This window comes from Streptomyces abikoensis, from assembly GCF_014648775.1.
In the GTDB taxonomy this organism is placed as follows: Bacteria; Actinomycetota; Actinomycetes; order Streptomycetales; family Streptomycetaceae; genus Streptomyces; species Streptomyces abikoensis.
On the sequence record NZ_BMRT01000005.1, the window covers coordinates 56,171 to 282,206 of the forward strand.

At 72.9% G+C, this 226,036-nt stretch carries 209 protein-coding genes, 2 tRNA genes, 1 pseudogene and 1 riboswitch (2 of these 213 cut by a window edge); of the genes and pseudogenes, 94 read left to right on the forward strand and 118 right to left on the reverse strand.

Features of this window, described 5'->3' with window-relative positions:
- On the reverse strand, nt 1–1,063 hold the 5' portion of the coding sequence (locus tag IE096_RS18095) for a GntP family permease (protein WP_189452966.1). The gene continues 338 nt to the left of window position 1, outside the view; only the first 1,063 of its 1,401 coding nucleotides appear in the window; its start codon is at nt 1,061–1,063; the stop codon falls past the left edge of the window.
- A 45-nt stretch (nt 1,064–1,108) separates the two neighbouring features.
- Nucleotides 1,109–1,600 (reverse strand): gluconokinase, encoded by a 492-nt coding sequence (locus IE096_RS18100; protein ID WP_126915672.1) that lies wholly within the window; start codon nt 1,598–1,600, stop codon nt 1,109–1,111.
- Between the two features lie 139 nt (nt 1,601–1,739).
- Here IE096_RS18100 and IE096_RS18105 point away from each other — a divergent pair, with 139 nt between their 5' ends.
- The gene (locus tag IE096_RS18105; RefSeq protein ID WP_189452969.1) at nt 1,740–2,453 is read left to right on the forward strand and encodes a FadR/GntR family transcriptional regulator; all 714 of its coding nucleotides are present in this window, start codon (nt 1,740–1,742) and stop codon (nt 2,451–2,453) included.
- A gap of 84 nt (nt 2,454–2,537) precedes the next feature.
- On the opposite strand, the gene IE096_RS18110 is transcribed toward IE096_RS18105, so the two are convergent.
- Nucleotides 2,538–4,043, reverse strand: a complete 1,506-nt coding sequence (locus tag IE096_RS18110; RefSeq protein WP_189452971.1) for an amidase — start codon at nt 4,041–4,043, stop codon at nt 2,538–2,540.
- A gap of 41 nt (nt 4,044–4,084) precedes the next feature.
- On the opposite strand from IE096_RS18110, the gene IE096_RS18115 reads away from it, so the two are divergent.
- The 3 genes from IE096_RS18115 to IE096_RS18125 all read left to right on the forward strand — a co-directional run bounded on the left by IE096_RS18115 (nt 4,085) and on the right by IE096_RS18125 (nt 8,558).
- Nucleotides 4,085–4,366, forward strand: a complete 282-nt coding sequence (locus tag IE096_RS18115; RefSeq protein ID WP_189452973.1) for a GNAT family N-acetyltransferase — start codon at nt 4,085–4,087, stop codon at nt 4,364–4,366.
- Between the two features lie 156 nt (nt 4,367–4,522).
- A complete protein-coding gene (locus IE096_RS18120) occupies nt 4,523–6,793 on the forward strand; it encodes a HelD family protein (RefSeq protein ID WP_189452975.1) in 2,271 nt (756 codons plus the stop codon).
- 292 nt (nt 6,794–7,085) lie between these two features.
- Nucleotides 7,086–8,558, forward strand: coding sequence for an alpha/beta hydrolase (locus tag IE096_RS18125; protein WP_189452977.1), 1,473 nt, complete (start codon nt 7,086–7,088; stop codon nt 8,556–8,558).
- On the opposite strand, the gene IE096_RS18130 is transcribed toward IE096_RS18125, so the two are convergent.
- The 7 genes from IE096_RS18130 to IE096_RS18160 form a co-directional block, all read right to left on the reverse strand.
- Complete coding sequence (locus IE096_RS18130) at nt 8,555–9,019, reverse strand: VOC family protein (RefSeq protein ID WP_189452979.1); 465 nt, start codon at nt 9,017–9,019, stop codon at nt 8,555–8,557. The genes IE096_RS18125 and IE096_RS18130 overlap by 4 nt on opposite strands.
- A gap of 42 nt (nt 9,020–9,061) precedes the next feature.
- On the reverse strand, nt 9,062–9,280 hold the full coding sequence (locus tag IE096_RS18135) for a hypothetical protein (RefSeq protein WP_126915665.1): 219 nt from the start codon (nt 9,278–9,280) through the stop codon (nt 9,062–9,064).
- A gap of 30 nt (nt 9,281–9,310) precedes the next feature.
- A complete protein-coding gene (locus IE096_RS18140; RefSeq protein WP_189452981.1) occupies nt 9,311–10,903 on the reverse strand; it encodes an acyl-CoA mutase large subunit family protein in 1,593 nt (530 codons plus the stop codon).
- Nucleotides 10,904–11,112: 209 nt separating this feature from the next.
- Nucleotides 11,113–12,327, reverse strand: a complete 1,215-nt coding sequence (locus IE096_RS18145; protein WP_189452983.1) for a hypothetical protein — start codon at nt 12,325–12,327, stop codon at nt 11,113–11,115.
- Complete coding sequence (locus tag IE096_RS18150) at nt 12,327–12,983, reverse strand: RNA polymerase sigma factor (RefSeq protein WP_189452985.1); 657 nt, start codon at nt 12,981–12,983, stop codon at nt 12,327–12,329. Before IE096_RS18150 ends, IE096_RS18145 begins: the two co-directional genes overlap by 1 nt.
- A gap of 34 nt (nt 12,984–13,017) precedes the next feature.
- Nucleotides 13,018–13,995: a DUF4328 domain-containing protein gene (locus tag IE096_RS18155; protein ID WP_189452987.1), complete on the reverse strand. Its 978-nt coding sequence runs from the start codon at nt 13,993–13,995 to the stop codon at nt 13,018–13,020.
- Between the two features lie 301 nt (nt 13,996–14,296).
- Nucleotides 14,297–15,943, reverse strand: a complete 1,647-nt coding sequence (locus tag IE096_RS18160; protein ID WP_189452989.1) for a beta-N-acetylhexosaminidase — start codon at nt 15,941–15,943, stop codon at nt 14,297–14,299.
- Nucleotides 15,944–16,311: 368 nt separating this feature from the next.
- Here IE096_RS18160 and sdhC point away from each other — a divergent pair, with 368 nt between their 5' ends.
- The 4 genes from sdhC to IE096_RS18180 are packed head-to-tail and all read left to right on the forward strand — an operon-like array spanning nt 16,312 to nt 19,707.
- A complete protein-coding gene (sdhC, locus tag IE096_RS18165) occupies nt 16,312–16,692 on the forward strand; it encodes a succinate dehydrogenase, cytochrome b556 subunit (protein ID WP_126915659.1) in 381 nt (126 codons plus the stop codon).
- Between the two features lie 8 nt (nt 16,693–16,700).
- Nucleotides 16,701–17,174, forward strand: coding sequence for a succinate dehydrogenase hydrophobic membrane anchor subunit (locus IE096_RS18170; protein ID WP_189452991.1), 474 nt, complete (start codon nt 16,701–16,703; stop codon nt 17,172–17,174).
- Between the two features lie 20 nt (nt 17,175–17,194).
- On the forward strand, nt 17,195–18,949 hold the full coding sequence (gene sdhA, locus IE096_RS18175) for a succinate dehydrogenase flavoprotein subunit (RefSeq protein ID WP_189452993.1): 1,755 nt from the start codon (nt 17,195–17,197) through the stop codon (nt 18,947–18,949).
- Nucleotides 18,949–19,707: a succinate dehydrogenase iron-sulfur subunit gene (locus tag IE096_RS18180; RefSeq protein ID WP_189452995.1), complete on the forward strand. Its 759-nt coding sequence runs from the start codon at nt 18,949–18,951 to the stop codon at nt 19,705–19,707. Before sdhA ends, IE096_RS18180 begins: the two co-directional genes overlap by 1 nt.
- A 63-nt stretch (nt 19,708–19,770) precedes the next feature.
- On the opposite strand, the gene IE096_RS18185 is transcribed toward IE096_RS18180, so the two are convergent.
- Complete coding sequence (locus IE096_RS18185; protein WP_189452997.1) at nt 19,771–20,115, reverse strand: MerR family transcriptional regulator; 345 nt, start codon at nt 20,113–20,115, stop codon at nt 19,771–19,773.
- 60 nt (nt 20,116–20,175) lie between these two features.
- Here IE096_RS18185 and IE096_RS18190 point away from each other — a divergent pair, with 60 nt between their 5' ends.
- Nucleotides 20,176–20,958, forward strand: coding sequence for an alpha/beta fold hydrolase (locus IE096_RS18190; RefSeq protein ID WP_189452999.1), 783 nt, complete (start codon nt 20,176–20,178; stop codon nt 20,956–20,958).
- Nucleotides 20,959–20,983: 25 nt separating this feature from the next.
- Here IE096_RS18190 and IE096_RS18195 read toward each other — a convergent pair whose 3' ends face one another.
- From IE096_RS18195 to IE096_RS31510, 4 genes are all read right to left on the reverse strand, one after another.
- Entirely contained in the window at nt 20,984–21,211 is a 228-nt protein-coding gene (locus IE096_RS18195) for a hypothetical protein (RefSeq protein ID WP_189453001.1), read from the reverse strand.
- Between the two features lie 54 nt (nt 21,212–21,265).
- The gene (locus IE096_RS18200; RefSeq protein WP_229820338.1) at nt 21,266–22,141 is read right to left on the reverse strand and encodes an SAM-dependent methyltransferase; all 876 of its coding nucleotides are present in this window, start codon (nt 22,139–22,141) and stop codon (nt 21,266–21,268) included.
- Nucleotides 22,142–22,247: 106 nt separating this feature from the next.
- Nucleotides 22,248–23,834 carry an ABC transporter substrate-binding protein gene (locus tag IE096_RS18205; RefSeq protein ID WP_189453003.1) on the reverse strand — a complete coding sequence of 529 codons (1,587 nt, stop codon included), beginning with the start codon at nt 23,832–23,834 and terminating at the stop codon, nt 22,248–22,250.
- A gap of 83 nt (nt 23,835–23,917) precedes the next feature.
- Complete coding sequence (locus IE096_RS31510) at nt 23,918–24,196, reverse strand: SCO4848 family membrane protein (RefSeq protein ID WP_229820339.1); 279 nt, start codon at nt 24,194–24,196, stop codon at nt 23,918–23,920.
- Between the two features lie 37 nt (nt 24,197–24,233).
- Here IE096_RS31510 and IE096_RS18210 point away from each other — a divergent pair, with 37 nt between their 5' ends.
- Entirely contained in the window at nt 24,234–25,697 is a 1,464-nt protein-coding gene (locus IE096_RS18210; protein WP_373298166.1) for a D-alanyl-D-alanine carboxypeptidase family protein, read from the forward strand.
- On the opposite strand, the gene IE096_RS18215 is transcribed toward IE096_RS18210, so the two are convergent.
- The 3 genes from IE096_RS18215 to trpS form a co-directional block, all read right to left on the reverse strand.
- Nucleotides 25,666–26,571 carry a YihY/virulence factor BrkB family protein gene (locus IE096_RS18215; protein ID WP_189453007.1) on the reverse strand — a complete coding sequence of 302 codons (906 nt, stop codon included), beginning with the start codon at nt 26,569–26,571 and terminating at the stop codon, nt 25,666–25,668. The genes IE096_RS18210 and IE096_RS18215 overlap by 32 nt on opposite strands.
- Complete coding sequence (locus IE096_RS18220) at nt 26,544–27,176, reverse strand: 2'-5' RNA ligase family protein (RefSeq protein ID WP_189453009.1); 633 nt, start codon at nt 27,174–27,176, stop codon at nt 26,544–26,546. The genes IE096_RS18215 and IE096_RS18220 overlap by 28 nt, the downstream gene beginning before the upstream one ends.
- A gap of 176 nt (nt 27,177–27,352) precedes the next feature.
- On the reverse strand, nt 27,353–28,366 hold the full coding sequence (gene trpS, locus IE096_RS18225) for a tryptophan--tRNA ligase (protein ID WP_189453011.1): 1,014 nt from the start codon (nt 28,364–28,366) through the stop codon (nt 27,353–27,355).
- 144 nt (nt 28,367–28,510) lie between these two features.
- Here trpS and rocD point away from each other — a divergent pair, with 144 nt between their 5' ends.
- On the forward strand, nt 28,511–29,719 hold the full coding sequence (gene rocD, locus IE096_RS18230) for an ornithine--oxo-acid transaminase (RefSeq protein ID WP_189453013.1): 1,209 nt from the start codon (nt 28,511–28,513) through the stop codon (nt 29,717–29,719).
- Here rocD and IE096_RS18235 read toward each other — a convergent pair.
- Nucleotides 29,658–30,701, reverse strand: a complete 1,044-nt coding sequence (locus tag IE096_RS18235) for an Lrp/AsnC family transcriptional regulator (protein ID WP_189453015.1) — start codon at nt 30,699–30,701, stop codon at nt 29,658–29,660. The two genes, rocD and IE096_RS18235, sit on opposite strands and share 62 nt — an antisense overlap.
- 84 nt (nt 30,702–30,785) lie before the next feature.
- Between IE096_RS18235 and IE096_RS18240 the strand changes: the two genes are divergently transcribed.
- A complete protein-coding gene (locus tag IE096_RS18240; RefSeq protein WP_189453017.1) occupies nt 30,786–31,592 on the forward strand; it encodes a class I SAM-dependent methyltransferase in 807 nt (268 codons plus the stop codon).
- A 4-nt stretch (nt 31,593–31,596) separates the two neighbouring features.
- On the opposite strand, the gene IE096_RS18245 is transcribed toward IE096_RS18240, so the two are convergent.
- The 3 genes from IE096_RS18245 to IE096_RS18255 form a co-directional block, all read right to left on the reverse strand.
- Entirely contained in the window at nt 31,597–32,802 is a 1,206-nt protein-coding gene (locus IE096_RS18245) for a glutathionylspermidine synthase family protein (RefSeq protein WP_189453018.1), read from the reverse strand.
- 9 nt (nt 32,803–32,811) lie between these two features.
- A complete protein-coding gene (locus tag IE096_RS18250; RefSeq protein WP_189453020.1) occupies nt 32,812–33,144 on the reverse strand; it encodes a hypothetical protein in 333 nt (110 codons plus the stop codon).
- Between the two features lie 74 nt (nt 33,145–33,218).
- Nucleotides 33,219–33,980, reverse strand: coding sequence for a serine hydrolase (locus IE096_RS18255; protein ID WP_189453021.1), 762 nt, complete (start codon nt 33,978–33,980; stop codon nt 33,219–33,221).
- A 60-nt stretch (nt 33,981–34,040) separates the two neighbouring features.
- Here IE096_RS18255 and IE096_RS18260 point away from each other — a divergent pair, with 60 nt between their 5' ends.
- A complete protein-coding gene (locus tag IE096_RS18260; protein ID WP_189453564.1) occupies nt 34,041–34,865 on the forward strand; it encodes a hypothetical protein in 825 nt (274 codons plus the stop codon).
- Nucleotides 34,866–35,030: 165 nt separating this feature from the next.
- Here IE096_RS18260 and IE096_RS18265 read toward each other — a convergent pair whose 3' ends face one another.
- The gene (locus IE096_RS18265) at nt 35,031–35,477 is read right to left on the reverse strand and encodes a hypothetical protein (RefSeq protein WP_189453023.1); all 447 of its coding nucleotides are present in this window, start codon (nt 35,475–35,477) and stop codon (nt 35,031–35,033) included.
- A gap of 301 nt (nt 35,478–35,778) precedes the next feature.
- On the opposite strand from IE096_RS18265, the gene IE096_RS18270 reads away from it, so the two are divergent.
- A complete protein-coding gene (locus IE096_RS18270) occupies nt 35,779–36,153 on the forward strand; it encodes a type II toxin-antitoxin system RelE/ParE family toxin (RefSeq protein WP_189453025.1) in 375 nt (124 codons plus the stop codon).
- A complete protein-coding gene (locus IE096_RS18275) occupies nt 36,150–36,461 on the forward strand; it encodes a helix-turn-helix domain-containing protein (RefSeq protein ID WP_189453027.1) in 312 nt (103 codons plus the stop codon). The genes IE096_RS18270 and IE096_RS18275 overlap by 4 nt, the downstream gene beginning before the upstream one ends.
- An 8-nt stretch (nt 36,462–36,469) precedes the next feature.
- Here IE096_RS18275 and IE096_RS18280 read toward each other — a convergent pair whose 3' ends face one another.
- Complete coding sequence (locus tag IE096_RS18280) at nt 36,470–36,670, reverse strand: DUF397 domain-containing protein (RefSeq protein ID WP_189453029.1); 201 nt, start codon at nt 36,668–36,670, stop codon at nt 36,470–36,472.
- A complete protein-coding gene (locus IE096_RS18285; protein ID WP_189453031.1) occupies nt 36,655–37,497 on the reverse strand; it encodes a helix-turn-helix domain-containing protein in 843 nt (280 codons plus the stop codon). The genes IE096_RS18280 and IE096_RS18285 overlap by 16 nt, the downstream gene beginning before the upstream one ends.
- Nucleotides 37,498–37,620: 123 nt before the next feature.
- Here IE096_RS18285 and IE096_RS18290 point away from each other — a divergent pair, with 123 nt between their 5' ends.
- The 3 genes from IE096_RS18290 to IE096_RS18300 all read left to right on the forward strand — a co-directional run bounded on the left by IE096_RS18290 (nt 37,621) and on the right by IE096_RS18300 (nt 39,899).
- Nucleotides 37,621–37,947, forward strand: coding sequence for a hypothetical protein (locus tag IE096_RS18290; RefSeq protein WP_189453033.1), 327 nt, complete (start codon nt 37,621–37,623; stop codon nt 37,945–37,947).
- A 152-nt stretch (nt 37,948–38,099) separates the two neighbouring features.
- Complete coding sequence (locus IE096_RS18295) at nt 38,100–38,969, forward strand: hypothetical protein (protein WP_189453035.1); 870 nt, start codon at nt 38,100–38,102, stop codon at nt 38,967–38,969.
- Between the two features lie 30 nt (nt 38,970–38,999).
- The gene (locus IE096_RS18300; protein WP_189453037.1) at nt 39,000–39,899 is read left to right on the forward strand and encodes a YwqG family protein; all 900 of its coding nucleotides are present in this window, start codon (nt 39,000–39,002) and stop codon (nt 39,897–39,899) included.
- Nucleotides 39,900–39,927: 28 nt separating this feature from the next.
- On the opposite strand, the gene pdxR is transcribed toward IE096_RS18300, so the two are convergent.
- A complete protein-coding gene (gene pdxR, locus IE096_RS18305; protein ID WP_189453039.1) occupies nt 39,928–41,454 on the reverse strand; it encodes a MocR-like pyridoxine biosynthesis transcription factor PdxR in 1,527 nt (508 codons plus the stop codon).
- A gap of 47 nt (nt 41,455–41,501) precedes the next feature.
- On the opposite strand from pdxR, the gene IE096_RS18310 reads away from it, so the two are divergent.
- From IE096_RS18310 to IE096_RS18320, 3 genes are all read left to right on the forward strand, one after another.
- Complete coding sequence (locus IE096_RS18310) at nt 41,502–41,984, forward strand: carboxymuconolactone decarboxylase family protein (protein WP_189453041.1); 483 nt, start codon at nt 41,502–41,504, stop codon at nt 41,982–41,984.
- A 94-nt stretch (nt 41,985–42,078) separates the two neighbouring features.
- Nucleotides 42,079–42,462, forward strand: coding sequence for a VOC family protein (locus IE096_RS18315; protein ID WP_189453043.1), 384 nt, complete (start codon nt 42,079–42,081; stop codon nt 42,460–42,462).
- 89 nt (nt 42,463–42,551) lie between these two features.
- Nucleotides 42,552–43,292 carry an isocitrate lyase/PEP mutase family protein gene (locus IE096_RS18320; protein ID WP_189453045.1) on the forward strand — a complete coding sequence of 247 codons (741 nt, stop codon included), beginning with the start codon at nt 42,552–42,554 and terminating at the stop codon, nt 43,290–43,292.
- 15 nt (nt 43,293–43,307) lie between these two features.
- Here the strand turns inward: IE096_RS18320 and IE096_RS18325 are convergent, their stop codons facing one another.
- The 12 genes from IE096_RS18325 to IE096_RS18380 form a co-directional block, all read right to left on the reverse strand.
- Entirely contained in the window at nt 43,308–44,279 is a 972-nt protein-coding gene (locus IE096_RS18325; protein WP_189453047.1) for an ABC transporter substrate-binding protein, read from the reverse strand.
- Nucleotide 44,280: 1 nt separating this feature from the next.
- Nucleotides 44,281–46,236 (reverse strand): ABC transporter permease, encoded by a 1,956-nt coding sequence (locus tag IE096_RS18330; RefSeq protein ID WP_189453049.1) that lies wholly within the window; start codon nt 46,234–46,236, stop codon nt 44,281–44,283.
- Nucleotides 46,233–47,417, reverse strand: a complete 1,185-nt coding sequence (locus IE096_RS18335; RefSeq protein WP_189453051.1) for a quaternary amine ABC transporter ATP-binding protein — start codon at nt 47,415–47,417, stop codon at nt 46,233–46,235. The genes IE096_RS18330 and IE096_RS18335 overlap by 4 nt, the downstream gene beginning before the upstream one ends.
- Nucleotides 47,414–48,946, reverse strand: coding sequence for a GMC family oxidoreductase (locus IE096_RS18340; protein ID WP_189453053.1), 1,533 nt, complete (start codon nt 48,944–48,946; stop codon nt 47,414–47,416). The genes IE096_RS18335 and IE096_RS18340 overlap by 4 nt, the downstream gene beginning before the upstream one ends.
- 52 nt (nt 48,947–48,998) lie before the next feature.
- Nucleotides 48,999–50,507 carry an aldehyde dehydrogenase family protein gene (locus tag IE096_RS18345; protein WP_189453054.1) on the reverse strand — a complete coding sequence of 503 codons (1,509 nt, stop codon included), beginning with the start codon at nt 50,505–50,507 and terminating at the stop codon, nt 48,999–49,001.
- 174 nt (nt 50,508–50,681) lie between these two features.
- Nucleotides 50,682–51,545 (reverse strand): serine/threonine kinase C-terminal domain-containing protein, encoded by an 864-nt coding sequence (locus tag IE096_RS18350; protein ID WP_189453056.1) that lies wholly within the window; start codon nt 51,543–51,545, stop codon nt 50,682–50,684.
- Nucleotides 51,546–51,558: 13 nt separating this feature from the next.
- Entirely contained in the window at nt 51,559–52,140 is a 582-nt protein-coding gene (locus IE096_RS18355; protein ID WP_189453058.1) for a hypothetical protein, read from the reverse strand.
- Nucleotides 52,137–53,807, reverse strand: a complete 1,671-nt coding sequence (locus IE096_RS18360; protein WP_189453060.1) for an AbeC-like domain-containing protein — start codon at nt 53,805–53,807, stop codon at nt 52,137–52,139. The genes IE096_RS18355 and IE096_RS18360 overlap by 4 nt, the downstream gene beginning before the upstream one ends.
- A gap of 182 nt (nt 53,808–53,989) precedes the next feature.
- Complete coding sequence (locus tag IE096_RS18365; protein ID WP_189453062.1) at nt 53,990–54,979, reverse strand: malate dehydrogenase; 990 nt, start codon at nt 54,977–54,979, stop codon at nt 53,990–53,992.
- A gap of 371 nt (nt 54,980–55,350) precedes the next feature.
- On the reverse strand, nt 55,351–56,472 hold the full coding sequence (locus IE096_RS18370; protein ID WP_189453064.1) for a helix-turn-helix domain-containing protein: 1,122 nt from the start codon (nt 56,470–56,472) through the stop codon (nt 55,351–55,353).
- A 397-nt stretch (nt 56,473–56,869) separates the two neighbouring features.
- Nucleotides 56,870–57,760, reverse strand: a complete 891-nt coding sequence (locus tag IE096_RS18375) for a helix-turn-helix domain-containing protein (RefSeq protein ID WP_189453066.1) — start codon at nt 57,758–57,760, stop codon at nt 56,870–56,872.
- Nucleotides 57,757–58,557: a helix-turn-helix domain-containing protein gene (locus IE096_RS18380; protein WP_189453068.1), complete on the reverse strand. Its 801-nt coding sequence runs from the start codon at nt 58,555–58,557 to the stop codon at nt 57,757–57,759. Before IE096_RS18380 ends, IE096_RS18375 begins: the two co-directional genes overlap by 4 nt.
- Before the next feature lie 331 nt (nt 58,558–58,888).
- Between IE096_RS18380 and IE096_RS18385 the strand changes: the two genes are divergently transcribed.
- Nucleotides 58,889–59,329, forward strand: a complete 441-nt coding sequence (locus tag IE096_RS18385) for a hypothetical protein (RefSeq protein WP_189453070.1) — start codon at nt 58,889–58,891, stop codon at nt 59,327–59,329.
- 74 nt (nt 59,330–59,403) lie between these two features.
- On the opposite strand, the gene IE096_RS18390 is transcribed toward IE096_RS18385, so the two are convergent.
- The 3 genes from IE096_RS18390 to IE096_RS18400 all read right to left on the reverse strand — a co-directional run bounded on the left by IE096_RS18390 (nt 59,404) and on the right by IE096_RS18400 (nt 62,072).
- On the reverse strand, nt 59,404–60,627 hold the full coding sequence (locus IE096_RS18390; RefSeq protein WP_189453072.1) for an NADP-dependent isocitrate dehydrogenase: 1,224 nt from the start codon (nt 60,625–60,627) through the stop codon (nt 59,404–59,406).
- Between the two features lie 103 nt (nt 60,628–60,730).
- Nucleotides 60,731–61,201, reverse strand: a complete 471-nt coding sequence (locus tag IE096_RS18395; RefSeq protein WP_189453075.1) for a DUF3017 domain-containing protein — start codon at nt 61,199–61,201, stop codon at nt 60,731–60,733.
- Complete coding sequence (locus tag IE096_RS18400; RefSeq protein ID WP_189453076.1) at nt 61,191–62,072, reverse strand: bifunctional methylenetetrahydrofolate dehydrogenase/methenyltetrahydrofolate cyclohydrolase; 882 nt, start codon at nt 62,070–62,072, stop codon at nt 61,191–61,193. Before IE096_RS18400 ends, IE096_RS18395 begins: the two co-directional genes overlap by 11 nt.
- Nucleotides 62,073–62,231: 159 nt before the next feature.
- Between IE096_RS18400 and IE096_RS18405 the strand changes: the two genes are divergently transcribed.
- Nucleotides 62,232–62,891, forward strand: coding sequence for an RDD family protein (locus tag IE096_RS18405; RefSeq protein ID WP_189453077.1), 660 nt, complete (start codon nt 62,232–62,234; stop codon nt 62,889–62,891).
- Between the two features lie 53 nt (nt 62,892–62,944).
- On the opposite strand, the gene purH is transcribed toward IE096_RS18405, so the two are convergent.
- Both purH and purN read right to left on the reverse strand, forming a co-directional pair.
- Nucleotides 62,945–64,498, reverse strand: coding sequence for a bifunctional phosphoribosylaminoimidazolecarboxamide formyltransferase/IMP cyclohydrolase (gene purH, locus IE096_RS18410; RefSeq protein WP_189453566.1), 1,554 nt, complete (start codon nt 64,496–64,498; stop codon nt 62,945–62,947).
- 11 nt (nt 64,499–64,509) lie between these two features.
- Nucleotides 64,510–65,136 (reverse strand): phosphoribosylglycinamide formyltransferase, encoded by a 627-nt coding sequence (gene purN, locus IE096_RS18415; protein ID WP_189453080.1) that lies wholly within the window; start codon nt 65,134–65,136, stop codon nt 64,510–64,512.
- Between the two features lie 280 nt (nt 65,137–65,416).
- On the opposite strand from purN, the gene IE096_RS18420 reads away from it, so the two are divergent.
- A complete protein-coding gene (locus IE096_RS18420) occupies nt 65,417–66,172 on the forward strand; it encodes a hypothetical protein (protein ID WP_189453082.1) in 756 nt (251 codons plus the stop codon).
- 218 nt (nt 66,173–66,390) lie between these two features.
- Here the strand turns inward: IE096_RS18420 and IE096_RS18425 are convergent, their stop codons facing one another.
- The 6 genes from IE096_RS18425 to IE096_RS18450 all read right to left on the reverse strand — a co-directional run bounded on the left by IE096_RS18425 (nt 66,391) and on the right by IE096_RS18450 (nt 75,612).
- Nucleotides 66,391–68,256, reverse strand: coding sequence for a cell division protein PerM (locus IE096_RS18425; RefSeq protein WP_189453084.1), 1,866 nt, complete (start codon nt 68,254–68,256; stop codon nt 66,391–66,393).
- A 198-nt stretch (nt 68,257–68,454) separates the two neighbouring features.
- Nucleotides 68,455–69,339 (reverse strand): succinate--CoA ligase subunit alpha, encoded by an 885-nt coding sequence (gene sucD, locus IE096_RS18430; RefSeq protein WP_126915613.1) that lies wholly within the window; start codon nt 69,337–69,339, stop codon nt 68,455–68,457.
- A gap of 22 nt (nt 69,340–69,361) precedes the next feature.
- Nucleotides 69,362–70,537 carry an ADP-forming succinate--CoA ligase subunit beta gene (gene sucC, locus IE096_RS18435; protein ID WP_189453086.1) on the reverse strand — a complete coding sequence of 392 codons (1,176 nt, stop codon included), beginning with the start codon at nt 70,535–70,537 and terminating at the stop codon, nt 69,362–69,364.
- 319 nt (nt 70,538–70,856) lie between these two features.
- On the reverse strand, nt 70,857–72,026 hold the full coding sequence (locus IE096_RS18440) for a VWA domain-containing protein (RefSeq protein WP_189453089.1): 1,170 nt from the start codon (nt 72,024–72,026) through the stop codon (nt 70,857–70,859).
- On the reverse strand, nt 72,023–74,515 hold the full coding sequence (locus IE096_RS18445) for a DUF5682 family protein (protein ID WP_189453090.1): 2,493 nt from the start codon (nt 74,513–74,515) through the stop codon (nt 72,023–72,025). The genes IE096_RS18440 and IE096_RS18445 overlap by 4 nt, the downstream gene beginning before the upstream one ends.
- A complete protein-coding gene (locus tag IE096_RS18450) occupies nt 74,512–75,612 on the reverse strand; it encodes an ATP-binding protein (RefSeq protein WP_229820342.1) in 1,101 nt (366 codons plus the stop codon). Before IE096_RS18450 ends, IE096_RS18445 begins: the two co-directional genes overlap by 4 nt.
- Before the next feature lie 128 nt (nt 75,613–75,740).
- On the opposite strand from IE096_RS18450, the gene IE096_RS18455 reads away from it, so the two are divergent.
- Nucleotides 75,741–77,096, forward strand: coding sequence for an SWIM zinc finger family protein (locus tag IE096_RS18455; protein WP_189453092.1), 1,356 nt, complete (start codon nt 75,741–75,743; stop codon nt 77,094–77,096).
- The gene (locus IE096_RS18460) at nt 77,036–78,751 is read left to right on the forward strand and encodes a DUF5691 domain-containing protein (protein ID WP_373298155.1); all 1,716 of its coding nucleotides are present in this window, start codon (nt 77,036–77,038) and stop codon (nt 78,749–78,751) included. Before IE096_RS18455 ends, IE096_RS18460 begins: the two co-directional genes overlap by 61 nt.
- Here IE096_RS18460 and icmB read toward each other — a convergent pair.
- A complete protein-coding gene (gene icmB / locus IE096_RS18465; protein ID WP_189453097.1) occupies nt 78,739–79,149 on the reverse strand; it encodes a coenzyme B12-dependent isobutyryl CoA mutase small subunit in 411 nt (136 codons plus the stop codon). The two genes, IE096_RS18460 and icmB, sit on opposite strands and share 13 nt — an antisense overlap.
- A 405-nt stretch (nt 79,150–79,554) precedes the next feature.
- Here icmB and IE096_RS18470 point away from each other — a divergent pair, with 405 nt between their 5' ends.
- Together IE096_RS18470 and IE096_RS18475 are read left to right on the forward strand one after the other, a co-directional pair.
- The gene (locus tag IE096_RS18470; protein ID WP_189453099.1) at nt 79,555–80,448 is read left to right on the forward strand and encodes an esterase/lipase family protein; all 894 of its coding nucleotides are present in this window, start codon (nt 79,555–79,557) and stop codon (nt 80,446–80,448) included.
- 183 nt (nt 80,449–80,631) lie between these two features.
- Complete coding sequence (locus IE096_RS18475; RefSeq protein ID WP_189453101.1) at nt 80,632–82,239, forward strand: M23 family metallopeptidase; 1,608 nt, start codon at nt 80,632–80,634, stop codon at nt 82,237–82,239.
- 70 nt (nt 82,240–82,309) lie between these two features.
- On the opposite strand, the gene pcrA is transcribed toward IE096_RS18475, so the two are convergent.
- Both pcrA and IE096_RS18485 read right to left on the reverse strand, forming a co-directional pair.
- Nucleotides 82,310–84,793 carry a DNA helicase PcrA gene (pcrA, locus tag IE096_RS18480; RefSeq protein WP_189453103.1) on the reverse strand — a complete coding sequence of 828 codons (2,484 nt, stop codon included), beginning with the start codon at nt 84,791–84,793 and terminating at the stop codon, nt 82,310–82,312.
- A 107-nt stretch (nt 84,794–84,900) separates the two neighbouring features.
- Entirely contained in the window at nt 84,901–85,254 is a 354-nt protein-coding gene (locus IE096_RS18485; RefSeq protein WP_189453106.1) for a hypothetical protein, read from the reverse strand.
- A gap of 276 nt (nt 85,255–85,530) precedes the next feature.
- Here IE096_RS18485 and IE096_RS18490 point away from each other — a divergent pair, with 276 nt between their 5' ends.
- Complete coding sequence (locus tag IE096_RS18490; protein ID WP_189453108.1) at nt 85,531–86,607, forward strand: C40 family peptidase; 1,077 nt, start codon at nt 85,531–85,533, stop codon at nt 86,605–86,607.
- A gap of 21 nt (nt 86,608–86,628) precedes the next feature.
- On the opposite strand, the gene IE096_RS18495 is transcribed toward IE096_RS18490, so the two are convergent.
- From IE096_RS18495 to IE096_RS18510, 4 genes are all read right to left on the reverse strand, one after another.
- Nucleotides 86,629–87,744 carry an alpha/beta hydrolase gene (locus IE096_RS18495; RefSeq protein ID WP_189453110.1) on the reverse strand — a complete coding sequence of 372 codons (1,116 nt, stop codon included), beginning with the start codon at nt 87,742–87,744 and terminating at the stop codon, nt 86,629–86,631.
- A gap of 115 nt (nt 87,745–87,859) precedes the next feature.
- Nucleotides 87,860–88,555 carry a LuxR C-terminal-related transcriptional regulator gene (locus IE096_RS18500; RefSeq protein WP_126915600.1) on the reverse strand — a complete coding sequence of 232 codons (696 nt, stop codon included), beginning with the start codon at nt 88,553–88,555 and terminating at the stop codon, nt 87,860–87,862.
- On the reverse strand, nt 88,552–89,826 hold the full coding sequence (locus tag IE096_RS18505) for an ATP-binding protein (protein WP_189453111.1): 1,275 nt from the start codon (nt 89,824–89,826) through the stop codon (nt 88,552–88,554). The genes IE096_RS18500 and IE096_RS18505 overlap by 4 nt, the downstream gene beginning before the upstream one ends.
- A gap of 106 nt (nt 89,827–89,932) precedes the next feature.
- A complete protein-coding gene (locus IE096_RS18510; RefSeq protein WP_268248326.1) occupies nt 89,933–91,657 on the reverse strand; it encodes a serine/threonine-protein kinase in 1,725 nt (574 codons plus the stop codon).
- A 132-nt stretch (nt 91,658–91,789) separates the two neighbouring features.
- Between IE096_RS18510 and IE096_RS18515 the strand changes: the two genes are divergently transcribed.
- Nucleotides 91,790–93,289 (forward strand): PspC domain-containing protein, encoded by a 1,500-nt coding sequence (locus IE096_RS18515; RefSeq protein ID WP_189453115.1) that lies wholly within the window; start codon nt 91,790–91,792, stop codon nt 93,287–93,289.
- Entirely contained in the window at nt 93,276–93,512 is a 237-nt protein-coding gene (locus IE096_RS18520; protein WP_189453117.1) for a hypothetical protein, read from the forward strand. The genes IE096_RS18515 and IE096_RS18520 overlap by 14 nt, the downstream gene beginning before the upstream one ends.
- Here IE096_RS18520 and IE096_RS18525 read toward each other — a convergent pair.
- The 6 genes from IE096_RS18525 to guaA all read right to left on the reverse strand — a co-directional run bounded on the left by IE096_RS18525 (nt 93,475) and on the right by guaA (nt 99,306).
- Entirely contained in the window at nt 93,475–93,999 is a 525-nt protein-coding gene (locus IE096_RS18525; protein WP_229820345.1) for a DoxX family protein, read from the reverse strand. The genes IE096_RS18520 and IE096_RS18525 overlap by 38 nt on opposite strands.
- Before the next feature lie 193 nt (nt 94,000–94,192).
- Nucleotides 94,193–95,221: a L,D-transpeptidase gene (locus IE096_RS18530; RefSeq protein ID WP_189453120.1), complete on the reverse strand. Its 1,029-nt coding sequence runs from the start codon at nt 95,219–95,221 to the stop codon at nt 94,193–94,195.
- 203 nt (nt 95,222–95,424) lie between these two features.
- The gene (locus IE096_RS18535; RefSeq protein WP_189453121.1) at nt 95,425–96,237 is read right to left on the reverse strand and encodes a class II aldolase/adducin family protein; all 813 of its coding nucleotides are present in this window, start codon (nt 96,235–96,237) and stop codon (nt 95,425–95,427) included.
- An 86-nt stretch (nt 96,238–96,323) separates the two neighbouring features.
- The gene (locus IE096_RS18540) at nt 96,324–96,908 is read right to left on the reverse strand and encodes a Uma2 family endonuclease (RefSeq protein ID WP_229820346.1); all 585 of its coding nucleotides are present in this window, start codon (nt 96,906–96,908) and stop codon (nt 96,324–96,326) included.
- Nucleotides 96,909–97,014: 106 nt separating this feature from the next.
- A complete protein-coding gene (locus tag IE096_RS18545; RefSeq protein ID WP_189453126.1) occupies nt 97,015–97,569 on the reverse strand; it encodes a carboxymuconolactone decarboxylase family protein in 555 nt (184 codons plus the stop codon).
- 132 nt (nt 97,570–97,701) lie between these two features.
- Nucleotides 97,702–99,306, reverse strand: a complete 1,605-nt coding sequence (guaA, locus tag IE096_RS18550) for a glutamine-hydrolyzing GMP synthase (protein WP_189453128.1) — start codon at nt 99,304–99,306, stop codon at nt 97,702–97,704.
- A gap of 325 nt (nt 99,307–99,631) precedes the next feature.
- Between guaA and IE096_RS18555 the strand changes: the two genes are divergently transcribed.
- A complete protein-coding gene (locus IE096_RS18555; protein WP_189453131.1) occupies nt 99,632–99,946 on the forward strand; it encodes a chorismate mutase in 315 nt (104 codons plus the stop codon).
- A gap of 585 nt (nt 99,947–100,531) precedes the next feature.
- On the opposite strand, the gene IE096_RS18560 is transcribed toward IE096_RS18555, so the two are convergent.
- The 3 genes from IE096_RS18560 to IE096_RS18570 form a co-directional block, all read right to left on the reverse strand.
- Nucleotides 100,532–102,316, reverse strand: coding sequence for a GMC oxidoreductase (locus IE096_RS18560; protein WP_373298157.1), 1,785 nt, complete (start codon nt 102,314–102,316; stop codon nt 100,532–100,534).
- Between the two features lie 9 nt (nt 102,317–102,325).
- Nucleotides 102,326–103,981 carry a succinic semialdehyde dehydrogenase gene (locus IE096_RS18565; RefSeq protein ID WP_189453133.1) on the reverse strand — a complete coding sequence of 552 codons (1,656 nt, stop codon included), beginning with the start codon at nt 103,979–103,981 and terminating at the stop codon, nt 102,326–102,328.
- 82 nt (nt 103,982–104,063) lie between these two features.
- Nucleotides 104,064–105,656 (reverse strand): serine/threonine-protein kinase, encoded by a 1,593-nt coding sequence (locus IE096_RS18570; RefSeq protein WP_189453135.1) that lies wholly within the window; start codon nt 105,654–105,656, stop codon nt 104,064–104,066.
- A 341-nt stretch (nt 105,657–105,997) separates the two neighbouring features.
- Here IE096_RS18570 and IE096_RS18575 point away from each other — a divergent pair, with 341 nt between their 5' ends.
- The gene (locus IE096_RS18575; RefSeq protein WP_189453136.1) at nt 105,998–107,146 is read left to right on the forward strand and encodes a hypothetical protein; all 1,149 of its coding nucleotides are present in this window, start codon (nt 105,998–106,000) and stop codon (nt 107,144–107,146) included.
- Between the two features lie 106 nt (nt 107,147–107,252).
- Nucleotides 107,253–107,325, forward strand: a tRNA-Arg gene (locus IE096_RS18580).
- Here IE096_RS18580 and IE096_RS18585 read toward each other — a convergent pair.
- On the reverse strand, nt 107,291–107,794 hold the full coding sequence (locus IE096_RS18585; protein ID WP_189453138.1) for a GNAT family N-acetyltransferase: 504 nt from the start codon (nt 107,792–107,794) through the stop codon (nt 107,291–107,293). The genes IE096_RS18580 and IE096_RS18585 overlap by 35 nt on opposite strands.
- Before the next feature lie 95 nt (nt 107,795–107,889).
- On the opposite strand from IE096_RS18585, the gene IE096_RS18590 reads away from it, so the two are divergent.
- Nucleotides 107,890–109,056 carry a winged helix DNA-binding domain-containing protein gene (locus IE096_RS18590; protein ID WP_189453140.1) on the forward strand — a complete coding sequence of 389 codons (1,167 nt, stop codon included), beginning with the start codon at nt 107,890–107,892 and terminating at the stop codon, nt 109,054–109,056.
- Between the two features lie 73 nt (nt 109,057–109,129).
- Here IE096_RS18590 and IE096_RS18595 read toward each other — a convergent pair whose 3' ends face one another.
- Together IE096_RS18595 and IE096_RS18600 are read right to left on the reverse strand one after the other, a co-directional pair.
- On the reverse strand, nt 109,130–109,561 hold the full coding sequence (locus IE096_RS18595) for a VOC family protein (protein ID WP_189453143.1): 432 nt from the start codon (nt 109,559–109,561) through the stop codon (nt 109,130–109,132).
- A 28-nt stretch (nt 109,562–109,589) separates the two neighbouring features.
- Nucleotides 109,590–111,050 carry an MFS transporter gene (locus IE096_RS18600; RefSeq protein WP_189453145.1) on the reverse strand — a complete coding sequence of 487 codons (1,461 nt, stop codon included), beginning with the start codon at nt 111,048–111,050 and terminating at the stop codon, nt 109,590–109,592.
- A 133-nt stretch (nt 111,051–111,183) separates the two neighbouring features.
- On the opposite strand from IE096_RS18600, the gene IE096_RS18605 reads away from it, so the two are divergent.
- A complete protein-coding gene (locus IE096_RS18605) occupies nt 111,184–111,882 on the forward strand; it encodes a TetR/AcrR family transcriptional regulator (protein WP_189453146.1) in 699 nt (232 codons plus the stop codon).
- A gap of 10 nt (nt 111,883–111,892) precedes the next feature.
- Here IE096_RS18605 and IE096_RS18610 read toward each other — a convergent pair whose 3' ends face one another.
- Entirely contained in the window at nt 111,893–113,221 is a 1,329-nt protein-coding gene (locus IE096_RS18610; RefSeq protein WP_189453148.1) for a M64 family metallopeptidase, read from the reverse strand.
- Between the two features lie 156 nt (nt 113,222–113,377).
- Nucleotides 113,378–114,640, reverse strand: a complete 1,263-nt coding sequence (locus IE096_RS18615) for an alpha/beta fold hydrolase (RefSeq protein WP_189453572.1) — start codon at nt 114,638–114,640, stop codon at nt 113,378–113,380.
- A 186-nt stretch (nt 114,641–114,826) separates the two neighbouring features.
- On the opposite strand from IE096_RS18615, the gene IE096_RS18620 reads away from it, so the two are divergent.
- The 3 genes from IE096_RS18620 to IE096_RS18630 all read left to right on the forward strand — a co-directional run bounded on the left by IE096_RS18620 (nt 114,827) and on the right by IE096_RS18630 (nt 118,346).
- The gene (locus IE096_RS18620; RefSeq protein WP_229820347.1) at nt 114,827–116,215 is read left to right on the forward strand and encodes a helix-turn-helix domain-containing protein; all 1,389 of its coding nucleotides are present in this window, start codon (nt 114,827–114,829) and stop codon (nt 116,213–116,215) included.
- A gap of 272 nt (nt 116,216–116,487) precedes the next feature.
- A complete protein-coding gene (locus IE096_RS18625) occupies nt 116,488–117,198 on the forward strand; it encodes a response regulator (protein ID WP_189453150.1) in 711 nt (236 codons plus the stop codon).
- Nucleotides 117,195–118,346: a sensor histidine kinase gene (locus IE096_RS18630; RefSeq protein WP_189453152.1), complete on the forward strand. Its 1,152-nt coding sequence runs from the start codon at nt 117,195–117,197 to the stop codon at nt 118,344–118,346. The genes IE096_RS18625 and IE096_RS18630 overlap by 4 nt, the downstream gene beginning before the upstream one ends.
- Nucleotides 118,347–118,449: 103 nt before the next feature.
- On the opposite strand, the gene IE096_RS18635 is transcribed toward IE096_RS18630, so the two are convergent.
- A complete protein-coding gene (locus IE096_RS18635) occupies nt 118,450–118,824 on the reverse strand; it encodes an STAS domain-containing protein (RefSeq protein ID WP_126915581.1) in 375 nt (124 codons plus the stop codon).
- Between the two features lie 397 nt (nt 118,825–119,221).
- On the opposite strand from IE096_RS18635, the gene IE096_RS18640 reads away from it, so the two are divergent.
- Nucleotides 119,222–119,788, forward strand: a complete 567-nt coding sequence (locus IE096_RS18640) for an RNA polymerase sigma factor (protein ID WP_189453153.1) — start codon at nt 119,222–119,224, stop codon at nt 119,786–119,788.
- Complete coding sequence (locus IE096_RS18645) at nt 119,785–121,035, forward strand: maleylpyruvate isomerase N-terminal domain-containing protein (RefSeq protein WP_189453155.1); 1,251 nt, start codon at nt 119,785–119,787, stop codon at nt 121,033–121,035. Before IE096_RS18640 ends, IE096_RS18645 begins: the two co-directional genes overlap by 4 nt.
- Before the next feature lie 107 nt (nt 121,036–121,142).
- Here the strand turns inward: IE096_RS18645 and purU are convergent, their stop codons facing one another.
- The 4 genes from purU to IE096_RS18665 form a co-directional block, all read right to left on the reverse strand.
- Nucleotides 121,143–122,006: a formyltetrahydrofolate deformylase gene (gene purU / locus IE096_RS18650; protein ID WP_189453157.1), complete on the reverse strand. Its 864-nt coding sequence runs from the start codon at nt 122,004–122,006 to the stop codon at nt 121,143–121,145.
- A gap of 82 nt (nt 122,007–122,088) precedes the next feature.
- Entirely contained in the window at nt 122,089–122,532 is a 444-nt protein-coding gene (locus tag IE096_RS18655; RefSeq protein ID WP_189453576.1) for an SCO4402 family protein, read from the reverse strand.
- 105 nt (nt 122,533–122,637) lie between these two features.
- A complete protein-coding gene (locus tag IE096_RS18660; RefSeq protein WP_189453159.1) occupies nt 122,638–124,062 on the reverse strand; it encodes a hypothetical protein in 1,425 nt (474 codons plus the stop codon).
- Between the two features lie 525 nt (nt 124,063–124,587).
- A complete protein-coding gene (locus IE096_RS18665) occupies nt 124,588–125,976 on the reverse strand; it encodes an NsdA family TPR-like regulatory protein (RefSeq protein WP_189453161.1) in 1,389 nt (462 codons plus the stop codon).
- A 368-nt stretch (nt 125,977–126,344) separates the two neighbouring features.
- Here IE096_RS18665 and IE096_RS18670 point away from each other — a divergent pair, with 368 nt between their 5' ends.
- The 3 genes from IE096_RS18670 to IE096_RS18680 all read left to right on the forward strand — a co-directional run bounded on the left by IE096_RS18670 (nt 126,345) and on the right by IE096_RS18680 (nt 129,671).
- Nucleotides 126,345–127,013 (forward strand): bifunctional DNA primase/polymerase, encoded by a 669-nt coding sequence (locus IE096_RS18670; protein ID WP_373298159.1) that lies wholly within the window; start codon nt 126,345–126,347, stop codon nt 127,011–127,013.
- Between the two features lie 190 nt (nt 127,014–127,203).
- Nucleotides 127,204–128,010, forward strand: coding sequence for an ABC transporter ATP-binding protein (locus IE096_RS18675; protein WP_189453165.1), 807 nt, complete (start codon nt 127,204–127,206; stop codon nt 128,008–128,010).
- Complete coding sequence (locus IE096_RS18680) at nt 128,007–129,671, forward strand: transporter (protein ID WP_229820350.1); 1,665 nt, start codon at nt 128,007–128,009, stop codon at nt 129,669–129,671. Before IE096_RS18675 ends, IE096_RS18680 begins: the two co-directional genes overlap by 4 nt.
- 79 nt (nt 129,672–129,750) lie before the next feature.
- On the opposite strand, the gene IE096_RS18685 is transcribed toward IE096_RS18680, so the two are convergent.
- Nucleotides 129,751–130,851 carry a citrate synthase 2 gene (locus tag IE096_RS18685; protein ID WP_189453167.1) on the reverse strand — a complete coding sequence of 367 codons (1,101 nt, stop codon included), beginning with the start codon at nt 130,849–130,851 and terminating at the stop codon, nt 129,751–129,753.
- Nucleotides 130,852–131,453: 602 nt separating this feature from the next.
- On the opposite strand from IE096_RS18685, the gene pdxH reads away from it, so the two are divergent.
- Both pdxH and IE096_RS18695 read left to right on the forward strand, forming a co-directional pair.
- Nucleotides 131,454–132,095, forward strand: a complete 642-nt coding sequence (pdxH, locus tag IE096_RS18690; RefSeq protein WP_268248330.1) for a pyridoxamine 5'-phosphate oxidase — start codon at nt 131,454–131,456, stop codon at nt 132,093–132,095.
- A 402-nt stretch (nt 132,096–132,497) separates the two neighbouring features.
- Nucleotides 132,498–133,868, forward strand: a complete 1,371-nt coding sequence (locus tag IE096_RS18695) for a PAS domain-containing protein (protein WP_373298160.1) — start codon at nt 132,498–132,500, stop codon at nt 133,866–133,868.
- Nucleotides 133,869–133,911: 43 nt separating this feature from the next.
- On the opposite strand, the gene IE096_RS18700 is transcribed toward IE096_RS18695, so the two are convergent.
- A complete protein-coding gene (locus IE096_RS18700) occupies nt 133,912–134,670 on the reverse strand; it encodes an SIS domain-containing protein (RefSeq protein WP_189453169.1) in 759 nt (252 codons plus the stop codon).
- A gap of 247 nt (nt 134,671–134,917) precedes the next feature.
- Between IE096_RS18700 and IE096_RS18705 the strand changes: the two genes are divergently transcribed.
- From IE096_RS18705 to IE096_RS18715, 3 genes are all read left to right on the forward strand, one after another.
- Nucleotides 134,918–135,610, forward strand: a complete 693-nt coding sequence (locus tag IE096_RS18705) for an iron-dependent transcriptional repressor DtxR (protein WP_126915571.1) — start codon at nt 134,918–134,920, stop codon at nt 135,608–135,610.
- Between the two features lie 513 nt (nt 135,611–136,123).
- Nucleotides 136,124–137,020, forward strand: a complete 897-nt coding sequence (locus IE096_RS18710) for an alpha/beta fold hydrolase (RefSeq protein ID WP_189453171.1) — start codon at nt 136,124–136,126, stop codon at nt 137,018–137,020.
- A 116-nt stretch (nt 137,021–137,136) separates the two neighbouring features.
- A complete protein-coding gene (locus IE096_RS18715; RefSeq protein WP_189453173.1) occupies nt 137,137–138,558 on the forward strand; it encodes an FAD-dependent monooxygenase in 1,422 nt (473 codons plus the stop codon).
- A gap of 80 nt (nt 138,559–138,638) precedes the next feature.
- On the opposite strand, the gene IE096_RS18720 is transcribed toward IE096_RS18715, so the two are convergent.
- Nucleotides 138,639–139,442 (reverse strand): VOC family protein, encoded by an 804-nt coding sequence (locus tag IE096_RS18720; protein ID WP_189453175.1) that lies wholly within the window; start codon nt 139,440–139,442, stop codon nt 138,639–138,641.
- A gap of 139 nt (nt 139,443–139,581) precedes the next feature.
- Entirely contained in the window at nt 139,582–140,013 is a 432-nt protein-coding gene (locus IE096_RS18725; RefSeq protein ID WP_189453178.1) for an ester cyclase, read from the reverse strand.
- Between the two features lie 93 nt (nt 140,014–140,106).
- Between IE096_RS18725 and IE096_RS18730 the strand changes: the two genes are divergently transcribed.
- Both IE096_RS18730 and IE096_RS18735 read left to right on the forward strand, forming a co-directional pair.
- The gene (locus IE096_RS18730; protein ID WP_189453180.1) at nt 140,107–140,817 is read left to right on the forward strand and encodes a TetR/AcrR family transcriptional regulator C-terminal domain-containing protein; all 711 of its coding nucleotides are present in this window, start codon (nt 140,107–140,109) and stop codon (nt 140,815–140,817) included.
- Between the two features lie 55 nt (nt 140,818–140,872).
- The gene (locus tag IE096_RS18735; protein WP_189453182.1) at nt 140,873–141,925 is read left to right on the forward strand and encodes a hypothetical protein; all 1,053 of its coding nucleotides are present in this window, start codon (nt 140,873–140,875) and stop codon (nt 141,923–141,925) included.
- Between the two features lie 90 nt (nt 141,926–142,015).
- On the opposite strand, the gene serC is transcribed toward IE096_RS18735, so the two are convergent.
- A complete protein-coding gene (gene serC / locus IE096_RS18740; protein WP_189453184.1) occupies nt 142,016–143,137 on the reverse strand; it encodes a phosphoserine transaminase in 1,122 nt (373 codons plus the stop codon).
- Nucleotides 143,138–143,258: 121 nt separating this feature from the next.
- Between serC and IE096_RS18745 the strand changes: the two genes are divergently transcribed.
- From IE096_RS18745 to IE096_RS18780, 8 genes are all read left to right on the forward strand, one after another.
- Nucleotides 143,259–146,168, forward strand: a complete 2,910-nt coding sequence (locus tag IE096_RS18745) for an FAD-binding and (Fe-S)-binding domain-containing protein (RefSeq protein ID WP_189453186.1) — start codon at nt 143,259–143,261, stop codon at nt 146,166–146,168.
- Nucleotides 146,169–146,216: 48 nt separating this feature from the next.
- A complete protein-coding gene (locus IE096_RS18750; RefSeq protein ID WP_189453188.1) occupies nt 146,217–147,989 on the forward strand; it encodes an acyclic terpene utilization AtuA family protein in 1,773 nt (590 codons plus the stop codon).
- Nucleotides 147,986–149,590 carry an acyl-CoA carboxylase subunit beta gene (locus tag IE096_RS18755; RefSeq protein WP_189453190.1) on the forward strand — a complete coding sequence of 535 codons (1,605 nt, stop codon included), beginning with the start codon at nt 147,986–147,988 and terminating at the stop codon, nt 149,588–149,590. Before IE096_RS18750 ends, IE096_RS18755 begins: the two co-directional genes overlap by 4 nt.
- A gap of 34 nt (nt 149,591–149,624) precedes the next feature.
- Nucleotides 149,625–151,544: an ATP-binding protein gene (locus IE096_RS18760; protein WP_189453191.1), complete on the forward strand. Its 1,920-nt coding sequence runs from the start codon at nt 149,625–149,627 to the stop codon at nt 151,542–151,544.
- Complete coding sequence (locus IE096_RS18765; RefSeq protein ID WP_189453193.1) at nt 151,541–152,701, forward strand: acyl-CoA dehydrogenase family protein; 1,161 nt, start codon at nt 151,541–151,543, stop codon at nt 152,699–152,701. Before IE096_RS18760 ends, IE096_RS18765 begins: the two co-directional genes overlap by 4 nt.
- An 11-nt stretch (nt 152,702–152,712) precedes the next feature.
- On the forward strand, nt 152,713–153,483 hold the full coding sequence (locus IE096_RS18770) for an enoyl-CoA hydratase family protein (protein WP_189453195.1): 771 nt from the start codon (nt 152,713–152,715) through the stop codon (nt 153,481–153,483).
- Nucleotides 153,471–154,145: a TetR/AcrR family transcriptional regulator gene (locus IE096_RS18775; protein ID WP_189453197.1), complete on the forward strand. Its 675-nt coding sequence runs from the start codon at nt 153,471–153,473 to the stop codon at nt 154,143–154,145. The genes IE096_RS18770 and IE096_RS18775 overlap by 13 nt, the downstream gene beginning before the upstream one ends.
- A gap of 135 nt (nt 154,146–154,280) precedes the next feature.
- A complete protein-coding gene (locus IE096_RS18780; RefSeq protein WP_189453198.1) occupies nt 154,281–154,673 on the forward strand; it encodes a hypothetical protein in 393 nt (130 codons plus the stop codon).
- A gap of 145 nt (nt 154,674–154,818) precedes the next feature.
- Here IE096_RS18780 and IE096_RS18785 read toward each other — a convergent pair whose 3' ends face one another.
- Entirely contained in the window at nt 154,819–156,252 is a 1,434-nt protein-coding gene (locus IE096_RS18785; protein WP_189453200.1) for an alpha/beta hydrolase, read from the reverse strand.
- Between the two features lie 292 nt (nt 156,253–156,544).
- Here IE096_RS18785 and IE096_RS18790 point away from each other — a divergent pair, with 292 nt between their 5' ends.
- Together IE096_RS18790 and IE096_RS18795 are read left to right on the forward strand one after the other, a co-directional pair.
- A complete protein-coding gene (locus IE096_RS18790; protein WP_189453202.1) occupies nt 156,545–157,129 on the forward strand; it encodes a TetR/AcrR family transcriptional regulator in 585 nt (194 codons plus the stop codon).
- Complete coding sequence (locus tag IE096_RS18795) at nt 157,129–157,989, forward strand: alpha/beta fold hydrolase (RefSeq protein ID WP_189453204.1); 861 nt, start codon at nt 157,129–157,131, stop codon at nt 157,987–157,989. Before IE096_RS18790 ends, IE096_RS18795 begins: the two co-directional genes overlap by 1 nt.
- Here IE096_RS18795 and IE096_RS18800 read toward each other — a convergent pair.
- The 4 genes from IE096_RS18800 to IE096_RS18815 are packed head-to-tail and all read right to left on the reverse strand — an operon-like array spanning nt 157,986 to nt 160,390.
- Nucleotides 157,986–158,963, reverse strand: coding sequence for a hypothetical protein (locus IE096_RS18800; RefSeq protein ID WP_189453206.1), 978 nt, complete (start codon nt 158,961–158,963; stop codon nt 157,986–157,988). The two genes, IE096_RS18795 and IE096_RS18800, sit on opposite strands and share 4 nt — an antisense overlap.
- Nucleotides 158,960–159,541: an RNA polymerase sigma factor gene (locus tag IE096_RS18805; RefSeq protein WP_189453207.1), complete on the reverse strand. Its 582-nt coding sequence runs from the start codon at nt 159,539–159,541 to the stop codon at nt 158,960–158,962. The genes IE096_RS18800 and IE096_RS18805 overlap by 4 nt, the downstream gene beginning before the upstream one ends.
- Complete coding sequence (locus IE096_RS18810) at nt 159,538–159,762, reverse strand: hypothetical protein (protein WP_189453209.1); 225 nt, start codon at nt 159,760–159,762, stop codon at nt 159,538–159,540. The genes IE096_RS18805 and IE096_RS18810 overlap by 4 nt, the downstream gene beginning before the upstream one ends.
- Before the next feature lie 52 nt (nt 159,763–159,814).
- On the reverse strand, nt 159,815–160,390 hold the full coding sequence (locus tag IE096_RS18815; RefSeq protein WP_308430357.1) for a hypothetical protein: 576 nt from the start codon (nt 160,388–160,390) through the stop codon (nt 159,815–159,817).
- 274 nt (nt 160,391–160,664) lie between these two features.
- On the opposite strand from IE096_RS18815, the gene IE096_RS18820 reads away from it, so the two are divergent.
- From IE096_RS18820 to IE096_RS18830, 3 genes are read left to right on the forward strand one after another with little or no spacing between them, the layout of a single operon-like run.
- Nucleotides 160,665–160,889 (forward strand): hypothetical protein, encoded by a 225-nt coding sequence (locus IE096_RS18820; protein ID WP_189453211.1) that lies wholly within the window; start codon nt 160,665–160,667, stop codon nt 160,887–160,889.
- 43 nt (nt 160,890–160,932) lie between these two features.
- Nucleotides 160,933–161,385: a DUF6879 family protein gene (locus tag IE096_RS18825; protein ID WP_229820395.1), complete on the forward strand. Its 453-nt coding sequence runs from the start codon at nt 160,933–160,935 to the stop codon at nt 161,383–161,385.
- A gap of 5 nt (nt 161,386–161,390) precedes the next feature.
- Nucleotides 161,391–162,242: a helix-turn-helix domain-containing protein gene (locus IE096_RS18830; protein ID WP_189453215.1), complete on the forward strand. Its 852-nt coding sequence runs from the start codon at nt 161,391–161,393 to the stop codon at nt 162,240–162,242.
- An 11-nt stretch (nt 162,243–162,253) separates the two neighbouring features.
- Here the strand turns inward: IE096_RS18830 and IE096_RS18835 are convergent, their stop codons facing one another.
- Nucleotides 162,254–162,499 carry a GntR family transcriptional regulator gene (locus tag IE096_RS18835; RefSeq protein ID WP_308430358.1) on the reverse strand — a complete coding sequence of 82 codons (246 nt, stop codon included), beginning with the start codon at nt 162,497–162,499 and terminating at the stop codon, nt 162,254–162,256.
- 145 nt (nt 162,500–162,644) lie between these two features.
- On the opposite strand from IE096_RS18835, the gene IE096_RS18840 reads away from it, so the two are divergent.
- From IE096_RS18840 to IE096_RS18850, 3 genes are all read left to right on the forward strand, one after another.
- Nucleotides 162,645–162,830 carry a hypothetical protein gene (locus IE096_RS18840; protein ID WP_189453218.1) on the forward strand — a complete coding sequence of 62 codons (186 nt, stop codon included), beginning with the start codon at nt 162,645–162,647 and terminating at the stop codon, nt 162,828–162,830.
- 2 nt (nt 162,831–162,832) lie between these two features.
- On the forward strand, nt 162,833–163,072 hold the full coding sequence (locus tag IE096_RS18845) for a hypothetical protein (protein WP_189453220.1): 240 nt from the start codon (nt 162,833–162,835) through the stop codon (nt 163,070–163,072).
- Between the two features lie 126 nt (nt 163,073–163,198).
- Nucleotides 163,199–164,011 carry a phosphotransferase gene (locus tag IE096_RS18850; RefSeq protein WP_189453222.1) on the forward strand — a complete coding sequence of 271 codons (813 nt, stop codon included), beginning with the start codon at nt 163,199–163,201 and terminating at the stop codon, nt 164,009–164,011.
- Here IE096_RS18850 and IE096_RS18855 read toward each other — a convergent pair.
- Nucleotides 163,983–164,525: a GNAT family N-acetyltransferase gene (locus IE096_RS18855; protein ID WP_189453224.1), complete on the reverse strand. Its 543-nt coding sequence runs from the start codon at nt 164,523–164,525 to the stop codon at nt 163,983–163,985. The genes IE096_RS18850 and IE096_RS18855 overlap by 29 nt on opposite strands.
- Nucleotides 164,526–164,632: 107 nt before the next feature.
- On the opposite strand from IE096_RS18855, the gene IE096_RS18860 reads away from it, so the two are divergent.
- Both IE096_RS18860 and IE096_RS18865 read left to right on the forward strand, forming a co-directional pair.
- Complete coding sequence (locus IE096_RS18860; protein WP_189453226.1) at nt 164,633–166,684, forward strand: GTPase family protein; 2,052 nt, start codon at nt 164,633–164,635, stop codon at nt 166,682–166,684.
- 79 nt (nt 166,685–166,763) lie between these two features.
- Nucleotides 166,764–167,759: an aldo/keto reductase gene (locus IE096_RS18865; RefSeq protein ID WP_189453228.1), complete on the forward strand. Its 996-nt coding sequence runs from the start codon at nt 166,764–166,766 to the stop codon at nt 167,757–167,759.
- 20 nt (nt 167,760–167,779) lie between these two features.
- Here the strand turns inward: IE096_RS18865 and IE096_RS18870 are convergent, their stop codons facing one another.
- On the reverse strand, nt 167,780–168,907 hold the full coding sequence (locus IE096_RS18870; RefSeq protein WP_268248327.1) for a permease: 1,128 nt from the start codon (nt 168,905–168,907) through the stop codon (nt 167,780–167,782).
- A gap of 108 nt (nt 168,908–169,015) precedes the next feature.
- Between IE096_RS18870 and IE096_RS18875 the strand changes: the two genes are divergently transcribed.
- Nucleotides 169,016–169,615: a hypothetical protein gene (locus tag IE096_RS18875; protein WP_189453229.1), complete on the forward strand. Its 600-nt coding sequence runs from the start codon at nt 169,016–169,018 to the stop codon at nt 169,613–169,615.
- Between the two features lie 193 nt (nt 169,616–169,808).
- Here IE096_RS18875 and thpR read toward each other — a convergent pair whose 3' ends face one another.
- From thpR to IE096_RS18890, 3 genes are all read right to left on the reverse strand, one after another.
- A complete protein-coding gene (gene thpR, locus IE096_RS18880; RefSeq protein WP_126915547.1) occupies nt 169,809–170,375 on the reverse strand; it encodes an RNA 2',3'-cyclic phosphodiesterase in 567 nt (188 codons plus the stop codon).
- Nucleotides 170,376–170,610: 235 nt separating this feature from the next.
- A complete protein-coding gene (locus IE096_RS18885; RefSeq protein WP_189453231.1) occupies nt 170,611–172,026 on the reverse strand; it encodes an MFS transporter in 1,416 nt (471 codons plus the stop codon).
- Nucleotides 172,027–172,053: 27 nt separating this feature from the next.
- Nucleotides 172,054–172,518 (reverse strand): MarR family winged helix-turn-helix transcriptional regulator, encoded by a 465-nt coding sequence (locus tag IE096_RS18890; protein ID WP_126915545.1) that lies wholly within the window; start codon nt 172,516–172,518, stop codon nt 172,054–172,056.
- A 171-nt stretch (nt 172,519–172,689) separates the two neighbouring features.
- Between IE096_RS18890 and IE096_RS18895 the strand changes: the two genes are divergently transcribed.
- A complete protein-coding gene (locus tag IE096_RS18895; protein WP_229820352.1) occupies nt 172,690–173,349 on the forward strand; it encodes a PASTA domain-containing protein in 660 nt (219 codons plus the stop codon).
- 100 nt (nt 173,350–173,449) lie between these two features.
- On the opposite strand, the gene IE096_RS18900 is transcribed toward IE096_RS18895, so the two are convergent.
- Nucleotides 173,450–174,919, reverse strand: a complete 1,470-nt coding sequence (locus IE096_RS18900; protein WP_189453235.1) for an NCS2 family permease — start codon at nt 174,917–174,919, stop codon at nt 173,450–173,452.
- 240 nt (nt 174,920–175,159) lie between these two features.
- On the opposite strand from IE096_RS18900, the gene IE096_RS18905 reads away from it, so the two are divergent.
- Together IE096_RS18905 and IE096_RS18910 are read left to right on the forward strand one after the other, a co-directional pair.
- Entirely contained in the window at nt 175,160–175,435 is a 276-nt protein-coding gene (locus IE096_RS18905; RefSeq protein WP_189453238.1) for a DUF2530 domain-containing protein, read from the forward strand.
- Between the two features lie 56 nt (nt 175,436–175,491).
- Nucleotides 175,492–177,939 (forward strand): HAD-IC family P-type ATPase, encoded by a 2,448-nt coding sequence (locus IE096_RS18910; protein ID WP_189453240.1) that lies wholly within the window; start codon nt 175,492–175,494, stop codon nt 177,937–177,939.
- A gap of 14 nt (nt 177,940–177,953) precedes the next feature.
- Here the strand turns inward: IE096_RS18910 and IE096_RS18915 are convergent.
- Nucleotides 177,954–178,027: transfer RNA gene (locus IE096_RS18915), tRNA-Lys, on the reverse strand.
- Between the two features lie 77 nt (nt 178,028–178,104).
- On the opposite strand from IE096_RS18915, the gene IE096_RS18920 reads away from it, so the two are divergent.
- From IE096_RS18920 to IE096_RS18930, 3 genes are all read left to right on the forward strand, one after another.
- Nucleotides 178,105–178,614 (forward strand): GNAT family N-acetyltransferase, encoded by a 510-nt coding sequence (locus tag IE096_RS18920; protein WP_189453588.1) that lies wholly within the window; start codon nt 178,105–178,107, stop codon nt 178,612–178,614.
- Between the two features lie 147 nt (nt 178,615–178,761).
- Entirely contained in the window at nt 178,762–179,949 is a 1,188-nt protein-coding gene (locus IE096_RS18925; protein ID WP_189453242.1) for an amidase domain-containing protein, read from the forward strand.
- Between the two features lie 35 nt (nt 179,950–179,984).
- Nucleotides 179,985–180,422 (forward strand): hypothetical protein, encoded by a 438-nt coding sequence (locus IE096_RS18930; RefSeq protein ID WP_189453244.1) that lies wholly within the window; start codon nt 179,985–179,987, stop codon nt 180,420–180,422.
- A gap of 29 nt (nt 180,423–180,451) precedes the next feature.
- Here IE096_RS18930 and IE096_RS31515 read toward each other — a convergent pair whose 3' ends face one another.
- From IE096_RS31515 to IE096_RS18945, 4 genes and pseudogenes are all read right to left on the reverse strand, one after another.
- A complete protein-coding gene (locus IE096_RS31515) occupies nt 180,452–181,117 on the reverse strand; it encodes a pentapeptide repeat-containing protein (protein ID WP_229820353.1) in 666 nt (221 codons plus the stop codon).
- Between the two features lie 405 nt (nt 181,118–181,522).
- Nucleotides 181,523–181,642 (reverse strand): annotated as a pseudogene (locus IE096_RS32180) (hypothetical protein); the annotation flags it as partial.
- Nucleotides 181,643–181,673: 31 nt separating this feature from the next.
- Nucleotides 181,674–182,174, reverse strand: coding sequence for a cupin domain-containing protein (locus tag IE096_RS18940; RefSeq protein ID WP_189453247.1), 501 nt, complete (start codon nt 182,172–182,174; stop codon nt 181,674–181,676).
- Between the two features lie 158 nt (nt 182,175–182,332).
- Nucleotides 182,333–182,527, reverse strand: a complete 195-nt coding sequence (locus tag IE096_RS18945; RefSeq protein ID WP_189453249.1) for a DUF1059 domain-containing protein — start codon at nt 182,525–182,527, stop codon at nt 182,333–182,335.
- 279 nt (nt 182,528–182,806) lie between these two features.
- On the opposite strand from IE096_RS18945, the gene IE096_RS18950 reads away from it, so the two are divergent.
- Nucleotides 182,807–183,001 carry a hypothetical protein gene (locus tag IE096_RS18950; RefSeq protein ID WP_189453251.1) on the forward strand — a complete coding sequence of 65 codons (195 nt, stop codon included), beginning with the start codon at nt 182,807–182,809 and terminating at the stop codon, nt 182,999–183,001.
- A 57-nt stretch (nt 183,002–183,058) separates the two neighbouring features.
- Here IE096_RS18950 and IE096_RS18955 read toward each other — a convergent pair whose 3' ends face one another.
- The 4 genes from IE096_RS18955 to IE096_RS18970 form a co-directional block, all read right to left on the reverse strand.
- Entirely contained in the window at nt 183,059–184,798 is a 1,740-nt protein-coding gene (locus tag IE096_RS18955) for a serine/threonine-protein kinase (protein WP_229820355.1), read from the reverse strand.
- A gap of 61 nt (nt 184,799–184,859) precedes the next feature.
- On the reverse strand, nt 184,860–185,726 hold the full coding sequence (locus IE096_RS18960) for a poly-gamma-glutamate hydrolase family protein (RefSeq protein ID WP_189453253.1): 867 nt from the start codon (nt 185,724–185,726) through the stop codon (nt 184,860–184,862).
- Between the two features lie 56 nt (nt 185,727–185,782).
- Nucleotides 185,783–189,052 carry a sacsin N-terminal ATP-binding-like domain-containing protein gene (locus IE096_RS18965; protein ID WP_189453254.1) on the reverse strand — a complete coding sequence of 1,090 codons (3,270 nt, stop codon included), beginning with the start codon at nt 189,050–189,052 and terminating at the stop codon, nt 185,783–185,785.
- A 149-nt stretch (nt 189,053–189,201) separates the two neighbouring features.
- The gene (locus IE096_RS18970) at nt 189,202–190,101 is read right to left on the reverse strand and encodes a DUF3027 domain-containing protein (protein ID WP_189453256.1); all 900 of its coding nucleotides are present in this window, start codon (nt 190,099–190,101) and stop codon (nt 189,202–189,204) included.
- Between the two features lie 372 nt (nt 190,102–190,473).
- Between IE096_RS18970 and IE096_RS18975 the strand changes: the two genes are divergently transcribed.
- Genes IE096_RS18975 through IE096_RS18990 form a run of 4 tightly spaced genes read left to right on the forward strand, consistent with a single transcriptional unit; the run spans nt 190,474 to nt 194,051 of the window.
- Nucleotides 190,474–191,847, forward strand: coding sequence for an MFS transporter (locus IE096_RS18975; protein ID WP_189453259.1), 1,374 nt, complete (start codon nt 190,474–190,476; stop codon nt 191,845–191,847).
- Nucleotides 191,848–191,873: 26 nt separating this feature from the next.
- Nucleotides 191,874–192,389 carry a DUF2771 domain-containing protein gene (locus IE096_RS18980; RefSeq protein WP_126915520.1) on the forward strand — a complete coding sequence of 172 codons (516 nt, stop codon included), beginning with the start codon at nt 191,874–191,876 and terminating at the stop codon, nt 192,387–192,389.
- Nucleotides 192,390–192,400: 11 nt separating this feature from the next.
- The gene (locus IE096_RS18985; protein ID WP_189453261.1) at nt 192,401–193,189 is read left to right on the forward strand and encodes a futalosine hydrolase; all 789 of its coding nucleotides are present in this window, start codon (nt 192,401–192,403) and stop codon (nt 193,187–193,189) included.
- 1 nt (nt 193,190) lies between these two features.
- Nucleotides 193,191–194,051, forward strand: coding sequence for a 1,4-dihydroxy-6-naphtoate synthase (locus IE096_RS18990; protein WP_189453263.1), 861 nt, complete (start codon nt 193,191–193,193; stop codon nt 194,049–194,051).
- Between the two features lie 13 nt (nt 194,052–194,064).
- On the opposite strand, the gene IE096_RS31995 is transcribed toward IE096_RS18990, so the two are convergent.
- Nucleotides 194,065–194,448 carry a cold-shock protein gene (locus IE096_RS31995; protein ID WP_189453265.1) on the reverse strand — a complete coding sequence of 128 codons (384 nt, stop codon included), beginning with the start codon at nt 194,446–194,448 and terminating at the stop codon, nt 194,065–194,067.
- Between the two features lie 230 nt (nt 194,449–194,678).
- Between IE096_RS31995 and IE096_RS19000 the strand changes: the two genes are divergently transcribed.
- Nucleotides 194,679–194,927, forward strand: a complete 249-nt coding sequence (locus IE096_RS19000) for a hypothetical protein (protein ID WP_126915515.1) — start codon at nt 194,679–194,681, stop codon at nt 194,925–194,927.
- On the opposite strand, the gene IE096_RS19005 is transcribed toward IE096_RS19000, so the two are convergent.
- A complete protein-coding gene (locus tag IE096_RS19005) occupies nt 194,924–195,616 on the reverse strand; it encodes an HAD family hydrolase (protein ID WP_189453266.1) in 693 nt (230 codons plus the stop codon). The genes IE096_RS19000 and IE096_RS19005 overlap by 4 nt on opposite strands.
- Before the next feature lie 137 nt (nt 195,617–195,753).
- On the opposite strand from IE096_RS19005, the gene IE096_RS19010 reads away from it, so the two are divergent.
- From IE096_RS19010 to IE096_RS19020, 3 genes are read left to right on the forward strand one after another with little or no spacing between them, the layout of a single operon-like run.
- A complete protein-coding gene (locus tag IE096_RS19010; RefSeq protein ID WP_189453268.1) occupies nt 195,754–196,785 on the forward strand; it encodes a FecCD family ABC transporter permease in 1,032 nt (343 codons plus the stop codon).
- The gene (locus tag IE096_RS19015; protein ID WP_189453270.1) at nt 196,782–197,846 is read left to right on the forward strand and encodes a FecCD family ABC transporter permease; all 1,065 of its coding nucleotides are present in this window, start codon (nt 196,782–196,784) and stop codon (nt 197,844–197,846) included. Before IE096_RS19010 ends, IE096_RS19015 begins: the two co-directional genes overlap by 4 nt.
- Nucleotides 197,843–198,652 carry an ABC transporter ATP-binding protein gene (locus IE096_RS19020; RefSeq protein ID WP_189453272.1) on the forward strand — a complete coding sequence of 270 codons (810 nt, stop codon included), beginning with the start codon at nt 197,843–197,845 and terminating at the stop codon, nt 198,650–198,652. The genes IE096_RS19015 and IE096_RS19020 overlap by 4 nt, the downstream gene beginning before the upstream one ends.
- Before the next feature lie 133 nt (nt 198,653–198,785).
- On the opposite strand, the gene IE096_RS19025 is transcribed toward IE096_RS19020, so the two are convergent.
- On the reverse strand, nt 198,786–199,757 hold the full coding sequence (locus IE096_RS19025) for a hypothetical protein (RefSeq protein WP_189453274.1): 972 nt from the start codon (nt 199,755–199,757) through the stop codon (nt 198,786–198,788).
- Nucleotides 199,758–199,900: 143 nt separating this feature from the next.
- Between IE096_RS19025 and IE096_RS19030 the strand changes: the two genes are divergently transcribed.
- On the forward strand, nt 199,901–202,354 hold the full coding sequence (locus IE096_RS19030; protein ID WP_189453276.1) for a helicase C-terminal domain-containing protein: 2,454 nt from the start codon (nt 199,901–199,903) through the stop codon (nt 202,352–202,354).
- Here IE096_RS19030 and IE096_RS19035 read toward each other — a convergent pair.
- From IE096_RS19035 to IE096_RS19045, 3 genes are read right to left on the reverse strand one after another with little or no spacing between them, the layout of a single operon-like run.
- On the reverse strand, nt 202,317–203,735 hold the full coding sequence (locus IE096_RS19035) for a PTS transporter subunit EIIC (RefSeq protein WP_189453278.1): 1,419 nt from the start codon (nt 203,733–203,735) through the stop codon (nt 202,317–202,319). The genes IE096_RS19030 and IE096_RS19035 overlap by 38 nt on opposite strands.
- Before the next feature lie 32 nt (nt 203,736–203,767).
- Nucleotides 203,768–204,712 (reverse strand): N-acetylmuramic acid 6-phosphate etherase, encoded by a 945-nt coding sequence (gene murQ, locus IE096_RS19040; protein ID WP_189453280.1) that lies wholly within the window; start codon nt 204,710–204,712, stop codon nt 203,768–203,770.
- A 27-nt stretch (nt 204,713–204,739) separates the two neighbouring features.
- Nucleotides 204,740–205,669 (reverse strand): MurR/RpiR family transcriptional regulator, encoded by a 930-nt coding sequence (locus tag IE096_RS19045; protein WP_189453282.1) that lies wholly within the window; start codon nt 205,667–205,669, stop codon nt 204,740–204,742.
- Nucleotides 205,670–205,732: 63 nt separating this feature from the next.
- Here IE096_RS19045 and IE096_RS19050 point away from each other — a divergent pair, with 63 nt between their 5' ends.
- The gene (locus tag IE096_RS19050; RefSeq protein ID WP_189453285.1) at nt 205,733–206,137 is read left to right on the forward strand and encodes a DUF8819 family protein; all 405 of its coding nucleotides are present in this window, start codon (nt 205,733–205,735) and stop codon (nt 206,135–206,137) included.
- A gap of 15 nt (nt 206,138–206,152) precedes the next feature.
- Nucleotides 206,153–206,425 (forward strand): DUF4031 domain-containing protein, encoded by a 273-nt coding sequence (locus IE096_RS19055; protein ID WP_189453287.1) that lies wholly within the window; start codon nt 206,153–206,155, stop codon nt 206,423–206,425.
- Here the strand turns inward: IE096_RS19055 and IE096_RS19060 are convergent.
- On the reverse strand, nt 206,415–207,065 hold the full coding sequence (locus tag IE096_RS19060) for an HD domain-containing protein (protein WP_189453289.1): 651 nt from the start codon (nt 207,063–207,065) through the stop codon (nt 206,415–206,417). The genes IE096_RS19055 and IE096_RS19060 overlap by 11 nt on opposite strands.
- An 81-nt stretch (nt 207,066–207,146) precedes the next feature.
- Between IE096_RS19060 and IE096_RS19065 the strand changes: the two genes are divergently transcribed.
- Nucleotides 207,147–207,845, forward strand: coding sequence for a copper homeostasis protein CutC (locus IE096_RS19065; protein ID WP_189453292.1), 699 nt, complete (start codon nt 207,147–207,149; stop codon nt 207,843–207,845).
- Nucleotides 207,846–208,063: 218 nt separating this feature from the next.
- On the opposite strand, the gene IE096_RS19070 is transcribed toward IE096_RS19065, so the two are convergent.
- Nucleotides 208,064–210,106, reverse strand: coding sequence for a HelD family protein (locus IE096_RS19070; protein WP_373298163.1), 2,043 nt, complete (start codon nt 210,104–210,106; stop codon nt 208,064–208,066).
- A gap of 345 nt (nt 210,107–210,451) precedes the next feature.
- On the opposite strand from IE096_RS19070, the gene IE096_RS19075 reads away from it, so the two are divergent.
- Nucleotides 210,452–210,589, forward strand: a complete 138-nt coding sequence (locus IE096_RS19075) for a hypothetical protein (RefSeq protein WP_189453294.1) — start codon at nt 210,452–210,454, stop codon at nt 210,587–210,589.
- 12 nt (nt 210,590–210,601) lie between these two features.
- Here the strand turns inward: IE096_RS19075 and IE096_RS19080 are convergent, their stop codons facing one another.
- From IE096_RS19080 to thrC, 6 genes are all read right to left on the reverse strand, one after another.
- Nucleotides 210,602–212,251 carry a DNA repair helicase XPB gene (locus tag IE096_RS19080; protein WP_189453296.1) on the reverse strand — a complete coding sequence of 550 codons (1,650 nt, stop codon included), beginning with the start codon at nt 212,249–212,251 and terminating at the stop codon, nt 210,602–210,604.
- Between the two features lie 95 nt (nt 212,252–212,346).
- On the reverse strand, nt 212,347–214,848 hold the full coding sequence (locus IE096_RS19085; protein ID WP_189453297.1) for an ATP-binding protein: 2,502 nt from the start codon (nt 214,846–214,848) through the stop codon (nt 212,347–212,349).
- A 145-nt stretch (nt 214,849–214,993) separates the two neighbouring features.
- A complete protein-coding gene (groL, locus tag IE096_RS19090) occupies nt 214,994–216,616 on the reverse strand; it encodes a chaperonin GroEL (RefSeq protein ID WP_189453299.1) in 1,623 nt (540 codons plus the stop codon).
- Between the two features lie 351 nt (nt 216,617–216,967).
- On the reverse strand, nt 216,968–217,171 hold the full coding sequence (locus IE096_RS19095) for a cold-shock protein (protein ID WP_004954158.1): 204 nt from the start codon (nt 217,169–217,171) through the stop codon (nt 216,968–216,970).
- A gap of 486 nt (nt 217,172–217,657) precedes the next feature.
- Entirely contained in the window at nt 217,658–217,933 is a 276-nt protein-coding gene (locus IE096_RS19100; protein ID WP_189453301.1) for a MoaD/ThiS family protein, read from the reverse strand.
- Between the two features lie 63 nt (nt 217,934–217,996).
- Nucleotides 217,997–219,292 (reverse strand): threonine synthase, encoded by a 1,296-nt coding sequence (gene thrC, locus IE096_RS19105; protein WP_189453303.1) that lies wholly within the window; start codon nt 219,290–219,292, stop codon nt 217,997–217,999.
- A 17-nt stretch (nt 219,293–219,309) separates the two neighbouring features.
- A riboswitch (SAM riboswitch) is annotated at nt 219,310–219,452 on the reverse strand.
- Between the two features lie 183 nt (nt 219,453–219,635).
- Between thrC and IE096_RS19110 the strand changes: the two genes are divergently transcribed.
- From IE096_RS19110 to IE096_RS19120, 3 genes are all read left to right on the forward strand, one after another.
- Nucleotides 219,636–220,595, forward strand: a complete 960-nt coding sequence (locus tag IE096_RS19110) for a glucosyl-3-phosphoglycerate synthase (RefSeq protein WP_189453593.1) — start codon at nt 219,636–219,638, stop codon at nt 220,593–220,595.
- 109 nt (nt 220,596–220,704) lie between these two features.
- Complete coding sequence (locus tag IE096_RS19115; RefSeq protein ID WP_189453305.1) at nt 220,705–222,216, forward strand: alpha,alpha-trehalose-phosphate synthase (UDP-forming); 1,512 nt, start codon at nt 220,705–220,707, stop codon at nt 222,214–222,216.
- A gap of 285 nt (nt 222,217–222,501) precedes the next feature.
- Complete coding sequence (locus tag IE096_RS19120; RefSeq protein WP_189453307.1) at nt 222,502–223,263, forward strand: hypothetical protein; 762 nt, start codon at nt 222,502–222,504, stop codon at nt 223,261–223,263.
- A 12-nt stretch (nt 223,264–223,275) separates the two neighbouring features.
- Here IE096_RS19120 and otsB read toward each other — a convergent pair whose 3' ends face one another.
- The 3 genes from otsB to IE096_RS19135 all read right to left on the reverse strand — a co-directional run bounded on the left by otsB (nt 223,276) and on the right by IE096_RS19135 (nt 225,735).
- Nucleotides 223,276–224,133, reverse strand: coding sequence for a trehalose-phosphatase (gene otsB / locus IE096_RS19125; protein ID WP_189453309.1), 858 nt, complete (start codon nt 224,131–224,133; stop codon nt 223,276–223,278).
- A 61-nt stretch (nt 224,134–224,194) separates the two neighbouring features.
- Nucleotides 224,195–224,458, reverse strand: a complete 264-nt coding sequence (locus IE096_RS19130) for a DUF3263 domain-containing protein (RefSeq protein WP_189453311.1) — start codon at nt 224,456–224,458, stop codon at nt 224,195–224,197.
- A 23-nt stretch (nt 224,459–224,481) separates the two neighbouring features.
- Entirely contained in the window at nt 224,482–225,735 is a 1,254-nt protein-coding gene (locus IE096_RS19135; RefSeq protein ID WP_189453313.1) for an extracellular solute-binding protein, read from the reverse strand.
- A gap of 282 nt (nt 225,736–226,017) precedes the next feature.
- Here IE096_RS19135 and IE096_RS19140 point away from each other — a divergent pair, with 282 nt between their 5' ends.
- On the forward strand, nt 226,018–226,036 hold the start of the coding sequence (locus IE096_RS19140; RefSeq protein WP_189453315.1) for an SIS domain-containing protein. It continues 866 nt past the right edge of the window; the window shows 19 of its 885 coding nt (coding positions 1–19); the start codon lies at nt 226,018–226,020; its stop codon lies off the right edge, out of view.

The window sequence follows — 226,036 nt, forward strand, 5'->3', positions numbered from 1 at the left end:
TGTCGAGGACCATGCGGCCGACGCCGACATCGATCAGCGTCTGCTTGAAGCCGCCGCCCGCGCCCACGATCAGCAGGATCCCGGCGATCGGGACGAGGGACTTCTCCACCGTGGCCGACAGCCGCTCACGGCCGAAGCCGGCCGCGCGGCCCAGCGTGAACATGCCCACAAGTACCGCCGCCAGCAGGGCGATCAGGGGCGAGCCGATGACATCGGCCACCCGCTGCACATGCGCCTTCGGGTCGTCGACCACGACGTCCACGAGCGCCTTGGCCAGCATCAGCACGACCGGGAGCAGCACCGTGGCGACGGTGATCCCGAAGCCGGGGCGGCGTTCCAGCTCCTCCGACGGGCGCTGCGGGACGAGCTTCTCGGGCGGGGTGACGTCGACCCAGCGGGCCGCGACGCGGGAGAACAGCGGACCGGCGATGATCGCGGTCGGGACGGCGATGAGGACACCCAGCGCGAGAGTCACGCCGAGGTTGGCGCCGATGGCGTCGATGGCCGCGAGCGGGCCGGGGTGCGGGGGGACGAGGCCGTGCATGACGGACAGGCCGGCCAGCGCGGGGATACCGATCCGCATCAGGTTGTGGCCGCCGCGCTTGGCGACGAGCAGGACGACCGGGATCAGCAGCACGATCCCGACCTCGAAGAACAGCGGCAGACCTATGACGCCCGCGATCAGCACGATCGCCCACGGCATGGAGCTGCGGCTCGCCCTGGCCAGGATCGTGTCGACGATCTGGTCGGCGCCGCCGGAGTCGGCGAGGAGCTTGCCGAGTATCGAGCCGAGGGCGATGAGGACGCCCACTCCGGCGACGGTCGAGCCGAGGCCGGTGGTGAAGCTGGTGATGACCTTGTCCAGCGGGGCGCCCGCGACCGCGCCCAGGACGAGCGAGCCGACGGTCAGGGACAGGAACGCGTGGAGCTTGAAGCGGCTGATGAGGAGGACGATGACGGCGATGCCGACGAGGACGGCGATGCCCAGCTGTGCGTGACCCGCCGACGTGATCGGTGCGGTGGGTGCTGCCGCGGCCAGCATCTCGACGCTGAGAGTGCTCACGGGGCTTCCTAATGGGGGGAGGGGGGAAGGGGGTGCCTCTGGGATCTACAGGCGCCGCAGCGCGGCTACCGCTCGCTCGGCGATGACGGCCGCCTCGGGCGCGACATCGACGGCGATGCCCGCTTCGTCGGCCCCGAGCGGTTCGAGGGTGGCGAACTGGGAGTCCAGCAGCCGGGTGGTCATGAAGTGGCCCTTGCGGGCGGCCATCCGCCCGGCGATCAGCTCGCGGTCGCCGGTGAGGTGGAGGAAGACGAGCCCGGGCGCGGCGGCGCGCAGCCGGTCGCGGTAGGCGCGCTTGAGCGCGGAGCAGCTGACGACGCCACCGCCGTCCGCCCGGCCGCGGGCCCAGTCGCCGATGGCGTCGAGCCAGGGGGCGCGGTCGTCGTCGTCCAGCGGGGTGCCGGCGGACATCTTGGCGATGTTGGCGGGCGGGTGGAAGTCGTCGCCCTCGGCGTAGGGGACGCCCAGGGCCTCCGCCACCAGGGGCCCGACCGTGGTCTTGCCCGTGCCGGCGACGCCCATCACCACGACGACCATCACGCCTACCTCGCTGTCTCCGTCGACATCGGTTGTTGGTTGAGGCTTCACTGAAACGCATTGAGTACGACGTATTCAAGACTCTGTGACTAAAACGTCATACTTAATTGGGGTCGCCACCCGCGTTTAGGCTGATCCCATGGACAAACAGGGGCTGGGGGCGGGGCAGGGGCTCCACGCGCGCGTGCTCGACTCCCTCGGGCCCGCGATCACGGCGGGCGAGTATCCGGCGGGCAGCGTGCTGCGCACGGACGAGCTGGAGGAGCGCTTCGACGTCTCGCGTTCGGTCATCCGCGAGGCCATACGCGTCCTGGAGTCCATGAACCTCGTCGCCTCCCGGCGCCGCGTCGGCGTGACCGTCCTGCCCGCCGACGAGTGGAACGTCTACGACCCGCGTGTCATCCGCTGGCGCCTGGCCGGCCCCGACCGGCCGCGCCAGCTCCGCTCGCTGACCGTGCTGCGCTCGGCGGTCGAGCCCGCGGCCGCCGGGCTGGCGGCCCTGCGGGCCACGCCCGAGCAGTGCGCGGAGCTCACCGAGCACGCCCTGGGCATGGTCGCCACCTCGCGCGGCCAGCAACTGGACGCCTATCTGGTGCACGACATCGCCTTCCACCGGGTGATCCTGCGCGCGTCCGGCAACGAGATGTTCGCGCGGCTGGGCGACGTCGTCGCGGAGGTCCTCACCGGCCGCACCCACCACCACGTGATGTTCACCGACCCCGACCCGGCCGCCGTCACCCTCCACGTTCGCGTCGCCGAGGCCGTGCGGGAGCGTGACGCGGCCCGGGCGGAGGCCCTGACCCGGGAGATCGCGGCGGGTGCGATGGCGGAGCTGGACATTCTGGCGCCGTAGCGCTCCGCCGGAGGCCGGGTGCGTCGTCATCCGCGGGCGCGTCGTGGCTTGTCGCGCAGTTCCCCGCGCCCCTTCGGGGCCCGGTCACCCCGGCAGCCCCTCCGGCCAGTGTTCGTGCCAGCGCTGGTCCGCCTCCAACTGCGCGGCCAGTGAGATCAGCAGCGGCTCGCTGTTGGACGGGCCCAGCAGCTGCGCCCCCATCGGCAGGCCCTCCGCCGTGAAGCCGGACGGCACGCTCAGGGCGGGCCAGCCGAGGACGTTCCAGGGCCAGGCGTACGGACAGGCCGCGATCATCCGGGAGTCGGTCTCCCAGGAGCCGAGCCCCGCCAACGCGCCTGTGCGCAGCGGCGGTACGGCCGTGGTGGGCGTCAGGACGGCGTCGAAGCGCCAGAACATCTCCCCGATGCGCCGCCGCAGCGGCGCCTCCGCCGCCCGCGCCGCCCGCAGCACCTCCCCACCGAGCAGCAACCCGCCGCGCGCGTTGGCGCGCGTACGGCCGTCCAGCAGCGCGCGGTCGGGCACGCGTGCCGTCCAGTCCCTGACGCCGGCCATCGAGCGCGGCACGAAGGCCAGGCCGATGGGGCCGTAGCGCGGGTTCTCCTCCACGACCTCGTGCCCCAGCGCCTCCAGGGTCTCGGCCACGCGCAGGGTCGCCGTCCGCACGGCGGGGGCGAGGGCGTTGCGCACGGCCGCGAAGGCGGGCCGCAGCGACAGCGCGATCCGCAACCGGCGGCGGGGTTCGTGCGTGGCCGCCGCTACCACGTCGACGGCGGGCGGCCGGTGGATGTCGCCCTCGTGGGAGCCGCTCGCCGCGTGCAGCAGCAGCGCCGCGTCGGCGACCGTACGGGCCAGCGGCCCGAAGCAGGTGATGCCCCGGAACGGCTCGCGGTCCGGCCAGGTGGAGATCCGCCCGCGCTGGGGCTTGATGCCGACGAGGTGGGTCCAGGCTGCCGGGATCCGGATGGACCCGGCGCCGTCGGAGCCGAGGGCCGCCGGCACCAGCCCGGCGGCGACGGCCGCGCCGGCGCCGCCGGACGAGCCGCCGGGGGTGTGCTCGAGGTTCCAGGGGTTGCGGGTCACCCCGAAGGCCGGCCCGTCCGTGACGGGCCACTGCCCCAGCTCGGGGGTGTTCGTCTTGCCGACGATCACCGCGCCGGCGGCCCGTAATCGCCGCACGGCCTCGCTGTCCGCCGGTCTCGGGGGGAAGTCCCCCGGGCAGCCGAACGCGGTCGGCTCGCCGGCCACGTCCATGTCGTCCTTGACGGCGACGGGCACGCCGAGCAGGGGCAGCCGTTCCCCCGCCGCGAGCCGCCGGTCGGCCTCGTCGGCCTCGCGCAACGCGGCCTCGGCCCGGACGACCCGGAAGGCGTTCAGCGTCCCCCGGGTCGCCTCGATCCGCCGCAGCGAACGCTCCACGACCTCCCGGGACGACACCTGACGCCCGGCCAGCCCCAGGACCTGCGCCTGGAGCCCCTCGAACTCTTCGCTCACGAAACCGGTCACGCGAACCTCATTCCCGCGCGCGCTCGAACGCACGCTAACGGGACTGGAGTTGTACGGACATAAGTCCGTGGCGCACACTCGCCGCATGCGCGAGGAGACAGCGGTGCCCGGCGGCCCACGCGGACCCGTTGCTGCGCCGGCAGGCGCCCCAGCCGGTCGACACGGCCGAGGAGGCGCTGCGGTGGATACGGCGGCGGGCCGGGCAGTGGGAGGAGGACGCGGCGTACTCCTTCGCCGTCGTCGAACGGGCGGACCCGCGTGCCGTGCTCGGCGACATCACGGTGAGCGCGGTCGACCGCCGGCATTCCACGGGCTGGGGCTCCTATTGGACGACGAAATCCGCGCGGGGCCGGGGAGCGGCCACGGCGGCCGGTTTCGCCGTCGAGGGGCCCGGCCCGGACGGCCGCTGACCGGCGCCGTAAATACAACAAAACCCCGGAGCGTATTGACGCCCGGGGTATTTCTCCGCGTATATTGATGGGTTCCATGCGTTGTTCAACTCGGCGCATGGGGAAGCTTTATGAGGCCATCATATCCGTGCGGGAGTGGAATTGTCAAACACGGACATGCGCAATGAGCAGGAATTCATCGATCTGCTTCACCACCGGCTCGCCGAACTGCGCACCGGCGCCGAGTCGGCGGTCAAGGACGCCCTGGCGATGGACGGCACCACCTTCCAGGCGCGGCAGGAGCGCGACGTCATGGTGGCCGAGCAGTCCGGGCTGCTCGCGGCGTTCAACGCGGGGGAACACGGGCTGTGCTTCGGGCGGCTGCTGTTCCGCGACGGCGCCGACCACCACATCGGCCGCATCGGCATCCGCGCCGCCGACGAGGACCGGACGCCCCTGGTGATCGACTGGCGGGCCGAGGTCGCCCGGCCGTTCTACCTCGCCACCGGCCACACCCCCATGGGGCTGCGCCGCAGGCGTCACATCACCACCGAGAACCACCGGGTCACCGACCTCCACGACGAGATCCTCGACCTCACCGACACCGCCCGTACCGGCCACGAGGGCAGCGACGCGGACGCCGTCCTCCTCGCCGCGCTCGACGCCGCCCGCACCGGCCGGATGCACGACATCGTGCAGACCATCCAGGCCGAGCAGGACCGCATCATCCGCGCCCCCCACCAGGGCGTCCTCGTCGTCGAGGGCGGCCCCGGCACGGGCAAGACCGTCGTCGCCCTCCACCGCGCCGCGTACCTCCTCTACGCCCACCGCGAGCGGCTCGCCCGCCGCGCCGTGCTGATCGTCGGCCCCAACCCGGCCTTCCTCGGCTACATCGGCGAGGTGCTGCCCGCGCTCGGCGAGACCGGCGTCCTCCTCGCCACGCCCGCCGAGCTCTACCCGGGCGTCCGTGCCACCGGCACCGACACCCCCCGGGCCGCCGAGATCAAGGGCGCGGCCGGCATGGCCGACGCCCTCGCGGCACACGTCCGCGACCGGCAGACCGTGCCCGAGCCCGACGCCCCCGTCGCCATCCGGCACGACGACGGCGAGCTGCTGCTCACCGCCGAGATCGCCACCGAGGCCCGCGGCCTGGCACGGGAGACCAGGCTGCCGCACAACCTCGCCCGCCCCTACTTCGCCTTCCGCGTCATCGACGCCCTCACCGCCCAGATCGCCGACCGCCTCGGCGCCGACCCCTACGGCGGGCCCAGCCTCCTCGGCCCGGACGACATCGCCCAGCTCGGCAAGGCCGTCGCCGCCAACCGCGACGTCCACGCCGCCATCGACGACTTGTGGCCCGCGCTCACCCCGCAGGAGTTCATCGCCGACTACCTCACCGACCCCACCCACCTCCCCGACGAGGACGCGGCGGCCATCCGGCGCGACGGCGGCCCCTGGACCCCGGCGGACGTCCCCCTCCTCGACGAGGCCGCCGAACTCCTCGGCGAGGACGACTCCGCCGCCCGCGCCGCCGCCGAGGCCGCGCGCCAGGAGCGCGTCCGCTACGCCCAGGGCGTCCTCGACCTCTCCTACGGCTCCCGCACCCAGGAGTTCGAGGACCGCGAGGACGAGGACTCCGAGGTCCTCGCCGCGCACGACCTCATCGACGCGGAACGCCTCGCCGAACGCCACGAGGAGGCCGACCACCGCAGCGCCGCCGAACGCGCCGCCGCCGACCGGACCTGGGCGTTCGGCCACATCATCGTCGACGAGGCCCAGGAGCTGTCCGCCATGGCCTGGCGGCTGCTGATGCGCCGCTGTCCCACGCGCTCCATGACGCTGGTCGGCGACCCGGCCCAGACCGCCGAACCCGGCGGCTGCGGCACCTGGGACGCCATCCTCGCGCCGCACGTCGGCGACCGCTGGGAGCATGTGCGGCTGGGCGTCAACTACCGTACGCCCGCCGAGATCATGGACCTCGCGGCCGGCGTCGTCCGGTCCGTGAACCCGTCCTTCGAACCGCCGAGCTCGGTACGGGCCACGGGGGAGGCTCCGTGGATGTGCCTCGTCGGCGGCGCCGGCGAGGCGGCGGACCCGGCGGACCTGGCGGACGCGGTGGCCGAGGCGGTCGTCTCCGAGACGTCCCGCGAGATGGCCCGCATCGCGGTCATCGCCCAGCGCCCGCACCACGCGGCCCTGCGCGCCGCCGTGCCGGCGGCCTCGACGGGCGCGAACCCGGACCTGACCCGCCCGGTGGTCCTCCTCGACCCGCGCCAGGCCAAGGGCCTGGAGTTCGACTCCGTGATCGTCGTCGAGCCGGGCGAGTTCGGGACGAGCGACCTGTACGTCGCCCTGACGCGCGCGACCCAACGCCTCGGCGTCATATACGGCGAGGGCGGGCCCGGGCTCCCGGCGGGGCTGGAGGGCATGCGGGGACTGGCCGGGTGAGCACACGGGTCCGGGAGCCGAGCGGCCCCCGGACCCCGCCCCCGTGCGCGTCAGATCTGGTACGACGCCTCGATCTTCAGGTACGTGCATATTCGACCGGGCGCACGTGGCTAAGCCCCGATACGGCCTGCCGGAAACGACGGCTGACCCGCGCCGGCCGGGCACCGTAGACAGCCAGGCCAGTCACCTCTCAACACCGGCCAATCCCCCAGGGGCCATGGGGATTTCCCTACCCTTAAGGGAATGGTGTGTCGGATGGGCAGAACGGCGCGGACCGACGAGCCTCGTCCGCATGACGAACCAACGCACCCGCAAATCCATCCTGTTCGCACTCGCCACCTCCGCCGTCGCCGCCACCCTCGCCGCACCGGCACAGGCCGCACCGGCGGACACGCCCTCCCTCCGCTGGAAACCCTGCGCCGACGCGCCCACCAGGGACTGCGCCGATCTGTCCGTACCGGTCGACTACCGCGCCCCGGACGGCCCGCAGGCACACCTCGCCGTCTCCCGCCTCCGTACCGGCCACCCGGAAGCCCGGCGCGGGACGCTGCTGCTGATACCCGGCGGGCCCGGCGGCTCCGGCAGGGGCATGCTCGCGCAGAAGGGGGAAGCCGTGCTCGCCGCGACCAAGGGAACGTACGACCTCGTGAGCTTCGACCCGCGCGGCGTCGGCGGCAGCAGCCTCGCCGACTGCGGGCTGGACAAGGCGGACCGGGAGATGAGCCGTTTCTTCCCCTGGCCCGGTGCCGACGGCGACGTCGGCGAGAACGTCGCCCGCGGCCGCCGTATCGCCGACGCGTGCGACCGCAACGGCGGCCCGCTCCTCCGCTCCTTCACCACCGCCAACGAGGTACGGGACATCGAGCGCCTCCGCCAGGCCCTCGGCGAGCGGCAACTGTCGGTGTACGGCGTCTCGTACGGGACGTACGTGGCCGCCCAGTACGCGCAGAAGCACCCCGACCGGACCGACCGGGTCGTGCTGGACAGCAACGGCGACCCGGATCCCACCCGCGTGGAGCGAGGCTGGTTCGCGAACATGGCCACCGGCGTCGAGGACCGCTTCCCGGACTTCGCGAAGTGGGCCTCGACGCCCGGCAACCCCGACCGGCTGGCCGACACCCCCGTGGCCGTCCAACCGATGTTCCTGGCCCTCGCGGCGAAGCTGGACGCCGCGCCCCGGACGTTCTCCGACGGGCACGAGCTGACCGGCAACCGTTTGCGCATGGGGCTGCTTCAAACCCTCTACTCCGACCGGGGTTTCGCGCCCCTGGCGAAACTGATCCGCGCCGCCCGCGACACCACCGGTGAGCTGACCGTCCCCGACGTCATCCCCCTTGAGGCGGCCCAGTCCGACGCGGCGGTGACGGTCGCGACCATCTGCAACGACGTCCGCTGGCCGCGTTCGATCCCCGCGTACGAGCGGGCCGTGGCCGCCGACCGGGTCCGGCATCCGCTGACGGCCGGAATGCCCGTGGGTGTCATGCCGTGCGCGTTCTGGAAGACCGAGCCGGTGGAGAAGCCCGGCCGGATCACGTCCCGGGGGCGCTCGAACATCCTGATGCTGCAGAACCTCCGTGACCCGGCGACACCCCACAGCGGCGCCCTCAAGATGCGGAGCGCACTGGGCGAGCGGGCCCGGATGGTGAGCGTGGACTCCGGTGGCCACGGGTCGTACCTCCGCAACGGCAACGCCTGCGGGGACCGGCTCGTCAGCGCGTTCCTCACGTCGGGGACCCGGCCGGCCAAAGATGTCGTCTGCCGTTAGACGATGTTCTCCCGGGCCCAGGCCTTCGCCTCCTCCAGCTCCCCCTCGCGGAGCCCCGTGAGGATCACCCGGTTCCCGTCCGGGTCGTCGATGGTCAGGTCCGAGGTGAACCACAGGGTGTCCGTGGGGCCCTCGACCCGGGCCCCCTTCAGCGGGGCCTCCCGGAGCAGGGTCGCCAGCTCCTCGAGGTCCTGCCCGCCGGCGGCGAAGCTCACGGTGGTGCTGCCGGGGACGGGCTCACCCGGGGTGAGCAGGATGTCCTGGTACTTCATCCGCCGCAGGTGCACCAGCGCGGTGGACCCGTCCGGTGCCGGGATGGTGGCCAGGGTGAAGAACCCGACGGCGTGGTAGAACGCCTCGGCGGCCGCGATGTCCGCGACCTTGAAGTTGGCGAACATCGGCATGGGGTAGATGGTGCGGTCGAAGACGACCACGGGTTCGGCGGTGGTGTTCTCGCTCATGCCGTCGACCGTAGAAGTTGACGCTGCGGCAAGCGCAAGTCGTCAGAACAGCTGCTGCTGGCCGTCCATCGGGGGGCGCTCCGGGTCGAAGAGCACCGGTTCCGTCGCCAGGAGCGGGGCCGAGCGGCGCGAGCCGGGGCAGGACATCAGCTCGTATGTGAAGGCGGGGCGGCGGCCCGGCGGGTCGTGGCGGGCGAAGCGGCCGCCGACGACTGCGATCTCACGGGTACAAACGGGACAGGCCCGGCGGGGGGAGGACATCCCACCAGTGTCCCTCAGTCCGGGCGGCGGTCAGAACGAGTCCGCCGGCGCGTGCGTCCCCCACACCTCCCGCAGCGCCCCGCACACCTCCCCCACCGTGGCCCGGGCCCGCAGGGCCTCCCGCATCGGGGGCAGGACGTTCTCCGCCGCGCTCTCCGCCGCCCGCCGCAGCGCGTCCAGTTCGCGCGTGACCGCGCGGCCGTCGCGGTCCGCCCGCAGCCTCGCCAGGCGTTCGCACTGCCGCGTCTCGATCTCCGGGTCGACGCGCAGCGGCTCGTACGGCTCCTCCTCGTCGACGCGGAAGCGGTTGACGCCCACGACGACGCGCTCGCCCTCCTCCGTCTCGCGGGCGACGCGGTAGGCGTTGCGTTCGATCTCGCCCTTCTGGAAGCCCCGCTCGATGGCGGCGACGGCCCCGCCCATGGCCTCGACCTCGTCCATCAGCTCCAGGGCGGCGAACTCCAGCTCGTCCGTCATCGACTCGATCGCGTACGAGCCCGCGAACGGGTCGACCGTGGCGGTGACGTCCGTCTCGTGGGCGAGCACCTGCTGGGTGCGCAGGGCGAGCCGGGCGGCCTTCTCGCTGGGCAGGGCGATGGCCTCGTCGTAGGAGTTGGTGTGCAGCGACTGGGTGCCGCCGAGCACGGCGGCCAGGCCCTGGACGGCGACGCGCACGAGGTTGATCTCGGGCTGCTGCGCGGTGAGCTGGACCCCGGCGGTCTGGGTGTGGAAGCGCAGCATCTGCGATTTGGGGTTCTTCGCCCCGAATTCGTCCCGCATCAGCCGGGCCCAGATCCGCCGGGCCGCCCGGAACTTGGCGACCTCCTCCAGCAGCGTCGTCCGGGCGACGAAGAAGAAGGAGATCCGGGGGGCGAAGTCGTCGACGTCCATGCCGGCGGCGATGGCCGTGCGGACGTACTGGACGGCGTCGGCCAGGGTGAAGGCGACCTCCTGCACGGGCGAGGCCCCGGCCTCGGCGATGTGGTAGCCGGAGACGGAGATGGTGTTCCAGCGGGGGAGCTCGGTCCGGCAGTAGCGGAAGATGTCGGCGGTCAGCCGCAGGGAGGGCTTGGGCGGGAAGATGTACGTCCCGCGCGCGATGTACTCCTTGAGGACGTCGTTCTGGACGGTGCCGGTGAGGTGCTCGCCGGAGACGCCCTGCTCCTCGGCCACCAGTTGGTAGAGCAGGAGCAGCAGGGCGGCCGGGGCGTTGATGGTCATCGACGTGGAGACGTCGCCGAGGGGGATGCCGTCGAAGAGCTCCCGCATGTCCTCGACCGAGTCGATGGCGACGCCGACCTTGCCGACCTCGCCGCTCGCGATGGGGGCGTCGGAGTCGTGGCCCATCTGGGTGGGCAGGTCGAAGGCGACGGACAGGCCGTGGCCGCCGTCGGCGATGAGCCGGCGGTAGCGGGCGTTGGACTCGGCGGCCGTGCCGAAGCCCGCGTACTGGCGCATGGTCCAGGGGCGCTCGGTGTACATCGTCGGGTACACGCCACGGGTGAAGGGGTACGCGCCGGGGGCGCCGAGCCGGTCGCCGGGGTCCCAGCCGGCGAGCGCCTCCGGGCCGTAGACCGGCTTGACGGGCAGTCCGGACTCGGTGGATCGCGATCGGGTCGTCATGGGAAACGCCTCCCGCAGCTCGGGTTCCGGAAGCCTCCACTTCGGACTGTAGTCCTCCGGAGGTGCCCGTCCCGGTCGCCACACACGGCGAAGGAGGAGGGGGGCGCGGGCAGGACCGGGGGAAGAGCCCCGCCCGCGCCAGGTGCGCGGAGCCGACTAATGGGGGGGAACTTCGGCTCCGCACAGCCGATGACCAGTCGGCTCACTACCTACAGCGCCGACGCCTCGAAAAGTGTCACACCCGGTGTGGGGGCGGGGGCCGGCGCGCTGACGCGGGGCAGGGTCCGGGAGCGCGGAGCGCGGTTGACGAGGTCGTCCCACACCGAGCCGTCGCCGTCCTCGTCGCCCTTGCCGCCGCTGCCGCTCTTGCCGCCCTGACCGCCCTGGCCGTCGGAGGCGAGGACGCGCTCGCAGTACGTCCGGACGGCCGACGAGCCGCCGGCGAACCGCTCCAGGGTGCGGGCCTCGTCCTCGTCGACGCCCTTGCTGTTGCCGTTCCCGTTGCCGTTGCGCTTGCCGTTGGCGAGGAACTCGCGGCAGATCTTGGCGGCCCAGACGCGGCCCGCCTTGGCGCCGTCCAGGGTGCCGGGGTCGTTGTTCCCGCCGTCCTTGCCGGGCTTGTCGCTCTTGTCGCCCTTCTCGCCCCGGGCGTCGTCCTCGTCACGGTGGAACGGGCTCGCCGAGGAACCGGACGCCGGTCCGGACTCCTTGGCACCGGGGGTACGCGAGGGGTCCGGGCGGCCGGTGGGGCGGGCACTCGCTCCGGGGGAAGGGGTGGTGCCGGGGGCGGGCTTGCCGGGGCCGACCGTCGCGACGTCGGTGTCGTCGGCGAGCGTCACGCTGGCGGAGGGCGACGGCTCCTTGCCGGACCTGCCGAACGGCCCGGGCAGCACGCCCGTCCCGGCCGCGACCGCGACGCCGCCCACAGCGCAGCCCGCGAGGGCCAGCGCGAGGGCCGTCCGGGCGGGGCGCCGCAGGAACGAGCGCACGGCCTCGACGCGCCGCGAGCCGGCGTCGCGCAGGGCGGCGAGGGGGGAGGCGGCGGCCTCGGCCACCGGGGCCGCCGCCGGCGCGGTGGCGGCGCGCGCGGCGCGGAAGGCCGCGAGCGCGGCTTCCTCACCGGGCAACGGGGTGTCGGCGGCGGGGGTGTCGGCGGCGGACGGAATGTCGGTCAGGGAACGGAAGGCAGCGTTCAGCCGCATGGCGAGGACGGCCTCCGCCCCGTCTCCGGCGGCGGGGCTCGCAGAGGCAGCGTCCGTAGAGGCAGCGCCGGGCTCACCCCCGGCAGCGCGCTCCGTGGCGGATTCCGCTGGAACGACGCCGGCCCCGCCCCCGGCAGGGGACCCCGCGGGGAGCCCGCGCAGCAGCCGCTCCACGGCGTCGTCATCCAGCCAGTCGTGGTCGTACCGGTGGTCGTCCGCCATCACATGTCCTTCTGCGTCCGCGCGCGCGTTTGCGTCACACCGGAAGAAACTGTCGCTCCACCGGCCCGCCGGTCCTGGCCGGCGCCTGTGGCCGGGGGCCCGCCGGGGCCCGCCGTCACCAGCTCGGCCAGCCGTCGCAGACCGCGGTGCGCGGCGGTGCGCACCGCGCCGGGCCGTTTGCCCAGCACTCCGGCGGCGCTCTTGGCGTCGAGGCCGACGACCACCCGCAGCACCACGGCCTCGGCCTGGTCCTGCGGGAGCTGGGCGATGAGGGCGAGGGTACGCCCCGTGCCGAGGGCCTCCAAGGCCTCCCCGGCGGTGTCCGCGTCGGCGGCCCGGGCGGCGAGCTCGCTCTCGTCGCCGCCGATGGCCGGGCGACGGCCGCGCATGCGTATGTGGTCGAGGGCGCGGTTGCGGGCGATCGTGGCCGCCCAGCCCCTGAAGCGGTCGGCGTCGCCGGTGAACCGCTCCAGGTCCCTGGCTATCTGGAGCCACGCCTCCGAGGCCACGTCCTCCGCGTCGGCTTCGCCGACCAGCGTGCGCACGTACCCGAGCAGGCGCGGCTGCACGGTCCGGTAGACCGTACGGAATGCCGTTTCGTCCCCGCTCTGCGCCGCGCGCACCGCGACGGTCAGCTCAGCGTCGTCCCCCTCCACGCTCACATCCTGCACCACAGGTCGTACTCGCGGTTCAGGAGGCCGCCGGACCGGCGCTGAAAGGATTCTGCCCGGGCGGCGGACCGTAGGGGGCGCCCCCGTACGGCACCCCGTACGCCGGGACGCCCGGCGGCACGGGCGGCATCGCCGGAGGGCCGGCCAGGGCCCGCTGCTCCTGCATCCGCGTCAGCTGCCGGACGACGAGCAGCGCGAGCGCGGTGTCGGCCAGGAGCAGCAGCGTGGAGAAGCCGCTGACGGCGAGGGAGCTGTTCAGCAGCTCGACGGCGCTCTCCCAGTCGGAGCCGGCGAGGGGCCGCCGGAGCCTCGTCGAGGCGACCGAGGACATGCCGTCGCCCACCGTGCTGAGCACGTTGGCCGCGATCCACAGCACCCACCAGGCGTTGAGCAGGCCCTTTGGGGCGCTCTGCGGGCCGCCGGGGGCGCTGGCCCGGTAGATGTCGTTCGCCATCTGCTTGGGGAACCAGAGGTTCACGACCGGCGTGAACCAGCTGCCCACCGCCCAGCCGCTGCCGAAACGGTGGGTACCGGGCGCGAACACCTCGGCGTTGAGGCGCACCCGGCGGAACCAGATCACCCACAGGACGGCCGTGGCCGCCATGCCGAGGAACGACAGCACGGTCATCGTGTCGGCGAAGGAGTCGGCGTCGTCGACGGCGCCGCTCGTGGACGAGCCGGGATGGCCGTTGGCGAGGATGTCCTGAATGACGCCGCGCTGCTGGCCGATGGCCGCGATCTGCAGCATCAGCAGCAGGGCGACCACGCCCAGCAGGACGTTCAGGGCGATCCGTACGCCGCGCCGCAGGTCCACCCCGCCGAGCGGGAGCCCGCCGGGGAAGCCGGGCAGGGCGCCCGGGTACGGGTTCGGGTACGGCTGCGGCGGATACGGATACGGGGGCGGGTAGGCGTACGACGCCTGCGCGGGATGCGGCTGCGCGGACGGGTGCGGCTGCTGGTGGGCGCCACAGGCGGCGCACCGGCCGTCGGGTCCCACGGCGACAGCGCGGCATCGACCGCACGGATACATCAGCAAGACCCCCAGGAGTCGTGGCGTGGTCAAACGGCTACGAGCGGGTGATATTACGCGCTCCGGACGACCTGCCCCGGTCCGGGGAAGTGGGCAGTGACGAATTTTCGATTACCGGCGCTGTAAGAGATGCGTGCCCCACCAGGGTTCGCAGCGGACGGCGGTCGGGGCCTCTCCTGTGGGGGGTGGCGGCCCCGGCCGTCCCCGTCCGACGCCATCGCATACCGGCATGTCCGGTTCCGGGCGGTTGGGGGGCGGAGCCCCCGTCTTACCGCCGCACCTTCCCCGCCAGCGCCGAGAAGTCCGCCCACGACAGTCGCGGCGGCCTCGGATCCCACAGTCGCTGTGCCACCGCCGCGAGCGGCAGCCGGATGCCCGCCGCCACCTGTTCCGGCGACTGCGCGTCCGCGCGGTCGCACCAGACGGCGAGCCGCCCGCCGGGCACCCGGTCCGCGCCGGTCGCGACGTTCGCCGGGACGGGGCCCGTGCCCCGCAGGACGGGCGGCGACCAGGCGCCGTAGATCCGCTCCCCCGTCGGGTAGCGGAAGTCGTTGGGCTCGCCGAGGACGTAATAGAGGTATTCGTCGTTCAGGTTGACCACCGAGCGTCCCTCGTTCAGGTAGTCCTGCGGGCGGCGCGCGCCGGTCTCCTTGCCCGTCCAGTATTCGACTTCGATGGATTTGTCCGGGCTGACGACCCCGCCCGTGAAGAAGCCGTCGTTCCACGCCTTGGGCGTCTTGCCCAGGCCGCGCACCACGGCCGCCCGGTCGTTGAGCCAGGCCGTGGCCAGGTCCTGGACCCGGCCCTGGGGGCCGAACCGCCGGCGGGCCAGCTGGGCCAGCCGGGGGTAGGCGGCCTGCGGGTCACGGGACATCAGGGCGCGGTACTCGTCCGCGCCGAGGTGGAACCAGGGGCCGGGGAAAAGCGGGGCGAACTCCCGCAGAAGGTCGTCGACGACCCGCGCGGACTCGGGGTTGCCGATGTCGACCGCGCCCCGCGCCGCCGTCCCGCTCGCGTCGCGGAGCTGGAGGGCGGGGCGGGCGGCGATGACCGCGCCGAGGTGGCCGGGCGAGTCGATCTCGGGGACGACGGTGATGTGGAGGTCGGAGGCCAGGGTGGTGATCCGGCGGAGCTCGGCCTTGGTGAGGTGCTGCGGGGAGACGACCTCGGGGTGGGAGGAGCTCTCGATCCGGAAGCCCTGGTCGTCGGAGAAGTGGAGGCCGAGCTGGTTGAGCTTGAGGTCGGCGAGCTCGCGCAGCCGGGCCTCGATCCAGTCGGCGGTGAAGTGCTTGCGGGCGGTGTCGAGGTTGAGGCCGCGCTGGGGGCGGTCGGGTGCGTCCTTGATCACGCCTTCGGGCAGCCCCCCGCCGCCGCGCACGGCCTGGACGACGGTCCGGGTGCCGTAGAACAGGCCGGCCGCCTCGGGGGCGGTGACGGTGACCTTGTGGTCCTGGACCGTCAGCTCGTACGACTCGGGGCCGCCGGCCTGCCCGGCGCGCGCGATCAGCTCCACGTCGCCGGGGCGGGCGGGCCCGGCGTCGTAGGTGAGCCCCAGGTCGGCGGCGAGCCGGCGGGCCTCGTCGGCCGGTTTCCCGGCGGCGGCCACCACCCGGGCGCCGGGCGCGGGCCGCCAGCCGGGGCCGGAGCGCTGGGTGAACTCCCGGACGGCCGGGATCACGGCCGGGGGCCCCTGCGGGACCGGCGTGGACGGGGAGACGGTGGCCGGGTTCGAGGCGGCGGGAGAGGCGGCCGGGGCGGCGGCGGAGCCCTGGGCGGAGCGGGAGTCGTCGGCGCCCGGGTGCCCGGCGTGGCCGTCGCGCGGGCAGCCCATGAGGCTCATGGTGGCGAGGAGGGCGCAGCTGGCCACCGTTCCCCGGACGGCAGAAGCCCGGGTGATCCTGACAGACCGTCCCATGGAGCAAACCTCCCATTTGGGGCTTTGGTGTCGAAGATATGGGTTTTCTCCCTGACTACCCCCCACATCCCGCCGGACACGCCGGAAGCCTGGATTCCGGGGGATGGCGGCAGCTTTCGAACGGGGTCTCGGCGCGGTCTCGGTCAGGACTCGACGTGGTCTCGGCCCGGACTCGGGAAGGCATCGGCGGGCCCCGGGTTCCCGCTGCGCCTAGGCCGTACGTGCCTGTTTGATCACACCTGCCGTACCCCGGGGGACCGAACCGACAAGGCGTCGCTACGATGGCCAGGGCCGGTGGACCGTACCCGGCCGGGCCCGACCGACAGTGAAGCCGGCAGGCCCCAATCCCCGCTCCCGGAGGGTTTTCCGTGCCGGCTGGAACGCTGTACCGCGGCCGGGAAGGCATGTGGTCCTGGGTGGCTCACCGAGTCACCGGCGTCCTCATTTTCTTCTTCCTGTTCGTACACGTCCTCGACACCGCTCTCGTCCGTGTCTCCCCCGAGGCATATGACGACGTCGTCGCCACGTACAAGACGCCCATCGTCAACCTGATGGAGTACGGCCTCGTGGCCGCCATCCTCTTCCACGCGCTCAACGGCCTCCGCGTCATCGCGGTGGACTTCTGGTCCAAGGGACCGCGGTACCAGAAGCAGATGCTGTGGACCGTCGTCGGTGTCTGGGTCGTGCTGATGGCAGGCGCTTTCTACCCCGTGCTCCAGCACACGCTGCGCACGCTGTTCGGGAGCTGAGTCGCGAGATGTCCGCTGAAACCACCCCCGCCGCCGCCGTGAACGACGCCTCGCTCTACGACGTCGACAACCCGGCCCCCGTCATCGAGGCGCCGCGCAAGCGCACCAAGAAGACCCCGAAGGCGACGCGCACCAACTTCGAGATGTACGGCTGGCTCTTCATGCGCCTGTCCGGCATCGTGCTGGTCGTCCTGGTCCTCGGCCACCTGCTGATCCAGCTCGTCCTCGACGGCGGCGTCAGCAAGATCGGCTTCGCCTTCGTGGCCGGCCGCTGGGCCTCGCCGTTCTGGCAGGCCTGGGACCTGATCATGCTGTGGCTGGCGATGCTGCACGGCGCGAACGGCCTCCGCACGGTCATCAACGACTACGCGGAGCGGGACAACACCCGCTTCTGGCTGAAGATGCTGCTGTACACCGCCACGGTGTTCACCGTCCTGCTGGGCACGCTGGTGATCTTCACCTTCGACCCGAACATCCGCTAGAGCCCGGGGCTGACGCGACCATGAAGATCCACAAGTACGACACCGTCATCGTCGGCGCCGGTGGCGCCGGCATGCGCGCGGCCATCGAGTCGACCAAGCGCAGCCGCACCGCGGTGCTCACCAAGCTCTACCCGACCCGCTCCCACACCGGCGCCGCCCAGGGCGGCATGGCCGCCGCCCTCGCGAACGTCGAGGAGGACAACTGGGAGTGGCACACCTTCGACACGATCAAGGGTGGCGACTACCTGGTCGACCAGGACGCCGCCGAGATCCTGGCGAAGGAGGCCATCGACGCGGTCCTCGACCTCGAGAAGATGGGCCTGCCGTTCAACCGCACCCCGGACGGCACCATCGACCAGCGCCGCTTCGGCGGTCACAGCCGTAACCACGGCGAGGCCCCGGTCCGCCGGTCCTGCTACGCCGCGGACCGCACCGGCCACATGATCCTCCAGACGCTGTACCAGAACTGCGTCAAGGAGGGCGTGGAGTTCTTCAACGAGTTCTACGTCCTGGACCAGCTGATCACCGAGGTCGACGGCGTCAAGAAGTCGGCCGGTGTGGTGGCGTACGAGCTGGCCACCGGCGAGATCCACGTCTTCCAGGCGAAGTCGGTCATCTACGCCTCCGGCGGCACCGGCAAGTTCTTCAAGGTGACCTCCAACGCCCACACCCTGACCGGTGACGGCCAGGCCGCCTGCTACCGCCGCGGTCTGCCCCTGGAGGACATGGAGTTCTTCCAGTTCCACCCGACGGGCATCTGGCGCATGGGCATCCTGCTGACGGAGGGCGCCCGCGGTGAGGGCGGCATCCTCCGCAACAAGGACGGCGAGCGCTTCATGGAGAAGTACGCGCCCGTCATGAAGGACCTCGCCTCGCGTGACGTCGTCTCGCGCTCCATCTACACGGAGATCCGCGAGGGCCGCGGCTGCGGTCCCGAGGGCGACCACGTCTACCTGGACCTCACCCACCTGCCGCCGGAGCAGCTCGACGCCAAGCTCCCGGACATCACCGAGTTCGCCCGGACGTACCTCGGCATCGAGCCCTACACGGACCCGATCCCGATCCAGCCGACCGCGCACTACGCCATGGGCGGCATCCCGACCAACGTCGAGGGCGAGGTGCTGGCCGACAACGACACCGTCGTCCCCGGCCTCTACGCCGCCGGCGAGGTCGCCTGCGTGTCCGTGCACGGCGCCAACCGCCTGGGCACCAACTCGCTGCTCGACATCAACGTCTTCGGCCGTCGCGCGGGCATCGCCGCCGCGGAGTACGCGCAGAAGGCCGACTTCGTCGAGCTGCCGGAGGACCCGGCCGCGCTCGTCCAGGAGCAGGTCGAGCGGCTGCGCAACTCCACCGGCACCGAGCGGGTCGCCGAGCTCCGCAAGGAGCTGCAGGAGACCATGGACGCCAACGTCATGGTCTTCCGCACCGAGCAGACCATCAAGACGGCCGTCGAGAAGATCGCCGAGCTGCGCGAGCGCTACAAGAACGTGTCCGTCCAGGACAAGGGCAAGCGCTTCAACACCGACCTGCTGGAGGCCATCGAGCTGGGCAACCTGCTCGACCTGGCCGAGGTGATGGCCGTGTCCGCGCTGGCGCGCAAGGAGTCCCGCGGTGGTCACTACCGCGAGGACTACCCCAACCGCGACGACGTCAACTTCATGCGCCACACCATGGCGTACCGCGAGGTCGACGCGGACGGCAAGGACTCGATCCGCCTCGACTACAAGCCGGTCGTCCAGACCCGCTACCAGCCGATGGAGCGTAAGTACTGATGAGCACCCCGACTCTCGAGAAGGTGGAGGCCGAGGCGCAGGCCTCGCCGTACATCACGGTCACCTTCCGCATCCGCCGGTTCAACCCGGAGGTCTCGGCGGAGGCCACCTGGCAGGACTTCCAGGTCGAGATCGACCCGAAGGAGCGCGTGCTCGACGGTCTCCACAAGATCAAGTGGGACCTGGACGGCTCGCTGACCTTCCGTCGCTCCTGCGCGCACGGCATCTGCGGCTCCGACGCCATGCGGATCAACGGCAAGAACCGGCTGGCCTGCAAGACCCTGATCAAGGACATCAACCCGGCCAAGCCGATCACGGTCGAGCCCATCAAGGGTCTGACGGTCCTCAAGGACCTCGTGGTCGACATGGAGCCGTTCTTCCAGGCCTACCGCGACGTCATGCCGTTCCTCATCACCAAGGGCAACGAGCCGACGCGCGAGCGCCTGCAGTCCGCCGAGGACCGCGAGCGCTTCGACGACACCACCAAGTGCATCCTGTGCGCCGCGTGCACCTCCTCGTGCCCGGTGTTCTGGAACGACGGCCAGTACTTCGGCCCGGCGGCGATCGTCAACGCGCACCGCTTCATCTTCGACTCGCGTGACGAGGCGGGCGAGCAGCGCCTGGAGATCCTCAACGACAAGGACGGCGTGTGGCGCTGCCGCACGACCTTCAACTGCACGGACGCCTGCCCGCGTGGCATCGAGGTCACCAAGGCGATCCAGGAGGTGAAGCGGGCGCTGATCACGCGCCGCTTCTGACCTCCGGTGCTTTCCGGTCGGCGGTGTGGGCCCGCTCCCTTCGGGGAGCGGGCCCGCACCCGTTCAGGCGGGCCTGAGCTCCAGGCGCGCGAGCGCCTCCCTCTTCCGCTCCAGCTCGGCCATCTGCTCCTCCACCCGGGCGAGTTGTTCGTCGAGCACCTGGACGGAGTGGGAGCAGGTGAGCAGGCCGGGGCCGCCCTGGGCGCAGGGCAGCAGGGTGCGGATGACCTCGGTGGTCATCCCCGCGTCGAGGAGTTCGCGGATGCGATGGACGCGCTCGACGGCGGCCTCGGGATACCGGCGGTATCCGTTGCTGTCGCGCTCGGATCCGAGCAGTCCCTGCTGCTCGTAGTAGCGCAACAGCCGAGTGCTGACCCCCGTACGCTGCGACAGTTCACCGATACGCATGGGCGAATCCCCCAACCGGACTTGACCTTGACACTGATGTCATGGGGCAACCTCTGGGGCATGACAGGGATTCCCACGTTCGCAACGACCGTTCACGGCACCGGCCCCGGCCTGCTCCTCGCGCACGGCGCGGGCGGCAGCATCGAGGGCAACTACGCCCCCATCCTCCCCGCCCTCTCCGCCGGGCACACGGTGGTGGCCCCCGACTACCCGGGCTCCGGCGCCACGCCGCGGGCCACCGGCCCGCTGACCCTGGATGCCCTGGCCGACGGGATCGTGGCCGCGGCGGACGAGGCCGGGCTGGAGACTTTCACCCTATTGGGCTACTCGCTGGGCACCCTGGTCTCCGTACGGGTGGCCGCCCGGCACCCGGAGCGGGTGCGGGGCCTGGTTCTGACGGCGGGTCTGGCCAAGGCGGACAACCGGACGCGGGCCTCGCTGTTCCTGTGGCAGCGGCTGCTGGAGCAGGGCGATCTGGAGGCGTTCAGCCGGTTCGTGGCGCTGACCGGCTTCGGCGAGACGTTCTTCAACGGCCTCCCCGAGGCGGCGGTCGGCCCCTTCCTGGAGCTGGTGGAGCGCGGAGTGCCGGCCGGCGCGGCCGAGCAGGCCGCCGTGGTCGGCGCGTCCGACACCACCGGTGACCTCGCGGGCATCTCCGTGCCCACGCTGGTCGTCGCGACCCTCCAGGACACACTGGTCGCGCCCGCCAACTCCCGTTTCCTGGCCGACCGGATCGCGGGCGCGGAGTACGCGGAGATCGACGCGGGCCACGTGCCGATGGCCGAGCGGCCGGAGGAGTGGCAGAAGCTGATCCTGGACTTCCTGGACCGGCACCGACTCTGATGACGGCCGGTCACGCAGGCCGGGACTACGACGGCCGGTCGTATCCCACCTTGTTCGTGGCCAGTTCCTCCGGGGTGATCTCGGAGGCCCAGCCCTCGGGCGGCTCCTGGTACGGGCTGCACGCGCCGCAGGCCGCACACGTCCACCGGCCGTGGATCCCGTGGACGACGGCGCCGCACCCGGCGCACGTGTCGGTCGTGTAGTAGGGCGGCTCGCCCGGCGAGGCGGGCGAGCGCCACGGGTGCTGGTCCATCCGGTCCATCTCCCCAGACTGCCACGCGCGGCGGCCCCCGGGGCGGCCCCGCCGCTACGCGAGGGGCTTGCTCAGCAGCATCATGAAGAAGCGCGTCTTCTCCCGGATGATGGTGCGGACGCCCGTGTACGCGGCGTCCGTCATCTCCACGAACTCGGCGCCCAGCGCGGCCGTGAGCTCCTCGCGCCGGTCGCGCAGCAGCAGGGCGATGATGTCCGAGCTGATCGCCAGGTTGGCCGACAGGTCCTTGAACTCAAGCGTCCGGAATCCGGTCCGTTCCAGCAGCGCGGACAACTCGGGGAACGTCAGCGGCGGGTTGGAGGCCAGGACCGTCTCGTAGAGGCCGAGCTCCTCGGGGGTGAGCTCGGCCACCAGGGACGACTCCAGGATCATCAGGTGGCCGCCGGGGCGCAGCACCCGCCATGCCTCGCCGAGGGCCTTGGCGCGGTCCATGTGGCACAGGCTCTCCACGGCCCAGGCGGTGTCGAAGCTCTCGTCCTCGTAGGGCAGGTTCATGGCGTCGACGACCTCGAAAGTGAGGCGGTCGGCCAGTCCGGTGGCGCGGGCCATCTCCTGGGCCCTGGCGATCTGTTCCTTGCTGACGGAGATGCCGGTGACGCGGGTCCCGGTCTGCTCGGCGAGGCGGGCGGCGGGGCGGCCGGGGCCGCAGCCGATGTCGAGGTGGTGGCCGCCGGGGCGGGCGTTCATCAGGCGGATGAGGTAGTCGGTGTAGCGGTCCTGCGCCCGGGAGGAGAGGGCCACGAGGTCCAGGCTCGCCGGATGGGGCTCGTCGGGCGACACCCACAGGCCGCAGTGCACGCTGTCGCCGAGGGTCATGTGGTACAGGTCGCCGAACTTGTCGTACCAGGCTCCCACCGTCTCGGCCTCGATGAGGTCTTGCGGAGCCCCAGGAGCTTCTTGCTGCGGCACGTCGTCCCCTTCCGGGAGGATTCCGGGAATCGATCAGCTGTGCGCGATCAAGTGAAGTGGACCGCCCCGGAGGGGACAAGAGCGCCTGCCGGTCAGATCCCGCCGGTCAGATCCGGCCCAGCATCCACAGCCGCCAGATGCCCGTGCCGTCCGTCAGGTACTGCGTCCCGGAGATGCCCGCGTTGCTCAGCACGTAGTCCTTCCGCTGCCACAGCGGGACCAGCGGCACGTCCTCGGCGACGATCTTCTGGATGCTCCGGAAGTCCTCCGCGACCCGGCCGCGCTGGTCGTTCTGCTGGGCCTTGCGGATGAGCCTCTCCACCCGGGTGCTGGAGTAGCCGGAGTGGAGGGCGTTGCCGTCGCCCACGAGGGGCGTGGTGAAGGTGTCGGGGTCGGGGAAGTCGGCCAGCCAGCTGACGCAGTACGCGTCGTACTCGCCCCGCGCGTAGCCCCGCTGGAAGTCCGTCCACTCGACCCGTTTCGTCGTCACCTCGAACAGGCCCGTGGCCTCCAGCTGGCGGCGCAGCAGGGCGGCTTCCTGGTCGGTGGCCGCACCCTTGGAGTAGGCGAGGGTGAAGCGGACGGGGGTGGGCACGCCGGCCTCCAGCAGCAGCCTGCGGGCCCGTTCCTCGTCGGGCTTGGGGTAGGCGTCGAAGAAGGACGTGGCGTGGCCGGTGAAGCCCTGCGGGACGAGCGAGTAGAGCGGCTCGACGGTGCGGAGGTGGACGTCCCGGGCGAGGGCCTGGCGGTCGACGACGGACGCGACGGCCTGGCGTACGGCGAGCGGCTTCGCGGGGGCGCCGTCGCGCAGGTTGAAGACGAGGAAGCGGGCGTTGGCGCCGGAGGTCTCGGTCATCCGGGAACCGGTCTCGGAGAGCGAGTACTTGGCCAGGTCGGCGGGCGGCATCTGCCGGGCGGCGACGTCGATGGTCCCGTTCCGCCAGGCGTCGCTCATCCGGGCGGGCTCGGGGAAGTAGCGGACGGTCACCGGGGAGCCGACGTCCTTGACCGCGCCCTCGTACTTGTCGTTGGGCGCGAGCTCGGCGCTCGTCCCCGGCTTGTAGTCCTTGAGGGTGTACGGGCCCGAGCCGTCCACCCGGTCGCCCCGGCGCAGCGTGTCGAAGGGGTACGCGCGGTGGTCGACGATGGAGCCGGCACCCGTGGCGATCTTCAGGGGGAAGGTCGCGTCGGGGACCTTGAGGCGGAAGGTGACGACGCGGCCGCCGCCGGAGGTCTCGACCGAGCCCAGGGTCTCCAGCAGCGGCCCGGGGCCCTGGGGGGACTTGATCCGGGCGATGCGGTCGAAGGAGAACTTCACGTCCTCCGCCGTCAGCTCGTGCCCGTTGGCGAAGCTCAGCTCCGGGCGCAGCTCGCACGTGTACGTGCGCAGGTCGTCGCCCTTGAAGCCGCAGCTGCGGGCCGCGTCCGGCACCGGGTTCTTCGAGCCGGGGGCGAAGGTCAGCAGGGACTGGAAGAGGTTGCCGTACAGCGCCCATGAGCCGGCGTCGTAGGCGCCCGCCGGGTCGAGCGCGGTGACCGTGTCGGTCGTGCCGACCTGCACGGGCCCCCGGTCGCGGTCCTCGCCCGGGGTGAGCCGGCAGCCGCCGGCGCCCGCCGCGAGCAGCAGGAGCGCCGCGGCCGCGCGCCCGCGTAAGCCTCTTCGCGACCCTCGTCGTACCCGGACCTCACGCATCCCCCGCGCCCCTCCCGCCCAGTGATGCGCATCACCGTAGAAGGGGGAACGGGCGTACGTCCCGGGAATGGGTCAACCGGCGGCTATGAACTACGCCGCAGCGCCCTGACGCCACGCAACCCGATGAGTCCTACAACCGTCCCCAGAAGGAAAGAGGTGACCGCGAGCAGCAGGTGCACCCAGAAGTACGTGGTCGGGGAACCCGCGTCGTCGAAGGCCAGCCCGCTGCCGTCCTTCCAGAGATTTTTCACGAAAGTGACCCAGATGACCCAACTCCAGGCGCCGAACGCCAGCAGGAACCACGACACGGGACGGGAGAGGGTCGCGGGGGCCGGTGCCGGAGCGGAGGGCTCCGGCGCCATGGGCTGGGTGGGGGAAGCGTTCGCCATGGGTTTCAGTATGCGTTCCGGCGCCCGCACTGGTCCTATCGGGTCCTCGGCGGGCGCCCGCCGTGAGGCGCCGTCCCGGTTGGCGGAGCGTGGCGGTACGTTCACCACCGTGCCGACGACGACATCACACCCCCCGCGGTACTCCGCGACACCCCGACGCCGCCGCGCGGCCCTGCTGGCCGCCGGCGCCTCGCTGCTGCTCCCCCTGGCGGCCGCCGCGCCCGCCCTCGCCGTACCCGCCCCGGGCCCCAGCGGCTCCCCGGCCGTCTCCCCCGGCGCCTCGGCGACCCCCGGCAAGCCCGCCGACGGCAAGGCCAAGCCGCCGCCGAAGCAGCCGCCCGCCAAGATGTCGACGGTGGGCGGCGAGCTCCTGGGCCGGCCCGGCCCGCAGGTCCAGCTGGGCCCCGGCGCGCCCGAGCTGCCCCGGGAGCTCAGCGGGAACTCGTGGCTCGTCGCGGACGCCGAGACCGGTGACATCCTCGCCGCCAACAACGCCCACTGGCGGCTGCCGCCCGCCTCCACGCTGAAGATGCTCTTCGCCGACACGGTGCTGCCGAGGTTCCCGAAGGACAAGAAGCACGAGGTCCGGCCGTCCGACATGGAGGGCATGGGCGAGGGCAGCAGCCAGGTCGGGATGAAGGAGGGGCAGACGTACTCCGTCCACGACATGTGGATGGGCGTCTTCCTGCGCTCCGGCAACGACGCCGTGCACGTGCTGTCCGCGATGAACGGCGGCGTCGCCAAGACCGTCCGGGACATGCAGGAGCACGCCGACGAGCTCCAGGCCGAGGACACCCACGTCGTCACGCCCGACGGCTACGACGCGGAGGGCCAGGTCTCCAGCGCCTACGACCTGACGCTCTTCGCCCGCTCCGGCCTGCAGAAGGCCGACTTCCGCGAGTACTGCTCGACGGCCCGGACGCAGTTCCCCGACGAGGACCACCCGGGGAGGACGAAGGAGATCGTCAACACCAACCGGCTGCTCACCGGCCAGGACGGGGTGACGGCCTACAAGGGCATGGCGGGCGTGAAGAACGGCTCCACCACCAACGCCGGCAACACCTTCACCGGCGTCGCCCAGCACGACGGCAAGAAGCTGCTGGTCACCGTGATGAACCCGGAGATCAAGGAACGCAACCAGGTCTACAAGGAGACCCAGTTGCTCCTCGACTGGGGCTTCGAGGCGGTCGGTCACGTCAAGCCGGTCGGCGTGCTCGTCCCGCCGAAGGGCGGCTTCCCCGCCGACAAGGGGGCCGGTACGAGCGGGCAGTCCTCGCAGGGCGCCCAGGCGGCCGTCACGGGCGGCGGCGACGGCATGTGGACGGCCGTCGGGCTGACGGGCGGGGCGCTGGCGGTGCTGGCGGTGGCCGGGTTCTTCGTCAACCGCCGGCATCCGCTGCCGGAGCGGGCCGCGCGGCGCCGCCCGGGCCACGCGGCGCCGCCTAAGAACCCGCAGAACCCGCCGAAGGAGTAGCCGGGGGTGACGCCTTGCGCTGCGACTCCTCGTGCCGCGTGGCCGCGCCGTCCGTGGCGGTCCACGCGGCACAGTAGAGCGTGAGCTTGGCCGTGAAGTTGATCCACAGCAGCAGGGCGATCGGGGTGCCGAACGCGCCGTACATGCTCCGGGCCGCCACGCCCCGCAGATAGCCGCTCAGCACCAGCTTGAGCAGCTCGAAGCCCACCGCCCCGAGCAGCGCGCCGGTGACCAGCCGGCGCCGCTCGGGGTGGACGCCGGGCAGCCGCGACAGGACGTAGAGCATCAGCAGGAAGTCCGCGAGGACGGCGATGCAGAAGCCGACGGCCGTCAGCAGCCCGCCGACGCCCTCCAGCCCGGCCCGCTCCACGACCCAGCCGACCGCCGCCGACGCGAACGCCGAGCAGCCCGCCGACAGCAGGAAGACCCCACCGAGGCCCAGCAGCAGGGCGACGTCCTTGGCCTTGAGGAGCAGGAGGTTGCCGGGGTCCTCCTCCACCTCCCACACCGCCCGCAGGCACTCCCGCAGCTGGCCGACCCAGCTGATCCCGGTGAACAGCAGCAGGCCGCCGGCGACGAGGCCGACCGTGCCGGCGTTGTCGGTGAACGAGGTGACGTCGAGGGCGCCGGAGGGCATCTGCTCGGCGACCCGCCGCTCCAGCTCCTTGGTCTGCTGATCGCTGAGCACGGCGGCGGCCACGGCCGCGCCGAGGGTGAGCAGGGGGAAGAGCGCGACGAAACTCGAGAAGGTGATCGCGGCGGCGAGCCGCGTCCACTTCACACGATCGAGGGTGTCGTACGCGCGCCAGGCGTGCGTCCGCATCGCCTTCGCGACGAGCGGACCGATCAGGGGCAGCCGGGTGAGCCAGTCCATGAGCTACGGATACCCGCGTCGTCCTGGCGCGGCACCGCCGCGCTCACGTCGTCCGTACCGGAGGCGTCGGTTCCGGAGGCGTCGGTCCCAAAGGGAAAGTGGCGCTCGAGGCGCCAGATCCCGTCCTCTCCCTGCTCGTAGAGGGCGAAGCCCTCGATCGTCCACTCCGCCTCGTAGTCCGCGAGCTCCGTGAAGGCCCGGTCCATGGCCTCCTCGGCGATGCCGTGGGCCACCGTGACATGCGGGTGGTACGGGAACTGGAGCTCCCGCGCGACCGGGCCCGACCCGTCCCGCACCCGCTTCTGCAGCCAGGCGCAGGAGGCCGAGCCCTCGACCACGTTCACATAGACGACGGGCGAGAGCGGGCGGAACGTGCCCGTCCCCGAGAGCCGCATCCGGAAGGGGCGCCCCGCCGCCGCGACCTCGGCGAGGTGCCGCTCGATCGCGGGGAGCGACGAGGCGTCCACCTCCGTGGGCGGCAGCAGGGTGACGTGCGTGGGAATGCCGTGGGCGTGCGGGTCGCCGAAGCCTTCGCGGCGCTTCTGGAGGAAGCTGCCGTACGGCTCCGGGACCGCGATCGAAACGCCGAGCGTTACGGTCCCCACTGCGTTCTCCCTCCTGGCGCCTGTACGTCCCCGTGGTCAGTGTGACGGCTGCGCCGCTCCCACTGCCAGATCTCCTGGTCCCGCCCGCCCGGGACAAGGGTCCCGACGTGCGCGGACGCCGGTGAACCGTATCCGGATGGCTCAGCGGCCGGCGGGGCCGCCGAAGCGCGTGCCCGTCAGTGGGCGGCGGGCAGGAAGCCCACCCGGTCGTACGCCCGGGCCAGGGTGTCCGCCGCGACGGCCCGGGCCTTCTCCGCGCCCTTGGCCAGCACCGCGTCCAGCTCGGCCGGGTCGTCCAGGTACTCCTGGGTACGGGCGCGGAAGGGGGTGACGAAGTCGACCATGACCTCGGCGAGGTCCGTCTTCAGCGCGCCGTAGCCCTTGCCCTCGTACTTCTGCTCCAGCTCGGCGATCGTGGTCCCGGTGAGCGTGGAGTAGATCGTGAGGAGGTTGCTGACGCCCGGCTTCTTCTCGGCGTCGAAGCGGATGACCGTGTCGGTGTCGGTGACCGCGCTCTTGATCTTCTTCGCCGAGACCTTGGGCTCGTCGAGCAGATTGATCAGGCCCTTGGGGTTCGCCGTCGACTTGCTCATCTTCGCCGACGGGTCCTGCAGGTCGTAGATCTTCGCCGTCTCGCGGACGATGTGCGCCGACGGGAGGGTGAAGGTGTCGCCGAAGCGGCCGTTGAAGCGCTCGGCCAGATCGCGCGTGAGCTCGATGTGCTGGCGCTGGTCCTCCCCCACCGGCACCGCGTCCGCCTGGTACAGGAGGATGTCGGCGACCTGGAGGATCGGGTAGGTGAACAGGCCGACCGTGGTGGCGCCGGCACCCTGCTTGGCGGACTTGTCCTTGAACTGCGTCATGCGCGAGGCCTCGCCGAAGCCGGTGAGGCAGTTCATCACCCAGCCGAGCTGGGCGTGCTCCGGGACGTGGCTCTGCACGAACAGCGTGCAGCGCTCCGGGTCCAGCCCGGCGGCCAGCAGCTGGGCGGCCGCGATGCGGGTGTTGGCCCGCAGCTCCTTGGGGTCCTGCGGCACGGTGATCGCATGGAGGTCGACGACCATGTAGAAGGCGTCGTGGGACTCCTGCAGGGCCACGTACTGACGGACGGCACCGAGGTAGTTCCCGAGGTGGAACGAGCCTGCGGTGGGCTGGATACCGGAGAGAGCGCGCGGACGATCAAGGGCCATGCACAACATTCTCTCAGGTGCGGGCGCGGACTCGGTTCAGCTGTGGAAAACCTCGTCCACCGGGGGTGTACGGCGGGTGTACAAAGGCGTCAGCACCAGCCAGTACCAGCCAACAGCAGGCCCCGGGCCGGAACGGAGCTCACGGTGACCGCCACGGAACGCAGCATCGCCGCCGCCGAGAAGTACAGCGCGCACAACTACCACCCGCTGCCGGTCGTCGTCGCGACCGCGCAGGGCGCCTGGATGACCGACGTCGAGGGGCGCCGCTACCTCGACATGCTCGCCGGCTATTCGGCGCTGAACTTCGGCCACGGCCACCGACGACTGATCGAAGCGGCCAAGGAGCAGCTCGACAGGGTGACACTGACCTCCCGCGCCTTCCACCACGACCGCTTCGGCGAGTTCTGTACCGCGCTGGCGGAGCTGTGCGGGATGGAGATGGTCCTGCCCATGAACACGGGCGCCGAGGCCGTGGAGACGGCCGTGAAGACCGCCCGCAAGTGGGGCTACCGCGTCAAGGGCGTGCCCGACGGCAAGGCGAAGATCGTCGTCGCGGACAACAACTTCCACGGCCGGACGACCACGATCATCAGCTTCTCCACGGACGAGGAGGCCCGGGCGGACTACGGCCCCTACACCCCCGGCTTCGAGATCGTCCCGTACGGCGACCTGGCGGCCCTGGAGGCCGCCGTCGACGAGCACACCGTGGCCGTGCTGCTGGAGCCCATCCAGGGCGAGGCGGGCGTCCTGGTGCCGCCGGCCGGCTATCTGCCGGGCGTCCGCCGGCTCACGCGGGAGCGGAACGTCCTCTTCATGGCGGACGAGATCCAGTCCGGGCTCGGCAGAACGGGCCGGACGTTCGCCTGCGAGCACGAGGACGTGGTCCCCGACGTCTACATCCTCGGCAAGGCGCTCGGCGGCGGCGTGGTCCCCGTCTCGGCGGTCGTCTCCTCGCGCGAGGTGCTGGGCGTCTACAAGCCGGGCGAGCACGGTTCCACCTTCGGGGGGAATCCGCTGGCGTGCGCGGTGGCCCTGGAGGTCATCGAGATCCTCCGCTCCGGCGAGTACCAGGAACGCGCGGCCCTCCTCGGCGACCACCTCCACCACGAACTCGGCCTCCTGACCGGCGGCCCGGCCGTCACGGCCGTCCGCGGCCGGGGTCTGTGGGCGGGCGTCGACATCGCCCCGGGCATCGGCACGGGCCGCGAGGTCTCGGAGCGGCTGATGGCACGCGGGGTGCTGGTCAAGGACACCCACGGCGCGACGATCCGCATCGCCCCGCCGCTGGTCATCAGCAAGGAGGACCTGGACTGGGGGCTGGAGCGGCTGCGGGAGGTCCTGACGGCCGGCTGAACCCCCGGCGCGGTGACAGCAGCGCCCCCGCGCGCTTGACGTGCCGGGTGACCAACGCTGTCTCGGCGCCCCGCACCCCGGGCAGGGCGCCGACGCGCAGGGCGAGGTAGTCGTACAGCGCGTCGGCGTCCCGGACGACGACGCTCACCATCATGTTGCTCGGCCCGGTGACGGCGGCGGCGTACGCCACTTCGGCGTGCCCGGCGAGGGCCTCGGCGACGGCGCCGAGCCGGGCGGGGGCGATGCTCAGCCACAGCACGGCCTCGCAGTCGAAGCCGTAGAGCGCCGGGTCGATGTCGACGTCGAAGTACAGCGCCCCGGTGGCCCGGAGCTCCTCGATCCGGCGCCGCACGGTGGACTGCGACCAGCCCGTGACGGCGGCCAGTTCGGGGACGGCGGCACGCCCGTCCTTCGCGAGGACGTCCAGCAACCGCTGATCGGCCGCGGTCGGTTCCATCCGGACGCCGCCCGTGGGCGCCGGCCGGGACAGCTCCGCGACCTGTCGCGCGTCGAGCGCGTCGGTACGCCCCGGCCAGCCGGCCGTACCGGCGACCGGGCGCAGCACACAGTGGGCGGTGACCCCGGTGATCCGCGGAGTTCTGGGCAGCTTGGACAGCAGCAGGCTCCCCGGGCCCGAGCCTGCCCGGGCCCGGGTGACGCAGGTGACCTCGGTGCCGCCGGAGGCGAGCCCCACCCATGAGGTGTCCGCCCGCTCGGCCAGCGCGGCGGCGATCGCCGCCGAGGCGTCGGGCGCGCACTGGATCCGTACGCCCCAGTCGACGAGGCCCAGGCTCCGGGCGTCCGGCAGCCCGACGACGCGCAGTGCGCCGGCCGCGCGCAGCCGGTGGTAACGGCGGGCGATCGTCCGGTCCGAGGTGCCGAGGACGGCGGCGACGCGGCTGAAGGGGACGCGTCCGTCGAGCTGGAGGGCGTGGGCCAACTGCCGGTCGAGGAGGTCGAGATCGCGTATGACGGAATCCACCGGGAGACGGTATCGGATGTCGGATTACGTCAGAGGAAGGCCGGACAGGGACGCGGCCCGCCGGGGGCGGCGAGGGTCATCGGCATGACGCAACACAACGAACTCGATCCCGTCGCGCGCACCGCACTGCTCACGGCCGCCCAGCGGGCCCGCGAATCGACCAGGGCGGACGCCCTCTTCCACGACCCTCTCGCCGCCACCCTCGCCGGTCCGCCGGGCGCGGGCCTGCTGGCGGACTTCGGCGACACACCGCTGATTTCGGTCCGGACGCGGTTCTTTGACGAGGCAATCGGGCGCGCGATGGAGCACGGGAGTCCTCATCGGCTCGTGATCGTCGCGGCGGGGATGGACACCCGCGCGTACCGGCTGGGGCTGCCCGGCGAGGTGACGGTCTACGAGCTGGACCGGCCGGAGGTCCTGGACCGCAAGGAGCGGCTGCTGGACGGCGTCGCCGCGCCGACGTGCCGCCGCGTCGGGGTGGGCGTCGACCTCGCGACGGCCGACTGGGGCGAGGCCCTGGCCGAAGCGGGATTCCGGGCGGCCGACGGGCCGACGTGCTGGCTCGTGGAAGGGCTGAACCAGTACCTGGCGGAGCCGGACGTGCTCGCGCTCCTCGACCGGATCTCGGCCCTGTCCGCACCGGGAAGCCGGCTCCTCACCGACTTCGTGCCCGCCGCGCTCCTCGCCGCGCCCGAGGCCCGTCCGCTGCTGCGGCTGATGGCGGAGTGGGGCGCGCCGTGGCTGTACGGCACGGACGAGCCCGAGGCGCTGCTCGCGGGGTTCGGGTGGCGGGCCGAGGTGCGGTCGTTCGCCGAGGTGGGCGAGGAGCTGGGACGGTGGCTGCCGGGCGGGCGGGAGCTGTCGGGGTGGGTGGTGGAGGCGGCGCGGTAGCGGGTCAGCCCTCCGGCAGGATGACATGGGGGACGAAGCGGGCGTACCCGTCCGTGACCAGGTTCGCCGACTCCCGGATGCCCAGCCCCGCGGGCTCGCCGTCGACGACCCAGGCGCCCAGCACGACGTGGTTGCCGTCGAAGGCGGGCAGTGGGGCGAACTGCTGGTAGCAGCAGGGCTCGTCCCGCACCGCGGGGGCGCTCCCGGCGGGGTGGAGGGTGACGCCCGCGCCCTCGCGCCCGAAGAGCGGCTTGGCCGCCCACCCGGTTTCGCGGGCGAGTTCGCGGGGGCCGTCCAGATAGGCGGGCAGCAGATTCGGGTGTCCGGGGAAGAGTTCCCAGAGGACCGCCAGCAGCGCTTTGTTGGAGAGCAGCATCTTCCACGCCGGTTCGATCCACAGCGTGGACCCCGTGCCGCCGCCGTTGTCGAGCGTGTCGAGCACGTGCGGGCCGAAGTCGTCCTCGGCCAGCCATTCCCAGGGGTAGAGCTTGAAACAGGCCCGGACGAAACGGAGTTTCTTGTCGACGAAACGGCCGGAGAGGCCGTCCCAGCCGATGTCCTCCATCGCGATGACGTCCGTCGCGATGCCCGCCTGTTCCGCCGTCTCGCGGAGATAGGCGACGGTCATCAGGTCCTCGCCCAGTTCGTCGCCGATGGAATGCGCGAAATGCACGGGCGCGCCGGGCGGCAGCAGGGCCGCCTGGCGGCGCCAGGCGTCGACGAGCCGTTCGTGGAGGGAATTCCACTGGTCGGCGTCGGGCACGCCGGCGAAGCGTTCCTCCATCCAGAACCACTGCGGACCGGCCGCCTCCACGAGGGATGTCGGGGTGTCGGCGTTGTACTCCAGCATCTTCGCGGGGCCGCCGCGCCCGTCGTAGTGGAGGTCGAAGCGGCCGTAGAGGGAGGGGATTTCCTCGCGGCGCCGCCAGGACTCGCTGATCAGAGCCGTCAGCCGGGGGTCGGCCAGGCCGAGGTCCGCGAAGCGGTGGTGCTCCACGATGTGCGCGGCCGCGGCCAGGCACATCGTGTGGAGCTCCTCGACGACGTCCTCCAGCGCCTCGACCTCGGGCAGCGTGAAGGAGTAGTACGCGCTCTCGTCCCAGTACGGCCGCAGGGAGCCGTCAGGTTCCCGGGTGAGCGGATAGATCAGGCCCTGTTCCTCGACGGTGTGCTGCCAGCCGGGGCGAGGGGTGGTGCGATGACGGCGCATGTCCGGGGATCAGCCGCCGCTCGAACCGGAATGGCTCTTGGAGGAGGAACAGCCGAAACCGCCCCGGGAAACGGCCTTGCTCTTGTCGAACGTACCGGCCTTGGCGCGACTGCCGGAATCGCCGGAGTTGTAGTACCAGGTACCGGCGGCGTGACCGCCGCCGGTGCTCTTGCAGGACTTGGAGTCGAGGACTTTGTAGCCCTTTCCCGCCTCATAGCTGTTGCGGTCGACACAGCGTTTGTCCGGCTCGGATCCGCAGGAGGTGAGAGCGGCGGCGAGCACGCCCATTCCGCCCAATATGACCGTGCTGGACCGCAGACGCCGTCGCGCCTTCTTCTCCATTCGCTGACGCCCCCGTCGCGTTCGAAAGTTCAAGAGTTCGAAAGTTCGACCACCCTAAACCCGGGTGCGGAAGATCATTCCGCGAGGGTGTGCGCGAGGGCGTGCCGGGCCGCCCAGACCCGCGCCGAGATCCGCGCGAGGAGGCGGGCGGCGGGGTCGTCCACGTCCTCCCCGTTGGCGAGGGGGCCCGTGTAGCAGACGGCGATCGTGTACGGCCCGGCGTCGGGCGGGTGGACGACGGCGGCGCTGTGCCGCACCCCGGGGAACCAGCCGTTCTTCCCCGCCAGCCGGGTCCCCGGCGGCAGCCCCGCCGCCAGGTCCACGCGGTGGACGTTGCCCTCCAGCAGGGCGAGCAGCTCCGGCTCCAGCGATTCCAGCAGCCGGACCAGGTCCCCCGCCGTGATCAGGTTGCGCACGCCCGCCGCGCGCCCCGGCGCGTCCTCGATGCCGCGCGGCGTATCGCTCCCGTGCGCCCCCGCCCGCTTCCACACCTCGGCCACGGCCTCCCGGCCGGCCTCGGCGAGACAGAGGTTGGTGGCCAGGTTCGAGGAGTGCGTCACCATCCGCTCGGCGAGCCAGCGCAACGGCGCGGTGCCGCCCAGGAGTTCCCATGGCTCGTCGTCGCTGTCGTAGGACCGCTCGTTGGCGAAAGTGTCGGTCCCCGTCACAGAGACGAAACGATTGACGACCGGAATCCGCCGGTCGAGATCCGTTCCGTTCCGGTACAGCGCCGCGAGCACCGCGGCCTTCATCGTGCTCGCCGCGTCGTGCGGCACGTCCGGGTTCCGCGCGACGACGGGAGCGCGCCGCCAGGGCGCCACGACTACGGAAAGCACGAGTCGACTCTAAGGTCCCGGCGGCTCCGCCGCCCTAGAGTCGGAGGCGTGTTCCTCGGCATGCTCTGCGCACTCGGCACGGCGGTCTGCTTCGGCACCGCCTCCGTCCTCCAGGCCGCCGCCACCCGGGCCACCGCGCCCGGCACGGGCTCCGGCGTGGACCCGATGCTCCTGATGCGGGCGTTGCGCCAGTGGCGCTACCTCGCCGGGCTCGCCCTGGACGGCGTCGGCTTCCTGCTGGAGCTCGTCGCCCTCCGCACCCTGCCCATCTACGCGGTGAGCGCCGCCCTCGCCGCGAGCCTGGCCGTCACGGCCGTCACCGCCTCGCGCGTGCTGGGCGTGCGGCTCAGCGGCGTGGAGTGGGCGGCGGTGCTGGTGGTGTGCGGCGGGCTGGCGATGCTGGGCCTGTCCTCCGGCGCGGAGGGCACAGGTACGGGCGACACCGCGCTACGGGTGGGCGTCCTGGCCACGGCGGTGGGCGTCCTCGCCTTCGGCGCGGTGGCGGGCCGGGCGCGGGGCCGGACCCGGGCGGCGGCGCTGGGCCTGGGCGCGGGGTTCGGCTTCGGGGTGGTGGAGGTCTCCGTCCGCCTGATCGACGACTTCGCACCGTCGGCGGTGCTGACCAACCCGGCGACGTACGCCCTGCTGATCGGCGGCGGAGCGGCGTTCCTGCTCCTGACCTCCGCGCTGCAGCGCGGCTCGGTCACGGCCGCCACGGCGGGCATGGTCATCGGCGAGACCATCGGCCCGGCCTGGGTGGGCGTCTCCTGGCTCGGCGACCGCACGAGGGAGGGGCTGATGCCGCTCGCGGTGACGGGCTTCGCGCTGGCGGTGCTGGGGGCGCTGGCCCTGGCCCGGTTCGGGGAGGCGCCGGCGGAGGAGTGAGGGGCGTCCGTTTGTGCCGGACGTAATCAGCACGTGTGGGGCCGGATGGAGTGGGGTACGCGCTGTTGTGTCGTCGGCAACGACAGCGGGGCGACCGGTCGGCCGAGTAAGGCCGCCGATCGCCCCGCGCCGCGCGCTGCACTACTGCGCGCACTACTCCGCGTACTACTCCGCGTCGACCGGACGCACGAACTCCAGGGTCCACGTCTCCTGGAACTCCGGCTTCGGCGGCACGACTTCGATCTGGGCGCCACGGTGGCCCGCCCGGAGGGCGAGGCCCTTCTCGTTGAGGATCTTCACGCCGCCCAGGACACCTTCGAAGGTGAACTTCGCCAGCTCGGGGCGCGGGACGGCGTTGACGAAGATCCTGTCGTCGGCGATCACCAGACCGGCGGCGTCGTGGCTGGCCAGCCGGATCACATACGGCGAGCCGGGGACCGGCTCGGCGGGCTCGATGATCCACTCCTGCTCGATCGGGAGCGGGTTGAACCGGTCGACGATCACGGGCGCGCCGTGCTTCACGGCATGCTCCGTGGCCGTCACCAGGGAGGACGGGCCGATGATGTGAGCGTGGATCTTGTAGATGCCAGGCTTGATCGGGATCGGAGGCATGGGCGTGGCGTCCTCTCTCACGTCCGCTTCCACCGACGGCGGGCCGCCGCCGGTGAGACGCCCTCCACCTTTGCGGCGCGTCCGGGCGCCGACTAGGGCGGGATATCGCCAAGGCGATTACGGCGCGGACTGCTCGGTCGCGCTTGCGAATCTGTTCCCGGGAACCTCGGGCACCGACTCTGACCGCCCCGCTCAAAAGCTGCGGGCGCTGTTTGTGCGCACGCCAGTCCGGATCACCCGATCAGGCGATTGCCGCCAGGTTTCGCCAACGGGTGTGGGCCCTGCCCCTAGCGTCCCGCCGGTGGAGCAGCTCTACGAGATCGAGATCGAACCCGAAGTCGAAGCGTGGCTCAGCGCCTTATCTCCAGACCAGTACCGCGTCGTGGAACGCCACGCGGACCGGCTGGCCGGCGCCCCCACGACACTCGGCGAACCCTACTCGCGCCACCTCAGCGGATCGGTGCGGGAACTTCGATTCCACCTCGGCGACAACGCCATACGCGTCACCTATTGGCTCGCTCCCGAGCGCCGTATCGTGTTCTTGACCGTCTTCCGAAAGACCCGGATGCGGGAGGAACGGGAGGTCCAGAGGGCCTTGTGGGCTCAGAAGGAGTGCGAGGAATCGCATCCCCGGGCAGTGGTCACCTACCACCGGACATTCGAGGAGTCGCTGTGAGCACGGGGCACCACGCGTCGTGGAAGATCCCGGAGGAACACCGGGCCGACCCGGCGTACGTCGAGGCGGGCGCCGCCATCGCTCTGGGCCAGGCGGTCTACGACCGCCGGATGGCCCTGGAGATCGACCAGGGCACCCTCGCCGAGCGGGCCGGGATGTCCCTCGCCGACATCGAACGCATCGAAGGCGGCGGCACCGCCCCCACGCTCCCGCTCCTCCGCGTTCTCGCTGCCGCGCTCGACGCGAAGCTCGATGTCTCGATCGACATCGAGGACACCCACGTGTCGTTCGTGCCGCACGCGGCCTGAGTCCGGCTTCAGCCCGCGTTCGCCTTGACGGCGCGCACGAAGGCGGCCCAGGCCGGCGCCGGGAGGAACAGGGCGGGCCCTGTGGGGGATTTGCTGTCGCGGACGGGTATGAGGTCGCCGGGTATGAGGTCGGCGACCTCTAAGCAGTCATCGTTCGCGGTGCTGTACGTCGACTTGCGCCAGGCCGCGCCAATCAGTTCGAGCCCCATGTACCGAATTCCTCCATCGCCTTCTCGATCCACCTTCTGGACTCGGCTGGTGGAAGCGCCATGGCATGCACCAAGTCGTATCGGTGGCGATGCCGCGCCACCGCCCTGCGGTCCCTGACCATGTCGGTCAGGCCGAAGCCGCCTTCGAGGTACACCACGTCCGGAGCATTGTCGAAGGACAAGACCGTCAACGATCCGCCCATGGTCGCGTGTGCGCCGGCCGCGTACGGCAGAACCTGGATCTCGATTCGCGGCTTCCTGGACATCTCCAGCAGATGAGCCATCTGCGCACCCATGACAGATGGGCCTCCGACCGGCCGTCGAATCACCGCCTCGTCCAGCACGACCCACAGCAGAGGCGGAACTTCCCTCCTGAGCAGGCCGCTCCTGGCGATCCGGGCGGCCACCATCACGCCGATCTCCTCCTCAGAGCACCACGGCCCGGCGTGACTCATGATCTGCCGCGCGTACGCCTCCGTCTGGAGCAACCCCGGAACGCAATGGGCCTGGTACTGGTGAATCGCGCTGGCCCTGACCTCGTACTCCTTGTACTTACGGAACGCGTCCGACGGCGGCAGTCGCCGCAAGTGCGCCCAAAGGTCATGCAAATCGCCGTCCGCTCCCAGGACCTCATCGAGCATCTCCGACACTTCCGCTGCCGGAATCTCCTTGCCCAGTTCGAACTGGGCAATACGGCTGTGGGAGAGGTAGACCCTCTCCGCCAACTCCTTCTGCGTCCACCCGGCCCGCTCGCGCAATCTGCGCAACTTCGTGCCGTACAAGGCCGGTAGAGAACTGCTCGGGTCGAGTTCCTTGGGCGCAGGCATGGAGGCAACCACCCGTTTTCGTCTTGTCGCGCCGAAAGCCGTTACCCCTGGTGAGCGTAGCCCCACGCACCGATGCTGAGAACCGGAACCGGAGCAACAGACCACGACCGAGGTAGCCCACCCATGCCACACGACAACATCCGTCACGCCGCCGCGCGCACGGCACGCGAGCTCTCCGACGCATTCAAGGCTCACGGCTGTACGGTCCAGGTCGTACCCCAAGGACCCGTCGACGGACAGATGTTCCTCTTCATCGACGACGCGCTCACCGGCTATGAGGCCCAGCTCCTCACCGCCGCCCTCGCCGCCTACACCGCGCCCCCGCCGCGTTGCGAGGAGTGCCAGGCCATCAAGCGCGACCGCGCCAAAGCCGTGCGCGACGGAAACCGCGAGATGGCCATGAAGGTCGCCACCGCCATGGGAGTCCATCAGCGCGTATCGCACGGCTGATCTATTCGTAACCGTACGGGTGTTGGGGCGCCGGAACGCCCCCTTCGGCACACTCCCGTGGAGTACGTTCCCGCACATACGAATCGACCCCCGGCGGTGAGACAACACCGGCCCGGGGGTCTACACCCACCAGGAGATAAGGGCTCCCGCAGATGTTCCGGCATGCTATCGCGCCCACCCGCTTCTACACCCCCGTCTCGAACGAGATCATCCGCCACCCCCGCCTCTCCTCCGACGCCAAGTGCCTTCTCCTGTGGCAGCTTTCGCTCCCACCCGGCGCCGACGAGGCCCTCTCCGAATCGGCCCGGCGGGCCGGGATCAAGAAGACCGCGTTCGGCCGCGCCAAGCGCGAACTCCTCGCGGAGGGTTACGTCCACGAGTGGCGCCTCCCCGGGCCCCGAGGACGCTGGTCCACGACACAGCTCGTATCGAATGTCCCGCTGACGGACGCCGAGGCGCTGGCCCTGCGCGACGGACGCGGCGGACGCGAGAACGTGACGCCGCCGACGGACGCCCCTCCGGCCCCCGGTCGGCCGACCGGCCAGGCCGTCGGACGTCCCCAGGAAAACACCGGGGAGAACACTCCCCACCCCCGCGCCACCGCCGCCCTCACCGCCGTCTCCCGCTCCGAACGGAGACTGCGGCTCTCCGCGCGGGACGTCCGGGCGCTCGCGCCGCTCGCGGCGGAGTGGTTCAGCCGTGGGGCGACGCTCGCCGAGTTGCGCGACGCGCTGACGTCGGGGCTTCCCGACGCCGTCCGATCCCCCGTAGGGCTGGCCCGTGACCGGCTCACGCGGAAGATGCCGGACCCGGCGCCCGAGCCGACGCCGCCGCCCACCCCCCTCCGCTCCTGCGCGGGCGGCTGTGGGCGGGTGTTCCGGCCCGTCACCGACGAGGCGGCCTGCCGCGATTGCCGTGCCGAGCGGGCCGCTGACGACGCCGCTGACGACGCCTCCGGCGCCATCGCCGCGACGAGACGCGGCATGGCCGCGATCCGGGACATCCTCGCAGCTCAGACGTGATTGTCAGTGGTGGGGTGCATCATCGTCGGCATGACTGAGAGCACGCTGCACGACCTCGCCCGGACGCTCCTGCCCGCCGATCTCGCCGAGCGCTGGATTTCCCTTCTCCGCCCGGCCGCGCGGCTGGTGGCGACGCCGGAGCCCGGGCCGGAGGACGTGGTGGTCGGGCGGCTGGGCGGGCTGCCCGAGCTGCCGGAGGGCATGGCGTGGCCGGTGTGGGAGGGGCACGGGCCGCTGTCGTTCGTCGCGTCCGTCGACTGCGCGGCGCTGCCCACGGGCTCGCTGGACATAACGCTGCCCGCCGACGGGACGCTGTCGTTCTTCTACTTCGACGGGCAGATCGACGACGGTGACGCGCTGGTCTGGCCGAAGGATCCGGAGACGTGGCCGGGCGCGCGGGTCGTCCACGTCCCGGCCGGGGTCACAGTGGCCGAGCGCGCCCTGCCCGTCGTGGACGACGAGGACGTCGAGTTCGAGGCGTACCCCGAGGTGCCGCTGACGGCCCGGGTGGAGTGGACCGCGCCCGACTCCTGGCACCCGGACTTCGTCGCGGCGCTCCACCGCGAAGGCGAGGGCAGGGCGGAGGAGGGCGACCGCCACCCGGCGGAGGCCAAGGCGTTCGTCGACGCCCTGTGGGACCTGGAGCGCGCCGCCGACCATCTCATCGGCGGCCACGCCAACCCCGTCCAGAACCCCGTGGAGTACGAGATCGCCCACGGCTTCCTCAACCGCGACGGCGGCGACATCACCTGGAGCGACCCGCGTGTCGAGGAGGAGGCCCGCCGTTGGACGCTCCTCGCCCAGATAGACACCGACGACGCGGCCGACATGATGTGGGGCGACTGCGGCGCCCTCTACTGGCTCATACGCCCCGAGGACCTGACCGCCGGCCGCTTCGATCAAGCGATGTTCACCATGCAGTGCTGCTGAGCGCGGTGAATTCCGCTGTCACGGCGCCTCACGGCGCCGGCGCCGACGGCAACACGTCGATGAGGGTCTCCAGCGCCCCCGCGAAGGCGTGCTTCGCGGGTGTTCCGTAGGCCACGAGCAGGCCGTCGCGGCCGTCCGGTACCGGGGAGGGGACGGACGGGCCGGCGGCGTCGTGGCGGAAGCGGCTCAGGCCCTCGATCGCGAGGCCCCGCCAGGCGGCGGCCTGGATCGTGGCCTGCTCGGTGCCCGGGGGGAGTTCGAGGACGGCGTGGAGGCCGGCGGCGATGCCGGTGACGCGGATGTGGGGGGCGTGCCGGGCCAGGGCGGAGACGAGTTCGTCGCGACGGCGGCGGTAGTGGAGGCGCATGGCACGGATGTGACGGTCGTAGCCGCCGGAGTTGATGAACTCGGCGAGGGTGAGCTGGTCGAGGACGCCCATGCCCCATTCGCCGGAGCGCTTCAGGTCCAGGACGTCGGCGACGAGGTGTTCGGGGAGGACGAGCCAGGCGAGGCGCAGGCCCGGCGCGAGGGACTTGCTGGCGGTGCCGCAGTAGACGACGTGTTCGGGGGCCAGGCCCTGGAGGGCGCCGACGGGCTGGCGGTCGTAGCGGAACTCGCCGTCGTAGTCGTCCTCGACGATCAGCCCGCCCGTGCGCGCGGCCCAGTCGGCGACGGCGGCGCGGCGGTCGGGGTGGAGGGGGACGCCCGTGGGGAACTGGTGGGCGGGGGTGAGGAGGACGGCACGGACGTTGCGCCGCGCCTCGTCGTCCAGCTCGGCCACCCGCGCGCCGTGGCCGTCCACGGTCAGCGGGTCCGTCCGGAGCCCGGCGCGTTCGGCGATGCCGCGGTGGACCCAGAGTCCGTACGACTCGACGCCCATCGTCTTCACGCCGCGCTGCCGCAGCACTCGTCCCAGCAGGGCGAGCCCCTGGCTGAAGCCCGCGCACAGCACGACGCGCTCGGGCGTCGTACGGACGCCGCGCGCCCGCGCCAGATAGCCGGCGAGGGCTTCGCGCAGCTCGGGGCGGCCGCGGCCGTCGCCGTAGCCGAAGGCTTCGTGGGGGACGGCGGAGATGGCGCGGCGGGCGGCGGAGAGCCAGGCGGCGCGGGGGAAGGAGGAGACGTCGCAGGGGCCGCAGCGCAGGTCGTGGACGGGCGGCGGCGGGGTGCGGGGCGGGGTGGCGCGGCGGTGGGCGGGGGCCGGGCGGGGCGGCGCGGTCCGGGAGGCCACCCGGGTGCCGGAGCCCTGCCGGGCGGTGAGCCAGCCCTCCGCGACGAGCTCGCCGTACGCCTCGGCGACGGTGTTGCGGGCGAGACCGAGGTCGGCGGCGAGGGTGCGGGAGGAGGGCAGCCGGGTGCCGGGGGCCAGGCGTCCGGAGCGGACGGCCTCGCGCAGCGCGTCGGTGAGCGCGGCGCGCACGCCGCGCTCCCCCGCGCCGACGGCCGCCCCCGTGCCCGCGCCGACGCCTGCCCCGGGGCCCGTCCCCGGGCCGGTGGCCGCTCGGGGGAGGTCCAGGTGGAGGTCCACCCCGGAAATGGCCCACGTTTTCTCCATGGGAATGGACCATACCCCTGGGCTATCCCCGGCGTAGCGTCGGTGCCATGACGACGACAGCCAAAACAAGCAGCCACCAGCACGGACCCCGCATGGACTTCTACAAGCACGCCCCCGAGGTGCGGAAGGCGATGTTCGCCCTTTCGAAGGCCGCGAACGACGGCGTGGACCCGGTCATCGGCGAGCTGGTGAAGATCCGGGCCTCGCAGCTCAACCACTGCGCCTTCTGCATCGACATGCACGTGAAGGACGCCCGTAAGGCGGGCGAGTCGGAGGCGCGCATCTACCTCCTCAACGCGTGGGAGGAGGCCCCCGGCTACTACACCGAGAAGGAGCAGGCGGCCCTCGCCCTCACCGAGGCCATCACGGTCCTCACGGACGGCTTCGTTCCGGACGAGGTCTACGAGCGCGCCGCGCGCCACTTCTCCGAGGAGGAGCTGGCCCACCTCATCGCAGCGATCATCGTGATCAACTCCTGGAACCGCATCAGCGTCTCGACCCGCGTCCAGCCCGGCTCCTACCAGCCGTGATCAAGAGCGAGTAGGCTTGGCCACAGCATCGCGCGTCGGTCACCGGCTGGGTGAGGCGTGGAGGTGCCGGAGTGCCTTCGGAGGCATAGCAGCCTTGTCAGTTCAGCTCAATCACACCATCGTCGCAGCGAAGAACAACCGGGAGTCGGCGGAATTCCTCGCCCACATCCTCGGACTGGAAGTCGGCGAGCCGTGGGGTCCGTTCGTCCCCGTCCCGCTCGCCAATGGCGTCACCCTCGATTTCGCTCCCCTTCCCCCGGGGGCGCCCTTCGCGCCGCAGCACTACGCCTTCTTGATCTCCGAGGAGGAGTTCGACGCGGCGTTCGCGCGGATCGAGGAAGCCGGGATCACCTACTGGGCCGATCCACGGCAGCAGCAGCCGATGCAGATCAACCACAACGACGGCGGCCGGGGCGTGTACTTCCCGGACCCCGCCGGCCACTTCATGGAGATCATCACCCGCCCGTACGGCGGCTGATCCCCATAGGTGAACAGGCGGAGTGGCCCACGTTCTCCATAGAGAAGTGGACCACTCCGCCCGCCCCTTGGGGGCCTACGGTCGTTCGTATGACGACTGCGGCGGCGGCCTTTCGCGCACTTCATCACACCCGCGACACCGACGGTCCCCTCGTGCTGCCCGGCCCCTGGGACGCGGCCAGCGCCCGGGCCTTCGCCGACGCCGGGTTCCGGGCCCTGGCGACGCCGAGCGCGGGGGTCTCGGCGTCACTGGGCTACGCGGACGGGGAAGCTCCGGCAGCGGAAATGTTCACGGCGGTGGGCCGGATCGTGCGGGCCGTCGCTGCCGAAGGAGTGGTCGTCACCGCCGATGTGGAGGACGGCTACGGGCTGCCGCCGCGTGAGCTCGTCGAGCGCCTCCTGGAGAGCGGTGTGGTCGGCTGCAACCTGGAGGACACCGACCGCACGACCGGACGGCTCAAGGACCCGCGCGAGCAGGCCGACTGGCTGGCCGCCGTCGTGGCCGAGGCGGACGGACGGCTCGTCGTCAACGCCCGTATCGACACCTTCCTGAAGGGCGACGTCGACAGCGCCGCCCCCGCCGTCGAACGCGGGCTGCTGTACGCCGCCGCCGGTGCCGACTGCGTCTACCCGATCCTCGCCCCGGCCGAACTCCTCGCCCCGATCGCCGAGCGCGTCGGGCTGCCGGTCAACGCCCTCGCCCTGCCGGGTGGGCCCTCCCCCGCCGAACTCGGCGCGCTCGGCGCCGCCCGCGTCACGTTCGGAGGCGGGCTGCACCGGCGGGCGATGGCGGCGGTGGCGGAGATCGCGGTGGGTCTGCGGGAAGGGTGACCCGTCAGGGCCGGCTCAGCCCACCCACTTCTTCCACGTGTCCGGGTGACGCTCCACCCACCGCTTCGCCGCCTCCTCGGGCGCCAGCTTGTCCTCGGCGATCATCTGGGCGACCTCGTTCTGGTCGGCCTTCGTCCAGTGGAAGTCCTTCAGGAAGCGGGCCGCCTTGCCGCCCTTCTTCGCGAAGTCCGCGTTGAGGTACTTCTTCAGGGGCGTCGTCGGGTACGCGCAGTCGATCGTCGACGGGTCCTTCGCGCCCTTCGCCGCGCAGGCGTCGGTGTACTCGGGGAGCTTCACCTCCACCATCGGGACCTCGTTGAAGAGCCACTGGGGCTCGTACCAGTAGGTCAGGAAGGGCTTCTTCTCCTTCGCGAACTGCTTGATCTGCGTGATCTGCGCGGCCTCGGAGCCCGCGAAGACGACCTGGTAGTCCAGCTTCAGGTTCTTCACCAGCGCCTTGTCGTTGGTGACGTACGACGGGGAGCCGTCGAGGAGCTGGCCCTTCCCTCCGCTCTCGGAACTCTTCAGCTGCGCGGCGTATTTGTTGAGATTCCGCCAGTCGAGAACGTCGGGGTGGGCGTCGGCGAAGTACTTCGGGACCCACCAGCCGATGTGGCCGGTGACCCCGAGATCGCCGCCGTCCGTGATCGTCCTCTTGTCGCGGACATAGCGTTTCTCCTGGTCGGGGTGGCCCCAGTCCTCCAGGATCGCGTCCACGCGGCCCTGGCTGAGGGCGTCCCAGGCCGGAACCTCGTCCACCTGCACGGTGTCCACGCGGTAGCCCAGCTCGTGCTCCAGCAGGTACTGCGCCACCGCCGCGTCGGCGCGGGCGCCGACCCACGACTGCACGGAGAGGGTCACGGTCTTCGCGCCCGCCGCGTTGGCGTACGGGGACGCCTGCTTCGTCATGTCCGCCGCGCCGCAACCGGTGGCGACGGCGGCCAGCAGGGCCGTCGCCGGAAGGGCGATCAGTGCCTTGCGCTTCATGTCAGTTCGCCTCCTTCGCCTTCACCGGCTGGGTCACCCGGTCGAGCATCAGTCCCAGGCACGCGATGGCCGTACCGGCCATCAGTCCGGTCGCCAGGTCGCCCTGCGCGAGGCCGAAGACGACCTCGTAGCCGAGCGCGCCACCGCCCACCAGGCCGCCGATGATGACGACGGACAGGACGAGGACGACCGCCTGGTTCACGGCCAGCAGCAGCTGCGGCCTCGCCAGCGGGAACTGCACCTGCCGGAGCTGCTGCCCGCCCGTCGCGCCCAGCGAGCGCGCGGACTCCATGGCCGCCGGGTCCACCTGCCGCAGCCCCTGGCCGACGATGCGGACGACGGCGGGCAGCGCGTAGACGATCGCCGCGGCGGCGGCCGGGGCGCGGCCCACGCCGAACAGGGCGACGACGGGGATGAGGTAGACGAACTGCGGCATGGTCTGGAAGACGTCCAGGACCGGCCGGAGCAGGCGCTCCACGCGGTCGCTGCGCGCGGCCGCGACGGCGACGAGCACGCCCAGGAGCAGGGTGACGACGACTGCCGCGAGCACCTGGGAGAGGGTGTCCATGGCGGGCTCCCAGCGGCCCAGCACGCCGATCGCGGCGAGGGACAGGGTCGCCGTGAGGGCGGTGCGCCACGTGCCGATCAGCCAGGCCAGGGCCGCGACGAGGGCCAGGGCTCCCCACCAGGGGAGGGCCTGGAGGCCGGATCGGAGGGGGTCCAGGACCCAGGCGGTGTAGTGGGCGGCGGCGTCGGCGGTGCCGCCGATTCCCGGTATTCCGCTGTAGAGGTGGTCGACCATCCAGTCCTTCGCCCGGTTCACCGGGGCGGCGATCTGGAGCGTCCAGGTGGACGGCCAGGACGTGCCGGCCAGGCGGCCCGCAGCGACCACCGCCGCGATGCTCACCACCCACGTGGTCACCGTTCGGGTGCGGCCCGGTGGGTGGCTCTGTGCCCACCCGTTCCGCCCTGCGGAACGCCTGCCCACAGAGCGGTCCAGGACGATCGCCAGGAGCACGATCGGGATGCCCGCTGTCAGGGCGGTGCCCACGTCCACCGTCGACAGGGCCTGGTAGACGCGGTCGCCCAGGCCGTCCGCGCCGATGACCGAGGCGATGACGGCCATGGACAGGGCCATCATGATGCTCTGGTTGACGCCCAGGAGCAGCTCGCGGCGGGCCAGGGGCAGGCGGGCGGTCAGGAGGCGCTGGCGGGCCGTGGCGCCGAGGGAGTCGACGGCCTCCAGGACGCCCTTGTCCGTGCCGCGCAGGCCCAGTGCCGTCAGGCGGGCCATCGGGGGTGCCGCGTAGACGACGGTGGCCAGGACGGCCGGGGCCACGCCGATGCCGAAGACGAGGACGACGGGGAGGAGGTACGCGAAGGCCGGGAGCGCCTGCATCGTGTCCAGGACCGGGCGCAGGGCCCGGAACGTACGGTCCGAGAGGCCGGCCGCCAGGCCCAGCAGCGCGCCGACGGCGACGGACGCCGCGACGGCCACGATCATCAGGGCCAGGGTGCGCATCGTGGGCACCCACATGCCCAGCAGTCCGCACACCGCGAACGAGGCCAGGGCCGTGACGCCCGCCCGTACGCCCGCCAGGCGCCACGACAGCAGTGCCGCGCCCGCCGTCACGCCCGCCCAGCCGAGGGCGAGCAGCACGACGTAGACGGCCCGTACCGAGACGACGATCGCGTTGCTGATGTGGCCGAAGAAGTACAGGAACAGCCAGTGGCTGTCACGGTTGTCGATGATCCAGTCGTTGGCCCGGCCGAGCGGGCCGGTCAGGTCGACGGTCAGCGCGTGCGGCCAGGCGCCGCTGCCCCAGCGGGCGGCGGCGAACGGCGCGACGGCCGCCGTGACGGCCGCGAGCAGGAGTAGTTTGCGGGCGGCGGGGCGATGCCACACCGCCTGGAGGGGCGTGATGTGGGGGGTGACGGTCGTGCCGGCCGTGCTCATGCCGCGGTCTTCTCCTCGAAACCCCCCATAGAAGGCGTGCTGTTCGGAGGCGTGCTCTTGGAAGGAGTGCTCTCCAGACCCGCCACCACCCCGAGCAGGCTCGTGGAGTCGACGACGCCCAGGCACCGGCCCGCGTCGACGACCCGGGCCGAGCAGCCCGTGCGCGCCACCGCCTCGATGGCGTCGGCGACCGTCGTGGCCGGGGACAGCGCCGGGCCGGTCGCGGCCTCGCCCGCGTCGTGGGCGGGACGCATGGCGCGGCGGACGGTGAGGACCTGCTCGCGCGGCACGTCCCGGACGAAGTCGCGGACGTAGTCGTCGGCCGGGGAGCCGACGATCTCCTCGGGGGTGCCGCACTGGACGACGCGGCCGCCGCGCATCAGCGCGATGCGGTCGCCGACGCGCAGCGCCTCGCTGAGGTCGTGGGTGATGAAGACCATCGTGCGGCCCTCGTCGCGGTGGAGGCGGACGACCTCTTCCTGCATGTCGCGGCGGATCAGCGGGTCGAGCGCGCTGAACGGCTCGTCGAACAGCAGTACTTCGGGGTCGGCGGCGAGGGCGCGGGCCAGGCCGACGCGCTGCTGCTGGCCGCCGGAGAGCTGGCCGGGGCGGCGGCCCTCCATGCCCGCGAGGCCGACCTTGGCCACCATCTCGCCGGCCTTGGCGCGGCGTTCGGCCTTGCCCACGCCCTGGATCTCCAGGCCGTAGGCGACGTTGTCGAGGACCGTGCGGTGCGGGAGCAGGCCGAAGTGCTGGAAGACCATGGCGGCCCGGTGCCGGCGCAGATCGCGCAGGGCGCCCTTGTCCATGCCGCCCACGTCCTCGCCGTCGATGGCGATGGTGCCGGCGGTGGGTTCGATGAGGCGGGTGAGGCAGCGGACGAGCGTGGACTTGCCCGAGCCGGACAGGCCCATGACCACGAAGCACTCGCCGGGGCGCACGTCGAAGGAGACGTCGCGGACGGCGACCGTGCAGCCGGTCCGCTCGCGCAGGGCGTCCGGGGGCAGGTCGGCCAGCGGGCCGCCGGGGACGCGCTCGGCCTTCGGTCCGAAGACCTTCCAGAGGTTGCGGACGGAGAAGACGGGCTTCTCGTCGACCGCCGGGCCCGTCGCCGGGGAAGCGGTCGTACGCGCCTCGCGTATGTCTCCCGTACTGTCGCCGGGGGCGGCCGTGGCGTTCATCGGGCCACCCCCTCGTCCGGGCTCTGTACAAGCAGTTCCGCGCACTTCTCCCCCACCATCAGCACTCCGATCATCGGGTTGACGGCCGTCATCGTCGGGAAGACCGACGCGTCCGCGATACGGATACCGCCCAGTCCGCGGATCCGCAACTGCGGGTCCACCACGGCCTGTTCGTCGCCCGGCGCGCCCATGCGGCAGGTGCCCGCCGGGTGGTAGACGGTGTGGGCGACCTTGCGCGCGTACTCGCTGAGCTCCTCGTCGGAGGTGATCTCCGGGCCCGGGCAGACCTCGCGCTTGAGCCAGCCCGCCAGCGGCTCGGTCTTCGCTATCTCGCGGGCGATGCGGATGCCGTCGACGAGCGTACGGGCGTCGTAGTCGTCCTCGTCCGTGAAGTAGCGGAAGTCCAGGGCGGGCTTCACGGACGGGTCGGCGCTGGTGAGGTAGAGGCGGCCGCGACTGCGCGGCTTGGGGATGTTGGGGGTCATCGACACGCCGTGCTCGGGCTTCTCGTAGCCCAGGCGCTCGGGGTTGTCGGTGAAGGGGATCTGGTAGAAGTGGAACATCAGGTCCGGGCCGTTCGAGGCCGGGTCCCGGCGGACGAACAGGCCCGCGTCGGAGTCCATCGCGGAGTTCTCGGGTATGGGCCCGTCCGTCTCCCAGACGATCACCGACTCGGGGTGGTCGAGGAGGTTCTCGCCGACGCCCGGCAGGTCGTGGACGACGGGGATGCCGAGCTCCTCCAGGTCGGCCTTGGGGCCGATGCCGGAGTGGAGCAGCAGCCGGGGCGTGTCCACGGCGCCCGCGCAGACGAGCACCTCACGGCCCGCCTCCACGAACAGCTCCTCGCCGTCCTTGGTGCGGACGTGGACGCCGCGCGCCCGGCCGGCCTCGATCTCCAGGCGGTACGCCCAGGTCTCCAGCATCAGGTGGAGGTTGGGGCGGTCGAGGAAGGGGTGGAGGTAGGCCACCGAGGCGCTGGAGCGCTTGTTGTTCTCGGGGTGGTAGGCGAGGTCGAAGAAGCCGACGCCTTCGTGGAAGGGCTTCTTGTTGAAGCCCTCGACGCGCGGGACGTCGGTGGCGCGCCGGGCGGCCTCGACGAAGTCGCGGGCGATGGCGTTCCGGTCCTTCTCGTCCACCGCGACGATGTTGTTGCGGAGCCGGGCGAAGTACGGGTCCATGGACTCGGCGTCCCAGCCCTCGGCGCCGGCCTCGGCCCACTCGTCCCAGTCGCCGGGCAGCGGCTTGAAGGAGATCAGGGTGTTGTGGGAGGAGCAGCCGCCCAGGACGCGGGCGCGGCTGTGGCGGATGTGGGAGTTGCCGCGCGGCTGTTCGGTGGTCGGGTAGTCGTAGTCCAGGTCCCCGCCGAGCAGGCCGAGCCAGCGGCGGAGGGTCAGGACGTCCTCGCGGTCGACGTCGGTGGGGCCGCCCTCGATGACGGCGACGGTGACGTCGGGGTCCTCGGTGAGACGGGAGGCGATGACGGATCCGGCGGTTCCGCCGCCGATGACGACGTAGTCGTAGACGGGCATGGTGGGGGTGAACTCCTTCTGCGGCAGGATGCTTCGCGTCGGCGCGGCGGGATCAGCCCGCGAACCAGCGCACCGGCTTCGGGGCCAGGTTCTGGTAGACGTGCTTGCTCTCGCGGTACTCGGCGAGCCCCGCGGGGCCCAGTTCCCGGCCGGTGCCGGACTTGCCGAAGCCGCCCCACTCCGCCTGCGGCAGATAGGGGTGGTAGTCGTTGATCCAGACCGTGCCGTGCCGCAGCCGGCCGGCCACCCGGCGGGCCCGGCCCGCGTCCTTGGTCCAGACGGCGCCCGCGAGCCCGTACTCGGTGTCGTTGGCGAGCGCCACGGCCTCGTCCTCGGTGTGGAAGGTCTCGACGGTGAGGATCGGCCCGAAGGTCTCCTCGCGGACGACCGTCATGTCGCCGTGGCAGAGGTCCAGGACGGTGGGCGCGTAGAAGTAGCCGTCCGCCGGGCGGGTCTCCGACGGCTCGGGGCGCTTGCCGCCGCAGCGCAGGGCCGCGCCCTCGGCGAGCGCGGAGGCGACGTACGCCTCGACCTTGGCGAGCTGCTGCGCGGAGACGAGCGGGCCACACTCGACGCCCTTCTCGGTGCCCCGGCCGAGCTTGATCCGCTCGGCGCGGCGGGCGAGTTCGGCGACGAAGCGGTCGCGCACCGACTCCTCGATGATGAGCCGGGAGCCCGCCGAGCAGACCTGGCCGCTGTGGATGAACGCGGCGTTGAGGGCCTGGTCGACGGCGGTGTCGAAGTCCTCTTCGGTGGCGCAGGCGTCGGCGAAGACGACGTTGGGGTTCTTGCCGCCGAGTTCGAGGGCGACCTTCTTGACGGCGGGCGCGGCGGCGCGGGCCACCTTGGCGCCGCTGGCCAGGCCACCGGTGAAGGAGACGAGGTCCACGTGCGGGTGCTCGGCGAGCCGGGCGCCGACCGGGTCGCCGGCGCCGGTGACGAGGTTGGCCACGCCGGCGGGCAGCCCGGCCTCGGCGAGCAGCCGCACCAGGTGCACGGTCGACAGCGGGGTGACCTCGCTGGGCTTGATGACGAAGGTGTTGCCCGCCGCGAGCGCCGGGGCGATCTTCCAACTAGCCTGCAGGAGCGGATAGTTCCACGGCGTGATCAGCGCGCAGACGCCGACCGGCTCGTGGACGACGACGCTGTGGACGTCGTCCGAGCCCGCGTCGACGACGCGCCCGCCGCCCTCGCCCACGACCAGCTCCGCGAAGTACCGGAAGGCGGCGGTGACATCGTCGACGTCGACCCGCCCCTCCTCCAGCGTCTTCCCGGTGTCACGGCTCTCGGTGAGCGCGATGGTCTCGCGGTCGCGCTGGAGCAGATCGGCCACGCGCCGCAGCAGCGCGGCCCGTTCGGCGACCGGCGTGCGCGGCCAGTCGCCCTCGCCGCCGCGGAAGGCGCGGCGCGCGGCGGCCACGGCCGCGTCGGCGTCCGCCGCGCCACCCTCGGCCACGACCGCGAGAACGGTGGCGTCGGCCGGGTCGAGCACCTCTCGCTGAGCGCCGGACGCGGCGGCACGCCACTCCCCGTCGACGTGGATGGTCTCGGCTGACGCCATGTCTTCTCTGCCTTCCGGTGACGAACGATCCGTTGCGTCCCGGCCCTGTCCGGACGAGGCCCAGGGCCGGCAACGGGTCGCGCCTAACCAGAAGGGGTGAACCTATGCCTCTCCTTTCACAAAGAGTGACGCGAGTCACTCAGCGTCGCGGATCGGGGTGTTGATCGAACGGTGTCATCCGACGCAGTAGCCCGTCGGGCAGAACGAGCCCACCAGTGACCGCATGACCAGGCCCTGCGCGGCCTCGCCGCCCACGGGACCGGCCACCAGCAGGGCGTACTGCTTGCCGTCGGGAGCGGTGTGGGCGTGGATCACCACATGCCGCCTGGTGCCGTCGCTCAGCGTGTACGTGTACTCGTACTCGGCCGGGTTGCCCGCCCCGGCGACCGTGCCGAGCCTGGCCTTCCGGTAGTTCTTGTACGCGGAGACGTACTTCTCGGTCTCCAGCAGCGAGTCGTACGGCGTCCGCCCCGGCGGATTCAGCGTGAACACCTGGATCAGGCTCGTCCCGTCCGCCGTCCGGTAGAACACGCTGCCCCGGTCCGTACTGCGCGACCAGCCCGCCGGCACGTCCAGCCGGAAGCCGGCCGGGTCCGTGGTCCGCACGAAGCCGGACGCGGCGCCCGGGGCGCCGTAGGTGCCGTAGGTGCCGTAGCTGGGATAGGGGTTGTAGGTGTAGGGGGTGTAAGGGGTGTAGCCCCCGGAGAGTCCGGAGGTCGTGCCGGACGACGATCCGTACGTCGATCCGTAGGTGTCCGTCGGGCCGGGGGACGGCCAGGCGGTGGCGGTCGGTACGGGACCGTCGACGCCCCCTCCGCCGTCGTCGTCCCGGACGAGCGCCCAGATGCCGACGCCGATTCCGCTCGCCAGCACCGCCCCGGCCACGACGCCCGCGAGGATCGAGGCGTGGGAGGGGCCCGTGGGCGGCTCCTCGTACGGGTCCGTTTCGCCGGCCTCTGCGCGTGGCGGTTCCGGCGGCCGCCATCCGGGCGGCGGTTCGTCCACCCACTTCTGCGCGTCCGCGTCCCAGTAGCTCATGCGACTCGCCGCCTCACGCCACTAACCGGCTGATCGCCTCGACGACGGCGGCCAGCGACGCCAGCCCGCCGGCGGCCGTGGCGCCGCTGGTCAGCAGCGTCCGCAGGCGCGTCAGCCGGGTGCGCCGGGCCTGGCCGGTCAGCCCGGCCTCCGCCTGGAGCTCCGCGAGCTCCCCGTCGACCTCGTCCAGCCCGTCGCCCGGGGTGCGGACGCGGTGGGACAGCTCCATCCGCATCTCCCGCACCGCCGCGAGGAGTTCGGGCGTCACGGTCAGCAACTGCCGCGAGGCGTCGACCGCCCGTGCGTCCCTGCCCTGGGCCAGCGCGCCGCCCGACATCGAGCCGACGGCCATGCCGCCCCGGCCCGGGGCCGGCGGCGGGGGCGTGGCGGCCGCCGTGGCGGGGCGCTCGCCCACGCGGTCGGAGCGGTCCTCGGCCCGGGCGCCGTCGCCCTGGGACACGGCGCCGCCACTGAGCGAGCCGATGGAGATGCCACCGCCGCCCGGGCTCTGGGCGCTCTCGCGGCGGTGTTCGTCGTCTTCGTGATGGTGTTCGTCGCGCTCGTGCCGGTCGTTCCTGTGCTGGTCGTCCGTCATCGTCCCCCGCTTCCCGTGAGGTGTTTGGCCTCGGCGCCCGCGCCCTGGGCCACGGCGCCGCCGCTCATCTGGCCGATGTAGATCGCGCCCTCGCTGAGCTGCACGATCTGCTGCTCGAAACGGTCCGTCTCATAGCCCTGGGAGCGCAGCGCCTCCCGGACCCCGCTGGCGATGCGGTCCTGGACCGTCTTCACATAGCGACTGACGTCCATCTCCTGGAACAGCGAGATCTCCTTCGCCGCCGCCAGCTCCCGCACCGAGTGGGCCGGGCCGTCCGGCGCCGAGCGCCGGGGGTCGGCGAGCCAGGTGCGGAAGCCCGACACGCCGGAGCGGACCGTGGAGACCGCCGCCGCGAAGCCGGCCGCGGGAGCGGTCAGCAGCGCGCGCAGGCCGTCGCGCAGCATGTCCTCCTCGCCCCGGCTCGCGATCACGTCGACCGCGCGGAACTCCGCCCGGATCGGCGTCAGGACGTGCGGGACGACCTCCAGGACCAGCATCCCGCCCTGGGTGTGCACCCGGACCAGCACCGAGACCACGACCTGCTCGTCCCACGCGCCGACGCGCACGCGCAGGAAGTAGCGGCGCGCCTCGCCGCCCTCGTTGACGGCCTCGGCCAGGTGCATCCGCACCGTGCGCTCGTCGTAGGACACCACGGAGCGCTGCGGCCCGACCGGGAGGTAGACGAACTCGTCGATCTCCAGGTCCTTCAGCCGGTCCCGGCTCGTCGCGGCGGCCGCCTGCCGCAGGGCCTCCAGCCGGGGGCGGATGAGCTCGACGACCGTACGGCCGGTGAAGGGGGCACCGGCCGCGCCGCTGGCCCCTCCGTCGGTCACGCCATTGGTCGCACCATTGGCGGTGCCGTTGGACGCCGACGGTGAATTCTTGCCGCGCTTGAGCTCCAGGGCGAAGGACCAGGGCTCGTAGGGGACGCCCATGCCGATGAACGGCCGGGAGGGGTCGTAGATCGTCAGCCCCGCGTACTGCTCCCGGTCGATGGACCGGGCGATGCGGCGGTGGTACGCCGAATCGGGGAAGGGCCGGCTGTCGGCGAAGTTCTTCCGGCTCAGCTCGTCGCGCATCACGGCCGCCACGCGCGCCCGGTGCATCCACACCGGCAGCACGAGCAGCAGCGGGAAGATGATGCCCGCCCAGTTGCCCGCGCCCTGGGCGAGCGCCCACAGGGCGAACAGCCAGTAGGCGAGGGTGATGAGCGGCAGGCCCGGCAGCAGGGCGCGCAGGGCGCGCTGGGCGCCGCTGCCCTGCAGGGCCTCGCGGAGCGTACGCCGGTCGACCACGTACGCCGCCGAGCCGCGCCCGGCGGCGGCGTGCGCGCCCCAGTGGAGCAGACAGACCGCCGCGTACAGGAAGGACCAGAGGCCGACGAACGGCAGGCCCTCCGCACCCTCGGGGGCGGAGGCGGCGTCGGCGGCGATGAAGCCCACCCAGAGGGCGAGCAGGAGCAGGGCGGTCAGGGTGTCCTGACCGCGGGCGCGCAGTGCGTGGGTGAGCACCGGCACCACATCGACCCCCAGGGACGGGGCGATGGGTCTTTCCTCATGTTCCACCAGCTCTTCGATGACACGGCGGCGGAACTCGATGTCGAGGTAGGTCCCCGCGCAGAGTAACCGGGTGGCCTCTGACGGGGATCCTTGGACGGAATGGCTCATTTCGGTCCCCCGATCCGTCGAACTCGCCTTCGAGCTAGCCGAGTTGACGTATTTTCGGAAGAACCCAGAATAAGCCAACGGGCCCGCCACCGACCCCCCTTGGGAGTGGATGACGGGCCCGAAATCGTCGGGCACGGGTGTACGTCGGCACACCCGTACGGCGACGGTGGTTCCGTACCGGCTCAGATCAGGCCGAGGGCGCGCACGGCGTCGCGCTCCTCCGCGAGCTCCTGGACGGAGGCGTCGATGCGGGCGCGGGAGAAGTCGTTGATCTCCAGGCCCTGGACGATCTCGTACTTGCCGTCCTTCACGGTGACCGGGAAGGAGGAGATGAGGCCCTCGGGGACACCGTAGGAGCCGTCCGACGGGATGCCCATGGAGGCCCAGTCGCCCTCGGCGGTGCCGTTGACCCAGGTGTGGACGTGGTCGATGGCGGCGTTGGCGGCCGAGGCGGCGGAGGACGCGCCACGGGCCTCGATGATCGCGGCGCCGCGCTTGGCGACGGTCGGGATGAAGGTGTCGGCCAGCCACGCCTCGTCGTTCACGACCTCGGCGGCGTTCTTGCCGGCGATCTCGGCGTGGAAGATGTCCGGGTACTGGGTGGCGGAGTGGTTGCCCCAGATCGTCAGCTTCTTGATGTCGGAGACCGCGGCGCCGGTCTTCTTCGCCAGCTGGGAGATGGCGCGGTTGTGGTCCAGACGGGTCATCGCGGTGAAGCGCTCACGCGGCACGTCCGGGGCGGCGGCCTGGGCGATCAGGGCGTTGGTGTTGGCCGGGTTGCCGACGACGAGGACCTTGATGTCGTCCGCGGCGTGGTCGTTGATCGCCTTGCCCTGCGGCTTGAAGATGCCGCCGTTGGCCTCGAGCAGGTCGCCGCGCTCCATGCCCTTGGTGCGGGGGCGGGCGCCGACGAGCAGCGCGACGTTGGCGCCGTCGAACGCGACGTTCGGGTCGTCGGTGATCTCGATGCCGCGCAGCAGCGGGAAGGCGCAGTCGTCGAGCTCCATGGCGGTGCCCTCGGCGGCCTTCAGGCCCTGCGGGATCTCCAGCAGGCGCAGCTTGACCGGCACGTCCGCGCCGAGGAGGTGACCGGAGGCGATGCGGAAGAGCAGCGCGTAGCCGATCTGACCGGCGGCGCCGGTGATGGTGACATTGACGGGAGTGCGGGTCATGGCGATCTCCTGCGCGAGCTTTGGTGGGTGTCCCTGCCCAAGGTGTGCGGATCTCTCTCGGTATCAAGAGATCCGGCGTCAGGCTATCCGACGGGACCGGCCATGTACTCCCGACCCGGTGTGGGACGCCTCACCGCCACGCATGCGCCACGTTTGTGGGCAATCGTTCCGCAGGGCGGAACGGGTGGGCACAAACGGCCCACCGGGCCGCGCCCGCCCTACGGCCCTGGCCCGCACCGCACCCCCCGTGGGTACGGCACCGCCGAACCGCACCGTCGTGGCCGAGCACCGCCGCGGCGGGAGGAGGCCCCAGCCCCGCCCTTTCACCGTTTCCCGGGGGCTACGCCCCCGGACCCCGGGAGGGGTGGGCGTCACCCCTCCGGTGTGCGGTCCGTCGGGCGCGGCGTCGTGCAGCCCTTGCGGCCGGAGAGGAGGGCCGCGCAGGCGGAGGCCTGACGGGAGTCGGCGACGGGGATCATGCGGGTGTGCCCGTCGGCACCCTTGTCGACGCGGCCGCTCTCGGTGACGGCCCGGCCGCCGGTACCGCTTATGCGGAGGGTGTCGCCCGGCGCGGCCTGGGTGATCCTGGCCCACGCGGCGCCGCACGCCTTGCTGTAGCGAACCTCAAGGTACGAGGCCCCCACCGTCGCGGAACCCGCTGTCGTGGCGTGCGCGCCGCCGCAGCCCATCGTCTCGGGGTCCTTGCCGGCGCAGGCGGCGCCCGTGCACTTCACCCCGTCGGGCAAGCTCGACGGGCTGCCGGCGCTCGGCGTGGCGATCGCGCCCGGGGACACCTGCCCGTCGTTCGAGCCCGTGCCGAGCAGCAGCACGCCCGCCGCCACGACGAGGAGGGCCCCCACCGCGCCGACGGCGAACAGGACCGTGTTGCGGCGCGCGGAGGCGGGGGCGGCGGCGGGGGCCTTGGGGCTCTTGGGCGCCTTCGGGTCCTTGGGCGCCTTCGGCTTACGGACCGGGATGGCCTTCTCCCGCACGTCCCGCGACCCGGGATCGCGCGGCAGCCCGGAATCCGGCATCGGAGGTGCCGGCGGCCCGGCCTCGTCGTCGCGCAGGGCCGTGGGCGCGGACGAGGGCGCGGCGGCCGCGCCCGCCGTCGCGGGCTTCCTCGCCTTCGCCGTCTTCTCCGGCGGCGGCCCGAACTCCCCCAGCGCCGCCTTCGCCTCCGCGACGCGGATCGCCTCCATCGTCACGTCGTGCCTCAGCTCGGAGCGGCTCCACGCCCGTTCGGCCAGCTCCCACAGCGTGCCCAGATGGCCCACGTCCGTGCCCGTGACCTCGGCCAGCGCCTCGGCCGCCCCGCGCGGGGGCAGCAGCCGGCCGTTGAGGTAGCGCTCCCAGGACGTCTTGCTGTAGCCGGTGCGGTCGGCCACGGCGGCGATGCCGAGCCCGCTGCGCTCCACGAGTCTGCGCAATTGTTCGGCGAACTCGCGTACCTGCGGGTCGAGTTCCTCCGGTAGCGCCCTCCAACGAGGCATTGCCCTCCCCTGTCCCCCGGTCCCCGCTCTCGACTACCCACGGGGATGCCCGAAACCAGCATGTCAGTTCCCAAAGGGGCGGCGCACGGAGGCACTTGGGGTTGATCAAGGCCATGGGGCGCACGCCCCTGGGGCGCGACCGGCGACCCCCGCCGTGCGCGGTGACCATACGGTGACATGACCGGGCACTTTGGTACGGAAAGAGGACCCGGTACCGGAACGGTCACGCCCACGCCACAGCGGCCCTGCGGACCTTGATCCGGCTTGTCGAGGTCATGATCCTTCTTGGGTGAGCGGCGGGCGGTCCTCCCACGGGGGTGGAGGACCGGCCGCCGGCTCTCCTCCACCCGTCTTCTACCCACATGTCGCCCCTCACACGCGGCATCACACACCGGCGTCACACACGCGGGGCCGGTGATTGCGGAACAAAGCACTCCGGGCTGCCGCCGGCGGGCAGGACACAGGCCCGCGCCTTGTCCGGGTCCTTGGTGGCGGTCATGGCCGTCGACAGATAGACCTCCGTGTCGCGCTGGCTCGCGGCCTTGAGCTCCTTGGCGTCGGCGCCGGGCAGCGTGAGCACGACACGGTCGCCGAGCCGCAGGTTCATGGACCGCACCCACACGGCCCCGCACTTCTCGCTGTAGCGGATCTCGACCCGCTGGCCGCCGGCCGCCCGGCGCTGGAGCAGGGTGACGAGCATGCCCTGGGCGCCGCAGCCCATCTGCCCGGGGTCCGCGCCCTCGCACTCCGCGCCCCGGCAGCCGGGTTCGTAGGACTGCGGGTAGGAGGCCGCCGCGATGGGGTCCGCGGGGGCGTGGTCCCGGTCGCCGGCCCCGGAGCCGCCGCTCGCCAGGACCAGCGCGACCACCACCCCCGCCACGACGAGCACGGCGGCGCCGACCGGCAGCAGCACCCGTCGCACGAGGAACGGCCGCCGCTCCGGCTCCTCCACCACGGGCGGGGGCGCCTGCGGAGGGGACGCCTGCGGAGGGGGCGCCTGCGGCGGGGCCTCCCCGGCGGCGGCCCGTCCGCTCCACGACTGCTCGGCCAGCTCCCACAGCGCCAGCAGCCTCTCCGCCGGTTCGCCCGCCAGCCGGCACAGCGCGTCGACGGCCTGCCGGGGCGGCAGCTTCTTGCCGTTGAGATAGCGCTCCCAGGACGACTTGCTGTACGGGGTCCGCTCGCCGAGCGCGGCCAGGCTCAGGCCCGTACGGTCCTTCAGCTCCCGCAGCCCGGCGGCCAGCCGCCCGCACTCGGCGGGAACGAGCCGTTCCCCGCTCCCGCTCACCGGCGCAGCTCCTTCCAGGTGTCCGGGCCGACGATCCCGTCGACGACCAGGCCGCGCGCCTTCTGGAAGGCCCTGGCGGCGTCCTTGCTCCGCTCCCCGTAGGAGCCGTCGGTGAGGCCGGGGTCGAAGCCGTGGTACCGCAGCAGGCACTGGGCCTCCAGGACCTCCCAGCCCGAGCTCTTGAGGTCCATGAGCGTGGTCCGGGTCGCGCTGTAGCCGGCGCGCAGATCGCCGTCGTGCCGCTGGACGTCGCAGGGGCGCGAGCGGCCCTGGACGAAGACGAAGGGGGCCGGGGTGTCGCCGACGGCGGCGTGCTCCTGGCCCGCGGTCGTCCGGTCGCCCTGCCACGGACGGGTGGCCAGCAGGACGGCGGCCAGGGCGACCGCCAGGGCGACAACGGCCACGGCGAGCACGACGGTCGTCGTACGGCGCGGACCGGGGCGCGCGCCGCCACCGGCGGGAGGCGGTGCCGTGGGCGCGCCGGGTGCCACCCCTGCCGTCTCCTCCCCCTCCTCCGTCTCCGCCGCCTCGTCCGTCCACGCCTCCGCCGCGACCTCGTGGAGCACCAGCATCTTCGTCACGTCCGCGCCGCACACCCGGGCCAGTTCCTCGACGGCGTCGCGCGGCGGGAGCTGCCTGCCGTTGAGATAGCGCTCCCAGGAGGAACTGCTGTACGAGGTCTTGGCCGCCAGCGCGGCCAGGCTCAGCCCGCTGCGGTCCTTGAGTCTTCTGAGCTGTACGACGAGCTGCCGCACCCGCTGATCCAGCGAGGCGGGTAATTCCTTCCAACGCGACATGTTCCACCCCATACGCGTCACAAGAGTCCCTCGAGGCGGAAAGTCGCCTCGTGCCGCACATCATGGCGAGGTAAACGTGCCGATTCCCGTATCCGGGGCCGGGAGCCGTGGTTTCCGGCCAGCCCGGCCGCCCCTCGCCCGTCCCACCACCACCTCGTGGGACCCGGCGTCCCCGCAGGTGGGGGCGTGGGACGTCCCACGGTGGCCCAATTCCCGGCGATCCTTTGGCAGGAGGGGATGTGGCGCATCACAGTCAGTCCTGCAAGCCGGGGGCGGCGCGGTCCACCCCGTGCCGTCCCCCACCGCTCATCCACGGGGAGGAACCCGGATCATGAACATACGCAGGAGTGCCGCCGTGTCCGCCGCGACCATCATGCTGGGCGGTGGGCTCGCCCTCGCGGCCCCGGCCGCCGCGAACGCCGCCCCGGCCGCCGCCGGCACCACGACGCAGGCGCAGGCGGGGGAGCACTGGCGGAATCTGTGGAACGCCGACATCTCCGGCGACTACCTCGGCACGCACGGCAAGAAGTGGGTCTCCGGACTCACCTCGGTGCCCTCGGGGGCCAACATGGCCCGTGGCGTCTTCACCTGCTGGGGTGGCGGCGAAGCCAGCCTGACCGTGAAGGTCGTGGGCGGCGGCTCCTACACCAAGAAGCACCAGTGCAACGGCAAGAAGCACTACGCGACCGTGGCCGCAAAGCCCGGCCAGGCCTTCAACCTGACCCTCAAGGGCAAGAAGGACACCCACGTCGAGGCGTGGGTGAACGGCTGACCTGATCGGTCGTGAGAACCCGGTGGTCCGTCCTCTCACGGGGGAGAGGACGGGCCGCCGTCATGCCCCGGCGGCTACGCCGCCGCCCCGGTCCGCTTCCGCAGGTTCTCGTCCAGGGCCGTCAGGAACTGCTCGGTCGTCAGCCACGGCTGGCCGGGGCCGATCAGCTGGGCCAGGTCCTTGGTCATCTGGCCGCCCTCCACCGTCTCGACGCAGACCTTCTCCAGCGTCTCCGCGAACCGGACGACCTCGGGCGTGCCGTCCAGGCGGCCGCGGTGGGCCAGGGCCCGGGTCCAGGCGAAGATCGAGGCGATGGGGTTGGTGGAGGTGGCCTTGCCCGCCTGGTGCTGCCGGTAGTGGCGGGTGACCGTGCCGTGGGCGGCCTCCGCCTCGACCGTTCGGCCGTCGGGGGACATCAGCACCGACGTCATCAGGCCCAGCGAGCCGAAGCCCTGCGCGACGACGTCCGACTGGACGTCACCGTCGTAGTTCTTGCACGCCCACACGTAGCCGCCGTCCCACTTGAGGGCGGCGGCGACCATGTCGTCGATCAGCCGGTGCTCGTAGGTCAGGCCCGCCGCCTCGAAGCCCTCCCGGAACTCGGCGTCGAAGACGGCCTGGAAGAGGTCCTTGAAGCGGCCGTCGTACTTCTTGAGGATCGTGTTCTTGGTGGACATGTACACCGGGTAGCCGCGGTCGAGGCCGTAGCGGAACGAGGCGCGGGCGAAGTCGCGGATCGACTCGTCCAGGTTGTACATGGACAGCGCGACGCCGGCGCCCGGGAACTCGTAGACCTCCAGCTCGATCGGCTCGGAGCCGTCCTTCGGGGTGAAGGTCATGGTGAGCGTGCCCTCGCCGGGGACCTTGAGGTCCGTGGCGCGGTACTGGTCGCCGAAGGCGTGGCGGCCGACGACGATGGGCTTGGTCCAGCCGGGCACCAGCCGCGGCACATTGCTCATGATGATCGGCTCGCGGAAGATCACTCCGCCGAGGATGTTGCGGATGGTCCCGTTGGGCGAGCGGTACATCGCCTTGAGGTTGAACTCCTCGACGCGGGCCTCGTCCGGGGTGATGGTCGCGCACTTCACCCCGACGCCGTGTTCCTTGATGGCGTGGGCGGCGTCGACCGTCACCTGGTCACCCGTGGCGTCGCGGTTCTCGATGCCCAGGTCGTAGTACTTCAGCTCGATGTCGAGGTAGGGCAGGATCAGTTTTTCCTTGATGAACCGCCAGATGATGCGGGTCATCTCGTCGCCGTCGAGCTCGACGACGGGGTTGGCGACCTTGATCTTGGTCATGAGCCGGAACACCCCTTCTCACGCAACGTTCGTGGGGCCGACGCACCGGGCGGCCCCACGTCCACGCACCTTGCCGTACGCACTGCGCACGACGTCCTGCGTACTACTGCACGGTGAAGTGCAGCACGTCCTCCAGGAACGGGATCTTCAGCCACGCGTGCGGCTGGGCCATCAGGGCGAGCAGCACGATCGCCAGGCCCAGGCCGCCGTACAGGAAGAGGTCGGTGAACCGCGAGCGGACGGCCAGCATGCCCACGGACGGCAGCGTCCAGCGCAGCACCGCGCCGCCGATCAGCGCCAGCCCGATGATCAGCGCCCCGACCCGGAAGGCGTCGAAGGCCACGATCAGCAGGCCCAGGCCCGTGGCCCCCAGGACCGCCAGCAGCGGCCACTGCCGCGCGGGCGCCGGCGCGCGCCCCGGCGCGGCGCGCCCGCCGCCCTCGGGACGCGCGGTGTCCCGCGTGACCTGCGGGGGGCGCCGGGACGGGCCCGCCCCCTTCGAACCCGAACGGTTCGGGTCCGAGCCGTTCGGGTCCGAGCCGTTCGGGCCCGGGCCGGTGGGCTCAGCCCTCATCGCCGGTTCCGTCGCGCCGCGAGGCGTCCCGCTCGGCGGCCTCCACCACGTTGGCCAGCAGCAGGGCGCGCGTCATCGGGCCGACGCCGCCGGGGTTCGGGGAGATCCAGGCCGCGACCTCGCGCACGCCCGGGTGGACATCGCCGACGATCTTGCCGTTCTCGTCGCGGCTGACGCCGACGTCGAGGACGGCCGCGCCCGGCTTGACGTCCTCGGGCTTGATCAGGTGCGGCACGCCCGCCGCGGCCACGATGATGTCGGCCCGCTTCAGGTGGGCCGCCAGGTCCCGGGTGCCGGTGTGGCACTGCGTGACCGTGGCGTTCTCGGAGCGGCGGGTCAGCAGCAGCGGCATCGGACGGCCGATGGTCACGCCGCGCCCGACGACGACCACCTCGGCGCCGTTGATCTCCACGCCGTGCCGGCGCAGCAGGGTGATGATGCCGTTGGGGGTGCAGGGCAGCGGGGCGGGCTCGTTGAGGACGAGGTGGCCGAGGTTGGTCGGGTGGAGCCCGTCCGCGTCCTTGGCCGGGTCCATCAGGCCGAGGACGCGGTTCTCGTCGATGCCCTTGGGCAGCGGCAGCTGGACGATGTAGCCGGTGCAGGCCGGGTCCTCGTTGAGCTCCCGGACGACCGCCTCGATCTCCTCCTGGGTGGCGGTCGCGGGCAGCTCGCGCTGGATGGAGGCGATGCCGACCTCGGCGCAGTCGCGGTGCTTGCCGGCCACGTACTTCTGGCTGCCCGGGTCCTCCCCGACCAGGATCGTGCCCAGGCCGGGGGTGATGCCGCGGGCCTTCAGCGCCTGCACGCGGGTGGAGAGTTCTGACTTGATCGCGGCCGCGGTGGCCTTGCCATCGAGAATCTGGGCGGTCATGGTGCACATCCTCGCGGATCGGGTGGGGTTGGTTCCACTCAGGTCGGAGTCGCCCGCGCGACGTTGCGCGGTACGACCGTATGTCTACGATTGCGCCGCCGTGGCCCGGGCCACGGTCGTCCCGTACGAACCCAGCCACCGCTCGAAGGACACGTCCAGGTGACCCACCCGAACCCGCCCTACCCGCCGCCCCCGCCGGGCTACGGTCCGCCGCAGCAGCCGGGGCAGCCGTATCCGCAGCCGGGGCAGCCGTATCCGCAGTACCCGCCGTTCCCCCAGCAGCCCGGGGCGTACGGGGCCTACGGCCACGGCGGCTACCCGCAGGACCCGTACGCGATGCAGCAGCGCCCGCCGCTGGCGGGCTGGTGGGCCCGGGTGGGCGCGACGCTGCTGGACGGCCTGATCCTGGGGATTCCCACGCTGCTCCTGATCGCGGCCGGCGCCGGCATGTGGATCACCGGATACGAGGACTGCTCCACGTACGCGGCGAGCCAGGGCTACTGCGAGCAGTCGACCGGCCTGGTGACCGGCGGCCTGGTCGTGATGGGGCTCGCCTTCCTCCTCAGCGTCTTCCTCGGCTTCTGGGCCCTCTACCGCCAGGGCAGGACCGGTCAGACGCCGGGCAAGAAGGCCGTGGGCATCAGCGTGCTGCGCGAGCGCGACGGCATGCCCACCGGCTTCGGCATGGCGTTCGTCCGGAACCTGTGCCACATCGTCGACGGTTTCTTCTACCTCGGCTACCTCTGGCCGCTGTGGGACGAGAAGAAGCAGACCTTCGCCGACAAGATCGTCGGCACGGTCGTCGTCCGGACGCGCTGAGCGTCCCCGGAAGGCCGCGCTCCACGGAGCGCGGCCTTCCGCGTTCTCGGGGATCAGTGGAAGAAGTGGCGCGTACCCGTGAAGTACATCGTCACGCCCGCCGCCTTCGCGGCCTCCACCACCTGCTCGTCCCGGACCGAACCGCCCGGCTGGGCCACCGCCTTGATGCCGGCGGCGGTCAGCACCTCCAGCCCGTCCGGGAACGGGAAGAACGCGTCGGACGCGGCGTACGAGCCCTGGGCACGCTCCTCGCCCGCCCGCTGGACGGCCAGCTTCGCGGAGTCCACGCGGTTGACCTGGCCCATGCCGACGCCGACGGTCGCGCCGTCCTTGGCCAGCAGGATGGCGTTGGACTTCACCGCGCGGCAGGCCTTCCACGCGAAGGCGAGCTCGGCCAGCTCCTCGGGGGACAGCGCCTCGCCCGTGGCGAGCGTCCAGTTGGCCGGGTCGTCGCCCTCGGCCTGGAGGCGGTCCTTCTCCTGCAGCAGGATGCCGCCCTCGATGGGCCGGGCCTCCAGGGCCTGCGCGGGCGCGTCGGGGCAGCGCAGCACGCGGATGTTCTTCTTCCGGGACAGCACCTCGACCGCGCCGGCCTCGTAGTACGGCGCCACGATGACCTCGGTGAAGATCTCCGCGACCTGCTCGGCCATCTCCAGCGTCACCGGCCGGTTGACGGCGATGACGCCGCCGAAGGCAGACAGCGGGTCGCAGGCGTGCGCCTTGCGGTGGGCCTCGCCGACGTCCGCGCCGACCGCGATGCCGCAGGGGTTGGCGTGCTTGATGATCGCGACGCAGGGCTCGTCGTGGTCGTACGCCGCCCGGCGCGCGGCCTCGGTGTCGACGTAGTTGTTGTACGACATCTCCTTGCCGTGCAGCTGCTCCGCGTTCGCGAGCCCCGCGCCCGTGGGGTCGAGGTAGAGCGCGGCGGGCTGGTGCGGGTTCTCGCCGTAGCGCAGGACGTTCTTGCGCTCGTAGGTGGCACCCGCGAAGGCCGGGAAGCCGGCGCCCTCCTCGTCCGCGGCGTAGCCCTCCGCGAACCAGTTCGCCACGGCCACGTCGTACGCGGCCGTGTGCTGGAACGCTTCAGCGGCCAGCCGCTTGCGGGCGGCGAGGTCGAACCCGCCGTCGGCGACGGCCTTGAGCACGTCGTCGTAGCGCCCGGGGTTGACGATCACGGCGACGGAGGGGTGGTTCTTGGCCGCCGCGCGGACCATCGACGGGCCGCCGATGTCGATCTGCTCGACGCACTCGTCGGGCGAGGCGCCCGAGGCGACGGTCTCCCGGAACGGGTAGAGGTTGACGATCACCAGCTCGAAGGGGCTGACGCCCAGCTCGTCGAGCTGCGCGCGGTGGGCTTCCAGGCGCTGGTCGGCGAGGATGCCGGCGTGGACACGGGGGTGGAGGGTCTTCACCCGGCCGTCCAGGCACTCGGGGAAGCCGGTGAGCTCCTCGACCTTGGTGACGGGGACACCGGCGGCGGCGATCCGGCCGGCCGTGGAACCGGTGGAGACCAGCTCGACGCCCGCGTCGTGCAGCCCCCGGGCCAGCTCCTCCAGCCCCGTCTTGTCGTAGACGCTGACCAGTGCCCGGCGGATGGGCCGCTTCATGCTCTCGGCGGTCACGGGATCCTTACCTTTCGTCCCTCTATGCGGTAGCCGTCGCGGGCCAGACGCCCCACGACATCGACGAGCAGCGAACGCTCGACTTCCTTGATCCGCTCGTGCAGCGCGGACTCGTCGTCCTCGTCCCTGATCTCCACCACGCCCTGGGCGATGATCGGGCCGGTGTCGACGCCTTCGTCGACGAGGTGGACGGTGCACCCGGTGACCTTCACGCCGTACGCGAGCGCGTCGCGCACCCCGTGGGCACCGGGAAAGCTGGGGAGGAGGGCGGGGTGGGTATTGACGATCCGCCCGCCGAACCTGGCGAGGAACGCCCTCCCCACGATCTTCATAAAGCCGGCGGTGACGACGAGGTCCGGCTCGTACGCGGCCGTCGCCTCCGTCAGCGCCTCGTCCCACGCATCACGGGTGGCGTGGTCCTTCACCCGGCACACATACGTCGGCAGCCCGGCGCGCTCGGCGCGCTCCAGGCCCACGATGCCGTCCCGGTCGGCGCCCACGGCCACGACGCGGACGCCGTAGCCGCCGGGATCGGCGGCGATGGCGTCCAGCAGGGCCTGAAGGTTCGTACCGGAGCCGGAGACGAGCACGACGACACGGGCGGGGCGGGCGGGGGCGGCCACGGTGGGGCCCTTTCTCGCGGGTGATGCGTGGGTGATGCGTTGACGCGGTTTGTATGGTCGTACGAGTCGGAGGGGTCGCCGATTACGGGGGACTCTACGAACCCGCCGACCGCCAGCAACGATACCGGCACACCGAACCGCCCCCACGGGACGGGGGCGGGCACGGGAGGTAGCGTCGGGACCGGACCGGACGGCGGCGCGGGAACGGCACGGGAAAAAGAGCGTGTCACCGTAGGCTCGAAGGTGCAGGACGACCACACCAGGGGAAGACACACTCCACATGCCGGACCGACGCCGCCACGCGGTTCACCGCCTCCCGCGCTTCGCGCTGCGCGAGAGCCAGCCGCAGCCGTCCCCCGACGGGGAGGAGCGGGACAACCCCTTCGCCGCGCCGCCCGAGGGCAGCCCGGACCGCCCCTGGCAGCCGCGCACGCCGGCGACGGGCAACCCGGGCGGTTCCGGCCACTCCGGTGACGGCGACGACGAGAACGGCCAGGAGAAGCAGCCTGGTGAGGAGCGTCCGGCGTGGGGCAGCCAGTGGAGCAGCCGGCAGCCGGGACGGCAGGGCGGCGGCTTCGGCGGCGGCCAGGGCCCGGGGGGCGGCCCCGGCGGCCCGGGCGGCCTCCGCTGGGATCCCACGGACCCGGCCCAGCGGCGCGCCCGCTACGCGCTGCTCGCGGGCATGTGGGGCTTCTTCTTCGCCCTCTTCAGCATTCCGCAGGTGGCCCTGCTGCTCGGCGCCCTCTCCGTCTACTGGGGCATCAGCTCCCTGCGCGCCAAGCCCAAGCCGCGCGACCCGGACACCCCGGCCCCGCCGCCCACCCCCGGCGGCTTCCGCCCCCAGACGACGGCGGCGGTCAGCGGCCTGGTCACGGGCGGGCTCGCGCTGGCGATCGTGGCGGCGACGTTCGCCTTCCACATCGTCTACCGCGACTACTACACGTGCGTCGACGACGCGCTCACGCAGACGTCGCGGGCGGCGTGCGAGAACCATCTCCCGAAGCAGTTCCGGCCGCTGCTGGGGACGCAGGACTGACGTCGGGGGTGGCCCTGCGGGCCCGGCGCGTGAGGGGTGCCCCGGTCCCGCCCTTTCACCGTTTCCGAGGGGGCTCCGCCCCCTCGCACCCCCGGAGTGCGGGCTGATTTCAGCCCCTCCGGCGTGAGGAGCGGGGGTCCGGGGGCGGAGCCCCCGGGGAGCGGGGTGCGAGGGGGCCGCAGGCCCCGCTCGGAAACGGTGAAAGGGCGGGGCTGGGGCTACTCCCCCTCCCGCGGCTCGAAGTCCGGCATCAGCCCGCCCCCAGAATCCTTGAGCGCCTCCCACCGGTGCCGCCGGGCCGACGGCTCGTGCCAGTCGGACGCGGCACCCCCACGCCGCCGCCCCCGCTTCTTCGGCGGCCGGTGCCGCCCCCGCTCCCGCTCCCGCGGCTCCGCCGCCTCGGCGGCGTCGTCCCGCAGATGCCGCGTCGGCGTCAGCGGCAACGTCTCCGGCTCGTACACGACCGCCTCCGGCTCGGGCGCGGGCCGTGCGCTCCCGGGCACCCGGAAGCCGAACCACCCCACCATCGCCGCCCACAACGACCGCGAGCCCTCCGACGCGGGCTCGGGCTCGGCTTCGGGACCAGGGTCCGGCCCGGGCCCGGGGCCGGGTTCCGGTTCTGGTTCTGGTTCTGGTTCCCGTTCCGGTTCTGGTCCGACCACCCGAGCGGCAGGCTCCGGCCCCACCGCCACCGCCAACCCCAACGCGTACCCGACCCGCCGCCACCCCGTCAGCACTGCCTCCCCGCCCTCCGCCCGCCCGTCCCGCGCCCCCGGCGCAGCCCGTACAACCCCCCGCCGCCACCGCACCACCAGCGCCCCCGGCAAGCCGATGGCCGCCGTCCAGGCCGCCGCCGCGCCCCCGGTGCGCCAGCACGGCGGGCCGAAGCCGGCGAGCGCCTCGTTGCCGATCGCGCCCGACGACGCGTAAGCCAGCACCGTCATCAACACCCCGCACAGCAGCGCGCCCAATACCGCTGTCACGGCGACCTCCCCGTAGCCCACGCGCGGGGGGCGCCTCGGCACGGCGGTGTGCGCGATCGCGATGCCCGCGCCGGCCGCGAGCGCCGCCGCGCCCGCCAGGACGACCGGGCTCGCCGCGCCGGGCTCGGGCAGCGCCGCGAGCAGCGGGAAGCGCGGGAGTACGGGGCGGTCCGGCGCGGCGCTCAGCGGGGCGACGAGGCTGCCCGCGCCCACCGTGAAGCCGGGCCCGAGCCCGTAGGCCACCGCCCAGACCATCGCGTTGGGCAGCAGCGCCACGCTCAGCAGCGCCAGCGCCACCCGGCCGGACCAGCGCGGCGCGAGCTGGATGGCGGCGTCCTGGGCCGTCCCGGCGTGGACGGCCAGCGAGACGCCCACCAGCAGCAGGCCGCCGCCGAGGAGGACGGCCACCGCCGTCGCCCCGGTGCGGACGATCGCGGTCAGCCGGGCCCGGGTGAACCACCTCCGCAGCCGCGTGGGCAGCACCCGCCGGACGAAGGGCGGCGCCGGGAAGCCCGGCCGCCCGTCGGCCGTCCACACCCCGGCGGCGATGAACGCCGCGGCGACGAGCGGCAGCTGGAGCAGCGTGCTCAGCGGCGCGGGCCGTACCGGGCTGGACCAGGCGTAGATGACGGCCGCCAGGGCCACCAGGAGGTAGCCGCCCAGCATGGCGGTGAACGCGGGGCGGGGCGCGGGGCCGGGGGTGTCCGGGGGCGCGTCCTCGGGGGGCTCGAGGGCGTGGCAGGCGGCGCGGTAGAGCAGGGTGCAGGGCACGAGCGCGCACAGCAGCGGGGTCAGCGCGATGGGCGCGGGCGGCCCGGCCAGCGTCTCGGTCCGTACGAGGCCGGCGCCGTGCGCGAGCAGCCACAGGTCGGCGGCGACGCGCAGCGCGCCCGCGGGGCCGCTGTCGGGGTACGGGGAGGTGATCCACATCGCCAGGACGACCATGGCGAAGGTGCCGAGACCCAGCCCGGCGGCGAGCACCCCGCCGATGAACGCCGTGCTCGCCGATCCGGGGAGCGCCGGTGCCCAGAGCACGGGGCCCGCCTCGGCGGGCCGGTGCTCCGTCGTCGGCGACGGGCCGTGACCGGCGTATTCACTCACAGGGCCATGCTGCCAAGAACGCGCCTTTCGGGCGGGTAGCTGGCATTTAACCGTCGTGTCGCTTGTATGGCAACGAATACGGTTATGAACCTTTTAGTCCAACCAGGTGCGGCAACCGTGGCGCAGGGCTCCGCATACGGGCGTGGGCCCGCACCCCCTGCCGGGGTGCGGGCCCACGCCGTGGAACCTGTGGCGGCGTCAGCCGGCCAGCGCGGCGCGCGCGAGGCGAGCCGTCTCGGACGGGGTCTTGCCGACCTTCACGCCCGCGGCCTCGAGGGCCTCCTTCTTCGCCTGGGCGGTGCCGGACGAACCGGACACGATGGCGCCGGCGTGGCCCATCGTCTTGCCCTCGGGCGCGGTGAAGCCGGCCACGTAGCCGACGACCGGCTTGGTGACGTGCTCCTTGATGAAGTCGGCCGCCCGCTCCTCCGCGTCGCCGCCGATCTCGCCGATCATGACGATCAGGTCGGTCTCGGGGTCGTCCTGGAAGGCCTTCAGGGCGTCGATGTGGGTGGTGCCGATGATCGGGTCGCCACCGATGCCGACGCAGGAGCTGAAGCCGAGGTCGCGCAGCTCGTACATCATCTGGTAGGTCAGCGTGCCGGACTTGGACACGAGACCGATGCGGCCGGGCTTGGTGATGTCGGCCGGGATGATGCCCGCGTTGGACTGTCCGGGGCTGATGAGACCCGGGCAGTTGGGGCCGATGATGCGGGTCTTGTTGCCCTTGGCCTGGGCGAGCGCCCAGAACGAGGCGGTGTCGTGGACCGCGACGCCCTCGGTGATCACGACGGCGAGCTCGATCTCGGCCTCGATGGCCTCGACGACGGCGTCCTTGGTGAACTTCTCCGGGACGAAGATGACCGTGACGTCGGCGCCGGTCTTCTCCATGGCGTCCTTGACGGAGCCGAAGACAGGGACCTCGGTGCCGTCGAAGTCGACGGTCGTGCCGGCCTTGCGCGGGTTCACGCCACCGACGATGTTGGTGCCGGAAGCCAGCATGCGCTTGGTGTGCTTCTGGCCCTCGGAGCCGGTCATGCCCTGGACGATGACCTTGCTGTCCTTGGTGAGGAAGATAGCCATGGTGTTCTAGTGACCTCGTTCCTTACTTCGCAGCCAGCTCGGCGGCGCGCTCGGCGGCGCCGTCCATGGTGTCCACCTGCTGCACCAGCGGGTGGTTGGCGTCGGTGAGGATCTTGCGACCCAGCTCCGCGTTGTTGCCGTCGAGGCGCACGACCAGCGGCTTCTCGACCTTCTCGCCCTTGGACTCGAGGAGCTCCAGGGCCTGGACGATGCCGTTGGCGACCGCGTCACAGGCGGTGATGCCACCGAAGACGTTGACGAAGACGGACTTGACGTCCGGGTCGCCCAGGATGATCTCGAGGCCGTTGGCCATGACCTCGGCGGAGGCGCCGCCACCGATGTCGAGGAAGTTGGCGGGCTTGACGCCACCGTGGTTCTCACCGGCGTAGGCGACGACGTCGAGGGTGCTCATGACGAGACCCGCGCCGTTGCCGATGATGCCGACCTGGCCCTCGAGCTTGACGTAGTTCAGGCCCTTGGCCTTCGCGGCCGCCTCGAGCGGGTCGGCGGCGGCCTTGTCCTCGAGCTCCTCGTGCGAGGGCTGGCGGAACTCGGCGTTGGCGTCCAGGGAGACCTTGCCGTCGAGCGCGATGACGCGGCCGTCGGCGACCTTGGCGAGCGGGTTGACCTCGACGAGGAGCGCGTCCTCGGCGACGAAGGTCTTCCACAGGGTCACGAGGACCTCGGCGACCTGCTCGGCGACCTCGGCCGGGAACTTCGCCTGGGCGACGATCTCGCGGGCCTTCTCGATGGTGACGCCCTCGTTGGCGTCGACCGGCACCTTGGCGAGCTTCTCGGGGGTCGTCGCGGCGACCTCCTCGATGTCCATGCCACCGGCGACGGACGCCATGGCGAGGAAGGTGCGGTTGGTGCGGTCGAGGAGGTACGAGACGTAGTACTCCTCGGCGATCTCCGGAGCGGTCTCGGCGATCATGACCTTGTGGACCGTGTGGCCCTTGATGTCCATGCCGAGGATGTCCGTCGCGCGGGCGACGGCCTCGTCCGGGGTGGCGGCCAGCTTCACACCGCCGGCCTTGCCGCGGCCACCGACCTTCACCTGAGCCTTGACGACCGAACGGCCGCCCAGACGCTCAGTGGCCTCGCGCGCCGCCTCAGGCGTGTCGATGACTTCACCGGCCAGCACCGGTACACCGTGCTTGGCGAAGAGGTCCCTCGCCTGGTACTCGAACAGGTCCACGCGCGTCCGTCCCTTTTCCATGGATATCGCGGTTCGTTGTCTGCGCGGGCGTGCCGCGGGGCGGCGTGAGGGCGCGATCTCCGCAAAGGTCCGGGGGTTTGCGCCCCGGGATAGCACGGGCGAGGGCGGCACACGTTCACCGTTGACGCGGCATGTCCGTCTCGCAGGTTATCCCCGAGGGAGGGAGGTCCCTAAATCGCAGATCACACTCCGGCCGTGATTACGCTCACAGATCGCGACGACGCCCGCACGCGTTCGGCCGCGTTCGGCGTAGCCGGGCCCCTCCGGGCGGCTCGGACGGCCGGGGCGGACGGACGGCTCAGACGGCCGGGTCGGGTATCGGCAGCGGGCGCTTCTCCAGGGCGGCGGCCATCACCTCCGGGAAGAGGTCCGGCGTACAGGCGAAGGCGGGCGCGCCGAGCGCGGCCAGGGCCGCCGCGTGGTCGCGGTCGTAGGCGGGGGCGCCCTCGTCGGACAGGGCCAGCAGGGTGACGAACCGGACGCCGGACGACCGCATCGCGGCGACCCTCTTGAGCATCTCGTCGCGGATGCCGCCCTCGTAGAGATCACTGATGAGGACGACGACCGTCTCGGCCGGGCGGGTGATCCGTGACTGACAGTAGGCGAGCGCGCGGTTGATGTCCGTGCCGCCGCCGAGCTGGGTGCCGAAGAGGACGTCCACCGGGTCGGCCAGCTGGTCGGTGAGGTCGACGACGGCCGTGTCGAAGACGACGAGGCGGGTGTCGAGGGCGCGCATGGAGGCGAGGACCGCGCCGAAGACGGACGCGTAGACGACGGAGGCGGCCATCGACCCCGACTGGTCGATGCAGAGGATCACCTCCTTCCGCACCGCCTGCGCGGCCCGGCCGTGGCCGATCAGGCGCTCGGGGACGACCGTGCGGTGGGTGGGCAGGTAGTTCTTGAGGTTGGCCCGGATCGTGCGGTCCCAGTCGATGTCGCGGTGGCGGGGGCGGGCGGTCCGCGCGGAGCGGTCGAGGGCGCCGGTGAGTGTGGCGCGGGTCCTGCCGGAGAGGCGGGACTCCAGGTCCGCGACGACCTTGCGGACGACGGCCCGCGCGGTCTCCTTGGTGGCCTCGGGCATCGCCTTGTTGAGGGAGAGCAGGGTGCCGACGAGATGGACGTCGGCCTCGACGGCCTCCAGCATCTCCGGCTCGAGCAGCAGTGCGGACAGCCCGAGGCGGTCGATGGCGTCCCGCTGCATCACCTGAACGACGGACGCCGGAAAGTACGTCCGGATGTCCCCCAGCCAGCGGGCGACCCGCGGCGCGGACCCGCCGAGCCCGCCCCGGCGCGGGCCGCCGGCCTCGCCGTCGGCGCCACCCCCGCCTCCGCCTCCGGCTCCGTAGAGCGCTTCCAGGGTCCGGTCCATGGCGGCGTCGGTGCCGGAGAGGGCCCCGCCGGTGTCCGCGCCGAGCACGAGCCGCCAGCGGCGCAGCCGCTCCGCGTCCGCGGTGGTTTCGATGGTCATACGGGTTCTCCTCCTGTTCCTGTCGGTCCTGCTTCCGTCGTTACCGCCTCCGGGCCCGTTCCCAGCAGGAGCCGCATCGTCGGCAGGACAGCCGCGGCACGTCGCGGGTCCAGGGCCGGACCGAAGCCGGCGGGTGCGCCGTGGGGCGACGGGTCCGGGCCGGGGCCCGGGGTGTTGTGCCGTCGTACGCGGTCGCCGAGCGTCCGCCGTACGCCTGGTTCGAACGCCGAGAAGGTGCGGCGCAGCAGCGGCAGTACGCCGGTGAAGGCGTCCGGCGGGACGGCGGTGAGCCAGCCGTCGACGAGGGCGAGGAGGCGTTCGTCGTGGACGAGCAGCATGCCGCCGGAGCCGCCGGTGCCGAGGAAGCCCTCGATCCAGGCGGCGGCCTCGGCGGGCGGCGTGCCGGCCGAGAGGACGAGGCCCATCAGCCTGGCCGCCCGCTCGTGCGGCAGGCGTCCGTCGTCGAGCAGCAGCCGCGTGGCCCGGCCGCGTATCCCGCCCGGAAGGGCGTCCCGCTCGGCGAGCACTTTCAGGACGGCGGCCCAGCGGTCCCGCAGCCCGGGGGTGGTGGCCGGGCCGGTGACGGCCGCCGGCTCGTCGGCGGTCCCGGCCAGCAGGGCGACGGCCTGGTGCACGGCGTCCACATGGCCGCGCATCTCCGTCGCCGCGTCCGTGTCGAGGCCCGCGCAGGCGGCGGGCAGGCCGACGAAGACGCGCTCGGCGAGCCCGGCGGCCACTTCGGCGAGGGCGGCCGTGTCCGTGCGGCGTACGTCGCCGTAGCGCACGGAGCGGACGAGGGCGGGCAGGGCCTGGGCGAGGTGGCCGACGTCCGAGTCGAGGGCGGCGCGGTCGGCGAGGGCGCGCATGACGACGGGGAGGGCGTCGGGCAGGCCCGCGAGCAGGCACCGTTCGGCCAGGCCGGTGATCCCGGCGAGAGTGGCGGCCTCGCGCGCCAGGGACTCCGCCTTGGCGGTCGCCGCGCCCTCCACCGTCGTGCCCCACGCGCCGGCTTCGGCGATCCGTACGGACAGTTCGGGCTCCCAGCACAGCCGCCAGCTCTCCCGGAAGGTGCCGAGACCGCCGCGCGAGGGCAGGGGCTCGCCCCAGTCGACGCCGAGCAGCCGCAGCCGGTGCAGGAGGCGGCTGCGGGCCGCGTCCGTGTCCTTGCGCAGGTCGAACTCACAGTCGCGCGCGGCCGCTTCGGGTTTGAGCCGCAGCGTGCGCCGCTGCCGGTCGAGGTCGCGCTGGAGGGGCGAGGCGGGCGCGGCGTCGGGGACCTCGCCCAGCACGTCGCCGACGACCAGCCGGTCCCGGACGAGGGCGAGCGGCACGTCGGAGCCGTCGCACATCACGGCGCGGATCGCGTCGACGGTCTCGGCGAGCCCGGCGAGCGGGCGGCCGCGCATCGCGGCGAGGGTCTCGGCGAGCCGCACGGCCTCGATGACGTGCGCGGAGGAGACGGGTTGGCCTTCGGCACGCAGCAGCCGGGCGACGTCGGTCATCCAGCGCTCGACCGGCCGGTCGGGGGACCGAAAGAGATGCCCGTACCAGCCGGGTGAGGCGATGCCGGCGCCGTAGCCGCTGTGACGGGAGAGGCGCCGGTGGGTCCAGGGGACCCAGCCGATCTCGACCTTGGCCTTGGGGAGGCCCTTGAGCGCCTGCCGGTCGGCGGCCACGGTGCGCCGCTCGGCGAGAGCGGGCACGTGCCAGGCGCCGCACACGACCGCGACGACACCCCCGAACTCCCGCCGCGCCTCGCGGAGTCTGAGCCGCATATGGGCTTCCCGGATAGCGTCGGTGTCCCGCTCCTCACCGAGTGCGGACCGGAGTTCCCCCATGGCCTCGGCGACGACCTCGAACGGCGCGAGCGCGTCGCCCTCCCCACGCCGGTGCTCGACGACGTCCTCCCACCACACCTCGGGATCGTCATACCCGGCGGCCCCGGCGAGCACGGCGAGCGGATCGGTACGCGGATGCGCCGCCCCGGCCGGGCCTAGGGCACCCTCGGGGCCGGCGTCGCTCTCCGGACCGCGCCGGGGTTCGTCCCCCGCGCCAGGAGTGATCCCCTCGCCAGTGCCGGTCCCCGCGCCGGGGTCAATCCCCGCACGGGGGATGCTCCCCGGGACTCGCCCGGGTTCGTCCCCCACGCCCAGCGCGAGCGTATGCGCCGCCGGCAGGTCGATGAACCGCACCGGCACCCCGTGCGCGAGCGCCCAGCGCAGGGCGACCCACTCCGGGGAGAATTCGGCGAAGGGCCAGAACGCGGCGCGGCCCGGCTCCCCGGCGACGTGGGCGAGGAGGGCGACGGGTGGGCGCATGTGCTGGTCGGTGGCGAGGGGGATGAGGGCGTCCGCCTCGGGTGGGCCCTCGATCAGGACGGCGGTGGGGCGGCAGCGGTCGAGGGCGGCGCGTACGGCGCGGGCGGAGCCCGGGCCGTGGTGGCGCACGCCGAGCAGCACCGGCTCCGGGACGGCGGCGGTCCCGGTCACGCGGCCACCTCGCGGCAGGCGCGGTAGAAGTCCTTCCAGCCGTCCCGTTCGCGGACGACGGTCTCCAGGTACTCCTGCCAGATCACCCGGTCGGCGGCGGGATCGCGGACGACCGCGCCGAGGATGCCTGCGGCCACGTCACCGGCGCGCAGCACGCCGTCGCCGAAGTGGGCGGCGAGCGCGAGGCCGCCCGTGACGACGGAGATCGCCTCGGCCGTCGAGAGCGTCCCCGAGGGCGACTTGAGTCTGGTGCGGCCGTCGGCGGTGACGCCGTCGCGCAGCTCGCGGAAAACGGTGACGACACGGCGGATCTCGTCGATGCCGTCGGGCGTGGCGGGCAGGTCCAGGGAGCGGCCGATCTGGTCGACGCGGCGGGCGACGATGCCGACCTCGTCCTCGGCGGTGGCGGGCAGCGGCAGGACGACCGTGTTGAACCGGCGGCGCAGCGCGCTGGAGAGCTCGTTGACCCCGCGGTCGCGGTCGTTGGCCGTGGCGATGAGGTTGAACCCGCGCACGGCCTGGACCTCCTGGCCCAGCTCGGGGACGGGCAGGGTCTTCTCGGACAGGACGGTGATGAGGGTGTCCTGGACGTCGGCGGGGATGCGGGTGAGCTCCTCGACGCGCGCGGTCATGCCCTCGGCCATGGCACGCATGACGGGGCTGGGCACGAGCGCGTCGCGGCTGGGGCCTTCGGCGAGCAGCCGGGCGTAGTTCCACCCGTAGCGGATGGCTTCCTCCGGGGTGCCGGCGGTGCCCTGGACGAGCAGGGTGGAGTCGCCGCTGACGGCGGCGGCGAGGTGCTCCGACACCCAGGTCTTGGCGGTGCCGGGGACGCCGAGCAGCAGCAGGGCCCGGTCGGTGGCGAGCGTGGTGACGGCGACCTCGACGATCCTGCGCGGGCCCACGTACTTGGGTGTGATCACGGTGCCGTCGGGCAGCGTGCCGCCGAGCAGGTACATGGCGACGGCCCACGGCGAGAGCCGCCAACGCTCGGGCCTGGGACGGTCGTCGGCCGCCGCGAGGGCCTTCAGCTCGTGGGCGAAAGCGTCCTCGGCGTGCGGGCGCAGGGCGTCGGTCTGGATTCCGGGCACGGTCACAAGTCCCCCTCGTCGTGCGGTTCCGGGTGGCGTGAACCACCCTGCACCACCCCACTGACAATCGCCCTGACCTGCGGTTTCGTTGGCGCCGAGGGCGATTGTCAGTGGGGCCCTCTACCGTCGGTGACATGAATCCGCAGGGGGAACGCTGGACGGCGGAACGCGTGCTGGAGCTGGCGCCTGACGCCGCGTCACGCACGGCGGGCGCGAAGCTCGCGACGCCCGGCCCGTGGTCGGGCGCTGGGGCACGCAGGGGCGCGGTATGGGGGGAGTGCGCGGGCAGCGGCGGCTGGCCGTACCGGACGGTCGTGGATCTGGCGGGGCCGGGTTTCCACTGCTCCTGCCCGAGCCGCAAGTCGCCGTGCAAGCACGCGCTGGGGCTGCTGTTGTCGTGGTCGGAGGGCCCGGGGGCCGTCCCGGAGGGGGCGCCGCCGGACTGGGCGGCCCAGTGGCTGGGCAAGCGGCGGGAGCAGGAGGCCGCCGGATCCGGGGCGGCCGCTTCCGGCCCGTCCCGGGGCCCGGCCGACCCGGAGGCCGCGCGCCGCCGGGCGATCCGCCGCGCGCGGCGGATCGCGGCGGGCGCCTCGGAGCTGGAGCGGCGCCTCGCCGATCTGCTGCGGAGCGGCCTGGCGTCGGCCGACGCCGCCTCGTACGGGCGGTGGGAGGAGACGGCGGCCCGCATGGTCGACGCCCAGGCGCCGGGGCTGGCCGCGCGGGTGCGGGAGTTGGCGTCCGTGGCGGGCTCCGGCTCGCCGGCCCGGCGGACCACCCGGCTCCTGGAGGAGTGCGCGCTCCTCCACACCCTCAACCAGGGGTTCCTCCGGCTGGCGGAGCTTCCGGAGCCCCTGGCGGCGACGGTACGGACACGTGTGGGCATCACACCGGACGCGGCGTCGCTGCTGGCCTCCGCCCCGCTCGTGCGCGACCGCTGGCTCGTCCTGGCCCAGCGCGACGCCGACGACGGCCGGCTGGTCACGCGCCGCGTCTGGCTGCGCGGCCGGGAGACGGGCCGGATGGCCCTGCTCCTCTCCTACGGCGCGGCGGGCCGCGTGCCCGAGCTGTCGCTCCCCGTCGGTCTCGCCCTGGACGCGGAGCTCGCCTTCCACCCCTCCGCCCGGCCGCTGCGCGCGGCCCTGGGCACCCGGCACGCGGCCCCGGCGCCGGTCCCCGGCCCGCCGCCGGGCGGTGACGCGGAGGAGGCGCTCCGGGCGTACGGCGAGGCGCTGCGCGACGACCCGTGGCTGGAGGGCTGGCCGGTGGTCCTCTCGGGGGTGGTCCCGGTCCCCGGCCGGGACGGCGGCGACTGGCAACTGGCGGACGCGGACGGCCGGTCGGCCCTCCCGGTGGCGCCCGGCGGCGACGAATCGGCCCTGTGGCGGCTGACGGCGATATCGGGCGGGCGCCCGGTGCGGGTGTTCGGCGAATGCGGGCACCGGGGCTTCACACCACTGCTCGCCTGGGCACCGGAGCCGGTGGCCCTGTGACGGAAGACAGCGCTGTGCCGAAAGGACCTGCCATGAGCACCACCTGGGACGATCTCGTCACCACCGCCCTCCTCGGCACGGACCGCCGCCCCGTCTCCCCCGGCGCGCTGCTCGACGAGGCCGCGCTGCGGACCGTGCAGCGCCGGGCCGCCCTCCTGCCGGCCGCGCCGCGACCGTTGCCCGAGGCGGCGCCGGAGGACGTCCGGCCGCCCCTGCCGGAGGCCGCCCGGCGGCGGCTGGCGCTGCTGCTCGCCGAGCGGGCGGCGGGCCCCGGCGGCTCGGGGCGCCGCGGCGGCCCGGACCTCACCGAGCTGCTGCCCCAGTGGCTGGCGGCCGCCAACGACCACGGCTACCGCGCCCCGGCGGACCTGCTGCCCGGGCTGCTCGACGCCGCGCGGGCCCGCAGCGACCTGCGGCCCGGGGCGCTGGCCCTGGGCGGCCCCAAAGCCCTGTGGCTGGCGCGGCTCAACCCCCAGTGGAGATACGCGCTGCGCGACGCCCCCGCGTCGAGCGCGGCACCGGCCGCGACGGATGCCGGGGAGGACGTGGAGCAGGTCTGGCAGGAGGGCCTGTTCGCCGAGCGCGTGGCCCTGCTGACGTCGCTGCGGCGCCGCGATCCCGCCGCCGCCCGGGAGCTGCTGGCCACGACCTGGGACCGGGAGCGGGCCGAGGACCGGCTGATGTTCCTGGACTCGCTGCGCGACGGGCTCTCCCCCGCCGACGAGCCGTTCCTGGAAGGGGCCCTGACGGACCGGGGCCGCACCGTCCGGGCCGCGGCCGCCGAGCTGCTGTCGGCGCTCCCCGCGTCCGCGCTCGCGGGCCGGATGGCGGAACGGGCGAGGGCCTGCGTCGCCCTGGACCGCACCGGTGGGCGGCCCACCGTGGTCGTGGAGGCGCCGCACGAGTGCGACGCCGGGATGCGCCGCGACGGCGTCGTGGCCAAGCCCCCGGCGGGCCGGGGCGAACGCTCGTGGTGGCTGGGCCAGCTCGTGGAGGCCGCCCCGCTGGGGATCTGGTGCGAGCGCCTCGGCGTGGCGGGCGCCGCCGAGGCCGTCGCCCTGCCGGTGGCGGACGGCTGGCGGCCCGACCTCCACGCGGCCTGGTGCCGGGCCGCCGTCCGGCAGGAGGACGCCGAGTGGTCACGGGCGCTGCTGGGCCCGGCGGCGTCCCCGCCCGAGCCCACGGGCGCCTCGTGGCTGGACCCGGCGAAGCTGCTGTCCGCCCTGCCGCCCGCCGAGCGGGCCGGGTGGGTGGCGGAGTTCATCGCCGCGCACGGCCTGTCGGAGGCGTTCCGGCTGCTCGGCGTGTGCACGGTGCCGTGGGCAAAGCCCCTGGGCCGGGCGGTGGTGGACGCGCTGGACACCGCGCGGGAAGCCGGCGGCTACCCCTGGAGCTTCAGCGGGGTGATGGGCATGGCCGAACGCTGTCTGGACCCGGACCAGGCCGATCTGCTGGAGGCGCTCACCGTCCTCCCGGCCGGGCCGGGGCACGACGGCGCCGGCCATGGCGCGGCGGGCTACTGGGCGGAGGCGTACCAGCGCCTCATCGGCACGCTGCGCCTCCGCGCCACCATGCGGAGGGAGCTCGCGGACGGGAGCGGACCGAACGCGAAGGGGGGCCGCAGACAGCGCGAAAGGGGGCCTCAGACGGCCTGACGCCGGACGTTGGCGTTGACCCAGTCCACGATCGAGGTCGTCGTCGCCCCCGGGGTGAAGATCTCCGCGACGCCCAGCTCCTTGAGCGGGGCGATGTCGGCCTCGGGGATGATGCCGCCGCCGAAGACCTGGATGTCCTCCGCGTCCCGCTCCTTCAGCAGCTCCATCACCTTGGCGAAGAGGGTGTTGTGGGCGCCGGAGAGGATGGAGAGGCCGATCGCGTCCGCGTCCTCCTGGATCGCCGTGTCGACGATCTGCTCGGGCGTCTGATGGAGCCCCGTGTAGATGACCTCCATGCCGGCGTCGCGCAGCGCCCGCGCGATGACCTTGGCGCCGCGGTCGTGTCCGTCGAGCCCCGGCTTGGCCACCACCACGCGGATCGGACCGGTCACTCCCATCACTGCCTCCCTGTACGTGCGTGTACGTGCCGTCGGCCGGCCGCGAGGTCTCTCCGCGCCCGGGGGCCCGGAGACGTGAACGAATGTCGCGTCCAGCATCCCGCACCCGGCCGTTTCACGGTGGAGGCCGAGGGGGAAATCACACGTGGGACACCACGTTCGCTACGCACCGTTCCCGTAACCCCCGTCTCACGGGCCACACCGCCCGCTTCGACCACGAGACGCGCCGGGCCACGAGACGCCGGACCACGGGACGGCCGCGAGGGGAGCCGCGACGAGGCGGCCGCCCCTCTGTGCCGACAGCCGCACGGCACAGAAGGGTGGCCCGCCACGCGCACAGCTGCCCATGAGGGCACACGGGGGAGAGGGTCGCTCGCTGTGTGCTGTTCGGGAGGTCGGTCGGCCATGGGGGCCTTGCCCTTTCTCTGTACCCTCTTACGCTCCTTCGCGGCAGCGCGCCCGCGCCCGTCGGCCGCGCTCGTCCGGTCCACGCTGCTGGAACTGGCGATCCTCACCGCGCACGTGCTGCTCTACCCCACCGGGATCGTCCAGGAGCGCCGCCCGCCGCCCCTCCTCCCCCCGGCCGCCGGCCCCTCCCCCGCCGCTCCGGCGGAGCGGCCCGAACCACCCGACGCGCCCGGCGCGCCCACCGGCCCGGTGGCGGCGCGCCCGCCCGTCCTGCTCCTCCACGGCTTCATCGACAACCGCTCGGTGTTCGTGCTGCTGCGCCGCTCGCTGCGCCGGCACGGCTGGGACGAGGTGCGGTCCCTCAACTACTCGCTCCTGACGTGCGACATCCGCAAGGCGGCGGCGATGCTCGGCCGGCATGTGGAAGAGGTCTGCCTCAGCACGGGCCGGGACCACGTCGACATGGTGGGGCACAGCCTGGGCGGGCTGATCGCGCGCTACTACATCCAGCGGCTGGGCGGCGACGCCCGCGTCCGTACGCTCGTCACCCTCGGCACCCCGCACGGCGGCACCCGGGTGGCCCCCCTCATGACGGCCCATCCTTTGGTGCGGCAGATGCGGCCCGATTCGGACGTCATCACCGAACTGGCCGGGCCCGTTCCCCATTGCACAACGCAATTCATCGGTTTCTGGAGCGACCTGGATCAGATCATGGTTCCCGTCGAAACCGCCCGTATCGATCACCCCGACCTCCACGCGCGCAACGTGCGGGTGTGCGGCGTGGGGCATCTCGCCCTCCCCGTGCACGGGGAGGTGGCCGCGGGGATCAGGCAGGCGCTGACCACGGAAGAGCCGTCGGCGGGTGCGGCGGGGGCCGCCTCGGTCGCCTGAGTTCCACAAAAACTTCGAACGTATATCGAACGTCAAGTCGACTCATCATGGCTCAGTCCACCAAAAGGCGGCTAAATGCCCAGCGCTTCGGTGACCGAAACGTGGGGAAGATTGTCGTCGTCGCATACCGCCGGGTACAGTCGCCGCTAATTCTCCTGCTGCCAAGGCGAAATGGATGTGGTGGTGAACGACCGTCACCCGTCGGCGGGCCCGGCTCAGTCCGTTCCCGCTCCCGATGCCCTCTACGGGCACGGGTCGTACGCGGCGTACGAGCAGCCTTACGCCCAGCAGGGTTACGCCGGATACGGCGACCACGCCTCCGGCCACTGGGACACGAGCACCACCAACCAGTGGGGCACCAGCGGCCACACCCAGACCTGGGACTTCAGCGGCTACGACCTCGGCCACGACGGCACGGGCCAGACGGGCCAGTACGCCGCGCAGCAGTGGGACACCTCCGGTGGATCCGGCCAGTGGGACCTCACCGGCACGGCCGCCGCGTCCGCCCACCCCTCGCCGCATCCGACCGGGCAGTGGGACACGGGCGCCTGGAGCGCCGCCGGTTCCGCGGCGGGGTCCTATGACACGGGCCAGCACCACTCCGGCCAGTGGGACCAGTGGGACACCACCGGACAGAACACCACTGGGCAGAATCAATACTTCACCCAGCCGGCCCAGTCCCCCGCCCAGTCCTGGGACACCTCCGGGCAGTGGGATTCCGGCCAGTGGGACCTGAGCGCCCAGGCGACCCAGACCTGGGACGCGAGCGCGCTCGCGTCCCCCGAGGCGGGGCACACCCCCACCGTCATGGTCGACGTCTCCGGCATCCCCGGCCTCTCCGAGGCCGCCGGTGTCGGTGGCGTCACCGGTGTCGGTGGCGGCGCCGGGGTCGCCGACGCCGAGACCCGCGCGATGCTGATCCCGCCGCCCGAGGAGAGCGAGGGCATCGGCAACGCCGGCGGCACCGCGGACGACGCCCCCGCGCCCGTACCGTCCCGGGCCCGGAGCCGGTCCGAGGTCCCGCAGCAGTCCCGGGGCAGCCGCCGCAAGGGCGCCCCCGCCCGCGCCGGTTACCGCCCCCGCCGCAAGGCGCTGCTCACCGTCGCCGTCCCCTCGGTCGCCGTCATGGGGGTGGCCGGGATCGCGGCCGCGTCCGTCATGACCGGCGGCGGGCAGAAGGACACCCAGCAGACCACCGCGGCCTCCGCCCCGGACAACTCCGTCAAGCTCTCCGCCGCCAACAGCAAGCTGGACACCCAGCTCGCCGGCCTCAGCCAGGGCGCCGACGACTTCGCCACCCGCGCCAGCCGCACCCAGGAGCGGATCGACCTCAAGGTCCGCCAGGAGGAGGACCGCAAACGCCAGGCCGAGGAGGCCGCCCGCAAGGAGCGCGAGCGCCCCAAGTTCGCCCTGCCCGTCTCCCAGCACGGGCTCAGCGCCTACTACGGCCAGGCGGGCGTCAACTGGATGTCGGTGCACACCGGCATCGACTTCCCCGTCGGCTACGGCACGCCCGTCATGGCCGCCACCGACGGCACGGTCAGCACCCAGTACAACGTGGCCTACGGCAACATGGCCAAGGTGACGTCGTCGGACGGCACCGAGACCTGGTACTGCCACCTCAGCAGCTACAAGCTCCGCTCGGGACCGGTCAAGGCCGGGGACGTCATCGCCTACTCGGGCAACTCCGGCAACTCCACCGGCCCGCACCTCCACTTCGAGGTACACCCCGGCGGCTCGGCCATAGACCCCCTCCCCTGGCTCCGCAGCCACGACCTGGACCCGACGTAACCGGAGAGCCCCTTCAGGGGCGCGGGGAACTGCGCGCTCAGCCACAACCGGCGCGCAGCCGCCCGTAACGCTAAAGCTTCTCCACCGGCGCGTACCGCAAAAGCAACCGCTTCGGCTTCTCCCCACCGAAGTCGATCGACGCCTCCGCGTTGTCACCGCTGCCCTTGACCGCCACGACCGTGCCCAGCCCGAACGAGTCGTGCGTGACCCGGTCACCGACGGCCAGCGCCACGACGTCGCGCTCCTTGGCCCGCCGCGTCGCGAACCCGCTCGACGCCGCCTTGCCGCCGCGCGCCGAGCCGAAGCCGGACGAGCCGAAGCCGGACGAGATGCCGGAACCCGTCCGGGAGCCGGAACCCGCGCCCAGCGAGGACGCCGACGGCGTCGCGGGCCCGGTGCGGCGCCACGTCAGGTGCTGCTCCGGGATCTCCTCCAGGAACCGCGACGGCGGGTTGTACGCGGGCTGGCCCCAGGCGCTGCGCATGCTCGCCCGGGTCAGGTACAGCCGCTCGCGGGCGCGCGTGATGCCCACGTAGGCGAGCCGCCGCTCCTCCTCCAGCTCCTTGACCTGGCCGAGGGCCCGCAGGTGCGGGAAGACGCCGTCCTCCATGCCGGTGAGGAAGACGACCGGGAACTCCAGGCCCTTCGCGGTGTGCAGGGTCATCAGCGTGATGACGCCGGTGCCCTCCGTGTCCTCGTCGGGGATCTGGTCGGAGTCGGCGACGAGCGCGACCTTCTCCAGGAACTCGGCGAGCGTGCCCGGCTCGTCCTCCGTGCGCTCCTGCTCGAACTCCAGGGCGACGGCGGCGAGCTCCTGGAGGTTCTCCACGCGGGTCTCGTCCTGGGGGTCCGTGGACGCCTGGAGCTCGGCGAGATAGCCCGTGCGCTCCAGGACCGCCTCCAGGACCGTCGCGGGGCCCGCCCCGGACTCGACGACCGTGCGGAGCTCCTCCAGCAGGACGTTGAAGCGCTTGACCGCGTTCGACGAGCGGGCGGCCATGCCGTACGCCTCGTCGACGCGCCGCAGCGCCTGCGCGAAGCTGATCTTCTCCCGGAGCGCCAGCGCCTCGATCATGGCCTCGGCGCGCTCGCCGATGCCGCGCTTGGGCACGTTGAGGATGCGCCGCAGCGGCACGGTGTCCTCGGGGTTGGCCAGCACCCGCAGGTACGCCAGGACGTCACGGACCTCCTTGCGCTCGTAGAAGCGCACGCCGCCGACGACCTTGTAGGGCAGGCCGACGCGGATGAAGATCTCTTCGAAGACACGGGACTGGGCGTTGGTGCGGTAGAAGACGGCGACGTCGCCCGCCTTCGCGTCGCCCGCGTCCGTCAGCCGGTCGATCTCGTCGGCGACGAACTGCGCCTCGTCGTGCTCGGTGTCGGCGACGTAGCCGGTGATGGTGCTGCCCGCGCCGGCCTGCGTCCACAGGTTCTTGGGACGGCGGTTCTGGTTGCGCTCGATGACCGCGTTGGCCGCGCTGAGGATCGTCTGCGTGGAGCGGTAGTTCTGCTCCAGCAGGATCGTGGTGGCGTCCGGGTAGTCCTCCTCGAACTGGAGGATGTTGCGGATGGTGGCGCCGCGGAAGGCGTAGATCGACTGATCGGCGTCACCGACGACGCACAGCTCGCCGACGCCCTCCTCGCCCGCCGTCTCGGGCGTGCCCACCAGCTCGCGCACCAGCGTGTACTGGGCGTGGTTGGTGTCCTGGTACTCGTCGACCAGGACGTGCCGGAAGCGGCGGCGGTAGTGCTCGGCCACGTCCGGGAACGCCTGGAGGAGGTGGACCGTGGTCATGATGATGTCGTCGAAGTCCAGTGCGTTGGCCTCGCGCAGCCGCGCCTGGTACATCGTGTACGCCTCGGCGAGCGTCTTCTCGAAGCCGTCCGCGGCCTTCGCCGCGAATGCCTCCTCGTCGATGAGCTCGTTCTTGAGGTTGGAGATCTTCGCGCTGAAGGACTTCGGCGGGAACTTCTTCGGGTCGAGGTCGAGATCCCGGCAGACGAGCGCCATGAGGCGCTTGGAGTCGGCCGCGTCGTAGATCGAGAAGGAGGACGTGAAGCCCAGCTTCTTGCTCTCGCGGCGCAGGATCCGCACGCACGCGCTGTGGAAGGTCATCACCCACATGGCGTTGGCGCGGGGGCCGACGAGCTGCTCGACGCGCTCCTTCATCTCGCCGGCGGCCTTGTTGGTGAAGGTGATCGCGAGGATCTGCCCCGGGTGGACGTGGCGGGCGCCCAGGAGGTACGCGATGCGGTGGGTGAGCACCCGGGTCTTGCCCGAGCCGGCGCCCGCGACGATCAGCAGCGGGGAGCCCGTGTGCACGACGGCCTCGCGCTGCTGGTCGTTCATGCCCTCCAGCAGCGCGGCGGGATCCACGACGGGGCGGGCGGCGCCGTCGCGGTAGAACGCCTCCCTGGGTACGGGCGCGTCGAAGGCACCGCCGAAGAGGTCGTCCGGCAGGGGCTCGGGAACCGTGTCCTCCGGGGGCGGAGGGGGCTCCTCCTCGGCAGGGGCCAGGTCCGCCAGGAAGCTGTCGTCAAAGAGGCTGCTCATCGCCTCCCGAGTCTAGGCCGCCCCACCGACAGCCGAGCCGGGATCCGGCCGACAGTGGCCGGGCCCACAGCTCCGGGCCGGAGCCGGGAGGGGCCGGAGGGCGCGGCTCAGACCCACAGCACCGCGATGAAGACGTTGGTCGCCGTCAACGCGCCCACCGTGCCGAACATGGGCGCCGGAACGTTCTCCTCGTCCCGCTTCACATAGACCAGACCCAGGATCACGACGAGCAGCGCGAGCTTCACGCCGATCTTCACAGTGTTGATCGTGTCGCCCTGGCTCTGGTGGATACCGACCAGCGCGACACCTGTGACCAGCATCGTCAGCGCGCCGTGCAGCATCGCCGGCACCATGCGGGCCTCGCCCTTGCCCATGAGCTTCATCTGGGTGAGGAACCCGCCGAGCAGGGAGGCGATGCCGATGATGTGGAGGCCGACGACGGCGTGAAGGAGAACGTCCATGGGCACCGACCCTAACCGGGGCCATAGCACCACTCCGCGCCCAGGTGGGGCAGGGACACCACCTCGGTCACTCCACGGCACCGTCCTTCCGAGTCGGCAGGGGCGGCCCGCCAGGTGCGATCGCCAAACAGCCGATTCAGGGCAATACCGGTCATGGCCGTTTCGCGGTGATCCCGAGGTTTAGCGTCCTGCTCCAGACGGCGGTGGCCCGCCCTCACCCCCCTCGTGCGGGCCGCCGCCGGTCCCCCCGCCGGACGGAAGGAAGTGACGGCCGCCGTGGCCACGCACCGAAAGCCCAAGCAGCACCCTCTCGTCGGCGGCACCGCCCGTACCGCGGCCACGCTCGCCCTGGCGGGCGCGGCCACCGCCACCGCGCTCGAGGGCACCGGCCACGCCGCCCCCGCGCCCACCCCCGCCCAGGCCAGGGCCCAGGTGGCCCGGTACTACCAGCAGGCCGAGGTCGCCACCGAGCAGTACAACGGGGTGAAGGAGCGCTCGGACAGAGCCCGCTCGGTGCTCGCCGGGCTCCAGGACGAGGCCGCCCGCAAGACCGAGCGCCTCAACGCCGCCCGCAACGCCCTCGGCTCCTTCGCCGCCGCCCAGTACCGGGACGGCTCGATGCCCACCAGCATGCGGCTGCTGCTGTCCACCCGCCCGGAGCACTTCCTGGAGAACGCCTCGCTCGCCGACCGCGCGGGCCAGGGGCAGGCCGCCGCGATCTCCCGGGTCCGCCGGGAGCTGCTGGACGTCCAGCGGGTGCGGACGACGGCGGAGGCGCGGCTCGCGGAGATCCGGCGCGAGGAGAGCGCGCTCGCCGCCCACAAGCGCACCATCGAGGCCAAGCTGGACCGGGCCCGGCAGCTGCTGAGCGAGCTGCCCGCCGAGGAGGCCACCGCGATCCGTACGGGAGACACCGGCGCGGGCGTGGCGCGGGCGGCGGACACCGCGAAGGCGTCCGTCGCGTCCGGGTCGGAGGCGGTCGGCGAGGTGGCCCGCGCGGTGTCGGGGCGGGCGGCGCGGGCGGTGGCCTTCGCGTACTCCGCGCTCGGCAAGCCGTACGAGTGGGGGGCGACCGGCCCGTCGTCCTTCGACTGCTCGGGACTCACCCAGGCCGCGTGGCAGGCGGCGGGGGTGTCCCTACCGCGCACCACCTACACCCAGATCAACGCCGGGCGGCGGGTCTCCCGCGACCGGCTCGCCCCGGGGGACCTGGTGTTCTTCTACTCCGGGATCAGCCACGTCGGCCTCTACGTCGGCGACGGCAAGATGATCCACGCCCCGCACCCGGGGGCCCCGGTGCGGGTCGCGCCGGTCGACGAGATGCCGTTCGCGGGGGCGACCCGCCCGGCGTGAGCCCGCCCAGGACGTACCGGGTTAGTGGGCCACCTGCTTCGTCAGCCACTTGAAGACGTCCGGGACCTGCCGCTTCCAGACGGCCGTGCCGTGGCCGCCCGCGCCCGGCGGGATCAGGACGGTCTCCACGGTCGTCGGCGGCTTGGCCGCCTGCTTGAGCGCCTGGCCGCCCTGGTAGCCGTCGGTCTCGGCGCCGGAGACGAAGAGCGCCACCTTGGGCGGGGTCGCGGCGTGCTCGAGCATCTTCAGCGGGTTGTTGGCGTCGCGGAGTTCCGGGGTCTTCGCGGTGAGCGCGCCGGGCTCGCCTGCGGGGTCGTTGTAGCCGGACAGGCTCACGCCCGCGCGGTAGCGGTCGGGGTGCGCGACGGCCAGCCTGGCGGCGCAGTGGGCGCCCGCCGAGTAGCCGGCGACGGCCCAGCCGTCGGCCCGGTCGTCGGCGCGGAAGGTGTCGGTGACCATCTTGCGGACGTCGACGCTCAGCCAGGTGTCGGCGTTGACCTTGCCGGGGATGTTGGCGCAGCCGGTGTCGGTGTCGCCGAGGAGGGTGGTGCGCGGCGCCACGATGATGAAGGGGGCCACCTCGCCCCGCTGCATCATGGGCTTGAGCTGGGTATTCACCTCAAGGGTGCCGAACCAGGCCTTCGCCGAGCCGGGGAAGCCGGGCAGCACCTCGACCACGGGGAACTTCTTGTCCTTGTACGCGGGGTCGTCGTACTGCGGGGGCAGCCAGACGTAGACCTCGCCCTCCACGCCGGATATGTGGCCCTTGAGCTGGGTCTCCAGGACCCCGGGGCCCATGCGCTTGTCGGCGGTGGGCTTGAACGTGGCAACGGTCTTCGGCCCCTGGTCGGGCGTCTTGCCGCCGGTGCCGTCCGGGCCGAGGTCGGCGGCGGCCTTGACGTGGTTGCCGGTGCCGAGGAGGTCGGCCCAGGTGTCGAAGAGGCCGTTGGCGTTGTTGACGATCACGAAGACCATCACGATCGCCGTGGCCTGCGCGAACAGCAGCATGAGGACGCGCGTCGCGTGCCGGACGAGCCGGGGCCCGCCTATTCGGCCCCAGAGGCCCAGCGGCAGCGCGAGGGCCACCACGACCAGGGCGATCGTGATCAGGAGGAAGGGGGTCCCCGTCAGGCTCATCGGATCATCGTGCTCTCGTTTCCCGGTGCTGTTCCTGTCGCCTGTGACTAGATGGCGAGGAACTCCGGGAGGTTCCGCCGATGACCGCCCGACGGACGAGGGTCACACCGCCAGGTCACACCAGGCGGCGCGCCGTCGCCCAGCGTGTCAGCTCGTGCCGGTTGGACAGCTGGAGCTTGCGCAGCACCGCCGAGACATGCGATTCCACCGTCTTCACGGAGATGAAGAGCTGCTTGGCGATCTCCTTGTAGGCGTAGCCGCGCGCGATCAGCCGGAGCACCTCGCGCTCGCGCTGGGTCAGCCGGTCGAGGTCCTCGTCGACGGGCGGGGCGTCCGTGGAGGCGAAGGCGTCGAGGACGAAGCCGGCCAGGCGGGGCGAGAAGACCGCGTCGCCGTCCTTGATCCGGAAGATGGCGTCGACCAGATCACCACCGGTGATCGTCTTGGTGACGTAGCCGCGAGCGCCGCCCCGGATGACACCGATGACGTCCTCGGCAGCGTCGGAGACGGACAGCGCGAGGAAGCGGACCGGGGACTCCTGCCCGCCCATCAGCGAGGCGCAGCGGCGCAGCACCTCGACCCCGCCGCCGCCGGGCAGGTGGACGTCGAGCAGCACCACCTCGGGGCGGGTCGCGGTGATGACCGTGACCGCCTGGTCGACGTCGGCCGCCTCGCCGACGACCTCGACGCCCGTACGGTCCGTGGCCCCGATCTCGGCCTGCACGCCCGTCCGGAACATCCGGTGGTCGTCGACCAGCACGACCCGGACGTGGCGCTCGGCCGTCTCCCCTGCCGTCTGCTCGGTCGTCATGCGTTCTCCGCCCTCTCCATCTCCAGCTCCCATTCCGTCCCCCCGCCGGGCGCGGGTCGCACGCGTGCGGTGCCGCCGTTGCGCTGCATCCGGCCGATGATGGACTCCCGGACGCCCATCCGGTCCTCCGGGACCGCGTCCAGGTCGAACCCGGGCCCCCGGTCGCGCACCGAGATGAAGACCGTACGCCCCTCGACCTCGGCGTACACCTGCACGGCTCCGCCGTCGCCACCGTACTTGGCCGCGTTGACCATGGCCTCACGGGCCGCCTGGAGCTGGGCGTCGAGCCTGTCGTCGAGGGGGCAGTCGCCGACCACGACGACCTCGATGGGCACCCCGTGGTGGTCCTCGACGCGGGCGGCGGTGCTCCGGACGGCTTCCCCGAGGGTGCTGGGCTCCTCGGCCTCCTCCTTGCCGCGGCCCTCGGGGTCGTAGAGCCAGTTCCGCAGCTCGCGCTCCTGGGCGCGGGCGAGCCGGGCGACCTCGCGGGAGTCCTCGGCGTTGCGCTGGATCAGGGTGAGCGTGTGGAGGACGGAGTCGTGGACGTGGGCGGCGACCTCGGCGCGCTCCTGGGCCCGGATGCGCATGGTCCGCTCGGCGGAGAGGTCCTGGGCCATCCGGACGACCGAGGGCCCTGCCAGCAGCGCGATGCCGACCACCATGGCGAGCGACGCCTGGAGCACCGTCCCCAAGTGCTCGACGGAGCCCTGGAGGACGACGACGCCGGTGGCGCCGACGCCCACCAGCACCACGCCCGCGCCCGCCCGCGCGAGGGGCAGGACGCGCTTGCGGCGGCCGACCTCCACCCAGTGGGCACGACGGGCGTTGTCGGCCTGGCGCCAGACGAGGGCGACGCCCGCGCAGATCAGCACGAGCGGCACGAGGTAGGCGTTGGCGCGGCCGAGGTGGAGGCGGTCGAGGAAGACGAAGGCGCTGACGACGAGCGCGACGAGAGCGGCGGCCTGCCCCCGGTCGGGCTTGCGGGCGAGCAGGCGGCGGCGCCCGTCGGCGGAGACGGTGACCTCCGCGAACGGCCGGCGCGGGCCGTCGACGCCGCCGACGCCCAGCGGCACGACGAACCAGAACACCGCGTAGAGCAGCGCGCCCATGCCCTGGGCCGTCATCAGCGCCACGAACACCAGCCGCACCCAGGACACGGGCACGCCCAGGTGCCCCGCGAGCCCGCGCGCCACGCCGCCGAGCATCCGCCCTTCGTCGCTGCGGTAGAGCTTGCGCAGGGGCGGGCCGTCGGGGTGCGGAGCGGTGGTCATGCACTGATCGTCACACGGGCGGCCGCGCGCGGGCATCAGGGTCGACCCTGACGGGACCCGGGGAATGCCCGGGGTGGCGGGAGGGGTGACGGCGGGTCAGGCCGGGTCAGGGCCGTGCGCCCGTGCGGAAGCCGTCGCGGACCACGTCGAACACGGGCCGGTGGCGCTCCCAGTCGGCCTTCGGGGCGGACAGGTAGATGGCGTACTCGGCGCCGCCCTCACGGCCGAAGCCCAGGTCGACGGCCTGGAAGTCCCGGACCCGGCCGGACCAGGTGAACTCCCAGATCGCCGCGGGCTCGTCACGGAAGGTCGTCTCCTGGAGCCGGCCCCGGTGGTAGTTCCGGATCTCCGGGGACGCCTTGAGCTGCTGCTCGACGTCCTTCCAGTGCTGGACGTGGTCGCGGCCCGCGAAGTCCAGGACATTGATCTTGAGGCCGACGAGCCCGGTCCGGTCGATGTAGTCGACCTCGCGGGAGGACTTCTCCTGCCGGGTCCAGCCGTCGGGGACGGGGAAGGAGACGCCGAGCTGCTTCTCCTCGACCAGGTGGTAGCCCTTGGGGAGGGGCGGGTAGGTCGGCGGCGGCTTCGGCGCCGGGGTGGTGGAGCCGTGCGCCGGGGCCGGGGTCGGGGTGGTGTCCGGCCGCTCGGCGCGGGGCTCCTCGCCGTCGTCCCGGGTGAGGAGGTAGGCGCCGGCCGCGAGGGCGCCCGCGACGACGGTCGCGGCGGCCGCCCACCACCACCGGGCCGCCCGGCGACGGGCCTTGGCGGGCGCGGCAGGCGGAGCGGGTGGGGCGAACGGGGTGGGCGGGGTGGGCGAGGGCGCGACGGTGGTCGCGGAGCCGGTCGCCCCAGTCGCGGGGACGGCCGTCGGGGCAGTCGTCGTGGCGTCGGGTGCGGGTGTGGGGACGGGGGCGGAAGCGGGCGTGGGGGTGACGGCGGGTGGGGCCGGGCGGGGTGCCGGGGGCTCGGCGAGTCCCTGGGGCGTCCGGTGGGCGGCCGTGGCGGCCTCGGCCGCCGGCTCCCGGAGGATCTGCTCGACCAGTTCGGCCGGGGGCCGCAGGGCCGGGTCCTTGGCCAGCAGCGTCTCGATCAGCTTGGTCAGCGGCCCCGCCTGCCGCGGCGGCGCCAGCGGGTCCATGGCGATGGCGTACGCCGTCTCGACGGCGGTGTCCCGCCGGAACGGCGGCCGGCCCTCCAGGGCCTGATAGAGCGTGGCGCCGAGCGCCCACAGATCGGAGGCCGGTCCCGGCTTGCCACCCTTGACGCGCTCGGGGGCGATGTAGTCGATCGAGCCGACCATCTCGCCGGTCTTGGTGAGGGTCGAGGTACCCGTGGACTGGGCGATGCCGAAGTCGGTGAGGACGACCCGCCCGTCGTGCCCGAGAAGGACGTTGCCGGGCTTCACATCGCGGTGCAGCACGCCGGCCGCGTGCGCGGCGCGCAGCGCGGCGGTCATGCCGCGCCCGATGCGCGCGGTCTCCTCGGGGCCGATCGGGCCGCGCTTGAGGACGTCGCCGAGCGTCGTGGACGGCACGTACTCCATCACGATGCAGGGCAGACCGTCGTCCTCGACCACGTCGTGGACGACGACCACATTGGGGTGGGCGATCCGGGCCGCGCTGCGCGCCTCGCGCCGGGTGCGCTCGTAGAGGGTGGCGAGCTCGTCCTCCTCCAGGCCGGGATTGACGTGCAGCCGCTTCACCGCGACCTGACGGGCGAGCAACTCGTCCTCGGCGCGCCAGACGGTGCCCATGCCGCCCCGGCCTATACGCTCGGCCAGGCGGTACCGGCCGGCGACCAGCCGACCCGCCTCAGGCGCTGCACCGTGCACCGCGCGACCTCCGGTTCCCCCGTCGTATGTTCGATGCGCCACCCTAACCGGATCGATCTCAGGGGCGATCTCAGGGAACGTCCAGGGTCGGCACGGGTGCCGTACACACATTCCGGTTGACACCATGTCCCCATGACCGACGCGCCACCCACCCCCGAGCCCGCCACACCGCCGCTGCGGCGCAGCCGTGAGCACAAGCTGATCGCCGGGGTCTGCGGTGGTCTAGGGCGCTGCTTCGACATGGATCCCGTCATCTTCCGGGTGGCCCTCGGGGTCCTGGGCGTCACCGGCGGCCTCGGCCTGATCGTCTACGGCTTCGCCTGGCTCCTGATCCCACTGGAGGGCGAGGACGACAACGAAGCGCGCCGGATGCTCTCCGGGCGTGTCGAGGGCCCGGCACTGACCGCCGTGCTGTGCGCGCTGGTGGGCTCCGGCCTCTTCCTCTCCATGCTCAACAACAGTGGCGTGATGTCCTTCGCGCTGATGCTCATCGTCGCCCTGAGCGGCGCCGCGTACTGGTCGCAGCACCGCCGGCTGGCCGAGGCCGGGCCGGAGGACGCGGCGATGGCCGAGGGCACGGCCGCCGGAACGGCGCGCCCCCATAAGCCGCACAAGCCGCACAAGGCCATGGAGGCCCCGCCGGAGACCCAGGCCCCCCCGGCACCGGGCGCGCCCTCCTGGTGGCGCGACTCCGTCCGGGATCCCGCCTCGGGCGCCCCCGGCACGGGCTACCTCTGGGGCCCGGACGACGACGTCCAGGACGCGGCGGTCCCCCTCCGGGACCGCGTCGCCAAGTGGGTGCACGGCTGGGCCGGAACGGTCACCGGCACCGGCCCCGGCCCGTACCCGGGGGCCGCCCCGGCCCATGGCGCCCGCCCGAACGCGGCCTACGAGCGCCCCGCCGGGCCGACGTCCGGCGCCGGCTCCGAGGCCAGGCCCGGTTCCGGGGCCGGGGCCGGGGCCGCGTCCGGGTCAGGCCAGGGCCCATGGCTGGGCGGCTGGACGTTCCTGCTGGCCCTGGCCGCCTTCGGCCTCGGCACCGGACTGACGTGGCATCACCGCCCGCTGGGCACCTCCCTGGAGTTCGGCCTGGCCGGCGCCCTGGTCGTCTTCGGCCTGGGCATCGCGATCAGCTCCCGGTACGGCCGCACGGGCGGCGGCACGGTCGTCGCGGCGGTGCTCACCGGCGCCCTGCTGGCCGGCGCCGCCGCGCTGCCGAAGTCCGTGACCGCCGACTGGTCCCGGACGACCTGGCGCCCGGCGAGCCAGGCCGAGATCCGCGAGCACTACGAACTCGGCACCGGCCTCGGCGTGCTCGACCTGACCGGCGTGCCCTGGCCCACGTCCGCGCCCACGTCCGGCGGTGCCGCGCCGTCCCTTGTGCGCGCGGAGGTCGGGGCGGGCAAGCTCCAGGTCGTCCTGCCGCAGGACGTCACGGCGGAGCTGAACATCCAGGTCGGCGTCGGCGACATCCAGCTCCCGGGCGAAGGCTCCCAGGACGTCGACGTCCAGCCCGGCGGCCACCGCCGGACCACGCTGTCCCCCGTCGCCGGGCACCCCTCGCACGGCACCCTGCGTCTTGAGCTCAAGGCCGGCATCGGCCAGGTGGAGGTGGTCCGTGGCACGGCATGACTTCGAACCGGGCAGGCTGGTCATCGGCCTGGTGCTGCTGGGCGGCGGCCTGGCCTATCTGGCGGCGGCCGACGGCCGGTGGCACATCCCCTCCTATCTGCTGCTGCCCGTCCTGGCGGGCGGGTTCTGCCTGGCGGGCCTGGTCTCCTCCCTCACCTTCTCCGTACGCCGCCGCCGGGCGCGCCTCACCGACCGCGACGGGCGACCTGAGCGACTCGGCTGAGCGGCACCCCGCCCCGGGCACGCCCCCTCCGCCGGCCGGCCAGCGCCGCGTCCGCCGAGAGCAGGGGCGCCCCCGCGAGTATCAGCGGCAGCCAGGCCATCAGATAGACGAGGTCGTTGCCGTAGCAGTAGGGCGTGGCGGCCCAGCTGACGGTCAGCCAGAGGCTGAGCGATATCAGGGCGCCTCCGGCGGCCGCGATCCGCGCGAAGAGCCCGAGGAGCGTGCCGAGGCCCACCGCGAGCTCGCCGAACGCGATCGCGTAGCCGAAGCCGACAGGGCTCTTCAGTGCGAGATCCACCAGCCCCGGCAGCGCGGCCGTGTCGCGCACCGACTCCATCAGGGCGCCGATGGAGCCCTGCCCGCCGCTCGCCAGGAAGGCGGGGTCGGTGAGCTTGTCGAGGCCCGCGTAGACGAAGGTGATCCCGAGGAAGAGGCGCAGCGGGAGCAGCGCGTAACGCCCCATGTCCTCCCGCCCCTTGTGTGACATGCCGCCGGCCATCGCCGCCTCGCCTTCGCTCTTGCCGTCCCCGACCGCTTTCCGGCCACTTTCCGACCGCCTCCCGGCCGTCGTACTCCGACCATACGTACGGAACGCGAAACACGTTCAGCCCTGTGGACAACCTCGGCCGGGGGCCGACGGAGGTTGTCCACAGGGCTTGCGCACCATGGGGATGATGAGGTCAGGCTCCGGAGCGGACGCCCAGCGCGCTGCCTTCCAGCCACTGCTCCCAGGTCAGGTTCCAATCGCCGTAGCCGTTGCCGAAGAGGTCCATGGGCTTGGGCTTGGTGCTGCCGGTGACCTGGACGACGTCGCCCTTGAGGGTCAGCTCGTACAGCCACTTGGCGTCGGCGGTGGACATGCCGATACAGCCGTGGCTGACGTTCTCCTTGCCGAAGGACTCGGCGTTGTCGGGCGCCGCGTGAACGTACTCGCCGCTGATCGTCTCGCGCATGCTGTAGTCGTACGAGCCGTAGAAGCCGTCGGGGTGGTTGCGCGGGATGCCGATGGAGAGCGAGTCCATGACGACGCGGCCCTCCTTGGCGAGGATGGTCTTGACGCCCTCGCGGGTGCCGAAGCCCTTGGACTCGTCGCCACCGCTGACCGAGATGACGCGCAGGGTCTTGCCGTTGCGGACGACGGTCATCTTGTGGGTCTTGAGGTCCACGGTGTTGACCATCGAGTCGCCGATGGTGAAGGAGATCGTCCGGTCGCGGTCGGCCGCGGTGCCCTCGGCGAGCTTCACGCCCGCGAGCCGCGCGTCGAGGGTGACCTTGGTGCCGGCGGGCCAGTACTTCTCGGGACGGAAGTGGACGCGCGTGTCGCCCTTGGACTCGTTCCAGTGCCAGGCGCCGGGGACCTGCGGGGATGTGGAGACCTTCAGCCGTCCCTCGATGCCGGCGCGCAGCTCCTTGGCGACCTTCTGCTGCTTGAAGACGATCGCGATGGGCTGGCCCACACCGACCTTCTCGCCGTTGGCGGGTGCGATCTCGGGCCGTACGACCTTGGCGGCGCCCTTGAGCAGCGCGGCCTCCGGGGCGGGCTTCTCCGTGACGGGCGCGGGGCTCGACGGGGTCGCGGCGGACGAGGCCGGCGCGGAGGACTTCGCGGGCCGCTCCTCGGCCTCGGCGCCGCCGCCGCACGCCGTGGCGGCCAGCCCGGTCAGGGCGACGACGGCGGACAGCCCGACGGCACGGGTGAGGCGGCGCATGGTTCTCCTACCGGTTGAATCAATTCGATCGGCTCGATCGGTGCGATCGGTGCGATCGGCTCAATGGCATGACAGAGCCGAGGCGAGGACGCCTCGGCTTCCGGCCATCGTAAACAAGGTAAAAGGACCGCAAAAACGCCCGAAAGAACGAGCCACCCCCGCCGCTCGGCGGGGGTGGCCGGCCGACCGGACGCCTCGTGGGGTCAGTCCAGCAGCTCCGGCTCACTGCGGGTGATCTGCTGGTACAGCGGCTGGTAGTTGATCCACGCCACCAGGTCGTTGCCGAGCTGGTCACGGGTGTGCTCGGCGCTCTTCGGGTCGATGAGCACGGGTTTCCCGGCGGCCTTCGCCGCCAGCTGCACCTGGCAGGACCGTTCCATCGTGATGAACCACCACGCGGCCGCGTCCACCGAGTCGCCGACGGTCAGCAGTCCGTGATTGCGGAGGATCACCGCCTTGTGCGGCCCGAGGGCGGAGGCGATGCGGCGCCCCTCCTCCTCGTCCACCACGACGCCCGTGTAGTCGTCGAAGAGCGCGTGGTCCTGGTAGAACGCGCAGACGTCCTGGGTGATCGGCTCCAGCAGCTCCCCCAGCGTGGACAGCGCGCGCCCGTAGGTGGAGTGGCTGTGCGCCGCCGCGACGACGTCGGGCCGGGCGCGGTGGATCTGCGAGTGGATCGCGAAGGCCGCCTGGTTGACGTGGTGGCGGCCCTGGACGACCTGGCCCTTGTGGTTCACCAGGATCAGATCGCCGACGGTGATGTGCTTGAACGACATGCCGAACGGGTTGACCCAGAAGTGATCGGTGAACTCCGGATCCCGCGCGGTGATGTGCCCCGCGACGCCCTCCTCGAACCCGAACCGCCCGAAGAGACGGAGCGCGGCGGCCAGCCGTTCCTTGCGGTACCGCCGCTCGTCCTCGACGGAGTCGTGCCTGGGGGGCATGGCGAAGTGGAGCTGGTCGGTGGGTATGGGCTCGGGGGGTTGCGCGGCGGTGCCGGTGCCGGCCTCGGTCATGGGGCGGCCTCCTCCGTGATCCATGGCTTTGGGGGGAAGCTACCGCCGGGTAAGGGAGGAGGCCAGTGTCTGTGCGTCAGCCCGCGCTAGAACTGGTCGATCTCCGTCAGATCGATGTCGATGTCGAACGGGACGGTGAGCTTGAGCGCGTCGCGGTAGGTGCCGGTCGGCACGTACGCGCGTGATTCTTTGTCGAGTTCGAAGACGTTCACGACCGGATAGCCTTCCACTCCGGCCATCTCGACTCGCCAGAAGTACGGGATCCCGGCGAGCGCGTACTTGAACGGCTTGGTCACTTGGTCGCGCGCCTCGGAATCCGGAGAGACCACCTCAACAGCCAAGAGGACGTCCCGGACTTGGTAATACGTCTGATCAAGGCTCCGTACGGACGCGGCGCGCACGACACAGATGTCCGGTTCCGGACCGTTGCGCTTATCGATCACCACCGTCATCTCACGCCGGACCTTCAATCCCGGCGGCACTGTCCGGCGCAACCCTTCGACCAGCAAGTCGATCACGACGCTGTGGAAATTCCGCTGCGGACTCACGAAAACCAGGCTCCCGTCGATCAACTCCGTATGCGGCGGGAGGTCGGGCAGCGTCAGCAGGTCGTCCACGGTGTACCCGTCCTGCGGCGGCACCGGCCAGTGGTGCACGGGCTCAGCGGTCATGGTTCCTCCCATGGACGGGATTCTCGGCCGTACGGTCAGCGTACCCACCCCAAACACCACCGCCGCCGCCCAAACGAATGAGCGACGGCACTCGTGTTTGACCGGATCAGGCGCGCCGCGCCCCCGGTCCGTTCGCGTAGCCGTGGGCGACGACGCGGTCCGCCATCCGCGCGAAGGACGACGGGTCCGTCGGCGACGAAGCCGCCAGGCCGTCCACGTAGCGGTTGTACATGCAGAACGCGGCGGCGATCAGCACCGTGTCGTGGATCTCCACGTCCGTGGCCCCCGCCTTGCGCGCGGCCGCCACGGACTCCTCGGTGACCTTCTTGCCGCCCTCGCGGACAAGGGCGGCGATGGTGAGCAGCGCGCCGATCTTCGCCGGGAAACCGGAGAAGTCGTGGTCGTCCAGGACGCGGCGGACGGCCGGCATGCCGCCCTCCAGTTCGCGGGCGGCGACCTCGGAGTGGCCGCCCGTGCAGAAGGCACAGCCGTTGCCGTGCGAGACATAGGAGGCGATCAGTTCGCGCTCGCCCCGGGAGAGCGGGCCGGGGGCGCGGAGCAGGGCGTCGGCCAGGTCGTTCAGCGGATCGGCGGTCTCCGGGCGGAACCGCATCAGGCCGATGATTCCAGGCGCGTCGTTCCCCACGTCTATGTGCGGCACAACGTCTCCTCTCACTGGCATGGGCTCACAGCATTCCGCACCACGGGCAGGACGCATAGGCGGGGAAACGGCCGTGCCGCCCACTCCACACGCGGCGGAGGGGCGGCACGGCCGTTTGTCATCGCTGGGGAATTACTCCCACTCGATCGTGCCCGGCGGCTTGCTGGTCACGTCCAGCACCACGCGGTTGACGTCGCGCACCTCGTTCGTGATGCGGGTGGAGATCCGCGCCAGCACGTCGTACGGCATGCGCGTCCAGTCCGCCGTCATGGCGTCCTCGGACGAGACCGGGCGCAGCACGATCGGGTGGCCGTACGTGCGGCCGTCGCCCTGCACGCCCACGCTGCGGACGTCGGCGAGCAGCACGACCGGGCACTGCCAGATCTCGGCGTCCAGGCCGGCGGCGGTGAGCTCCTCGCGGGCGATGGCGTCGGCCTCGCGCAGCAGGTCCAGGCGCTCCTGGGTGACCTCGCCGACGATGCGGATGCCGAGGCCCGGGCCCGGGAAGGGCTGGCGCTGGACGATCTCGGCGGGCAGGCCGAGCTCCTGGCCGACCATGCGGACCTCGTCCTTGAAGAGCTGGCGGAGCGGCTCGACGAGCTCGAACTCCAGGTCCTCGGGGAGGCCGCCCACGTTGTGGTGGGACTTGATGTTGGCGGTGCCGGTGCCACCGCCGGACTCGACGATGTCCGGGTAGAGCGTGCCCTGGACGAGGAACGCGACGTCCTCGCCGTCGGCCGCGCCCTCGGCGACGATCTCGGCCTGCGCCTGCTCGAAGACGCGGATGAACTCCCGGCCGATGATCTTCCGCTTGGTCTCCGGGTCGGAGACACCGGCGAGCGCGCCGAGGAATCGCTCCTGCGCGTCGACGACCTTCAGCTGGACGCCCGTGGCGGCCACGAAGTCCTTCTCGACCTGCTCGGTCTCGCCCTTGCGCATCAGGCCGTGGTCGACGTAGACGCAGGTCAGCTGGGAGCCGATGGCCTTCTGCACCAGGGCGGCGGCCACGGCGGAGTCCACGCCGCCGGACAGGCCGCAGATCGCGCGCTTGGTGCCGACCTGCGCGCGGATGGCCTCGACCTGCTCCTCGATCACGTTGCCCGTCGTCCAGGACGGCTCGATGCCCGCGCCGCGGTAGAGGAAGTGCTCCAGGACCAGCTGGCCGTGCGTGGAGTGCATCACCTCGGGGTGGTACTGCACGCCGTAGAGCTTCTTCTCGTCGTTCTCGAAGGCGGCGACCGGCACCAGGTCCGTGGAGGCGGTGACGGCGAAGCCCTCGGGCGCGGCCGAGCAGGCGTCGCCGTGCGACATCCACACGGACTGCTCGACGGGGGTGCCCTCGAAGAGCGTGGAGCCGGCCTTGCCGACGTGCAGCGCGGTGCGGCCGTACTCACGGGCACCGTTGTTGTCGACCGTGCCGCCCAGCGTCGTGGCCATCAGCTGGAAGCCGTAGCACATGCCGAAGACGGGGACACCGGCCTGGAAGAGGGCGAGGGCGTCGTCGAGGCGCGGAGCGCCTTCCTCGTACACGGAGGAGGGGCCGCCGGAGAGGATGATCGCCTTGGGGTTCTTGGCGAGCATCTCCGCGACGGGCATCGTGCTGGGGACGATCTCGCTGTAGACCCGGGCCTCACGCACGCGGCGGGCGATGAGCTGGGCGTACTGTGCGCCGAAGTCGACAACGAGCACCGGTTCCGCGGTGTTGTCGTGGACGGCGGCGGGGGGTGCTGCTGACACGGGAGCGGCCTTCCGGCGGTCGGGAGGGGGTCTGTATTTGTCGATTCTACCGGGGAGCGGGGGGTTCCTTTTGTCTCACCATCCGAATACCGGACCGGCCCGCGTTGGCCACGGCGCCGTTCCCGGGCCATACTGGGCGCCATGCGCAAGCACCTGACCTTCGTCTTTACCTATGGCACCCGGCCCGTCCGGCTGCCATGGTCGTGCTGCTTGAGCAACTGACAAGCGACTTCCCAGGCGCCCCGGGCCGACAAGGCCCGGGGCGCCTGTCGTTTTCCCGGACCTGTCCGCCTCCGGGGGCCCCGGCCCTTTTGGAGAAAAAGACATGACCATGAACGCGCACGGCGCCATCGCCACCACCACGACTCCCGCCGACACCGGCGCCCGCACCCCCGAGGCCGCCGGAGTGATCACCGGCGCCCGGGAGCGGATCGACGATCTCGACGGCCGCATCATCGGCCTCGTGCAGGAGCGGATGGCCGTCTCGGCGGTGATCCAGCGCGAGCGCATCGCCTCCGGGGGCCGGCGCGTCAACCTCTCGCGCGAGATGGAGATCCTCGGCCACTACCGCGAGCAGCTCGGCCGGCCGGGCACCGCGCTGGCCATGACCCTGCTGGAGCTGTGCCGGGGCCGCGTCTGACGGGCGAATGCCGACCGGGCCCGTCACCCGTACGGCGCCGTGACCGGCGGCTGATCATCTTCGTTAATACCGGTGACCGCACCAGCCAGGAGCGGCCCTCTCGAAATCCACGCGTGGCTTCCGTCCCTGTTCAACTGGGCGCCCGGCATCGACAGGGCGGATCCACCGGAGTGGGAGACGCGCGAGCACGCGTGTCGTGGGACCCCCCTCCGGTGGCACGGCGACCGGTCAGCAGGGGACAGCAGCCCGGCCGCCACCCAAGGGACGGTCGGTTCCGGGGACGCCTGGAACCGACCGTATCCGGTCGAAACGGTTGCGCCCGGGAGGCGCATCCCCCACGATGCCAAGGGGAACCGAAAGTCCGCACCAATCCCCTCGCGTCCCACCGCCATTGGTTCAACCATCCGGTTAAACCAACTGGTTCAGTCAACGGATCCAGCTCATCCCCCCAGCCCGCGGCGCTCCCCCCGGCGCCGCTCCGCGGCACCGACCTGCCCTGATCTCGGTGCCGGCAGTCAAGGGCCCCGTGGCCGCCCGCAGCCCCCGCGTCGGCGGCCCGGGGCCCTTCGCCGTGCCCCGGTGCGGTCAGGACTCCCGCGGCACCCTCGGCACCGGAAGCAGCGGCAGGCGCAGCGCCGCGAAGGCGTCCTTGGGCACGGCCGGGTGCCGGGGTTCCACGGCGGCCGTGCGCTCGTACGCCCGGCCCTGCTCGGGGCGGGGGTCGGTCTCCCCCTTGTTCGGCCAGAAGGACATCGCGCGCTCGGCCTGCGCCGTGATCGTCAAGGCGGGGTTGACGCCGAGGTTCGCGGAGACGGCCGCGCCGTCGACGACGGAGATGCCCGGGTGGCCGTGGAGCCGGTGGTACGGGTCGATCACGCCCCGGGAGGCGTCGGCGCCGATCGGGCAGCCGCCGATGAAGTGCGCGGTGAGCGGCGTGCCGATGAGCTCACCGACGTTGCTGCCCGGGAAGCCGTTGATCTCCTCCGCGACGAGGGACGCCGCCCGGGTCGCCTGCGGGAGCTGTACGGGGTTGGGCTCGCCGTGGCCCTGCCGGGCGGTGAGCAGCCCCTTGCCGGGGCCCCTCGGCCGCCGGTAGGTGGTGAGGGAGTTGTCCAGCGACTGCATCACCAGGCCGATGATGGTGCGCTCGGACCAGCGGCGGTTGGACAGCGACCGCAGCAGCAGGACGGGGTGGCGGACGCACCGCCCCGCGAAGGCCACCGCCCGTGGCGCACGCGTCCCCACCGGCACCTGGAGGACGGACAGGAAGCCCATCGCGTTGGAGCCCTTGCCGTAGCGGACGGGCTCGATGTGCGTGTCTGCGTCCGGGTGGATGGACGAGGTGATCGCGACGCCCCGGGTGAAGTCCGGCCGCTCGCCGTGGCGTTCGCGGTAGCGCCGGTCGGTGGTCTGGGAGCCGACCAGCGCCTCGGAGTTCGTCCTGGTCAGCATGCCGAGCCGGGGGGAGATCCCGGGCAGCAGGCCCTTGTCCCGCATCGTGTGCAGCAGCGTCTGGGTGCCGTACGTGCCGGCGGCGAGCACGACGTACCGGGCGCGCAGCGTCCTCGGGCGCGCCCTGTGACGTCCGCGCCGCCGGTCCGTGGGGACGGTGACGACGCGGTAGCCGCCGTCGCGGTGCTCGGCGACGGCCAGCACCGTGGTCATCGGGTGGATCACCGCTCCGGCGCGTTCGGCGAGGTGGAGGTAGTTCTCGCAGAGGGTGTTCTTCGCCCCGTGCCGGCAGCCCGTCATGCACTCGCCGCACTCGACGCAGGCCCGCCGGTCCGGCCCGGCGCCCCCGAAGTAGGGGTCGGGCACCTCCTCGCCGGGCCGGGCGCGGCGTTCGCCGTCGCCGTCCCGCCCGTCCCCGAAGAACACCCCGACCGGCGCCATGTGGAAGGTGTCCCCCACGCCCATCTTCTCGGCGGCCGCCTTGAGATGGACGTCGGACGGCGTGGTGGTCGGGTTGATCCGCACCCCGAGCATCCGCCGCGCCTGCTCGTAGTACGGCCGCAGCTCGCCCTCCCAGTCGGTGATCCCGGCCCACTGCGGATCGTCGAAGAACGCCTTCGGTGGTACGTAGAGGGTGTTGGCGTAGTTGAGCGAGCCGCCGCCGACACCGGCGCCCGCCAGCACCATGACGTTGCCGAGCAGGTGGATGCGCTGGAGGCCGTAGAGGCCGAGGGCCGGGGCCCAGAGGTAGTTCCGCAGGTCCCAGGAGTTCCTGGGCAGGGTGTCGCGGGTGAAGCGACGGCCGGCCTCCAGCACGCCCACCCGGTAACCCTTCTCCGTCAGGCGCAGGGCGGAGACGGAACCGCCGAATCCCGACCCCACGACGAGCACGTCGTAGTCGTACGTTCCCTTCACCACTGCCCCTCCTCAGCGCAGCCGGAGCGCCTTCAGGGCGCGCAGCCCGCCCGTCATCAGCCGTGCGTACGCCTCGTCGTCCAGGCCGAACGCGGGTCCCATCGGCACCAGCCGCTGCTGGGCGATCGTCTGCGCCTCCGTGTACTTGAGGATGCCCTCGGCGCCGTGCCGCCGGCCCAGGCCGGAGTCGCCCATGCCGCCCATCGGCGCGCGGGCGCTGCCGTAGGCCGCCGCGTACGCCTCGTTGACGTTGACCGTGCCGGCCCGCAGCCGGGCCGCGACCGCCCGGCCCCGGCGCCCGTCGGCCGTCCACACGCTCGCGTTGAGGCCGTACGGGGAGTCGTTGGCGAGCCGCACCGCCTCGTCCTCGTCGTCGAAGCGGTAGACGGAGACCACCGGGCCGAATGTCTCCTCGGCACAGACCGCCATGGGCGGCTCCACCCCGTCCAGGATGGTCGGCTCGTAGAACAGCGGTCCGACGTCCGGCCGGGGGCGGCCGCCCGCGAGGACGGTGGCGCCCTTGGCCACGGCCTCGTCCACGTGCCGGGTGACGTTCTCCAGCTGCCGCTCCGACACCAGCGACCCCATGTCGGCGCCGTAGGCGAGGCCCGTGCCCAGGCGCAGGGCCTTCGTGCGCGCGGCGAAGCGCTCCAGGAAGACGTTTGCCACGGAGGAGTGAACATACAGTCGCTCGATGGAGACGCACAGCTGGCCGGCGGAGGAGAAGCAGCCGCGGACCGCGCCCGCCGCCGCCTTCTCGACGTCCGCGTCGCGCAGCACCAGCATGGCGTTCTTACCGCCCAGTTCGAGCGAGCAGCCGACGAGCCGGTCCGCGGCGCTCCGGGCGACCTCGCGGCCGGTGCGGGTGGAGCCGGTGAAGGAGACGAAGTCGGCGTGGGCGACGACAGCGGGGCCGACGACGGGGCCCTCGCCGAGCACCACCTGCCACACGCCCTCCGGGAGCCCGGCCTCCACCAGCAGTTCGCGGGCCCACAGGGCGGTCAGCGCGGTCTGGGTGTCGGGCTTCATCACCACGGCGTTGCCCGCGGCGAGGGCGGGCAGCGCGTCCCCGACGGACAGCTCGAACGGGTAGTTCCACGGCGCGATCTGCCCCACCACACCGCGCGGTACGCGCAGTTCGGTGACGCGCGTGAGGGTGGGGAGGACGCCCAGGTGCGCCTTGGGCCGCAGATAGGAGGGGGCCCACCGACCGTAGTGCCGGGCGGCGACGGCGACGGCCTGCACCTCCTCGTGGGCGTGCAGCCGGGCCTTGCCCGTCTCCAGCTGGACGAGGTCCAGGATCTCGGACTGGCGGGCGAGCACGAGGTCGTGGAAGCGCAGCAGTACCGCCGCCCGGCGCCGTACGGGCGTCTCCGCCCAGGCGCGCCGCGCCTCGCGGGCCCGGGCGAAGGCCTCCGCCACGTCCTCGGGCGAGGACTCCGGCAGATCGGCCAGCTTCCGGCCGGTGAAGGGGGCGTGGCTCGCCGTGCGGCCGCCGGAGCTCACCACCGCGCGCGTGAGCCGGGCGACGAGCTCCGGCGTGACGACGTCGGCGGCGGTCCGGGCGCCCGTCGGGGCGACAGGGTTGCCCGCCAGGGCGACGAGGTTGCCCGCCGGAGCGACGGGATTGCCATCGGCGACTGTTCCAGTGTCCTGCGTGTCCGTCATGCGGGTGAGCGTATGCGGGGCGGGACGCTTTGAATACCCGGCGGTAATCAACTCTCTTGTCAGGGCGGGGAGACGGCCGCCGTCAGGGCGAGGAGACGGGCCTGGTCCGGACGAAGGTGGACAGCGCCGTGTCGAAGTACCGCTTGCCTTCGTCCTCCCTCCCGGCCGGGGAGGACACCCACACGTCATACATCTTGTCCCCCTCGTCCCACGCGAGGTCGTAGGTGTGCCGGGGGCCCGCCGGGGCCTTCTCCTTCTCGTCGAAGCCGTCCCAGGTGAACTCCCAGGTCGCCGCCCGGTGGCCGCGCAGCTCGGTCCGCTCGACCTTGCCGTCCCGGTAGCCGGGGTAGCGGTCGGGGGCGAGGGCGGCGGAGGAGCGCATGACCGTGATCGGTCCGCCCTCCTGCATGTCCTGGATGAGGACGCCGATGCGGAAGTCCTTGCCGGGCGAGTAGTAGAAGACGCGCGGCGGCTCCAGGGAACGGGTGAATCCGTCGGGCACGGCGAAAGCGAAGCCTGCCGGGTCCTGGACGGAGTGATAGCCGGCGGGCGCGGTGACGGAGGCGGTGGCGGGTGGTGGCGGCGGTGGTGCGGACGGCGACACGGACACCGCCGTGGCGCCGGGGGTCAAGGGCGCGGAGAAGGGCGGCCGCCCGTCGGCGAGCCCGTTCTTCGCACTGTCCTCGTTCATCAGCAGCGCCGCCGCCCCGGCGCCCATGCCGGCCAGCGCGACGACGGTGAGCGCCACCAGCAGGGCCGTACGGGATCGGCCACCGGCCTGCGACGCGGGGCAGGGCAGGAGCGGGAGGGCGGGCCGGGTGGGCAGCCGGTCCGGGGGCAGCCGGCCGGCGTCGAGGAACGCCCTCAGCGTCGCCTCCGCCTCGTCCGCGCCCATCCGCCGCGCCGGATCCCGCTCCAGCAGGCCGCGGACGACCGGGAGCAGCGGACCGGCCGCCGTGGGCGGCCGGATCTCGTCGTAGACGACGGCGTGCAGGATGCCGCCCAGCGAGTCGCGGTGGAAGGGCGACTCTCCGCTGAGCGCGGTGCACAACAGGACGCCCAGCGACCACAGATCGGACTCCGGGCCCGCGCGCCCGCCGGACATCCGCTCCGGCGCGGTGTACTCGGGCGAGCCGACGAACGCGCCCGTCTCCGTGATCGTCGTGACGCCCGAGACCTGGGCGATACCGAAGTCGGTGAGGACGACGCGGCCGGTGCCCTCCTCCAGCAGGACGTTGGGGGGCTTGATGTCCCGGTGCAGCACGCCCCGCGCGTGCGCCGCGCGCAACGCGCCCAGCAGCGCGACCCCGATCCGCGCCGCCTCGTGGACGCCGACCGGCCCCTCCGCCGACAACAGGCCCGACAGGGAACGGCCGTCGATCAGCTCCATGACGATCCAGGGCCGGCCGTCCTGCTCGACGATGTCGTGCATCACGATCACGTTCGGATGCCTGATCAGCGCGACCGCGCGCGCCTCGCGCAGCATCCGCGCGTACTGCGCCCGGGTCTCCCGCTCGGACGGCTGCTCGTCCACGTGCAGTTCCTTGACCGCGACCTCGCGCGCCAACAGCTCGTCCGTGGCACGCCATACGGTCCCCATACCGCCGCGCCCGATCTTCCGGCCCAGCCGGTACCGCCCGGCGATGAGACCGCCGTGTGCAGCGAAGGTGCCCATGAGCCCATATTGCCCCACACCCACCCGCCCGACCGGGCCCGTACCGGACGCTTCACCCTCCGGCTCGCGCGCCCGCGCTCGTTGAGTGACCTGAGCGCCGGGCGTTCCTGGCGTTCCTGGCGTTCCGGCAGCGCTTCCCGCCATGCGAGAACGCCGGGGATGGGGAATTCCGCGGCCTTGTGCCGGGGGGCCTTGTGCCGGGGGGCCTTGTCCGGGGGCCTTGTCCGTGACGACGTCCTGCCGACATCCTGAACGCCCGTACGTCCCGCACTCCGTGGCCCCCGTCCCCCCGATCCGGACCGTCCCGCCGACCGGGCGTCAGCCCGAGCGAGGAGCCCACCGTGCCCAGGACCCCTGCCCGGCGGACGGCCACCGCGTCACGGAGGGCCGGCGGGGCCGCGGCGACCGTCGCCGCCGCCTCGTCCGCACCCGGTGGGCTCGTCGCCACGATGACGGCCCTGCACCGGACGGCGGGCGGAACGGCGGTCGCGGCCCTGGTCGCACGCTCGGGCGCCTCGGGTGCGTCGGGCGCCTCGGGAGCAACCGCAACCGCTGGGCGGCGGTTCGCGCCCTTCCGTCGGGCGGCGGCGGCGCAGGACGTGTCCGTCGCCTCCCTGGCCCCGTTGGACACGCTCGGCTTCCGGGGGCTCACCTACCCCGAGGGATGCACCACGGGCAACGACGTACGGCTCGAGCAGCTGTTCCGGCAGACCGGCGGCGGGTCCGAGCCGGGCTACCCGAAAGGCTTCGAGGAGATCCGGCTCATCGACCAGTACCTGCTGCACGAGAACCGGCCGCAGGTGGCCACGGCCATGCACGCGATCAACGGCGACTTCGTGGCCGGCGCCAACAACACGGATCAGAACATCTTCATGGGCACCGCGAAGGCCAACAAGACCCACCTCAACGAGGTGGAGGCCCCGCTCCGCCAGGCCCTGCAGGGCCGTACCGCCTCCGGCCGCGCCGCCCGCTACGAGGCCGCCCTGGCCGCCCACCCGCCCGTGGCGCTCGCGGCCGACCCCGCGATCCTCGCCTGGGACGCCCCGGGCGCGGACATCCCCGGGGCCGTCGCGGTCTCCGGCACCGCCCGCTGGGATCCCGCGCCGCTGACGCGGATCACGCACTACGTCGACACGGCCCGGCTCGCCGCCGCACCCACCGAATTCCCGCGGATCGTCGACTACAGCGTCGTACCGGAGTACAAGCCCGACAGGCTGCCCGCCTACATCGACCGGAACATCGCCGAGGCGGAGGTCAAGATCACCGAAGCGGAGGCGGAGCTCGCCGGTCTCACGGACCCCGCCGAGCGCGACGAACTGGCGGAGAAGATCAAGAACGAGCGGTGGGCGGTGGAGCGGCTCCGACTCAACGGGCCGCGGCTCTTCCCCACGACCTTCACCGCGGAGGCCACCTACTACCTGGCCTCCTACGCCCCGGACCGGCGCTGGCTCGTCGGCCGGGACGCCGGGACCTTCGACGCCCAGGAGTGACGCGGGCGGCAGGAGCGGACGCGGGCGTCAAGAGCAGGGGAAAAGTTCATGTACAGTTGTTCCCGCAACGCCGACCGGCCAGCGGAAACGCCGACCGGGACGCCGAGCGCTCGTAGCTTAACGGATAGAGCACTTGACTACGGATCAAGAGGTTGCAGGTTCGAATCCTGCCGAGCGCACTCTCTTCGACGGGAGCCAGACGTATCGAACGTCCGGCTCCCGTTCTTCGTTTCCGCTGCCGTCCGTGCGCTCCGCCGCCGTGAAGCCGTGGCGTTCGTAGAAGCGGTGTGCCGGGGTGTTGACCTGGAAGGTCCACAGCTCCAGGCCCTCGGGGCGGCGCTCCTTGGCCAGGGCGACGAAGCGGTCGCCCAGGCCCTCGCCCCGGCGCTCGGGGGAGAGGTAGAGCTGGTCGAGATGGCCGCCCTGGAGGACCATCACCCCCACGATCACCCCGCCCGCCCCCTCCGCCACCCACGTCTCGCGCTCGGGCACGACGACGTAGCGGAACCACGCCCGTACCTCGTCGTCCGTGTGCGCCCGGCGGACGGCCGGGAGGGCGGCGACGTACGAGCGCAGCCACACCTCGGCGGCTCCGGCCGCGTCGGCGGGCTCGGCCCGGCGGATGATCACAGTGTTCGTGTCGGTCATACGGCGCACCGTCTCAGCCCCGCACGCGTTCACGCACCCGCATTTCCCGCGCCCTAGGACAGGGTCTGTCCTAGATCCCGTCTACCTTCACCCTCATGAGCAGCAGCGCCCTCCCCCGTATCAGTGACGACGCGCGGCGTGCCCGGCTCGGCAGCCGGCACCTCCTCGCGCCCGCGCACCGGGCCGCCGCCGTCGAGGACGTGGCGGACGCGCTCGTCGGGCTGCACGCCTCCGACGCGGCGACCGTCTATCTGTCCGCCTGCGCGCGGCTCGCCGAGCCGGACCCGGCCGAGGTGGAGCGGGGGCTGTACGACGACGTGACGCTGATCAAGCTGCTGTCGATGCGGCGCACGATCTTCGCCGTGAGCACCGAGGTGGCCCCCTGTGTGGAGTTCTCCACCGCGCGCGGCATCGCCAGGCGCGAACGGGCCGGGCTGCTGAAGGCCCTCGGGGAGGCGTGGGACGAGCGGCGGCTGGCGGAGGCCGAGGAGGCGGCGCTGGCGGCGCTCGCCGCGCGCGGTGAGGCGACGACGGCCGAGCTGGCCGAGGACGTGCTCGCGCTCCGGGAGAAGATCACGACATCGCCGGGCAAGCCGTACGAGTCGCGGCAGAGCGTGGGGAGCCGGGTGCTGCGGCTGCTGGCGTCGGACGGGCACGTACGACGGTCCCGGCCGCGCGGGTCCTGGACGAGCAGCCTCTATTCGTGGGCGCCCGCGCCCCGCATCCCCGAGCTGCCCGAGCGGGAGGCGCGGGCGGAGCTGGTGCGGCGCTGGCTCGCGTCGTACGGGCCGTCGACGGAGGCGGACCTGAAGTGGTGGACGGGCTGGTCGCTGCGGGACACCCGGGCCGCCCTGGCCGATACGGGCGCCGTGGGCGTGCGGCTCGACCGGGGGCCGGGGCTCGCGCTGCCGGACGATCTCGACCCCGTCGAACCCACCGGCGACTGGGCGGCGCTGCTGCCCGGGCTGGACCCGACGGCCATGGGCTGGCGGGAGCGCGACTGGTATCTGGACCCGGAGCACGTCCCCTTCCTCTTCGACCGCGCGGGGAACATCGGGCCCACGGTGTGGTGGAACGGCAGGATCGTCGGCGGCTGGGCCCAGCGGGCGAACGGCGAGATCGTCTGGCGCGCCCTGGCGGACACCGGACGTGAAGCGTCCGCCGCCGTCGAGGCCGAGGCCGGGCGGCTGGCCGCGTGGCTGGGCGACGTACGCGTCACGCCCCGGTTCCGTACGCCGCTGGAGCGGGAGCTGGTGCGGTGACTCGGCCGGGCGCTCGAACGGCCGGCGCTCGGACGCCCAGCGCTCGGACGCCCAGTGCTCGGACGTCCGGCGCTCAGACGTCCGACCGGCGCGTCGGGCGCTTGGTCGGCTCGTCCCCGTACGGCGTGGTCATGAACTCCAGCGCGACCGTGCCGCCCGGGTCGCGGAGGTAGAGGCCCCGGCCGCCGTACTCGTGGTTGATCGTGCCCGCGGATTCGGCCCTCATCAGGGGGTCGGGGTAGTAGGGCAGCCCGCGCTCGGTGATCCGGCCGAGGATCGCGTCGAACTCCCCGTCGGTGACGAGGAAGGCGAGGTGGCTGGGGTTGAGGTCGGCCGGCGCCACGAGGTCGTCGCAGAAGTCGATGCCGACGCCGTTGGAGCTGGTGATCTGGGTGAAGTGGCCCCAGTCGCGGGGGGCCTCGGCGGCCATGAGCTCCGCGACGAAGGCCGCGCTCTGCCGACGGTCCTTGACGTGGACGATGATGTGGTTCAACTCGTTTGCCATGACGGATCCTTCCGTTTGAGGAACGGTGTCAGGAGGTCTGTCGTGCCGGTCGGCCCGGCAGGGCGAGGCCACCGAGCGCCGCGCACGCGGCGAACAGGGCGGCGACCAGCAGTCCCCTGCCGTAGCCGGCGGTCAGCGCGGCGGCGACGTCATGCGTGCCGGAGGCGAGGCGGTCCGCGGTGACGTGGGCGGCGACGGTGCCGACGACGGCGAGGCCGACGGCTCCGCCGACCTGCCGGGAGGTGTTGACGAGGCCCGAGGCGAGCCCGGCCTCGGCGCGGTCGGCGCCGGCGGTCGCGGCCACCGTGGCGGGCATGGTGGCGAGGCCCGTGCCGAGGGTGGCCAGGACGAACGGCACCAGGACGTCGGTGGTGTAGCCGCCGGTCGCGTCGACGCGCGAGAGCCAGAGGAAGCCGACCGTGCTCAGCGCCATGCCGCCGACGAGCAGCGGGCGCGGCCCGGTGCGGCCGATGAAGCGGGTGGCTATTCGGGCGCCCAGGATGATCGCGAGGGAGCCGGGTACGAAGGACAGGCCGGCGCGGATCGGGCTGTAGTGGAGGCCGCGCTGGAAGTACAGGGAGAGCACGAACCACATCGAGAACATGGCCGCGCCGATGACGACCACGACCGGGTTCGCGGTCGCGACGGACCGGCGGCGCAGCACGCGCAGCGGTACGAGCGGGTGGGCGACGCGGGCCTCGACGGCGACGAAGGCGGCCAGCAGCGCGGCCGCGGCCACCAGCGGGCCCCACACCCACGGCGAGCCCCAGGCGTGGGTCTCGCTGGCGACGATGCCGTAGACGAGGGCGGTCAGCCCGGCCGTCACGGTGACCGCGCCGGGCAGGTCGAGACGGCGCAACCCGCCACTGCCGGAGGCGGCGGCCGGGACGTAGGCGAGCGCGGCGGCCAGCAGGGCGATGCCTATGGGCACGTTGACGAACAGTACCCAGCGCCAGCCCGCGTACTCGGTGAGGACGCCGCCGATCACGGCGCCCACGGCGCCGCCGGCGGCCATGACGGCGCTCCAGGCGCCCATGGCCCGGGTGCGGGCGGCGGGCTCGGTGAAGGTCGTCATGATCAGGGTGAGGGTGGCGGGCGCGAGGACGGCGCCGCCGAGGCCCTGCACCGCGCGGGCGGCGATCAGCAGGCCGCCGTCGGTGGCGAATCCGCCGGCGAGGGAGGCGCCGGTGAAGGCGGCGACGCCGGCCAGGAAGGCCTTCTTGGTGCCCACGAGGTCGGCCAGCCGGCCGCCGAGCAGCAGCAGCCCGGCGAAGCCGAGGGTGTAGGCGTTGACGATCCACTGCTGGCCCGCGCCGTCGAGGTGGAGCTCGGACCCCATGGACGGCAGCGCCACGTTAACGATCGACACATCGAGGATGACCATGAACTGGGCGACGCAGGCGATGGCCAGGATCGCGGCGGTGGAGCGCGGGCCGGGGGCGGCCGCCGGGCCGTCCTCCGTCCGCCGGGGAGCGGCGGCGGTGTGCATGGAGGTGTCCTCACCACATCGGAAGCGAGACGTCGAAGCGAGACAGCGGAAGCGGGCAGGAAGCCCGAAACTAGAGACGCTATAAAAATATAGCACCTCTACTTCTGCCGGTCAGGTGGTTATTCTTGGCGTCATGACCAAGGCCACGCCGACTGCCGCCACGGGGACGACCGCCACCACGGGGACGACCGCCACCACGGGGATGCGCGGTCGCAAACGGGAGCGGACCCGCCGCGCCATCGCCGACGCGGCCTTCCGGCTCTTCGCCGAGCAGGGCTTCGAGGCGGTGACGCTCACGCGGATCGCGGCGGAGGCCGATGTGGCGCCGGCGACGGTCTTCACGCACTTCGCGTCGAAGGAGGACATCTTCTTCAGCCGCCGCGAGGAGTTCCGGGCGGGCCTGCCGGACGCCGTCGCCCCGGCCCGGACCGGCGCCGAGCTCCTCGCGGCCGTACGGGACTTCTACGCCCACGGCGTCGAGCTGGTCCTCGACCCGGACCGGATCGAGACCGGGCGGGTCTTCGCCCGGGTGCTGCGCGGCAGCCCCACGCTGATGAGCGGCTATCTGCCGATGAGCAGGGAGCGGCAGCGGCTGCTCACCGAGTCGCTGACGGAACGGGCCCCGCGGGCCAGCCGGGCCGAGCTGGAGCTGTTCGCCGCGCTGGCCGTCGCCGCCGGGGAGCGGGCCTACGAGGTGCTGCACACCGCCCTGGTGGCGGGCGAGCCCGTCGAGCGGGTGCGCGCCGTCGCCACCGAGGCCCTCGACCTGGGCTTCTCCCGGCTCGCCCACGCCTATGAGGGCTCGCACGTCCTCGACGCCGAGCCCTCCTGAGCGCCGAAGGTCAGCCCGCGACCTTCCACGACAGCTCGCCGCGCAGCCGCTTGGCCAGCTCCGGGTCGCGCACCGCGTCCGTGCGGTCGACCGCACGGGCCGTCAGCGTGTGCGTACGGCCGTCGCGCGGCACGCCCACGGAGCCCGGCACGACCGTGGTCTTCCCCCGGAACCAGACGACCTCGTGGCCGTCGACGTACCAGTGGACGGTGCTCGTCGCGGCGGGCAGCCGGACGCCGACGCGCGCGCCGCGCCCGATCGTCGTACCGGCGGCCGCCGTTCCGTCGGCGGCGGTCAGCACGCTCGCGTGCCGGTAGAAGCCCGCGATCATGGCCTCACGGCCGACGAGGTTGAACTCCCGCCCCAGCGACCGCATGATCGAGTTCTCGGTGGGACGGAAGAGACCCTTGGGGTAGTAACCGCCGCCCTCGAAGGCTCCGACCGTGCCGCCGTCCGGTGACCGCTGCCCGAGCCAGCGGTACCACTTGGTCCGCTGTGCGCCCATCCGGCCCGCGTCGAGCGTGCTGGTGTTGACGTCGCGGGGCTCTGCGCCGGTGTAGGTGCCGTACTCGTCGTACTGGTACTCGTCGGCGAGCTTGCCCAGCGAGTGACCGGTCTCGTGGACGGCGATCTGGTCGGAGCGGTCGTTATCGGAGGAGGCGGTGGCGATGCCGTCGTAACCGACCTTGGAGACGACGTCGTTGTAGCCCGCCCCGCCGTACTTGGTGGAGTTGGCGAGCACCACGACCAGGTCGGCGGCGGGCGCCTTGGCGGCGTACGACTCGACCTTGCCGGTGTCGACGCACAGCAGCCGCTCGACCCCGTCGCAGAAGAAGCCCGAGCCGAGGGCGGTGTCCCGCTTCACGCCCTGCGCCGGGTCGCCGGAGACGCCCGAGTCGCGCGAAACGGCGTCCACGGCCCAGACGTTGAAGAGGTTCCGGTACGAGGCGTAGGGCTCGACCGCCGACATCTTCGCCCACTTGGCGCGCACGGCCGCGTGGAATGCCTCCTGCTGGGAGGCGGTGTAGCCGTCGCCGATGAAGACGACGTCCAGCTTGGTGCCGATGGGGCCGTTGTTGACGACCGAGGTCACGGCGCCGTCGCCCTTGACGGACGGGGCGGACGGTGCGGCCGCGGTGAGGGAGCGGGGCGGGGTGGGGGACGCCGGGACGGTCCTGTGGTGGGGGTGACCGCCGGGCTCGGTGAAGTACTCCACCCGCTGGGTGGGTTTGGGCGCCGGAGTGGCGCCAACGGCGGAAGCGTGCGGGGCCGCCGTGGCGGCGAGCGCGGCCGTTAAGGCGGCGCCCGCCACTATGGATATTCGTCTGTACGTGCGCATGGGGGGTTCCTCCCGAACCGAAACCCGCCGGTTAAGTGGCGAGTTAAGTCGCGTTAAGGCGCCGCTCAACGTAGAGGCTCAGGAGGTTCATGACAATGGATGTGACGGGAAACGAAGGGGACCGCTACTGAGGGCTAGTCAGGCGCACAGGGCCGATCACACCTCGTCCCGGACGAGCCCCAGCAGCCGGTCCAGCACCGCGCGGCCGCCCGCGCGCACGCCGTCGTGCTCGTACTCGTCGGTGACCCAGGTCCGCAGCCCCGCGATCGACCGGGCCGTGCGCAGGGAGTGCTCGGTGTCCACGTAGAGGTCGTCGTGGTAGACGGCCGCCGCGACCGGCACCGTGTTGCGGGCGAGTCTGTCCGCGTCGTAGAGCGGGGTCCAGCCCTCGCGCTCCGCGAGGAGTTCGGCGGTGCGCCGCAGGGGGCGCAGGGCCGGCTGGGTCTCCAGCATCCAGGGGTGGACGGTCTCTCCCGTGAAGAGGAAGCGACCCCCGGGCTCGAAGTGGCGTTCGAACTGCGGGAATTCCGCGCGGACGCGCTCGGCGGACCAGTGCGTCGCACGCCCGTCCTGGGCATAAATGGCCTCATGGAGGAGGGTGTAGAGCGGGCTGGCGGTGCGCGAGAGCACCGCCGCGACCTGCTCGCCGAAGGCGTCCGACAGCCGCGGTCCGGCGGCCGTCGGCACGAACGCGTCCTCCAGCAGGTAGTGCAGCCGGTGGGAGCCGTCGCCGGTGCCCAGCAGGATGCCGAGCTGCTGGAACGCCGCCACGGTCAGCACGGAGCCGTCCGGGAGCGTCTCCTCCGTCTCCGCCAGGTGCTCCGCCACGCGCCGGGCCACCGCCTCGTCGTCCGGGTAACGGGCGTAGTGCGCCAGCGTCTTGCGCTCCATGCGCGGGTACGAGGCGCGGTAGACGGCGTCCGCGTCGCCGTCCAGCGAGGGCAGCCCGCCGGTGATCATCACCTCGGCCAGGCCCTCCGGCGCGTACGACAGGTAGCTGACCGCGCAGAAGCCGCCGAAGCTCTGCCCGAGGACGCTCCAGGGCCGGCCGCCGGTCAGCAGCGGCCGGATGTACTCGCAGTCGCGGACGATGGAGTCGGCCCGGAAGTGGGCGAGATACTCCGCCTGCTGCTCGGGGGTGCCGCGCAGGGGCAGCGTCTGCCGGTTGGCGGGGGTGGAGCGGCCGGTGCCGCGCTGGTCGAGCAGGAGGACGCGGTACTCCTCCAGCGCGCGGTCCAGCCAGTTCTCCCGGCCCACGGGCCGGCCGGCGGGGAAGCCCGGCCCGCCCTGGAGGAAGACCAGCCAGGGCAGGTCCTCCCGGGCCCGGCCCGCGGCGACGACCTCACGGGCGTAGAGCCGGATGCGCTCCCCGCCGGGACGGGCGTGGTCGAGCGGTACGTCGAAGAAGTGATCGGTCATGACGAGGCCGGGCTGGCGGACCGTGCCCGCCGCGGAGGCCCCTATGGGCCCGGTGTTCGTGGTGTCACCGTTTCCGGTGGTCTTCGGTATGGGCGGCACGGACGGCACAGGCGGCACGATTACATCCTCACGTAAGCAGATTTAACGTACGGCTTGAATCACGGCGCAATGTACCGAGGGGCGGAAGTGGCCGAGAACAGCACCCACGGCATACGGGCGGACGAGCCCTCCGACATCGGCCGCCGCGTCCTGCGGCTGCGGACCGAGAAGGGGCTCACCCAGAAACAACTGGCCGAGCCCGCCTACACGGCGGCCTACATCTCCACCCTGGAGGCCGGCCGGGTCCGGCCCTCCGAGACCGCCCTGCGCCATCTCGCCGGGCGGCTCGGCACCACCGTCGAGGAGCTGGCCACCGGCCGCCCGCCCCACCTCGCCACCGAGCTGCGGATGCGGCTGACGGACGCCCGGCGCACCCTGGCCACCGGCGACGCCGAGGACGCCGCCGCGCTCTTCCGCGCCCTGCGCGCCGAGGCGGCGGCGCTCTCGCTCGTGAACGAGGAGTCCGCCGCCGTCCTCGGGCTCGGCGACTGCGCGCTGGAGAGCGGCGACCTCACCGCCGCCCGCGACCTCTTCGCCGACGCCGAGGCCCTCCTCGCCGACCAGCCGCTGCCGCGCCGCGTGCCCGCCCTGCGCGGCCGCGCCACCGCCCATCTCCTCGCGGGCGAACTGCGCTACGCCTGCTACCTCCTGGAGACCGCCCTCGACGAGCTCAACGCCTCCGGGATGCACGACCCCGACGCCCTGCTCCTGCTCTACACCGCCTCCATCGCGCCCTACATGGACATGGGAGCGCACGCCCGCGCCGCGCACGCCGCCGAGCTCGCGCTGGCGCTCGCGCCCCAGGTGGACGACCCGGCGCTCGTCGCCGCCATGCACCGGGGCGTGGCCCGCAGCCTCATCGCCGAGGGCCGCATCGCCGACGCGGACGCCTCCCTCGCCAAGGCCCAGGAGCTCTACCAGCAGCTGCGCATACGGACCGAACTCGCCCACTGCCACTGGATGCGCGGCTACGTGCACGCGCAGGACGGCAACCTGCGCAAGGCCGAGAGCGAACTGCGCACCGCCCGCGACATGCTGGCCTCCAAGCGCGCCCCGCTGTTCACCGTGCAGGTGGAGGTGGAGCTCGCGGACGTGCTGCGGCGCCGGGGGAAGGCGCCGGAGGCGGAGGAGCTGCTGCGCCCCCTGCTCGCGCCCACGGCGCTCGGCGCCGAGCGGGGCGCCGTCCACGCCGGCGGTGCGCACCGGCTGCTGGGGCTCATCGCCGAGGACCGGGGCGACACGGACGCCGCCGAGGAGCACTACTGCGCCGCGCTGTCCCTGCTGGAGCGCACCGGCGCGGCGGGCGACCTCGCGGACCTGTGCCGGCTGCTGGGCGATCTCCTGCGGCGCACGGGGCGGACGGAGGCGGCGCTGGACGCGTACCGGACGGGGCTGGGGCACCGGGCGGCGCCGGGCACGACCACACTGGGGCCGGCGCCGAAGGCGCCGCCGCAGTGGCCCGTCGGGCGGATCTGAGAGCGGTAGGGCACGACCGGGCCCGGGCAGGCCGCCGCCGGGGGGTGCGGCGGCCTGCGACCGTGGGCCGCATGGTGCAGCATGGACTGCACTCTGCCGCCCGGGTGCCGGAGCGTCCATCCGTCCCGGGTCCCGGTTCGCCCCCCGCCGGTCGGCGGGGGTCGACCGGCCCGCGGGCGGAGCCCCGGGCTCCGGCGGCCGCCGACGGTGCGGCAGGCTGGAGGGGCGGGGCCGCCGACGGCCCCGGTGGACGAGGGAAGAGGTAGCGGACCGTGATCCGTGTGGCGGTGGTGGACGACGAACAGCTCGTCCGGTCCGGGCTGCGCATGATCCTGGGCACGGCCCCGGACATCGAGGTGGTCGCGGACTGCGGTGGCGGCGAGGCCGTGGCCACCGTCGCCGCGCACGCCCCCGACGTCGTGCTCCTCGACATCCGGATGCCGGACGTCGACGGCCTGACGGTGCTGCGCGCGCTGCGGGCCGCCCCCGACCCGCCGCGCGTCGCCATGCTCACCACCTTCGACGCCGAGGAGTACCTCGCCGCCGCGCTGCGCGCGGGCGCGGCCGGCTTCCTGCTCAAGGACACCGACCCCGAGCAGCTGGTGCGGGCCGTGCGCACGCTCGCCGGCGGCGGCAGCGTCCTGGACCCGGGCGTGACCCACGCCGTCATCGGCGGCTATCTCGCCGCCGAAGCGGAGAGCACGGCCGCCGAGGCGGTGCGGGGGCTGACCCCGCGCGAGCTCGAGGTGCTGGGGCTGCTCGGCGCGGGGCTGGCCAATCCGCAGATCGCCGAGCGGATGGGGCTGGCGCCCAGCACGGTCAAGGACCACGTGCGCGCGGTCCTCGGCAAGCTGGGCGGGATCAACCGCGTCCAGGCCGCGATCGTCGCCGACCGGGCGGGGCTGGTGACCACGGGCCCGGGCGCGCGCGGCGGGTTCCCGGGGGCCGGGGCGGGCGGGAGAACCGGGGACGGACGTCCGTGACGACGCCGTGGCGCGCCGCCCTGCCGTCCCGTGTGCCCGACTGGGCGGCGGTGGCCGGGCCCGCGCTGTTCGCGGCCGGGGACGCGCTGCTGGTCAACGGCGTCACCCCGCGGTTCTCGCTGTGGGTGTCGCTGCTGGCGGCGGTGGCGCTGCTGTGGCGCCGCAGGTTCCCCGCCCCGGTCTTCCTGGCGACGCTGCCGGGGATGTACTACGCGTACATCTGGATCGCGCCCATGTTCGCGCTCTACACGCTGGCGGTGCGGCGCACGGCCAGGCCGCGCGCCGACAAGTGGCTGCTGGGCGGCGCCGGGCTGCTGATGGCCGCCGCGCAGTTCCTGCCGTACCCGGTGTCCGACCTGGCGCTGGGCGACCGCCGCGAGACGGGCGTCAATCTGCTCGACTCGATCGTGGTGGCCACCACCCCCATCGCCTTCGGCCTGCTCTCCCGGGCCCGCCGGGAGTCGGTCGCCCGGCTCGACGAGCTGACGCGCAGCCGCGCCCGGGAGGACCGGCTGCTGGCCGACCGGGTGCTGGCCACGGAACGCGCGCGGCTCGCGCGGGAGATGCACGACGTCGTCGCCCATCAGGTCAGCCTGATCAGCCTCCAGGCGGGGGCCGTGCAGATCAGCACGGCGGACGACGCGGCCCGCGAGGGCGCCCGGACGATCCGTGAGCTGTCGGTGCGGACCCTGGACGAACTGCGGCACATGGTGGGCATCCTGCGCGCCGCCGGGGCCGACACCGAGGAGCTCACACCGCAGCCCCGGCTGTCCGACCTGCCCCGGCTGATCGAGCTGAGCGCGCTCGACGTCGCCTTCGAGGACGGCTCCGACCCCGGCGCCGAACGCCCGGAGGCCGTGGAGCGGGCGGCGTTCCGCACGGTCCAGGAGGCGCTGACCAATGTGCGCAAGCACGCGCCCGGGGCGAAGGTGCTGGTGCGGGTCGCGGAGGAGCGGGGGGAGCTGGTGGTCGAGGTGCGCAACGGCCCGGCGGACGCGGCGGTCCCGGCTCCGGAGCTGCCCGGCGGGGGCCACGGGCTGGTGGGGTTGCGCGAGCGGGCGCAGAGCCTCGGCGGGACGCTGGAGGCGGGTGCGACGGACGAGGGCGGATTCGCCGTACGGGCCCGCTTCCCGGCGACGGAGCGCTGACGGACCACTGAATCACCCGGCTCGGTGCCACGGCCCGCCTGATTCGTTGACGGTTCGACGATTCACCCGTCCGAGGGGCGCCGGACGCACCGATGACGACGGGTCAGGCGGACAGCGGGTCCGTGCTCTCCTCGGTCGCGCTGTCCAGGTCGGGGTAGACCTCGAAGAGCCTGCGCACCCCCAGCGCGGCGAGCACCCTGTTGACGTGCGAGCCGTCCACCGCGCCCTGGGCGGGCAGGATCAGCCGCAGCCGCCCCTGGCAGGAGCGCATCAGCCGGCGCGCGGCGATCAGCACGCCCACGCCGCTGGAGTCGCAGAACCGCACTTCCGCGAGGTCGAGCACCAGACTCCGCCGCCCGTCCGCGACGGCCTCGTGCACGTGCTGCCGCACCGACGGGGAGGTCACCAGATCCATCTCGCCGCAGACCCGGAGCACGGCCCACTCCCCCCGCTCGTGCTCCACCACCTTCAACGTCACGCGCTCGAGCCCCTTCACTCGGTTTGTCGTTCCTATGGAATGGACCCTTCCGCGGTATGGCTGCCTGGCGCTTCCCCCGTGCGGCGCCGAGTGAAACACCGCGGTCTCGTACGCGGTACAAGCCGACCACTGTTGAGCCTATGCCCAGCTCGAACCCTTCATCCCCATAGATCCGGTCACACCCGCATAACACATCGGCACATTCGTGCACGTACGATCGACCCCGATCGCCGACTGGGTGGAACATGCACGCATGGTGACCGATCCAATACCACACGCGACATGGATCAGGCGGCGTCTTTCCGGGATTCATCCCAACCGCTCGTGCGGTGTCGGACCCTCCCGTTACATTCGGCGTGAGGGCGTACAGCAGTGCGTACGTAAGGGGGCCGGGCCAATGACGAACGACGCGCCACCGCGTTGGGACCGCAGGATGCAGCAGCGCCTCACGCACGGCGAGGCCGCGGCCCTCGGCGAGCTCTACGACCGTTTCGCCTCCCTCGTGCACGGCCTCGCCCACCGCGTCCTGGGCGACGAGGCCGCGGCCGACCGCGTCACGCGCGAGGTCTTCGGTCATATCTGGGAGCACCCCGAGGAGTTCGACCCCCGGGAGGGCCCCCTGCGCTCCTGGATCGCCGGCCTGGCCCACCGGCACGCCGTCAGCACCCTGCGGCGCACCGAGGCCGACGAGGAGCGCCCGGCGGCCGAGATCGAGGAGAAGGTGCGCGCCGCGAGCGCCGCCGCCCGCGCGGACTACATCGTCACGTCCATGCCCGCGCCCCTGCGGGCCGCGCTGGATCTCGCCTACTTCCGCCGCCTCGACTACCGCCAGACCGCCGTACGGCTCGGCGTCACCGAGGACGAGGCGCGGCGCAGACTCCGGCTGGGCTTACAGCTGCTGTCCACGGCCCATGACGGCCCGCGCGCGGTCTCGCCGCCCGGCGGTGGGGCGGCGCTGCGATGAGCACCGCACCCCGACCGGGCGAGGAGGGCGGGCACGGCGTGCGCGGACCGCACGTGCCCGGCTCGCGCGTATCCGAGTCGCACGTACCCGAGTCGCGCGTCCCCGCGCAGCGCGCCGCCGTGGAGGGCGGCGCGGGCCGGTCCGCGACCCCGCTCGTCCGCTCCCACCCGCTGCTCAAGTCACTGCTCGGCGCCTGGGCGCTGGCCGCCTGCTCGCCCGAGGAGACCGCCGCCGTCGAGGCCCATCTGACCGACTGCGCGCCCTGCGCCGACGAGGCCGTCCGGCTGCGCGACGCCGTCGCGCTGCTCCACCCCGAGGACAGCCTCGACCTCGACCCGGGGCTGCGCGCCCGGGTGCTGACCGCGGCGCTCAACCGCAGGCCCGCGCGGATCCCGGTCCCCGAGTGGGCCGCTCCCTACGAGGCGGAGGCATCCCGGCTCGACGCGCTGCTGCGTGACATCGGCGAGACCGAATGGCGGGCCCCGGTACGGCTCGGGTGGTTCGACGGGCGCTCCCCGGTCACGCGCGAGGTGACGGTGGCGGACGTCATCGGCCATCTCACCGCGGTGGACACGATCGTGGCGGGCGCGCTCGGCATGGCGGACCCGCTGCGCGGGGCGTCCCCCGAGGAGCGAACGGAAGCCCTGTGGGCGGCGGAGCAGGGCGACCGGACGCCCGCCTCCGTCCGGGCAGCGTGGCGTGACCAGGAGCAGACGCTGATACGGACGGTCTCCTTCGCGGGCGAAGCCGCCGCGGAGCTCCCCGTGGACTACGGGCCGTTCGCGCTGCCCCTGCGCGACGCCTTCCTGGACCGGGCCTTCGAGTGCTGGACACACGCCGGGGACATCGCGGAGGCCGTCGACTACCCCTACGCGCCACCGTCGCCGGCCCACCTCAACGGCATGATCGACCTGGCGGCCCGGATGCTGCCCGGCGCGATAGCCGCCCGGCGCCGCGCCGGCCTCGCACCGCCGGCGCGCGGCCTGGTGGTGGCGGGCGCACCGGGGCGCGCGCTCCATCTGGAGATCGAGGGGCGGGGTGGCGGACACTGGTACATCGCCCTGGACTCCCCCGGGGCGACCGGGACCCCCGAGGGGGAGGTGGCACATGTGGCGCTGGACGGGGTCGAGTTCTGCCGGCTGGCCGCGGGCCATGTCCCGCCGGAGGAAGCGGCGGCGGGTTCGCTCGGTGACGAGGAAGCCGTGCGCGACGTCCTGTACGCGACGGCATCACTGTCACGGCTGTGACACGCCGCTGACCCGCTCCTGACTCGCCCCTGACTCGCCCCTGACTCGCCCCTGAACCCGCTCCTGTTCCCTCCCCCGGCCCGCCCGGGCCGGGGGAGGGAGCGGAATCACGCGAAGACGACCGTGCGGGTGCCGTTCAGCAGGACGCGGTGCTCGCTGTGCCACTTCACGGCACGGGCCAGCGCCTGGCACTCGACGTCGCGGCCGACGGCGACGAGCTGCTCCGGGGTGACCTCGTGGCCCACCCGCTCGACCTCCTGCTCGATGATCGGGCCCTCGTCGAGGTCGGCCGTCACATAGTGCGCGGTGGCACCGATCAGCTTCACACCGCGCGCGTGCGCCTGGTGGTACGGCTTCGCGCCCTTGAAGCTCGGCAGGAAGGAGTGGTGGATGTTGATGATCCGGCCGGACAGCGCCTTGCAGAGGTCGTCGGAGAGCACCTGCATATAGCGGGCGAGGACGACCAGCTCGACGTTCTCCGCCTGCACGAGCTCCAGCAGCCGCGCCTCGGCCTCCGGCTTGTTCTCCCTCGTCACCGGAATGTGATGGAAGGGGACGCCGTAGGAGCCGACGAGCTCGGCGAAGTCGGTGTGGTTGGAGACCACCGCGGCGATCTCCACCGGGAGGGCGCCGATCCGGGAGCGGAAGAGCAGGTCGTTGAGGCAGTGCCCGAACTTGGACACCATCAGGACGATGCGCATCTTCTCGTCGGCCCGGTGGATCTGCCAGTCCATCTGGAAGGAGTCCCCGACCGCCGCGAAGCTGGCCCGCAGCTTCTCCAGCGTGACGGGCGCCTCGGCGCCGAAGTGGACGCGCATGAAGAACAGGCCCGTGTCGCGGTCACCGAACTGCTGGCTGTCCTCGATGTTGCAGCCGGTCATGAAGAGATAGCTGGACACCGCGTGGACGATGCCCTGCTTGTCCGGGCAGGAGAGGGTGAGGACGTACTGCTGGGGCTGTTCGGTGGTCATAGCCCAATAGCGTCGCACACCCGGGACCCTGCCGGAGCCCGATGCCCGTCGGCGCCCGTCCAGTACCGCGTCGCGAGCTCTGTCAGTACCTCGTCGCGAGCTCCAGCACCGCCAGCGGGGGCGGCGGCGCGTCCGGGTCGTGGCCGTCGCCCAGGGCCATCCGCACATGGGCCTCCCGGGCGGCCCGGACGGCCTCCGGCCAGCCGTGGTGCCCCAGGTACGCGGACGCCGGCGCGTCCGCCCCGACCTGGTGCATGATCCGCAGTACACGCAGCACGGCGACGTCGACGAGCGCGGCCTCTCCCGAGTCCCGGAAGACCGTGCCGACGTATTTCTCGGCCGACCAGTTGTCCAGCCAGGTGTCCTCGACCAGGCGGTAGACGGCGTCGGTCACGTCCCCGTACCCCTCCCGGCCCGCCACCCAGCACTCCTGCTGGAAGACCGGGTCCGAGAGCATGTGCAGCGCCGAGCGCACGTTCGCACGCCAGCGCCACCACGGCATGTCATTGAGCGGCATACCGCCCATGGTGGTCGAGCGGCGGCCGCGACGGGAAGACTTCTCTGAACCCTGCACAACAATCGATCGTACGTTCCCGTGCGCCGTGCCGGAGCCCGGCCCCGGCGTTCAGGCTCACAGCTGGGTCCAGTCGTGGGGCGTCAGGCCGTACTGCCGCGCGATCGGGTTCCACAGGTCGGCCGCCTTCTTCTTGGCGGCCGTCGCGTCGGCGCTGGCACGGTCGCCGTCCGCGCTGTCACGCGTCGGCAGGGCGTGGTCCTTCACACAGCCCTTCTTGCCCTTGGCCTGGCGGGCCCAGGCCGCGTAGTGGCTGTCCGCCGAGGCGGACGACTGCCACGCCTTCGTCAGCTGGGCGGTGAGGGCGGCGCTGTTGGACAGCTTGTCCGTGGGCGTCTGCCCGAGCCGGGTGACCAGGGCGTTGCGCTCGCCCGCGGCGGCGGTGAGATCGGCGGCGGACTTGTCGAGGTCCTTGCAGTTCCGGGTGGCGTCCACGGACCTGATGACCGCGTCCCGGCTGTTGTTGCTGTCCTTCAGCAGCGCGTCCAGCGCCTTGGCCTGCGCCGCCGCCGGGTCGTCGGTCTTGGCCGACGGCGAGGGCGTGGCGCTGGGGGTGTCCGCGGGCTTGGGCGACGCGGCGGCGGAGGGGGCGGTCGTCGCCGGGGTCGCGGCGGCGGCGTTCTGCTTGTCGCCGCCGTTGTCGTCCCCGCCGCTGAGCAGCGCGCCCGCGCCGAGCCCGGCGACGGCGCAGCCCGCGACGACGGCCGCGATCACCACGGCCGGGGACTTCTTGCGGCCCGCCGGACGCGGCCCGCCGTGGCCGCCGCCCGGCACCACCGGGGCGCCGGGCGCGCCCGGCATTCCCGGCATGCCGGGGCCGCCCCGGTGACCCTGCGCACCCGGGGCGCCCGGGAAGCCGGTGGGGTTCGGGAAGCCCGCGGAGTTCTGGGCGCCCGGGGCGCTCGGGGGGTAGCCGTACGAACCGCCCGCGCCGTGGGACGCCTGCGGCTGCCCGGGGAAGGACGCGGGCACGGACCCGCCCGGCGGTACGGGCGGCAGTTGCTGCGTGGGCGTCGCGGAGCGGAACAGCGTGTCGAACTCGGCGGGCGGCGGCCGCTCCCCGGGCCGGGCCATCACCGAGAAGGGCGTGGCGGGCGTGGGCGTGGAGGTGGTGGGCGCGGCGGGCGGCGGGACGGCGGCGGAGCCGGAGCCCGTGGCCGACGAGGGCGCGGCTCCGGGCGCGGCCGGCGCTCCCGGCGCGGCTGCCGGAGCGGACCCCGGCCCGGCCGGGGGCACGGGCGGCATGAGGGTCGTCGCCGCCTCGGCGCTCGCCGTGTGCGCGGGGGACGGCTCGTCGCGCTCGTTGACGACGGGCGGGAGGTACTGCGTCGCGGCGGCGGAGTCCGCGCCGGGGGCGGACGGTACGGGCGGCAGGTACTGGGTGGCCGCTTCGGCGGCCATGGCGCCCGTGGGGCCACCGTTGCCCGTGACGGGCGGGAGGTACTGGGTGGCGGCGTCGGCACCGGCCCCGGCCCCGGTCATGGGCGGCAGGAAGGCCGTGGCCTCCGCGTCCCCATAAGAGGCATGGCCACCGACGGCCGGCGGGTTGCCCGGGTGCGAGGGCAGCAACTGCGTGGCCTCGGCAGCGGATTCGGGCCCGGAGTGTCCAGGACCCGCGCCGGGTATACCGGATATCTCCGGCTCCTCACGTATCTCGCGTATCCCGTGGATCTCCGGTATCGCGGGCGCGCCGGCCCCGCCGCCCCGCGGCGGGTTCTCCGGCGGGAGAGGGGCGCCGGCCGTGGGCCAGGGCGTGCCCCAATCGGGGGCAGGCCGAACTGGCGGCGCGGGCGGGGCCGCAGGGCGCTGCGGCTCGTTTCCCTGTCCGCTCTGCGTCACCGGGACTCCTCAGGCTGTAACGGGACTTACGGGACCGGCGGCTCACGCTACCGGGTCCTGCGGGCGGTCGGCCATGCGCCGCCCGTTCGCCCCGAAACGCCCCGCTGTGCGGGCCGTCCTCAAACGCCGGACGGGCTGCCCAAGGTCTTCAACCCGCCCGGCATCCGACTACGCCGCCTGCATCTCCATCCGCGCCCCGAACTCCCGTACCACCGGCTCGTCCCGGTACGGCTCCAGCCGCTGCTGGAAGTCGTCCAGGTACTCCGCGCCCCGGTTGGACCGCAGCGTGCCCAGCAGCTCCAGGGCCCGGCTGCCGGTGGCGACCGCCTCCTCCACCTCCCTCTGCTGCACGTGCGCCGTGGCCAGGAGCAGCAGGTCGATCGCCCGGCGGCGGACCCGGCCCGGCGGGTGCGCGGCGAGCGCGTCCTCGGCGTGGCGCCGCGCCGGTTCGGCCTGGCCCAGGTCACGGTGACAGTGGGCCAGCTCGTCCGAGAGGTACGCCTGGTCGAAGTGGCGGATCCAGGGCGGTTCGTCCCCCGACTCCCGGCCGCTGTCGGCCGCTTCGAGCCGGGAGACAGCCCGGCTCGCGACGACCTGGCAGGAGCGCGCGTCGCCCAGCAGCGCGTGCCCGCGCGCCTCGGCGGCGTAGAACATCGCCTCCGCGCGGGGCGGAACATGCCCCCGCGCCCCCTCCTGCGCGGCCTTGGCGAGCTGCGCGATCTCCCGTGGATTGCCGAGCGACGCGGCGAGGTGGCTCATGCTGGCGGCCAGCACGTATCCCCCGTACCCCCGGTCGCCGGCCGCCTGGGCGAGCCGCAGCGCCTGGATGTAGTAGCGCTGGGCGAGCCCGGGCTGGCCCGTGTCGACGGCCATGTAGCCGGCGAGCTCCGTCAGCCGGGCCACGGCCGCGAAGAGCTCGCGCCCGACCGCCTCCCGGTAGGAGCCGGCGAGCAGGCCGGAGACGACGCTGTTGAGGTAGTGGACCACCACCGGGCGGACGTGCCCGCTGCCGTAGCGGTGGTCGAGCTCGACGAGGGCCTCCGTGGTGGCGCGGACGGCCTCGACGTCGGCGGTGCCGACCCGTGCCCCCGCGCTCCGGGCGACCTGCGCGTCGGCGGCGGTGATCAGCCAGTCGCGGCTGGGCTCGACGAGCGCGGAGGACGCCACCGAGGTGCCGCTGAGGAAGTCGCGTCGGCCGACATCACTGCGCCACAGCTCGCAGACCTGCTCGATCGCGCCGAGCACGGTCGGGGAGAACTGGAGCCCGACGCCGGAGGCCAGGTTCTTGCCGTTGGCCATGCCGATCTCGTCGATCGTCACCGTGCGGCCCAGCTTGCGGCCGAGGGCCTCGGCGATGACGGCGGGGGCCCGGCCGCGCGGCTGCTGACCGCGCAGCCAGCGGGCCACGGACGTCTTGTCGTAACGCAGGTCCAGCCCGTGCTCGGCGCCGCACATGTTCACACGGCGCGCCAACCCGGCGTTGGAGCAGCCGGCTTCCTGGATGAGCGCCTGCAGCCGTTCGTTCGGCTGCCGCGCCACAAGTGGCCTCGCGGCCATGCTTTACCCCCTGAGACTGCTGATACCGCTATGCGTTCGCGATGAGTCCCGCCGGATGCGGAACAGCCGGTTCGGCCGGGACAGCCGGGTCGGCCGTGAACGCTCTCTCCCGTGATCTTTGCCCCCTGGATATCCGGAGAATGCAGGACTTGCCGGTATTCGCGCCAATCGCGGCGATCCACGAACGGAACCACCGCCTCGGTGGCCCGCGCCGTCAACCGCCGCCCAGGTGGCTACCCCTTCGCGGCGGCGAACCCTCGCCTGCGCCCCCGTACATGCATCCGTGCGCCCCGTGTGCTGTTACCGGCAGTCGCAACTAGCCCGTGTCCCCGCCGTAACCCCTGATGTCAAGGGGAGTTGTGTTGAACGTGGAAGAGACCATCGGAGTAGGAGCCCCGCACATTCCCCAACAACGCGGCGAGCGCGTGCTCGATGCCGCCGGGAGATACGCGGAGGACCGGCACTGGGACGTATTTCCGGGCACCTGGCTGGAGGCCGTCGAGGGACGGGAACGCTGCTCGTGCGGGGAGTACGAGTGCCCCGCGCCCGGCGCCCACCCGGCCCGGCCCGACTGGGCCTCCCAGGCCACAGGGAGCGCGTCCACGGCCCGGCGGATGTGGAGCAAGCAGCCCCGCGCCTCCATCCTGCTGCCCACGGGCCGCACCTTCGACGCCCTCGAGGTCTCCGAGTCGGCGGGCTTCCTGGCCCTGGCCCGCATGGAGCGGATGGAGATCCAGCTCGGCCCGGTCACCTGCACGCCCTTCCGCCGCATGCTCTTCTTCGTCCTGCCCGGCGGCTCCCTGAAGGTCGCCGACCACGCCCGCAGGCTCGGCTGGTCCCCCGCCACGCTGGACCTGATCCCCCACGGCGAGGGCAGCTACGTGGTCGCGCCACCCACCCGGATCGGCAACCGGGGCCGGGTCCAGTGGGCCCGGCAGCCCACGCCCGCCAACCGCTGGCTGCCGGACGCGGAGGAGCTCGTCAGCGCCCTGGCGTACGCCTGCGGCCGGGGCAGCGCCCCGGCGAGCTGCCGCTGACCGGCACGCCGACCGACGCACCCACCGGGACGCCGACCGGCGCACCCGGACGGCGGCGGGAAGCCCCGGCGGCCCGCGAAGTCCTGACAAACCTCATGCCCCCGCCCCTCGACACGCCTCTAGGGTGGTTCCGGGGGGCAGGGCGGAGCCCGTCCCCCGGAACAGCACTCGGGGATTTGAGGAACAGCACGTGGGACGGGAAGCGACGAACGCGACCGGGACGACCGGCATACCGGCGGTCCGCGTCGAGGGACTGTGGAAGCGGTTCGGCGAGCAGGTGGCGGTCGCCGGGATCGACCTGGAGATACCCGCGGGCCGGTTCGTGGGTCTGGTCGGCCCCAACGGCGCCGGGAAGACCACCACCCTCTCCATGGTCACCGGGCTGCTGCGCCCGGACTCCGGCCGGGTGGAGATCGGCGGCGCCGACGTCTGGCAGGACCCGGCCGCCGTCAAGGCCCGCATCGGGGTGCTGCCCGAGGGGCTGAGGATGTTCGAGCGCCTCTCGGGGCGTGAACTCCTCGCCTACACCGGGCGGCTGCGCGGCCTGCCCGGCGACGAGGTCGACAAGCGCGCCACCCAGCTCCTGGACGTCCTCGACCTCGCGGGCGCGCAGAACAAGCTCGTCGTCGACTACTCCACCGGCATGCGCAAGAAGATCGGCCTGGCCGCCGCGCTGCTGCACAACCCCGAAGTCCTCTTCCTCGACGAGCCGTTCGAGGGCGTCGACCCGGTCTCCGCCCAGACGATCCGCAAGGTCCTGGAGCGCTACACCGCCTCCGGCGCCACCGTCGTCTTCTCCAGCCACGTCATGGAACTCGTGGAGTCGCTGTGCTCCTGGGTCGCGGTGCTGGCCGGCGGCCGGATCCGCGCCCACGGCCCCCTCGCGGACGTCCGCGGCGACGCGCCGACCCTGCAGGACGCGTTCCTGGAACTCGTCGGCATGCGCGGCAACGCGGCCGACGACAACCTCGACTGGCTCGGCGGCGGCACCCGATGAGCACCGCAGCCACCTCCACGACCTCCTCGACTGCCTCCTCCACCACCTCCTCGCCGACCTCCTCGACGATTCCCGCCACCACCGCCGTCTTCGTCCGGCTGAAGCTGTCGCTGCTGCGCAACGGATTGCGGCAGTCCTCCGGCCGCAAGGCCGTCTGGATCACCTCCCTCGTCCTCGTCTCCCTCTACGCCGCGCTCCAGCTCCTCGGCTTCGTCGCGCTGCGCGGCCACGCCCACGTCGGCGCCCTGACCGTGTGCACGGCGGCCCTGCTGGCGTTCGGCTGGGCGGTGATGCCGCTGTTCTTCCCCGGCGGCGACGAGACCATGGACCCCACCCGGCTGGTGATGCTGCCGCTGCGCCCGACCCCGATGCTGGCGGGCCTGCTGGCCGCGGCCCTGGTGGGCATCGGCCCCGGGTTCACGGTGGCGGTGCTGATCGGCGCGGTGATCGCCAGTGCCCACGGCGCCGCCGCCTTCGCCGTCGGCGTCCTGGCCGTGCCCCTGGCCCTGCTGGTCTGCCTGGCCCTGGCCCGGGCCGTGGCCACGGCCAACGTCCGGCTGCTGACCAGCCGCAAGGGCCGTGACCTGGCCCTGCTGAGCGGTCTGATCATCGCGGTGGGCGGTCAGCTGTTCAGCCTCGCCATGCAGAAGCTCAACGGCGCCGGCATGGCGAAGCTGGAGTCCGTGGCCGACGTCCTGCGCTGGATCCCGCCGGGCTCCACCCTGGACGCCGTCCGGGCCGCGAGCGACGGCGCGTACGGGCGGGCCGCCGTCGATCTGGCCCTCACCGTCGTCGCGCTCGCCGCCGTCCTGTGGTGGTGGCAGCGCGGCCTGACGAAGGTCATGACCGCCGGCGACGCCTCCACCCTCGGCGCGGCCTCCGTCACCAAGCCCGAGAAGGCCCGCGCCGACGGCTCCGGCCTCGCCCGGCTGCTGCCCGCCGGCCGCACCGGAACCGTCATGCACCGCTCGCTGCGGTACATCTGGCGCGACCCCAAGACCAAGGCGTCCTGGGTCTCCGGGCTCGCGGTGGGCGCGCTGGTGCCGATCGTCAACGCGGCGCAGGGCATGTCCAACATCTGGTTCGCCATGTTCGCGCCGACCATGCTCGGCCTGCAGATGTACAACCAGTTCGGCCAGGACGGCCCGGCCTTCTGGATGGTCCTCCAGACGATCGGCTCCCGCCACGACGCCTACGCCGAACTGCGCGCCCGCGCCCTGACCTTCTCCCTGATCGCCGTCCCGTACGTGGCCCTCGTGGTCACCGGCACGGCCTACTTCACCGGCAGGTGGCAGGACTGGGCCGAGGTCCTGGGCCTGGCCTTCGCCCTCCTGGGCGCCCTCTTCGCCACCGGCGCCCTCGCGTCCGTCCTGGCCCCGTACTCGATCCCGCAGGACAGCGGCTTCAAGAACGTCGCGCCCGGCCAGGGCGCCCTCGCCTGGTTCGGCATGCTGGGCGCCCTGATCGGCGCCGTCCTCTGCGCCCCGCTGGGCGCCCTCACGATCGGCCTCCACCTCGCGGGCGCCCACGGCTGGCTGTGGACCGTACTGCCGCTGGGCGCGGGCTACGGCGTCCTGGTCACCTGGGCGGGCCTGCGCCTGGCGGCCCCGCGCATGCTGGAGCGTCTGCCGGAGATCCTCACGGCGGTGAGCAAGGGGTAGCGGGGTTCCCGCGGAACGCACGCCGGAGGGGCTGGATCCGTCCAGCCCCTCCGGCGTTTCGGCATCCGGCGGCGGAGGCTCAGCCCTTGATGTCCGCGTAGCCCTGGATCTCGCGGGGGTCGCGGGGTCCGGGGCCCACGTAGCGGGCCGAGGGGCGCACCAGACGCCCCGTGCGCTTCTGCTCCAGGATGTGCGCGCTCCAGCCCGCCGTGCGGGCGCAGGTGAACATCGAGGTGAACATGTGCGCGGGGACCTCGGCGAAGTCCAGGACGATCGCCGCCCAGAACTCGACGTTCGTGGCCAGCACCCGGTCGGGACGGCGGTTGTGGAGCTCCTCCAGGGCCGCCTTCTCCAGGGCCTCGGCGACCTCGAAGCGCGGGGCCGCCAGCTCCTTGGCCGTACGGCGCAGGACGCGGGCGCGGGGGTCCTCGGCGCGGTAGACGCGGTGGCCGAAGCCCATGAGGCGCTCGCCCTTGTCGAGGGCGTTCTTGACGTAGGCGACGGCGTCGCCGGTGCGCTCGATCTCCTCGATCATGCCGAGGACGCGGGAGGGCGCGCCGCCGTGCAGCGGGCCGGACATGGCGCCGACCGCGCCCGACAGGGCCGCCGCGACGTCCGCGCCCGTGGAGGCGATGACGCGGGCGGTGAAGGTGGAGGCGTTCATGCCGTGCTCGGCGGCGGAGGTCCAGTAGGCGTCGACGGCCTTGACGTGCTTGGGGTCGGGCTCGCCCCGCCAGCGCTTCATGAAGCGCTCGACGACCGTCTCCGCCTTGTCGATCTCCCGCTGCGGCACCATCGGCAGTCCCTGGCCGCGGGCCGACTGGGCGACGTACGACAGGGCCATCACGGCGGCCCGGGCGAGGTTGTCGCGGGCGGTGGCCTCGTCGATGTCGAGAAGGGGTTTGAGGCCCCAGACGGGCGCGAGCATCGCCAGCGCGGACTGCACGTCGACACGGATGTCACCCGAGTGGACGGGGATGGGGAACGGCTCGGCCGGCGGGAGCCCGGGGTTGAAGGCGCCGTCGACCAGCAGCCCCCAGACGTTGCCGAAGGAGACGTTGCCCACCAAGTCCTCGATGTCGACGCCTCGGTAGCGGAGGGAACCGCCTTCCTTGTCGGGTTCGGCGATCTCCGTTTCGAACGCGACGACTCCTTCGAGTCCGGGGACGAAGTCGGACATCAGGCGGCTCCTCATGATGTGTGCGACAAGCGGCTGCCGACCGGCGGGCCGTCCGGGATCTCCGGAGGTCCGGCCATGGATCGGAAGAGGTCAATGGGGTTGGGCTTGCGGCTGTTGCTTTCCGGTGAGGGTGGTGCTTCCGGTGGGGGTGCTGCGCTCCGGTAGGAGTGGCCGGCGCGGTTACGCGGCAGCGTGCGCGGCTCGCGGTCCGTTCCGGTCTACCCGGTCATGCCCCGTGCGGATGTACTTCACCCCGGACATCACCCGGGCTCCGCAGAAGTACGGTGCCGGGTCCGGGGCCGGACACGATAGCCGGAGCTGACGGGAAGCCACAGCTGTCCACCGGTGATTTTGGGGGGTTCGGGGCTTGCGGGGAAGGTGATGTCCGGCACACCCAACTTTCCGCTGGTGAAAGGGTTACGGAGCGGGATTCCGGGGCAGGAGAGCCACCCGAACACCCGTCCGCCCGCAACGTCGGCCACCCCGTGCTGCAAGATGTCCACGTGTCCCACGCCGACGACTACACATCCGACGACGCCGACGACGCCTACGACAGCGACGACGGCCTCGAGTACGGACTCGCGTTCGACCTCCAGCACGACTTGGCCGCCATGCGGGCGCACTACCGCTCCACGGGCCTGTCCGAGGCGGAGCTGACGGCCGATCCGTACGAGCAGTTCGCGCACTGGTTCACCGAGGCCGCCGCGAGCGAGCTCCACGAGCCCAACGCCATGGTCGTCTCCACGGCCGACGCCGCCGGACGGCCCAGCTCCAGGACGGTGCTGCTCAAGGGGTACGACCGGCGGGGCTTCGTCTTCTACACCAACTACAACTCCCGCAAGGCCAGGGAGATCGCGCAGAACCCGCGCGTCTCCCTGCTGTTCCCCTGGTACCCGCTGGCCCGGCAGGTCGTCGTCACCGGTACGGCCGAACGGGTGCCCGCCGAGGAGACCGCCGCGTACTTCCGGGCCCGTCCCTACGGTTCCCGGATCGGCGCCTGGGCGAGCGAGCAGTCGACCGTGGTCGCCTCCCGCGCCGAACTCGACGCGGCGTACGAGCGAATGGCCGCCCGCCATCCGGAGGGCGAGCCCGTGCCGGTGCCGCCGCACTGGGGCGGCTTCCGGGTGACGGCGGAGACGGTGGAGTTCTGGCAGGGCCGGGAGAACCGCCTCCACGACAGACTCCGGTACGTCCGCGACGAGACGGCGAAGACGGGCTGGCAAGTGGAACGCCTCTGCCCGTAGGGCCACCCGGGCCCCATAGAGCCACCCGGCCCGGGAACGCAGACGGCCCGTGGGCTGCTACCGCCTCCCCGCCTGACGGCGGAACGGCGGTGCCGAGCGGACGACTCGGCGGCCCACGGACCGGGTGACTGCTTGGGATTGGCCGGCACAGCCGGCGCTGCGTATGAACGCGACGACGGGCGCTAGCCCGCAGTCACCTCACGCGTCCGGAAAGAAATCATGTCCCGAACCACCTCCCTTCTCGTGTGCCCCACAGCCTAGGAACGGCCGCTCGCCCCCGGCAAGCGAATTTCCTTGGGCATCGATTTCGGCGAAGTCGGTGTGGGGTGCGCCGGGGTCGAGTTGAATGCCGGTCGTGCAGGACTTGCAGGGCACGCGGACACGTCCAGCGGGGGGTATCTCGTGACGGCTCCACACCAGCCCGGCCCCACCGGCCACCGGGCGGCCCCGGAGAGCGAGGACCACGACCTCCTGGCGGCGCTTCTCGACGGCATGGACGCGGCACTGTGCGCGTTCGACGCGGACGGTCACGTCACCCACTGGAACCGCGAGGCCGAGCGGATACTCGGCTGGACGCCCGACGAGGCCGTGGGCCGACGGGGCCTGGGCGGCTGGGCCGCCCGCGAGGCGGACGCCGAGGAGGTCACCGGGCGGCTGCTGGGCGTGATGAAGTCGCCGGGCCGCCAGGTGGACGAGTTCGCGCTGCTCACCAAGGACGGCCGGCGGGTGCTCGTCCGCGTCCAGTCCTCCACCGTGCCCGGCTCGGACGGCAGACCGGCGGGGGTGTACTGCGCGTTCAGCGAGGTGCACACGCAGATCGACCTCGAACGGTCCGTCGCCCTGAGCGAGGCGCTGTTCGGCGACGCGTCCTGGGGCGTGGTGCTGGTCGACGCCGACCTGCGCCCCGCCCTGGCCAACGCCCACGCCGCCCGCGCCCTGCGCACGAGCCGCACCGCCCTGCTGGGCCGCCCCCTGGGCGAACTGCTCGACCAGGGCGTCGAGGAAGTGGAGGGCGCCCTCCAGCACGTCCTGGCCGCCGGCGCGCCGCCCGCGCCCACGGAGCTGTGGGTGACCGTCCGCGACCACGGCGGCGGCCCCTCGCCCGTCCCGGAGCGGCGCTGCTGGCGCAGCGGTTTCCTGCGGCTGGCCACCCCGCTGGTCGAGGAACCCGTCCCCCTGGGCGTGGCCTGGCTGTTCCTCGACGTCACCAAGACCCGGCTGGCGGAGCAGGAGAGCGCCCGGCTGCGCTTCCGGGGCAGCCAGCTGCACCGGGCGGGGCGGGCGGTCGCGGAGTGCGAGGACCCCATGGAGGCCGCGGCCCTCTACATGGACTTCGCCCTCGCGGGCTTCGCCGACCACGCCCTGATCGACCTGCTGCCCGAGCCCCGGCCCGTCCCGGAGGGCCCGATCCGGCTGATCCGCGCCGCGGCGACGCCCGCCTGGGCGCCGGGCCAGGGCCCCCTGACCTCACCGGGCGGCCTGCCGGTCCCCTACCTCGACGGTCACCCGGCGCTCCAGGCGGTCGAGCGCTGCGGCTCGGTACGGGCGGCGGCGGACCGTTCGGAGAACTGGGCCGCCACCCGCAAATGGCCCGACGGCACCCGCCACGCCCTGTCCACGGCCCTGCGCAGCCGGGGCCGGACGGTGGGCGTCGTCACCTTCCTGCGGGGCGGCTCGCGCCGCGCCTTCGACCGCGCGGACGCGATCTACGCGGAGGACATCGCCTCCCGGGTGGCGGCGTCGATCGACCTGGCGGTGGTGATGGCGGGCTGAAGCCCTCGGTAGCCCCCGTAGCCCCCAGTGGTGCCGGAAGCCCTCAGTGGTGCCGGAAGAAGATCCGGTCGCCGTACTCCGCCAGCACCCGCCCGTTCCACTCGTGGCCACCGTCCACGTTGCCCGAACGCAGCATCGGCGGGTCGATGCCGCGCGCCGCGAGCTCCCCGGCCGCCGCGGCCATGACGGCCTGCATCACGGCGCTCGCCACGACCGTCGACGCGGGCCCGAAGGGCGCCGCGATGCCCTCGGAGGTCAGCTCCGCGTCCCCCACAGTGATCTTGGTGTCGACGACGACGTCGCAGTGGTCCTTCAAGAACGTTCCGGACACATGGCGGGACCGGGTCTCCTCGGCATAGGCCAGGGAGGTGACGCCGATGACCTTGAGACCGAGGGCGCGGGCGTTCATGGCCATCTCGACGGGCAGCGCATTGCGCCCGGAGAGGGAGATGACGACGAGGACGTCGCCCGGCCGCGCGGGGCTGGTGTCCAGGACCGCCCCGGCCAGCCCGTCCACCCGCTCCAGCGCGCTGCCCAGCGTGGCGGGCATGACGTCGATGCCGACGACGCCCGGCACGGCCAGCAGATTCACCAGGGCGAGCCCGCCCGCGCGGTAGACGACGTCCTGGGCGGGGAGCGAGGAGTGCCCGGCGCCGAAGACGAAGATCCGGCCGCCGTCCGCCACCGTGCCGGCGATCAAGGCGCCGGCGTCCGCGACGGCGCCCGCCTCCTCGTCGCGCACCCGCCGCAGCAGACCGATCGCGGCGTCGAAGAACTGCCCGGCCGGCTTACTGTCGCTCATCGCTGCGGGACTCCTTGGCTCGACTTGGCTCGACGCTCGCTCGACGCCCGACGACGGAACACGCGTGGCAGGACATATCCCCCCGGTTCGCACCCCGGACGACTGTCGTGGCGCGGATCACGTTGCGTGCTGGACCAGGGCGCTGTCAATACGGACGGGGCGGGCGGAGGCGTGGGCGGCCCCGTTGTCGGTGCCATGCGTCAGAATTGAGTCCAGGGCCAGCGCACGACTTATCGAGGGGCACGGCATGTCCGGACTGATCGACACCACGGAGATGTACCTCCGCACCATTCTCGAGCTGGAAGAGGAAGGTGTGGTCCCCATGCGCGCCCGCATCGCCGAGCGGCTCGATCAGAGCGGCCCGACGGTCAGCCAGACCGTGGCCCGTATGGAGCGCGACGGACTGGTCACGGTCGCGGGCGACCGGCACCTGGAGCTCACGGAGGAGGGCCGGCAGCTGGCCACCCGCGTGATGCGCAAGCACCGCCTGGCCGAGTGCCTGCTGGTCGACGTGATCGGCCTGGAGTGGGAGCAGGTGCACGCCGAGGCCTGCCGCTGGGAGCACGTGATGAGCGAGGCCGTCGAGCGGCGGGTGCTGGAGCTGCTGCGCCACCCCACGGAGTCGCCGTACGGCAACCCGATCCCGGGCCTGGAGGAGCTGGGCGAGAAGGCCGAGGCCGACCCGTTCCTCAATGACGGCATGGTCAGCCTGATGGATCTGGAGCCGGGCACCGACGGCAAGACCGTCGTCGTGCGCCGCATCGGCGAGCCGATCCAGACCGACGCCCAGCTGATGTACACGCTACGCCGCGCCGGGGTGCAGCCGGGTGCGGTGGTCAGTGTGACGGAGTCGCCCGGTGGAGTGATGGTGGGAAGCAGTGGCGAGGCCGCCGAGCTGGCGGCGGACATCGCCGCGCATGTCTTCGTCGCCAAGCGCTGACCTGCCTCGACGCCGGAGACGGACCGGCCGCGCCGGGTACGTATACCGCCTTACGTAAAGCTGCCGAGCCGCGGCGGAATCGGCGCGCCCGGGGCCGAGCCGTGCCACGCTGGCGCTGAGTGCCGAAACGCATATGCGCGCGCAGCCGACCGGGGGGAGGGGCTGGGATGAGGCCGGCGGACCGGCGTCGACACGGAACGGGGCCCCAGCGAGAAGGACCCCGGCGACACGGAAAGCGACACGGAAAAGGGCCCCGGCGCCCTGACGAGCGGCCGGGGCCCCACCTCCCCGTTCTCCCCCACGGCGACCCGGAGCCCCGAGCTCCCAGGGTGCGCCACGCGGACCTTCTTCCCCGAACGGTCCGCGCCCAGATCGATTCCTCCCCTGGTCGCAGACGGTCAATCCTTCCGCCCGGTCACTCGAACGAGGGGTGTTGCGCGCGACAACGGTTCATTCGAATGGAAGTTCCATAGGGTGGAGCTGCTCGGGGGAGACGAGGGGGTGCCAGGGCTCATGGTGCGGCGCATCGAGGTGACGGGAAGCGGCGGAGTGCGGCTCGCCGCCTGGGAGTTCGCCGAACCGCCGAAGGCCGGCGGCCGCGGGCGGTACGGCGGCGGGCCGGTGCCGGGCCCCGGTTCCCGGCCGGGCGGGGTGCTCCTCCTCCACGGCCTCCTGGGCCGCGCCGCGCACTGGGCGCAGACGGCCCGCTGGCTCTCCACGCGCTACCGCACGATCGCCCTCGACCAGCGCGGCCACGGCCGCAGCGACAAGCCCGTCAGCGGCCCCTACGCCCGGGAGGCATATGTCGCCGACGCGGAGGCGGCGGTCGAGCAGCTCGGCCTCGCGCCCGTCACCCTGATCGGCCACGCCATGGGCGCCCTCACGGCCTGGCAGCTCGCCGCCCGCCGCCCCGACCTCGTCCGCGCCCTGGTCATCTGCGACATGCGCGCCTCGGCCCTCGGCGCGGCCACCCAGCGCGAGTGGAGCCAGTGGCTGGGCTCCTGGCCGGTGCCGTTCGCCACGCTCGCGGACGTACGGAAGTGGTTCGGCGAGGACGATCCGACGCTGGAGCGGCCCGCCCCCAGCCGGGGGGATTTCTACGCGGAGGTGATGGCGGAGCGCGCCGACGGCTGGCGGCCGCTGTTCTTCCGCCGTCAGATGCTCCAGGCCCGCGAGGGCTACGCCCATGACGCGCACTGGGAGGAGCTGGCCCTGGTCGAGTGCCCGACGCTGGTCGTCCGCGGCCTGGACGGCGCGCTGGGGCGGGCGGAGGCCCAGGAGATGGTCCGTGTCCTGCCGCGCGGCCGCTACGCCGAGGTGCCGGACGCGGGCCATCTGATCCATTACGACCAGCCGGACGGCTGGCGGCGCGTCACCGAGCCCTTCCTGGAGGCGGCGGTTCCGGCGTAGGGGCAAAGGAGCCCGCCGATTAATTCAACAGCCGTTGACATACCCGCCCGGCCGGGTGTGCACTGGTGGTACGAGCCGAGCCCCGGCCGCGCCGGGGCGATTCGCCGGGAGGCGTCATGTCCGAGTCCGCCACGTCCGGGTTCACCGCGGACGTCCTGGTCGTAGGGGCCGGTCCGACCGGCCTCCTCCTCGCCGGCGATCTCGCCGCCGCGGGCGTGCGGGTCGTGGTGCTGGAGAAGCGCGCCGAGGAATCCAACCTCACCCGCGCCTTCGCCATCCACGCGCGCACCCTGGAGGTGCTCGACGCCCGCGCGCTCGCCGAGCCGCTGATCGCGACCGGCACGTTCATTCCCGGCGTACGGCTCCCCGGCGGCGCCCGCGTCGAGATGACCGCCCTCGACAGCCGCTTCGCCGGCGTCCTGATCACCCCCCAGTACGAACTGGAAGGGCTGCTGGAGAAGCGCGCGCTCGCGGCCGGCGCCGAGATCCGGCGCGGCGCGCGGGTGACCGGGCTGCGGCAGGACGCGGACGGCGTCGACGTGGACGTGGCGCCCGCCGAGGAGGGCGGGGAGCCCGTCATCCTCCGGGGCCGCTATGTCGTCGGCACGGACGGGGTGCGCAGTGCCGTCCGCGAGGCGATCGGCATGCCCTTCCCGGGGCAGGCCGTCCTGCGCTCGGTCATGCTCGCCGACGTCCGGCTGGACGCCGCGCCGGACGAGGTGCCCGCCTTCAAGGGGACGACCGAGTGCTTCGCGATCGTCGTCCCCTTCGGCGACGGCTGGTACCGCGTCATCGCCTGGGACCGGAACGCGGATCTGCCCTCCAGCGCCCCCGTCGACTTCGAGAACCTCAAGGCCGTCACCCGCACCGCCTTCGGCAAGGACTTCGGCATGCGCGACCCCCGCTGGACCTCGCGCTTCCACAGCGACGAACGCCAGGTGCCGCGCTACCGGGACGGCCGGGTCTTCCTCGCGGGCGACGCCGCGCACGTCCACTCCCCGGCCGGCGGCCTGGGCCTCAACGCGGGCGTCCAGGACGCCGCCAACCTCGGCTGGAAGCTCGCCGCCGCCCTCGCCGGCCGGGGCGGCGAACGCCTCCTCGACAGCTACCACGAGGAGCGGCACCCGGTCGGCGCGATGGTGCTGCGCATCAGCGGCGCCCTCATCCGCGCGGTCCTGGCGTCCACGCCGCTCACCAGGGGCGTGCGCAACGCGGTGGGCACCGTGGCCCGCCTCGCACCGTTCGCGGTGCGCCGGGCGGCGCTCTACGTCTCCGGCATCGGCATCCACTACCCGGCCCCGCCCGGCTCCCACCCCCTGGCGGGCCACCGGGCCCCGGACCTGCCCCTGGCGGAGCTGGACGGCCACCCCTCACGCCTGTACGAGGCACTCCGGGCGGGCACGTACGTCCGGGTGGTGCCGAGGAAGGCCGACGTGAAGGCCGAGCCCGGCGTCCTGACGGTGACCCGCGCGGACGCCCAGCGCACCACCCTCCTCGTCCGCCCGGACGGCTACGTGGAGTCGGCGTCGGAGGGCTGAGGCGTCGGAGGGCTGAGGCCGGGGCCGCCCCACCCGAATCCGCCCGGCCGGGGCGCCCGCACGGCACCCCGGCCGGTGGGTCACTCGGTGGTCGTCGACGTACTGGTCGCCTGCAGCACCCCGAACGTCGCCCCGAACGGGTCGCGGAGCATCGCCACGCGGGCCACGCCCGGGACGTCGATCGGTGGGATGAGCGTCTCGGCGCCGCGTTCCGTGGCCGTCGTCGCCACGCCGTCGCAGTCGCGGGTCGCGAAGTACGGGTGCCATTCGGAGCGTGAGCCCGCTGCCAGGTTTTCGGGGAGCAGTTGCATGATGGCGCCGTGCTGGGCCTCCCGGCCGGAGCCGGAGGGGGAGATGATGGCGAGGACGTGGGTGCCGACCTCGATCTCCCAGCCGGTGTCCCAGGGGAGGACCGCGCCGTAGAAGGCCTTGGCGGCGGCCGCGTCCGTGGTGTAGAGCTCGGTCCAGCTGAGCGCGCCGGCGGTGTTGATCGCGTCCAGGGAGTCGACCTCGCGCGGCTGCCAGACGGCGAAGCGGGCGCCGGTCGGGTCGGTGAAGCCGGCCGCGCGGCCGGCCATCAGGACGTCGTGGGCCGGGAAGCGGACCGTGCCGCCCGCCTGCTCCACGGCCTTGGCCGTGGCGTCGGCGTCCGCGGTGCGGAAGTAGATCTGCCACTCGGCGGCCGTGCCGGCCTCCGCCAGCGGGCCGCAGCTCGCCACGGTCCTCCCGGCCAGGCGGAAGAGCCCGAACTCCCGTTCCTCCGGCCCCACGGGCTCGTACCGCCAGCCGAAGACGTCGCCGTAGAAGGCGGCGGACGCGGCGGCGTCCGGGGTCGTGAGGCCGAGCCAGTTGGGCCCGCCCGGTACCTGCGTCGCTGTGAGCATGACGAACTCCTCGTCCTCGGCAACTCCCGCACGCCAACCCCCTGAGCATGCCCACCCGGAGGCCCCGACTCGCCCGGGCCGGCCCCCGGGTCGGCTCCCGGGTCGGCTCCCGGGTCGGCTCCCGGGTCGGCTCTCCGGGTCAGTCCGCCGTCGGCCAGTCCCAGCCCAACTGCAGGAACATCCCCAGGCGGTCGCTCACCGCGCGTATCTCGGAGATCAGGCCGTCCCTCAGCGTGAACATCCAGATCTGCTCCACCTCGAACGAGCGGTGTGTCGGCTCCGGCATCCGGGGGTGCCGGCCCGTGTGCGTGCCGCTGACGAGCAGTCGCGCCACCACCGTGTCGCCCTCGGCGACGAGCTGCCGAGGGGCCATCCTTCCCGCACCGAACGCCTCCAGCTGCTGCCGAAAGCCCTCGAAGGCGGCGCCCGGCTCGTCCGGCTCGCCATGAATGATCTTGTTGTGGTCGATGACGTCGGCCGCCATGTAGCGCGGGAAGTCGGCGATCCGCCGCTCGTTCAGCGCCTGGAAGAAATCCAGCACGACATCCTTGTTGGCCCGCTCCGCACTCATCCTCGCCCCACCCATTCTTACGCTGTAAGTGTTCGTCGCCGATCACTCTGCCCTTACGATGTAAGAAAGTCAACGCCGAGCGAAGGCCGATTCATGACCAGCAAGCGCACCCGAGGCGAACGCGCGGGCCTGACCAGGGAAATCGTCCTCGACGCCGCCCTGGAGCTCATCGACCGCGAGGGGCGCGCGGCGCTGACGATGCGCCGTCTGGGCGCCGAGCTCGGCGTCGAGGCGATGACCCTCTACCACCACGTGCCCAACAAGGACGCCCTGCTCGACGGCCTCGTGGAGCGAGTCTTCGCGGAGGCCCTGCCCCTTCCCGCACCTGACGACAGGGACAGGGACGACAGGAGCAGGGACAGGGACAGGGAGGAGAAAGGCGCGGACTGGCGTGCCTTCCTGCGCGCCTACGCCGGCTCCCTGCGCGCGGCCCTGCTCCGCCACCCCGGCGTCCTCCCCCTGGTCACCGGCCGCCCCGCCGTCACCCCGGCGACCCTCGACGCCGTCGAGCGCGGGCTGCGCACCCTGACCGCGGCGGGCTTCGCCCTGGGACCGGCCGTCGACGCCCTCAACGCCCTCTCCCTCTTCGTCGTGGGCCACACCGCCGCGGAAGCCGACGCGCTTCCCGCGACATCCGAAGCCGCCCCCGGCACCACCGCCTGGCTCGCCGAACTCGACTGCGAGCGCTACCCGCTGGTCGTCGAAGCGGCCGGCACCGGAGCGGGCACGGACGACGCCGAGCGGTTCGGCTTCGCCGTCGACGCCATGCTCACCGGCTTCGGCGCGGCCGCCGGGCTCGCGTAGGCGCGGCGGCCGCGCCGGTCCCGGACGCGCCACGCGGCGATGGCAGGCTTGGGGCATGCGTCCCTTCCGTCCCGCCCTCGCCGCCGCCGTCCTGGGAATCGCCGCGTCGGCCCTGCTCCTCCCGTCGGGCGTCCTCCCGCCGGGCACCACGCCCGCGCGCGCCGACGGGAGCGGCCCCGAGACGCCCTCCGGCTTCACCATCGAGGACCCCCGCATCAAGGAGTCCAGCGGCCTAGCCGCCAGCCGGGCCCACCCCGGCGTCTACTGGACGCACAACGACAGCGGCGACGGCCCGTACGTCTACGCCGTGGACAGCCGGACCGGGCGCACGATCGCCCGGGTGACGCTCGACGGCGTCGACGCCCGGGACGTCGAGGCGATCTCCCTCGGCCCCGACGGGAACATCTACCTGGGCGACATCGGCGACAACCTCGGCGGCACCTGGCCCGACGTCCGCGTCCACCGCTTCCCCGAGCCGAAGGAGCTCACGGGCGACATCACCGTCACCCCCACCACCTACACCGTCCGCTACGAGGACGGGCCGCGCGACGCCGAGTCCCTGATGGTCCACCCCCGCACCGGCCGGGTCTACATCGTCAGCAAGAAGCAGTCGGGGAAGGGGGCCCTCTACGAGGCCCCGGAGCCGCTCTCCGCGTCCGGCGTGAACACGTTCCGCCGCGTCGCCGACATCGACGTATGGGCCACGGACGCGGCGTTCTCCCCCGACGGCACCCGGCTCGTCGTCCGCGGCTACTTCGACGCCCGCGTCTACCGCTGGGAGAACGGCCGCCCGGTGAAGGAGCTCGGCCGCCCCGTCGTGCCCCTGCAACGCCAGGGCGAGTCGGTGACGTTCACCCCCGACGGCCGGACGCTGATGTACGGCTCGGAGGGCGCCCGCAGCAAGGTCGTCCCGATCGAGCTCGGCGACGAGCTCCTGCCGGACAGCGTCGCGAAGCGAAAAGGGGAGGACAAGGCCGGTGCCGGGCAGGCCGCCGACGTGGGCTCGGACGGCGGCCCCCACACCCTGACCCTCGGAGCCGGCGCCCTCGCCGTCGTGGCCGTCGCGGCCCTCGGCCTCCGCCGGCTGTTCCGGCGGCGTACCGCCTAAGCGCTCCACTGGAAGCCCGGCGAGTCATCCGCGGGTGCGTCGTGGCTGGTCACGCAGTTCCCCGCGCCCCTTCGGGGCGCGGCCCCCGCCTCAGCCCAGCCGCTCGATCACATAATCCACGCACGCCGTCAGCGCCTCGACGTCCGCCGGGTCGATCGCCGGGAACATCGCCACCCGCAGCTGGTTGCGGCCCAGCTTGCGGTACGGCTCGGTGTCGACGACGCCGTTGGCCCGCAGGGCCTTGGCGACGGCCGCCGCGTCCACGTCGTCCGAGAAGTCGATCGTGCCGATGACCGCCGACCGCTTCGCCGGGTCCGCGACGAACGGGGACGCGTACTTGGACGCCTCCGCCCAGCCGTACAGCGTCCGCGCCGACGTCGCCGTGCGCCGCACCGCCCAGTCCAGGCCGCCCTGGCCGTTGAGCCACTCCAGCTGCTGGTTCAGCAGGAACAGGGTGGAGAGGGCGGGGGTGTTGTACGTCTGGTTCTTCAGGGAGTTGTCGATCGCCGTCGGCAGCGAGAAGAACTCCGGGACGTGCCGCCCGGACGCGTGGATCCGCGCCGCCCGCTCCAGGGCCGCCGGGGAGAAGACCGCCAGCCACAGGCCGCCGTCGGCGGCGAAGGACTTCTGCGGGGCGAAGTAGTAGACGTCGCTCTGGGCGATGTCCACGGGCAGGCCGCCCGCGCCGGACGTGGCGTCGACCAGCACCAGCGCGCCCTCGTCGGCGCCCGCGACGCGCTTGACGGGCGCGGCGACACCGGTGGAGGTCTCGTTGTGGGTGAGGGCGTAGACGTCGACGCCCGCCTCCGCCTCCGGCTCCGGGTGGGTGCCCGGCTCGGAGGAGATCACCGTCGGCTCGGCCAGCCAGGGCGCCAGCTTCGCGGCCTTGGCGAACTTCGACGAGAACTCGCCGAAGGACAGGTGCTGCGACTTGGACTCGATGAGACCGTGCGTGGCGATGTCCCAGAACGCGGTGGAGCCGCCGTTGCCGAGGATCACCTCGTAGCCCTCGGGGAGGGAGAAGAGCTCCCGGATGCCGTCGCGCACGCTGCCGACCAGGTTCTTCACCGGGGCCTGGCGGTGGGACGTGCCGAGGAGGGAGGTGCCGGTCGCGGCCAGGGCGTCGAGCGCCTCCGTCCGCACCTTGGACGGGCCCGCGCCGAAACGACCGTCGGCGGGCTTGATGTCAGCGGGAATCTGGATATCAGCCACGGCCGCAGCCTAGTCCGTGCCTTCTGCCTGCGGAAACGTCCCGTCCACCCGATGAGACGATTCCGCCGGTAACCTCCCCGGTCCGCCGGTAACCTCCCCGGTCCGGGGGAAGGGTGATCGTATGGGCGATCACAGCAGTCCCCTCAACCCCACAGGGGAACTCCACGCTTCCCTCCGCGCATCCGTGCGCGGCGACGTCGACTTCACCGCCTCCGCCCGCGCCCTCACGACCATGGACGCCTCCAACTACCGCCGCGTTCCGCTCGGGACCGTCGCACCCCGCGACGCCGACGACGTCGCCGCCGCGCTCGCCGTCTGCCGCGAGCACGGGGTGCCGGTGGTGGCGCGCGGCGGCGGGACGTCGGTCGCCGGGCAGGCGACCGGCGAGGGCGTGGTCCTCGACTTCACCCGGTACATGACCGACGTCGTACGGATCGACCCCGAGGCCCGCACCGCCGTCGTCCGGCCCGGCGTCGTCCTCGACACGCTCCGGACGGCGGCCGGCGCGCACGGGCTGACCTTCGGGCCGGATCCGTCGACGCACGGCCGCTGCACCCTCGGCGGGATGATCGGCAACAACGCCTGCGGCGCCCATTCGGTGGCCTGGGGCACCACGGCCGACAACGTCCTCTCCCTGGACGTGCTGACGTACGGCGGCGAACACGCCCGACTCGGCGCAGGCGGAGGGCTCGACGGGCTCCCCGACCGCCTCGCGAGGGGCGTACGGGCCCTCGTGGACGGCCACTTGGCCCTCCTCCGCACCGGCTTCCCCTCCCCCACCCTCCCCCGCCGCATCTCCGGTTACGCGCTCGACGCCCTGCTGCCCGAGCGCGGCACGGACCTCGTCCGGGCCTTCACCGGCACCGAGGGCACCCTCGGGCTGATCACCGAGGCGACCGTCCGGCTCGTCGCCGCCCCCGCCGCCCGCGCGCTGGTCGTGCTCGGCTACCCCGACGAGGGCGCGGCCGCCGACGCCGCGTCCACGCTCCTGCCGCACAAGCCCCTGACGGTCGAGGGCATGGCGGCCGACCTGGTCCCGGGCCCGGACCGGGGCGCGCTGCCGAAGGGCACGGCCTGGCTCTTCGTCGAGGTCGGCGGCGCCACGCCCGGCGAGGCTGCGGCCCGGGCGGAGGAACTCCGCCGCGCGGCCGCCGCCGACGGCGCGAGCGGCCACGCCGTGCTGACCGAACCGGCCGCCCAACGGACCCTGTGGCGCGTGCGCGAGGACGCGGCCGGCACCGCGACCCGGCTGCCCGACGGCGGCGAAGCCTGGCCGGGCTGGGAGGACTGCGCCGTTCCGCCGCAGCGCCTCGGCGCGTACCTGCGGGAGTTCCGGGCGCTGCTGGGCCGTCACGGGCTGCGCGGCGCGCCCTTCGGGCACTTCGGCGAGGGCTGTGTGCACATCCGCCTCGACGTCGACCTCCTGACCCCGGCGGGAGTGCGCCGCTACCGCGACTTCTCCCACGACATGGCGGACCTCGTCGTCGCCCACGGCGGCTCGCTCTCCGGCGAGCACGGCGACGGCCAGGCCCGGGCGGAACTGCTCCCCCGGATGTACGGGACGGACGCCGTCCGCCTCTTCGAGCGCTTCAAGGACCTCTGGGACCCGGCGGGCGGCCTCAACCCCGGCATGGTCGTCCGCCCCTACCCACTGGACCGGAACCTCCGCTTCGAGGTGCTGCCCAAGGGGCCGGTCCCCGTGGAGTTCGGCTATCCGGAGGACGGCGGGGACTTCACGGCGGCGGTCCGGCGATGCGTCGGGGTGGCCAAGTGCCGGGAGACGACGGCCGGTACGGGTGTGATGTGCCCGTCCTACCGGGTCACCCGTGACGAGCGGCACTCCACCCGGGGCCGGGCCCGGCTGCTGCACGAGATGCTGGCGGGCGAGCTCGTCACGGACGGCTGGCGCTCGGAGGAGGTGCGCGAGGCCCTCGACCTGTGCCTGGCGTGCAAGGGCTGCCGCAGCGACTGCCCGGTGGGCGTGGACATGGCCACGTACAAGGCCGAGTTCCTCCACCACCACTACGCGGGCCGGCTACGGCCCGCCGCCCACTACTCGATGGGCCGGCTGCCGGTCTGGCTCCGCGCGGCCGCCGCCGTACGGGCCGCGCCCGTGCTCAACGGCCTGGCGCGGGTACGGCCACTGGCGGCCGCCGCCAAGCGGCTGGGCGGCATCGCTCCGGAACGGGACATCCCACCGCTCGCGGCGGAACCTTTCACCAGGTGGTGGCGGGGGCGGGAGCGAGAACGTCGTGACAGCGCCGATCCCAAGGGACACACCCCGCCCGATGCCGCGAACCGCGTGATCCTTTTCCCCGATACCTTCACCGACCACCTCTCCCCCGGCGTGGGCCGCGCCGCCGTCGCCGTCCTGGAGGACGCCGGGCTGCACGTCACCGTCCCGGCCGGGCCCGTTTGCTGCGGCCTGACCTGGCTGAGCACCGGCCAGCTCGACCGCGCCCGCGCCGTCATGCGCCGGACACTCGACACGCTCGACGACCCCGACACCCCCGCACCCGCCCCCCTCCTCGTCCTCGAACCGAGCTGCGCCGCCGCCCTCCGCACCGACCTCCCGGAGCTGCTTCCGGACGATCCGCGCGCCGCGCGCCTCGCCGCGTCCGTACGGACCTTCGCGCAGGTCCTCGAAGAGCGCGCCCCGCACTGGGAGCCGCCCCGCGTCGGCCGGCCCGTCGCCGGGCAGACGCACTGCCACCAGCACGCCGTGCTCGGCGACGCGGCCGAGCGCCGCCTCCGCGAAAAAGCGGGCCTGCACGGCGACTTGAGTGGCGGATGCTGTGGCCTCGCCGGAGACTTCGGCTTCACGCGCGGCCACTACGACGTGTCCGTCGCCTGCGCCGAGGAACAGCTGCTCCCCGCCCTGCGCCGGGCGCCCGAGGGGGCGTACGTCCTCGCGGACGGGTTTTCCTGTCGTACACAGATTCGTCAACTCGCGGACACCCAAAGCCTCCATCTGGCCGAGGTGCTGGCCCGCCACCTCCCCTCCCCGCCCTCGCCGACCGGCCGAAAATGATGCAAGCACGCTTGCTTGTTTCCGGGCCCGCTGTCACCCTCCGGTGCCATGCCCGAACCCGCTTCCGCCCCGGTGCTGCGTGTCGGCAACGCCTCCGGCTTCTACGGCGACCGTTTCGACGCCCTGCGCGAGATGCTCACCGGCGGCCCCCTGGACGTCCTGACCGGCGACTACCTCGCCGAGCTGACCATGCTCATCCTCGGCCGGGACCGGCTGAAGGATCCCGGGACCGGCTACGCGCGCACGTTCCTCGGCCAGTTGGAGGAGGGTCTGGGGCTGGCCGCCGATCGCGGCGTGAAGATCGTCGCCAACGCGGGCGGCCTCAACCCCGCCGGGCTCGCCGAGCGGATCGCGGAGCTCGCCGACCGCGTCGGCGTGCCGGCGCGCATCGGCTACGTCACCGGTGACGACCTCCTGACGGACGGGGTCCCCGAGGCCCCCTGGGCCAAGGGCGCCCTCACCGCCAACGCCTACCTCGGCGGCGCGGGCATCGCCGAGTGCCTGCGGGCGGGCGCGGACATCGTGGTGACCGGCCGGGTGACGGACGCGGCGCTGGTCACCGGCCCGGCGATGGCCCACTTCGGCTGGACCGACGACGATCTCGACCCGCTCGCGGGCGCGGTCGTCGCCGGGCACATATTGGAGTGCGGCACGCAGGCGACGGGCGGCAACTACTCCTTCTTCCAGGACGTCCTCGGCGAGCACACCCCGCCACGCCCCGGCTTCCCGCTCGCCGAGATCCACGCCGACGGCTCCGCCGTCATCACCAAGCACCCGGGGACGGGCGGCGCGGTGACCGTCGGGACGGTCACCGCGCAGCTGCTGTACGAGACGGCGGGCGCCCGCTACCCCGGACCCGACGTGACCGCCCGGCTGGACACGGTCCGGCTCACCACGGACGGCCCGGACCGGGTGCGCGTCGACGGGGTGCGCGGCGAGTACCCGCCGCCCACGCTGAAGGTGGGCGTCACCCGCGCCGGGGGCCACCGTTACGAGGTCGCCTTCGTGCTGACCGGCCTGGACGTCGAGGCCAAGGCCCGGCTCGTCCGCGCGCAGCTCGACGGGGTGCTCGCCGCCCACCACCCCGCCGAGGTCCGCTGGACCCTCGCCCGTACGGACCGCTCCGACGCGCCCGTCCAGGAGGAGGCGAGCGCGCTGCTGCGGCTGGTGGTGCGCGACCGCGACTCCGAGGCGATCCGGGCCGTCCGGGCGGCGTGCGTCGAGCTGGCCCTGGCCAGCTATCCCGGTTTCCACATCGCCGCGCCGCCCGGCAAGGGCACGCCGTACGGGGTGTTCGAGGCGGCGTACGTGCCGCCGGAGGCGGTCCGGCACGTGGCCGTGCTGCCGGACGGCGCCCGGGTGCCGGTCCTGCCGCCGCCGGCCCGGACCGGGGGCCGGGGCGCGGCCGTGGGCCGGCCGGCGGTGCTGCTGCCCGACCCGCTGCCCGCCGGGCCCACACGCCGGGCGCCCCTGGGGCTGATCGCGGGGGCGCGCAGCGGGGACAAGGGAGGCAGCGCGAACATCGGTGTGTGGGCGCGTGGCGAGGGTGCGTGGCGCTGGCTCGCGCACGAGCTGACCGTACCGAGGCTGCGGCAACTGCTGCCGGAGACGGCCGGGTTCGTCGTGGAGCGGCACGTGCTGCCCAACCTCCGGGCGCTGAACTTCGTCGTGCACGGCCTGCTGGGCGAGGGCGTCGCCTCCCAGGCCCGCTTCGACCCGCAGGCCAAGGCCGTGGGCGAGTGGCTGCGCTCCCGGCACGTGGACCTCCCCGAGGCGCTGCTGCGGGAGTTACGCGAGACACGAGGACTGGAGGAGCTGTGACCGTCCTGCGCTCCGCCCTCGATCCGGCCTCCGCCGACCACGCGGCCAACCGCGCCGCCATGCTGGCCAAGCTCGCCGAGGTCGAGGCCGAGCACGCCAAGGCCGTCGCGGGCGGCGGCGAGAAGTACACCGCCCGGCACCGCGCCCGCGGCAAGCTGCTCGCCCGCGAGCGCGTCGAGCTGCTGCTCGACCCCGACACCCCGTTCCTGGAGCTGTCGCCGCTGGCGGGCTGGGGCAGCGACCACACCGTCGGCGCGTCACTCGTCACCGGCATCGGCGTGGTCGAGGGCGTCGAGTGCCTGATCACCGCCAACGACCCGACCGTGCGCGGCGGGGCCAGCAACCCCTGGACGCTCAAGAAGGCGCTGCGGGCCAACGAGATCGCCCGCGCCAACCGGCTGCCGGTGATCTCGCTGGTGGAGTCGGGCGGCGCGGACCTGACCGGCCAGAAGGAGATCTTCATCCCGGGCGGCGCCCTCTTCCGCGACCTGACGAGGCTGTCGGCCGCCGGGATCCCCACGATCGCCGTCGTCTTCGGCAACTCCACGGCGGGCGGCGCGTACGTCCCCGGCATGTCCGACCACGTGATCATGGTGAAGGAGCAGGCCAAGGTCTTCCTGGGCGGCCCGCCGCTGGTGCGGATGGCCACGGGCGAGGAGAGCGACGACGAGTCGCTGGGCGGCGCCGCGATGCACGCCCGGACGTCCGGGCTCGCGGACCACTTCGCCGTCGACGAGCGGGACGCGCTGCGCCAGGCCCGCCGGATCGTCGCCCGCCTCAACCGGCGCAAGGCCCACCCCGCCCCGCCGCCGTCCTCCGTCGCGCCCCCGCTGTACGACGAGGAGGAGCTGCTCGGCGTCGTACCGGACGACCTCCGGATCCCGTTCGACCCGCGCGAGGTCGTCGCGCGGATCGTGGACGGCTCGGACTTCGACGAGTTCAAACCGCTCTACGGGCCGAGCCTGGTGACCGGCTGGGCGCGGCTGCACGGCTATCCCGTCGGCGTCCTCGCCAACGCCCAGGGGGTGCTCTTCAGCGCGGAGTCGCAGAAGGCCGCGCAGTTCATCCAGCTCGCCAACCAGCGCGACATCCCGCTGGTCTTCCTCCACAACACCACGGGCTACATGGTCGGCCGGGCCTACGAGCAGGGCGGCATCATCAAGCACGGCGCGATGATGATCAACGCGGTGGCCAACTCCCGGGTCCCCCACCTGTCCGTCCTCATGGGCGCCTCCTACGGCGCCGGGCACTACGGGATGTGCGGCCGGGCCTACGACCCGCGCTTCCTCTTCGCCTGGCCGAGCGCGAAGTCCGCCGTGATGGGGCCGCAGCAGCTCGCGGGGGTCCTGTCGATCGTCGCCCGCGCGTCGGCGGCGGCGAAGGGCACGCCGTACGACGAGGACGCGGACGTGGCGCTGCGCGCGATGGTCGAGGAGCGGATCGAGGCGGAGTCGCTGCCGCTGTTCCTGTCCGGGCGGCTGTACGACGACGGCGTCATCGACCCGCGTGACACGCGGACCGTGCTGGGCATCTGTCTGTCGGCCGCGCACGGCGCCCCGGTGGAGGGCGCGCGGGGCGGCTTCGGCGTCTTCCGGATGTGACGGATGTGACTGATATGACGGCTGTGAGGTCCGAGTGATCGAGTCAATCCTGGTGGCCAACCGCGGCGAGATCGCCTGCCGGGTCTTCCGCACGTGCCGGGAGGCGGGCATCGCCACGGTCGCCGTCCACGCGGACCCGGACGCCGGCGCCCTCCACGTGCGCTCGGCCGACACGGCCGTCCGTCTGCCGGGCACCACGGCGGCGGAGACGTACCTCCGGGGCGATCTCGTCGTACGGGCCGCGCTGACGGCCGGCGCGGACGCCGTGCACCCGGGGTACGGATTCCTCTCCGAGAACGCGGGCTTCGCGCGGGCCGTCACGGACGCGGGGCTGGTGTGGATCGGCCCTCCGGCGGAGGCCATCGAGGCCATGGCCTCCAAGACCCGCGCCAAGCGGGTCACGGCGGCGGCCGGGGTGCCGCTCCTCGCCCCGCTGGACCCTGCGGGACTGACCGCCTCCGACCTCCCCGTGCTGATCAAGGCGGCGGCGGGCGGCGGCGGACGCGGGATGCGGGTGGTGCGGGATCTCGCCGTGCTGGAGGAGGAGTTGGTGTCGGCGCGGGCGGAGGCGGCGGCCGCCTTCGGCGACGGCGAGGTCTTCGTCGAACCGTATGTGGAGGGCGCGCGCCATGTGGAGGTGCAGGTCCTCGCCGACACCCACGGCACCGTCTGGACGCTGGGCACGCGCGACTGCTCGCTCCAGCGCCGCCACCAGAAGGTCGTCGAGGAGGCCCCGGCCCCGGACCTGCCGGACGCGGTGCGCGCCGCCCTGGCCTCGGCCGCCGAGGCGGCGGCACGGGCGATCGGGTACGTGGGTGCGGGGACGGTCGAGTTCCTACTGCCGGGGGACGGGCGCGGTCCGTACTTCCTGGAGATGAACACGCGGCTCCAGGTCGAGCATCCCGTGACGGAGGCGGTGTACGGGGTGGACCTGGTGGCACTGCAGATCAGGGTGGCGGAGGGGGAGCGGCTGGGGCCCTTGCCAAAACCGTACGGCCACGCGGTGGAGGCCCGGCTGGCTGCGGAGGGGAGCCTGGACCGGCCCGTCCGGCGTTTGCGGACGACGGGGGTCCGCCTGGACGCCGGGTACGCCGAGGGTGACACCGTCCCCTCGCAGTACGACCCCCTCCTGGCGAAGGTCATCGCATGGGCGCCGACAAGGCCGGAGGCGATCCGCAAGCTCGCCCACGCCCTCGAACACGCCGCCGTCCACGGCCCGCACACCAACCGCGACCTGCTCGTACGCGCCCTCCGGCACCCGGAGTTCCGGGCGGGCGCGCCGGACACCGGCTTCCTCGAACGCCACCTCACCGCGCTCACCCGCCCCCGCGACGCGCGGCTGGCCGCCCTCGCGGCGGCCCTGGCCGGCGCCCATCGGCCCGGCGCCTGGCGGAACGTCCCCTCCCAGCCGCAGGCCAAGCGCTACCGCTCGGAACCCGACGGCGTGGAGTACGAGATCCGCTATCACCGCACCCGCGGCGGCCTCGTCCCCGAGGGCTTCCCGGGCGTGCGCGTCGTGTCGGCGGCCCCCGGCCGCGTCGCCCTGGAGACGGACGGCGTCACCCGCGCCTTCGAGGTCACCGCGTACGCCGACGGCCGGGTGCACGTGGACTCGTACGCCCTCACCGCCCTCCCCCGCCTCCCCGACCCCGCCGCCCGCGCGGCGGCCGAACCCGGGTCGCTGCTCGCGCCCATGCCCGGCACGGTCGTGCGCGTGGCGGACGGAATCGCGATCGGCGAGCCCGTGAAAGCGGGGCAACCGCTGTTGTGGCTGGAGGCGATGAAGATGGAGCACCGCGTGACCGCTCCCGTCGACGGCACGCTCACCGCGCTCCACGTGACGCAGGGCCGCCAGGTGGAGACGGGCGAGACGCTCGCCGTGGTGACGGAGACGGCCGGCACGGAGACGGCCGGCAGGAAGCCGGTCGGCACGGAGACGGAGGAGACATCATGAGCACGCTCATCGAAACTCCCGAACAGCGCGCCCTCCGCACCGCCGTGGCCGCCCTCGGCGCCCGCTACGGCCGCGCGTACTTCGCCGCGTCCGTACGCGACGGCAAACACACCGACGAGCTGTGGGCGGAGGCCGGCAAGCTCGGCTACCTCGGCGTGAACCTCCCGGAGGAGTACGGCGGCGGGGGCGGCGGCATCACCGAACTCACCGTCGTGCTGGAGGAACTGGGCGCAGCGGGCTGTCCGCTGCTCCTGCTGGTCGTCTCCCCCGCCATCTGCGGCACGGTGATCGCCCGCTTCGGCACGGACGCGCAGAAGCGCGCGTGGCTGCCGGGCCTCGCGGCCGGCACCACGAGGATGGCCTTCGGGATCACCGAGCCGGACGCCGGCTCCAACTCCCACCGGCTGACCACCACAGCCCGCCGCGACGGCGGCGACTGGCTGCTCACCGGCCGGAAGGTGTTCATCTCCGGCGTGGACGTCGCCGACGCGACGCTGATCGTCGGGCGGACGGAGGACGCGCGGACGGGCCGGCTCAAGCCGTGCCTGTTCATCGTCGACCGTGACGCGCCCGGCTTCACCCGCCGCCCGATCCCCATGGACATCGCCTCACCGGAGAAGCAGTTCGAGCTCGTCCTCGACGAGGTCCGGCTGCCGGCGGACGCGCTCGTCGGCGACGAGGACGCGGGCCTGCTCCAGCTCTTCGCCGGGCTCAACCCGGAGCGCGTCATGACGGCGGCGTTCGCGATCGGGATGGGCCGGTACGCGATCACGCGGGCCGTCGAGTACGCCCGCGACCGCCGGGTGTGGGACGAACCGATCGGCGCCCACCAGGCCGTGGCCCACCCGCTCGCGCGCTCGCACATCGAGATCGAGCTGGCCCGGCTGATGATGTACAAGGCGGCGCACCTCTACGACGCCGGGGACGACGAGGGCGCGGGCGAGGCGGCCAACATGGCGAAGTACGCGGCCGCCGAGGCGGCGGTCCGGGCCGTCGACCAGGCGGTGCACACCCTCGGCGGCAACGGTCTCAGCTCGGAGTTCGGGCTGGCCTCGCTGATCACGGCGGCGCGGGTGGCACGTGTGGCGCCGGTGAGCCGGGAGATGATCCTGAACTATGTGTCGCACCGGACGCTGGGTCTGCCCAAGTCCTACTGAAAGGAGCCCTCATGCCGGTCCATAGCTCGGTCCACGACGCGTACGAGCGGGGCGTCACCACCCTGACCCTCGACTCCCCGCACAACCGCAACGCCCTCTCCACCCGCCTGGTGACCGAGTTACGGGAGGGGCTGGCGCGGGCGGCGGACGACGCGCGCACCCGGGCGGTGGTGCTCACCCACACGGGCGGCACGTTCTGCTCGGGCGCCGACCTCACCGAACCGGCCCCGACGGGCCCGGAGGCGCTCGTCGGCCTGCTGCGTACGGTCGTGGAACTGCCCAAGCCGGTGGTGACGGTGGTACGCGGGCATGTACGGGCGGGGGGCCTGGGGCTGGTGGGGGCGTGCGACATCGCGTTGGCGGACGAAACCTCGACGTTCGCGTTCACGGAGTCGAGGATCGGGCTGGCACCCGCGGTCATCTCCCTGCCGTTGCTGCCCCGCCTGGACCCGAGGGCGGCGAGCCGCTACTACCTGACGGGCGAGCGCTTCGGCGCGGCGGAGGCGGCGCGGATCGGCCTGATCACGGCGGTGACGTCCGCCCCGACCGATGCCACCGATGCCACTGACAAGACCCTGGAATCGATCCTCGACGGCCTCCGCCGGGCCTCCCCCCAGGGCCTGGCGGAGTCGAAACGCCTGGTCACGGCGGAGGTCCTACGGGCCTTCGACCGAGACGCGGCCGAGCTGGCGGAGCGGTCGGCGCGGCTGTTCGCCTCGGCGGAGGCGCGGGAGGGCATGGCGGCGTTCCTGGAGAAGCGGGATCCCGCATGGGCACGTTGACGGACCGCACGCAGGAGCCCACCATCCCCAGCACCCCCAATACCCCCGCCACCCCCAACCTCCCCAAGCAGGACCGCAGCCGGGCCACCCGCCGCCGCCTCCTGGAGGCCGCCGTCGCGTGCCTGGCCGAGCACGGCTGGGCGGGCTCGACGGTCGCGGTCGTCGCCGAGCGCGCGGGGGTGTCGCGAGGGGCGGCCCAGCACCACTTCCCCACCCGCGAGGACCTGTTCACGGCGGCGGTGGAGCACGTGGCGGAGGAGCGGTCGGCGGCGCTGCGGGGGCTGCTGTCCGCCACCCGCCCGGTCGTGGGCCCGGCCCGTACGTACGCCGTGGTCGAGGGCATCGCGGACCTCTGCACCGGCCCGCTCTTCCGCGCCGCCCTCCAGCTGTGGGTGGCGGCGGCGAACGAGGAGCCGCTCCGGAGCCGGGTGGTGGACCTGGAGGTGCGGGTGGGACGGGAGGTGCACCGGATGGCCGTGGAACTGCTGGGCGCGGACGAGAGCGTCCCGGGAGTACGGGAGACCGTCCAGGGCTTCCTCGACATGGCGCGCGGCCTCGGCCTGGCCAACCTCCTCACGGACGACAGCGCCCGCCGCGAACGCGTGGTGGCCCACTGGGCCGCCCTCCTCGACGACGTCCTCCGCCCACGCGGGCGCGGCTGAAGCCCACCAGCGCGTTTCGACCACGACCGAATGCGGGGGCGCGCCCCCCGCCCCCTGTGGAGACTCGTTTCCGTGCCCGTCGCAGGAGCGGCGGGCGTGAACCAGGGATTCAGGATGCACAAGGGGGAATCTCGCATGGCACTTCGTGAGACCGGCAAGCGCAAGCTGTTCCGCCGGGCGGCGGCCGTGGCGGCCGCGACCGCCACGACGGCCCTGATGGCGGCGGGCACGGCGGAGGCCAAGCCCGCGGACGGGCCGTGGGCCAACTGTCCGTGGGGCGCGGTCTGCGTGTACCCGCAGGACCAGAACCCGGCCGTCAGCCCGTCGCTCGTGTTCGAGAGCTACGGGCCCCACAACCTGAGCAACCAGTACGGCAACCACTGGGTCCTCAACAACCAGTACGGCGGCGCCTACGCGCGCGCCTGCACCGGCTACAACGGCGGCGGATCCTGCACGGACATCGCCCCGCAGAACGGCCTCTACCTCAACCTGACGCCGATCAACTCGATCGTGCTGGTGCGCCCGTGAGGCGACAGCAGCGCCTCGAATCCCCTCCGTGCCTGAGAACCGGAGGGGAACGGAGCCGCCGCGTCTGACAGCCGGGGCCGCGTCGTGGACGCGGCCCCGGCATCATGTCCCCGCCCTGGCGCCAGCCCTGGCCCTGGCCCCAGCCCTAGTGGACGACCCCGCTCCCGTCCACGGTGAACTTCCCGCTCGACGCCCCGTTGAAGGTGCCGTTGGTGATCCACTCGCTGAGCGCCGCGGTGACCGTGCCGTGCGGCCCCGCCCACGGCGTACCGGGCTGCTGGCCGTAGGCCGTCGCCGGGCTCGGCGGGTTGCAGCGGTCGCCCGAGCAGCCCTCCCACATGAACACGTGGCTCGCGCACGTGACCTGGACGACCACCTTGTTCGTCGTCGCGGCCGGGAGCGCGTTGTAGATGGCCGTGGAGTTCGCCACCGGCGCGGTGCCGTCGCCGAAGCCGTGGAGGATCAGGGTCGGGACCGTCACCTGGCCCGCGACCGCCGTGTTCCAGCCGTAGGTGGAGAAGGTGGGCGAGCGGTTGAGGCCGGCGGGGTGGTGGGGATCGTCGCCGCCCCAGTCCTTCCCGGCGCCGTCGCCCTTCATGAGTTCCTTCCAGACCTCGTCCTGACTGCCCGGCGCGACGCGGCCGGAGCAGCTCTGCTCGTTCGTGCCGGGGCCGTTCGCGAGCGGCATGGACGTCATCGCCGCGCGGTCGGCGACCGTCAGGGGGAAGGAGACGAACCCTCCCGCCGGTGTCACCTCCTCCGTCGGCAGGCCGAAGAGCGATGCCATGAAGACGGCCCGGTCGACCTTTCCGATCCAGGTCGCGCTGTCGGGGAGGAGCGGATTGGGATTGGCCGCGTAGAGGGTCCGTCCGACGCGGGGTCCCCCGAGCGAGTAACCGACGAGGGTCACCTTGCCGTTCGTCGGCTGGGCCTTCGCGATGGCGTCGTCGATGACCTGGCGGATGTCACGCACCCACGTGTCGATGGTCGCGAAGCGCACGTCGCTGGAGTGGGCGAACATCTTGCCGGCGAGGGGGTTGGTACCGAGCTTGGTGCGCTGCTGGTCGAGCGGGAAGATCTGGGCGTTGTGGGTGCGGTCGCACCCCGTCGGGAAGGCGCAGGTGGTGTTGTCGGCGTTGAAGGCGGGGCGGCTCGCGTTGTGGGGGTCGTCCAGGCCGTGCGCGAAGCGCGTGGACTGGCCGTAGCCGAGCAGGTCCGGCACGAACGTGTCGACGCCCGCCCGGGCGAGTCCCTCCTGCACGCTGAGCTTGTTGTTGTTCTGGTCCTTGCCCTTCAGGTCGAAGACCGGCCGTCCGGGCACCGAGCGGCCGTGGATCAGCACGGCGGCCCGGGCGGGTGTCTGCGCGCACCGCCCGTGCGCGTACTCGGGCGCCACGCGGTGGACGCTCAACTGCGCCTTCTGCCCGTTGAACTGCGGGTCGGGCATCATGCCGTTCGGCACGGTGAAGTCCAGCGTGTAGTCGCTGGTGGTGATGTCGGTCGGCTTGTCGTCGCAGGGCGCCTGCTCGATCCGGATGGCGTCGACGGCCAGCAGCCCGCCCACGCCGAAGGCACCCACGGCCAGACAGGTCCCGACGGCGATCCACCACCGGTGCCAGAGCGGCCTGCCCCGCCACCACCGGCCCGGCGACCACCCGCCACTCTTCCGACTGCCGTCGTCCTTCCGACTGCCGTCCACCGCGCCTCCCGTCCGGGCCGGGTCAAGTCCTGTACGTCTGTGCGCCTGTACGCCGCATCCTTCGCCGGGGTCGGGGGGCCCGCCACACGGGAGCGGCCGAATGGACTGGCACACCAGACCCTAGATCCACTAGCCTCTTCCCTAGGAGCCCTAGGAAAGAGGAGGCGCCCGAGTGGTGCGCGCAGGAATCACCGCCGCCAAGCTGACGGCCGCGGCGGCGGTAATGGCGGACGAGCAGGGCTTGGAGAAGGTCACCGTCTCGGCGCTCGCCCGGCAGTTCGGCGTCAAGGACGCGAGCCTGTACTCGCACGTCAAGAACCTGCGGGAGCTGGTCGTACGGGTCGCCCTGCTCAGCGCCGAGGAGGTGGCCGACCGGATCGCGGTCGCGGTGGCGGGCCGCGCCGGGAAGGACGCCCTGGTCGCCTTCGCGGACGCGTACCGCGACTACGCGCTGGAGCACCCGGGCCGCTACGCGGCGACGCAGCGGCAGTTCACGCCGGAGGAGATCGGGGACTCCGCCGGATTCCGCCGGAACATCGAGCTGACGTACGGCATGCTGCGCGCCTACGGCCTCACCGAGCCGGATCTGACGGACGCGGGACGGCTGCTGCGCAGCACGTTCCACGGCTACATCCACCTGGAGCTGAGCGGCGCCTTCGGCCACTCCCGCCCGGTGGGGTCGTCGTGGGAGCGTGCGCTCGACGCCCTCCACATGGTCCTGGAGAACTGGCCTACCGACAACGAGGGGGACAACTGATGCACAAGCCCGTAACCGGAAAGCTCGACGTACCCGGCGCCACCCTGCACTACGAGGTACGAGGCAGCGGCCCGCTGCTCCTGCTGATACCCGGCGGCGCGGGGGACGCCGGAATGTACGCGGGCATGGCCGGCGTCCTGGCCGACGCCGGGTACACCGTCGCGTCCTTCGACCCGCGCGCCCTGTCGCGCAGCCGCCTCCACGTCCCGCTCGGCGACCAGCGGGTCGCGGAGTGGAGCGAGGACGCACGCCTGCTGATCGACCACCTGTCGCCGGACGAGCCGGCGTCGGTGCTGGGCTGCAGCGCGGGCGCCATCGTCGCCCTCGACCTGCTGGCCCGCCACCCGGACCGGGCGCACCGCCTGATCGCACACGAACCGCCGCTGCTGGAGCTCCTGGACGACCCCGCCCCGCACAAGGCGCTGTTCGCGGACGTACGCGAGACCTTCCGGGCGGAGGGAGTGGGGGCGGCGATGGCACGTTTCGCCGAGGGCATGACGGGAGAGCGCCCGGCGGAAGGCCCGGCGGAACGGGACGCGATGGAACTCCCGCCCGAGATCCAGGAGATGGCGTCCCGGATGCACGCCAACCAGCCGGTCTTCCTGGAGCACATGCTGGTCCCGTTCTCCTCGACCGTCCCGGACGTCGAGGCGCTGCGGAACGCTGCCACGAAGCTCGTCCCGTCGGCGGGGCACGAGTCACGCGACCTGCTGCCGCTGTACGGCCCGATCGCCCGCCTGGCAGTACTGACCGGCCGCCCGCTGGAGGAGTTCCCGGGCGGGCACCTGGGCGCGGTCGAGCGACCGAGGGAATTCGCGGAGCGGATGCTGACGCTGCTGGGCGTCACGGCGGCGGCCTAGGCCAGCTCGGCGAGGTCACGCACGGTGGCGGTACCGGAGCGGACGACCCAGATGCCGTCGCCCTCCGCTTCGGAACGGCTTTTGAGGTCGTCGATGTCTACCATCGGGGGCCACCGCGTCCCGGCCTCCGACCAGCGCACGCCGGTCAGGTCCACACCTGACAGGTCGGCTGAGCGCAGGTCGGAGGTGGTGAAGTCGTCGAGGAAGGCGCGGACGGCGGTGCTGTCGAGCAGGGGCGGCTCCGTGTTGAGTGCAACACCAATGACATACCTCAGTTCGCCGGCCCGGAGCTCGACGAGGGCAGGGACCAGGGCACGGCTGCGACGGAGAGCATCGGCGAGTTCGTGGGCCACGAACATATCGACGCGGCCGATATCAGCCAGGCGACGGACGTAGCCGAGTGCACGGAGAAGATCGGCGACGAGACCCATGGAGAGGCCGAAAGCGCGTATGCGAGGCATGTTGAACTCACTGGGGCGGTCGTCTGAGCGGTCGAAGCCGGGGCTGAGGTCGTCAGTGAGGACGCGCGTGAGGTCAAGGGCTTTGTCGACGACTATCACGAGGGCGTCCCAGCGCGGCAGCTCAGCAGGCTGGGTGATCTCGACGCAGATGCGCATAAGGTCGGCGTCGAGCTTATGGGTGCGGTAATAGGTGTCGTTGAAGACCTCGTAGGCGGCCACGACACGGGGAACGGCGCGCAGCGCCAACCGCGTCACCGGGTCGATTCGCCCCGGCGACGGCGTGGTCAAAGTTTCGCGATCCGACCTGCCGGCGGGCAGGATCGCCGCCAGCCCGCCCTCCACGTCGAGGACGGACCCAAGGGCGTCCACGGCCGCGTCGTGCCGGGACTGCAGCAGCACCTCCCGCAGGCCCGCTTCGACATCGAGCGCGCCGTCGAGCCCGTCGGCCAGCTCGCGCTGGTGCCGGTCGAGCCACTGGTCGACGACCTCGGGATTCGGCTCATGTGTGGTCACCGCTGCCCCTCCTTCGTCGCGAGGTAGGCCGCGGCGGCCCGTCGCGCCTTCGCGAGGTTGCCGCGCACGGTATCGACCGGCAGTCCAAGGAGCTCGGCGATGTCGCCCGGGGTGTAGCCGGCCAGCGTCCAGGCCAGGGCCTGTCGCTGCCGGGGCGGCAGGCTCGCCAGCATCGGGCGGGCGTCGTACCGGGCCTCCCACTCCGCGATGGCGTCGGGCCGGGCCAGCAGCGACGTGGGTTCGGGGACCGCGCCGACCAGGTCCTCATCGACGGAGGCGAACGTACGGATCAACGCCCGCGAGGCGACCGTGTGCGCCCAGGCACGCGGGTCGCGGAGCTCGGACCAGCGCTGGTACGCCTTCGTCATCGTGTCCTGCGCGATGTCCGCCGCGACGGCCAGCGAGGCGCCCTGATTGATCAGGAAGCCCACGAGGGGGCGGATCGTGGCGCGATAGAAGGCGGAGAACGCCTCGTCCGCTTCGCGCCGCGCCCGCCGGCTCGCCTCCAGCGAGCCGCTCCGCGCATCGGGTACAACCGCCGGGCCCTCCGTTCCGTCCGACGGAGCCTGCTCCGTCAAGCCCCTCCCCTCCCCTGCGACGGCGTGCGGGTGATCGTCACACGCAGCCGGAGCCCGTCGCCACCCTGCTCATCGACCTCCACCCGACCACCGGCGGCCACCACCTCAGCCGCACGGATCAGATGCCTGCGCCAGCGCAGACGCAACCACAGTCCCGTGACAGCGCATACCTCCGCAACAACCAATGGGACGATGGTGGTTACCGCTGTGGCAGCGTCCATGATTGAGCCCCTCCCTTCCGGTGGCGACGACGCGGCCCCAAGCGGAGGCCCGTCACCAGTAGGAGCCCGAACGGGCCTTGATCGTGAACTCCGCGGCCGGATTCGGGCCAGCGGCCGGTAGGCAGGGCCGAACAGGACCCGACGCCGCTCCTCGGGAACCCGGTCCTCGCGGGCACGCCAGATCAGGGGCCGCGCGGTTCGGGGAGCACATGACCACGGCCAGGCTGAGGAAGGAGGGACGTCCCAGGTAGTACCCGAGCGAGACGTCCCCGCCCCAGCCGAGCGTTTCCGCCACGTACGCGACCGTTCCCGCGAGGCGGGCGCTGTCACGATCGGCCCGCGAGGCGAATCGCGGCGCGTGCTCGGCCAGCCGCTCCCCCAGCCACCGGGTGGCCTCGCACGGATCCGCCCAGGTTCCCTGGATCAGTCTCCCGGGCTTCACCAGCCAGTGCTTGGTCTGCAGCGGAGGCACATCGGTGACCCGCCACTCGGCCACGGCCTCCTTGTACCTGTCCACCACGTCGGGGGGACTGCCGGCGGTCGGCTCCACGTGCGACGGCGGGCGTCGGGTGCTCTCCTTGTCGAACACCGCTTTGTCGCCGAGCCATAGGTAGCCGTGAAAGTGCATGGGACGATCCCCGTTCTGCGCGGGCGCCCGCCGATCCACGCCAGCGTCACGCACGATTCCCCGTCCGGGTGGGTGTTGCCTCCGGGAGCGATGGATTGGGCACACCAGGACGCTATGAACCGCGGGTGCCCGGAAGCCACGAGGTTGCAGACAATTGCAGAGGGCCACGTCCAAGGCCGCGCGCGTAGAAGTTCGTGCAAGTCGCTGGAACGCAAAGGGCCGACCGAGCATGCTCGTTCACGCTCGCACCACTCAGCGACGCAGGAGGCGAATGATGGCTCTGCACAAGCTCGGCCAGGACCCCGAGAGCCCGGACGGCAAGTCGCCCACCGTCTACTACGACGATCAGACGGACAACTACGTCCTTCAGGGGTGGCGCGTCCTCGACGCCGAGCGGCTCACCCAGATGGACATCCCCGACCACGAAACCGTGATCGAGTTCCCCCGCCGGATGTTGCGGTTCTTCCCGGAGGTGAACGGTGGCGGACCCGACGCTTGAGGACCTCCTGCGCCGGTGCGAACGGTCCGCCGTCCACCTGGAGATGCGCGACGGCTACATGAGGGACGACCCGATGTTCCTGGCGTGGCAGAAGGGCCACAGGGACGACCCGGCCGACCGGGACGCCTGGTGGCGTCCCTGGCTGACGCTCATCGAACAGATCACGGCCCGTGGCGTGCGGGTGCGCCGAGCGCGCGTCGTCAGTGTGCCGGTCTCCGACTACGTGCAGTTCGAGCACGACGTGACGTTCACCAACATCGCGGCGGGCGAACAGGTCCGCTGGCTGCCGCGCCGACGCGCCACCGACCTCGCCCTGCCGGGGAACGACTTCTGGCTGGTGGACGACTCCATGGTAGTGATCAACCACTTCGACGGCGACGGCCGCTTCACAGGTGACGAATTCATCGCGGAGCCGGAGACGGCGAAGCTCTGCTCCTCGGCCTTCGAAGCCGTGTGGGCACGGGCCGTGCCCCATGAGGAGTTCCGACCGGTCTGATCCTCATGCATTCGTCCTCGTCATCGAGCGTTCAGCAGGCACGACAAGCCCTCGGCCGGCGCCTGCGCGAGATCCGGAAGGACTCCGGTATGACCGCGCGGGCGCTGGCCGCGCTGGCGGGCTGGCACGCGTCGAAGTGCTCCCGCATCGAGAACGGCCGCACCGCCCCGTCCGACAGCGACATCAGGTCCTGGACGCTGCACTGCGGCGCGCAGGACCAGACCGCCGATCTGATCGCCACCGCGCGCAACATCGACGGCATGTACGTGGAGTGGAGGCGCATCGAGCGGGCGGGGCTGAAGCGCGCGCAGGAGAACGCCCTACCGCTCTTCGAACGCACCCAGCGCTTCCGGATCTACCAGTCGTGGGTGGTCCCCGGCCTGTTCCAAACCGCCGCCTACACCACGGCAGTACTGAACACGGTCGTGAACCTGCGGCAGACCCCTGACGACGTCGCCCAGGCGGTAGCCGTACGCATGGACAGGCAACGCATCCTGCGGTCGGGCCACCGCCGCTTCGCCGTTCTCGTGGAGGAGTGGGTGCTGCGCACGGTGATCGGCGACACGAGCGTCATGGCCGAGCAGCTCCGGCAGCTACTGACGGTCGCCTCGCTGCCGTCCGTCAGCCTGGGCGTCATCCCCATGGGCCGTCCACGCGGCTTCGGCTGGCCGACGGAGTCGTTCACCCTGTACGACGACCGGCAGGTCAACGTCGAGTTGGTGTCCGCCCACCTCACCGTCACGCAACCCCGCGAAATTCACGACTACGCCGTCACGTTCAACGAGCTCTCCGCTGTCGCGCGGTACGGGGCCGACGCGCGATCCCTGATCGCGGCGGCCATCGACGCCCTCGGGTGAGTCGGTCGTCCCTACCGCTTCGCGACGAACGAGCCCATGCCGCGCGTGGTGACGATCAGGCCCTCCTCCTGAAGGGCCGTCTTGACCTTGCGGACCGTGCCGCGTGCCACGCCGAACTCCTGCTCCAGCTGGGTCTCCGAGATCAGCCGATTTACTGGGTACTCGCCGCTGGCGATGCGCTGTCGGATCACGTCGGCGATCTGCGTCCACTTGGGACGAGTGGGGTCGAACTCCATCACCTGCGTGACTGTACGCATGACCGTGTATCCGAACATAGCCACGGACGGCCTTGGTCGGGTATGGACATGTGGGATCGGGTAGGAGTAGCGTCACGCGATGGAAGACCCCCGCGACCGCACCAACGGCCCGGGGGCATGGCCACCAGCCCAAGGAGCTGATGACATGCGCGACCTTATCTCCCGCCTGCTCCGCCGGCACAGGGCTCGCGGCGCCGTTCGCACGGCGCCCGAACCCGAACCCGCCACGCCCACCCCGCCTCCCGTCCTCTCCCTCCCCCACACCAGCGGCATCCGCTACGCCGACGACGAACACGCCGTGGTGAATTCGCAGGGGCGGTGGGGGAAGTGAGCGTGCCGGACGTCGCACTCGGCATCGTCGCAGTGGACACTTTCAGCAACGCCGTCGGCATGGTGATCGAGTCCGCCAAGGGGCTCGTCCGGATGCAGCATCCCAATGGGGTCAGCTGGCGGGCCTACGCCAGCAACCTCCGGGTGCCGGAGCCGGCGGAGAGAGAGCAGTTCGAGGCCGCGGAGCGGGCCTGGGCGCCAGTCGTCGTACCGGCGTCCGCGCCGCAGACGAAGGGAACATAGAACGCCATGAGAGTGTCGAGCCGCGCCCGGAACCGCGACTGCGAGCACGACTGGGTCCAATGGAGCGGCGCGTCACGCTGTCGCAAATGCGGGACGACTCAGCAGTAGTCGTCCGTGAGGGGCGCCATGACGTCGACGTCGCGCACCGAATGGCACGAGCTGCCCCGATCCGTGCGGGCGGCCGTCGAGGAGCGCACCGGGCCGGTCGTGACGGCGCGGGCGCTCCCCGGCGGGCTCAACTGCGCCGTGGCCGCCGCGCTGACCACGGCGGACGGCACGGCGGCGTTCGTCAAGGGCACTCCCCTGACGAACACCGCCGCCCGCGCCGGCCAGCACTGGGAAGCCGCCGTCAATCCGTATACGCGCCCCGTCGGGCCCCGGCTGCTGTGGCGGGTCGCGGTCGGCGGCTGGGAGTTGCTCGGGTTCGAGTACGTCGGCGGCGCGCGGCACGCGGATCTGTCGGCCGGGGCGGCGGATCACGCCCTGGTCGCCGAAGCACTCGGCACGGCGTGCGCTCTGCCACCGCCGCCGGCCGGGCTGGGCGTGCCGTCGTTCGCCGGTCGCTGGGCCGGGTTCCTGGAGACCGGCGAACTGCCGCTCCTCCACGGCCGTTCGCTCCTGCACACGGACACCAACCCCCACAACCTCCTCGTCACCGCCGACCGCGCGCACCTCGTCGACTGGGCGATGCCCGCCCTCGGGCCGGCCTGGGTGGACGTCGCCAACACCGCCGTCCGGCTGATGGAGGCCGACTGCCCGTCCGAGACCGCGCTCGCCTGGGCCGCCGGGTTCACCGCCTGCTGGCGGGCGGCCGGTACCGCCGCCGCCCTCCGCGCGTTCGTCGCCGCCAACTGCCGGGCCTGGACCTCCCGCGTGGGCCCCGTCGACGCCCGGCCGAGCAACGAGCGGTTCACCGCGCTGCTCGGGCTTTTCCGATAGCGCGCACGTCCTTCTCCAGCAGCGTGAAGGACTTCGGCGCCCCGCCCGGCTGCGGCTTGCCCTCCTTGCGGCCCGCGACGCGGTAACCGGCCGCCCGGTAGTAGGCGTTCAACCGCGCGTTGCCCGCCAGACAGTCCAGCCGCACCCGCGTCCGCCCCGCCGCGGCCACCCGGCGTTCCGCCGCCCGCAGCAGCCGCTGCCCCGTCCCGGGCTCGGCGACGCGGCGGTCCACCATCAGCCGGTGGACGTATCCGGCCACGGGCGGCTGCGGGCCCCACGCGTCCTCGTCCTCCCACCACAGTTCCCAGGCGCCAAGAACGGAGCGGTCCGCCGTCTCCGCGAGCCAGACTTCCCCCCGCGCCATGACCCGGCGGAAGTGGTCCTCGTCCAACTCCCCCGGCCGCCACTGCCCGGTGATCCCCCGGGCCAGCATCCAGCGCGCCGCGTCGTCGCGGAGGCGGACGAGACCGGACAGATCGGCCTCACCGGCCGGGCGGATTCGTAGATCGTTCACGCGGGGCAAGGTAACGGAACGAAAGCGAGGTTGCCGTTCCGGCTGCGTCGTCTTTCAGCCACAGCTATACCGTTGGCGTGACAGTGCCAAGGGAAGCACACAGGGATGTGGATGAAACGCGCGGCGAGCTGCGCGACGTTCTCGACCGGTCCGAGGCATGGCTGCGCGACGCGGCCGGTCTCCCCGAGGTTCCGGCGGAGTGGCCGGAGGAGTTACGAGCGGACGCGGCGGCGGTCAGGCGGTTGCGGACGCGCGCGGCCTCGGCCCTGATCAACGTGGCTCTCCTCGGCGCCTTCTCGTCCGGCAAGAGTTTCCTGTTGAGCGGCTTGCAGGGCGGCCTGGAGCTGGTCGAGGTGCAGACCGCCGACGGGCGGACGGCGGACAAGTTCGTGGGGCTGCTGCCGTCCTCGCCGGTGCCGACCACGGCCTGCCCGGCGTGCGTGGTGCCGGTCGACGGCCGCCAGTCCACGGTGGACGCCTCCGGGACCGGCTTTCTGCGGGTGCGCTTCACGGACTCGGCCGACGGCGAGTGGGAGGACATCGGGAACTCCCCGGCCCCTTCCGTGGTCGCGGCGTACGCCATGCAGGACGCGGACGTCGTCAACCGGCTCAGGGCGCACCGCGACCGCGAGGTGGCCGAGCTCGAGGTGCTCCTGGCGGACACCAAACTGCCGGCGAAGTTCTACGACCTGCCGGGCTACGGCTCCCCGAACCCCGTCCACGACCTGATCGTCAGGGCCGCGCTGGCCGACGCGGACTGCTTCATGTACGTCGCGCACGCCGGCCGGACGCTCTCCGAGCGGGAGCTGTCCCTCATCCGCACCCTCTACGAGCACTACCAGCTCTCCGGCAAGCGGGTCGTGTGGGTGGTCACCGCGATCGACTCGGCGTCGAACCTCGATCTCCACGACGAGCCCGAGTGGAAGGCGACCGTCGCCCGCGACACCGGCTATCTGAGGGAGAACTTCACCCTCTCCGACGGCCGGCCGGACCTGGGCTTCATCGGCGAGGGATTCATCCCCGTCTCCCCCGCCCTGGAGGCGCGCGCGGCGAAGCTGGAGGCCGAGGAGGCCGAGGCGCCCGCGCGGCGGTGCCGCGCGGAGAGCCGGATGGACACCCTGCGCCAGGCGATCGAGGACCTGATCAGAACGGAGACCGGTCCCCGGCACATCGCCGCCGTGGCGGCCGAGGCGCGCGTCAGGCTCGTTCCCCGGCTGCGCCTGGTCGAGGACCGGCTGCGGACGGAACAGCTGGAGATCGACGGGCTGAAGGAGCTGCTGGACGGCCATCAGCGGCGGCTGGAACTGCTGGACCGGGTGCTGCCGGAGCTGCGCGAGCAGCTGGAGCGCAGGCTCCGGGCCCGGGTCGGGCGGGCCGTGCGGCCGTTCGGCCGCCTGGCCGCCCACCTCCACGGCTCGCTGGACTCCACCATCCGGCAGACCGACGTGAGCAAGCCGGTCAAGGCGCACCAGATCCAGGTGTCGAAGACCCAGGCGCTCCGGACGTGGCTGGAGGCCCCGACCGGCCCGGCGACGCTGTGGACCGAGCAGCTGGAGGCGTTCAAGCAGGACGTGTCGCAGGCCGTGGAGCACTTCTTCGGGGACAAGGACCTCACGGGGCGGCTCCCCGACTCCGTCTTCGACGTGAACGACCTCTCCCTGCCCCAGCGCGCTCAACGCCCGGCCACCGCGCAGGACATCGTCCAGCGCGCGTCGGCGCTGGTCGGGGTCGTGGCGCCGGTCGCCGCGGGCGGGACCTGGCTGTACGGTCTGGCGGCGGCCGGCACGGTCTTCCCTCCCGCCACGGTCGTCGCGGGTGTGGCCGGGATGGTCTTCATGGGGATCGAGTACCGCAAGAGGAAGCTCAACTCGCTGCAGGTCCTCCAGGAGGAGTGGATCGGCGCCATCGACGCCGAAGTCACGGCGGTCATGGAGCAGTTCGCCCAGTCCGCCGCGATCCAGGGCACCATCGTCATCGATCACCTGAGCGACAATCTCGCGCAGTACCGGGAGCAGCTGGAGAGCACGCGCGACTTCGCGCGGCAGCGCATCGCCAACCCCGAGAACCGGGTCCGGCAGGGCCTGATCGACCGGCTCGCACCCGTCCACGAGGAGGGCCGCGCCCTGGTGGAGGCCCTGCGAACACTGGAGAAGCCCTGACGGATCCCTGAGCGGTCCCGGCCGCCGATCGAGTGGCACCCTTGCCCCCACCCGGCCCCAGGGCGTTGGCTTAGGGGCCATGGAGTACACGCAGCTCGGACGCACGGGACTCAGGGTCGGCCGGATCGTGCTCGGGACGATGAACTTCGGGCCGCACACCGACGAGACCGACAGCCACTCGATCATGGACGCGGCGCTCGCCGCCGGCGTCAACCTCTTCGACACCGCCAACGTCTACGGCTGGGGCGAGAACAAGGGCCGTACCGAGGAGATCATCGGCAGCTGGTTCGCCAAGGGCGGCGGGCGGCGCGACAAGGTCGTCATCGCCACCAAGGTGTTCGGCGGGATGAACGCCGCCGGCGAGCCGTGGCCGAACGAGGACCGGCTCTCCGCGCTGAACATCCGCCGCTCCGTCGAGGCGAGCCTGCGGCGGCTGCGCACGGACCACATCGACCTCTACCAGTTCCACCACGTGGACCGGCGCACGCCGTGGGAAGAGATCTGGCAGGCCATGGACGTCCTCGTCCAGCAGGGCAAGATCCTCTACGTGGGCTCCTCCAACCTCGCCGGCTGGCACATCGCCCAGGCCAACGAGACCGCCCGGCGCCGTGGCTCGCTGGGCCTCGTCAGCGAGCAGTGCCTGTACAACCTCGCCGAGCGCCGCGCCGAGATGGAGGTCGTCCCGGCGGCGCGGGCGTACGGGCTCGGGGTGATCCCCTGGTCGCCGCTGCACGGCGGGCTGCTCGGCGGCGTCCTCCGCAAGGAGCGGGAGGGCGGCGGCGCCCGTTCCACGTCGGGCCGTTCGGCGGACGCGCTCGCGAACAGCAGGATCCGCGACCAGATCCAGGCGTACGAGGACGTCGTCGACAAGCACGGTCTGGCGCCCGGCGAGGTGGCCCTGGCGTGGCTGCTGACCCGGCCCGGGATCACCGGGCCGATCGTGGGGCCGCGTACGGCGGAGCAGTTGGAGTCCGCGCTGCGGGCGGCGGAGCTGAAGCTTCCGGAGGAGCTGCTCGTCGATCTGGACGAAATCTTCCCCGGGCCGGGCGCGTCGCCGGAGGCTTTCGCTTGGTGAAGGGCCACTGAGCCGTCGGCTCACCCCATCGTCCTGAGCATCGCCCTCCCGCCCGTCCGCAGGAAGCGCACCAGCAGCACCGCGGCCAGGGCGAGGAAGGCGATGTTCAGGTACGTCGTGTAGTTCCAGCTCACCCCCGACATGGGCACCTTCGCCGCCGCCTGGTCCGGGATCAGCCCGAGCCCGCCGAAGACGGTCTCGACCACGTACCCCGCGATCACCATCGCGACGTAGAAGGTGCCGAGGAGGAACAGCGCGGTCCGGCCGCCGTAGTACTTCCGGTAGATGGCGAGGATCGGCAGGATCAGCAGGTCGGCGAAGATGAACGACACCACGCCCCCGAAGCTGATGCCGCCCTTCCACAGCACCACCGCCAGCGGCACGTTCCCGATCGAGCACACGAACGACACCAGGGCCACCAGCGGCCCCACCAGCGGTCCCCACACCTTCGCGAGCAGCGGATGGCCCTCGAAGAAGAACGCGCGCCAGAAGGAGTCCGGCACCCAGGCGGCGATCGCCCCCGCGATGAACAGGCCCAGCACGAGATCGCGGAGGATCGCCGCCCACTCCATGACGAAGACGTGGGACGTCGCGGTGAACCCCTCGCGCGACAGCAGCCGCCGGACGAACGAGCCCTCGCCGCCCACGGACATGTCCATCGCCGCGTGCCCCTCCATCGAGCCCGCCACGCCCCGCTCGGCCTGCTCCCTCGCGCGCCGCAGCAGCGTCTCCCGCAGCAGCAGCCGGAAGAGCACCGCCAGCACCGCGATCATCACGGGCCCGCCCAGGAACTCGGCCGCCGTGAACTGCCACCCCATGAGCAGGGCCAGGATCACCCCCAGCTCCACGACGAGATTGGTGGAGGCGATCTCGAAGGCCATCGCGGCCGTGAAGTGCGCGCCCTTCACGAACAGCGAGCGCGCCAGGGCCACGGCGGCGTACGAGCAGGAGGACGAGGCCATGCCCAGTCCGGCGGCGGCGGCGAGCGTACGGGGCCGGTCGTCGCCCAGCAGGGAGACGACGGCCGCCCTGCGGACCACGGCCTGGACGACGGCGGAGAGCGCGAACCCCAGGACCAGCGCCCAGGTGATCTCCCAGGTCATGGACCCGGTGACGGCCAGGGCGCGCAGGACGGCGTGAAGGATCACCCCCTCAGCATGGCCGAGCGGCCCCCGGCCCCGGGGCGGACAACACGCTTCCGTTCAACTGAAGCGCTTCTTCGGACAGTCGTTCCACGGCTCGTTATCGTGAGCGCCATGGTGAACGGGACAGCGGTCCGGCGACCGCGCCAGGCCCTCCGCTCGGCCGCGATGGCGGCACTCGCGACGGCCGTACTGGCGGCCTGTGCGGGCTGTTCGGGCTCCTCCTCCGACGAGGGGAAGGAGCTGCGGTTCGGGGAGACGGCGAGCCTCCCCGGCTACAAGGACGCCAAGCTCGACGTGACCGTCGAACGCCTGGAGCAGGGCGGCAGCGCCGACCTGAGCGTCCTCAAGGACGCGTCGAAGTACGCCGGCAGGACGCCCTACTACCTCCGCTACAAGCTCACCAAGCCCACCGGCACGGAGGCCGGGAAGTCGGGCGGCGCCTCCACGTACTTCTCGGTGGCCGACGCGAACAAGAAGCGGCTGACCAAGCTGACGATCATCGGCGCCCTGGACACCACCGGCGATCCGAAGAACCCGCTGAAGTACCGGGGCTTCGAGAAGTGCGAGTCCCTGAGCACGTCCGACTTCGAGAAGGCCGCGCCGGGACAGAGCGTGACGGGCTGCGCCGTCTACGTGGCGGACGCGGGGGCGGGGGCGCCGACCGGCGTCACCTGGGAGCAGGGGACGAAGACGCTCGCCACCTGGAAGTGAGGACGGCCACCTCGCCGCCGGCCGCCTCGCCGCCGGCTACTTCACCGCCGACACCACGGCGACGACGACGAGCATGAGGGCGAGCGCACCGGTCATGATCCGGTTCCTGGTCTTCGGGTCCACCCCACGAGCCTAACCGGACGGGCCGCGGGCACGCCCCGTGGGCCCGGCCACGCCCCATGGACACGGCCGGCTACCGCCCCAGCTCCCACGCCGCGATCGTCTCGTAGCGGGGCCGCTCCCCCGGGACGCCCCCGCCGGGGAGCCGGCTGCGGACGAGCTCCAGGCGCTCGGCCCGCCACTCCCGGCCCCGGAAGTCCACCAGCGCGGCGACGTAGGGGCGGAGGTTCACCCGGCCGCCGCCGGAGCGGGCAAGGGTGAGGTGGGGGTGGAAGGAGTGCGTCCCGTCCACGACGACGCCCGCCCGGCGGGCCCCGGCGATCACGGAACGGGCGAGCCCGCGCAGGGTCTCCACCTCGCCCTCGGCCCCCACCCACAGCACCCGGTCCCCGAACCGGCCCCCGCCGGCGAGCCGCAGCGCGTGCGCCGGATGCCGGTGCGCGGCGCGGCCCAGGCGCTCGGTGAGCTCCGGGAGCAGCGCCTCGTCGACCTCGCCGAGGAACGCGAGCGTGAAGTGCCAGCCGGGCCGCTCGGCCCAGCGCAGCCGTTCCGCGCCCGGCAGGGCACGCAAGTCGTGGACGGCCGAGGCGAGTTCGGCGACGGCCGGCTCCGGGGGGTTCACCGCGACGAACAGGCGCATACGGCCAGTGTCCCGCATGCGGTGATCAACGCGGTGGAGGCCGGGATGGAGGCCGGGGGGGAGGCCAGGGAGAGGCCGGGGGCCCTGCGGGGCCGTTCCCCGTTCCCGCCCCTTCCCGTGACCGGGGGCGAGCCCCCGGACCCCCATCCGTGCTGACGCGCGTCGTCCTCATGCGCCGGACGGGCAGAGCCCGCGCGTCCGGCGCATGAGGACGGGGGGGTCCAGGCGGCGGCCGTCAGGCCGTCGCCGGCACCCGCGCCTCCGCCTCCTGCCGGGACGGCGGTCGCGGCACGAACGCCACCACCGGCTGTCCCCGGCGGAAGCCGACCCGCATCCGCAGGCCACCGGCCCGGAGCAGCACCAGCCCGATCGCCGTCGCCGCCAGCGTCGAGACGACGCCGCCGGCCAGGAAGCCCACCCGGGGCCCGTACACGTCCGTGACCCAGCCGACGAGCGGGGCGCCCAGCGGCGTACCGCCCATGAAGACCATCATGAACAGGCTCATCACCCGGCCCCGCATCGCGGGGTCGGCGGCCAGCTGGATACCGGAGTTGGCGGTGACGTTGATGGTCAGGCCGCACATGCCGATCGGCACGAGCAGCAGGGCGAAGATCCAGAAGGAGGGCGCCAGCGCGGCGGTGATCTCCAGCAGGCCGAAGCCCAGGGCCGCGCCGACCAGCAGCCGCATCCGCGAGGTGCCGCGGCGCGCGGCGAGCAGGGCGCCCACCAGGGAGCCGGCCGCCATCAGCGTGTTGAGCAGACCGTAGGTGCTGGCGTCGGCGTGGAAGACGTCGTTGACGAACGCCGTGAGCCAGATGGGGAAGTTGAAGCCGAAGGTGCCGATGAAGCCGACGAGCACGATCGGCCAGATGAGCTCCGGTCGTGACGCGACGTGCTGCAGCCCCTCCCGGAGCTGGCCCTTGCCGCGCGGGGTGGGGTCGACCTTGTGGAGCTCGGAGGCGCGCATCAGCAGCAGCGCGGCGATGGGCGCGGCGAAGGACAGCCCGTTGAGGAGGAACGCCCAGCCGCTTCCGACAGCGCTGATCAGCACACCGGCCACGGCGGGGCCGACGAGACGCGCTGACTGGAAGTTCGCCGAGTTGAGGCTGACGGCGTTGCGCAGGTCGGCGGGGCCGACCATCTCGACGAGGAACGCCTGGCGGGCGGGGTTGTCGACGACGGTGACGAGGCCGAGCGCGAGCGCCGTGAGGTAGACGTGCCAGACCTGGACGTGCCCGGTGAGGGTGAGGACGCCGAGCGCGAGGCCGGTGACGGCCATCGCGGCCTGGGTGACCAGCACCAGCTGTCGCTTGGGGCAGCGGTCGGCGATGACGCCGCCGTAGAGGCCGAGCAGCATCAGGGGCAGGAACTGCAGCGCCGTGGTGATGCCGACGGCGGCGGAGGAGCCGGTGATGCTGAGGACCAGCCAGTCCTGGGCTATTCGCTGCATCCAGGTACCGGTGTTGGAGACCACCTGGCCGGTGGCGAAGAGCCGGTAGTTGCGGATCCGGAGTGAACTGAAGGTTCCGCCCTTGGAACCGGACTCGGAACCGCGCTTCGGGCTGCGGTCCAGGTGCGGCAGGGAGGTGGTGGGTGCGTCGTGGTGGCGGTTCGGTGCGGGTGCGGAGTCTGCTCCGGGTCCCGTACTCAAAGTGGGGTCGCCTCCTTCTCCGTGCACTTACAGGTGCGCGAGTTTCTCCAGGACGGGCGCGGCGGCGCGGAGCGTCTCCCACTCGTCCTCGGTCAGCTGCCCGGCCAACTGGGCCAGCCAGGCGTTCCGCTTCCTCCGGCTCTCCTCGAGCATGGCCTCGGCCTGCTCGGTCTGGCGGACCACCTTCTGCCGGCGGTCCTCCGGGTGCGGCTCCAGCCGGACCAGGCCCTTGCTCTCCAGCAGCGCGACGATGCGCGTCATCGAGGGCGGCTGCACGTGCTCCTTGCGGGCCAGCTCCCCGGGCGTGGCGGAGCCACAGCGGGCGAGCGTGCCCAGCACCGACATCTCGGCGGGGCTGAGCGATTCGTCGACCCGCTGGTGCTTGAGCCTGCGGCCCAGCCGCATCACCGCGGAACGCAGGGCGTTCACGGCGGCTACGTCGTCTGGGGTGTCGCGCGGGGTGTGATGCGGTGCGCTGGACAGGTCCGGCATGTTTATTAGATTAACTCATTACCTGAACTAAAGAAAGTTGGCATTGGGGCGCATGGGGGCACGTGGGGGGTGCATCTGGGCCGACCGGGTCACAGAACGTTCACGGCGTTCACCACACTGTGCACATATGCCGCATGCTGTTCCTCCAGCACTATCGTCATGGGGGGGACCATGCACAAGCACGCCGCCACCATCGCGACCCTCGGCGCGGTCGGCCTACTGGCCATCACCGGGTGCAACCCGAACACGAACGGCAGCACGAACGGCAGCGCCGACTCCGACGGCAGGCCGTCCGCCGTCCAGAACACCGCCAAGGCCGACGACGCCGGCACCGGCCCCGGCCCCGGCACCAAGGCCGCGAGCCTTCCCGATATGAAGGGCAAGGGCCTCCAGTCCGCGCAGGACCAGGCGCAGGCCGCCGGGTTCCACAACCTGGCCTCGCACGATGCCCTCGGCCGCGGCCGCATGCAGGTCCTCGACCGCAACTGGAAGGTCTGTTCCCAGACCCCGTCGCACGGCGAGCACCCCACCGGCACCAAGGTCGACTTCGCCGCCGTCAAACTCGAAGAGGACTGCCCCGCCAGCGATGAAGGGGCCGCGCCCAAGGCCGCCGGATCCACGATGCCCGACTTCACGGGCAAGTCCGTGAAGGCCGCCCGCCAGGCCCTCGACCGCAGCACGAGCATCACCGTCAAGGACGCGTCCGGGCGAGGCCGCATGGTCCTGATGGAGTCGAACTGGCAGGTGTGCTCGCAGCAGCCCGCCGCAGATGCCAAGCTCGACGGCCGGCCCGTGTCGTTCACCGCGGTGAAGTACGGGGAGTCCTGCTGATCCACACCCGCCGACCGGACCGGTCGAAGGTGGGGATACGAAGAGGGTGGGTGCGGGCCGCCGCGGCCCGCACCCACCCTCGCGATCTGCTCCGCGGGCGTTACTTCACGCCCAGCGCCCGCTCGATCGGGTCGAGGAGGAAGTAGATCAGGAAGCAGACGCCGACCGCGTTGAGGAGCCAGGGGATCTCACGGGCCCGCTTGTCCGCGACGCGCAGGGCGATGAAGGCGAGGACGCCGATGCCGATGCCGTTGGTGATCGAGTAGGTGAACGGCATGGAGACGATCGTCAGGAACGCGGGGATGGCGATCGTGAAGTCACTCCAGTCGATCTCCTTGACGTTGGACGCCATGATCAGGAAGCCGACGACCAGCAGCGCCGGGGTGGCGGCCTGCGAGGGGACGATCTTGGCCAGCGGGGTGAAGACCAGGGCGAGGAGGAAGAGGCCGCCGGTCATCAGGTTGGCGAGGCCGGTGCGGGCGCCCTCGCCGACGCCGGCCGTGGACTCCACGAAGCAGGTGTTGGCGGAGGCCGAGCCCACGCCGCCCGCGGCGACGGCGACGCCGTCCATCATCAGGATCTTGCCCATGTTGGGCAGCTGGCCGTTCTCGTCGGTCAGCCCGGCCTCCTCGCCGACGCCGATGATCGTGCCCATCGCGTCGAAGAAGCCGGACAGCAGCACGGTGAAGACGAACAGGCAGCCGGTGAGCCAGCCCACCTCGTGGAAGCCGCCGAGGAGGCTGACCTTGCCGACGAGCCCGAAGTCGGGGGTGTCCACGATCTTGTCCGGCCAGCTGGGGACGGACAGGCCCCACTCGGCGTCGGGGATCTTCACCAGCGAGTTGATCACGATGGCGGTGAACGTCATCACGACGATGCCGATGAGGATCGCGCCCGGCGTCTTCCGGACGAGCAGGACGAACGTCAGCAGCAGGCCCGCCGCGAAGACCACCACCGGCCAGCCCTGGAGCTGACCGCCCTGGCCGAGGGAGAGCGGGACGGTGGTGTGGGCGGCGTCGGGGTTGCGGCTGACGAAGCCGGAGTCCACCAGGCCGATCAGCGAGATGAACAGGCCGATGCCGATCGCGATGGCGCGCCGCAGCCCGTTCGGGATCGCGTCCATGACGCGCTGCCGCAGACCGGAGGCCACCAGCACCATCAGCACCAGGCCCGCGAGGACGACCATGCCCATCGCGTCCGGCCAGCTCATCTTGGGCGCGAGCTGGAGCGAGACGACGGCGTTGATGCCGAGGCCGGCGGCACAGGCGATGGGGACGTTGCCGATCGCGCCCATGAGGACGGTGGTGAGACCGGCCATCAGCGCGGTGGCCGTGACCAGCTGGCCGTTGTCCAGCTGATGGCCGTACTTGTCGTGACCGGCCCCGAGGATGATCGGGTTCAGCACGATGATGTACGCCATCGCAAAGAAGGTCGCCAGTCCGCCGCGGAGCTCCCGGGAGACGGACGAGCCCCGCTCGCTGATCCGGAAGTACCGGTCGAGGGCGTTGCCCGTGGGGGGCGTGGGGGACGGCTGCTGGGCGTCGACGGCTGGGGTGGCCGAGGTGGGCATGCGTGACCTCAGTCGTGAGGGCGGCCGGGGAGGCCGTCGGGACAAAACAAATGGATCAGAAGAGTGCTTCGCCGCGCTTCTTTTGATCATCCTTGTATGATCAAACATAAGCGAGCAATCAAATCCAGTTCGATTCAGTATGAATAAACAAGGGCGACTTGGCTATCTCCGCGCGTAGACCCCGGCGGCGCAAGGGCTCCACCGCCGTCGGCCGAACCCGGACGCACTAGGCTGGCCGCCATGACGAAGTGGACACCGACGCACGAAGCGCCCGAGCCCCTGGAGGGCCCGGTCGTCGCGACGATCACGGGCGGCACGATCGTGTGGTTCGTCCTCTTCCTCGCGCAACTGCCGTTCTACGGCTGGTACCGGGACCACGGGCACCTGTGGTGGCTGTGGACATGCCTCGCCGGCGGCGGGCTGGGGCTGATCGGCGTCTGGTACGTCCGCAAGCGGGACGCGGCGATCAAGCGGCATGCGGCGGCGAAGGCCGCCCAGGGTGCGGAGCAGCGCTGACTTACGGCTGAGGCCATGGCCGAGCAAGCGGGAAGCCGCCCGGTTACCGTCGGAACATGAGCGATCCCTCGCAGATCGTGACAACCGCGCACCCCGGGCTGAGCGCCGCCGAGGTCGCCGAGCGCGTGGCACGGGGCGAGGTCAACGACGTACCCGTACGGTCCTCGCGCTCCACCAAGGAGATCGTCCGGGCGAACGTCTTCACCCGCTTCAACGCCATCATCGGCGTCCTCTTCCTGATCATCCTCGTCGTCGGCCCCCTCCAGGACGGCCTCTTCGGCTTCGTCATCATCGCCAACACCGCGATCGGCATCTTCCAGGAGCTGCGCGCCAAGAAGACCCTCGACTCGCTCGCCGTCATCGGCGAGGCCAAGCCGGTCGTCCGCCGCGACGGCGCCCCCGTCGCCCTCCCCACCGGCTCGATCGTCCTCGGCGACGTCATCGAGCTCGGCCCCGGCGACAAGTGCGTCGTCGACGGCGAGGTGGCCGAGGCCGACGGCCTGGAGATCGACGAGTCGCTGCTCACCGGCGAGGCCGACCCGGTGCTCAAGAAGCCCGGCGATCCGGTGATGTCCGGCTCCTTCGTCGTCGCCGGGGGCGGCGCCTTCACCGCCACCAAGGTCGGCCGCGAGGCGTACGCCGCCCAGCTCGCCGAGGAGGCCACCCGCTTCACCCTCGTCCACTCCGAGCTGCGCACCGGCATCAGCACGATCCTCAAGTACGTGACCTGGCTGATGCTGCCCGCCGCCCTCGGCCTCGTCGTCAGCCAGCTGGTGGTCCAGGGCCACGACTGGCGGGAGGCCGTGCGGCGCATGGTGGCCGGGATCGTGCCGATGGTCCCCGAGGGGCTGGTGCTGCTGACCTCCGTCGCCTTCGCCATCGGCGTCATCCGGCTGGGCCGCAAACAGTGCCTGGTGCAGGAGCTGCCCGCCATCGAGGGGCTCGCCCGCGTCGACGTCGTCTGCCTCGACAAGACCGGCACCCTCACCGAGGGCGGCATGGACGTCAGCGAGCTGCGCGTCCTGGCCGAGACGCAAGGGTCGGACGAGGCGCAGGAGTCGGACGAGGCCCGGCAGTCGTACGTGCGCCAGGTGCTCGGCGCCCTCGGCGAGGCCGAGCCGCGGCCCAATGCCAGCCTCCAGGCGATCATCGACGCCTACCCCGACGGCTCGGGCACCTCGAACGCCTCCGGCGGCTGGCGCTGCGCGGAAGCGCTGCCGTTCTCCTCCGCCCGCAAGTACAGCGGCGCCTCGCTCCACGGCCCCGACGGCGAGTCCGGCACCTGGCTGCTCGGCGCCCCCGACGTGCTGCTGCCCGCAGGCGACCCCGCGCTCACCGAGGTCGACGGGCTCAACGCCCAGGGCCTGCGCGTCCTGCTCCTCGCCCGCGCCGCGCGCGACCTGGACGACCCGCGCGTCGCCGAGGGCGTGCGCCCCACCGCCCTCGTCGTCCTGGAGCAGCGGCTGCGCTCCGACGCGGCGGAGACCCTGCGCTACTTCGCCGAGCAGAACGTCTCCGCCAAGGTGATCTCCGGCGACAACGCGGTCTCCGTCGGCGCCGTCGCCGCCAAGCTCGCGCTGCCCGGGGCCGAGGCCCCCGTCGACGCCCGGAAGCTGCCGCACGAGCCGGAGGCGATGGCGGCGGCCCTGGACCGGGGCGCGGTCTTCGGCCGCGTCACCCCGCGGCAGAAGCGGGACATGGTCGGCGCCCTCCAGTCCCGGGGCCACACGGTCGCCATGACCGGCGACGGCGTCAACGACGTCCTGGCCCTGAAGGACGCCGACATCGGCGTCTCCATGGGCTCCGGCTCGGAGGCCACCCGGGCCGTCGCCCAGATCGTGCTCCTGAACAACAGCTTCGCCACCCTCCCCTCGGTCGTGGCGGAGGGCAGGCGCGTCATCGGCAACATCACGCGCGTGGCCACGCTGTTCCTGACGAAGACCGTCTACTCGGTGCTGCTCGCGGTCCTGGTCGTCTGCACGCGGGTCTCCTACCCCTTCCTCCCCCGGCACCTGACGCTGCTGTCGACGCTGACGATCGGCGTCCCCGCGTTCTTCCTCGCCCTCGCCCCCAACAAGGAACGGGCCCGCCCGCACTTCGTCCGCCGCGTGATGCGGTACGCGATCCCGTCCGGCCTGATCGCGGGGACGGCCACCTTCGCCGCGTACCTGCTGGCCCGCGCCCACTACGCGGACGCCGGGCTCGGCACCGACACGCTCGGCGCGGAGACGAGCGCGGCGACGCTGACCCTCTTCCTGATCTCCCTGTGGGTGCTCGCGATCATCGCCCGCCCGTACACGTGGTGGCGGGTGGCGCTGGTCGCGGCGATGGGGGCGGGGTTCGTGGTCGTCCTGGTGGTGCCCTGGCTGCAGCGCTTCTTCGCGCTGAAGCTCATCGGGGCGACGATGCCGTGGACGGCGGTCGCCATCGCCGTGGCGGCGGGGGTGGCGCTGGAACTCACGTGGCGGCGGCTGAAAACGAACGATGGCCCCACCGATCGGTGAGGCCATCGTCACTGTGCGCCGCCAGGGACTCGAACCCCGGACCCGCTGATTAAGAGTCAGCTGCTCTAACCAACTGAGCTAGCGGCGCGTGACTCATCCATAGTACCCCGGAAAAGGAGTACCTCTGACCACGGCGGCCACCGTACGCTCCGCGACATGGTGAGCATGGTGAGACTGGAGCGGCTCAGGGCGGACCACGCGCCCGCCCTGCTGGCCTTCGAGCGGGAGAACCGCGCGTACTTCGCCCGGACCGTCCCGGACCGCGGCGACGCGTACTTCGCCGGCTTCGCGGCCTACCACGCGGCCCGGCTCGCCGAGCAGGAGACGGGCGGGATCCACTTCCACGTCGTCCTGGACGATGACGGCGGCGATGGCGACAGCGGCAGCGAGGGCGGTCGGCTGATCGGTCGCGTCAACCTCGTCGACGTCGAGCGCGGCACCGCCGAGCTCGGCTACCGGATCGCCGAGCGGGCGGCGGGCCGGGGCGTCGCCACGGCCGCGGTCGCCGCGCTGTGCCGCCTGGCCGCCACGACGTACGGCCTCACCTCCCTCACGGCCCGCACCACCCTCGACAACCCGGCCTCCCGGACCGTCCTCGAACGCAACGGGTTCGTGTTCGCGGAACACACCACCGTCGGCGACCGCCCGGGCGTGCGGTACGAGCGGGAGCTGTAGCCGAGAACCGACGGAACCCGTCGTTCCCAGGCGTTCCCCGGCCAAAGAACGGCCTCGATCCAGCCATCGCGGCACCACGACAGCCCCCATACGTGTCCTTACGACGCAGCCTGATACGGGCGTAGCCACAACAACATGGGGGAAGTCATGAGAAAGATCGCTCCCGGATTACCGTGCGCACTGCTCACCGCGGCCGTGCTCACGCTCACCACAGCCGTCTCGGCCTCCGCGGCCGGGCCTTCGGCTTCCTCGCCGGTGGAAGAGTCCCGGCCGGTCGCCGCCGGCGACCTGCGGGATCTCACGGGCATCGCCCACGCGTATCTGCGGCAGCGGGCCGACTCCGTCACCCTGGCCGGTGCCAAGCGCCTGGCCCCCGTCACGCCCGAACGCGCCACACCGGCCCTGAAGCAGAGCCTCGCGAAGGAGTTCGCCCAGCTCGCCGAGCAGGGCCGCGCCTACGAGAAGGCCAGCGGCGGCTACTCGGGCGCCGAGGTGACGGTGACCCCCGGCAAGGCGGAGCAGACGGGCGACCGCGCCACGCTCCGGCTGACGGAGACGACGAGCCTCCTCTACCCGAACGTCCGCTCCGCCGACGAGCCCAAGGCCGAGGAGTACACCCTCGACCACACGCTCACCTTCACCCGTGACGCGGCCGGCGCTTGGGTCCTCGCCTCGGACCGGCCGGACATCGGCACCGGGGACGTCACCACGTACAACACCCCGCCCAGGACCGAGCGGCCCACGGACGAGACGAAGAGCGAGGGACCGCGTTCGGCACCCGCGAACACCGAACGCCCGCCCGCGGGCACCCCGGCCGACGACAAGGCCAAGACCGGCAAGAGCGCCCTGGCCGCCGGCTACGACTACACGGCGATGGTCAACTACGCGAACAGGTACTGGCAGCACCCGAACGGCGACTACCGCACCTACGGCAACGACTGCACCAACTTCGTCTCCCAGGCCATGAAGGCCGGCGGCTGGAAGAAGAAGGGCAGCGGGTTCTTCGACCGCAAGGACCGCGACAAGTGGTACTACGGCGACCACACCTGGACCACCAGCTACACCTGGGGCGGCGCCGAGAACTGGTTCTGGTTCGCCAGGAAGTACTCCCAGCGTGCCAAGCCCCTGAACAACGTCTGGCAGATGGCCCTGGGCGACGTGCTCCAGGCGGACTGGGACCGCGACAACACCATCGACCACACGATGATCGTCACGGGGTTCTACGGTACGAGTGAGATCTATCTGACGTACCACACGAGCAACACCCACAACCGGAAGCTCACCAACCTCCTTGCCAAGTACCCGCACGCCTGGTGGTACGCGCACCGCACGTGACGTCCGGCTTTCGCCTCCCCGGCCTCTGGAGCGACATGAAGACACCACTTCGCATCGTTCGCATCGTGTGCACGACGGCGGTCGCGGCCCTGTCCCTGACCGCGTGCGACGACCAGGGGGAAGGGAAGGCGAGGGACGAGCGCGACACCGCGGTCGCGTATGTGAAGGCGATCAACGACCGTGACGTACCGGCGCTGGTGAAGCTCAGCCCTCCCGGCAACGAGGGGGCCGAGCAGGCCGCGCGGGAGCTGGTCGGCAGCCAGGGCGGACGCGGGCTGCGCGTGGACGACGTCCGGGTCGGCCACGAGTTCGGCCCCGACACCGCCGACGCGCGGCTCCGGGCGACCGACAAGGAGGGCCGTCCTTTCAGCGAGACGCTCACCCTGACCCGGCGCGGCGGGACGTGGTACGTCGCCCTGGGCACCGCGCCGGGCTCCATGCCGAAGTCGCCGGCACAGACGTCACGTCCGTGACAGCAGGCGACAACCGTCCTCAGTAGTCGTCAGTCGTCCGTGACAGTGAGGCCGACGTGCTGGGCCAGGGCGGGGGCCAGGTCGAAGAGCTGAGGGGTGTTGATCGTCGCCCCGGCCAGGTACTCCGCCCCGGAGGTGATGCCCAGCGCGGTCGCCCCGCGCAGGTCGACCCGGGTCAGCGTGGCCCGGGTGAGGTCGACGCCGTCCAGGGCCGTGCCGGGGAAGGAGACGTCCGTCAGCGTCGCACCGCCGAAGTCCACGTCCCGCAGCAGGCAGTCGACGAACGCGACTTCCTTGAGATGGGCCACGCGCAGGTTGACCGAGTCGAACTTGCAGTGGTGGAAGACGGTGCGGCGGATGTCGGCGCCGTGGATCTCCGTACCGGCGAGGAGGCCGGAGACGCACTCCACGTCCATCCACCTGGTCTCCGCGAGATCGCTGCCGACGGTGCGGAGGTTGTGGAACCACACGTTGTCGAAGAGCGCGCGCCGGTACCGGCCGCGGGTGAGGGTCACCGACGACAGGGCGGACTCGGAGAACTGGGCGCTGCCGCCGTCGACGTCGTCGAAGTCGCGCCCGTCGATGTGCAGCCATTCGTACGCGCTCTCCCGCTCCAGCTCGCCCGTGAACGGCTCCAGGCGGTGCGCGTACGGGAGTTCTGCCAGGTCGCGAGGGGCGGGCACGGGCGCGCTCATGGGCGGGGTCCTTCCGGTCCGGGGTGCGGGAGGGGCGCCCTCATGCTTACGCGAGTCCGGCCGTTCCGCCCAATCGGCGGGGGTGGGGCGGGCCTTCCCCGTCCACCCCGGTCCGCTCACCGGCGGGCGTGGAAGACGCCCCAGGAGAGCAGGCCGTTCTCGCAGGCGTCGACCCACAGGGGCAGGTTCGCCCGCAACCGCTCCCGGTACGCGTCGCTGTAGGCGCCGGCGAGTTCGTCGCCGTGCCGCCGTACGTCCTCGGCGAGGCGGGTGTAGTGCGGGAGCGACGTCCAGCCGCTCGCACACCGGACGCAGCGCGTCCCGGTGGCTGTCGTCGGCCGCCATCACGTCCGTGAGAACGAGGGCCCCGCCGGGCGCGAGGACACGGACCGCCTCCGAGAGCATGCGCGCCCGGTCGCCGCTGTGGACGAGGGCCTCCTGCGTCCAGACGACGTCGAACGTAGGTGCGGGCCGTGTTCGCCGCGTGCGTGGTCGCCGTCTCACCCATGCCGGAATCCTCCGCACGGCCCGGCGACCGCAAACCTCACCCGCCGCCTCACGCGCCGAGCGCGGCGTTCCACACGGGGCTGTCCACGTAGTGGTTGTCGAAACGCTCGGAGGACTCCTTGATCTCCCGCGGGCTCGCCTCGCCCCGCATCACGCGCTCCAGCAGCCGCATGTACGCGAAGCGCGCCATCCCGGGCGTGAAGGTGATCAGCACATCGGCCTCGCACCCGGGCGCGGCGGCGAACGCGTGGTGCGTACGCGGCGGCACGAGGAGGAAGTCCCCGGCCTCCAGCACCTTGACCTCCTCGCCCACGAGCACCCGCAGCGAGCCGTCGATGACGTGGAACATCTCGGCGGCCCGGGTGTGGAAGTGCGCCGGCGCGCCCGGCGCCCCCTGGGCGAACGTCGAGCGGTAGCTCGTCAGCAGACCGCCGGTGGTGTCGGAGTCGGCCAGCAGCGTGATGACGCTGCTGGGATCGCGCGTGACCTCCGCCTCGGCGGCACGGGTGAGCAGGGCGGGGAAGTCGGCGTTCCGGGTCGTCGTCGTCATGGCTGTGGGCTCCTCGGTTGTCGTGATCACGACTCTAGGGAGGCGGGAGACCCGGTGGATGGTGCAATTCCCTGCGGATTCAGGAGGTCAATTCGCCGCGCGGGCGGCCTTCCTCCCCGCCCGGGGCGGGGAGGTCGCCGCGTCGTCGACGCATAGGGTCAGGTGCCCGGGGCCGGTTCGTCCTCCAGCATGCCGCGGATCATTTCGCGGAGCTCGGGCGTGTCCTCGTGCTGGTGCACGGAGACCGCGTGCTCGGCGGCGGCGCGGACGACTTCGTCCTCCTCGCCCGTGATCGTCAGCGTGCAGTGGGATTCGCTCGGCGCCTTGCGGCAGTCGGCGACTTTCCTGGTCATGACGGCCTCCTGTCGTACGGATGTACCGCCTGCGATTCCAGGGTAGGCCGGGCAGGAGATGCCCCGCCGCCGTGCCCGCATGCGGCATGTCACCCGTACGGGGCTGCGGAAACGATCCGCTACAGCCTGTGCGGGGTTGCGGCCACCGGCCTCACCCCACAGGGCCATTACTCGCAACCCCGGATACCCCCTGGCGCCCCGTCCCCGGGGGAACCTCACGCGGCCGGCTGGACAGACTCACCGCAGTCCGCCCCCCCCCACTCCACTGGAGGAGACGCCTTGAGCCGCACCCGACGAACCGTCCTCGCGCTCGCAGCGAGCACGGTCCTCACCGTCCTGGGAGCCGTCGTCACGGCCCCGGCAGCACAGGCCGCCCCCGCCGCCCCCATGACGATCCCCGGCGAGGTGTGCAGGGCCGTGCAGGCCGACTTGGCCAGCCTTGCCCTCAACATCGACGGGACCTGTCCCGCTTGAGCCTCCCGCCCGCCGGGTTCACGCCACCTCGGCGTGGACCCGGCACCGGGCCGAGTCCTACGTGCAGGGGGTGTCCGGTCCGTTCTGGCGGTTGATGTTGCCGTTGTACATCCAGCCCATGCTCTTCGTGCCGTCTATCCGGACGTAGGTCCACCGGTGGCCGTAATTGTTGGTGATGTAGCAGTGGAACCAGACCTTCACGCCCGACTTGGCCTCGGCCAGCGTGGGGCATGACGCATACGGACCGGATCCCAGCTTGAAGGTGCCGATCATGTAGCCGTAGGTGCCCGGCTTCGGGTCCTTGTGGGCCCAGCCGACGCAGCTCTTGGACACCATCGACGACGGGGAAGGTGACGCCTTCGGGGATTTGTCGTCGCTCGGCGTCGCCTTGGGGCTCTCCTTGCCCGGGACGGCCGGCGACCCGCTCGGCACCAGCGGCGAGGGGCTGCCCGACGGCGCCACGGGCGGGCCTTCCGACGGTGCGGTGACCATGCCGCCACCCGAAGGGGACTCCGGAGCAGGCGACGCGCCCTGCGCCACGTCGTCGCGCTTGCCGCCGTGCTCGCCCATCAGGGCGTAGCTGACGCCACCACCCGCGAGTACGACGGCGGCCGCCGCCCCCGCGATGAGCGCACGACTACGGCGGCGCACCTTGCCCGCGCCCGGAGGGCCGGGAGCGGGGGCGGGAGCGGGAGGCGGGGCGGCCGCCGGATGCCCGGGCGGAGGGTAGCCGTAGCCGGCGTACGGAGGCTGCGGCGCCGCATCGGCACCGGCGCCCGCCACGGGCCGAGGCGGCGGGGTGACGGCCATGGTGGGCGGATGGCCGAAGGCCGGGGGCGGGGCGCCGAAGGCCGGGGGTGCGGCGGCGGCCGGAGGCAAAGCGGCCGACGGCGGGGTGTCGGCCGACGGCGTGGACGACCTCTGCACGAGGTTCACCGTCTTCCCCGACGCCACCCGCTCCAGCATCTGCCGCGCCTCGTCGGCGGTGGGCCGGTGCTCCGGCTCCTTCGCCATCAGCGCCAGCAGGACCGGTGTGAGCGCCCCGGCCCGCTTGGGCTCCGGCAGCTGTTCGTTGACGATCGCCGTCAGCGTGGACCACACCGACGTCCGGCGGAACGGCGAAGCGCCCTCCACCGCCGCGTACAGCGTCATGCCGAGCGACCAGATGTCCGACGCGGGGCCGGGGTCCGCGCCCTGGGCGCGCTCCGGGGGCAGATAGTCGAGGGAGCCGATGATCTCGCCGCTGCGGGTCAGTTTGTCCATGGCCTCGTCGCCCGTGGCATCGAGCGTCGCGATGCCGAAGTCGGTCAGGACGACCCTGCCGCCGCGTTCCAGCAGCACGTTCCCCGGCTTGACGTCCCGGTGGAGGACGCCGGCGCGGTGCGCGGCGTCGAGCGCGTCCATGAGCTTGGCGCCGATGGCCGCCGCCTCGTGCGGCTCCAGCGTGCCGCGCTCCCCGAGGACGTCGTCGAGGGAAGGGCCGTCGACGAGTTCCATGACGATGACCGGGAGGCCCTGCTCCTCGGTCACGTCGTGGACGGTGACCACGCCGCTGTGCCGGATACGGGCGGCCGCCTGCGCCTCCCGCCGCATCCGGGCCCGCAGATCTGCGAGGTCGGGCCCGGAGGCGTCGGTGTAGGCCCGCAGGATCTTGACGGCGACCTCGCGGTTGAGCAGCTCGTCCACGGCGCGGGCGACCACGCCCATGCCGCCGCGGCCGAGCATCGCGGTGACCCGGTATCGACCGCCGAGCACCTTTCCGACCAGATCTCCGCCGTTCGGTTCCCCCGTCGTCACCGCATGCTCCGTTCCCTCACGCTCGTCACTCACGCCACACTGGCGGGCAACAGGGTACGGGTCAGCCGCCGCTCTGCTCGATCTGGGCGATCGCCTCGCGCACGGCTGTGACGAAGCCGTTCCAGTAAGGGGCCGCCTTGCCGTCGGCGGACCTGCCGTAGGTCGCGGCCCGCGTGGCCGGGGAGGAGAAGTCGCCGAACATGGCCCTGCGCAGCTCGGTGGAGATCTCCAGTTGCGCGCCCGCGCCGCTGTAGGTGCGGTTGCAGATGTTCAGCGGCTCGTCGCCGTCCAGACCACCGGTGGGGAGCGTGAGGGCCACGCTCGTGCCGAGCCGGGCGCGGAGGGCGTCATAGAGGTACTTCTTCGCGTCCTTGTCGCGGCCGCCGATCTGTACGAGCTTCTGCGTCCCGGAGCCACCGGGGTTCTTGCAGCCGTGGACGGAGACGGCGTGGCGGCTGCCGCCGACGATCGCCAGCGCGGCCGGGTCGTCGCAGTGCGTCGACGTGACGTGCATCTGCTGGACCGCACGGCTGTCGGTCGCGAGAACGTCGAACATCCAGTAGTCGTAGGCGGGGCCGCCGCCGGAGCCGTACCTCGTCATGGGGTCCTCCGGCGCGTACCCCGCGACCGCCAGGCACAGCTCGCTCGTGCCGTCCTCCAGGTTGCCGCCGTGCGGCGCGACCACGGACGTCAGCGGGGGCGTGGCCCGCGAGTGCCCCGGAACCGTGTCCAGGCCCGTCCGGCGGTAGCGGCGGGCCCAGTCGGTGCCCTCCTTGAAGAGGGGGCTGGCGTACAGCTCCGTGTTCGAGGCGAAAAACTCGGTGTCGGCGGCGGCCCACGCCGGGGTGGTGACGGTCGTGGCGAGCGGCACGGCCACGGCCGCCGCCGCCATGCCTGTCAGCAGAGATCTTCTGGTCGTCGAGCGCATGGCGGCATTGTTGGTTATCAGCCGATGGTTCGTCAGCCCTTTCGAGCAGCTGGGCTTCAGTCGAACCAGCGTGCGCGTTCCAGTTCTTCCGTCCGCGACGGGTCCTCCAGCAGCGCCGCCGCCTCGAAGCGGCGCGCCCACGCGCCGGCCGCCCACGCCAGGCCCGCCGCCACGCCCTCCAGCGTCGCCGCGTGCAGGACGCCGTCCGGGCCCAGGCGCCAGTCCAGTTCCACGCCGTCGATCACGAGCTCCTCGTGCTCGACGTACGTCGCCGGCGCGCCCGGCAGCAGGACCCTCACGCCCTCCGGGACCTCGCGCACCTCGCCCTCGGTCGCCTCCACGGCCGCCGGGAGGACCTCGCTCAACCGTCGCACCTGCAAAAGCTCCGCCAGCGCCGCCGCCCGCTCCGGGGCGACCGGCAGCAGGGCCACGCCCGTCGCCAGCGGCAGCAGGTCCGGGGCGTCCGCCACGACCGCGTCCGCCGCGTCCACGACGCGCACCTCGCCGTCGACCACGGCCCGCAGTTCGTCCGGGAGCGTGACCTCGTCCGGGTCCAGGCCGGCCAGCAGACCGTAGAGACCGTGGAGCCGGTCGGACCGGACCTCGCGGGACGGGTCCGCCAGGCGGGACAGCAGTTCCGCCGCGCCGCCCGGCTCGTCCAGCAGCGCCGCCGCCGACGTGCGGACGCCCAGCGCCCGCAGCACCTGCTCGTCGGCCAGGCCGCCCGCGTCCGCCGCCTCGTAGAGGCCCTCCAGCAGCGGGTCGCCGCCCGCCACCCGCAGGCCGGCCGGGCGGCGGCCGTCCAGGACGGGGTGGCCGCGCAGCCACCACGCCGTGTACGGGCGCACGGACTCCGTCGTGCCGTCCGGCAGCAGGACGCGCAGCGGGGTCGTCAGCGCGTCGCGGAGCGGGGGCTCGGCGAGGAGGGCGAGGGCCTGCGGCCAGGCGTCGTCGTCCACCAGGTCCAGGTCCCGGACCGCCACGATCTCCGTGGCCACCGGCGGCACCGGCGTGTCGGGGAGCCGGTCGAGGACGTCCTCGCACCACACGTCCACGGCGTCGAGCAGCCCCGCGTCGTCGGGCTCGGCGAAGTCGCCGTCGCGCGGCTCGAGTTCGTCGGGGTCGAGGACGACGTCGGCGGCGCGCACGAGCGCGAAGTCGGCCAGCACGCCGACCGCCGTCAGGGGCTGCTCGCCCCAGCGCTCGGCCAGCTCCGCGTCGCACGCGGCCAGCTCTCCCGGGCGGATCACCTGTTCGAACGGGCTGCCGGGGAGGACGAGTTCACCGGCGGGCGCGAGCTCGCCGTCCTCGTCGGGCAGGGCGAGGGCCGCCAGCCACGGCTCGTCACCGGGGGCGAGGTCCGCGTCGCGGGCCAGGGTGAGGACGAGTTCGGCGAGGGTCTCGCTGTCGAGCGTCTCCTCGTCGTCCCAGACCTCCTCGGCGTCCAGGGACGCCGCCACGGCGGCCCTCACCTGCGGCGTCGTCAGGATCGCGCGCGGCGAGGAGGGGGTGGCGCCCAGCTTCTCCAGCAGCGGGTGGGCCGCGTCCGGGTGGGCGACCTTCAGCCCGAGGCGGGCCAGGTGCTCCGCGTCCGGGCCGGCCGCGTCGGCGGGCGGCAGCGGCAGCAGGACCTGGCGCGGGCCGATGGCCGTACGGCCGTCCGCGAGCGGTACGGGCAGGCCGGTCAGCCGGTCCGGGTCCACGCCCGCGAGGCTGTCGTAGAGCCGCCACCACCAGTCCGCCGGGCGCTCCGCCCCGGCGAGCCGGTCGATGACCTCGCCGAGCGGCACGCGCGGCACGCCGAGCGCGCGCAGCTCCGGGCGGCGCTCCAGACCGGCGGGGAGCAGGCTCGGGAACAGCTCGCCGAGCACGGCCACGGTCGCGGTGCCCGCGCCCTCGACGAGTTCCGCGTCGCGGGGGCGCAGCGGTTCGCCTGCGGCGTCGCTCCGGTGGAAGGGGTCGTCCTCCCAGGCCGGCGTGGGTGCGTCAACGGCCGGCGCGGCGGCCGCCGGGTGCTGTGTGGACGCGTCCGGGGATTCCGTCCACGGGATGCCTTCGATGCCCGTTCCGGGGGGCTGGGTGGGCTCGGCCGGTTGCGTCGTCGCCGCGCTCGGCAGGAACGGGACGTCCGGGAGGGCTGCCAGGATGCGGCGGCGCAGCTCCGCGTCCAGGGCGCCCGTCGCCAGCGGGGCCGGGACGAGGTCGAGGGTGCCCGTGCCGACGGGACGCCATTCACGCAGCAGGGCCGTGTACGTCTCGGCCGCGCGGTCGGTGAGGAAGTCCGAGAGGACGCCGGGGGCCGTGTGGCGGCGCGTCGGCTCCAGCGGGAAGCTCGCGATGAGCAGGGCGGGCAGGCCCAGGGGCTCGTCCGTGGGGGTGGGGGCGTGCACGACGGGGGCGGTGCGCGGGCGCTCCGGGGCGCCGTCGGGGGCGACGGGGACGGCCCAGGTGACCGACCAGTGAGGGCGCAGGCGCTCCTCCACGGGGCGGTTCGCGAGGAGGTCGGGGGTGAGGGGGCCGGTGGCCGTCTTGACGCGCCAGCGGGTCGTCCGCGTGCTGTCGGCCGTCGTGTCCTCGATGACGACCTGGTCGTCCTTCTGGTGGCGCGTCAGGACCCGGCGCGGTGCGTCCGGGGTCTCGATGACGACCTCGGTGAGGCCCGGGAGGGTGAGCAGCAGCGCGTCGTCCACGGCGGCGAGGAGACGGCGGGTCAGGTCCTCGGCGGCGCCGTCGCGGAGCGGGAGGACGACGACGGTGTCGTAGCCGTTGAGCACCGCGCCCTCGGCGGGGAACGGCAGGCGCAGGAGCGGTACGTGGCCCTCGCGGCGGCGGAGCTCGCCGCCGAGGCCGGGGCTGCCGCCGGCGGCCTCGGCGGCCAGGGCGCGGGCCTCGGCCAGGGACCAGCGGACGCCGCCGGTGCGGCCGACGAGGGCGGGCTCGTCGGTGACGGCGAGGACGGCGGCGAAGCCGACGCCGAAGCGGCCGGCGGCGCGGGTGCCCTCGTCGCGCTTGGCGGAGGCGCGGAGGGTGGAGAGGGACTCGACGCCGGTGGCGTCGAGGGGGGCGCCGGTGTTGGCGGCGGCGAGGGTGGCGGGGGTGCCGGCGTTCGCGGCGTGGAGGGTGAGGTGGAGGCGGCCGGGGACGCCGGCGCGGGCGGCGGCGTCGGCGGCGTTCTGGGCGAGCTCGACGACGAGGCGGTCGCGGTAGCCGCCGAGGGCGAGGTCCTCCTCGGCGTTGGCGTCCTCGCGGAAGCGGGCGGGGGAGGTGACCCAGGAGTCCAGTACGCCGCGGCGCAGGCGGGCGGTGCCGAAGGGGTCCAAGCTCACGTCTGCGTCTCTCCCTTTGGGGCGGGGCGGGCAGCCCCTGGCGGGGGAACCGTTTCCGGGTGAACGGGCGATCGGGCGGGCGGGTGGGCGGGTGGGCGAAACCCGCGCCGTCGGGCGCGGGCACCCCCACGGCGGGCAGCCGAAGTGGCTCAGGAGTGCCCGAGGTCCTCTTCGGTGTCCGGCTCGGCGGCCGTCTCGTCGGCCTCCCGGAGCGGGAGGACGTCGACGCGCGTCTCGTCGATCACCGGCGGAGCCGGCCGCGGCGGCCGCGGCATGACGGCCGCCTCGGAGTGACCGCCGCACCCGTAGGAGAGGGAGACGACGTGACCGTCGGCCGGCCCGAACTCGTTGGCGCACACACCGAACGCCTGGCCCAGCGAGCCGCCGATGGGGACGAGGAAGCCGCAGCTGACGCAGGACGCGGGGGCCGCCTGGGCCATGGGCGTCTTGGAGCCGTGGGACTCGTCCCAGCGGTCGGCCGCGGTGTGGAGGCCGTAGCGGGAGAGGACCCGGGCGCGGCGCATGCCGAGTTCCTCGGCGAGGGCCGCGATGGAGCCGCGCCGGGGCGCGGTGGGCAGCTCGCGCGGGGGGCCGGCCGTGACGTCCGCGTCCTCGGCCTCGACGAGCTCGGCCATCTCCTCGGAGACCGCGGAGCTCGGCGGGGGCTCCTCCGCGCCGATGAAGCCGGGCTCGAGGCGCAGGTCCTCGGCGTCGGTGGGGAGGAGGTCGCCCGGGCCCATGTCGCCGGGGCGCAGCCGCTCGCTCCAGGGCACCCATTCGGGGGCGAGGAGGGCGTCGGGGCCGGGCAGGAGAACGGTCTCGTCGAGGGTGACGACCTTGGCGCGGGAGGCGCGGGCGACGGTGACGGCCCAGCGCCAGCCCCGGTAGCCGGGGTCCTCGCAGAGGAAGTAGTGCGTGACGACGCGGTCCCCGTCGGCGACGACCTCGACGTGGTCGCCGACCTTGCCCGGCCGGGCCGCTTCCTCGGCGGCCGCCCGGGCGAGTTCGACCGCCTCGGCGCACAGGCGGTCCGGGGTACGGCTTCGCATCGCAGCACTCACAAGAATCGATTCTCTCTTCCACGCCGTCTCACGAGTGCGCCAGCCGAACGATCGGGCGTGCGAACGGAGCGGACCGCTGGGCCGCGTCGACGTCCGCGCCCGACGGCCTGGGGCGCACCTGTCATCACCCATTCTGCGGGATCTGGACTCGGGGTGCGGCCAGGAGCTGCGGCCGGTGGCGCGCTACGCACGCTACCCCGCGCGGCCACCCGGGGGATACCCGGGCTGCGGCGAGCCCCGCGCGTCGTGGCGGGCGGGCCCGGCGCGTCGTGGTGGGTCGTCGCGGGTCGTCGTGGGCCGCACGCCCCGTCGATCCCGCGAAAGTGCCATGCATGGTGTCAGTTGGGGCAGTATGGCGTGGTGGGAGCCATCCGGTCAGCCGAGGGCGGTCCGCTGCGCCGTACGGCCCGGAGCGCCGGCCGGGTGCTGCGCGCTCCCTTCCGGTGCGCGGCGCGGGGCGTGCGCCGGGCGACGCACGCGCACGGCGCGGGCGAGTCGGGCCTGGGCAAGCTGATCGAGCTCCACGCGGTGAATTCCGCCGGTGACGTGTTGATCACGATCGCCCTGGCGTCGACCGTGTTCTTCTCCGTGCCCACGGATCAGGCGCGGGGGCGGGTGGCGCTCTACCTGGCGGTGACGATGGCGCCGTTCGTCTTCCTCGCGCCGGTGATCGGCCCGCTGCTGGACCGGGTGCCGCACGGCCGGCGGGCGGCGATGGCCTCCGCGATGCTGGCCCGTGCCCTGCTGGCGCTGATGATGTCGGGCGCGGTGGCGAGCGGCGGGCTGGAGCTGTACCCGGCGGCGCTGGGCGTGCTGGTGGCGTCGAAGGCGTACGGGGTGGTGCGCTCGGCCGTGGTGCCGAGGCTGCTGCCACCGAGGATCGCGCTGGTGAAGGCGAATTCCCGGGTGACGCTGGGCGGCCTGCTGGCCACGGGCCTGGCGGCCCCGCTGGGCGGGGCGCTGCACCAGCTGGGGCCGCAGTGGCCGCTGTACGGGGCGTGCGTGGTGTTCGCGTTCGGGACGTACCTGTCCCTGTCGTTGCCGCACAAGGTGGACTCGGCCAAGGGGGAGGCCCGGGCGCGGCTGGCCGCTCCCGAGTCCCGGCGGCGCGGCAGGTGGTGGGGGCGGGCCGGGGCTCCCGGGCTGCGGACCGTGGGGGCCTCGGTGCTGCACGGGCTGCAGGCCAACGGCGCGCTGCGGATGCTGTCGGGGTTCCTGACCTTTTTCCTGGCCTTTCTTTTGCGAGTGCATCCGCTGGGCGGGTTGAGTCCGGCGTTCTCGCTGGGTTTCGTGGCCGTGGCGGCCGGCGCGGGGAACGCGCTGGGGACGGCCATGGCGGCGCTGCTGCGCTCGCGCGGGCCGGAGAAGACGATCGCGCTGGTGCTGTCGGTGACGCTGGGGACGACAATCGTGGCGGCGGTGCTGTTCGGCGCGTTCATGGTGGTCGTGGTGGCGGCGGTGGCGGGGATCTCGCAGGCGCTGGGGAAACAGTCGCTGGATTCCCTCATTCAGCGGGACGTGCCGGAGGAGGTGCGCACCTCCGCGTTCGCCCGTTCGGAGACCCTGTTGCAGATGTGCTGGGTGGTGGGCGGGGCCATCGGGATCCTGCTGCCGCTCAACGGGGTGGTGGGGATGTCCGTGGCGGCGGCGTTCCTGGCCCTGGGGGCGGCCACTGCCGTACGGGGGCTGCTGGCGGCCGCCCGGCGCGGCTCGCCGCACCCGCGCGTGGCCTGATGGGAGGGGCCCGATAGCCTGCCCGCATGACCGTTACTGATGACCTCGCGGTGTCGGGTCGCGCCTCCGGGGAGCTCGGCCGCGGCAAGCGCCGCCGCGCCGCTGCCGCCGTCGGGGCCGTGGCCCTCGGGCTCGTCGCCCTCACCGCCTGCGACAAGCCCACGCCGCTGGCGACCGTGACCGTCGGTTCGACCACGGTGACCTCCGAGGCCGCCTGCTACGACGACGGCAACTCCCTCGGCAATGAGAAGGTCGCGTCCTGCCTCAAGGAGAGCGGGGGCGAGACCGTCAAGGCGTCCATGGAGGACAAGCTCCGCTTCGGCGTCGACCCGAAGATCGCCGACGAGGGCTGGACCATCTTCATCAACGGCCAGCCCGCCGAGCAGGAGCCGAACAAGAAGACGTACCGGACGATCCCGGCCAGCGCCTTCTTCGCCGGCGGCCAGGGCGGTGCGGCCGCCAAGACGCAGGTCAGCATCGTCGAGGTGAGCACGGGCAAGGCCCTGGGCGTCTGGAACTTCACCGTCGAGCGCGAGTCCTGACCCCGCGACCGATGCGAGTTCTCGTCGTCACCGCCGTCCCGGCGGAACGTGACGCCGTGACCGCCGCCGCGCCGGAGCGGCGGGAGTTCCCGCTGCCCGGTGGCGCCGTGCCGCACCGGGTGGTGCCGGACGGCGGCGCGGTGGTGTGCGACGTGCTGGCCGCCGGTGTCGGCCCGGCCGCCGCGGCGGCCGGGGCGGCGACGGCGCTGACCGCCGCCGCGCTCGCGGGCGCCCCCTACGACCTGGTGGTCTCGGCGGGCATCGCGGGCGGCTTCGCGCCCGCCGCGCCCGTCGGCGCCCTGGTGGTGTCCGACGCGGTGGTCGCCGCCGACCTGGGCGCCCAGTCCGGCGACGGCGGTTTCCTGTCGGTCACCGAGCTGGGCTTCGGCTCGCACGCCCACCGGGCCCCGGAGGAGCTCGTCCGGGCCGTGGCCGGGGCGACCGGCGCGGTGCGCGGCGCGGTGCTGACCGTGTCCACCGCCACCGGCACCGCCGAGCGGGCCGGGGAGCTGGCCGCCCGTCACCCGGGCGCGGTGGCCGAGGGCATGGAGGGCTTCGGCGTCGCCGAGGCCGCGGCGGCCCACGGGGTGCCCGTGCTGGAGCTGCGGGCGGTGTCCAACGAGGTCGGGCCGCGCGACAAGGGTGCCTGGCGCATCGGGGAGGCGCTGCGGGCGCTCACCGAGGGCTTCGCCGGGCTTTTTCCGGTTCTCGCGGCATCTCCGGTCCTTCCGGTATCGGATTCTTCTTCCGGTTCGTCGCCTGCCACATTGGCCGAATCGCTGCCTGCTCAGGGGGGCTGACATGAGCGCGCCGCTCAAGATCGCTTATTCGCCGTGTCCCAACGACACCTTCGTCTTCGACGCCTGGGCCCACGGCCGGATCCCCGGCGCGCCCGCCCTCGACGTCACCTTCGCCGACATCGACATCACCAACGGCATGGCCGAGCGCGGTGAATTCGACGTGCTGAAGGTGTCCTACGCGGTGCTGCCGTGGGTGCTCGACGAGTACGCGCTGCTGCCCTGCGGCGGGGCCCTGGGGCGCGGCTGCGGCCCGCTGGTGCTGACCCGCGAGGCGGACGGCCCGGCGGACGCGGCGGAGCTGGCCGGGAAGACCGTCGCCGTGCCGAGCGAGCGCTCGACGGCCTATCTGCTGTTCCGGCTGTGGGCGGCCGCCGAGGTCCCCGGCGGGGTCGGCGAGGTCGCGGTGCTGCCCTTCCACGAGATCATGCCGGCCGTGCGGGACGGCAAGGTGGACGCCGGACTGGTCATCCACGAGGCCCGCTTCACCTACGGGAACTACGGGCTGCGCAAGCTCGCCGACATGGGCGAGCACTGGGAGGGCACCACGGGCCTGCCCATTCCGCTGGGCGCCATCATCGCCAAGCGCTCGCTGGGCGCGGAGCGGCTGCGGGAGCTGGCCGAGACGGCCCGCACCTCGGTGCGGATGGCCTGGGACGACCCGGCGGCCTCCCGCCCGTACGTCCTGGCGCACGCCCAGGAGATGGACCAGGCGGTGGCGGACCAGCACATCGGGCTGTACGTCAACGAGTTCACCGCGGGCCTGGGCGAGGAGGGCTACGCCGCCGTACGCGGGCTGCTGACCCGCGCCGCGGCCGAGGGGCTCGTACCGCCCCTCGGCCCGGACGCGCTCGCGTTCGTGTAGCCCCGCGACGTCCTCAGACGTCCAGCTGGTCGGCCACGGCGCGGAGCATGCCCGCGATCTTCGCGCCGCTGGCCTTCTCCGGGTAGCGGCCGCGCTCGAGCTGCTGGGTGACGTTCTCCAGGAGCGTGGTGAGGTCCTGGACGATGGAGGCCAGCTCATCGGGCTTGCGGCGCTGCGCTGCGGCGACCGACGGGGGGGCTTCGAGCAGGGTCACCGACAGCGCCTGGTCACCGCGCTGGCCGGCCACCACGCCGAACTCCACGCGCTGGCCGGGCTTGAGGGCGTCGACCCCGTCCGGGAGCACCGAGGAGTGCACGAAGACGTCTCCGCCGTCGTCGCGGGAGAGAAAGCCGAAGCCCTTCTCGCTGTTGAACCACTTGACCTTGCCGGTAGGCACGTCTGTCCTCGTCCTCGTGTCTCGTCGGATACCGAAAAAACGAAATATTCGCTGCAATCAAGAGAAAAACAGCTCTGGATAGCACTACAGCGGGCCGCAAGACCCGCCACCCCCAAGGCTAATGGTCCCGGGCCCGGTGACAAGACGTCCTCGGGTCGTACCTGTGCGCGTCCGATCTGTTCGCCGTCATCCGGCCGCCATACCGCCGCCCTGGGATCTACCCTGGTCAGGTGAGTAGCGAAACGCCCCGAGCCGGGGATCTGCTGGTACGGACCGGCGCCGTCGTCTTTCTCGTCGGCGCGGTGGCCACTTTGGCCACGGTCGCCCCGCTGTTCCTCGGTGCCGATCCCCTGCCGCCCGCAGCGTACTTCGTCTGCATGCTGATGGGCGTGGGATTTGTGATCTCCGGGGCCGGGGTGCTGCGCTCCATCGCCGAGCAGCGCCGCGAGGCGCGCGGGGCGATGGATCCCGCGAGCTAGTCCGCCCGGCGCCGCTCCGCCTGGTGCCGGTCCGTCGAGCCGGCTCGGTGTCCGCGCAGCCAGTCCGGGAAGTCGGTCAGGCCGCCGGGCAGGACGACGTCCGCCCCGGCCGCGCTCAGTTCGGCCACGCCGTACGGCCCGGTGGGCACCGCCACGGCGAGCGCGCCGGCCTTCCGCGCGCCGAGCACGTCCCCGATGTGGTCGCCGACGTAGACGGACGCGCCGTGGGCGCGCAGGGCGAGGGCCTTGTCCTCGGCCCACAGGTCGCCGATGAGTTCCTCGGCGTCGATGCCCAGGTGGTCCAGGTGGAGCCGGGCGTTCCGGGGGTTCTTGGCGGTGACGACGATGGCCCGGCCGCCCAGCTCCCGGATGGCGGCCAGGGATTCGCGGGCGCCCGGCATCGCGGGCGAGGGGGCTATGCCGTGCTGGGGGTAGCCGGCCAGGTAGAGGGCGTTGGCCTCGGCGACCTCCTCCTCCGGGAACCAGTTGCGCAGTTCCTCGACGAGCGGCGGGCCCAGTCTGCTGATGACGAGGTCGAGGTCGATGTGGGTGCCCGTGGCGGCGGCGAGCGCCGCGTAGGCGGCCCTGATGCCGGGTCGCGAGTCGACCAGGGTCAGGTCGAGGTCGAAGCCGACCGTGAAGGCGTACCGGTGGTCCGTGCGCGGGGCCGTGCTCGGATACGGGGTCATGCCCCATATTGTGCCGGGTGGCCCACCCGTACACTTAGCCTTGCCTAACCGCAGCCGTTCGCGGCATTGGGGCCGTCATGGCCGCAATGCCGGTTTGTCGACCTGTCGGCCCTTTTGGGGCCGGCGTTTTGGAAGCGATGTCAGCCGCCGTCCCGATCAGCAGCCCCGGACCGTCGTCGGTCCGCCGCCGCGTCGGCTGGATGGCGGCAGCGGTCGCCGCCCTGGCCGTCGCGGCCCTGCTCAGCCTCGCCGTCGGCAGCCGCCCGGTGGCCCCCTCCCACGTCCTGGACGCGCTGCTGCACGGCGGCACGGACCCCGACTCCGTGACCGTGCGCAGCTTCCGCGTGCCGCGCACCCTGATCGGGGTGATGGTCGGCGCGGCCCTCGCCCTGGCCGGCACCGCGCTCCAGGGCGTCACCCGCAATCCCATCGCCGACCCGGGCGTCCTCGGCATCAGCCAGGGCGCCTCGCTGGGCGTCGTCGTCGCCATGACGGTCGCGGGGCTCCACCGGCTGAGCGACTACGTCTGGTTCGGCTTCACGGGCGCCGCCGTGGCCGCCGTGGGCGTCTACGCCGTCGCCACGCGCGGGCGCGGCGGGGCCTCGCCGGTGAAGCTGGCGCTGGCCGGGGCCGCGATCAACGCGCTGCTGGTCTCCGTCATCTCCGGCGTCCTGACCACCGAGGCGTCCGCGCTGGACGAGTTCCGCTTCTGGCAGGTCGGCTCGATCGCCGGGCGCGACGCGGCCGTCGCCGCGCAGCTCTGGCCGTTCCTGCTCGTGGGCGCGGCGGCCGTGCTGGCGTCCGCCCGGGGCCTGGACGCGCTCGCGCTGGGCGAGGACATGGCGAAGGGCCTGGGCCGCAACGTGGGGCTCGTCCGCGTCACCGCCGGGCTCGGCGCCACCGTGCTCACCGGCGCGGGCGTCGCGGCCGCCGGGCCGATCGCCTTCCTGGGCCTGGCCGTCCCGCACATCGCCCGCGCGCTCGTGGGCACCGGACACCGCTGGGTGCTGCCGATGGCCGCGCTGCTCGGTCCCGTGATCCTGCTGACCGCCGACGTCCTCGGCCGGGTGATCTACACGGAGGGCGAGGTGCCGTCCGGTGTGATGACCGCGCTGCTCGGCCTGCCCTTCCTCGTGACGCTGGTCCGCCGCAAGGCGGTGGCGGCGTGAGCGCGACCCCGGCGATATCCCCCGTCCGTCCCCACGGGTACGCCCTGGTACGGGTCGGCCGCGGCTCGTTCCTCGTCCACCGGCGGGCCACGGTCGTCGCCCTGGCACTGACCGTGCTGCTGGCCGGGGCGTGCCTGGCGTACCTGTGCCTGGGCATGCCGGACACCTCCCCGGGGGAGGTCCTGAAGGTGCTCCTCGGGCAGCCGTCCTCCGCCGAGTTCGCCGTGGGCACCGCCCGGCTCCCCCGGATGACCGTGGGCCTGCTGGCCGGCGCGGCCTTCGGCGTGGCCGGGGCGCTCATCCAGACCGTCGCCCGCAACCCGCTGGCCAGCCCCGACGTCATCGGGGTCAGCCAGGGCGCGGGGGCGCTGACGGTCGGGGCGATGACCTTCGGGACGACCTCGTACTCCGTCCTGCCCTATCTGTCGGTGGCGGGCGGGCTGCTCGCGGCGGGCCTCGTCTACGCCTTCGCGTGGCGGGGCGGGCTGCAGGCCGCGCGCTTCGTGCTCATCGGCATCGGCTTCGCCGTCGCCCTGCGCTCGGTCACCCACCTGTTCCTGACCAAGGGCGACTACCTCGTCGCCCAGCAGGCCAAGGTGTGGCTGACGGGCTCCCTGGGCGCCCGCGGCTGGGACGAGGCGGCACCGCTCGCCTGGACCCTGCTGGCCGCCCTTCCCGCGATCTGCTGGGCGGCCCGGGCGCAGCGCACGGTGTCGCTGGACGACGCCACCGCGACCGCGCTGGGCGTCCGGCTGAACCGGACCCGGCTGGGGCTGGCGGGCCTCGGCGTCGTCCTCGCCTCCGTCGCCACGGGCGCGGCGGGCCCGGTGGACTTCGTGGCGCTGCTCGCCCCGCAGATCGCCCGCCGCATGACCCGCACGGCGCAGATCCCGCTGCTGGGGTCGGCGCTGCTGGGCGCGTTCATCGTGGTGACGGCGGACCTGCTGGGGCGCAAGCTCCTGGAGCCCACCCAGCTGCCGGTGGGCGTCCTCACGGCGGCCGTGGGGGCGCCGTACCTGATCTGGCTGATCGCCCGCGGGCGTACGGGAGGGAAAGCGTGACCGTCACCACCAGTGCCACGAGCCGGCTCGGTGCCCGGGAGCTGACGCTCGCCTACGAGGAGCGCACGGTCGTCGAGGGCCTGGACCTGGACGTCCCGGACGGCCGGGTCACGGTGATCGTCGGCCCGAACGCGTGCGGCAAGTCGACGCTGCTGCGCGCGCTGGGGCGGCTGCTGAAGCCCGCGCGGGGCTCGGTGCTGCTCGACGGCGAGGAGCTCGCCCGCATCCCGACCCGGCGGGTCGCCCGGTCGCTGGGGCTGCTGCCGCAGACCCCCGTGGCGCCCGAGGCCATCACCGTCGCCGACCTCGTCGCCCGCGGCCGACAGCCGCACCAGCGGTGGTGGCAGCAGTGGTCGGAGGACGACGAGCGGGCCGTCGCCGACGCCATGGCCCGCACGGACGTCGCGGCGCTGGCGGACCGTCAGGTGGACGAACTCTCCGGCGGGCAGCGCCAGCGGGTGTGGATCGCGATGGCACTGGCGCAGGAGACGGACCTGCTGCTGCTCGACGAGCCGACGACGTACCTGGACATCTCCCACCAGGTGGAGGTCCTGGACCTCGTCCGGCGCCTCAACCACGAGCGGGGGCGGACGGTCGTCGCCGTGCTGCACGACCTGAACCAGGCGGCGCGGTACGCGGATCATCTTGTCGCGATGAAGGACGGCCGCATCACCGCGCAAGGGCGGCCGTCGGAGGTCGTGACGGCGGAGCTGGTGCGGGAGGTCTTCGGCCTGGAGGCGGTCGTGGTGGAAGACCCCGTGACGGGTGGCCCGATGGTCGTACCCGGGAGGCCGTGGGAGGGGTGACGATGCCCCGGTCCCGCCCCTTCCCGTTTCCTGGGGCTCCGCCCCAGCCCCCGGTCCTCAAACGCCGGACGGGCTGAATTCAGCCCGTCCGGCGTTTGAGGACAACCCTCCCCGGCGGCGCCCCCGGGGCGCGTCAGCCCGGCCGTCGCGCCCGCCACAGTACGAAGGCCGCCGATGCCACCGCCGCCACCTTCACCACCACCGGCCACGTCTCCGCCAGGGCCGACGCCATCGCACCCTGCGGTATCGGGTCGCCCCAGCGACCCTCCGTGCGGCCCCAGAGCCAGACCACCGCGCCGGCCACCGCCAGGCCCGGCACGCCCATCACGGCCCACTTCGACTCCGTCTGCGTGAGGCGGCGCGTCGCGTAGGCCAGGGCCCAGCCCGCCGCCAGGACCAGCCAGTTGCCGAGGACCGCCCCGGCGACGAGCAGCACGGCCACGAGCAGGAGGAGCGGGCTCATGGGGACGCCGTCCTTGGAGCGCCAGAAGCTGAAGCGGCGGTCGTCGCCGGACGACTCGTCCTCGCCCGCCTCCGTCTCGGATTCGGCGGTGACGGCGTCGGCCTCCGGCTGCTTCTCGAGCGACGGCGACGGCGGCGGCTTCAGCATGTCCGGGATCTCGATCCCCCCGGTGAACCCGTGCACGGCGTCCCCCGCGCCCCCGGGGTCCGCCGGCGCGAAGGGCCCCGGCTCCACCCGCCACCAGTCCGCCCGCCCGAGCTCCTCCTCCGTCGCCAGGTGCGGCGGCGCCGCGGGCCCGCCGAGCCGGGGCGGACGGGCCGCGACGGGCACGGACGGCACCGCCTCCTCCGCCCCCGGCCGCCGCTGCGCAGGCACCCGCCCCGCGTCGGCCACGCCGCCCGCCGGGGCCGAGGCCGCCGTGCCCGAGGCAGCCACCGCCTCCGACGGCGTACCCAGCCCGTCGAGGATGCGCCGCACGGCGGCGGGGGTGTCGGCGCCCTCGGCCGCGCGCCGGCGCTCGATCTCGGCACGCAGCCGCGACACCAGCCGCATCCGGTCGCCGGAGGTGAGCGACTGTCTCTGGGCGAGGTCCCCGACCTTGCTCAGATAGTCGTAAACCAGCTGATCGCTCTCGATCCCCACCGAAGCCCCCAAGGCCGCACGAGCCGTCGAACCCCACCGAAGGTACCGGTTCCGCACCCGCCGTCACCCGGTCACGGACGAAGCCCCGGGGCCGAGCCGGTGAACCCGGGGCCGCGGCACGGCGACCCGGTACCGTAAACAGAATGACCACTTCGCGGGAGAACGGCAGCACCGGCGGCGGTACGGCGGCGGGGCCGCGCACACTCGCCGAGGAGCTGCGGGGGCGGCCCGACGACGCCCTCGCCGATCTCCTGCGCGCCCGGCCCGACCTGCTCAGTCCCGTGCCCGGCGACCTCACCCAGCTCGCCACCCGCGCCGCCACCCGGGCCTCCGTCGTCCGGGCGCTGGACCGGCTGGACCGGTTCGCGCTCCAGGTCGCCGAGGCGCTGGCCGTGGCCCCCGACCCCTGCCCGTACGGGACGCTCGCCGCACTCATGAACGGCGACCGACCGGATGACCCGAGGGTCGCCGTCGAGCTCCCGCGCGCCGTCGCCACGCTGCGCGAGACGGCCCTGGTGTGGGGCGGCGAGGACCGGCTGCGGCTCGTCCGCACCGCCCGGGAGCTCCTCGCGCCCTCCGCCGGGCACCCGTCCCCCACCGGGCTGGGCCCGGCCGTCGCCGAGGTGACGGCCGGGATGTCACCGGGCCGGCTCCAGGAGATCATCGCGGCGGCCGGGCTGCCCGCCACCCACGATCCGGTGACCGCCGTGGCAGCGCTGACCTCCCTCTTCGAGGACCGCGAGCGCATGGCCGCGCTGCTCGCCGACGCGCCCGCCGAGTCCCTGGCCGTGCTCGGCAAGCTCCAGTGGGGCCCGCCCTACGGCACGGTCACCGCCACGCCCGCCCCCCACCTGCGCTGGCTCCTCGACCGGGGCCTGCTGCTGACCGTCACGCCCGGCAACGTCGTCCTGCCCCGCGAGGCGGCCCTCCACCTGCGCGCCGGGCGCGCGCACCGCACGACCGAGCCGGTCGCGCCCGACCTCGCGCCCGTCACCGAGCACTCCCCCCAGGTCGTCGACGCGACCGCCGCCGGAGCGGCGTTCACCGCCCTCACGACCGTCGAGGAGCTCCTCGCCGACTGGGAGACCGCCGGCCCGCTCGTGCTGCGCGCGGGCGGCCTGAGCGTCCGGGACCTCAAGCGCGCCGCGACCCGCCTGGACACCACCGAGACGGCCGCCGCGTTCTGGGCCGAGCTGGCGTACGCGGCGGGCCTGCTCGCCTCCGACGGCGACGTCGACGAGCGCTACGCCCCCACCCCCGCCTACGACGACTGGCTGCCTCTGCCCGCCGAGCAGCGCTGGCGGCGCCTGGCCACGGCGTGGCTGGCCATGACCCGCACGCCCGGCCTCACGGGCGAGAAGGACGCCAAGGGCCGCACCCTCGCCGCCCTCGGCCCGGACCTCGACCGCTCCCCCGCCCCCGAGGTCCGCCACCGGGTGCTGACCCTCCTCGCCGGGCTGCCCGCCGGGGCGTCCGTGGCCGAGGAGACGCTGCTGGCCCGGCTCCGCTGGGAGCGGCCGCCGCGCCCGGCGGCCCCGGACGCGCCCGAGGACACCCGCTCGCGGCTGGCCCGCTGGGCGCTGGCCGAGGCGGAGCTGCTGGGCGTGACGAACCGGGGCGCGCTCTCCGCCTTCGGCCGGGCCCTGCTCGACGCCCCCGACCGGGCCGCCGGCCTGCTCGCCCCGCTGCTGCCCGAACCGCTGGACCACGTCCTGCTCCAGGCGGACCTGACCGCCGTCGCCCCCGGCCCGCTGCGGCGCCCGCTCGCGCAGGCCCTGGCGGTGCTCGCGGACATCGAGTCCAAGGGCGGCGCGACCGTCTACCGCTTCACGCCCGACTCGGTGCGCCGTGCCCTGGACGCGGGCCGCACGGCGGCCGACCTCCACGCCTTCCTCACCGCCCACTCGCGCACGCCCGTGCCCCAGCCGCTCGCCTATCTGGTGGACGACGTGGCCCGGCGCCACGGCCGGCTGCGGGTCGGCGCGGCGTCGTCGTACCTGCGCTGCGACGACGAGGCGGTCCTCGGCGAGATCCTCGCCGACCGCCGTTCGGCGCCGCTGCGGCTGCGCCGGCTCGCCGGTACCGTCCTGGCGGCGCAGGTCGCGCCCGACGCGCTGCTGGAGGGGCTGCGGGCGATGGGGTACGCGCCGGCGGCCGAGTCCGCCGAGGGCGACGTGGTGGTCAGCCGCGCCGACGTCCACCGCACGCCGCCGCGCACCGCCCCGGCGCCCGTCCCCGACGGCCCGCCCGTGCCCGACGCGACGCTGCTGGGCGCCGCCGTCCGCGCCGTCCGGGCGGGCGACCTGGCCGCCACGGCCGAGCGCAAGCCCGTCGCCGCCCCGGCCCCCGCCGACGGCGGGCTGCCCCGCACCACGTCCGCCGACACCCTCGCCACCGTCCAGGCCGCCGTCCTCACCGGCGCCGCCGTCTGGATCGGCTACGTCAACGCGGAGGGCGCGGCCAGCCAGCGCGTCATCGCCCCGATCCGCGTGGAGGGCGGCTTCGTCACGGCGTACGACCACACGGCGGACGAGGTCCGGACGTATCCGCTGCACCGCATCACGGGAGTGGCGGAACTGGCGGACGACGTGGTGTGACGTCCGCGGGACCGGGGCCTCTCACACCGAACAGATACGTCGCCACGAACCCCACCCCGTACCCCACCGCCAGACCCGCCCCGTAGACCACCACCGCCCGCAGCGCCCCGTGGTTCCCCGCCAGCAGCGGGAAGAGCGCCCACCCCGACGGCCCGATGGCCGTCGCCCCCACCGAGTACCCCAGCTGGTGGCAGAGCCCCACGAACGCGCCCCCGAACGCGCCCCCCACGCACGCCGTGGCGAACGGCCGGCCCAGTGGCAGCGAAACCCCGTAGATCAGCGGCTCCCCGATGCCGAGAAGCGCTGCCGGAAGGGCGGAACGGATCACCCTGCGCACCGACACGTCACGCGCGAGCCGGACGTAGACCGCCAGCGCCGCCCCCACCTGCCCCGCGCCCGCCATCGCGAGCAGCGGCAGCAGGACGGTGGAGCCCCGCTCGGCGATGAGCGTGGTGTGGATGGGGATCAGCGCCTGGTGGAGGCCCAGCATCACCAGCGGCAGGAACAGCCCGCCCAGCGCGAAGCCCGCCACCGCGCCCCCGTTGGCCAGCAGCCACTCCGCGCAGCGGCCGATCGCCGCCGACACCTCGCCCGCCACGAACATCAGCCCGTACAGCGTCACCAGCCCCGGCAGCAGCACCGTCAGGAAGGGCGTCACCAGCACGTCCAGGGCCTCCGGCACCACCCGCCGGCACGTCTTCTCCACGACCGTCCCCAGCAGCGCCGCGCCCAGCGCCCCCAGCACCCCGCCCTGTCCGGGCGCCAGTTGCCGGCCGAACACGGTGACGTGCGCGACGCCCGGATGGACGATGACGGCCGCGACAGCCCCGCCCAGCACGGGCGTGCCGCCGAACTCCTTCGCCGTCCGGTACCCGACGAACACCGCGATCAGCGACATGAAGCCGGAGGCGATCGCGGACAGCGCCGGGACGAGCGCGGGCAGCCAGCGCAGATTGGCCAGCAGCCCGGCGGCTCCCGCGATGACGCCGCAGCCGACGAGGGCGGGGATCAGCGGGACGAAGATCTGGGCGAGGCGGCGGAGGAAGAGCTTGCCGGGCGTGGCGTTACGGGCCCGCCGCCGTTCCCGCAGCGTGGCGCCGCGCTCGGCGAGGACGTCGGCGGTGGATCCACGGCCCGTGACCAGCCGTTCCAGTTCCGGCGCCACCCGGGCGACCGTCCCCGGCCCCAGCACGAGCTGCCACGACTCCCCGTCCTCCACCACGCCCAGCACGCCCGGCAGCGCCCGCAGTTCCGCGCCCCGGACGAGTGCGCGGTCCGCGACCGTCACGCGCAGCCGGGTCATGCAGTGGCCGACGGTACGGACGTTGCCGGCGCCGCCGAGGAGGGGGAGGAGGGCGGCGGCGGTGTCCTGATGGTTCATCAGGGCATGACGGTACGGCCCGTGACGGGTGATCAGCCGTGCGCCGCGCCCGCCGCGCGCAGGGCGGCCCGCAGATGGCCGTGCGACTCCGCCAGCAGCCGGGCGGCCGTGGGCCCGTCGACCTCGCCGAGGAGGATGAGGATGGCGTTCTTCACCTCGCCGCCGGCGTCGGTCAGCGCCGCCTCGATCTCCTCGTCCGCCGCGCCCGTCGCCAGCGAGACGATCCGCCGGGAACGGGCGCGCAGCTTGTCGTTGGAGGCGCGGACGTCGACCATGAGGTTCCCGTAGGTCTTGCCGAGCCGCATCATCGTGATCGTCGAGATCATGTTGAGGACGAGCTTCTGCGCCGTGCCCGCCTTCAGCCGGGTGGAGCCGGTGAGGAGTTCGGGCCCCACGACGACCTCGATCGCGTGCTCGGCGGCCGCGCCCAGCGCCGAACCGGCGTTGCAGGCCAGCCCCACCGTGAGCGCCCCGGCCGCGCGGGCGTGCCGGACGGCCCCCACGGCGTAGGGGGTACGGCCCGAGGCGGACACGCCGACGACCGTGTCGTCCGGCCCGAGCTCCAGCGCGTCCAGGTCGGCGGCGGCCCGCGCTGCGTCGTCCTCGGCCCCTTCGACGGCCGCCACCAGGGCCTCGGGACCGCCCGCCATCAGGCCGACGACCTGCCCGGGGCCGGTGTTGAACGTCGGCGGGCACTCGCTCGCGTCCAGCACGCCCAGCCGCCCGGCCGTGCCCGCGCCCGCGTAGATCAGCCGGCCGCCGCGCGCCATGCGCTCGGCGGTCGCGTCGATGGCCGCGGCGATCTCGGGGAGCCGGGCCGCGACGGCGGCGGCGACACCGGCGTCCTCCGCGTTCATGATCCCGGCGATGTCCCGGGTGGGCAGCCGGTCGATGTCGGCGAGGTCGGGGCGGAACGCCTCCGTGGTGAGGGCGGCCAGCTGCGCCCCGAGCGCGACCGGGTCGGCGGAGGAGTCCATGGGCGGTTCCTTGTCGGTCTGTCGGTCTCAGCGCCGGTCGCGCGGGGCGTGCCGGTGGGCCAGCGCCTCGTAGGAGGCGGACAGGGCGGGCGCCGCGCGCTCGTACGTCCGCTGCGCGACCCCGATGAACAGGCAGTCCACCACGAGCAGCTGGCTCGTGCGGCTCGACATGGCCGCCGGGCGCAGCTCGCTCTCCCGGGCGGAGGACGTGGTGAGGATGTGATCGGCGTACTGGGCGATCTCCCCGTCGGGCCGCCCGGTGATCGCGACCGTGGTCGCCCCGCGCTCGAAGGCGACGCGCAGCGGTTCGATGACGTCGGTGGTGCGCCCGGAGTGGGTGATGGCGATGGCCACGTCCCCGGAGCGCAGCTGGACGGCGTTGGTGACGGCCAGGTGGGGGTCGGCGGGCGCGTGCGCGATCAGGCCGATGCGCAGCAGCTTCTGGACGAGGTCCTGGCCGACGAGGTTGGAGGCGCCGATCCCGTAGACGTCGACGCGCCGGGCGGCGGTGAGGGCGGCGACGGCCGCCTCCAGCGCGGCCGCGTCGAGCCCGGCGGCGGTGTCCGCCAGGCACTGGGCCTCCTCCTGGGCGAGCTTGGCGACGACGCGGGCCAGCGGGTCGTCGACGGCGATGTCGGCGGTGACGGCGGGCGCCCGGCCCGCCGCCTGCTCGGCCGCGAGCGCGGCGAGCGCGAGCCGCAGATCGCGGTAGCCGGGGTAGCCGAGGACGCGGGCGGTGCGCACGACGGTGGCCTCGCTGGTGCCCGTGCGCTCCGCGAGCCCGGTGACGGTGAGCGCCGCGGACCCGGCCGGGTCGCCCGCCACGGTCTCGGCGACGCGCTGCATGGAGCGGGTCATGGACGGGGCGAGGGTGCGCACCTTGGCGGCCAGGGCGGCGGGCGGGGTAGGGAGCGCCGGACGGGAAGTGATGGCAGTTTCCTTCACCTTGATGCTCACATCGTGAAAGGTATTTTCGGCCCGGTGTGCCGTCAACCCTCCGGGCGCCCGACAATGGATCGCATGGAGCTCGAACAGGCACTGCACACGGCACGCGCGCTCGTCCTCGCCGATCTGGTGGCGGGCGACGCGGCCGACGCCGACGTCGTCTCGCTGGTCGAGGACGCGGTCGCGCACCGGCGGTGGTGGGTCGAGCAGTGGCCCGAGGGCACGGCGTTCCTGCCCGGCCTGGTGGCCCAGGACGTCCAGGACGCCCTGCTGGAACGGCACGGCCGCTGGCCCCTGTGCCCGGTCTGCACGGACACGGGCGACCCCCACGCCCTGGAGGTCGAGCCGGAGCTCGGCCCCGACCCGCACTGGGCCTGTGCCAAGCAGGCCGTGCTGATCGCGCCCGTGGGCTCCCTGGGGACGGCCCTCGGTCACGGGAACGAGCACGGCCACGGGCACGAACACGGGCACGGGCACTGACCTGATGGCGTTCCGGTGACCCTCTACATCGACCCGCCGAACTGGCCGGGCCACGGCCGCATGTGGTCCCACCTGGTCAGCGACGTCTCCTTCGACGAACTCCACACCTTCGCCGCCGGCCTGGGCCTGCCCTGCCAGGCGTTCGACGGCGATCACTACGACGTGCTGTCGACGACGTACGGGGACGCCGTGCGGCTGGGCGCGGTGGAGGTGAGCAGCCGTGAGGTGGTGCGGCTGCTGAGGGGGGCGGGGCTGCGGAGGCGGAAGCGGAGCGGCGTCAGCCGGTGAGCAGCTCCAGCTCGGCGGTGAGGTTGCGCCGCGCCAGCAGCTCCCAGCGGTCGTGGCCGAGCGGGGTGCGGAACAGCCTGGGCAGCGCCAGCAGCTGGCGGAGGACGGCGGCGCGGCCCTCGCGGAAGACGTCGTCGGGCACGAAGCCGTACTCCTCGCGGACGGCCGCCGCGTAGTGGGCGTACTCGTGCGGCGTACCGCCGAGGACGGCGAGGTCGGCGTCGCAGAGGGTCTCGCCGTCGCGGTCGCCGGGGGCGGGGTCGTGGCTGGTGGTGAGCCGGACGAGGCGGGCGACCTCGGTGGTACGGGTGTGGTCCAGGCCGAGCTCGGGCAGGGCGCGCTCGGCGAGGTGGGCGGAGCGCTCCTCGTTCTCGGAGCGGTCGGGGCGGTAGACGGCGTCGTGGAACCAGGCGGCGAGCCGGACGGTCTCGATGTCCTCGGCGTGGGGGGCGAGCGTGTCGAGGTGGCCGAGGACGGCGGCCAGGTGGTCGACCGTGTGGTAGCGGCGCTGCGGCTCCCCCCAGCGCGCCAGGAGGTCGTCGGCGTACGGGCCGGGGTCCGGCCCGTCGGCGGTGCGGACCCGTTCGACGGTCTCCCGCCAGCGGGCGTGCAGGGCCTCGTGGGGACTCGTGGCTGCCATGACTCGATTATGTGCCCCGTAGGAGGGGTGATTGAGGGGACGGCCGCATGCACGGCCCGCGCGTGTGGCAGGCTTGAGTACATGTCTAGACCAATTCTTGAGGTAATCGCGCTCGGCCCCGAGGACGCGGCGGCCGCACAGGCCGGAGGTGCGGACCGGCTCGAACTGGTCAGCGACATGGCCGCCGACGGCCTCACCCCCACCCGGGAGACCTTCGCCGCCGTACGGGACGCCGTCGACATCCCCGTACGGGTGATGCTGCGCGCCACGGACGGCTTCGCGGCGGGCGGCGCGGCGGCGCTGGAGGCCCTGTGCGACACGGCGCGGGCGCTGCGGGCGGAGGGGGCGGAGGAGTTCGTCCTCGGCTTCCTGACCGACGACGGCCGGGCCGACCTCCCGGCGGTGGCGGCCCTCGCCGACGCGGTCGGGCCCCGGGCCCGCTGGACCTTCCACCGCGCGATCGACCGCGCGGCGGACCGCGACGCGCTGCGCAAGCAGCTCGCCGACCAGCCCGGTCTCGACACCTACCTCACCGCCGGCGCCGCCTCCGGCGTCGACGACGGCCTCGCCACGCTACTCGCCGAGGCGGCGCGCTCCGACGAGCCCGGCTACGAGCCGCAGATCATGGTCGGCGGCGGGCTGAAGCTCAAGCACGTGCCGGTGCTGCGGTCGGCGGGCCTCACCGCCTTCCACATCGGCGGCGCGGCACGCCCCTCCGGCTGGGACTCCCCGGTCTCGGCGGACGCGGTCCGCGCATGGCGCGTGGCGCTGGACGACTAGCGCCGCACGCCGCAGGGCGCTCCGGCGGGGGAGGATGCCCCGGTCCCGCCCTTTCACCGTTTCCTGGGGGCAAGCCCCCAGCCCCCCTCCGGCGGCGGGGGTCCGGGGCGGAGCCCCGGGAAACGGGAAGGGGCGGGACTGGGGCCCTCTACCCGCCGCAACGGCGCTCAGCCGAGACGTACCGGCCCGGCGGTGCCGAACAACCACACCCGGCAAGCTCACCCCAGCGCCCCCGGCAGGGGCTCCGCGTGGACCACCGTCAGCCCCGAAACCGCCCGCGTCAGCGCCACGTACAACCGTCGCAGCCCCGTCCGCTCGTCCGGCTCCCCCGCCACCACCGCCGCGGGCTCGTCCAGCACGACGTAGTCGTACTCCAGGCCCTTGGCCAGCGACGCCGGCACGAGCGTCAGCCGTGCCGCCTCCGTCGTCTCCTCGCCCGGGGCGAGATACGGCAACCCCGCACCGGCCAGCGCCTCCCCCAGCACCTCCACCCGCGCGTCCGCCGCGATCAGGCCGACGGATCCCTCCCGCGCCAGCGCCTCGCGGCAAGCGGCGAGCACCGCGTCGTCCAGCCCGTCGAGCGCCACCGCCCGTACCGCGAAGTCGCCCGGCGACTCCCGCATGGACGTCGCCGCCGCCAGCCCCGGCGCGATCGCCGGCAGCAGCCGCGACGCGTACGCGATGACCTCGCGCGGCACGCGGAAGCCCTGCGTCAGCTCCTCCACCGCCGCCTCCGGCTTGCCCAGGTGGGTCAGGGCCTCCGCCCAGCTCGACGTCGCCCACGGCGTCGTGCCCTGCGCGAGGTCGCCGAGGATCGTCGCCGAACCGGTCGTGCAGCGGCGGCCCACCGCGCGGTACTGCATGGGCGAGAGGTCCTGGGCCTCGTCCAGGACCACATGGCCCAGCGACGGGGTGCGCGCCACGAGGTCCGTCGCCTCGTCGATGAGCACCGCGTCCGCCGCCGACCACTTCGCCGACCGGACGCTCCGGGCCGGCCGGGCCCACAGCACGGTCCGCTGCTCGTCCTCCGTCAGCACCCCCGCCGCGTGCTCCGCCAGGAACTCCGCGTCGGACAGCAGCCGCAGCACCAGCTTCGCCGGGTCGACGGCCGGCCACACGGCCTTGACGGCCGCCTTCACGGCCGCGTTGCGCGCGACAGCGTCCTGCACCCGGTCGTCGGGGGCCTCGCCGGCCTCCTCCATGCGGACGAGCACGGCGTGCGCGATGCGCTGCGGCAGCGCGTCGCGCGCGGCGCCGTAGCGGATGTCGCGGTCGAGCAACTCCCGGACGATCTCCTCGATCTCGTACGCCGGGACCCGCCAGCGCCGCGACCCGCGCACGACGACCACCGGCTCCACCGGCATCGTCACCCCCGAGCGCACCGCGCGCCGCAGCACCTCGGCCATCCGGGCGTCGCCCTTGACACGGGCGGCCTCCGCCGTGTCCGTACCCCGCACCTCCACATGCCCGACGAGGTCGTCGACGGTCGCCTGCGCGACGTTCAACTCGCCCAGCGCGGGCAGAACTTGCTCGATGTAGCGGAGGAAGGATCGGTTCGGGCCGATGACGAGCGTGCCGGTGCGGGCGAGGCGCTCGCGGTGGGCGTAGAGCAGGTACGCGACCCGGTGCAGCCCGACGGCCGTCTTCCCTGTGCCGGGGGCGCCCTGGACGCACACCGTGCCGCCGATGCCGGCGCGGACGATCTCGTCCTGCTCGGGCTGGATGGTCGCGACGATGTCCCGCATGGGGCCGACGCGCGGCCGTTCGATCTCGGTCTGGAGCAGCCGGCTCGCCTGCTCGCCGCCCGCCGCGTCCGTGAGGTCCTCGTCCTCGTAGGCGGTCAACTCGCCGCCGGTGTAACCGAAGCGGCGGCGCGTCCCGACGTCCATCGGGTCCTTCTTCGAGGCCCGGTAGAACGGCTGGGAGACCGGCGCCCGCCAGTCGATCACCATCGGGTCGCCGTCGGCGTCGTGGACGTGCCGCCGCCCGATGTAGAACCGCTCGCCCTCCGCGCCCTCCGCCTTCTCCGCCCCCGGTGCGTGGAGGTAATCCAGCCGGCCGAAGAAGAGCGGGGTGTGCGCGAGATCGGCGAGGGCGGCGATGCGCTCGTCGATCTGCCGCTGGAGGACGGCGGCGTTGACCCAGTTGGCCGTGACGTCCTTGATGTCGAGCGCCTCGACATCGGCCCGCATCGCCCGCAACGCGGCGCGGGACGAGGCGAGATGGGCACGCTCGCGCTCCAGGGGATCGTTCGCGTTCACGGCTTGCGCGGGCATGGATTGCGCGGGCATGGATTGCGCGGGCACGGCGGAGCCTCCAGACGTACGGCGGACGAGCGGAAGCCGCCGGTTTCCGTCCGGACGGCGGCGCTCCCGGAAGACGTCGTCGCGAAGGGGCGACCGACGCGGGAGGCGGCGGGAAGGGTGGATTGTAGTCACTCGTCCCCAGGGCGCGCGAATGATTTACCCGCGCGCCCCGGGGACGCGTCAGGGGCGCCGTCCACCTCCGGTAGGGCACCCCATGGGTCTTGGGTCGTACGGCCCCACCCGCGCGTTTACACCGGCAGGCCGACGCCCGCAGGCGTTCCGGAAGCCACCATGGAAGGCATGACCACCACTTCCGTCACCCCGGCCACCGCCCCCTCGTTCTCCTTCGCCGACGCCCTGCGCGCCATCAAGGCATTCGCGGGCGCGGCCGTCAGCGTCGTCGTCCTCGGCGAGTACGCCGACAAGCGCCGGGCCTGAAGGCCCCCCGCGTCAGGCGTCCTCCCCCGCCAGCAGCGAGTCCGCGTCCACGATCCGGTACGCGTACCCCTGCTCCGCGAGGAACCGCTGGCGGTGCGCCGCGAAGTCCTGGTCGACGGTGTCCCGGGCGACCACCGAGTAGAAGCGCGCCTCGTGCCCGTCGGCCTTCGGGCGCAGCACCCGGCCCAGCCGCTGGGCCTCCTCCTGCCGGGAGCCGAAGGTGCCCGACACCTGGATGGCGACCGTCGCCTCCGGCAGGTCGATCGAGAAGTTGGCGACCTTGGAGACGACCAGCACCGAGATCTCGCCCGCCCGGAAGGCGTCGAAGAGCTTCTCGCGCTGGGCGTTGGTCGTCTCGCCCTTGATCACGGGCGCGTCCAGGTGCTCGCCCAGCTCGTCGAGCTGGTCGATGTACTGGCCGATGACCAGCGTCTGCTCCCCCCGGTGCTTGTGCACCAGGGCCTCGGTGACCTTCCGCTTGGTGGCGGTCGTCGCGCAGTACCGGTACTTCTCCTCCGTCTCGGCCGTCGCGTAGGCCAGCCGCTCGGAGTCGGTGAGGTTGACGCGCACCTCGACACAGTCGGCGGGGGCGATGTAGCCCTGTGCCTCGATCTCCTTCCAGGGCGCGTCGAAGCGCTTGGGCCCGATGAGGGAGAAGACGTCGGACTCGCGGCCGTCCTCGCGCACCAGCGTCGCGGTCAGCCCGAGCCGTCGCCGGGCCTGGAGGTCGGCGGTGAACTTGAAGACGGGCGCGGGCAGCAGGTGCACCTCGTCGTAGACGACGAGGCCCCAGTCCCGGGAGTCGAAGAGCTCCAGGTGCGGGTAGACGCCCTTCCGCCTGGTCGTCAGCACCTGGTAGGTGGCGATGGTGACCGGGCGGATCTCCTTGCGCGTACCGCTGTACTCGCCGATCTCGTCCTCGGTCAGCGAGGTGCGCTTCACCAGCTCGTGCTTCCACTGGCGCGCGGAGACGGTGTTGGTGACGAGGATCAGCGTCGTCGCCTTCGCCATGGCCATCGCGCCCGCGCCGACGAGCGTCTTGCCGGCGCCGCAGGGCAGCACGACCACGCCCGAGCCGCCGTGCCAGAACCCCTCCACGGCCTGCCGCTGGTACGGGCGCAGGGCCCAGCCGTCCTCGGCGAGCTCGATGGGGTGGGCCTCGCCGTCCACATATCCGGCGAGGTCCTCGGCGGGCCAGCCCAGCTTGAGCAGCGTCTGCTTGATCTGGCCGCGCTCGGAGGGGTGGACGGCGACGGTGTCCGGGTCGATCCGGGCGCCCACCAGCGGCTTGATCTTCTTCGAGCGGAGGATCTCCTCCAGCACGGGCCGGTCGGTGCTCTCCAGCACCAGGCCGTGCACCGGGTGCTTGACCAGCTTCAGCCGCCCGTAGCGGGCCATGGTCTCGGCGATGTCGACGAGCAGGGCGTGCGGCACGGGGTAGCGGGAGTACGAGACGAGCGCGTCGACGACCTGCTCGGCGTCGTGCCCGGCGGCCCGCGCGTTCCACAGCCCCAGCGGCGTCACCCGGTAGGTGTGGATGTGCTCGGGCGCGCGCTCCAGCTCCGCGAAGGCGGCGATGGCACGCCGGCACTCGTCGGCACGCTCGTGGTCCACCTCCAGCAGCAGGGTCTTGTCGCTCTGGACGATCAGGGGTCCGCTCACGCCTCGGCCTTCCACTTCGCTTCGCGCACGGGGAGAAGCTTCCAGTGTCGCCCATCCGGCGCGGTGCGTGTGGCCCGCTCAGCGCCGCACGGGCGTCAGGGGGTGGCCTCGGTCCCGTGTGCGCGGACGAACGAGTGCAGGTCGCCCACGGTTTCCACGCGGGCCCCGGCCTCCAGCGCTCCGGCCTCCCGGAGGAGGGGTACGGCCTCGGCGGCCACGGCCCGTGCCTCCTCGGACCGGCCGGCCCCCCGCAGGGCCGCGGCCAGCCCGGCCAGGGCCAGCCCCTCGCGGTGGCGGTCGGCGGTTTCCCGGTAGCAGGCGACGGCCTCGGCGCAGGCGTCGACCGACGCCGCCGCCCGCCCAGCGCTTCCCAGGGCGGCGCCCAGGTTGATCAGGGCCATGCCCTCGCTGTGGCGGTCGGCCAGGTCCCGGTAGGCCGTGGCCGCCTGTTCGAGCGGGGCGACGGCCTCCTCGCAGCGTCCCCAGGTGACCAGGGCGAGCCCGAGGTTGTTCAGCGCCGTGGCCTCGTCGTGCGGGGCCTGGGAGGCGCGGAACGCCTCCACGGCCCGGGTCTGGGCGTCGCACGACTCCTCGGGCCGGCCCTGGCGGGCGAGGACGACACCGAGGTTGGTCAGCGTCTGGGCCTCGCCGTAGCGGTCGTCCAGCGCGCCGAAGAGGGCCCCGGCCTCGGTGAGGGCCGCGGCCGCCTCGTCGAGCCGGTCCTCCTCCCGCAGGACCGTGCCGAGGTGGTTGAGGGCCTGCGCCCGGCCGCGCCGGTCGCCGGTCTCCGCGCAGATGGCGACGTCCTCGCGGTACACCTCGGCGGCCTCGGCGAACCGGCGCAGGCTCTGGAGGACCAGGCCGAGGTTGGTGAGGGCGACGCCTTCGCTGTGGCGGTCCCCGGTCTCCCGGTGGATGGCGATCGCCTCCTCCAGGAGGGGGATCGCCTCGTCGAAGCGGCGCGTCTCCCACAGCACCAGGCCGAGGTTGGTCAGGGCGCCGCCCTCGCCGCCCCGGTCGCCGATCTTCCGGTAGACGGCCCTCGCCGCCTCCAGCATGTCGGCCGCCTGGTCGAACCGTCTCAGGTGACGCATAGGGACGCTCAGGTTCTGCGTCACCTCCGCCTGGGCCAGCGGCCAGTCGAGGTCCAGGGCCACCCGCATGGCCGTGGCGCCGACGAGAAGCCAGTCGTCGAAGTGCCGCCGCAGGGAGAAGTAGCCGCTGAGCGTCTCGAAGAGGATCAGCGACAGCTTGCGCGCGCCGAGGCCGGGTGCCGCCACCGAGGCCGCGACGAGGTTGGCGCGTTCGTCGTCGAGCCAGGCCACGGCCTCTTCCCGGGTGGCGAAGCCGGGTTCGGTGCCGGCCAGGAACGGGCCCGCCGCGTGGGCCAGGTGGCCGGCGGCGGCGCCGGAGGTCCTCGCGTAGTACTGGAAGAGCCGTTCGAGGGCCTCGGTCGGCGCGTCCTCGCCGCTCCGCGCCTCGCCCTGTTCGGCCGCGTACAGCCGCATCAGGTCGTGCAGCCGCCAGCGCCCGTACACGGCGCCCGGCTCGATCAGATGGCCCCGGGCCAGGGTGTGGAGCAGTTCCTCCACGGCGTACGGGTCGGCGCCGGCGAGGTGGACGGCGGCCTCGGTCGACAGGTCGGGGCCGGGGTTGAGCGGCAGCAGCCGGAAGAGCCGGGCCTGCTTGGGGCGCAGGTGCGCGTAGGAGAGGCCGAACACCGCGCGGACGGTGACGTCCTCGCGGGCGAGGCGCTCCAGTCGGCGGCGGCTGTCGGCGAGGGCGTCGGCCATGGAGGCCAGGGGACGGCCGGGCAGGTCGGCGAGGAGGGCGGCGACGATCCGCAGGGCCAGGGGGAGGTTGCCGCAGAGCCCGGCGAGTTCGGCGGCCGCGGCGGGGTCGTCGGCGACGCGGGTGTCGCCGGGGCCCCGGGCCTCGCGCAGGGCCTGCCGCAGCAGGTCCACGGCGGACGCGTCGTCCAGTTCGGACAGGTCGAGCAGGCGGGCGCCGAGTCCGGCGAGGGTGTGCCGGGAGGTGACGAGGACGGGGACGCGGGGGTCGGCGGGGAGCAGGGGACGGGCCTGTTCGGCCGTTCCGGCGTTGTCCACGACGACGAGGACGCGGCGCCCCTGGTCGGCGTAGGCGGACAGCACGGAACCGTAGAGCCGGGCGCGGTCCTGGAGGTCGGCGGGGACGTGTTCGTCGGGTATGCCGAGGGCGCGCAGCAGGGAGCCCAGGGCGCGTTCGGGGGTGAGGCGGCGTTCGTCGTCGTAGCCGAAGAGGTCGACGAACAGGACGCCGCCGGGGAACCAGCCGTCCTGGTCCAGCGCGTGCCGGGCGGCCTGGAGGACCAGCTCGGTCTTGCCGACGCCGGGCAGGCCGGCCACGGCCCACACCCTGGGGGCGTCCCCGGCGGGCGGGCCGGGGCGCAGCGCGTCGGCGAGGAGGGCGAGGTCGGCGTCGCGGCCGGTGAAGGTGCCGGCGGCCGGGGGCAGTCCGGTCAGGGCGGGGGTGATCTCTCTGGGCAGTTCGAGGGTGATGTGCCGGCCCTGGGCGACGACGTTGAAGTAGACGCCGCCGGTGATCTCGTTGTGCATGCCCAGCCCCCCGGCCTCCGCTCCTGTGGCTTCACACCGTACGGGCGCGCGGGGGCTCCCGTACGGGAAACGCCACCGGGGCGGCACCCCCGTGAGGGTGCCGCCCCGGTGGACCGCAGGACGGTCGATCAACCTGTCAGGTCGATCAGAAGTCCATGTCACCGCCCGGCATGCCGCCCGGAGCGGCCGCGGCGGCCTTCTCCGGCTTGTCGGCGATGACGGCCTCGGTGGTCAGGAACAGCGCGGCGATGGACGCGGCGTTCTGCAGGGCGGAGCGGGTGACCTTCGCCGGGTCGATGATGCCCTCGGCGATCATGTCGACGTACTCGCCCGTGGCGGCGTTGAGGCCGTGGCCCGGGGTCAGGTTGCGCACCTTCTCCACGATGACGCCACCCTCGAGGCCGGCGTTCACGGAGATCTGCTTCAGCGGGGCCTCCAGGGCCAGCTTCACAGCGGCGGCACCGGTGGCCTCGTCGCCCTCGAGCTCGAGCTTCTCGAAGACCGAGGAAGCCTGGAGCAGGGCCACGCCACCACCGGCGACGATGCCCTCCTCGACGGCGGCCTTGGCGTTGCGGACGGCGTCCTCGATGCGGTGCTTGCGCTCCTTGAGCTCCACCTCGGTGGCGGCACCGGCCTTGATGACGGCCACGCCGCCGGCCAGCTTCGCCAGGCGCTCCTGGAGCTTCTCGCGGTCGTAGTCCGAGTCGCTGTTCTCGATCTCGGCGCGGATCTGGTTGACGCGGCCCTGGACCTGCTCGCTGTCACCGGCACCGTCGACGATCGTCGTCTCGTCCTTGGTGATGACGACCTTGCGGGCGCGGCCGAGCAGGTCGAGACCGGCGTTCTCCAGCTTGAGGCCGACCTCCTCGGAGATGACCGTGCCACCGGTGAGGATGGCGATGTCGCCCAGCATGGCCTTGCGGCGGTCGCCGAAGCCCGGGGCCTTGACGGCGACGGACTTGAAGGTGCCGCGGATCTTGTTGACGACCAGGGTCGACAGGGCCTCGCCCTCGACGTCCTCGGCGATGATCAGCAGCGGCTTGCCGGACTGCATGACCTTCTCGAGGAGCGGCAGCAGGTCCTTGACCGAGCTGACCTTCGAGTTGACGATCAGGATGTACGGGTCCTCCAGCGAGGCCTCCATACGCTCCATGTCGGTGGCGAAGTACGCCGAGATGTAGCCCTTGTCGAAGCGCATACCCTCGGTGAGCTCCAGCTCCAGACCGAAGGTCTGGGACTCCTCGACGGTGATGACGCCTTCCTTGCCGACCTTGTCCATGGCCTCGGCGATCAGCTCGCCGATCTGGGTGTCGGCGGCGGAGATGGAGGCGGTGGAGGCGATCTGCTCCTTGGTCTCCACGTCCTTGGCCTGCTCGAGCAGGGCGGCGGAGACGGCCTCGACGGCCTTCTCGATACCGCGCTTCAGGGCCATCGGGTTGGCACCGGCGGCCACGTTGCGCAGGCCCTCGCGGACGAGCGCCTGGGCGAGGACGGTCGCGGTCGTCGTGCCGTCACCGGCGACGTCGTCCGTCTTCTTCGCGACCTCCTTGACCAGCTCGGCGCCGATCTTCTCGTACGGGTCCTCGAGCTCGATCTCCTTGGCGATGGACACACCATCGTTGGTGATCGTGGGGGCGCCCCACTTCTTCTCGAGGACGACGTTCCGGCCCTTGGGGCCGAGGGTGACCTTGACGGCGTCGGCGAGCTGGTTCATCCCGCGCTCGAGACCGCGCCGTGCCTCCTCGTCGAACGCGATGATCTTGGCCATGTGAAGTGGTCCTCCCAGGACGGGGTGGAGACTGCTCCGGACCGCGCTGGTGCCCGCGACGGACGGCCTGCGCGCCCCGCGGTTCCTTGCCCCGCTTGGCTCGCCGACCTCACCGACGGTCCAAATCTGTCACTCTCACTCGGAGAGTGCTAAGCCCAATGATTAGCACTCGACCCCTGCGAGTGCAAGCGCCTCACACCAACCTGCCCCGTGCCGGATGACCCCACACCTGGACGCGCCCGGAGGCGACCCGGGCGGGACGCGGACGTGACGCGGACGCGCGAGGGGCCCGCGCCGTAAAGACGCGGGCCCCTCGGCGAGCTGAGTGAGCCGGTGGTCGATGCGCGCCGGTCAGGCGGTCACCTTGACCATGTCCGCCTGCGGCCCCTTCTGGCCCTGCGAGATTTCGAACTCGACCCGCTGCCCCTCCTCGAGGGTGCGGTAGCCGTCCATCTGGATCGCGCTGTAGTGGACGAAAACATCCGCACCACCGTCGACCGCGATGAAGCCGTACCCCTTCTCCGCGTTGAACCACTTGACGGTGCCCTGAGCCATGCCTAACTCCCCTATTACTGGCCCTTGCACAGGACCGCACCTCGCGGACCCGGGTCAGACCTCACCCCCAGACAGGTTGGGGGTGTGCGCCGGAACGCGTCGACCGCCGCTGAATGTATCTGCACGGATGCCGTCTGCAACAGGTCAGTCGGACGAGAATTCCGGGCGCGGCCGATCGGTTATTACCACCTATTTCGCCAGCTTCTCGGGCAAGTCGGACCGGGCATAACGCAACCAACCCGGCAATTCGTGCACACGTTGTGGGCACAACTTGACGGGTTCTCATATGCGTTCGGCAGTGACACCGGAGGGGGAACGCCCCAACTGTATCGCGGTTCAACAGACGGAATCACCCCGTCCGTTTTACGGGCGGGGTGATTCCGGTGAATTCCACAGGAACGCTTCGGAAGGGTCGGGCCAAGGGTCCGGGGGGCCGGAGACCTTGGGGGGACGGCCCGGCCGGGCCGTCCCGGTCAGCCGTCCCGGTCAGCCGCCGGCGACCGCCGGAATGATCGACACCCCGGCGCCATCCGGAGTGGCCGCTTCCAGTCCGCCCTCGAACCGTACGTCGTCGTCATTGACGTACACATTCACGAAACGGCGCAGCTTTCCGCTCTCGTCGAGAACGCGGGCGGCGATTCCGGGGTGGTTCTTCTCCAGGGAGGCGATCACTTCACCGAGAGTGGCCCCTTCGGCGGAGACTTCCGACTTACCGGAGGTGTAGGTGCGAAGGATGGTGGGAATGCGGACGTTGACGCTCATGGGATCACCTTTGGTTTGAGGAAGGAAACGGCCGGGCAATGGCACCGCTCGGCAATGGCCCGATCAAAGGCCCGCGAGCCCCGCCGCCCGGAACGCGCTCAGCGAAGGCGGAATCGTCGCGGTCGGCCCCGCGGCCACCGCGTCCAGCGTCTTGAGCCCGTCGCCCGTGTTGAGCACGACGGTGGTCAGGGACGGGTCCAGCCGCCCGTCCTCCAGCAGCTTCCGGGTGACCCCGACCGTCACCCCGCCCGCCGTCTCCGCGAAGATCCCCTCCGTCCGGGCCAGCAGCCGGATGGCCTCGACGATCCGCTCGTCGTCCACGTCCTCCACGGCCCCGCCCGTGCGCCGGGCGATGTCGAGCACGTACGGCCCGTCGGCGGGGTTGCCGATGGCCAGGGACTTCGCGATGGTGTCCGGCTTCACCGGCCGCACCACCTCGTGTCCGTCCTTGAAGGCGCGCGAGACCGGCGCGCACCCCTCGGCCTGCGCGCCGAAGATCCGGTACGGCCGGTCCTCGACCAGCCCGAGCGCGACGAGCTCCTTCAGCCCCTTGTCGATCTTCGTCAGCTGCGACCCCGAGGCGACCGGCACCACGATCTGGTCCGGCAGCCGCCAGCCCAGCTGCTCGCAGATCTCGTACGCCAGCGTCTTGGAGCCCTCCCCGTAGTAGGGCCGCAGATTGACGTTGACGAAGCCCCAGCCCTCGCCCAGAGGGTCGCCGATGAGCTCGCTGCAGAAGCGGTTGACGTCGTCGTACGTGCCCTCGATGCCCACCAGCTCGCCGCCGTAGACAGCGGCCATCACGACCTTGCCGGCCTCCAGGTCGTGCGGGATGAAGACACAGGAGCGCAGGCCCGCGCGCGCCGCCGCGGCGCCCACCGCTCCGGCCAGGTTCCCCGTCGAGGAGCACGAGAGGGTGGTGAAGCCGAAGGCGCGCGCCGCCTCGACGGCGATGGCGACGACGCGGTCCTTGAAGGAGTGGGTGGGGTTGCCGGAGTCGTCCTTGACGTACAGCCCGCCGGTGACGCCCAGCTCGCGGGCGAGGTTGTCGGCCTTGACGAGCTTGGTGAACCCCGGGTTGAGGTTCGGCCGGTCCGCGACGTCGGCGGGGACGGGCAGCAGGGGGGCGTAGCGCCAGATGTTCGCGGGTCCGGCCTCGATGCGGCGGCGCAGCGCCTCGGAGTCGCCGGCCGGGAGCTCGTAGGCCACCTCAAGAGGGCCGAAGCAGCTCACGCAGGCGAAGGAGGGACCGAGCGGGAAGCGCTCACCGCACTCGCGGCAGGAGAGCGCGACGGCGGGCCCGAAGGAAGGGGTGGTGTGAGGTACGGAGGTACGACTTTCAACGGCTTCGACAGCCATGGAGGCGAGGCCCTTTCTCCTCATCTTCCTCGCGGCGAACGTCACCACGAGACGGATTTGGCACCTTCCCCGCCGGGAGCCTCGCGTCGTATGACCGAGACCGGCTGGAGGGTTGCCGGGGCTTCAACGGGCCGTGTCCCTCTGCCCCTCTGGATGAGCGGTATGGCCCGGGCGCACCCGGGCGTTTGTGCGCGCGACGACCCCCGACATAGGACGGCCGTCCGCGTTGTTCAAGACTGTAACGGAAGGGGTGGCCGCTTGAGAGGGCCGTCCGAACCGCGAGATGCGTCACAACACGCGACAACACAAGCCGCGACACACGCCACAACGAGGAGTCATGCACGTGCTGGAAGAGGTGGAGCGCTGGCTCGCCCAGCGGTCCTGGTCCGCCGCCGACCGTCCGCTCGACCAGCTGCTGGCCGCCAAGGGCGAGGCGGGCACCACGGTCAGCGTGGTGCTGCCGGCGCTGAACGAGGAGGCGACGGTCGGCGAGATCGTGGCGACGATCCGCCGCGAGCTGATGGCGGACGGCGGCCCGGGGGCCGTGCCGCTGGTGGACGAGCTGGTGGTGCTGGACTCCGGTTCCACGGACCGCACGGCCGAGGTCGCGGCGGCGGCCGGCGCGCGCGTCGTGCACCGCGACGAGATCCTGCCGCGGCTGCCCGCGCTGCCGGGCAAGGGCGAGGTGCTGTGGCGGTCCCTGCTGGCGACGACGGGCGACGTCGTCTGCTTCGTCGACGCGGACCTGAAGGACTTCTCCAGCGACTTCGTCTCGGGGATCGTCGGCCCGCTGCTGACCGATCCCGGGGTGCAGTTCGTCAAGGCGATGTACGACCGTCCGCTGGGCGAGGTCGCGGGGCAGGGCGGCCGGGTCACCGAGCTGGTGGCGCGCCCGCTGCTGAACCTCCACTGGCCGCAGCTCGCGGGCTTCGTCCAGCCGCTGGGCGGCGAGTACGCGGCCCGCCGCTCGCTGCTGGAACGGCTGCCGTTCCCGGTGGGCTACGGCGTGGAGCTGGGCCTGCTCGTGGACGCGCTGCACACGGTGGGGCTGGACGCGCTGGCGCAGGTCGACGTGGGCGTGCGCAAGCACCGCCACCAGGACGGCCGGGCGCTGGGCCGGATGGCCGCGACGATCTACCGCACGGCGCAGTTGCGGCTGGCCCGGGGCCATCTGGTGCGTCCGGCGCTCACCCAGTTCGAGCGCACGGCGGAGGGGTTCGTGCCGCGGACGTACGCCGTGGACACGGAGGAGCGGCCGCCGATGGCGGAGATACCGGAGTACGCCCGGCGGCGCGCGGCGTAGCCGCCCGGATGGGGAACGGAGCCCGGATGGGGAACGGAGTGTTCCCCCTGTGGCACCCGACGAGCCGTGCGTACGTTTGAGCGGTTCGCCGGTGGGCAAGGCTGGCGTCATGGTCGCTGAGCATCCCCTGCCCACCCCCGTAGCCGCCGACCCGGTAGCCGCCGCGCCCATCGTCGTGGCGTCCAACCGGGGTCCGGTCTCGTACGCGCTGCGCGAGGACGGCTCGCTGGTGGCCGGGCGGGGCGGCGGCGGGCTGGTGTCCGGGCTGAGCGAGATCGGGCGCGATCCGCGGGGCGCGGCGGCGGTGTGGGTGTGCGCCGCGCTGGGCGAGGGCGACCGGCTGGCGGCGTCCCGCGCGGGCCGAAGACTCGACCCGGCCGACACGGGCGGGCTCCGGGTGCGGATGCTGGACATCCCGGCCGGTACGTTCTCCGCCGCGTACAACGGCGTGGCCAACTCCGTGCTGTGGTTCGCCCACCACATGCTCTGGCAGACCCCGCTCGAACCGGTATTCGACAAGGAGTTCCGGTCGCAGTGGGCGGACTACGAGACGTACAACACCGCCTTCGCGGACGCGATCGCCGAGGAGGCGGCGGAGGGCGCCGTCGTCCTCGTCCAGGACTACCACCTCACCCTCGTCCCCGCGCTGCTCCGCGCCCGCCGCCCCGACCTGCGCGTCGGCCACTTCTCCCACACCCCGTGGGCCCCGCCGGACTACTACCGGCTGCTGCCGGACGACATCGCCGAGCAGGTACTGCGCGGCGTCCTCGGCGGCGACCGGGCCGCCTTCCTGACCCGGCGCTGGGCGGAGGCGTTCGCCGCGTGCTGCGCGGACGTGCTGGGTGCCGAGGTGGTGCGCGAGGAGCACGGGGGCGCGGCGGCGGTGCGCTTCGCGGGCCGTACGACCCTGCTCGGCGTCCACGCGCTCGGCGCGGACGCCGACTTCCTGCGCGAGCGCGCGCACCGGCCGGACGTGGAGGAGCGGCTGACGGCCCTGCGGGAGCAGATCGGGCCCGGCCGCCGGACGATCCTGCGGGTCGACCGCACGGAGCTGTCCAAGAACATCGTCCGCGGCCTCCACGCCTACCGCCGGCTGCTGGAGGACCACCCCCACTGGCGGGGCCGGGTGACCCACCTCGCCTTCGCCTACCCCTCCCGGCAGGATCTGGCGGTCTACCGCGACTACACCGCCGAGGTGAAGCGCGTCGCCGACGCGGTCAACGCGGAGTTCGGCACGGCGGACTGGCAGCCGGTGATCCTGCACGTGAAGGACGACTTCGCCCGTTCCCTGGCCGCCTACCGGATGGCGGACGTCGCGCTGGTCAACCCCATTCGCGACGGCATGAACCTGGTGGCCAAGGAGGTCCCGGCCGTCTCCGACCACGGCTGCGTCCTCGTGCTGTCCCGCGAGGCCGGGGCGGCGGCGGAGCTCGCCGGGGAGGCGATCGTCGTCAACCCGTACGACGTCGAGGCGACGGCGCGCGCCCTGCACGTGGCCCTGCTGATGGACCCGGCGGAACGCGCGGAACGGGCCGAACGACTGGCCACGGCCGCGACCCGGCTGCCGCCGGCCCGCTGGTTCACGGAGCAGCTGCACGCGCTGGAGGGGGACGCCACGTAGGGGGCGCGCGCCGTTGCGGGTACGCCCCGTAAGGGGCGCGGGGAACTGCGCGAACGGCCACGGACGGCCCGCAGCCGCCCACCCCGCCGGAGCGCACGGCGCTTTTGGCAGACCACCCGTGCGGGCCGTCCGTGGCCGTTCGCGCCCGCGCGGCGGCAGCCGCATATCGACCCTGCCCCGCGCCCCTTACGGGGCTCGCACGGCGCGTTCGCGCACCGTGCCCGTGCGGGCCGACGCCTCCACCGCGCGGCACCCCCCGCGAAGCGGACGGGTAGCCATGCACCCATGCCGAACGCTCCGCGCTGGGCCGCCGCCGCGGCCGCCACCACGCTCATAGCCGTCACCGCCACCGGCTGTTCCTCCGACTCCGACAGCGGCAAGGACGCCGGCTCCAAGGCGGCGAAGGCCGGCACCTCGGCCTCCTCGTCCTCGCCCGCGCCCTCCTCTCCCTCGGCGGGAGGCGCCACTCCCTCGGCGGGAGGCGCCGCCGTCCCGGTCGGCCCGGGCCCCCAGGGCTCGTACACCGTCCAGAAACAGCCCGAACCGGGCACCTGCGCCTACCGGTACACCGCCGCCAAGGAACCCCTCCCGGACCCCAAGTGCACCCCGGGCGCGACCAACCCCAAGGTCACCCAGGCGACCCTCAAGACCACCATCTGCCGCAGCGGTTACACCGCCGACATCCGCCCCGGCACCAACATCACCAGCCGGGAGAAGACCGCGAACGCGGCCTCCTACGGCTACAAGGGCCCGCTGAAGGACGCCGAGTACGACCACCTCATCAGCCTCCAGCTCGGCGGCGACCCCAACGATCCGCGCAACCTGTGGGTCCAGCCGCCCTCCCCCGGCCACAAGGCGGGAGCCGGGCCGAACAACCCCAAGGACGTGGTCGAGAGCAAGCTCAAGGCCGCGATCTGCTCGGGGAAGACGGAGCTGGCGAAGGCCCAGCAGGCGATCGTCAAGGACTGGACGACCGCGCTGTCGGTGCTGGGCCTGACGAACGAGAAGCCGGCGGCGAAGGACCCGAAGGCGGAAGAGGGCGAATAGGGCGAACAGGGCTCAACCGAGCCGGTCGACCAGGGCGGCCAGGAGCTCCACCACCCCCGCCGGACCGTCCACCACGAGATCCGCCCGCTCGGCGAGCACGGCGACCTCGGCGCTGCCGCTGCACACCAGGGTGCCCGGCACCCCCTCGGTGCGCAGCTTCTCGACCGCCGCGAAGGCGGCGAGATCGCCGAGGTCGTCACCGGCGTAGAGGACGGCGGAGGCGCCGGTCTCACGGACGTACTCGGCGAGGGCCACGCCCTTGTCCATGCCCGGGGGCCGCAGCTCCAGCACCAGCCGGCCGGGTTCGACGATCAGGCCGTGGCGCTCGGCGAGGGCGGCCAGCGGCGCGCGCAGGGCGTCGTAGGCGGCCTGGGGGTCGTCGGCGCGGCGGGTGTGGACGGCGATGGCACGGCCGGCCTTGTTCTCGATGTGCACGGTCTCGATCCACGAACCACGCCAGGCGCCCGATTCGTCCAGAACGCCGGGGAGTTCCGCCTGGACGGCCGCCACACCCGGGTGCGGGGCGGGGGCCTGGACGGTGCCGGTGACGGCGTCCCAGCGCTCGGCGCCGTAGTGGCCGAGCACCACCAGGTGCTCCAGGCCCGGGACCCCGGCGAAGCCGCCGTAGCGCACGGCCACCCCGGCCGGGCGGCCCGTCACCACGGCCACCGACCCCAGGAGCGGGGCGAGCCGGGCGAGGGCGGGCACGGCGCCGGGATGGGCGCGGGCCTGCTCGGGGTCGGGAACGATCGGCGCGAGCGTGCCGTCGAAGTCGAGGGCGACGACCGCGCGTTCGGGCCGCGCCAGCAGCGCGGCCAGGCCGTCACGGCCGGCCTCGGTCACGGGTTCCGGGAGGAGGTGGCTGCCCATACGGCGACCCTACCGGTGCGTCCACCACGGGGGCGGGCGCATGCCGGCCCCGGCCGCCGTCTCAGCGGCGTGCGCGGCGCTCGTCCCGCAGCCGTCGCAGCCGGTTGACGGTGACGGGGTCGTGGGCGAGGGCGCGCGGATCGTCCAGGAGCGCGTTGAGCAGCTGGTAGTAGCGGGTGGGCGTGATGCCGAGGCGCTCGCGCACGACCCGCTCCTTGGCGCCCGGCCCCGGCCAGGACCGCCGTTCCAGGGCGAGGACGGCGAGATCACGCTCGGACAGCCCGCTCCCGCCCTGGCCTTCCGGCTCGCCCTGGTCGTCGCTCACGTCGTCCAACCTAACGGTCCGCCCTAGCGGCCCGCGAGCTCCGCGGCCTCCGCCTCGCGCTGGATCTCGCCGAGCACGGCGGCCGGGTCGCCGCCCTTCTGCACGACCGAGCCGATCTTCTCCTTGATCGTGGCGCTGACCTTCGCCCAGGAGGTCTTGTCGGCGGGGTAGAACTCGGCGTTCTGGAGCTGGGAGAGGAACGGCCAGAGGGCCTCGTAGCGGCGGTCGCCCTGCATCGCGGCGGACGCCGACTCGGTCACGGGCAGCAGCTCGTACTGGCCGACGAAGCTGAGCACGTTGTCCTTGCTGAAGACGAAGTCGAGCAGGGTGCCCAGCTGGTCGCGGTGATCGTTCTGCTTGAAGCCCATCATCCAGTCGGCGACGCCCATGGTGGAGCTCGCCTTGCCCTTGACGCCCGGCAGCGGGGCGGTCTGGAAGTCGATCCTCCCGGCCTTGGCCTGCTGCATCAGGGTGGGGTGGCCGTGGAGCATGCCGACGTCGCCCTTGCAGAACGCGTCGAAGACGTCCTGGCGGTTGGTGCGGCCCGGGTCGTTCGGTCCGGTGAGGCCCTTGCCGACGAGCTCGTCGCGCAGCCAGGCGAACGCCTTGACGTTGGCCTCGGAGCTGATCGTGTAGGCACCGGTGTTGTCGGTGTAGCCACCGCCGCCGCCCAGCATCCACAGCATGGTCTCGGCGGGCGCCTCCTCGGGACCCAGCGGCACGCCGAAAGGTATCTTCACGCCCGCCGCCTTGAGCTTGACCGCGGCCGCCTGGACCTCGTCCCAGCTCTCGGGCGCCTTCGCGATGCCCGCCTTGGCGAACAGGGCCTTGTTGTAGAAGAGCATGCGGGTGCTGGAGACGAACGGCAGGCCGTACTGCACCCGGTGGACCTCGCCCGCCTTGGCGAGCGAGGAGATGAAGTCCGCCTGGGTGGGCACGGAGATCATCTGGTCGGCGCTGTAGAGCTTCCCGGCCGCGGCGAAGTCGGCGTACGCGCCGATCTGCGCGATGTCGGGGGCCTTGCCGGCCGCGACCATGTCGGCGACCTTCTTGTCGACCTCGGTCCAGCTGTAGACCTCGACGTCGAGCTTGACGCCCTTGTTCTTGGCCTCGAAGTCCTTGGCGAACTGCTCCCAGTACTTCTTGGAGCTGTTGGCCGGCTTGTCGCCATAGTCCGCCGCGACGAGCTTCAGCTTCTTGTCGCCGCCGGGGCCGGAGCTCCCGCACGCCGTCAGCGCGGGCGCCAACGCCGCCGTCGCGGCACCCGCCGCCGTCATGCCCAAGAACCGCCGCCGCTGCACTACTGCTACCCACCTTGTGGTTCGTGTCCGCCGTGTGGAGACCGTGGAATCTCCCCCCTGGGATTCGCGAGTCCCGTGGAGACCGTGAGTTTCTCCCGCGCGCAACCATACGGTCTACGGCTCCGGGGTTTCGCTTCGGTATCGCCGTATCGCCCTTCCCCCAGGTCAAGGGGGCCTGCTATGCACGAGGACGACCGCTCGACGCTCGTACCGCATCCGCATTCACATCCGGATCCGCATCCCGCAAGGAGCAGGCGCATGAAGCAGTCCCTCACCC

Excerpts from the sequence above, each read along its gene's own strand:
- IE096_RS18970 (WP_189453256.1), bottom strand. The coding sequence starts at position 190,101 with ATGCGAAGCCGTACCCCGGACCGCCTGTGCGCCGAGGCGGTCGAACTC.
- purU (WP_189453157.1), bottom strand. The coding sequence starts at position 122,006 with ATGACCACCGAACAGCCCCAGCAGTACGTCCTCACCCTCTCCTGCCCG.
- IE096_RS18215 (WP_189453007.1), bottom strand. The coding sequence starts at position 26,571 with ATGGACTGGCTCACCCGGCTGCCCCTGATCGGTCCGCTCGTCGCGAAG.
- IE096_RS18280 (WP_189453029.1), bottom strand. The coding sequence starts at position 36,670 with ATGGGGCTCGAACTGATTGGCGCGGCCTGGCGCAAGTCGACGTACAGC.
- IE096_RS19115 (WP_189453305.1), top strand. The coding sequence starts at position 220,705 with ATGGTCGCTGAGCATCCCCTGCCCACCCCCGTAGCCGCCGACCCGGTA.
- IE096_RS18540 (WP_229820346.1), bottom strand. The coding sequence starts at position 96,908 with ATGACCGCTGAGCCCGTGCACCACTGGCCGGTGCCGCCGCAGGACGGG.
- IE096_RS18105 (WP_189452969.1), top strand. The coding sequence starts at position 1,740 with ATGGACAAACAGGGGCTGGGGGCGGGGCAGGGGCTCCACGCGCGCGTG.
- IE096_RS19050 (WP_189453285.1), top strand. The coding sequence starts at position 205,733 with ATGGAGCTCGAACAGGCACTGCACACGGCACGCGCGCTCGTCCTCGCC.
- IE096_RS18130 (WP_189452979.1), bottom strand. The coding sequence starts at position 9,019 with ATGAGCGAGAACACCACCGCCGAACCCGTGGTCGTCTTCGACCGCACC.
- IE096_RS18570 (WP_189453135.1), bottom strand. The coding sequence starts at position 105,656 with ATGGGCACCTTCGCTGCACACGGCGGTCTCATCGCCGGGCGGTACCGG.
- IE096_RS18400 (WP_189453076.1), bottom strand. The coding sequence starts at position 62,072 with ATGACCGCCCAGATTCTCGATGGCAAGGCCACCGCGGCCGCGATCAAG.
- IE096_RS18320 (WP_189453045.1), top strand. The coding sequence starts at position 42,552 with ATGACGACTGCGGCGGCGGCCTTTCGCGCACTTCATCACACCCGCGAC.
- IE096_RS18515 (WP_189453115.1), top strand. The coding sequence starts at position 91,790 with ATGACCGACGCGCCACCCACCCCCGAGCCCGCCACACCGCCGCTGCGG.
- IE096_RS18385 (WP_189453070.1), top strand. The coding sequence starts at position 58,889 with ATGAACATACGCAGGAGTGCCGCCGTGTCCGCCGCGACCATCATGCTG.
- IE096_RS19030 (WP_189453276.1), top strand. The coding sequence starts at position 199,901 with ATGACCACTTCGCGGGAGAACGGCAGCACCGGCGGCGGTACGGCGGCG.
- IE096_RS18710 (WP_189453171.1), top strand. The coding sequence starts at position 136,124 with ATGGTGCGGCGCATCGAGGTGACGGGAAGCGGCGGAGTGCGGCTCGCC.
- IE096_RS18355 (WP_189453058.1), bottom strand. The coding sequence starts at position 52,140 with ATGACGGACGACCAGCACAGGAACGACCGGCACGAGCGCGACGAACAC.
- IE096_RS18930 (WP_189453244.1), top strand. The coding sequence starts at position 179,985 with ATGAAGACACCACTTCGCATCGTTCGCATCGTGTGCACGACGGCGGTC.
- IE096_RS18210 (WP_373298166.1), top strand. The coding sequence starts at position 24,234 with ATGCGTTCCGGCGCCCGCACTGGTCCTATCGGGTCCTCGGCGGGCGCC.
- IE096_RS18645 (WP_189453155.1), top strand. The coding sequence starts at position 119,785 with ATGAGCACCGCACCCCGACCGGGCGAGGAGGGCGGGCACGGCGTGCGC.
- IE096_RS18865 (WP_189453228.1), top strand. The coding sequence starts at position 166,764 with ATGGAGTACACGCAGCTCGGACGCACGGGACTCAGGGTCGGCCGGATC.
- IE096_RS18420 (WP_189453082.1), top strand. The coding sequence starts at position 65,417 with ATGCCGGACCGACGCCGCCACGCGGTTCACCGCCTCCCGCGCTTCGCG.
- IE096_RS18585 (WP_189453138.1), bottom strand. The coding sequence starts at position 107,794 with ATGACCGACACGAACACTGTGATCATCCGCCGGGCCGAGCCCGCCGAC.
- IE096_RS18660 (WP_189453159.1), bottom strand. The coding sequence starts at position 124,062 with ATGACCGGGGCCGGGGCCGGTGCCGACGCCGCCACCCAGTACCTCCCG.
- IE096_RS18945 (WP_189453249.1), bottom strand. The coding sequence starts at position 182,527 with ATGACCAGGAAAGTCGCCGACTGCCGCAAGGCGCCGAGCGAATCCCAC.
- IE096_RS18160 (WP_189452989.1), bottom strand. The coding sequence starts at position 15,943 with ATGGGACGGTCTGTCAGGATCACCCGGGCTTCTGCCGTCCGGGGAACG.
- IE096_RS18460 (WP_373298155.1), top strand. The coding sequence starts at position 77,036 with ATGCGGGCACCGGGGCTTCACACCACTGCTCGCCTGGGCACCGGAGCC.
- IE096_RS19120 (WP_189453307.1), top strand. The coding sequence starts at position 222,502 with ATGCCGAACGCTCCGCGCTGGGCCGCCGCCGCGGCCGCCACCACGCTC.
- IE096_RS18905 (WP_189453238.1), top strand. The coding sequence starts at position 175,160 with ATGACGAAGTGGACACCGACGCACGAAGCGCCCGAGCCCCTGGAGGGC.
- IE096_RS18600 (WP_189453145.1), bottom strand. The coding sequence starts at position 111,050 with ATGCACACCGCCGCCGCTCCCCGGCGGACGGAGGACGGCCCGGCGGCC.
- IE096_RS18100 (WP_126915672.1), bottom strand. The coding sequence starts at position 1,600 with ATGGTCGTCGTGGTGATGGGCGTCGCCGGCACGGGCAAGACCACGGTC.
- IE096_RS18325 (WP_189453047.1), bottom strand. The coding sequence starts at position 44,279 with ATGAAGCGCAAGGCACTGATCGCCCTTCCGGCGACGGCCCTGCTGGCC.
- IE096_RS18640 (WP_189453153.1), top strand. The coding sequence starts at position 119,222 with ATGACGAACGACGCGCCACCGCGTTGGGACCGCAGGATGCAGCAGCGC.
- IE096_RS18925 (WP_189453242.1), top strand. The coding sequence starts at position 178,762 with ATGAGAAAGATCGCTCCCGGATTACCGTGCGCACTGCTCACCGCGGCC.
- IE096_RS19100 (WP_189453301.1), bottom strand. The coding sequence starts at position 217,933 with ATGAGCGTCAACGTCCGCATTCCCACCATCCTTCGCACCTACACCTCC.
- IE096_RS18365 (WP_189453062.1), bottom strand. The coding sequence starts at position 54,979 with ATGACCCGCACTCCCGTCAATGTCACCATCACCGGCGCCGCCGGTCAG.
- IE096_RS18770 (WP_189453195.1), top strand. The coding sequence starts at position 152,713 with ATGCCGGTCCATAGCTCGGTCCACGACGCGTACGAGCGGGGCGTCACC.
- IE096_RS18380 (WP_189453068.1), bottom strand. The coding sequence starts at position 58,557 with ATGTCGCGTTGGAAGGAATTACCCGCCTCGCTGGATCAGCGGGTGCGG.
- IE096_RS18135 (WP_126915665.1), bottom strand. The coding sequence starts at position 9,280 with ATGTCCTCCCCCCGCCGGGCCTGTCCCGTTTGTACCCGTGAGATCGCA.
- IE096_RS18180 (WP_189452995.1), top strand. The coding sequence starts at position 18,949 with ATGAGCACCCCGACTCTCGAGAAGGTGGAGGCCGAGGCGCAGGCCTCG.
- groL (WP_189453299.1), bottom strand. The coding sequence starts at position 216,616 with ATGGCCAAGATCATCGCGTTCGACGAGGAGGCACGGCGCGGTCTCGAG.
- sdhA (WP_189452993.1), top strand. The coding sequence starts at position 17,195 with ATGAAGATCCACAAGTACGACACCGTCATCGTCGGCGCCGGTGGCGCC.
- icmB (WP_189453097.1), bottom strand. The coding sequence starts at position 79,149 with ATGGGAGTGACCGGTCCGATCCGCGTGGTGGTGGCCAAGCCGGGGCTC.
- IE096_RS18895 (WP_229820352.1), top strand. The coding sequence starts at position 172,690 with ATGCACAAGCACGCCGCCACCATCGCGACCCTCGGCGCGGTCGGCCTA.
- IE096_RS18665 (WP_189453161.1), bottom strand. The coding sequence starts at position 125,976 with ATGGCCGCGAGGCCACTTGTGGCGCGGCAGCCGAACGAACGGCTGCAG.
- pcrA (WP_189453103.1), bottom strand. The coding sequence starts at position 84,793 with ATGAGCAGCCTCTTTGACGACAGCTTCCTGGCGGACCTGGCCCCTGCC.
- IE096_RS18940 (WP_189453247.1), bottom strand. The coding sequence starts at position 182,174 with ATGACGACGACGACCCGGAACGCCGACTTCCCCGCCCTGCTCACCCGT.
- IE096_RS18310 (WP_189453041.1), top strand. The coding sequence starts at position 41,502 with ATGACGACGACAGCCAAAACAAGCAGCCACCAGCACGGACCCCGCATG.
- IE096_RS18980 (WP_126915520.1), top strand. The coding sequence starts at position 191,874 with ATGACCGTTACTGATGACCTCGCGGTGTCGGGTCGCGCCTCCGGGGAG.
- IE096_RS18825 (WP_229820395.1), top strand. The coding sequence starts at position 160,933 with ATGCGCGACGGCTACATGAGGGACGACCCGATGTTCCTGGCGTGGCAG.
- IE096_RS18495 (WP_189453110.1), bottom strand. The coding sequence starts at position 87,744 with ATGAGCCTGACGGGGACCCCCTTCCTCCTGATCACGATCGCCCTGGTC.
- otsB (WP_189453309.1), bottom strand. The coding sequence starts at position 224,133 with ATGGGCAGCCACCTCCTCCCGGAACCCGTGACCGAGGCCGGCCGTGAC.
- IE096_RS18500 (WP_126915600.1), bottom strand. The coding sequence starts at position 88,555 with ATGACGACCGAGCAGACGGCAGGGGAGACGGCCGAGCGCCACGTCCGG.
- IE096_RS18505 (WP_189453111.1), bottom strand. The coding sequence starts at position 89,826 with ATGACCACCGCTCCGCACCCCGACGGCCCGCCCCTGCGCAAGCTCTAC.
- IE096_RS18730 (WP_189453180.1), top strand. The coding sequence starts at position 140,107 with ATGACCAGCAAGCGCACCCGAGGCGAACGCGCGGGCCTGACCAGGGAA.
- IE096_RS18750 (WP_189453188.1), top strand. The coding sequence starts at position 146,217 with ATGCCCGAACCCGCTTCCGCCCCGGTGCTGCGTGTCGGCAACGCCTCC.
- IE096_RS18370 (WP_189453064.1), bottom strand. The coding sequence starts at position 56,472 with ATGCCTCGTTGGAGGGCGCTACCGGAGGAACTCGACCCGCAGGTACGC.
- IE096_RS19060 (WP_189453289.1), bottom strand. The coding sequence starts at position 207,065 with ATGGCAGCCACGAGTCCCCACGAGGCCCTGCACGCCCGCTGGCGGGAG.
- IE096_RS18535 (WP_189453121.1), bottom strand. The coding sequence starts at position 96,237 with ATGACCGAGGCCGGCACCGGCACCGCCGCGCAACCCCCCGAGCCCATA.
- sucD (WP_126915613.1), bottom strand. The coding sequence starts at position 69,339 with ATGGCTATCTTCCTCACCAAGGACAGCAAGGTCATCGTCCAGGGCATG.
- IE096_RS18590 (WP_189453140.1), top strand. The coding sequence starts at position 107,890 with ATGAGCAGCAGCGCCCTCCCCCGTATCAGTGACGACGCGCGGCGTGCC.
- IE096_RS18470 (WP_189453099.1), top strand. The coding sequence starts at position 79,555 with ATGGGGGCCTTGCCCTTTCTCTGTACCCTCTTACGCTCCTTCGCGGCA.
- IE096_RS18990 (WP_189453263.1), top strand. The coding sequence starts at position 193,191 with ATGAGCGCGCCGCTCAAGATCGCTTATTCGCCGTGTCCCAACGACACC.
- IE096_RS18850 (WP_189453222.1), top strand. The coding sequence starts at position 163,199 with ATGACGTCGACGTCGCGCACCGAATGGCACGAGCTGCCCCGATCCGTG.
- IE096_RS18295 (WP_189453035.1), top strand. The coding sequence starts at position 38,100 with ATGTTCCGGCATGCTATCGCGCCCACCCGCTTCTACACCCCCGTCTCG.
- IE096_RS18745 (WP_189453186.1), top strand. The coding sequence starts at position 143,259 with ATGGGCGATCACAGCAGTCCCCTCAACCCCACAGGGGAACTCCACGCT.
- IE096_RS18700 (WP_189453169.1), bottom strand. The coding sequence starts at position 134,670 with ATGAGCGACAGTAAGCCGGCCGGGCAGTTCTTCGACGCCGCGATCGGT.
- IE096_RS18605 (WP_189453146.1), top strand. The coding sequence starts at position 111,184 with ATGACCAAGGCCACGCCGACTGCCGCCACGGGGACGACCGCCACCACG.
- IE096_RS18775 (WP_189453197.1), top strand. The coding sequence starts at position 153,471 with ATGGGCACGTTGACGGACCGCACGCAGGAGCCCACCATCCCCAGCACC.
- IE096_RS18920 (WP_189453588.1), top strand. The coding sequence starts at position 178,105 with ATGGTGAGACTGGAGCGGCTCAGGGCGGACCACGCGCCCGCCCTGCTG.
- IE096_RS18335 (WP_189453051.1), bottom strand. The coding sequence starts at position 47,417 with ATGAACGCCACGGCCGCCCCCGGCGACAGTACGGGAGACATACGCGAG.
- IE096_RS18765 (WP_189453193.1), top strand. The coding sequence starts at position 151,541 with ATGAGCACGCTCATCGAAACTCCCGAACAGCGCGCCCTCCGCACCGCC.
- IE096_RS18820 (WP_189453211.1), top strand. The coding sequence starts at position 160,665 with ATGGCTCTGCACAAGCTCGGCCAGGACCCCGAGAGCCCGGACGGCAAG.
- IE096_RS18555 (WP_189453131.1), top strand. The coding sequence starts at position 99,632 with ATGACCATGAACGCGCACGGCGCCATCGCCACCACCACGACTCCCGCC.
- thrC (WP_189453303.1), bottom strand. The coding sequence starts at position 219,292 with ATGGCTGTCGAAGCCGTTGAAAGTCGTACCTCCGTACCTCACACCACC.
- IE096_RS18780 (WP_189453198.1), top strand. The coding sequence starts at position 154,281 with ATGGCACTTCGTGAGACCGGCAAGCGCAAGCTGTTCCGCCGGGCGGCG.
- IE096_RS18345 (WP_189453054.1), bottom strand. The coding sequence starts at position 50,507 with ATGGCGTCAGCCGAGACCATCCACGTCGACGGGGAGTGGCGTGCCGCC.
- IE096_RS19010 (WP_189453268.1), top strand. The coding sequence starts at position 195,754 with ATGTCAGCCGCCGTCCCGATCAGCAGCCCCGGACCGTCGTCGGTCCGC.
- IE096_RS18120 (WP_189452975.1), top strand. The coding sequence starts at position 4,523 with ATGCGCAATGAGCAGGAATTCATCGATCTGCTTCACCACCGGCTCGCC.
- IE096_RS18725 (WP_189453178.1), bottom strand. The coding sequence starts at position 140,013 with ATGAGTGCGGAGCGGGCCAACAAGGATGTCGTGCTGGATTTCTTCCAG.
- IE096_RS18340 (WP_189453053.1), bottom strand. The coding sequence starts at position 48,946 with ATGCCCGTCTACGACTACGTCGTCATCGGCGGCGGAACCGCCGGATCC.
- IE096_RS18530 (WP_189453120.1), bottom strand. The coding sequence starts at position 95,221 with ATGCGCCGCCTCACCCGTGCCGTCGGGCTGTCCGCCGTCGTCGCCCTG.
- IE096_RS18205 (WP_189453003.1), bottom strand. The coding sequence starts at position 23,834 with ATGCGTGAGGTCCGGGTACGACGAGGGTCGCGAAGAGGCTTACGCGGG.
- IE096_RS18350 (WP_189453056.1), bottom strand. The coding sequence starts at position 51,545 with ATGAGCTACTGGGACGCGGACGCGCAGAAGTGGGTGGACGAACCGCCG.
- IE096_RS18300 (WP_189453037.1), top strand. The coding sequence starts at position 39,000 with ATGACTGAGAGCACGCTGCACGACCTCGCCCGGACGCTCCTGCCCGCC.
- IE096_RS18565 (WP_189453133.1), bottom strand. The coding sequence starts at position 103,981 with ATGACGGACACGCAGGACACTGGAACAGTCGCCGATGGCAATCCCGTC.
- IE096_RS18170 (WP_189452991.1), top strand. The coding sequence starts at position 16,701 with ATGTCCGCTGAAACCACCCCCGCCGCCGCCGTGAACGACGCCTCGCTC.
- IE096_RS18685 (WP_189453167.1), bottom strand. The coding sequence starts at position 130,851 with ATGTCCGACTTCGTCCCCGGACTCGAAGGAGTCGTCGCGTTCGAAACG.
- IE096_RS18395 (WP_189453075.1), bottom strand. The coding sequence starts at position 61,201 with ATGAGGGCTGAGCCCACCGGCCCGGGCCCGAACGGCTCGGACCCGAAC.
- IE096_RS18185 (WP_189452997.1), bottom strand. The coding sequence starts at position 20,115 with ATGCGTATCGGTGAACTGTCGCAGCGTACGGGGGTCAGCACTCGGCTG.
- IE096_RS18680 (WP_229820350.1), top strand. The coding sequence starts at position 128,007 with ATGAGCACCGCAGCCACCTCCACGACCTCCTCGACTGCCTCCTCCACC.
- IE096_RS18835 (WP_308430358.1), bottom strand. The coding sequence starts at position 162,499 with ATGCGTACAGTCACGCAGGTGATGGAGTTCGACCCCACTCGTCCCAAG.
- IE096_RS31515 (WP_229820353.1), bottom strand. The coding sequence starts at position 181,117 with ATGAGCGCGCCCGTGCCCGCCCCTCGCGACCTGGCAGAACTCCCGTAC.
- purH (WP_189453566.1), bottom strand. The coding sequence starts at position 64,498 with ATGAAGCGGCCCATCCGCCGGGCACTGGTCAGCGTCTACGACAAGACG.
- IE096_RS18795 (WP_189453204.1), top strand. The coding sequence starts at position 157,129 with ATGCACAAGCCCGTAACCGGAAAGCTCGACGTACCCGGCGCCACCCTG.
- IE096_RS19005 (WP_189453266.1), bottom strand. The coding sequence starts at position 195,616 with ATGACCCCGTATCCGAGCACGGCCCCGCGCACGGACCACCGGTACGCC.
- IE096_RS19075 (WP_189453294.1), top strand. The coding sequence starts at position 210,452 with ATGACCACCACTTCCGTCACCCCGGCCACCGCCCCCTCGTTCTCCTTC.
- IE096_RS31510 (WP_229820339.1), bottom strand. The coding sequence starts at position 24,196 with ATGGCGCCGGAGCCCTCCGCTCCGGCACCGGCCCCCGCGACCCTCTCC.
- IE096_RS18610 (WP_189453148.1), bottom strand. The coding sequence starts at position 113,221 with ATGCGCACGTACAGACGAATATCCATAGTGGCGGGCGCCGCCTTAACG.
- IE096_RS19065 (WP_189453292.1), top strand. The coding sequence starts at position 207,147 with ATGTCTAGACCAATTCTTGAGGTAATCGCGCTCGGCCCCGAGGACGCG.
- IE096_RS18815 (WP_308430357.1), bottom strand. The coding sequence starts at position 160,390 with ATGCACTTTCACGGCTACCTATGGCTCGGCGACAAAGCGGTGTTCGAC.
- IE096_RS18720 (WP_189453175.1), bottom strand. The coding sequence starts at position 139,442 with ATGCTCACAGCGACGCAGGTACCGGGCGGGCCCAACTGGCTCGGCCTC.
- IE096_RS18735 (WP_189453182.1), top strand. The coding sequence starts at position 140,873 with ATGCGTCCCTTCCGTCCCGCCCTCGCCGCCGCCGTCCTGGGAATCGCC.
- IE096_RS18810 (WP_189453209.1), bottom strand. The coding sequence starts at position 159,762 with ATGGACGCTGCCACAGCGGTAACCACCATCGTCCCATTGGTTGTTGCG.
- IE096_RS18260 (WP_189453564.1), top strand. The coding sequence starts at position 34,041 with ATGCTCTGCGCACTCGGCACGGCGGTCTGCTTCGGCACCGCCTCCGTC.
- IE096_RS18290 (WP_189453033.1), top strand. The coding sequence starts at position 37,621 with ATGCCACACGACAACATCCGTCACGCCGCCGCGCGCACGGCACGCGAG.
- IE096_RS18240 (WP_189453017.1), top strand. The coding sequence starts at position 30,786 with ATGACGCAACACAACGAACTCGATCCCGTCGCGCGCACCGCACTGCTC.
- IE096_RS18140 (WP_189452981.1), bottom strand. The coding sequence starts at position 10,903 with ATGACGACCCGATCGCGATCCACCGAGTCCGGACTGCCCGTCAAGCCG.
- IE096_RS18655 (WP_189453576.1), bottom strand. The coding sequence starts at position 122,532 with ATGGGCGGTATGCCGCTCAATGACATGCCGTGGTGGCGCTGGCGTGCG.
- IE096_RS18960 (WP_189453253.1), bottom strand. The coding sequence starts at position 185,726 with ATGCGCTCGACGACCAGAAGATCTCTGCTGACAGGCATGGCGGCGGCG.
- IE096_RS18245 (WP_189453018.1), bottom strand. The coding sequence starts at position 32,802 with ATGCGCCGTCATCGCACCACCCCTCGCCCCGGCTGGCAGCACACCGTC.
- IE096_RS19135 (WP_189453313.1), bottom strand. The coding sequence starts at position 225,735 with ATGACGGCGGCGGGTGCCGCGACGGCGGCGTTGGCGCCCGCGCTGACG.
- IE096_RS18890 (WP_126915545.1), bottom strand. The coding sequence starts at position 172,518 with ATGCCGGACCTGTCCAGCGCACCGCATCACACCCCGCGCGACACCCCA.
- IE096_RS18615 (WP_189453572.1), bottom strand. The coding sequence starts at position 114,640 with ATGACCGATCACTTCTTCGACGTACCGCTCGACCACGCCCGTCCCGGC.
- IE096_RS19035 (WP_189453278.1), bottom strand. The coding sequence starts at position 203,735 with ATGAACCATCAGGACACCGCCGCCGCCCTCCTCCCCCTCCTCGGCGGC.
- IE096_RS18840 (WP_189453218.1), top strand. The coding sequence starts at position 162,645 with ATGCGCGACCTTATCTCCCGCCTGCTCCGCCGGCACAGGGCTCGCGGC.
- IE096_RS18145 (WP_189452983.1), bottom strand. The coding sequence starts at position 12,327 with ATGGCGGACGACCACCGGTACGACCACGACTGGCTGGATGACGACGCC.
- IE096_RS18250 (WP_189453020.1), bottom strand. The coding sequence starts at position 33,144 with ATGGAGAAGAAGGCGCGACGGCGTCTGCGGTCCAGCACGGTCATATTG.
- IE096_RS18440 (WP_189453089.1), bottom strand. The coding sequence starts at position 72,026 with ATGACCATCGAAACCACCGCGGACGCGGAGCGGCTGCGCCGCTGGCGG.
- IE096_RS18455 (WP_189453092.1), top strand. The coding sequence starts at position 75,741 with ATGAATCCGCAGGGGGAACGCTGGACGGCGGAACGCGTGCTGGAGCTG.
- IE096_RS18900 (WP_189453235.1), bottom strand. The coding sequence starts at position 174,919 with ATGCCCACCTCGGCCACCCCAGCCGTCGACGCCCAGCAGCCGTCCCCC.
- IE096_RS18330 (WP_189453049.1), bottom strand. The coding sequence starts at position 46,236 with ATGAGCACGGCCGGCACGACCGTCACCCCCCACATCACGCCCCTCCAG.
- thpR (WP_126915547.1), bottom strand. The coding sequence starts at position 170,375 with ATGCGCCTGTTCGTCGCGGTGAACCCCCCGGAGCCGGCCGTCGCCGAA.
- IE096_RS19095 (WP_004954158.1), bottom strand. The coding sequence starts at position 217,171 with ATGGCTCAGGGCACCGTCAAGTGGTTCAACGCGGAGAAGGGGTACGGC.
- IE096_RS18190 (WP_189452999.1), top strand. The coding sequence starts at position 20,176 with ATGACAGGGATTCCCACGTTCGCAACGACCGTTCACGGCACCGGCCCC.
- IE096_RS18525 (WP_229820345.1), bottom strand. The coding sequence starts at position 93,999 with ATGTCACACAAGGGGCGGGAGGACATGGGGCGTTACGCGCTGCTCCCG.
- IE096_RS18265 (WP_189453023.1), bottom strand. The coding sequence starts at position 35,477 with ATGCCTCCGATCCCGATCAAGCCTGGCATCTACAAGATCCACGCTCAC.
- trpS (WP_189453011.1), bottom strand. The coding sequence starts at position 28,366 with ATGGCCCTTGATCGTCCGCGCGCTCTCTCCGGTATCCAGCCCACCGCA.
- IE096_RS18875 (WP_189453229.1), top strand. The coding sequence starts at position 169,016 with ATGGTGAACGGGACAGCGGTCCGGCGACCGCGCCAGGCCCTCCGCTCG.
- IE096_RS18360 (WP_189453060.1), bottom strand. The coding sequence starts at position 53,807 with ATGAGCCATTCCGTCCAAGGATCCCCGTCAGAGGCCACCCGGTTACTC.
- IE096_RS19085 (WP_189453297.1), bottom strand. The coding sequence starts at position 214,848 with ATGCACAACGAGATCACCGGCGGCGTCTACTTCAACGTCGTCGCCCAG.
- IE096_RS18485 (WP_189453106.1), bottom strand. The coding sequence starts at position 85,254 with ATGGACGTTCTCCTTCACGCCGTCGTCGGCCTCCACATCATCGGCATC.
- IE096_RS18125 (WP_189452977.1), top strand. The coding sequence starts at position 7,086 with ATGACGAACCAACGCACCCGCAAATCCATCCTGTTCGCACTCGCCACC.
- IE096_RS18390 (WP_189453072.1), bottom strand. The coding sequence starts at position 60,627 with ATGACCAAGATCAAGGTCGCCAACCCCGTCGTCGAGCTCGACGGCGAC.
- IE096_RS18195 (WP_189453001.1), bottom strand. The coding sequence starts at position 21,211 with ATGGACCAGCACCCGTGGCGCTCGCCCGCCTCGCCGGGCGAGCCGCCC.
- pdxR (WP_189453039.1), bottom strand. The coding sequence starts at position 41,454 with ATGGAGAAAACGTGGGCCATTTCCGGGGTGGACCTCCACCTGGACCTC.
- IE096_RS18705 (WP_126915571.1), top strand. The coding sequence starts at position 134,918 with ATGTCCGGACTGATCGACACCACGGAGATGTACCTCCGCACCATTCTC.
- IE096_RS18985 (WP_189453261.1), top strand. The coding sequence starts at position 192,401 with ATGCGAGTTCTCGTCGTCACCGCCGTCCCGGCGGAACGTGACGCCGTG.
- IE096_RS18715 (WP_189453173.1), top strand. The coding sequence starts at position 137,137 with ATGTCCGAGTCCGCCACGTCCGGGTTCACCGCGGACGTCCTGGTCGTA.
- IE096_RS18910 (WP_189453240.1), top strand. The coding sequence starts at position 175,492 with ATGAGCGATCCCTCGCAGATCGTGACAACCGCGCACCCCGGGCTGAGC.
- murQ (WP_189453280.1), bottom strand. The coding sequence starts at position 204,712 with ATGGACTCCTCCGCCGACCCGGTCGCGCTCGGGGCGCAGCTGGCCGCC.
- IE096_RS18110 (WP_189452971.1), bottom strand. The coding sequence starts at position 4,043 with ATGCGGCGAGTGTGCGCCACGGACTTATGTCCGTACAACTCCAGTCCC.
- IE096_RS18595 (WP_189453143.1), bottom strand. The coding sequence starts at position 109,561 with ATGGCAAACGAGTTGAACCACATCATCGTCCACGTCAAGGACCGTCGG.
- IE096_RS18285 (WP_189453031.1), bottom strand. The coding sequence starts at position 37,497 with ATGCCTGCGCCCAAGGAACTCGACCCGAGCAGTTCTCTACCGGCCTTG.
- IE096_RS18830 (WP_189453215.1), top strand. The coding sequence starts at position 161,391 with ATGCATTCGTCCTCGTCATCGAGCGTTCAGCAGGCACGACAAGCCCTC.